Below are 224,235 nucleotides of genomic sequence, written 5' to 3' on the forward strand. Positions count from 1 at the left end.
GGTTCCATGGCGTCGTCCACCGTCCGGTGGACGAGGTCGGCATGAGCATCGGCATGCGCCGGGCGGGGCTGCATCTGGACCAGCGTCAAAAGGTGCCTCCTGCAGAGGTGGGTCAGTGTCCTGATCACGTGGTTCTCAGGCCGCCGCGTCAAAGGCGGTCTGTCGCAGGCTCGCGCGCCGGGCAGCCGACGTGGGCCCGCGTCGACCGCGGGAGGCCGTGCTGCGCTTGGGCCGCTCGGACATCGGTGCGGTGATGGTGACGGGGATGCCGGAGGGGGCCTGGGCACCGGTGATGCGGTTCAGGGCCTCGTCTCCCGAGCGGACCTGGGTGGTCAGCGGGGTGATGCCCGCGGCCGTCATCAAGCGGGCCATCTCGCGGCGCTGGTTGGGGGTGACGAGGGTGACGACGCTGCCGGACTCGCCGGCCCGGGCGGTGCGGCCGCCGCGATGGAGGTAGTCCTTGGGGTCGGTCGGCGGGTCCACGTTGACGACGAGGTCCAGATTGTCGACGTGGATGCCGCGCGCCGCCACGTTGGTGGCGACCAGCACGGTGACATGCCCGGTCTTGAACTGGGCCAAGGTCCGGGTCCGCTGCGGCTGGGACTTCCCGCCGTGCAGGGCCGCGGCGCGGACACCGCTGTCGAGGAGGTCCTGGGTGAGGCGGTCCACGGCGTGCTTGGTGTCCAGGAACATGATCACGCGGCCGTCGCGGGCCGCGATCTCCGTCGTCGTCCGCTGCTTGTCGGCGCCGTGGACGTGCAGGACGTGGTGCTCCATCGTGGTCACCGCGCCCTGCGAGGGGTCGACAGAGTGCACGACCGGGTCGGTCAGGTAGCGGCGGACCAGCAGGTCGACGTTGCGGTCGAGGGTGGCGGAGAACAGCATCCGCTGCCCCTCGGGACGTACCTGGTCGAGGAGAGCGGTGACCTGCGGCATGAAGCCCATGTCGGCCATCTGATCGGCCTCGTCGAGGACGGTGATGGCGACCTGGTTCAGGCGGCAGTCACCACGGTCGATGAGGTCCTTGAGGCGGCCGGGCGTGGCGACGACCACTTCGGCTCCGGCGCGCAGCGCACCGGCCTGGCGCTGGATCGGCATGCCGCCAACCACGGTGGCCAGGCGCAGCTTGACCGCCCGGGCGTAGGGGGTGAGCGCGGCGGTGACCTGCTGGGCGAGCTCTCGCGTCGGTACGAGGACCAGCGCGAGCGGCTGACCCGGCTCGGCGCTCTGGCCGGCCGTACGGGCCAGCAGCGCGAGGCCGAAGGCCAGGGTCTTGCCGGAGCCGGTACGGCCGCGGCCGAGGACGTCACGGCCCGCGAGGGTGTTGGGCAGCGTCGCGGCCTGGATCGGGAACGGCGTGGCCATGCCCTCACGGGTGAGCGTGGCCAGCAGCTGGGCCGGCATGTCGAGGTCGGCGAAGGCCTCGACGGCGTGCAGCGCGGGGGTGATCGTCTTCGGCGGTGCGAACTCGCCCTGGATCGCGGCGGGACGGCGGCCGTATCCGCCCGAGCGGCTCGGACCTCCGGAACGGCTCGGGGCTCCGGAGCGGCTCGGGGTCGACGCGCCGAAGCGGCTGCCCCGCCCCGAACCGGCGCCGGTGCCGAAAGCAGGGCCGCCGGTGCGGCCGCGGGTGCGAGAAGAGCGCTCGTTCGTACGTGTGGGGTTCATGCGGAACCTTCCTTGATACGGCACGTATCAAGGAATTCCCGCAGCGTAGGAGCGGCGCACGGAATTGCGAGAACGGGCCGAATGGAATGCGATAGCGGATCTGGCGGACAGGAATCTGTTCGGGCTCAGACGCTGAAATAAGGTGGCGTCATGTGGACGCGACATCCAAGAAACGAAATCGGGTGCAGCTCCGAGAGGGCCAGTCGAACGATCTCTCAGTTTTTAATACCGCGGGTGACCGCATGCGGGAAATGCATGCAGCTGGGGCCCGCACCCCGAGGGATGCGGGCCCCAGCTGCAGAATGCGTGTCAGCGTCAGGCGGGAACGATGTTCTCGGCCGTCGGGCCCTTCTGGCCCTGCGCGATGTCGAAGGTGACCTTCTGGCCCTCGTTCAGCTCGCGGAACCCCTGGGCGGCGATGTTCGAGTAGTGGGCGAACACGTCAGCGCCGCCACCGTCCTGCTCGATGAAGCCGAAACCCTTTTCCGCGTTGAACCACTTGACGGTACCAGCAGCCATGTCATATCTCCTTTGGGGCAATACATCAACGTCTGCACTGTGCGGACGCCGTGTCGCCGCGATGATGCCCCACCCGGAAATGACCGGGAAATACGAAGCGCTTCCTGCGGCCTGAAGCCCGACTGGATACGCTTGAAGTTCTTGGGTACCAAAACTGCAACCGAGATCGACAGTAGCACGCTGCAGCGGCTTGTGTGCGTTGAATATTTCCGGCTGCCGTGCGGCGGTAGAAACTCTCCCCGCAGGATCCGTTAAATTCTTAGGTCGCGGTGACAGATATTGATTCACCCCGAGCGCAGCGTTTTTAAGTGCTCGCCGTCGGCTGCAGGATGCGGCGGCGAGGTCGTCGCGAAGTTGGCCTGGGTGAGGCCGTATTGGGGCGAGTCTCTGTCCCCCGCGCTCGTCGAGCAGTGCTTCACAAACGGCACGGTGCTCCCCATGGCCCGGAACCCGCACATCCCCGCCTACGCCCTCGCCCGTCTCGCCCGCCACCCCGACGCGGAGGTACGCGCGTCGGTCGCCGCCCGGCCCGACGTAGGACCGGACCTGGTGGCGGAGTTGATGCAGGACCCGGACGAGGACGTGCGGATGTGCGCGCGCCTCCACCCCTTGCTCCACACCTGGGCGGAGTACTGGGCGATCGATCAGGTCCTCGGGCACGGTCCTGACTGCACCTGCCCGATCGGCGAGCCGTTCACCAGGTCGCATATAGAGCCGGACGTCGGGCCATCGCCCGACTGGTTCGCCGCCTGTGCGGTGTCCGAGGAGCCGGTGCTCCGTCAGGTTGCGGCAAGTTGGCCCGGGCTGTCGGCGGAACTCGCCGAGACGCTCGCGCAGGACGACGACGAGGAGGTAAGGATCCGGCTGGCCTGCCACCACCCGCTGGCTCCGCCGCACCTCCTCCTGGATGTCTTCGTCACCCGCCCTGCCCACCGTCCGCACCTGCTGGACCTGCTGGACCTGCTGGACCTGCTGGACCTGCCCACGTTCCCCCGTGCCGGCCGGGCTCACCTCATCGACCACCCGGATCCCGAGGTACGGGCCCTGGCCGCAGCCGGTCCCGCATTGCCCGACCCCCCCTGGTGGAGGACCCCGACGCGTCGGTGCGCCGGGCAGCGGCCACCAACCCGAGCCTGTCACCGGAAGCCCTGGAGATCCTGCTCGCCGACCCCTGCACCGCCGAGGGCGCCGCGGCCAATCGGGCCCTCCCCATTCTTCCAGGCCTGTGGTGCGAGACCGGCTACCAGCTCGTCGACGCGGCGTTCTCCCGCGCCTCGGGTGATGACGGTGTAGCTGGTCTTCACACACATCACATGGCTGATGGCCCGCTGTTCCATCCAGCACCTGAGGGATTTCGACTGCCCGTAGGCCTCGTCCGCGGTGACCCACGCGAACGCGACGCCGGCCTCCACCGCACGCTGGAGCATGGCCTTGAAGTGCTCGGTCTTCGTCGCGAACAACACCTCGTGCTAGTCCACGCGGTGGGACTTGTGCGAAGACGCCCGCAGGTAGGCACGGGCGGTGAGGTCGCGGCCCGTGGACTGGCGTGCACGTTCCAGTGGTCCGTCGTACAGCTCCTGCAGAACGGGGCCGGGATCGGTGCCGGGGGCGAGCGTGATGTCGAGATCGGCCTCGGGACGGCGGGACCGTCCGGTCATACGTGCACGGGCCTGACGGACTCCGCGCAGCCGGACGGCATCGGCGGCGAGGGCGTCGCCAAGCGCGCCCTCGGGCAGTTCCACCCCGTCCACGGCTGTCGTGTCTGCCACGGTCATGGGGCCGGGGTGCGGGCCGCGGCGTTGCGCGAGCAGCCACCACAGGGCGAGCAGGACGACGATGACCAGGGCTGCGATGACCGCGGGCCACCACCATCCTTCACCGCTCCAGCGGGTGCGGTCGGCGTCGCTGAGGAGGACGTCGGCAGGGGTGGTCAGGGGCCAGCCGTCGGGTGGAGTCATGCGCCAGCTCCGGTAGAGATCGAAGCCGCCCGCCAGGATCAGCAGGCCCATGCCGAGCAGGATGATGCCAGCCGTGGCCAGCAGGGTTCGGTTGACTGCGGACTGCCTCTTCATCGAAATCCCCTTTCCTGCCGCTTCGGGCGTCGCTCACCCGGGGGCTACTTGTCGCGGGGGCGTACCCGCACGTCCAGCCGCGGAGGGCGGGCGAGGGAGAGCCGGTCGAGTTGCTCCAACAGAGCGGCCCGCAGATCCGTCTTGACGTCGTCGGGGGCGCGGAAGCGGACATCCGCGCGTGCCTTGACGCGATGTTGGAAGAACTTGACCTTGGCAGCGCTGACGCCGGGGACGCGCATCGCGGCATCCCGCAGCTGGAGTTCCGCGGCTGAGCGGTCCAGCACGGCGTGCATCAGCGGACCGGGAGTCCGCAGGGGCAGCTGGCGGCGCAGGCCGGGGCTCAGCGCCAGGATGATCAGCCAGAGACCGAGGGCGGCGATGACTCCGGCGCCGATTTGAACGAGGGTGTCGTCCAGCGGGCGTGTGGCCAGTTCGTCTGCCAGGTGCCTGCGCCACGCTGCGGCTGAGCTGCCCGCACGAACCCTGACGACGTCGAACAGGAGGATGCCGGCCGCAGCCCCGACGATCAGCGCCGTGAGCGCCGCGGGTATCCGGCGCGCGGACCACGGGCGCCGCGCCGGACGCGGCCCGGGTGGGGGCTTCTGGGCCGGCAGCGCCGCGGTGCGGGAGGTGACCTCGTCGGTCGCCGTGGGTCGCTCTGTCGGCGCCGGTGCGCCTCGGTTGCGTTCCATGCCGCCTCTCCTTCCCGGTCGCAATTCGCTCCGGTTCACTGCACGCGCCGGTGTTCCAGACCGTCGGCGGGAACGAGGCGCTCGATGGCGAGGGTGACCTCGGTGACGCGTATTCCGGTCAGGTGCGCTACTCGCTCGCTGACGTAGTGCTGCACCTGGCGGGAGGCGCGGGCGAGGTCTGTCGGGTAGGGCAGATCCACGCTGAGCCGCAGCCGTGCGGAGCCGCTGCCTACGGTCGCCGAGGCGCGGGGCGCGGTCAGTTCCGTGTGTGCGGTGGAGGCGTCGGTGCGCTCGGCCAGCGCCTCCTTTGCCGCACGGGCCGCGATGCGGGCCACCACCTTTTCCGGGATCACGGTGGCGCCGCGTTCAGCGGGTGGTAGGGCCACCGCCCCGGTGGGGGCGGCTGCCCCGGGCCCTGCAGCGGCGCGCTGCGCTGTCACTGCCGGTCCCGGGAGGAGCGCGTGAAGTCGGAAAGCTCGAGGTCACCCTGCACCATACGGCCGATGATCAGGCCCACCAGGCCCAGGAATGCCACCAGCAGGAACGCCCAGAAGCCGCCGAAAAAGGCGGCGAAGCCCAGGGCCATGCCGGTAAGCAGACCCACCGTTGCTGCGTTCATATCACTCACCTGATTTCGGGTTGCTCTTCTTCTCGGACCGGTCGCCGGCAGAATCCGAGGAGTCACTGCACGCGGCCGCCATCCTCCTCGTCGTCCTCCTCGTCGGGCAGGTGAACGTCATCGACAGTGATGTTCACTTCGACGACCTCCAGACCGGTCATGCGCTCCACAGCAGTGATGACGCTGGTGCGGACCTCGGCGGCGACCTCCACGATCGCGAAGCCGTACTCCACGACCACGTCGAGATCGACGGCAGCCTGCCGCTCGCCCACCTCGACCTTCACACCACGGGAAACGCTGGGCCGGCCGCCGGACACCTTGTCCGTCACCGCCCCCAGAGTGCGGGACATGCCGGAGCCGAGGCTGTGGATGCCTGCCACCTCGCGGGTGGCCATTCCAGCGATCTTCTCGACCACGCTGTCGGCGATCGTCGTGCGACCCCGTGTCTCGGGCGCCGTCCCGGCGCCGGTCTCACCCGAAAGCGCCTTGCCAGCGGGGCGCGACCCGCTCCCGCCCGCGGCGGGGTTGATGGTGTCCGACATAAGGACCTCCCCAGCAAGTCCGTCGGGACGCCGGAGCGGCGCCCTCATCCTGTTAGACACACCGCCCTGACATTCCTCACTCTGCTTTGCCACGCGTCCCAGCCGTACCATCGAGGAGTGCGTACGCAGGCCGCGAGGAGAATCTCCGGCAGAAAGCGAGCGGCGGATGCGCAACCGGACCACTGCCCCTCCCCCACCCAGCCAGGACCTCCTGGTACGGCCGGCGCCGCAGTCGATCGCCCTCGCCGCAGCCGATCTGGATGCTGCCGACGAATTGGACGACGACCTGCTCGCGGTACGGGCGTCCGAAGGCGATGAGGAGGCGTTCGCGGTCCTGGTCCGCAGACACAGCGCGCGCCTGCTCGCTCTGGCACGGCACCTGCTCGGTAACCGGGCGGACGCCGAGGACGCCGTGCAGGATGCGTTCATCAGCGCCTGGCGGCAGCTGCCCGAATTCCGTCGCGGTGCTGCCTTCAGCACATGGATGTACCGCATCGTGACCAACCGCTGCCTCAACGTCCTGCGCCGCCGGCCTCGCCCGGTACCGCTGGACGCCATTGCAGAACCGCCTGCCACAGACACCGGCAGCTCACCGCCACGAACCGCCGAAACGGACGCGGCGACCGCCGCCCTCATACGAGCACTCATGGACCTGCGCCCGGACCTTCGCGCGTGCTGGGTCCTGCGGGAACTTCACGGCCTGCACTACGCCGAGATCGCCCACGTCCTGGGATCCAGCGAACAAACAGTGCGCGGCAGACTGGCCCGCGCACGACGCACTCTGATGGAGGCGATGCGCCCATGGCGCTGAACGGCCCGCACCGCACCTCGGGCGACGAGCCCGCCATCGTGCACGGCACAAGCGGCGGGGTGCCTCACGACGCTGAGTTGCTCGCCGCCGCGGAGCTGCTGCCCTGTGGACGATCCCTGGGCTATGTGTGGGAACAGGCACGGGACCGGGCCGGGGCGGCAGATCCCCACTACAGCCGGTGTCCCCAATGTCGCGAAGCCATCGAGGGCCTCACGGCCCTGGACCGTGCCGCTCGCGCGTTGCGAGCCGAGGAGCAACCCGACAGTCGCAGTCTCGCCAACCGGGTGATCAATGCGGTCAGAGCTGAAGTACGGCTGGGCACGATGCTGCTGCTGGACGACCCCCAAGGTGACCTGCGCATCGCGGAAAGCGCCGCGGCCAAAGTGCTGCGCCGGGCCGCCGACACAGTGGCGGGCGCCCGCGCTGCCAGCTGCCGTCTGATCCCAACCCCCGCCGGTCCTGCAGTCCACGCCGTCACCATCACGGTTTCGGCCACGCTCGACCAGCCGCTGCGAGAGGTGGCCGCAGCAGTGCGCCGGGCCGTCCTGTTCGCAGCCGAGCAGGCCCTCGGTCTCGCCGTCGCCACAGTCGACGTGGAAGTCAACGCGGTGCTGGAGCTCCACCGGGTGCAGGACGCCGCCGAGCGGGTCGGGTGGAGGGAACGATGAGTACCTCTCACCGCGAAGCCATCCAGCGGACCGCAGCCACAGCAGCCCTCGCCGTTCCCGGCGTCATAGCCCTCCAGCCCACGCTCGCCGACCGGCTGGCCCACGCAGCATCACTCACGCATCACAGCGTGACGGCAGGGAGCGACGTGCACCGCGAGGCAGGCCGCATCCGCTGCGAGCACATGCCGAGAGGAGGATGGCAGGTGGAAGTGCGCTGCATCCTGCAAGCCGACAACCGTATCGTCGACATCGCGCGCCAAGCCCGTGAAGAGGTGCGCGCCGCAGTCACCGCATCCCTGTCGCAGCACGGCGCGGTTGGGCCCATCACCGTACTGGTCACCGTGACCCGCACCATCAGGGGAACGACGTAGATGTCAATCCCCTCGGGCTGTGGAGATCTTTCAAGCGGCCAGCTCCACGGTGGGGTCGGCCTGGTGGTCTCGTTCGTAGTCGATCGGGCTGTGGTACCTGCATACGCTGTGTAGCCGTCGGGTGTTGTAGAAGCCGGTGATCCAGGTCGCGATCCTCAGCCGGGCCTCGGTGCGGGTGGTGAAGGTGTGCCGGTGGACGTACTCGACCTTGAGGACGCTGTTGAACGCCTCGCTGACGGCGTTGTCGAAACACGACCCGACGCGGCCCATGGGCTGGGTTACGCCCAGGTGGCGGCAGGTCCTGCAAAAGCGCCGGGAGACGTATCCGCGGTCGCTGTGAAAGATCACGCCCCTGACGTCACCGCCGCGGGTGGCCGTGGCCATGTTCAGGGAGGCGACGACGAGATCGGCGTCGTGACGGGCGCCCATCGCATAGCCGAGCGATCGACGCGAGAACAGGTCGATGACGGTGGCCAGGTAGAGCTTGCCCTCACCGGTGGTGATCTCGGTCATGTCGCCGCACCACAGCTGGTCCGGAGCGTCCGCGGTGAAGTCACGGCGCACGAAGTCCGGGGCCGCCGGCCGTTTGCCGGGCCGGGTCAGCCCCCGCCGGTGGCGAACCTTCCGTCCGGCCAGGCCGAGTTCGACCATGAGGCGGGCCACGGTGTTCACCGAGACCCGCCAGCCCGCGCGGACCAGAAGGACCCAGACCTTCGGGGAGCCATAGGTGCCGCCGGAGCCCCCGAAGATCCCCGTGATCGCGTCGGCCAGCTGTCCCCGCCGGACTTCACGCGCAGTGGTGGACTTGTCGCGCCACTTGTAGAACCAGAACTCCGACACCTCCAGGATCTGGCAGGCCAGACGGTGCGGGACTCGGTGCTCGGTCCTCTGGTTACCGATGAACGCGGCCAGGGCGGCCGGGTCCGTCCCGGTCACTTCACCCAGAGGACCATGCATCGCTTGAGGACATCACGCTCCATCTCCAGCTCGCGTATCCGCTTGTTCTTCTCCGACATCTCCCGCCGTAGCCGCTCCAGCTCGGCGCGCTCGGCTTCGCGCATCCGGCCGCCCGGCGCGGGCTCGGCCGGCCGGTCGGACGACGCCGACCCGTTGCGCCGCCATCGCGACACCCAGCTGTGCAGCGTGCCGGAGTGGACGCCGAGATCCTCGGCGACCTCCGGGATCGGCCTGCCCGTCTCGATCACGATGCGTACAGCACCCTCACGAAACTCAGGCGTGTACATCCGTTGCTTGGAACCCATAAACCCCAACTTCCCCTGCAATCACGGACTCCACGCTACGAGGGGAGGGGCACGGGCAAGACCTCTCACCTCTTACCCACCGACGCTCCCAGCAGTCACAGACACGCGGAGAGAAACCGTGGAAAACCAGCCCAGCAACAGCAGACCCCTGCCTGCGCGTACTGAGCCTCGACCCCGGCCATGCACCCCGTTGAGCCTTGATCGCACGGTCGATATCGTCGTGTGCCTCGGCTTCCTTGCGGCAGCCGTCCTCGAGCGCGGGAAAACATGTCGACCAGGCAGTCGCGAGGCCACGGCGGCCTCGGGGATCTTCCTTCTTGAGGAGGCTCCATCAGGCATGGCCGGGGGTCGGCGGCAGGCCCTGCCCAGCGACCGGCCCAGTGGCAACCGGTCGCAGCAGAAGCGTGCATTCCGCGGAGGGCGGGCGTTGCCGGTCCGCAGAAAGCCCCGTTGACATGGTGTGAACGAATCCGACGACCTCGACGACCAGGAATGGGCTACGATCCGCGCGCTGCTGCCCCGCTGCGGGCCCGGCGGGCCGGACTACCGGGCCATCGTCAACGGCATCCTGTGGCAGCAACGAGGCGGACGGCGCTGGCACGACCTGCCCACCCGCTACGGACCCTGGCACCGCTGCGCCGAACGCCTGCGCCTATGGAACACCGACGGCACCTGGCACAGCATCCTCACCTACCTCACCGCCATCCGCCCGCTCCCCCGCCACACAGACCAGACCCGCGACACCCCGGACCCCTCGCCCACGCCGCAGGCGACCGACGACTGGAACACCCCCTGGCTTCCGTAGATCGCCTCCGCTGCCAAGCCGTCGGTGGCTCTTCTCGCAAGGGTCCTCGGGGTCAGCGGCACCACGGCCCCGGACGGTTGAGGCGAGTCGGTTCCTTCAGCCCGCAGGGGATTGGTGGCGCGAAGCGCTTTCCCTCTGTCAGCGCCCCGGACGCAGAGCGCCTCATCAGGAGAGCCCGCGCGCGCACCGCCTGACCTGAGAAGCCGTTGCCACACCGATCACGGTGGGCGTGAGTTCGAGTGTGACTGTCCGGCCGGGTGATCTTTCGGCGGTCTGGGTATCAAGCCAAGGGTGATCGGCGAGCGAGGGGGCGGACTTCGAATGGGGGCAGCGGACGAGCAGGACCATCAGGACGGGGAAGGCTGGCTGACGAAGGCCGAAGTCCGGGAGATCTGGCCGCAGATCAGGCCGATGAGCATCACGGCCGTGGCGCGGGCCAACAGCGTACGTACCTCGGCTGCGCCCTCCCTGGACCTGACCCGTGAGCCGACCTACCACGCGGCCGACGTACGCCACGTGGCCGCGCGGATCGCCCGGGGTGAGGCCGATGTCGCACCCTGGCAGCGCGCCGACTCCGACGCTGCACGCGACGACGCCACACCCAGCCCACCGGTTCGGCAGCCCGTCGGTTGGGGGCCCGAGAACGTGCCGGGGCTGATCCTGCTGGCAATCATCGTGGGACTGATCCTCTGGGGCCTGGCCTCTCCCGACAACCACGGCACAGTAACGGACTTCGTGCGCTGAGTGCGCTAACTAGCGGTTGCTCTATCGACCTTGGTGATCATGAGTTCGAGTCTGCCGACTTGGTCGGGCGATTTCCTGGTCGGCAGGGCATGAAAGTGGGGCCTCCCGTACAGCTCGCGGGTGTCGAATCCAGTCGAGCAACAGGAGGCCCCTGGTACCGCAGTCTTCCGTCTCCGTGACATTGCCATCCAACTCCGCGCCCCTGCCGTGTGATTGCCTCGCTCACCGGTTCGGGAACGCCGGGGACCGGCCGCACAGGCGTCCGAGGTACCCCTCGGACATGACCGACGCGGAGTGGGCAGTCGTACGCGACGCGATGCCCGTGCCCGCCTGGCTTGAGGGAAGGGGCGGGCAGCCGGAGAGCTACTGCCACCGGCAGCTGGTCGACGCGGTGCGCTACCTGATCGCGGGCGGCATTGCCGGGAGAGCGGTGCCTGCGGACTTCCCCGCATGGAACCGCTTCGCCGGTTCCTCAACCGCCCACGCCCACGGATCTCCGTACACCAGCCGCCCCGCCCTTCCAGCCCAAGGACAGACCAGTTCTCATTTAGAGCAACGAGGGCAGACCGCAGAAACCCCCGTACGTCAAGGCGTACGGGGGTTTCCGTGTACCAGTCAGGCAGCCTTATGGCCGACGGCTCGTGGGCGCGAACCGGAATTCACCGCAGCGCCTGCCTTATGTCTGCACGGCATACAGCGTGTTGGACGCATCGGAGAGGTGCACGACTCCATCGGCGACCACCGGCGACGACGCCGCGCTGTTGCCCAAAGGGTGGACCCAGTGCTGTAGCCCGGTATCCGCCGGCAACGCACAGAGCTGAAGGCGACGTAGACGATGCCGTTGGCCACCACAGGCGAGAGGACCTCATTCGAACCGATTTCGGAGGACCAGCGTTCGCGTCCCGTGGCCGCATCAACCGCATACGGCTTGGGCATCACATCCCTATCGGTGATTTTCGCGACCCTTGCGCTTGCGATGTAGACGATGCCGTTGGCCATCGCTGGCGACGAGCGCAGGCGGGCCTTGGTGTGGAAGGACCAGCGCTCCCGCCCGGTATCCGCGTCCACCGCGTGGAGCTTGCCGTTGTCGCTGCCGACGTAGACGACGCCGTCGACCACCGCCGGCGACGAGCGCACCTTCCTGCCCGTGGTGAAGGACCAGCGCTTCTCTCCGCTCCTCGCGTCCACCGCGTACAGCCCACCGTCGTCACTGCCGAAGTACACGATCCCGTCAACCACCGTCGGCGACGAGCGCACCATTCCACTGGTGGTGAAGGCCCAGTGAGTGGTGTGCATCGTGAAGTGGCAGGTCACGGGCCTGGTGTGATTCTGTGCGCGGGTGCTCGTGCTGGTCGCGCGGGGCAGTCTGCCGTGTAGATCGTCGGGCAGGGAGGTCTTCGCGGGTTCTGGTCCGTTCCAGCCCAGGGACTCTTACGCTCCCGGGCATGGTGGACCCCGAGGTGCTGGAACGGATCGCCGTGCGCTGCGCGGAACTGGACAGTCTGGAAGAACAGCTGGTCAAGCAGCTGGACCAGGTGCGGGCCGACCGGGACGAACTCGCGGTCGCCGAGCGGGTTCTGGCGAGGATGAGCGAGCAGATCGCCGGGGAACGGGCTGCCGTCGCACCGGCGTCGGCGCAGGTCGGCGGGCGGGCGGTGCCGCTGGTCCCGCACCGCGGCGACAGCCCGGACGAGACCGCGCTGCCCGGCGACTACCGCCGGATCCTGGAGATCGTGCGGGCCGTCGGCGGTCCGGTGCAGGTGCGGACGGTGGGCGAGGAGTTGGGCCTTCAAGTGGAGGTGCGAGGGAAGTTGGAGCCGCTGCGGGCGAAGTTGGTCAAGCTCGCGGACCGCGGCTGGCTGCGCAAACTGGGCGACGCGAAGTTCACCGCTCGCCTGTAACCGTCCCGGCCCTGCATGCCAAAGTGGCGTAACTGGAGGGCGCCCGGCGGCAGTTGAGTTTGGTGTGAAGAAAAACAACGGTCTCGCCGAGGGTCCCGACGGTCTTGTCTACACCGCCCGCCTGCCGCTGTCGAGCGCCACCTTGAACTGGCTCGCCGACCTGATCCGCGGCCACCTGAAGAAGGTCGCATCCAGGTGGCGGGCTCTGCCCGCAGGGAAGATCGCCGCCATCGCGCTGGCGGTGCTGCGCTGCGACCAGCGTCCCGGCGACCTGGCCGGCGGGAACGGGGTGCATCGCACCACCGTGACCCGGTGGGTGCGGGAAGTCGTCGGCCTGCTGGCCGCCCGCGCCCCGCGCCTGGACCGCGCCCTGAAGAAGATCGCCCGATCGGGTGGTGGAGTCGTACTGCTGGACGGCTCCCTGATCCGAACCCGCCGCCGCACCGGGACCGAGAACCGGAAGAACTACTCCGGCAAGCACAAGTGCCACGGCCTGCTCGTGATCACGCTCACCGACGACAAGGGCCGCCTGGTCAGGGTGAGCGCGGTGAGGCCCGGACGCAACTCGGAGATCACCGCCTGCCGCCACGACGGACTGACCGCCCACCTGCGCGCGGCTGGCCTCGGCGCGATCGCCGACCTGGGCTTCGTCGGCCTCGACGACAGCGGCCCGGACTCCAATCCGGCGGTGATCACCGGCTACAAGGCCGCCCGCAACAAGCCCCTGACCAGGGGCCAGAAGCTGTCGAATAGGGCGCTGGCCGCGGTCCGGGCCCCGGTCGAGCACGGCTTCGCGCACCTGAAGAACTGGCGCGTCCTCGGCAAGGTCCGCACCGACCCGAAGTGGGCGACCGCGCTGGTGCGGGCCCTGCTGGTCCTCACGAACCGCGAAGTCGCCCGCTGACCGACGATCTCCACCGAAGTCGCCCGCCCGTCACCAGCATGAGTACCCCGGAGCCGACGCACACCAGCCCCGCGACCTGCTACTTCACGATGCACACCACTCATTGCGGGTACGGGTAATGGCCTACCACCACCCGCGCCAGCGAACCTCAACCCCGGGCACCCAAGAGCAGCGGGCCGCCCCGGTTGGTGGCGACCCGTGCTGAGGACCTCTCAGCGCTCGTACATCTCGGCGTCGCGGGCCGCCTCCTCAGAGACGAGGAAGCCTGCTCGTCAGGGCGCGTTGATCCCGAGCTTCTGGTTGGTGGCGTTCGTAGCCCCGGGGCTGAGGAGGTTGTTGTTCGTGCTGATGTTGTTGAACAGCGGGACGATCCCGCTGAGGTTGACGGGGAGGATCGAGCTGCTGCCTCCATCAACGCTGTTGCAGTCGCCGCCGGTGATGGTCGTGGGGTCGCTCGCCGAGTCCAGGAGCGCGGCGTCGACGCTGCTGACGGTTGCGGTGTTGGTGACGGTACAGGGAGCGTCGGTCGCGATATTGACGGTCAGATCGACCGTATAGCTGTCGCCGGCCAACAGCGGTGAGTGGCTCTCGCACGTGAATCCGGTGCCCCCGTTAAGGGAGCTGCAGGCAAGCAAGAGACCCACGGGCTTGGTTACGCTGAGCGTTTCGATGGTGAGGCCCGACGGAAGAGTGTCCGTCAGAAGCGTGAAGTCGGCGATCAGCTCGTCGCCGGAGTTGGCGACCTTGATGTGGTAGATCCCCTGCCCCCCGCGGGCGAAATTCCCCTCGTGGGTCTTCGTGACGCTCAGGCTGGCTGCGGCGTACGCCGGGGTGGTCCCGGTGATGAGCAGCAGGGCGCTGCTTAGCCCGAGGACGCCCCCGCGGACGGACATCCATCGCCTCAGCGTGTACATAGACATGATGCGCTTCTCCTGTCGGGTGGTTCGCGCGAGACTCCTGGCAGTACGGCAACGCACTGACGGCGGCATGATCACGGGGTGAGGTTGCCGCTTCACCTATTCGCCCCAACATCAAGGGGAGCAGTCACCCCGTTGCTCGGCCTCGGCCGTTGGCCATGAGGTGGGGCCCTCCTCCCAAGGGGAGAGGCCCTCACCCGCGGATGTGGTCCTCCGCCGCGCACCCAGGCTTCCTCATGATCGACAGCCCACAGAAGAACCTCGGCCTCGGCGGCACCCTGGACTCCGAGAGCGGGCAGCCGGTGATCGTCTTACGGCCTGGCCAACGACTCAACCGAACCGCCCTCCATTCGAGGCAGGGCATCAAGCGTGGCGCCCGCCGTCAGCCTCGTCCCCCATGGTCGAACAGCGCTGGCCGCCCTCTTCGCGTGTCCCCTCCTGGACCGCATGGCCGACCACTGAGGTTCCACGACCCACCCAACCGGACAAAAGCAAACCTGGTGCATCAGCTTCAACACTCTGATGCACCAGGAAACGCCGAAGTGAGCGGGACCACTGTGACGCCGGATGCGGTTCCCCACGCCGGTGGCCGCGTTCGTCGCCCGGCAGTTACGCGTGGACTGGGTGCCGGCCCGACCACCGGCGCCCGTCACCCCCGCAGCAAGCTCACACCGCACAGCCGCTCACGCAGCCGTATCAGGTGGGAAAGGCCCGCCACTTCCTTGAACCGGTCGAGAAGAAGACCGATACGGCGGTGGTCTCCCGCCCGCACGGCGACAGCAATGGCGTCGACAAGCTCTTCGGGGTCCTCAGGCATGCGGAGCGGACGGGTAAACAAATACTGTCGGCCAGCTGCGTGACGGCGACGTGTGACGGCTGCCGATGCCCGGCCGACAGCACCTCCAGGAGAAGAGGCCACCGACGCGGCAGGTGGCTCCTCGCCATGCCCCATCCCACCCAATCCGCCCGCGGCGCACACCTTCGACCCGCCGCACAACTCCCGGAACCACCCGCACAGACCCATATACCGCGCGCTGCGGGCCGGCGCGGTGAGTGCGGGACCGCAGGCCTGCCGTTACGGGGGCACCGAGCGCCCGTCCGGCAGTGCATCAACGCGGGCGCGCCCCCGGCTCGGCAGAGCCGGGTGGCCCACACCAGAGGAGACGCCCCGTACGCCGGACCTCGGCCCGTTGGATGGTGGGGCGGCCCGGTGTTACTGCCGCCAGAGCGCTCTGGTCACCGGGCCTCGCCCGCGCACGCCCTGTCGACGCGGACTGAGCCGACCCTAGCCACGGCCAGCCACCACCCGGCACCACAAGCACAGCGTTCGACACCCCGTGTGACAGGCAGCGGCGAGGGTTGACGCCCGACACTGACACCGCCCACTCCCCCGCCGCGCCCCTCCCCCCTTCTCGCATCCCCATCCGTCCGCGCGCAAGCAGCCCGCATGCCGCCGCGGCCGATCCCACCGTCAGCCGGTGAAAAAGCACGCCGAACCATGACTCGCCGGCGCAAGAACCAGCCGGGCCGACATGCCTCCGCAGCCCACCTGCGCGAGGGGCGCCCGCCGCCTGCAGCCACGCCGGGGTCCGCTGCATCACGCCCCTGAACACGCCCTCCCCTCCAACCGAGAGCAGGCGGACAGTATCTGCTTCCGGATCCGGCCAATGAGGAGGCAGAGCATGTCACCCTGCGGAATCGTGAAGTGGTTCGACCCTGACCGGGGTACCGGCCTCATCAGCCCGGACGGGCCCGGAGCGGACACCCGGGCCGAGTCCCGGGCCATTCGCGAAAACGGACGCTGTCTGCGTCCCGGCAACAGAGTCCTCTTCGACCTCACCCATGACAGCGCCGGGCTGCGTGCCGACAACATCCACCGTCCGGAAAATGCTCGCAGCCACGACGGACCAGGGCAACACAGCGACAGACAGACGCTGCAGTAGCCAGCTCCCGCCCCGGCCGCTGCGGACTCCATGAGGCGTGCGGGAATTGTGTCGGCCGGCCGTCGAGCCGATCAATGCCCGAACCTCGCTGCTGTGCCGGGGGCAGGTCAGTAGCGCTTGACCAGAACCGAGTTGGAGACCTTGCGTGCGCCGTTCGGCAGTTTGAGGAGCGATCCGTCCGGGTTCAGGTTCTCGCTCAGCTGACGGTAGGAGAAGTCGTCCGTGAGAACGACGTACATCGTGCGGGCAGAACCGGGCTCGGCCTGCGACAGGTGGACATCGAAGGTGTACGGGCCGGGGCGCCCCAGATCATCCTTGGGGTAGTAGTTCGTATGCGGCGCGGGCTTGCAGACGGCGTCGATCTGCACCATCCAGGTCAGGTGCCATCCGGCCGCGAGGGTGCAGTTGTACCTCGGCGGTGAGGGCCCCGTCCGATGCGACCGTCAGCTGCTCATCCTCAACCGGCAGCCGCTTCGGTCGGCCCCGCCCCGAACCGCGGAACGTCGTCCACGGTCACGTCCAGGCGCAGCCGTCGGAAGCGCAGCGGGTGGCGGAAGACGCCGCCGTGGTCGATCGCTCGGTCGGCGCTGATCTCCGCCACCAGCTCGGGGCGGACAAGGACTACGTCCAGCGCCTCTCTCGAACCCCTGGGATGCCACGAACCATACGCCGGTCCACGGATGTCCGGGGCCGGCGGTGATCGGCTGCGGCATCGTCGTGGTGACCGGTGTCATCGCCATCGGCCTGTACATCGCCCTGGCCCGCGCACCCCTGGGGCGCGTCTACGCGCGCCGCCTGGGCAGCCCGCTGCTGGCGCTCGGCGCCCCGGTCCTCGGAGTCGGTGTGATCTGGCTGATGACGGCAGCCCTGAGCGGTGACATCATTTCGACCTCGGACGTGGGCCCGCACGACATCACCTTCGGGCTCTTCGGCAGCGTCCTGGGCACGATGTTCACCGGCCTCCTGATCATCCTGCTGTTCGTCGCGGCCGCGCTCGTCTGCGCCGCCGTCCTCGTCGCGGCCGTGCTCTTCACCCTGGCCGCCCTGGTCGTCGGGCTGAACTCCACTTTCCGCACGGGCGACGTGCACGAGCTGCTGCCGGCCCTGTTGTCACCGCTGCTGGTCTGGTCCCTCTTCGGCTTCCAGCTCTTCGACGGCCCGGACGTGGCCGCGCCGCCCGAGGTGCTCTACACGTTCATGCTCGGCGGCCCCCTGTCGATCACCGTGCTCTCCTTGTGGGAGCTAAGGCAACTGCGCACCCGGTACAGCATCACACTGGGCTCGCTCCTCGGCCGCTAGGGGTACGTCCCGCACGAGGTGCTGGCACGGTGCCGGCGGGCCGGGACCGTGCGCCCGCGACGGGACTGTCGGCGCCCACCGTTACAGTTCCGTCCGACTGTTGGTGCAGTGCCGGGGGCGGGGAGACATGAGCGCAGGACTGAGGGAGACCGCGGCTGAACTGGCCGTCCTGTTGTGGCGGGAGCACACCGTCTACCGGGAGAGGTCGGGCGGGGTGGTCATCCGCGGGGACCACGTAGGGCGATGGATCAGCCTGGCCCCGACGGGCGTCAACGGCGAACTGCTCGTCCGGGCCGGCCGTATCCTGCCCGGCGGTACCACCGCACCGGCCCGCTGCGAGGCCGTGGCGGACCCTGCCGCCGGTACGCCCGGCCTCGCGGCCCTGTGCCGCCGCCTCCTCGCCGAGACCGCGGCCCCGAGCCTCCCCCGGCCGCGCGGCGGACACCCCGCCGGGGCCCGCCGCCGACGCATACGCGGCCGGCGTGAGGCCCGCCGGACCGGGCGTCACACGGGCGCCGCCTCCTGGGCGGTCCTCCTGTGCATCACGGGTGTGTTCGCCGTGTACGCGTACCTCGCCACCCGCAGCGGGTAGGTCCACGGCAGGGTGGCTCTCCCCCGGCCCGGGCCGTCCTGCCCGGGCCGGCCTGCCCGGCCCGTTGCGGACGGGTGCCGGACGCTCGGAATCACCTGTCCACGGCCTGCTGCGCCACGGCGGCCGCGCGAGCCGGGCGGATGCCCCGGCGCCGGGTCGCGGAGAACGCAGCGCCCGGGCAGTCCCCTTTCGCCGCCCGCGCTGAACACCCATACCCACCAAGCCTGTTGTGGCCGCCCAGCACATGGCGGGCGGTCACGCGCGGTCCTAGCCTCCCGGGAAACCCCCACCCCACCGAGGAGGCCCCCTTGAAGCTGAAGCCCCGCTTCCGGTGGTTGCGCCGGACGGCCGTGATGCTGCTGCTCGCCACGGCGGCGGCCCAGGTCCCGACCGCAGCCGCAGCCCGCACCGCGGCGCCGGCACCCACCCCCGGCGAGCTGAAACCGCACTCCATCAGTGCCGCCTACACCGCCGGGGTCTCCTCCGGCGGCTACATGGCGACGCAGCTCCACGTGGCATACTCCGGCACGTTCGCCGGATCCGCCGTCTTCGCGGCCGGACCGTACGGCTGCGCGCAGGGCGACCTCTACCGGGCCCAGTACGCGTGCATGAAGACGTACCAGGACCTCCGGCTCGACACCCTCGAACGCACCACCCGCGACTGGTCCGCCCAAGGGCTGGTCGACCCCGTCGCCAACCTCTCCGGCGACCCCGTCTACCTCTTCAGCGGGTCGGGGGACGCGACCGTCGAGCGACCCGTGGCCGACGCCCTGGCCTCGTACTACGGCCGCTTCGGCGCGCGCGTGCGCTACGACGACACGACCGACGCCGGACACGCGTGGATCAGCCCCCTCGGGCCGAACCCGTGCACCGTCACCCGGAGCCCGTACGTCAACGCCTGCGGCATCGACGCCGAACGCGACCTGCTCGGCCACCTCACCGGGCCGGTGAACGACCCCGCCCCGGCCCCCACCGGCACGCTCGTGCGCTTCGACCAGAACGGCTACGTCCCCGGCGGCTCCGCGTCCGCCGTCTCCATGGACGGCAGCGGCTTCCTCTACGAACCCGCCGCCTGCGCCGGCACCACCACCCCCTGCCGCCTGCTCGTCGCCCTGCATGGCTGCAAGCAGGGGTACTCGTACCAGGGCTTCGGCACGAGGTTCATGGACACCGCCTACCTCGACGAGTACGCGGACACCAACCACCTCCTCGTCCTCTACCCGCAGGCCGCGCCGACCACCACCGTCGACAATCCCAACGGGTGCTGGAACTGGTGGGGCTACCTCGGCGACTCCGCGTACGCCCGGCACGGCGGCAAGCAGATCGAAGCCATCATGAACATGGTCCGCGCCCTCGGCGGCGCGGGTGGCGGCGGTACGGAGCCACCGGCCCCGACGACCACCCTCACCCTCCCCTCCCTCGACGCCCAGGACGGCTACGTGAAGGCCGCCCCCGACGGCTCCGGTGCGGCGGTCGGCACCCTGGAGACCGTTTCCGGCCTGGCCCTCGGCCGCGGCAGCGACGGCAAGGACAACCGCACGCTGCTCTCCTTCGACACCTCCCGCATCCCCGCCGGGAAGGAGGTGGTCCGGGCGTACCTGACGGTCGCCCGCGCCGGCGGCTCCGGCGACCCGTGGGCCTCCCCGGCCGGCAACCGCCTCCTGCTGGACCTCCGTACCGGCTGCTTCGGCACCTCCTGCACCACCGAAGCGGCCGACTGGTCCGCCCCCGCGTCCGTCCCCGCCGCCGCCGAGGTGCCCGCCTTCTCCTCCGGCACACGGGCGTCCACGGACCTGTCCCGCGCCGCCCTGGCCGCCCTCGACCGCACCGGCACCACCCAGCTCCGCCTCCGCTTCGCCTCCCCGCAACCGTCGACCGCGTACGTCTTCCTCGCCACCTCACCCCGCCCCGCCCTCACGGTCGAGTACCGCTAGCGGACACCCCCTGGCGCCGGTCCACCGGATCGGACCCGACCGGACCCGACCGGGCTACCGCGGCCCCTGTCAGCGGCGGCCGGTACGGTCGGCATACCTGATCAGCAGAGGAGAACGACCCGTGCGAATGCCGGCCGAGCTGGACCGCGTCCCGTGGCACACCCTGACCCACGCGTACGGCTCCGCCGAGGACGTACCCGAGCTGATCGCGGCGCTCTACGAGGACGACGAGGAGACGGCCGGCGAGGCCCTCTACGAGCTGTACGGCAACATCCACCACCAGGGCACGGTCTATGCCGCGTCGGCGCCCGCCGTGCCCTTCCTCGCCCACGCCGCGTTGCACGCAGCGGCCAAGCGCGACGAGGTCCTGATGCTGCTCGCCGTGCTCGCCGACCACGACCCGGCGGACGTCAAACTGCCCCACTGGGCGGACACCCCGGTCGCCGCGATCTGCGCCGAACTGTGCCGGGTGCTCCCGGAGCTGCTTCCGTGCCTCGGGGACCCCGACCGAGCCGTGCGGCGGGCGGCGCTGCGGGTGGTCGCGGCGCCGGCCGGGCTACTGACGGCAGAGCAGCGGGCCAGTGCCGTGGCGCGGGTCGAGGAGGTGTACGCCGGTGATCCCGTCCCGGCGGTGCGGGCGGACGCGCTGGTCGCCCTGTCCCGGTACGGGCGGGAGGAGACGGGGGCACTCTGCAGCCCGCTGCCCGAGGTCAGGCTGGCGGCCGCCGCTCTCGCCCTCGCCCGGTCCGGGCCGCCCTGCCCGGCCGACCTGGTGGACGTGATCGCCGAGGACGGCGCCGACCCCGACCCGGGGGACGACGCGTTCCCCTGGCCGGGCACGGACACCACCGGCCCGGACGATCACCTGCGGCACCTGCTCACCGAGGACCCGGATGCCGCGCTCGCCGTGACCGCCCGCTGGATAGCGGCCGGAGACCTCGGCGCACGGGGATCCTGGCTGGCCGAGAGGGTCGCCGAAACCTGGCGGGACCGGGAACCCGCGGTCGTGGCCCTCATTGCGGCGGCCCTGCCCCACCAGCGGACCGCCATGGAACTCAACGCCCGCCTGCGCACCATCGGCCACTGGATCGACCACCTCCCCGAGCCGGACGCCGGACTGCGCGACACCCTCTTCCGGTACGCGGACACCGACGGCGAGACCGCCGTGCCCGCCCTCCTGGCGCTCGTGCGCTCCCGCGACCCCCGCGCACTGGAACTCGTCCTGCGCCGCACCACCGCCGGACCCGACGCCGGACCCGTCACCGGACCCGGCGTCGGCGTGGCGGGGCGGCTGCTCGCGGCGGCGGCGCGGGCCTTCCCCGAGGCCGCGGACCGGCTGGTGCCCGAGATCCGCCGTCTGCTGGCGGCCGGCGCCACCGGCAACGAGGCCATCGCCCTGGTCGGCGCCCTCGCGGAGTTCGGCACCACCGCCCGCCAGGCCCGGCCGGAGCTGGTCGACTGCCTGCGCACCCGCCGCGCGGCCATCGTCGCCGCCCGCCGGCTGGGGGCGGACGGCGTCGCGACGCGCGAAGTCACCGACGCACTGCACGAAGCCACCGGCTCCTCCGACCCCTCGCTGCGCGGCGCCGCGGCGGCGGCCCACTGCCGGCTGACCGGGGACCCCGGGACCGCTCTGCGCACCTTCGAGGAACTGCTCACCGGTAGGGGCCAGACCTCCTGGTACCTGGGCTCTCTGGAGGCGATGGGCGAAGCCGCCGCTCCCCTGCTGCCGCTCGTCGAGCGGCACCTGGGGGCCGGGGACGCGTGGACCCGGCTGGCGGCGGCCGAAGCCCTGCACCGGATCACCGGCTCCGCGGACCGCAGCGTCCCCGTCCTCTCCGAACTGGTCGGCCCCACGCCAGTGGGCCTGCGCGCCCTCGAGGCGCTCGCCGCCGCCGGCCGCGCCCCGGAGGAGGTCCGCCCCACCCTCCACACCCTCGCTTTCTCACCGCGCCGCCTGCTCAGCGACGCACCGCATTCCGGCAACGGCCACCCGGACACCGAACTGCGCGCGTGGGCGCGGCGGTTGCTCGAAGCCGGCCGGTCTCAGGACGAGGATCAGTGACCTACAACCTTCTTGCTGTAGCCGCCGTCAGCCCCGAGACCATGGCCGTGGCACTTGCCGGATGTTTCGGGATTGCGGCCGGTGACGTGGAAGTGGCCGATCTCGACGGTGACCCCGACCTCCGCAACTGGGATGCACCGGCCTCGTGCGACTACCGGGCGGTCCACGGTGATGTCGCACGGTCGCTGGACATCTACCTGCAGGGCGAGATGGCTGATCAGCCACTGGAGTCCGAGCTCGCCGCAGGGTTCACTAAGGGCGCCGGAACGGCTGTCCTCTTCCCTGCCGCTTCCCTGCCGCGGAAGCAGTCCCGAGTGCCTACTGGGTCGTGACGCCGGAAGGTCTCCTCACCCGTGCCCGGCTCGAACCCTCCGACGACGAGCCGCCGCTCTACTCGGTCACCGCCGTCGAGGCGCCGGTGCCTCAGCTCCCCAGGGCGGCTGTCACGAGATTCGCCGAGATCGTACGGGAATAGAGGCCTGACACGTGGCCGATGCTTTCGCGGCATCGGTGGAGAAGTGGAGGCAGGCCGCCTCGGCTCGTGCGAGGCCTTCCCCCGACGATGACGTCAGCAGCCCCATCCGGTCCGCGAAGGGCAACCTTGCCATTTGGGAGCGGGTCATCCGGCAGATGGAGTCAGGGTGGGCTCCAACAGGCTGGTATCCAGCGGCCTCTACCGAGAGAGGCTGGAAGCCCGTGACGAACTCGCCGGCATCGGTGGGCGCCTCCCGCGGGAGGTCACCGAGCTGCTCGGCGAGGCGCTGGAGGAATTGGACCGCCGCTTTGCCGCGGCGACGGGGGAAGACCCGTCCGGAAGCCTGCGCAGGGAACTTACGGGCGCGTCCGCAGCACGGACCCCGGTCGGCTGGTGGTGGCAGCGCCGCCCGGATCCCACGCCGTGGGAACAGGACTGACGTCGCGCGCAGTGCGCGACCAGGGGCATCGGTGACGACGCGACACCCCGGGCTCATGGGCGGACGAGATCCGACGGCGGGCCCCGCTCGAGACGGCTCGGGCGGTGATCAGCATCATGGTCGTCATGGCGCTGATATCGACACCGATCACGAACATAGACCTCACCGGCTTCACCGAGCGCGAGCAGGGGGTCTGGACCGACGAGCAGGGCCTCATCCTGTCCGTCCACTTCTTTCCCCTGGTCCCGGACCTGCCGGCACCGCTGCACGAGACCGACCGGCTGCAGCACGGCCTCGCCCGGTCCGTCGCCCGGGCGGGCGGGGGTCTGATCGAGGCCGTGCCGGGCGAGGTGGACTCCGTCCCGGCCGTCCGTCAACTGGTCAAGGTCCGGCGGCCGAACACCGAACACGGGCTGGCCTTCCTCGCCTCCTGGACCGTGCCGAGGGCGAGCTGCAGCACCGTGATCAAGGTGCAGGCCGGCGAGCGCGGCGCGACCGGGATGCGCGAGGCCTTCATCGGCGCCCGTGTGGGCCACGAGAACTACTTCCGCCCGCACCCATACGGGCCGGACGTCCAGGGCGGGCTGCCGTACCACGTCGCCGACTTCGAGGAGTGGGACGCGGAGTTCCCCGACCACCCGCTGACGCTCGTCCGCGGGGCGCTGCGGCGGATCGTGCCGACGGTGGTACTGGAGGAGGGTTTCAAGGCACTCCCGCCCTTCGGCCCGCCGGCCACCCCGCGCCGCCGCTGGTTCCGTCGCCCCTGACCCGAAGCAGCCGGCGCACCGGGTACACGCGCGAGTGCCGAGCATCGTCGGATGGTGCGCACCACAGTGGACTCCACTCGATGGGATCCACTGAGTGGACTGGCGCCCACTGACTGGAGCCCACTCGATGGGCTCCACCCGGTGTCGGCATCGGGTGGTCCACTCGGTGGACGGTGCCCGGGATCGTCACCACAGCCAGGCGTTCGAGTGGCGCATCCGGGACAGGGCGCGCGCGTCGCGGCGGGCCGCGGGCTGCCGATGCGGTTCTGCCGGGGCCGGGGCCGGCGCGCCTGGGCGCCGTAGAACCGGCGTATCCCGGCAGCCTTGAGCCGCTTGCGCTGCTTGGTCAGCTCCGCCCCTTCTCCTTGATGGACTTCGGCTTCCGGGGCCGCTTCCAGATCGGCTGCCAGACCGGCGGCGGGCCGAGCGTCTCGGCGCGCTCCTGGGCGGCCTCCTTCAGCCGGGCGGCGACGGCTTCGATCCTCCGGTCCGCGGGTGGCATGGTGGTCATGCGATTCCTCCGGTGGGTGTGGTCCGGCCCGGCACGGGCTGGACAGGCTGCTGGGCGTGCGGCGGTGGGGACGTCGCCGGGGCGGGCTGGGGGGAGGGGCGGCGGGCGGCGGCTCGTTCCCGGATGCCGGCCTGGAGCCTGGCGGCCATCTCGGCGGCTGCGGCCTCCAGCGTCCGGCGGGTCTGCTCCACCACGGCGACCTCCGTCGCCGGCTCAAGGTCCCGGCTGGCCCTCCGCCCCGCCCCGCCCCGGGCGCAGGTTAGGGCTCGGGGCGGTCGGCACGGCGACGGTGTGCGGCCGGGTCCGGGAGTTCAGGCGGTCTGCGCGGCGTACGGCGTGGACCCGGTCGGTGAGGGCGCCGGCGGCAAGGCGGGCCCGCGGGTACGGGGTGGCGGACCGGTTGCGGGCCAGGGAGCGCAGCACGGCCTGGTCCTCGGTGTCGTGCGGGTACAGGGCGCGCAGGTCGGCGGGCTTCGGCGAGGAGGTGGTGGTACTTGAGCGGCCCCCGCATCACGTACACCACAGCGATCATCTGGGCGGCGGCCAGGGCGATGTCGATGGCCGGCCGCACCCGCGCCCACACGGCCGCGGCCGCCGCCACCGCTCGCTCGGCGAGCCGGTACACGGTGCGGGCGCCGAACGCGGCGACGGCTGAGGCCCGCCACCGCTCGCGCAGCTCGGTCAGCGACAGCGGCACCGTGCGCTTCGGCGGGCAGGTCTGGTCGGCGGCTTGGCAGGCCAGCGCGTATGCGGCCCGCTCCCCCCGGCGGGTGCCCCTGCCACTCCTCGTACTTGGCGGTGAGGACGGGGAACGCGTCCTCGATCTGCTGGCGGCGGGTGGACTGCCAGCCGATGAGCCGCTGGTCGATCCCGGCGATCTCCATGACCGGGCGGCGGCCGGGCGTCACCTCCCGCGGTTCCCACGCCCACCCGAGCCGGGCTGAGACCTCCTCCATGACAGGAGGGTGTAGAGGGAGTCGGCCGCAACGATGTGCGTCAGAAGGGATCCCGCCGACAGGTTGCCCCACGTGCCGTCCGGGCGCCGGGCACGGATGGACACGACCGCGTGTCGTGGTCTTCGTGGTTTGCATGTCTCACGAGACATGGGCTCCTGGCTGTGAGTCGGTGGGGTGGTTAATTGGGTTCGTGGCTCCCCCCAATCGGCCATGGGCCGGAGATCGGTGCCGACCGTAGAGTCCGTGTGCGAGGACACCCGTACGAGTAGGGGGCCGACATGGGCAGGAGTGCGGTCGTGGTCGGGGCCACTGGGCAGATCGGGACGGCGGTGGTGGAGCGGCTCGTCGGTGCCGGCTGGCAGGTGCGGGCTGTCAGCCGCGGCGGCGCACGCGAGGTGGGACGTGCCGGGTGGCCGCCGGAATGGGGCGTACGCACGCTGTGCCTGGACCGCGATGAGGAGGGCGCGCTCGGACGTGTGGTGGGCGGAGGCTGCGATCTGTTGGTGGATTGCGTGGCCTACACCTCCCGGCATGCCGACCAGCTGGTCGCGCTGGGAGGCCTGGTGGGCTCGGCCGTGGTGATCTCGACCTGCATGGTCTACCGGCAGGACGCTGCCGCAGGAATCGGCTCTCCCCGGTGGCCGTTGCCCGTGACCGAGGCACAGCCCGTCATAGCAGCGGATGACAGTACGTACGCGGGCGGCAAGGCCGCGGTGGAGCTGGTTCTGTGGGAGCGCGCGCCGTATCCGGTGACGGTTCTGCGGGCGGGAATGGTCCACGGCCCGTACTCCTCGACACCCCGCGAGTGGTACTTCGTGAAGCGGGCGCTGGACCGACGGCCGGTACGGCTACTGGCTCATGATGGTGCGGGCATCTGCCACCCGACGGGCACCCGCAATCTGGCCGCGCTGGTCCTCGCGGCGGCGGCGCGGCCGGGACGGCGGGTGTTGAACGCCGGGGATCCTCGGCCTCCGAGCGTACGGGAGATGGCCGGGGCATTCGACGCGCTGCTCGGGCACCGGCCCGTGGAGTATCTGTTGGAGGGGCCCGGCGAGCCCGGTCTGGGCAGGACGCCGTGGTCGCTCGCCCACCCGCTGGTGCTCGATACGGCCAGGGCGGAGCGGGAGCTCGGCCATCGGCCCGTGCACGACTATGCCGGATCGCTGCCTGAGACCGTGGCGTGGCTGATGGAGGCGACCGGGGGCCGGGACTGGCGGGAGGTCTTTCCTCGTCTCGCGGCACGCTGGGGGCAGTCGGCCTTCGACTACGCGGCCGAGGACCGGGCGGTGGCGGCCGGGCATGTGAGCGGCGTGCCGCTCATAGCAGTCGACCGGGACCGGCGGAACTGAGAGGTCATTCGGTTTCCGGACAACCTGGTGGGGGTGTCGAGGAATGACCGGGCTGAATGGGCGTTGTTGCCATGAGCCGTGCGGTAGTGGCCGGGTTGAGGCTCACCGTTCCCATCTGTGCCGATGGCCCGGTTTATCGACAAGGACCTTGCCTCGGAGTCGACGCAAGTCGGTATCAGGACCTGCCCGACCTGGGCCGGTATCCACGTCCGGGCACGGGCCGTCATTGGCAGTGACCATTCTCTCGCCAACGATGGGGCTGCCGGTGGATGCCTGCCGAGAAGCGGTGGGGTCGGTGAAAGAAAGGGATTCCGTCATGAACGAGGAGATCCAGCACATCGAAGAGGTCGAGGCAGAGGAGCTTCCCGAGCTCGCCCTGATGATCGACCTTCCGGAGTAGCAGTCGGCGCGCGATCCCGTTCAGGTGCGGCGGGCCGGTTGGCCCGCCGCACCTGAACGTCCCAACCTCCCTGTACAGGAAGGAGCACGGCATGCAGGTGGAGCCGGACGCCCGGCAGGCCGCCGCTGACCGGGGTGCACTGACCCGGTGCATGGGCCTGGTGCTCGAACGGGCCGCGCTGCCGCTGCCCCCGGCGCAGGCGCTGCACCGGCCCGCCGTCGTCGAAGTGGTCCATACGGTGCAGCGGGAACTGCGTTCGGGCCCTCTCGGCGCGGACCGGCATCGGGAACTGGAGACGCGCCTGGTCCTGGGCCCCGCGCCGATGTGCGCGCCCGTGGACCCGCAGGACCACCTCAGCCGCAGCCTGGCTCGTGCCCTTCGCTCCGTGCCGGTACGTGCCGACGTCCGAGGGCGGCCCGCCGTGTCGGAGGTCGCCGGCTGGCAGGCCGGCGAGCGACGGGTGCTGGAGGAGGCGCTGGCCCTGCTGGAGGAGGTCTGGCCGCAGGGCGCCGCGGAGACGCGGGAGACGGTTGCCGAGGTCGCCCTGCTCGACGGCCACGCCATCGAGGGATTCACCGACTTCACCGTCCACGGAGCCGTCCTCGTCAACCGCACCCGGCTGAGGGAGGGAGCGAACGGACTGCCGGGGCCGGTGCGTTGCGCCGAGGCCCTGGTCCACGAGGGCGCGCACACTCGGTGCAACGCAGCCGCCTCGCTGGAGCCGTTCCTGCTGCCCGACCCGGGAGCCGCCGGCGGCGGGGAGCGCCCGGGCGGATCGGGCGGACTGCTGGTGGCCACACCGCTGCGGGCCGATCCTCGCCCGTTGAGCGGGCTCTTCCAGCAGGCCGTCGTGCTGGCCCGCAGCGTGCTGTTCTACCGGCGGCTTACCGTGGCGGGTGCGGCGGCGTCAGAGCGGCACGCGAAGCTGGCGGAGGGCGGTGCGATGGCCGTCCGCACCCTGGACGCGCATGCGGACAGCCTCACCCCGCGCGGTCGGCGGGTACTGGAGGAGTGTGCGAGCGTGCTGGGAGGGCGCGGGTGAACGCCTGGACGCCGCAGGTCTTCGCTCCGTATCCCGGCCACCCGGACGTCCTGCTGGCGCGCGTCGCCGCCCGCTCGGCCGCCTTCGAGGGGACCAGTGCGGCCGACGGGGACCGTGTGATCGTCGGCAGCGCCGCCGGGCACGACCGGGACCAGGTCCTACGTGGTGCGCGCGGGGAACTCCTGGAGCGGATCGGGAACGTGATGGCCGGTCGGGCGGCCGAGGCGGGCGGCGGGGTCGTGGCGACACCCGCCGAGCTGCGGGGCACGGCACAGGCCGTCATAGTGCCATCGGTCAGGCCCGACAGCCGGCGCTTGTGGGTGCGCGGACGTACGGTTGCGGGCAGGCCGGTGTATGTCGCGGCGGGCACCGTCTTCCTTCAGCACCGTCCACCACCCGGCTGCGAGGCACTGCCTCCGGCCGGCTCCACCGGACTCGCCTCGCACACCGACCGGCGGTCCGCTGCCCGCCATGCCGCCTGGGAGGTCCTGGAGCGGGATCTGATCCGGCGCAGCTGGTACGGACTCGCCAGCCGGCCTCCCCGGGCACTGGCCGCGGCCTTTGGCGGGCCGCTCGGCGATCTCTTCAAGGCCCAGGATCTGGTGGCCACCGCGTTCGCTCTGCCCGCACCGCCCGGCGCCGAGTGCGTGGTCGTGTGCCTGCACCGGCCGGATGGCACGGGCCAGACGTTCGGGGCGCGCTGCGGGCCGCCGGACCCAGTCGAGTCGCTCGTCGGGAGGGCAGCGTACGAAGCCCTCATGGTGCGGTGGAGCATGAGCAGCGTCGTGGCCCGCGCCACCTGGGAGCGGTGGCGAGGCGATGGCCCTCCGCGAACCGCTGTGCAGCACGCTCTGTGGGCGTACCACCGGCAGGACAGTCTGAGCCTGTGGAAGGTGGCCGGAGCCACCAGTGTCGCCACGGCCCCCGTCCACAAGGCCGCCTCGCCGGTCGACCCCTTCGACGTCCTGGCCAGGCACACAGGCCGCGATGTGGTCCTCGTGGAGACGGACGGAACCCCGGCCCGCGACGCCGGAGTGAGCGTGGTCCGCGTCCTGGCACCTGGAGCACTGCCGCTGCCCTCCGGCCCTCCGGCTGCGGGTTTCGAATCCGCCTCCGGCCACGCCCACCCCCACCCCTTCGGATAGGAGCCCCATGACGCCCCAGCCCTCCCGGCCCGGCTACGCCACCGAGTTCGCGGACGACTACGACCGTTTCTTCGGCAAGCCCGGGATCAGCGGCACCACGGTGGACGCCCTCGCCGCGCTCGCCGGGACCGGACCCGTACTGGAACTGGGCATCGGCACCGGAAGGATCGCCCTGCCGCTGCGCGCCCGCGGTATCGACGTGCATGGCATCGACGGTTCCGAAGCCATGCTCGGCCGACTCCGTGCCAAACCCGCGGGGGCCGAGGTCCCCGTCACCCTCGGGGACTTCTCCCAGGTCCCGGTCACCGGGAGCTTCAGCCTCGTGTACCTGGCGGCGGGGACCTTCTTCGAACTGCGGGACCAGGAGAGCCAGGCCCGGTGTTTCGTGAACGTGGCCCGCCGGCTCACCCCGGGTGGCCTCTTCGTCTTCGACTCCCACGTCCCGGAGGCGCTCGCCCGGGCCGCCGGCGGATCGGAAGTCGTCGCCGAGGACGAGGACCATCTCGTCCTGTGCCACCGGCGCGTCGACCCCTCCGTCCAGCGCTACCGCTCCCACTACGTCATCCACGAGGACGGCCGCACCCGCCACCTGCGGGTCGAGTTCCGCTATGCGGGCCACGGCGAACTGGACCTGATGGCAGGACGGGCCGGTCTCCGTCTGCGCGAGCGCTGGGGCAGCTGGGCGGGCGGGCCCTTCACCAAGGACAGCGCCTACCACGTCTCCCTCTACGAACGACCCTGACCGCCCCGCTTCACTGCACGGATGGAGCATCACATGAGCCGCCCTGACGGCCTGCTGCCGTTCCCCTTCCCGCACACCGACGGCCTCGCCCCACTCCCCGAGCTGGCCGAACTGCGGCGCGACAGGCCCGTTGTCAAGGTCCGTCTGCCCAGTGGCACTACGGCCTGGCTGGTCACACGGAACGCCGACGTGCGCAAGGTACTGGCCGATCCGCGGTTCAGCCGCACCCGTGCCCCCCGGGAACAGAAGGCCCAAAGCGGTCCTGCCACCGGGCCGCGGACCGCGGGGCGCCGCGCCACGGTCCTGCCCGACTCGATCCTCGCCAGCGATCCGCCCGACCACTCTCGCCTGCGCAGGCTGATCTTTCCGGCCCTGACAGTCCGCCGAACCGAAGCCATGCGCCAGGACATCGCCGCTCTCACCCACGACCTACTCGCCGCCATGGAACCGGCCGAGCGTCCCGCGGACCTCGTCACCCACTTCACCCGCCCACTGCCCCTGACCGTCATCTGCGACCTGCTCGGCACGCCGCGAGTGGATGCCGACCGGCTCGATGCCTGGGACGAAGTGATGCGCAGCGTCACGGTCGCGAACGCGGAAGTGAGCGGGGCCGTCGAGGAGATGACCGGCTATCTCGCCAGCCTGGTTGCCGCCAAACGATCCCACCCTGGCAACGACATGCTCAGCGTGCTCATCGCGGCCCGGGACGAGGGCGACCGGCTCAGCGAGGGCGAACTCATCTCCTTCTGCGTGGTCCTCCTCGCGGGTGGCTACGGCACAACCGCAGACCGCCTCGCCGGTCTGGTCCACCTCCTACTCGAACAACCCGACCGGTACACGCTCCTGCGCGATGAACCCGCTCGGATCCCGAACGCGGTCGAAGAGCTCCTTCGCTATGCGCAGGCCAGCATGGGAGCGAACATCCGAGTGGCAACCGAGGACGTCGCCCTGGGCGGGATCACGGTCGCCCAGGGCGACGCCGTCCTCGCACTCACCTCCTCCGCCAACCACGACGAGAGCGTGTACCGCGCGCCCGACCTCCTCGACCTCACCCGCGCCGCCCCCTTGCACCTCGCCTTCGGCCACGGCGCCCACTTCTGCGTCGGCGCGCAGCTCGCCCGCGTCCAGCTCCAGGAAGCCCTCAGGGCCCTCACCCGCCTACGGCCGGGCCTGCGCGCCGCCGGACCCGCGCAGTGGAAGACCGGGCGGACCTCACGTGCCCCCCGCACACTGCCCGTCACCTGGTGACACTCACTGCCGGGCTGCGACGGCGTCGAGTCTCGTGACCCACGAGGACGTCCTTCCTTCACCCGATCCCCGGCCGTCGCGTGTCGGAGCCCTCGCCCGCCTTTCCTGGACGCGGTTCGCACCCCGCTTCGCGAAGCGGGGTTCGATCCGGGGAACGGGGGCGGGGAGGGGGTGCACCTGGTCCGCCACGCCCGCGACGTGATGGTGGGCTGGCTGCCCGAAGAAATCGACGAGCTGCAAGCCCGCACCAGCGGCCCGCACACGCCGGGCGAGGCGGGTACGGAGCTGGCCGGGCTGTACCACGCCACCGGTCTCGCCCTGGGCGCGGCGCTCCGTGGCGCGGGGTTCACCACCGAAACCCAGGACGACCACATCCTCGTACTGCCCCCACCACCAGCGTGAAAGCACCGCCGCAGCCCCGGTAAGTTGAGAACCTGGCAGAGGCTCTTGCGTTCGGTAAAGTTCCGCGTGCGCCGGGCGGGTGCCGCGGCGCGGCCGAAAACGACTGTAGGGGAATCGAGTTGGACACCGTCTTTCATCCGCTGGAGGGCGACGACCCGCGGTCCGTGGCCGGATACCGCATCGCGGCCAGGCTCGGCGCCGGCGGCATGGGCAAGGTGTACCTCTCGTACACGCCGGGCGGACGGCCCGTCGCGATCAAGGTGATCCGGCCGGAGTTCGGCGAAGACGCCGAGTTCCGCCGCCGCTTCCAGCAGGAGGTGCGGGCCGCCGAACGGGTGCAGGGGCTCTACACCGCCCCGGTGATCGACTCCGACACCGAGGGCCGCCACCCCTGGCTCGCCACGGCCTACGTCCCCGGGCCCTCCCTGGCCGACGCCGTGCAGCGGCATGGCGGGCTGCCCGTGCCCACCGTGCTGCTCCTGGTCGCGGGCGTCGCCGAGGCCCTGCAGGTCATCCACGGGGCCGGCATCGTCCACCGCGACCTCAAGCCGTCCAACGTCCTGCTCGCGGGCGACGGGCCCCGCGTCATCGACTTCGGAATCGCGCGGGCCGCCGACGCGACCGCCCTCACCGGCAGCGGCGTCACCGTCGGCACCCCGACCTTCATGGCGCCCGAACAGGCCGCGGGCGGTGCGGTCACCCCGGCCACCGACATCTTCGCGCTCGGCCAGGTCGCAGCGTACGCGGCGACCGGCCTGCCCGCGTTCGGCGAGGGCACCTCGCACGGGGTGCTCTACCGCATCGTCCACGAGCAGCCCGACCTCACCCGACTCCCGCCCAAGCTTCAGGAGTTGGTGGCCCGCTGCCTCGCCAAGGACCCGGCGGCCAGGCCCTCGGTCGACGAGGTCCTCGCGCTGTGCCGGGCCGCCAACGGCGACGCGCCGCTGCGCCGCCCCGAGGCCTGGCTGCCCGGCGCGGTCGCCGCCGACATCACGCTGCGCGCGGCGGCGCCCGCACCGCCCGAGGTGACCCGGGTTCCGGCGGCCCCGGCACCGGCGCCGCCCGGCCACGCGCCGACGGTGACCGCCGCGGCCGCCGCGCCGCCCGCCTTCCAGGGCGCGTTCGGCCCGCCGACGCCGCCCCCGCCGGGCCCCTACGCCCAGCCGTCGATGCCACCGGGCTACCCGCCCCGGCCGTCCGCGCCGGGCCGACCGAACCGGCGGCCGGGCGTCGCCGTGGCGGTCGGGCTCGCCCTGGCGCTGCTCGCCGGCGGCCTGTACCTCGTGAGCCGCAACTCCGGCACGGAAGAACAGGCCGCCGGGAAGGGGAAGAGGGCCTCGTCCACCCCGAAGGCCTCGCAGCCGCCGGCCGGCGTGGCCAAGGCGCCGGAGCCGGTCACCCGCACGGGCATCAACCTGCCGGAAAACTACACCCTGAGGTTCGGCGACGGTGAGCTGCAGCCGCAGGAGTCGGGCGGCTCCGCCGGCGACCTGGAGTTCGCCGGGCACTCGCTCCCGTACCGTGTGCGCACCCAGGCGGGCAACCACCTCGTACTGCTCGACCCGGGGCAGGCCGGATCCCTGGAGACCTGCCGCGACGAGACGCGCTTCGCCAACTACATCCCCCTGGACAAACTATCCCCGGGCGCCCAGTTCTGCGTCCTCACCAAGGCCGGTCACATCGGCCTGATCACCTTCCGGGGACAGACGGCCAACACCGACCCCGCCTTCCACGTCACCCTCGACGCCACCGTCTGGCGCCGGGCGGTCGCGCCCTCGTCAGCCGACTGACCCGCCCGCCGCAGCCCAGTCAGATCCCCATCGAGGGTACGGATTTCCTCCGCGACCGGCGACTCCACCACCGCGCTCAGGGCCAGGGTCAGCCTGTGCGGGAGCGGTAGACGCGCACCGTGCGCTGCGCGACAGCCAGGCGCCCGCCCGCTTGGATCATGGTGCGGGTGCCTCCGTGGCGGTAGCGGAGATCGGTGAAGGCGACCAGGCGGCCGCCGGTAAGGACCCGGTCCCCGACGCGCAGTTCGGTGGGCGGCACGTCCACTGGCATCCGCCCCACCGGGCTCCGCACCCCGTCCCCCACCCCGTCCCGAGCCTCGTCGGCGGCGGGTACGGCCGGTGGCGGTGCGGCCCCGTGAGCAGTTCAGAGCCATGGAATTTCCCCCTACCACCCATGGCGACAGCGTCGCGCTGCCGAAGAGGCTGATAACCCACCACTCGTGCCCTGTCTCATCGAAGTTAGTCGTCTGCACCCGTGCTGACCTGCGTGGACTGGATTGGGTGAGACGCAGGGACTCGGTTCGTTGAGACAGACCCCGGCGGGACCGGAACGGGCTGAGTGCTGTCCCGTCTCAAGTCGGGCTGCCGCTGTACTGGGTCTGGCCTTCACGCTCTGGCGCTGGGGACTCCCAGGCCGTCCATGTAGTCGCGGACTCGCGTGATCAGTCCGTTGCGGACGTGGAGTATCAGGAGACCGGGGACGGTGAACGTGGTGGCCTTGGTCGTCAGGGTTCCCACCACGACATGCTCGGCGATGATCACTTCCGGATCGGCGGTCTCGTAGGCCGCGATCCTCCTGACTTCCTGCACCTGGGCGGGGCTGGCACCCCAGGCCGCCCGGTATCCGGCGCGCACGGCCTCACGCCCCTTGTAGCGCGGGGGGAAACCGGGAGAGGTGAACGGGAATTCGTGCACCGCGTCCATGGTGTAGAGATCAGCGAGATCATCTGGGGATTTGTCGAGCATGGCCTGGTAGTAGCAAGTCAGCACCTCGTGAGGGGTGCGAACAGCAGGTGTATCCAGATGTGACACAGGGGTTGTTCCATTCGCTCAACACTTGTTGACCCACTCACCGTAGGGTCGGCCGGAAGTTCGGTCAACGGCTGTAGAGTGAATTGGTGTCCACTCCACGCCAGTCCCGCGCCGACCGCCGCCGAGCGACCGAGGCGCGCATCCTCGACAGCGCCCGGGAGTTGTTCGCCGAGAAGGGATTCGAGCGCACCACCATTCGCGCCGTGGCGGCCGCGGCGAGCGTCGACCCGGCTCTGGTCATGCAGTACTTCGGCTCGAAGCGGGAGCTGTTCAACCAAGCCATGCAGGCCTTCCCCGCCCCGCTGACGGCCACTCATACCGACGCGCTCGTCGATCAGTTGCTGGCCTCGCTTGGCCTCAAGCTCGGCGGTCTCCCCGAAGGCACGCTGGCGATGATGCGGTCCATGCTCACCGATCAGGCGGCAGCCGATCACGTCCGTGTCGCCCTCGGCCGGCAGATCGATAGCGTCGGTGCCGCCCTGCCCGCAGCCGAGGATCCCGAACTGCGCGCCGCACTGGTTGTCACCACGTTGCTGGGCGTCACCATCGGCTACCAGTTGCTCGGCCTGGCCTCGCTTCGTGAGGCCTCTGCCGATCGCATCGCCGCATTGCTCCGCCCGGCCATCAAAGCCTTGGCAGGACCGCCGGAGTGAACGCGAAGCCGACGTGCCACCCGGTCGTCGCCGCCCAGTACCAGCCCGGGAAGTGACGCTCACCCCGCGACCAGCGACACGCGGGCACTGGAGCGACATCCTCGAACCGGCCCGTCACCCAGTCTCGCAGCGGACACCGACGGTGGACGTGTACCGCGTCCACGTACGACAACTCGACGCAGGGCCCCGCCCGATCCACCCCAGCCGGTACAGCCATCCAGCGCCCCCAACGCACTCAGCCGCGTAGGATGGGTGAGCCGGAAGGTGTCACCGGGCAGCCAGTCACCAGCCGGCCCTCCCCGAGACAAACGGAACATCCGGAGAACCGGTGCCCGCTCCGTCTAGCCGGTAGGGATGGGACCAGTCAGCGCGCTGGGCACTGGGTGTCGAAGAGTGCATGTCGACAGGTTGATGTAATACCAAGGGGCATGACAACCATTACAGGGCTGGTCACCTACCTGCGCGGCGGGCTCGGCCGCGCCGAGCGGGCGCTGAGCGCCGCCGAGGAGGCCGAGGCCCTCGCCCCGCGCCGGCAACCGCGCCCCGACCCGCCCGCGTGGCTCATCGAGCGGAGCATCGGGGCTGGCTGAATGCCGGTCCCCGTCCACGCCGGGGACTGCTGGGACGCCCAGAAGCGCTGCACCGTCATGAGTGTGAAGGAGGCGCGGCGGGCGCTGGCCGAGGGGGTGGCCGCCTGCCCGCACTGCCGGCCCGACACCGCCCTCGGGATGCCGGAGTGAACGGCGGGCGGCACGGTGGAGGCATGTCCCCTGACCTGCGCATCGTCGTCTATCCCCCGGATGCCGAGGGCGGGCGCCGCGTCCGTGTCGACGGGGAGATCCTCGGCCGTGCCCTCGGCCCCGGCGACCTCCTCGAATTCCTGCGCCGCGCCGGCCTGGACCCCGACGATGTCCGCCTGGACGACGAGCTGCTGATCGAGTGGCGCGGCGGCGGCCATCGGTGTGGAGCCCGGAGCCCGGCGAGGAGTGACCACGGCAGGCGGTCGCCCGCCGAAGTTCGACAAGACCGACTACCGCGAGCGCCACGCGGTCGAGTGCGGGATCAACCGCCTCAAGCGCCACCGAGCCGTGGCCACGAGATACGACAAGCTGGCGGTCCGCTACGAGGCAACGGTCACTGTCGCCGTCATCAACGAGTGGCTCTGATCGTTACAGCGATCCGCGAATCTCTGGGCCAGCGTGTGACCCTCCAATCCAGAAGGCCAGCGCCTTCCGTCTACCTCCCAGCGACCGCCGCATCGCGTTGACCAGGCATATCTGCGCCTGAGCCACCTCCGCGCTGGCCTCCCGGAACTCCTCTTCGCCGAGCGGCGTACGGACCGGATCGACGTCTCGCGCGACGCGATCCAAGAAGCGGTCGACCGACTGACCAAAGCTGTCGACCTCTCCCGCAACCTCTGCGGGAGCGATCAGGCTGACCCGCGTCAGAACGGCGCTCCACTCGGCCCAGTCGTAGTCCCAGCCGCGACGGTCGGCGTGTGCGCGCTTGATCACCATCGTGAACTTGGCGTAGTGGCTCAGGAGTTCCTGGTAAGCAACCAGCTGCTGATCCCGCGACCACTGATGGTCCTGGCCTCGTCTGGTGACGATCCCGCCTACGAGCACTCCCACGGTCGCCGAGGCCGCTCCCGTAGCGGTCGTGATCAGCGCTTCCAGCAAAGCCACCCCAGCCCCCGTGCCCAGCAACTGCCGTTCGATCCCGCGATGGGAACATAGCACTGGTGCATATTGGCGCGTCAGAGCATGCGATGGCCTCGTAGCGGACGATGACGTCCGTGGCTGGCCGACGCTTTTGAAACACGCCCTACTGATCTTTTCGTAAGTTCGGTGGGTGTAGTGGGTGGATGGTGAGGCCGGTGTGGGCGAGGAAGGACCAGGGCAGTTGTGGGTTGTGGTTGATGCGGTGGATGCCTTGCTCGGTGGCGTCCGCGACATCGGCGAGGTGGTCGCCGGCGAGGTTGGCGAGTTCACGTTTTTTGAGTGAGGACCACAGCAGCTCCACCGGGTTCAGCTCGGGTGCGTAGGCGGGTAATCGCTCCAGGGTGAGCCAGTCCTGGCCGGCGACCCACGCCCGCATCACCCGGCTCCAATGGGCGGACAGGCCGTCCCAGACCAGGACCACCCGCTCCCCGCGGTAGAACACCTTCATCTGCTCCAGGACCTCGATGAGGGCGGCGGTGTCGTAGCTGCCGAGCTTGAGATGGAAGCACAGGCGGGCCCCTCGATCGGGGTCGGTGGAGTGGTATCCCAGGGCCCCGGCCATCGATGCCCGCTTCCAGTTCAGCCGGTGCCGCAGCAGAGGGGTCCGACCTCGGGGTGCGTAGGTGCGGCGGATCTGAGGCAGCAGGGAGACGCCCGATTCGTCGAGGAACACGATCCAGGCACGTGTGTTCACGGCCCCTTTTTGATCCGCGGCCACTCGTGCGCGATCCAGCGGGCGATCTCCGATTCGTCCCTCTCGACCGCCCACCGCTCGGGCCGCTGCAGACTCCATCCGAGCCGGCCGGTCAGCAACCGCCACACCGACGCCCTCGACAGCATCACTCCCGTCACCCGCTCAACGACGGCGCCAACTCGCTCCAGGGTCCACAGGTCGGCCTCGAAGCCATGAGCCTGGGCTCCCCGCTCCAACGCGGCCCGGACCGTCTCGACCTGGGCGTCGTCCAGCTTGGGCGGGCGACCGGTAGCCGCACGCCGCCGCAAGGCCGAAGCGCCACCTTCCTCCCACGCCCGCCGCCATCGCCGCACGCTCTCCGCACACACCCCCACCGCCCGCGCGATCTCCGCGTTCGAGACACCGTCCTCGAACAACTCGACCGCCCGAACACGACGCGCCTCCGCCAACTGAGGCCGCGGCAACGGAGGAAGGGAGACGCCAGCCGCAGAGGGCGAAGGTCGATAAGCCACCCCGACAGCCTCCCACCCACACCGCCACTACACCCACCGAACTTACGAAAAGATCAGTAGTCCCGGGTAACGCCATCGACATCGCTGTCAGCATCAACAGCTACTCCATGTAACCCCACCCACCAGCAACCCCGAGGCGGCGAACGACCAACCGCCACCCCGGCAAGGCACCACGCACCGCCTCTCAACCATCCACAACGATGCAAGAAATCCCCGGCAGGGCCGCTCACACCACTGTGAGCGGTCCTGATCCGCTCGGCCCGACCCCCGCCGAGCCCGCCCCCGCACGACCACCCAGAAGATGCCGGGCGAGTTCGCCCAGAAGCCCGCGACGAACAGGCCGCCGCGACGACGATCACCGCCCTCCGGCGTCAGCCGGACATCGCCTTCAGGGCGATGAACGACGCCTATCCGGACTACGATTTCTGCTTGGCCGGGCCCAGCGTGTAGTGAGCGATTCGGGTAACGCCCAGGCCGAAGATCTCCTCGCGCGCGGGTTCGCCACCCGGCTTACCGGCGGGCCATCAGCCGAGGCGTGGCCAAGCTGACCGCATACGGGACGGACTACACGTCCACGGGGAGCGACCGACATCCAACGCCGCGTCGCCGGGGAACTCGTCGTCATCCAGCAGCAACTCGGCCAGCCGTGCCTGTGGTCGGCGGCCACCCGGCTGATGACGCTAGACGCCAAGACGTTCCCCGGCTGCGACGGCGCGGCCACCGTGTGCTGGTACCGGATGTCCGCGACCGCCACCGACGAATCCGGAGATCCGGGCGCACGGGTGTGGGTGCGGGGGCTCGTAGCGATCGCCCTCGGGTCGAGAGAGCCTCACCCGGCGTCGCAGACGCCCTCGCGGACCAAGCTGGTACAGGAGGCGTCTCTGGGGACCGGCCGGCTCGTGGCCGCGGGCCCGCCGGCCCAGAGCACCGACCTGGTCGCCTACCTGCACCGCGCCTCCCGCAACCGGGCCAAGTCCGAGATCCGGCGCCAGGCCAGAGCCGAACGGCGCCTGTCGGTCAAGGGAAGCGACGCCCCCGGCGTCACAGCCGCAGCCGATTTCCTCCTCACCGGGCAGAACCCGCTCGAAGACCTCGTGATCCCCGCGATCCGGGCCATGAAGGAGAGCGGCTCCGCAAGGTGGTGGAGCTGGTGAGCCGGAACCGGACGACGGGAACAGAAGCAGAGCTGAACGGCCTCCTCACTCACCACGGTTCATGGTGAAGACGAAGCTCTCGGAGTTGTAATAGTTGGGCAGGTGCCCGAGGTAGGAGCCCTCGCGGGGTGGATTCTCGTTCCACCAGTCCTCTGGACCGAACAGGTGTGAGGAGTAGTCGCTGGATGCGACGCGTGGCACGAACTGCAAGCGGAACGCGTCTGTTCCCTTCTCCGGGCTGATCCTCCATAGCTGTACGGCGTGGCGGCTTGAGGAGCGGTCACTACAGTCGTTCAGGACGACCCGGACGATGTTTCCGCCGCCTTCCGTACCGTCGAGGCACTTGCCACTGCCCGTGTTGCGGAACTCGTACGCGCCGAATACATCAGTGAACGTCTCCCACCGCTGCAAGGCCACCCCCTGGCACTCCTCAAGGCGCAGTGCGGCCCCTGCGGCACGGCTCTGCGCGCCCACGCACAGCCCTGTCGCTCTGTTGACGAGCAGGAAGCCGATGGGAGCGCTGCTCTGTGTGGGGGTGGGGGTGGGGGTGGGGGTGGCGTTGTCTTCCGGCACCGGGTCTTCCAGCGTGCTCGACGGAGTGGGGGAAGCAAGAGCGGGGGTCATGGTGGATGGGGCAGGGGACGCCGTGGTGGCAGCGGCGGCCGCGGGTATGGGGGGCACGATGCTGGCGTGAGTCGGGTGCGTAGGGGGGGTGTCGGAGGGGCTGGTCGTCTCGATGGCGGTGACGATGCCCGTGGCCGCTACGGTGACGGAGAGGGCTGCCACGAGGAGCGCGGCACGGGACCGCGTGACGGACCGGCTGCGGGGACGTGGCACCAGGGGTGGGGAGCCTGGGCCGGCCCTCGTGCTCATGTCGAACGCAGCGGGCGCCGGTGCTTGCGAGCTGGCGTCCGGGGTGTCGGCTCGGCGTATGGCTGCATTCTGTGCCGCGTCCAGGAGAAGGCCGGTGAGGGCGGCCTGGCTGCCGTTGCGAAGGATGGCAAGGTTGGTCCGGGCCTCCGAGCAGCTACGGCAGGCTGTGGTGTGCTGGGCGAGAACGTTCGATGATTCGGAGAAGCCGCCTTGGAGCGTGTCATCCATCGCGGCGGTCAGATGCCGGCAGGTCCGGCTTGGGGCCTGTACGGCGTAGGTCCGCAGGTATGCCTCGCACAGCTGGCCCCGGGCCGAGGGGGTGAAGGATGTGTCGCGTTCAGGGCACTCCGCCTGACGGAGCCTGGTGTGTCCGGGGACTTCGGCTATTTCGGGGCACAGAGACTGCTGCGATGCGGGGGACAGTGTACGGAAGGCCCGCAGGACCAGGGGGTCCTCGCCGGCGGCCGTCTGGGTCACGGTGCTCCTTGTTGCAAGTACGCAAGATGCCGCGATGTGCGGAGAGGGGAGGCATGAGCCGGCCTGTCGGGGCGGGTATCGGATGGAGCCGCCCGATGAGGAGAACCGCAACGACCTGTGCCTGTGGTTCGACACAGGGACGGTGCACTCTCCTTGGCCTCTTGGGGAGATGAAGAGTGCAGGCGAAAGGCGAAGCGAGTCAAGTGGCGAAATCCTGAGCGAAGTTGAGCATCGAACTGACCTATTTTCAATAGGTCACGAACGGGTATCAGCTGCCCAACCGGTATGCCCCACCTCAGGATTCCGCCGCATCCTTGGACCTGACTCGCATTTGGCGTTAGGCAGTGTCTTCAAAGGGTTCTGATGGGGAATCATGTGTTGCATGGTGCGTCGTCATGAGCTGTCGGATCTGGAGTGGGAAGCGTTGTCCGCGTTGTTGCCGCGGTCGCCGTCGGGGCGGCCGCGGCTGGACGACCGGCGGGTGCTGAACGGGATCGTGTGGAAGCTGCGGACGGGGTCGGCGTGGCGTGATGTGCCGGAGCGGTACGGATCCTGGCGGACTCTGTACACGCGTTTTCGCAGGTGGGCGCTGGATGGGACGTTCACGCGGATGCTGGCCGCGGTCCAGGCGGAGAAGGATGTGACTGGTGACATCGACTGGCTGGTGTCGGTCGACTCTACGGTTGCGCGGGCCCATCAGCATGCTGCGGGCGCCCGAAAAAAGGGGCGGAGCAGGGGGACGAAGTATGTGATCACGCCCTCGGACGATCCTGAGGCGGACTGACCACGAAAATCCACCTGGCCTGCGACGGTCGCGGCCGGCCGCTCGGCTTCGTCCTCACCGGCGGCAATGCAGCCGACTGCACCCACTTCGAGGAGGTCATGGACACCATCAAGGTCCGCAGGGCCGGGCCCGGACGGCCCCGAACCCGCCCGAACCACGTCTTGGGAGACAAGGGCTACAGCTCCCGCAAGATACGCGCTTACCTGCGCAAACGCGGGATCGGCCACACCATTCCCGAACGCCGCGACCAGCGGGCCAACCGATCCCGCAGAGGCCGCGACGGAGGCAGACCGTGCGCCTTCTACAAGGAGCTCTACAAGAAACACAACGTCGTCGAACGCTGCTTCAACCGCCTCAAGCAGTACCGCGCGATCGCCACTCGCTACGACAAAACCCGCGAGTCCTACCAGGCAGCCGTCACCATCGCGTCCCTGATTCTCTGGCTCAAGCCCCTTTGAAGACACTGCCTAGCGGAGGGTGGCCCTATCCGAGGAGGATCGGTGGCGGAGGAGGCGAAGCGCCCTCCGGCCGTTTGGGACGCTGGCAGAGCACCGCATCCGGGAAGCGTCCCCCTTCTAGGCCGCGCCGGACAGGCCGAAGGCGCATGCGAAGTCGCCGCCCTGCGCTACCTCCTGGCCGGCGCCGCCCGATTGCCGGCCCTCGTCCGCGACCGTGTCAAGGCGGCAGTGAACGCCAGGACTTGACCCACGCAAACGGGCGTCTGATCGCGGCAGCTCGTTGCTGGCGAGGCCGGGTGCACGGTCATTCATGCGGACTCCTTGCAGGGAGAACGGTGGCTTCGCCCCGACGTGGCCGCGCCACGCCGCGAGCACCCCGTCGGCGACCGCCCACAGCCACACACGAGCAGCTCGCGGGACTTCAACATCCCCCACGCCTGGACTGAAAGCCCAGGCTGGACAGAAAGGCCACAGACGGATCCCTCCCAGTGGCCACGAGGTCGACGTCGCGTTCCGCATTCGCCACAGATCTCCGTGACGAGTCCGTCCGGGACGCGGGCTGCCGGTCCGGGTGGACGCGGCGGCAGGGGCGACGCGATCGACTCCGGTCAGAACAGGGTGGACCAGGGCGGCGACGGCGGGAACGGCGGCGAGGGCAGTGCGGCCGGCAACGGCAGTGTCACCGCCGCCGAAGGGGCCCAGGCCCGTGCCGTCGGGGGCCGAGGGTGACGCGGCGGGATCCGCGGACGGCAGCCCCTCCAACGGCGGGCAGGACGGCGCCGACGGTGCCGTCAGCATCAGGACCGCCTGACGCCCGGCCGAACACCAGACAGGCCACCGAGCAGGACACGGGTGCCGACAGCTCTGACGGACAGTCGGCACCACGCCGTTGCACTGCCAGCCATCGCAAGAGGACGAGGCAGGAGTCCTTCCCCCCTATGGCGACCCGCGCAGGCGTTCGAGGGCCTTGTTCCCGGGACGAGTGTGTCCTGACCGGTTCACCCCAGCCGACTCGTTCTGTCGGGACAGACTCCGATCCGACGCACCGGTCACGCGCGGAGCCGCACTCGGCGAGTGCGGCTCCGCGCACTGCCGTCTCAGCTGATCGCGATGTAGCCGCGGTAGCTGCCGGAACCCGGGTTCTTCTGGTCGTAGCCGACCAAGATCCGGCTGATCTGCTTGCCCGCGTTCTCATCGAGGCTGACCGTGACGTGGTTCCAGGTATCGAGGGTAAGTGCAGTGACCCCTCAGGTCCCGACACTTCTGCTTTATTCCGCGAGGTCCAGTCGTTGATGCCGGCGGAGCCTCTCCTGGTACGGCGTGATGTAGCCGATCGTTGAGTGGATCCGCCCCGGTTGTAATGTTCCGCGATCCAGCGGAAAACGTCCTGCCAAGCCTGCGCCCGGGTTTCCCAGACGGTCGTTTCGATCTCTGCTTTCAGGACGGCGAAGAGGCTCTCCGCGGCGGCATTGTCGCAGCACGAGCCGGCCCGGCCGGTGCTCTGCCGGATGTCCAACTCGCCGAGCAGAGCGCGGAATTGACTTTGAGGTGTACTGCGTCCCGCGATCCGAGTGAAAGATCGCGTTGCCCGCCGTATGCCCGCCCGCATGAGCCATCCAGATGGCGTCCGCGACCAGCTCGGTGCGCATGTGGTCGGCCATCGACCAGCCCACGATCTCCCGCGTGCACAGATCGATCACCGTCGCCAGGTACAGCCATCCCTCTGCCGTCGGCAGGCAGGTGATGTCCCCGACGAATGAAGTCCCGCAGAATCAGATCCGGTGCCGGCGGCGCCGTACTGTCCTGTCTCGTCAGCGACCGCGACTTCCGTCGCGTTATCCCGACGATCTCACGGTCCCGCATGATCCGGGCGACACGTTTGCGGTTCACCACGTGCCCCTGGTCCCGGAGTTTCCGGGTGATCCGCAGGGCCCCGTAGGATCCCCGGGAATCGGTGTGGATCTCCCGGATGCGGCGGGCCAGGCCCTCTTCCTCATCGGCCTACTCCTGCCGTGCCTCCTTGTTCTGGTGCCAGATGTAGTAGCCGGAGCGGTCCCATCCGAGAACGTCGCACATCCGCTTCACCCTGTGGGTGTTCCGGCGCTCGTCGACGAAACGGAAGCGGATCACCGTGTCGTCTCCCGCGCGAAATAGCCGGCGGCCTTCCGGAGGATCTCGTTGTCCTTCTTCAGCCGGGCATTCTCCCGCCGCAGGCGCTTGAGATCTTCGCCAGGAGTCATGCCGATGTCACCCCCGCGGTCCGCTGCCTGGACGCGGGGCCGGTTCTCGCGGACCCATTTTCGCAGGGTCTCCAGATGGATACCCAGGCCGTGGGCGATGTCGGTGAGGGAACGGTCCGGCGAAGACCGCACCAGGTCCACCGCGTCCCGCTTGAACTCTTCAGGGTAGTTCTTCCGCTGTGCCACCTTGGATCACTTCCCCTGGATGACGAAGCATCCAGCGTCCAGGTGTCGGAATTTCGGGGGTCACTCCAGGACACTCCAAATCCGAAACAGCCGCCCGCATGTGCATCTCGCGCCGCACCGTCAGCACCCACGTCTCCAACATCCTGCGCAAGCTCGGACTGACGCGGAGCCCGGCGGGCAGGACTGTTGCGGTCACAAGCCGTTGACGCGGGCGCTTCTTTCTGCGGCCAAGGGGGTGAAGTTCGCTGTGATGACGCGGCCCGTTCTACGGCCCTGCCGCGCGTGCGGAGTCCGAGCCTGCGCCATCAGCCGGCGGCTTCGCAAGGTCATCTCCAGTTCAAACCGGGTACGGGGGTCACGTAGCTGCGGGCCGAAGAGTTTCTCCAGTCGCCGCATCCGGTACCGGACGGTCTGCGGATGCACGTTCAGGGCCTTCGCGGCCTCCGGGGCGCCACCGCGTTCGAGCCAGGCGAGAAGGGTCTCCTCCAGCCGCTCGCTCTGGCGTGGGGTCAGGCCTGCCAAGGGCCGCAGCCATTGGGCGGCCAGCGCCTGGGCCAGCGGTTCGTCCTGGAGGAGGATCAGAGTGGAGAGGTGGTCGTCGACGAAGACGGGCCGGGTCTCCGGCCCGTGGCGGGCCGGGGTGAGGGCGAGCAGGCGCAGGGCGCAGCGCAGGGAGGACGCGGTGTCTTTCAGGGCGACCTGATGGCCCACGGCTGCGAGGCGTCCGCGCAGCGGGAGTTCCAGCCGCGCCCGGGCGTCCGGACCCGGGCCGGGGCTCGGCACGAGCAGGCAGGGCCGGCCAGCGAACATGCCGACGAGGGAGTCGCCCAGCACGGCCGCGAGCCGTTGTGTCTCGCCCGGGGTGGCCAGTACGACGCCCCGTACGGCGGGCGCAAGAGGCCAGCCGGCCGCCTCGGCCAGGTCGGGGAGGGACCGCTGCGGGGCGGCTCTGGCGTCGGTGAGCGCCGTGAACAGTTCCTGGCGTGGCCGGTCGGGCGGTGCGGCGGGTTGCTGCCGGTCGCCGGCGCTGGTCTGGTCTGCGGCCTCGTGTCCCATGTGATCTGCGGGTGCGGTGACGGTGGGGCGAGCGGGCACGGGGCTCCTATGGCGTGCAGGTTGCCGGGTGTCCGGGCGGCGTTCCTCGCACCTTCCGCCAAGTGGGGCTTCGCTCTCGTGGTCGGGACCGTGCTCCCCGCCGCTGGGGTCCTGCTCTTCCGGACGCTGGTGGCCGAGGGCGGCGATCAGGGCTTTTTCCACTGACTGTCTGAGCGATTCGTCGTCGATGGTCTCGCTGTCGTTGACGAGTGCGGAGAATCCCGGGATTCCTCGCAGGAGCTCTTCCGCTATCTCGTCGGCCAGCACAGGAAGTTGCGTGCACAGGAGGCGGATCCACTCGCCCGGGGGGCGGGACCAGTTGCGGTTCAGGTTTTCGCACATCGTTTCCTCGTCGGTTCGGGGCGGGGCCCCTTGGGTGGGAAGGTGATGTGCCCACCGATTTCTTGAGGGGCCCGGTTCTTGGGCCCGCGGGCCTCGATGCCTTGGGGGAAGGTGCGCGGCGCCGGCCTGGGCCGGTTCGGGTACATCTGCCTCCGGTCCGTACCGAGCCGCGCAGGGCCACGTCCTCGGCCGGGGAGAGCGGGAAGGGGACCATGCCCGTTCTCGCTTCCCCGGTTCGTCTGCGCTGTCCGGCGCGGCGTGAGGAAGTCGAGCGTCACGACGCGGTCGCTGCAGTGCGTGCGCGGGCACGCCCGGCCGTACCGCAGGCTTGGTCCGGGCTCAGTCGCGCGTGAGGATCCGGCGGCGCGGGCGGGTCAGGGCGCCGGGGCACGTGATGCGGGGCGGTGGCTGCCTGGTCTATTCGGCGGGAGGCCGGTGGGCGATGACGATGCTGATGCTGATGAGCTCTGCGGGCCGGAGGGCAGCGAAGCCGACGTGGATGGAGAGGCTGCCTTGTGCCGTCTCTGGCGGGTTGTTGCTGTCGTCGCAGATCACGTGGAAGGAGTCCTCCGGGGTCTTTCCGAGAAGTGCGCCGGTGCGCCACTTGCTCGTGAGGAAGGACGTGACAGTCGCGCGGACGGTGGCTCGCAGCCTCTCGTCGTTCCGCTCGAAGGCGGCCCAGCGGGTCTCGCTGCTGATCGATTCCGTGAGGTGGTTGGCGAGGCGCCGGACGTGCAGATAGCGCCAGTCACTGTCCTGGGAGAGGGTGCGGGCGCCCCAGATCAGCGTTCCCTGGCCCGGGAAGGCCCGCAGGCAGTTCACGCCCATGTGGTTCAGTGCGCCCTGCTCGGCAGCGGTGAGTCTGCGCTGCAGCCGCGTACGCCCGCGGAGTGCCACGCGGGTCGGCGCCTGGTGAACGCCGTGCTCGGCGTCGGTCCGTGCCCAGGTACCCGCGACGTGCCCAGTCGGCGGTATCAGCCGGGTCTCCCCCCGGCTGGTGCCGCTCACCGACAGCCAGGGGTGGTAGACCGTGGTGTACTGGGCCTCCTCTTCGTTCAGACCGAGCCGCTTCGGCAGCGCGGCGGCATCCGCGTCCTTGGCGGTGTGCAGGAGAGCCATCCGGTTGGGAGCCGCCGCGCAGTGCCGGGCGATGACCCTCGCGATCATCGCACCGTCATCTCCGCCCTCCCACAGGTCCGGGGTGATGACGATGTTCACTTCAGGGTCCAGGGATGCCAGGGCCGCCTCGTATCCCGCGATTGAGCCGTCTTGTCCTGCGCCCACGATCCAGCAGGTGCCGCCTCCGTTGGCGAACCAGCCGGACACGGCGTCGGCCAGGTACGGGGATCGCGCCCCACCCGATTCGGCAGCCCGCTTCTCCTCATCTGCCATCGGGGCGTCCTTGTCGAACTCCTTCCACGTCGTGATCCTGCGGGGCTCGCCCGCTTGCAGGTGGCCGACAAGCGCAGCGATCGACGTCGAGGAACCGGACGGCGGCCGAACTCCGGACGAAGACAGGTCGTTGCTGGAGACGCCGGGTGCACGGTCGTTCATGCGGGCTCCTTGTAGGGAGAGCAGTGGCTTCGGCCGGGCTTGGCCGTGCCACGCCGCGATCACCGCTTCGGCGGCCACGCTCGGGCGTAGGCCGCCAGGTTCGGGCGTAGGCCGCCGGCCTGGAGGGGACCGATGCGTGTTCAGGCGGCGGCCGGGAGGACTGCCCAGTAGGTGACGGTGTGGGCCAGGATGCGGGTGCCGTGGGCGCTTGCCAGCAGGGCGATGATGCTCACGCCGCGACCGTGCTCTTCCGGCGCGCAGCTGGTTGTCCAGGTGCCCTCGTCGTCGGCGGGGCCGCCGTCGCCGACCTCGATGCGTAGGGCGCCGTCGTTTCCGGGTCGCTGAAGGTGGAGGGCGACGGGGGGCAGGGCGTGTTCGACGGCGTTGGTGACGAGTTCGGAGACGACGAGCAGTGCTTGGTCGATGGTCTCCTCAGCTACGTCCCATCCATCGAGAACGGCGGTGGTGATGCGGCGCGCGGTGCCGGCGGACGCGGGATGGTGCGGGAGTTTCCAGACGCAGGGGCGCGAGTCGGTCCGTGCGTGGGTGGCGGGCTGCGGTGGGACGGGCGTCGCGGCGGCTGGGGAGGGGGCCGTTTCGATGTCGGTGCTGGCGTCCATGGCAGGGTCCTGGCGGTGGGGGTGTGAGCGGGTGTCGGCGATGCTTCGCCTGTCCGGCTGTGGTGGTTACCGTAGGAGCTGGTGGAGGACGGCTGAGGCGAGTGCCGCGTCGAGGGCGCCTACACCGGTGAGGTCGGCGACCGTGATCGCCGTTTCGCTGCGGTTGGGGGGCGTTTTGAGCAGGTGGCCGGCAGCGGTGTCGCTGTCGGGGGCGGCGGCTCCGGCGCGGACGGCGTGGCCGAAGTCTCCGTGGTCGAGGCACTGGGCGTGGTCGTCGGTGGCGATGAGCTGTGCGCGGCGGAAGAGCGCTGGTGGGAGTTCGTTCTTGTGTGGCATGTCTGTGCCGATGCCTGTCACGTGTGCGCCTTCGCGCACGTGGGTGGCGTCCAGGACGGGGGCTGTGGCCGGGGTCGTAGTGATGATCATGTCTGCGGCGGCTGCCTCTTGGGCCGTTGCGGGCCGGGCTTGCAGCCCGGCTGTGTGGAGCTGCTCGCACAGGGCGTTGGCTTTGTGCACGGTACGGCCGTGAACGAGCACGGTGGCGATGGGGCGGAGTTTGGCCAGCCAGGTCGCCTGTAGGCGGGCTTGTTCGCCGGTGCCGAAGACGGCCAGTGTCGCGGCATCCGGTCGAACCATGGCGTGGGTGATCAGCGCGCCTGCTGCTGCGGTGCGCCAGGCGGTGAGCATGCCGCGGTCGTCGAAGATGGCGCGTATCTGTCCGGTGCGGGCGCTGATGACGCAGACCAGACCGTGGTTGGAGGGAAGGCCGAGGCCGTGGTTGCCGTAGAAGCCGGTTGCGATCTTGACGGTGAAGTCGGTGGCGCCGGTGATCCATCCGGCTTTGACGTGGCAGTCGCCGTCGGCTTCGGGGAATGCCATGTGAAGAGGCGGCGGCACCAGGGTGCGGCCTTCGGCGTGGGCAATCAGCGCGTCTCGGACGGCGTCGAACACCAGTTGCGAGGTGGCGGCCTTCTCGATGTCGGCCGGGTCGAAGACGGGCAGTGCCGTCGTCATCGGCTCATCCGCATCCACGTGGCGAAGGCGGACAGGCCCTCTTCCGGGTCGCGGCGGCCGATGCCGATGCGGAACCGATCGGCGGGGGTGGCGGTGAGTTCGGAGTGGTAGATGCTCGCGGGCAGCAGCAGTACGCCGGCTTCTTCCACCAGGCGGGTGCAGAATGTCTCCACCCCGTCGGGGCCGAGATAGCGCGGGTAGGCCACGCATCCGCCGTCCGGGGCCTGCCATTCGAAGTCGTCTGCGAACTCGGAGAAGAACGACTCGAACGCCGGCAGGTTGCCCGCGATGAGGGCGCGGTTGCGGCGGAGGATCGGCTCGCGGGCTTTCAGCGCGATGCGGGCCAGGATCTCGCTGGGCGCGGAGTTGCAGATGGTGGTGTAGTGCTTGGCCCGCTCCAGGCGCGAGAGCAGCTCGCGGTCGCGGCAGGTGATCCAGCCGATGCGGAGCCCGGGCAGCCCCAGGGACTTCGACGTCACGTTCAAGGACAGGGCGCGTTCGGACAGGTCTGCGGCTTGCGGCAGGATGCGGGCCGGGTCGCGCTCCAGGCCGCGGTAGACCTCGTCGCTGAACAGGTGGATGCCGCGCTCGTCGCACAGGCGGGCCAGCGCGGTGAAGTCGGCCGCGTCGATGACCTTGCCGGTGGGGTTGTTGGGGAAGTTCACCGACACGACCCGGGTATTGGGCCGTATGGCCGCCGCCACCTCGTCGAGGTCCAGGGCCCAGTCCCGCTCGGGGTCGAGAGCCACGCCGGTGACCTCGCACAGCGCCATCGGCACGGTCTCGGCGGCCTGGTAGTTCGGCGTCACCACCACGGCGTGGTCCCCGGCGTCGAGCAGGACGTTCATCGCCAGGTAGAGGGCCTCCTCGGCCCCTGCGAAGCAGATCACGTCGTCCGCGCCGACGTTCTCGTAGGTCTGTGCGATCACTTCGCGCAGGGCCGGGTCGCCGAAGGTCTCGGTGTATCCCAGGGGCAGGTTCTCGAAGGCGTCGCGGTCCTTGTCGTCGGCCAGTGAGAGGAGCTCGCCCAGCGTCATGGTCTGGACATCGGAGGCGGTCAGGTGGTGGCGGGCGGTGAACTCCCACCGCGAGAAGTACGTCTCCAGGCGGAAATCGGGCAGCCGGGTCATGATGCATCAGTCCTTTTCGCTTGGTGCTCTGAGTTCGGCCAGCAGGCCGTAGACGGTGGACCGCGACACCCGCAGTGCCCCGGCGACGACGGGAGCGGCGCGGCGCACCGCGAACACCCGGGCCTCGTCGAGGCGGCCGAGGACGGCCAGGCGGTCCTGGCGGGTCAGGCGTTCGACGGGCCGCCCCGTCTCGCGGACGTAGCCGCCGATGATGTGCTGGATGCGCTCGGACCAGTCCTGCTCGAACAACGGCTCGGGGCGCTGCACGGTAGGGGCGCCGAAGGCGGACAGGACCGCCGCTGCCTGTTCCAGCGGCGTGCGGTCGAGATTGATGCACAGCACCGCCGACGGCCGGCCCTCGGGATCGCGCAGGACCGCGCTGACCGACGACAGGCGCCGGCCGTCCACCAGCAGTTTCTCGTACGGCCCGTATACGTCCCGCGCCGATGGGTCGAGCTCGTCGAGTTCGCCCAGCAGCGAAGGATCCCCCGGGCCACGGGAGGTCATCGGGTTCCAGATCTCCAGAACCTGATCGGTGTCCGGGTCATGCAGGACGACCTCGGCGTACGGACCGAGCAACAGCGCCACCGCGTGGCACACCGGCCCCCACGTCCGAATTCGAGGGTCCCGACCCTCTTCCATTTCACCCATGCCTGGACTGTACGTCCAGACTGGACAGAAAGTCCAGCACCTCTGTAGGCGGCAGTCCGCACAACCGATCCCACGTCCCAGCCGGGCTGCTGCCGGCACTGGCAAACGCCTCGCGCCCGGCACCTGGCGGGCGAGTCCCAAGGTTCGGCGGCGGCAGGCCCTTCCTCGGTCCACACCGACGTACCGCCCGCGAAGACCGCTCCCTCCCGTTCCCGCACGGGCGCAGGGGTACGATGCGGCCGATGACGCTGAGGCGGCCGTGGTGGTCGTGGCGACAAGGCGGCGAGGCGGGCGGTGCGGGCGTCGGCGGCGAGATGGTCGGGCTGGAGGGATGGGGCCCAGGAGAACGACCACGAGAAGGACGGCTTCGCGCTGCTTGTGGGCGACGCGGTCGCGGACGACGTCGGCGTACGACTGGGAGCTGAAGCCGCGGACCACGAGGACGGGGATGCCCGCGAACTCAAGCCAGCCGGTCAGCTGCTGTCGCGACGGCGAAGACAACCGCAGGGCCCCCACGGAGGGTGTCGGCGCAGTCTGCGATGAGGTCCGGGCGCAGCTTGCGCTGCGGGTGCCGCGGCTGCTCGGCGTATGCGTCGGCCGGATGGCATCCGGGCCGGCCGGCGCCGGTGGCCGGATCGGCGGCCTTTCGTCGCTGGCGCGTGGCCGGATACGACTGGGTACCCGTACCCCGCCCCACTCCCGCCGATCGCCATGGAGGCGCACCCCGATGACCCCAGTCGGCATGACCAGCTTCGACGACGTCTACGCTCTCCCCGACCCCCGCGGGTACTTCACCGCCCTGGGGCCGTACGAGTACCAGACCCCAGGCCACGCCCAGCCGGTCTTTCGCGCGCTTGCCGCCGAACTCGGGCCGGGGCGGCGTACGGTCCTCGACGTGTGCTGCTCCTACGGGATCAACGCTGCCCTCCTCAACCACGACGTCACCCTCGACGAACTCTTCGCGCACTACACTTCGGCCCGGGCGGCCGAACTCACCACCGCCGAACTCGCCGTCCGCGACCGTGACTTCTATGCGGTCCGCCGCCGCCCCGACGCCGTGCGGGCCATCGGCATCGACGTCTCGCGCCCCGCCCTGGACTACGCGGTGGCCGTCGGGCTGCTCGACGAGGGGCACTGCGTGGACCTGGAGCGCGCCGAGCCAGGCGAGCGGCTGCGCGGCTCGCTCGCCGGGACGGGCCTGATCACCGTCACCGGCGGCACCAGTTTCCTCACCGAGCGCACCTTCGCCCGGCTGTTCACCGCTATCGGCCACCCCGTGCCGGTAGCTGCCTTCGTCCTGCGCACCCACGACTACGGGGCGATCTCCGGCTGCCTGGAGTCGTACGGCCTCACCGTCGAGCGGGCCGCCACCACCCAGCCGCAGCGGCGCTTCACCGACCCCCGGGAGCAGGAGCGCGCGGTCGCCACCGTCACCGCGTTCGAAGAAGACCCGGCAGGGAAGGAGTCTGCGGGGTACTTCCATACCCGGCTGCACCTGGCCCGCTGAACGCGTCTTCCCGGCGAGGGTGGGATCTTCGGGTTTCGCGGGACGACGGTCTCTGGTGGTGTCGCCATCGGCACAGTAGGGTGTGGCTTCATTATGAAGCACGTACATAATTCTGGTCTGGCCCGTGACCCTGACGGCTCCCTCTACGACCCTGGTGTCCGGGACTCCATGCAGGCGTTCTCGGCAGGCGGCGACACCCGCGCGCTGGAGACGGCCGCAGCCATCCGGTCGGCCTCGCAGGCGGTCGACCGGCTGAGGTCGCACGGTGCGGGGGGACGTGGGCTCAGCGCGGGGGCGCTCGACGTCCTCGCACGGCTGAGCACAGCCGTGGGCGAAGGCCTGAGCATCGGCGAACTGGCCCGTGCGGCGGGGGTGAGTTCCCGCAACGTCACGGGCCTGGTCGACACGCTCGAACGTGACGGCCTGGCGCAGCGGGTCCAAGACCCGCACGACCGCCGGTCGGTACGAGCCACGATCACACCGGCCGGCCGCGACTGGCTGGACGCCTTCCGGCAGCCGACGCAACGCGCCATGTCCGCCGTCTTTCATGGCTTCACCGAAGACGAACTCACCCGGTTCCGCGACCTGTGCTTGCGCGTGGTCGAGAACCAGCAGCGCATCGAGCAGTACCTGAACGCGAGCCGGCACGACCAGCCGCCGGCTTCCTGAACCGACGACGACGGAGCACCCCATGCCCACCGACACAGCGTCCATAGCCACCCAACACATAGTCCGGGCCTACCACGAGGCCCGTTTCCGGGGAGACGTCAGCGCGGCCGCCGCCCAGATCGGCGAAGGCTTCCGCTTCCGCAGCCCGTTCATCACCTCCGACAGCCCTACCGGCCACCTCGACGGCCTGGACGGTCTCCTCGGCATCGTCACCGAAGTGGAGTTGATCAGCGAGCTGTACGGCGAGACCGAGGCCACCCTGGTCTACGACGTCCACACCACCCCTGCCGTCGGCATCACCCAGCACACGGCCGAGCACTTCCGCCTGCGCGACGGCCGGATCACCTCGATCAAGCTCATCTTCGACTCCGCCCCCTGGCAGGCCATCATGTCCGCGGCTGGCCCGACCCACGACGAGGCCGCCCCCACGCCGTGACCGGCCACGCGCCAGCACGACGCAAAGCATCGGCACGCCGCCGAGACAAGTACCCAAGTGCTCTCGAAACTGGGTTCTGGCGCAGATCTTGGGGAGCGGTCGCGGAGAGTCATCGCGGTGTTCGAGGACGGGGGTGTCCTATCTCGTTCAATCGAGGCGTCTACTCAGCGAATCCAGTTGCTCGGCTGGCGCGGCCCGTCATTCAGCCGTTCGAATGTTCGCGGCGCAGGTGCTCAGAGCGGGACTGGAGGATGTCCAGGGCCTCGTGGATCGAGCAGCCGAGGTGGTCTCGGAACATCTTGATGGCCTTGATGGTCATGCCGCTGAGGATCTCCTGGTCCGCGAAAGAGAGCGGGCCGGCCGTCCATGGGGCGGAGGCGGGATCTCCGCCTGGCCAGTTGACGTCGGTCAGGGTGGCGAGCAGGCGGCCGTCCGCGAGCGCCACCGCCACGTCCATGCCGCGGGCCGCCTTCTCCGTGAAGGCAACGGGTGCAGTGTGGTCCAGGAGGAAGACGAAGTGCTGGGCTATACGTTGCCGCCATTCATCGAGTTCGCCGTCGGCGTCCAGGCGGAGGTTGGAGTTCCAGGCTGCCTGGGCGAGAACCGATACGAACAGTCCGAGGAAGTCCGACTTCAGCAGGTCGTCCGCGTGCTCGATCAGAATCGCGAGGTCCTGGTTCCCGTGGCCGGGGCCGTGCCAGTCGTGAAGGCAGTCGACGAGAGCGTCCCAGTTGTGGCCGAAGTAGCCGAGGAACGACAGCTCCCGGGCGAAGGTGCGAAAAACGGACCCCGGATCACGCAATTCCCGGCCGTCCAGCCGCAGGACGAGACCGTTTCGCTGCACGAGCGCGGCCGTTTCCGACGCCAGCCACGGGTCGGCCGGTGAGGTGAACACGACCCATGGAGAGCGGTGTTCCGTCAGAGTGGGCTTGGTCAGCATGGGTGAGATCCTTGCACGGCGTTTGCTCGGAGCCCTAGCGATTAAAGGAGGACAGATCCCCGGCAAGCATTCCCCAGAAGGCCACGTTCGCGAGGCTCTTCGTCTCGGCGCCGCCGTAGTAGCCGGCCGCCACGAAATACCCGCAGACAGCGATCGCGGCGCCCAGGAGAAGGAGCAACCACCAGCCTCGGCGGCCCCGCTGCCCTCGCTGCTTGCCTACCACCCCCGTCAGCCCTCCCCCATTCGACCATCCAGCCCATGAGCCTACGCAGCCAACCGTTCGGGCCGTCCTCCGGCCAAGGTTCGGACACCCATGACGCGTTGCCCCATCCGACCTGCGGCCGCGGAAACGGCCAACTTGCATCTGCGTGGAGTGCGGAGAACCCAGCGAGACGCCCAGCTACAACAACGTCGTGTGCCTGGGACAAGGGCCAGGCAGGCTGTGCGGCACTCGCCGCAACGCGGAGCGCCTCCGACACCCTCAGGCATGCGTCGTCATCGTCTTCAAGGCCCTCGGCTCGCAGATCATCGGCACGTACGAAAACAATCGCACCCCGATCGACTGCATCTGCCTCACGTGCAACAGCAAGATCAGACCGACGTACTCCAACTCGATGCGGCCGGGAATCGGTCCGTGCAACAAGGACTGCAAGCGCCTCAAGATCGGTAACAGCCGCCGCGGCGGGGCCGGGCGCATCATGCGGGCTCGGCGAGCAGTGACCGCACACGTTCGTTGCCCGTGGTGGAAAGGTGTTCCGCCAGTCTCCGTCCCGCCGGGCCTTTCGCCCGGTGAACCGCCGTGACGGCATGGACCATGGCCCGGTCGCCCGGTGCGGCATGGAGGATGCGTGTGATCAGATCTACGGCGAGTTCCTCGTCGACGGTGACGACCGAGTTCGCAAGATCGACGAGTTGGGTCGCCAGGTCGAATCGGTAACGCGTGCCGGCTTCGATGGATTGCATGGCGCGTGCGATGACTGCTCGAATTTCTGGAAGGCAGGCCCGCACCACCGATTCCTCCAGGTAGTCCCCCAGCCTCTCTTCAAAGTATTCGCGGTCCGCGATCCGGATGAGCGACCTGAAGGTTTCCAAGCGGAAAGCGGATGAATTCTTTTCCTCCGCAAGCTCCCTGCTGTCCGCTGCGGCCTCGGAGAACTTGCCGTAGCTGCTGTCCACCGAGAACTTGCGGTCCATGACGAGGTCGTACCAAGGAGTAGCCTGCGGATCGAGGGTAGCCTCCTGGACGGTTCGATACCCCACGGGTTCGCCCCAGGCCACAAGAGCCAAACACGCGAGATACCTTTCACGGTCCGGCGCCGCGGTGTCACCGAGCAGCGCAATAAGCCCGGGGACACGTTCCCGGTGCTCGAAGTGATCGTAAGCCCCATAGATGACATCATCGACATCGTCGGTACGATTTCCATCGAAGTCAGTTCCGAGGAGAGATTCGAACTGGGTCATGCCACTACCTTGCCTCATTCCGGTCCAGTGATGTAGCCACGCGGCACGATGCCCTTGATGAGCCATTCCTGATCCCGTTGTGTGTTCATCATGTCCACCATGCGTTGCTCAATGCGCTTCGTCTTGGTCTTGCCGAGTCCCAGCTCAGCAGCTGCTGCCTCGATCTCAGGCCGTGAGCTTCCCGGTGGAACCGAGAGATCGACGGGCCGTCCCGCGATTCCGTCAGCGCTGGACTGAATCGCCTGCTGGACCTGATCCGGTGAATGCACCTCGACACCTTGCGCACGCCCGGAGGCGATGTCCTGTTCCAGGCGAGGCAGGTCAATGCGGATCTTACCTGCGCCAAATGCCTTGGCGTCGGCTCCGTCGCTGCTCAGCGACGTGTACGGGCTGTCCGACTTTGCCGGATCCCCACCGACGACGTGGTCGACGATGCTGGCCTGACCGTCAGGGTTGGCCGGCACCAGGTCGCCATCGGCATTGAGGTGGGCCTTGCGCTGTCCGCGGCTGTTGTGCTCGGCGCTGAAGTCATCGTCCTGACGCATCAGATGCGGGCGGTCCCCATGAGAACGAACAGGCTCCGAGTCTCCCTGCGGAGGGTCGCCCTCGCGCTTCGGTCCACTCCCGCTGTCGGTTGCCGCCTCTCCCTCGGCCTTCGCGGCCGCCGACGCTTCCCTGCGTCCGGCGCTCTCCGCAGCCTCCTCGCCGATACGCACGCCCGCGCGGGCTCCGCCCAGCATCCCCTTGGTACCAAGGAATTCCGGAAAGAGGCGGGCCGACGCCTTCGCTGAAATCGCCCTTGAAGCTTTCGACGACGCCTGCGGGGATACGTTCGGGACGGGCGGCGGTGGATACGAGGCCCGCGAGAGTCATGCTGAGGTGCTGCTGGTAGTCGGCGGGGTGGGTCAGGTTCTAGGGGTCGGCAGGGTTCCGACCGCGGCCGAAGTTGAAGATGCCAGCGGTGCTCTTGGCCGCTCCGCCCAGGACGTGGGTGAGCTCGACGAGTGCCTGAGAACCCTCGTAGTCCAGGAACTCGGCCTTGATCTGGCGTGCCGTCGACGGCTTGGCCGGGGCGTGGTGGGTGGCGGTGGCGATCGCCCGCTCGACGGCGCGGGCCGCGTCGTCGCGCTGGCGGCGCGCCTCGTCGAGGATCTCCCGGGCCCGCGTGGAGGCTGCCTCGCCCGGGTCGGCACCCGGCGCCGGACAAGAGCCCGGGTTCTGACCGGCCTTGACGGCCGCCTCGTACGCTTCGGCCTTGGTCTTGTATGCCTCGGCGGCGTCCTTCGACGCTTTCATGCCCTGTCGGTAGAGGTCGATGGCCGCTTGCGCTTGGTTCTGCGCCCACAGCAATGTCTCGGCGTAGCCGTTGAGCGCGTTGCCTGAACTCTCGCATGCGTCGGCGGCGTGGAACCAGTCATTGGGGTGCATCTCGAACTTCGCCCGGAACGCGTCGGCCGCGGCTCCCTTCCAGTGGCCGGAGTCGAGGTCCTTATCCCCTGTCCGACCCGGTTGAAGGCAATCTGGAAGTCCTGCAGATGGGCGACCGACTCCCAGATTGCGGCAGGCTTGACGTGGCAGCAGCTCGGCGGCCTGCTGGGTCTGGCCGAGCTGCTTCTCAGGCATGGCTCCCAGGCCATGGGCGACGTCGTCGCCGAAATCCTCGACCTTGTCCGCCCAGTCGTGTGCACCCACGTAGTCCAGGCCGGCACCGATTCCGTCGGTTGCCACATCGACGCCGTGGCCGATGGCCTTCTTGGCTGCGTCCACGCCATGGCCGAGCTTGTCCATGCCCTGCTCAAGCAGCCCGCCGAAGCCGGTCATCAGCGCTCATCACCGGTGGGGGCTTCGGCGCCGGCCCGGCGATGCCCTCGATGGTCCGATCCATCTCCTCGCGCAGGCCGAGGGCGTCGATGATCTGGTTCGAGGGGAGGATTCCAGAGCCGTTCACATCGTGGATGGCCTTCTTCCAGGCATCCCCGCTTGGGAAAGCTGCTCGAACGACTTCTTGCTGTAGTCCGCGTCCCGGATCTGGGTGTACGGGTTGTCGGCCAGGACCTCGCCCCAGCCCTCTCCCGTGATCTCGCCCTCGGACGCGTACGGGTTGCCCCAGGCCGAGTTGGTCACTACCTTGAAAGCGCCCTGGAGATACTGGTCCTGCTCGTGCAGAACACCGGCCGACAGACCGACGTCGTCGGCGAAGTCGTTGCCCTGCTGAACGAGAGAGCGCACACCCCACTCCCACCGTTCACAGAACCTGCTGAAGGCGGTCGACAGACCGTCGTGCCCCGTGTCCATCCCTGACAGTGCGAGCTTGGCGAAGCCCCGGCCCATGCCGGCCGTGCCCACCATCCCGATCTCCTTCAGCTCAGCCAGGGTCTCCGTGATGCCCTGCGCGATCTGTGTGAGCGCTGCGTTCGAGACGTCGAGATCCGGCTGTTCCCCGCTCACGCCGCCACCTCCCCGTCCAGTGCAACCGCGTCCGCCACAATGCCCCGCACCGGCGGGAACACCACACCGTCAGGGCCAGCCAAGTTCAACGCGACACCGCAGGGAAAGTCCAGCGCCGGTACCACCCCGTCCAGCAACCGCGCCCCGGCCACGTAACGGTAGGTCCACTCCTGGCTCGTTTCGCCGCGCGCCGTGGCGAAACGGGCCAGCGCGTCCTCGCCGGAGAACACGCAGATCCAGTCCAGACCGCCGAGTTCGGCCGTCCACAATCCGCCCGCTTCATCCAGCGGGACGAGTGCAGTCCGGCCGCGGAAGTCCGCCAGCCGCTCCAGTACCGCCTCCCGGGCTTCCTCAAGCGGATCAGCTTCGGCCGATGGGGAAACCACAACCACGGCCGACGGCATCGCCGTGCCTGAAGCAACGCGTTCGGCTGCCTCGGCCCGCAGCCGGCCCCACTCCTCAGGGATCCGATGGCACGCACAACTCCCCTGCCCCACACTCCAGGTGTCCCGTCGGCCGGCGCGACCGCCTGACCGATCGGCACCCGGCTCCGTCACTTCTGGCCAAGCCGCTCGGCTACGACACCGTCGTCGCCCGCGACACCTCCGAACCGGTCCGCAACGCGCAAGGGAAGCCGCGGATCTACCTCCGGCCGGAGAACGCCGACGGCACCAGGAAGAGCTTCACCATCAGCACGTGGGCCGAGGCGGGCGCACAGGGGAAGGTCGTCGCCAGCCAGGACGGCAATCGGACCAGCTCCTTCATCCTGTACGCCGACGACTCCTCGAACTGGCGCTTCGCCCTGGCCCATGCCGACGCCGACGGATGGCCCTTCGACTACACCTACATCGCCAATGACGCGGCCCGGTTCATCCCGGGTACGTGGACCCGTCTGACGGCCGTCTATAACGCGGACACCGGCCTCATGAGCCTCTACGTCAACGGCGTACTCGCCGGCACTGGAACGCACCGGGCCTCTACGAGCCCTGCCCCCAGCGGACCCCTCGTCCTTGGCCGGTTCAAGGCCGACGGAACCATTCGGGACCACCTCGACGGCGGTATCAGCGACTTCGCCGTCCACCCCTATGCCGTCGCCCCCACCGCCCCTGGCGCAGCCGGCCCCATCGCGCTGTCCGCTTCGACCACCAACTGCGTCGACAACGACTTCAACCGCCCCAACCCCGGCAACAAGATCCAGATCGCCGCCTGCAACGGCAGCGACGCACAGAAGTTCCAGATCCTGGGCGACGGAACCATACGAACCAACGGCATGTGCCTCGGCGCGGTGAACGCAGGCACCGCGAAAACGACGCTCATCGAACTCCAGGTCTGCGACAACAGCGGCCCGAGCCAGCGGTTCCTCCCCCGAGCCGACAACAGCATCTACAACCCGGTCTCCGGCCGCTGCCTCGACCTCGGCAACCTCGACACCCGTCCCGGAACCCCGCTCTGCTGCCGTGCTCCCGAAGCCGGGATGGCGGCCGCTGCCGCCATTACGCGCGGGAGAGCCGTGTTCTGCCCGTCAGGTGGTCATCGAGTGCAGCTGGGCGAACTCGTCGGCCAGCAGGCCCATCATCACGACATCGTGGTGCCGGCCGGAGAGGTACACGAGCTCACGCAGTCGGCCCTCCTCCACGAAGCCGAGCCGACGATGGAGAGCCAGGGACGCTTCGTTGTGCGCGAAGATCCGCACCTGGCACTTGTGGAACCGGTGCTCGGCGAACATGAAACGAAGCAGCAGCACCGCGGCTTCTGCCGCGTAGCCCTTGCGGCGGTGCTCAGCGCCGATCGTGATCCCGTACTCGAACCAGCCCGAACGCGCGTCAGCCTGATGCGAGCCGACGGCACCGACTATCTCCCCTGTACCGACGGCTTCGACCGCGAGCTGGAAGCAGTCGCTGTCCCGCTTGCCGGTCGCCTGTTCATTGGCCCAGGCGCGGTATCCCTCGGCGGACCGAGGCGGGCTGACCAGGTCCCCCAGGCCCTCCTCGTCCTCCGCGAAACGCATGAACGCAGCCGCGTCATCGGGCTCGATACCGCGCAGACGTACGCGCTTGCCCATCCAAAACGATGTCATCCCCTATTGGATCACTCCCGGCTCCCCGAGTCCACACCTCCAAGAGGCTGGACTGGCCCATGACCTGCGCTTTCAGGTTGCCGAACACCCACTTGCGAACGGGCACCGGGGCCCATCACGGCGACGGACTCCCCCGCTGGCAGCCGGAGGTCGAGGCACTCGAACGGCGTGCGGCCGCCGATGGCGTACTGCAGCGACCTCCACTCCGGCGCCGCGGATCCTCGCGCCGTCTCCGACCCGGCGTGCTTTCCCATGTGTCCCTGGCCTACTGAGAAAGCCTTGGGGTATTCAAGGCAGCCGCTCGGGCCTCCGACGCGCGGGGTCGGCGCCGCAGTCCCTGCGCCGGTCAGGCGGCCGGGGCGAAGCCTGTCACCGTGGGGCGTGCCCGTCCCCGGGAAGACGGCGAATTCGCCGGGGCGTCGGCGGTCCACAGGTCGGGCAGGCCGTCACCGGTGAGGTCGCCGTCCGAGCCGATCCGCGTGTGTGCGGCAGCATGGCCGGCCGGGCAGCTGGAGGCGGGATCAGAAGGCTTCAGATCGGGTTGCAGCTCAAATAGGTGATTTCAAGCGTCTCGTCCGCCTCGCTGGAGTCACCAGCGGACAGATCCGGGCTGGTCCAGCTCGAAGCACGGGCGCCCTCAAACTGAATCCGCTTTACCGCGTTGTTCTGCACGTCCACGTATGCCAGAACGATTGCCTGGGTGTCTGTGGCCCTGGACGGATCCCGGGAGTCCGAGATCCACTGAGTGAACTTTTCACTCCTATCCAAGCCGCGCGTGAGAGTCATTGTCCCGGAGAGCTCCGGCGCACCCATGACCAGATCCGGGACCGGCTTCCCATCCGGGGAGTTCTGCACCAACTGGATGAACTCCTGGCTGAACGACACCCCACTGACGCTCTTCAGCGTCTCTACTCGGCGGTCACCCAGCTCAACTTGCCACTGGTACTTGACGGCACTGTCTTCCACAAGTACTCCATTTCGGTGCGCCCGCACGGGGCAGTTCAACAGCCTCGTGATCATGCCCGGCATCCTCGGTCGACACCAGCAACACCCTCCAGAGCTCACCCGAACCGGTGATAGCACCACACCTGTTGCGGCGGATACGCTCGGCTTTAGCGCTGCTGATCTGCACTAACGCGAGACATAGCCACCGCGGCACTTCGAACCCCCAGAGAAGCGGCGTCCTCCTTGTCGGCCTGAACCATGGGGTACTGGCCGCCCGGGGTGGGCTGCACCGGGAGCCGGCCCAGCAGGCTCGCGTTGGAGAGGATCACCCCGCACGGATGCATCGTGATCCCGCGCGGCAGCGCGTCGAGGCCGCGCCGCCCTGATGACCCACATCGGCCGCTGGAACCTCGTCGAACGCACCCCCGCCGACATCGAGGCCGACGTCCGTGCCGCCGCGCCGCCGCGCCGCCGGGAACCGTCGCCGGACTGGACATCACCGCCGATGCCACTGGCCTGACGCTGTTCGCGACGGTGCGGCGCGCTGACGAGCCGGGGTGATCCCCGCAGTCGGCTTCGTGTTCGTCGCCGACGCAGCCTCGATCGTCAGTCGAGGCCTTCGATGATGCGGAAGTCGCGCTCGACGCCGTCAGCAAGTGCGGCCAGCGCCTCCTGGTAGGCCGCACTCGCATGTGCGGCGACCGCCTGTTCGAAGCTGTCGAACTCGATCAGGACGGTGCGCTCGGCGATTCCGGCGTCGTGTGCGACGACCCGGCTGCCGCGGGCGAGCAGCCGCCCGCCCGCGGCCTCGACGACTGGACCAGCCAGCTTGTTGTAGGCAGCCAGCTCCTCGGGGTCCGCAATGGTGCGGTAGGCGCTGACCCAATAGCCCTTGACCACGGATACCTACTGTGTTTGGAATTGATGCTCAGAAAGCATGCTCAGATCCATGGCCGGCGCGCTGTGGGTCAGCGAGCCGACGGAGACGGCGTCGAAGTCGGACGGCTTCGATCCTCAGCTTCCGGTTCGACTCGACCGGCCCAGGCCCGGCACACCGACTGGGGCCGTGATCGGATTGGTCTCGGGTGAGCGTCGGCGGGCGAGGGCGAGGCTGGCCATCGTCGTGATCGCCATCGCGGCGACGCCGACCAGCGCCGCGGTCGTGTAGGCGTCGTCGTTCGGGAAGAGGCGGCCCGTGGCGGTGCCGGCGGCCAGGACCAGACCGCCGATGGCGCTGCCCAGGGAGTACCCGACGCTGCGGACGACGTAGTTGAAGCTCATGGCGCTCGACGTCTCGCTCTTGGGGGTGACGGCCAGGATGACGCCGGGCATGGCGGCCGAGAAGCTGCCGACGCCGAAGCCCAGCACGCCCATGGCCGCGAGCAGCTCGGCCAGGTTGGACCGGGCGGTGGCGAACAGGACGAACCCGCTGCCGACGATGGCGGCGCTGCCGGCCAGGAGCAGGGGGCCGTCGATCCGTTCGCGGACCCGCGGCGTGAGCTTGCCGGCGACGAACCCCAGCACGGAGAACGGGATGAGGACCAGCCCCGCCACGAAGGTGGTCAGTCCGAAGCCGTAGCCGGCGCTGTGCGGCGTCTGCGCGTAGCGGGTTATGAGCGTGAGCAGGAGGTACATGCCGCTCCCGCCGACGAACATGGCGATGTTCGCCCCGGCGACCGCCGGGTGCCGTACCGCCCGGACGTCGACCAGGGGCGTCTTGGTTCGCAGTTCGGAAACGGTCCAGACGCAGAGCAGGAGTACGGCGGCGACGGCAAGGGTCACCGCCACGGCGAGGTGTCGGCTCCACAGGCTCCTCTCGCCGGCCAGGAACAGGACGAGGAGCAGTCCACCCGCCAGGACGAGCGCACCGGCCACGTTCACGTGAGCGGAGCGACCTTCGGGAGCTGCGGGCATGGAGTGCCACGCGGTCACGAAGGCGATGGCGGTGACGAGCAGGCCGAGGCCGTAGGCGGCCCGCAGTCCGCCGAACTCGGCGAGCAGCGCGGCCAGCGGGTAGCCGACGCCGGCTCCGATGATGGAGACCACTGAGATCAGGGCGATCGTGGCCGCGCTGCGCTCCTCGGGAAGATGGTCGCGGGCCACGCCCATCATCAGCGCCGTGAGACCGAGTCCGACGCCTTGGGCCGCTCTGCCCACGAGCAGCCAGGCGAACGGCAGCGGCAGCACGGTGAGCGCGCTGCCGACGACGACGATCGCCAGCGTGGCGAGAATCGTGGCCCGCCGGTGCGGACCGGCTCCGAGCCGGCCGAGTACGGGTGTGGCGACGGCGCCGCTGAGCAAGGCGATGGTCAGCGTCCACTGCGCGCTGTCGAGGGAGACGTGGAACGTGGTCGCCACGCTGGTGATGAGCGGCGTCCCGAGGCTGGCGACCGCCGCCACGACCAGGGCGATGAACATCAGGGCGGGGACCAGCAGACGTGCCTCGGAACGTATCAGAGCAGTGCTCATGGGCTGGTCATGAGCCTGGGCCGCGGTCACCGGTCCGACTCCTCTCGGGCGTGGCTTTCGAGCTCCGCCAGATGCAGCAGCGCCGGAAGGGCTGCTGCCAAGGCCTCGACCTCGTCACCGGTGAGTTCGTCGATCAACCGCGCGTACGCGTCGACGCCCGCCTGGCGTCGCGTCCGGACGTACGACGCGCCGGCCTCAGTCAGGCACACCAGCGTGACCCGCTTGTCGGACGGATCGCCCTTCCGCTCGACCAGCCCGGATTCCTCCATCACCCGGACCAGGACGGTCATCGCGGGCTGGGTGACGCCCTCGGCCACCGCCAGATCGGTGATCCGTCGCGGGCCGGTCTTGTCCAGGGTGGCCAAGGTGGCGGCGGACGTCAGGCTCATGTCGCGGGGAAGGCGTCTCACGGCCCTGGTGGCCAGACCGTAGAGGGCTGACCCGATGGCATCGGAAGCGGCGTGCGCGGCGTCTCGGCGACTCATGCCTGAAGCATAGCGGATTTATATGAATCCTTTATGCATCTCCCGATCAGGGTTCGGCGATACTTGACTTGGAAGCCATCTCATTTGGATGGTTGGGTAGGTTGTCGGTCGTGGCGGGGATTGTTGAGCGGCTGGTGCCGGATGAGTTGTGGGCGCCGTTCCAGCGGGTGGTGCCGGAGGCGCCATTGCGGCCTCAGGGCGGTGGCCGACGTCGGCATGGTGACCGTGAAGTACTGGCCGCGATCGTCTTCGTTGCCACCTCGGGTTGTGCCTGGCAGCAGCTGCCCGCGGCATCGTTCGGGCCATCGGGGGCGACAGCCCACCGACGCTTCTCCGAGTGGACGAAGGCCAGGGTGTGGGCCAAGCTCCACCGCCTGATCCTTGACGAGATCGGCGCCCGCGGCGACCTGGACTGGTCCCGCTGCGCGATCGACGCCGTGAACATGCGGGCCCTGAAAAGGGGACCTGACAGGTCCGAATCCTGTCGACAGGGGCAAGTTCGCATCGAAGATCCACTTGATCACAGAGCGAACGGGTCTGCCCCTGTCCGTCGGAATCTCGGAGGCGAATCTGCACGACAGTCAGGCACTCGAACCCCTCGTACGCGGCATCCCGCCCATCCGTTCACGCCGCGGACGCCGTCGGCGCAAGCCCGCCAAGCTCCATGCAGACAAGGGTTACGACTACGCTCACCTGCGGAATTGGTGACGTCAGCGCGGCATCAAGCACCACATCGCCCGCAGAGGAATCGAGTCCTCACAGCGGCTGGGCCGCCACCGCTGGACCATAGAACGGACCATGGCCTGACTCGCCGGCTGCCGCCGACTCCACCGCCGCTACGAACGCAAGGCCGAGCATTTCCCCGCCTTCACCAGCATCGCCTGCACCCTCATCTGCTACCGCAGACTCACCAAATGAGATGACGTCTGAGCGGGGTCCCAGGCGGAGTGCTCGCCTGCGGAGTCTGTCGTACCCGTACCGCCTTGGACGAAGCTTCCCAGCGGCAACGCGATGCCGCTCCCGATGACTGCGGCAGGCGCCCTGGCGGGTGCCGGGCCGGACGAGGCCGCCGGACCGGCTGGTCAGGGTTGGGCCACAGCCGGTCCGGCAGGCGCCGATCCGCCGGTACGCGAGACGGTCGAGCAGATCGTGCAGGCGGTCCGCCGACAGCGACGACGTGGCCATCCGTGCCCTGCTGGCTGATCTGGCCGCCGTCGCGGACACCGCCGCCCTGCTGTACTTGCGCGAATGGTTGCACGCGCCGCAGTGACCTGCGGCTGGTTCGGCGCTCACTGTCGGCCGGGCCGCGATGCGGTGGCCAGGAGCTCCTCGGCGGCACGGCTGATGAACCGGCGGGTGCCGTCCGGGTTCAGAGCCTGGGCCTGAAGGCGGTCGTACATGACGCTGTAGTGCCGCACGTCGGATCGTTTCTCCAAGTACTGGTCGCTGGTGAACCGTTCCAGATACACCGTCCCCGCCCCGGGAGCGTCCGCGAAGTGAAGGATGGAGAACTGCCCCGAGATGCCCGGGTGGGCCCCCACGTCGTGCGGGAGGATCTGCACGGTGATGTGCGGCTGGGTACTGAGACGGTTCAGGTACTCCAGCTGTTCGCGCATGATCTCCGGGCCGCCGACCACGCGGCGCAGTACCGATTCATCCAGTACGGCCCATAGGCGGAAAGGCCGAGCCGGGTGGTGAGCCCGATGCTGTCGACGCAGCCGGACCTCCAGGCGCGCCGCAATCTGTCCGCCCGTGGCCAGAGGGATCGTTTCCTCGATGACGGACCGGGCGTAAGCGGGCGTTTGCAGCAGGCCGGGGATCACCAGAGGCTCGTAGGAGCGGATCGAGGCGGCTTCCGTCTCCAGGCCGATGTAGACGGCGTACGGGACCTCTCCGCAGGCCACCCACCAGCCCTGTCGGTCCGATTCCGTGGCCATCCGCATCAACGAGTCGACGACGTGCGGGTCGGTGACTTGGTAAACGGCGCACAGGTCCCGCACATCACAGGACTTGATGGCGCGGCGGCCGTTCTCCAACTGGCTGATCTTGGGCTGGGAGATCAACAGGCGCTCGGCCACCTGCGTACTCGTCAGGCCGCGGGCCAGGCGGAGCCGGCGCAGCTCCGCACCCAGCCGACGGCGCCTGACAGTGGGGTTTCCGTTCGCCGCCACGGGCGGTCCACCTCCGGCTCGGGACTGTCTACCAGCCGCGGGAATGCCGCGGCCGGGCCCGGGCGAACGCATTCGCCGTGCAGTGGTGATCCACGAGCCCTGCAGGCGAGTGTCACGTTGCGCAAACGGGCCTGCGTGCACAGCTCGGGCAGGGTTCACCCAGACGCCACGCCCTTCCACCCATTTGCCAGAAAAGCCTGTCCGGGGCGCTGCCGTCCCGGGCGTACAGCGCGGCTCCCCGGTTGATCGCCCTCGGGGGCCCAGCCTGACTCCAGGGGCGGGTCGCAGGAGATGCGGACGTTACGGGCGACGGTCGGGCCGGTGTTCTCGACGACCAGCAGGAGCGCCCCGCCGTCGGGGGTCAGGTTGGATGTCGACGATGACGTACGGCTCGTTCTGCTCACGGTGGATGCGTTCTGCAAGGGCCAGTTGACGACCGGCCGAAGGACGGGCAATGGCTGACTGCCAGACGGCGACGACGGCCGCGATGATGGCGACCATGACCGTCCAGTCGTCTGCCGTCAGGGCCTTGAGGCGTTCGTGGCCTGACGCTGCCGACAGCACGGCACAGGGGGTACTCCCTGGCGCCGGAACGTCAGCCCGGCAGGTTGGTGCTGGGGCGTCAGCGAGCCCCACACCCGCCCGGGGGAACGTCGCGCCAGGATGAGGAGCCCCGAGGGCTCCGCGCCCCTGGGCAGAAGGAGGGCGCATTGACCACCACGAACGTCCGGCGCTACGGCACGGTCTCGGTCAGCGTCAACGGGACACTTGACGAGGACGCGGGCCCGGCGCTCCAGCGGGCGCTGGACAACGTCACCGCTGATGAGCGGGACCTCATGGTCGACCTGCACGGCGCGATGTCCATGGACTCTGCCGGCCTGCTCCACCTCCTGGCCCTGCACCGGCGGGCGGAGAACCTGGGCCTGCGCGTCCTGGTCGTCGGCTGGCAGCCCCAGCCCCAGCAGCTCATGGCCGACGTCGCCGGCATCCGCGGCTCGGCTACCGGAGAGCGCTACGCCGTGTCGGGCTTTCGCCGGCTGATCGAGGAACGGGCGCAGCGCGCACGGGACCTGTCGAATTTCGGTGCTGGATGGCTGTCCGGCTTCTCGTGTGATGCGCCATAAATTTCAGGGTTAAGTCTGCGGTTGGTTACCGGTGGCTGAGGGGGTGATTTTGGTGAGGTAGTCGGCGAGGGACTTGAGGATCTCGTCGGCGGTCTTGGTCCAGGTGAAGGGTTTCGGGTCCTCGTTCCAGGTTTCGATCCAGGCTCGGATGTCGTCTTCCAGTGCTTTCACCGAGGTGTGGACGCCGCGGCGGATGAGCTTGTCGGTCAGCAGACCGAACCACCGCTCGACCTGGTTGATCCAGGACGAGTCTGTGGGGGTGAAGTGGACGTGGAAGCGTGGGTGTCTGGCCAGCCACGTCCTGACCTCAGGGGTGTTGTGGGTGGCGTAGTTGTCGCAGACCAGGTGCACATCGAGCTCGCAGGGCACGGCCTTGTCTATCGTGACCAGAAGCTGCTTGAACTCCTTCGCGCGGTGACGGCGGTGGAGTTCGCCGATGACAGTGCCGTCGGCGATGTTGAAGGCTGTGAAAAGGCTTGTGATGCCGTGCCGCAGGTAGTCGTGGGTGCGGCGCTCGGGCATGCCCGGCATCATCGCCAGCACCGGCTGCGAGCGGTCCAGCGCCTGGATCTGGGACTTCTCGTCCACGCATAACACCACTGCCCGTTCCGGCGGATTGTGGTAGAGCCCGACGACGTCGACGACCTTGTCGACGAACTGCGGATCGGTGGACAGCTTGAAGGAATCCTGCAGGTGCGGCTTGAGATCGAACCGCTTCCAGATCCGGCCGACCGTCGATTTCGACAGCCCCGTGCGAGCGGCCATCGAGGCCCGTGACCAGTGGGTGTCCCGGCCCGGAGTGGACTCCAGCGTCGCCACGATCACGTCCTCGACCTGGTCGAAGAAAATCGAGGACGGCCGACCCGGCCGGGGCTCGTCGGCCAGGCCGTCCAGACCGTGCGCGTGTGCGAGGCCGCCTACCTCCACGCCAGCGACCACCAAGGACTCGACCCAAAAGGTGGCACCCTCACGATCCCCGACGGGATGATCACCTACCAGGTCGTCGTCCGCCGCGAGCGCGTGTACATCGTGCAGATCACAGCCCCGGAGCGGTGAGCACTCCACCCCACTAACCATCAGCGACAGGGCGGGAATTTACGAATGCGGCCCGCTCCCTGGCCGTCAGCCTCCTCGGCTCGTCCCCGGTCTTGACATAGATGAGGGCCGCTCAGCAGCAGCTACGCGGCCCTCATCGTGTGCGCCTCAGATCCTGTCGATGTCGGCGGACAAGTGCGGCGACCCGCTGTTCGGGCCGGGCTGCACGAGGCAGCCCGCACGCGCCGAGCACCGCGCCAAGGTCCGCAGGTGGGCGGGAAAGGTCAGGCCGGGGTGATGTTCTCGGCCTGCGGGCCCTTCTGGCCCTGGGTGACGTCGAACGTCACGATCTGGCCTTCCTGGAGCTCACGGAAGCCCGAGGAGTTGATCGCCGAGTAGTGGGCGAAGACGTCCGGGCCGCCGCCGTCCTGGGCGATGAAGCCGAAGCCCTTCTCCGCGTTGAACCACTTCACAGTTCCCGTAGCCATATCCATGCCTTCCAGTCGATGGACGCCTCCCGCGATGTGCGGTAGGCGGAGGTGATCGCCCTGGTTCCTGCGGCACAGCACAGCAAAACGCCCACGCCTTTGGCGTGGACAAAGGGAACTTCCGAACCACGACAGCTGACCCAGACGGTACACGCCCGCACACCCCGTCACCATGGACAACGACCACGCGTCAGGCCCTGACCGTGCAGATGGGGCCTGCCCACGCGGACGCACCCGCCTCAGGCTTCGGTGGACGGTTCGCTGATTCGGCGGCGCGGCGGTACTCGGAGTTGACGCGCCGGGCTTCCTCTAGCTGGTCTTCGAGGATGACGATGCGGCAGGCGGCCTCGATGGGGGTGCCCTGGTCGGCGAGCTCCCGGGGCGGGCAGCGTGGCGCAGCTGGTAGCGGGAGTAGCGGCGGTGGCTGTCCTCGGAGCGCAGCGGGGTGATGAGGTGAGCTGCCGAGGGCGCGGAGGAAGCCCTGGGTGGTGCCGGGCATCTCGGCGGCGTGGCCCATGGTGTAGGCGGGGTGGTCGTCGTCATCGAGACGGCCAAACGAGTCGTCTGCTGTCGTTTGATTGCCGTGCGTCCCCCGCCTGGCTGCGCTGCCGCAGCTCGCAGTCGAGACGGGGCCGGGGGCTCGACCCGGGCCGCCCGGTATGCGTTCGGTCATCGCTATACGTGAGGGGAGGCAGCTCGCTGCCGTGAGCCGGGCAGGTCGGCCCTGCCCTGCTGCGGTACCGATCCGGATCCTGGCCGCCCGGGCGCCGGCTGCGACGCGCCGGTTCGCCGTGTCGCGCGGCGGCACAGATGAGCCAGGGAGGTGTAGAAGCGGTCAGGGAGGAACACGGCGTCCGCCACGATCATCGCTCCGGAGAAGAGGGGCAGCCCCATGACCACCGCGATGCCGACGTGCATCCCCAGCAACATGGTCAGAACCGGATACTTGAGCCTGCCGAAGAGCACGAACGGGAAGGCGACTTGCAGGAGCACCGTCGCGTAGCTGGCGATCGCGATCAGGACCGCGTAGTCGTCCGCAAAGTGGGAGAGCGCGGGCCAGGGCTGGAAGAGTTCGAGGTTGAGGACGTAGTGGAGGGCGGTCCCGCCGCCCCAGGAAGCGCCCTGGACCTTGTACAGGCCGGCTGACCCATAGAGGAAGCAGACCTCTGCTGCCATGACGAAGATGCCGCAGTTGTGCACGACCGTCGTCAAGGTGCTGCGCGCTTGACGGAGTCGGGGCAACGAGAGTCTTCCCTCCGGTTCGGGACCGCTGCCCGTACGAGCCGCCTTGAGACGGTTCCTGCGTGCGTCCAGGGACCAGCGGCGACCGCACGCGGTGAAGACGAGATAGACGGCCATCAGCAGGATCAGATTGTCCCCGCCGTCCGTCATGAAGATCGCTCTTGCATGGAACGAGGTCACCACGACGGCGAACAGGACGGAGATGGCGCGGGTCCGCCACCCCAGCATGAACAGCGCGGACGTGAAGAGGGCCGTCACGTAGCAGAGTTCGAAGTAGGTCGGGTTGTCGGAGAGGGTCAGGATGCTGTTCCAGCCCGTCTGTGCGAAGAGCTGCTCCGCAAGCGCGGGCGTCCACGGGGAGCCGGGACCCCAGATCTCGTGACGGTGCGGGAACTCGCGCAGAAGGAAGGCCAGGTAGAGCATTCCGTAGCCGGCGCGCATGACCGATACGGCGTACAGGGACACCGGCCGGCCGGTCAGGAGCGCGACGAACCGCTGGGCTGCGCCCGCGGTCCTCTGGTAGGCGGTGCCCCCCGGTCCAGCTGCCGTGAACGGGGGCTGGGTGATGTGCTCAATTCCCACGGGGGGTCACCTTCCACCAGGGCAGAAGCCGCTCTTCGGCGGGCGACGGCGGGCGGTTGCCGGACGCTGCGCCCTGCGCGGCGACGGGCAACGTGAGGACACGAAGCTGGATGAAGCCGAAGGTGGCGCCGTGGTCGTGGGCGGCGACCCGGTCCGCGGCGATGTTGCGCAGGTACTCCTGCATCATCACGGCGCGATCCGAGTCCGCCCTGTCGTCTGCGCCGTGCGTGTCGACGTAGGAGGTCCAGGCGCGACGCAAGAGATTCTGTGTCGTATGGCTCGGGAACACGTTGTGTTTGACTGCGGAATTGTCTACGACTGTCAGATCGGCCCAGCTGCTCACCTGAGTCGAACCGTCCGGGGCAGTGCGTGCGGTTCTCGCGAGAATGCGCCGGTTGACGGAGTCTGGATCCGGGGCGAAAAGCCGCCAATTCTGCTCGAAGAGGGGATACACCCATGCGTTGATCTGAGGGCCGTACCGATTCGAGACGGCATTGGGGGGAGCCACGTGGAGGAACACCAGAACCACATGGGTCAAAGTCGTCGCCAGGCACAGGGCCACGACGGTCCGCAGTGCCGCTGCCAGTAGACGGGAACGACGGGGCTGCCGGCACGGCGTGGCTGCTTCATCGTGACGCGCCCGGAGGTCCGGTTCGGAACCGGACACCCGGAGTTCCTTCACGGCCGCTGATTCAATTCCGCTCAACACCGGCCCACCCTGCCTTCCTCATATCAACTGCTCGCGTCTGGATTTCCTGCTGAATCCGGCGGCGGCGCACGACGGAGTCGAAGGGGCTCCGCCGCGCGCCGCTGTCCGACGAGCGGACCTCGTGCAGTCCGCTGCCTAACCCTCGGTGCTCATGGGCTTGCTGCCGTATCCGTAGTCGTGGTCATGGCCGTGGCCGTGGCCGTGGTACTCGCCGTAGCCCGGCTTGCCGGGCTTCTCGCCGTGCTCATAGTCGGGCTTGCCCGGCTTCTCGCCCTGCTCGTGGCCGGGCTTGCCGCCGTGCTCATAGTCGGGCTTGCCGGGTCCCTCGCCCTGCTCGTGGCCGGGCTTGCCGCCGTTCTCGTGGCCGGGCTTGCCGCCGTTCTCGTGGCCGGGCTTGCCGCCGTTCTCGTGGCCGGGCTTGCCGGGTCCCTCACCCTGCTCGTGGCCGGGCTTGCCGCCGTGCTCGTGGCCGGGCTTGCCGCCGTTCCCGCCCGTAACGTTCCCGCCGGTGATGTTCCCACCGGTGATGCTTCCACCGGTGGTGTGACCGCCCGTGGTGTTCCCCGAGGTGCTCGCTCCCGTCGTGTTGCCCGCGACGTTCCCCGAGGTGTTGCCGGAGATGTTGCCCGAGGTGCCGCCTGTCACGAGGTTGGCGATCGGGCCGCCCAGGAGGCCACCTCCCGTCGTCACGCCGCCGAGCACGCCACCAAGGACGCCCGAGGTCGCACCCAAAGTGGTCGTGCCGGTCGTGGTGCCGGTGGTCGTGCCGGTCGTGGTGCCAGTGGTCGTGCCGGTGGTCGTTCCCGTCGTCGTTCCGGTCGTCGTTCCACCCGTGCCGCCGGTCGCGCACGTCCCGAGGAAGATCCGGTTGTTGTCGAGCGTCACCTCGCCGTTACGGGCCAGCGCCCGGCCCTCGATGTTCGCCCTCGTGGTCACGAAGATCGAGGTCAGAGCCATGATGGTGCCCACGAAGGTCGAGTCGGTGCCGAGGGTCGCCGAACTCCCGATCTGCCAGAACACGTTGCACGGCGAAGCGCCGTTCGTGAGCAGGACCCGGCTGGAGGATGCCGTCGTCAGGGCTTCCGGAATCTGGAACACCCACACCGCGTTGGGGTCTCCCCCGGCGTTCAGGATCAGGTCGCCGGTGAGGCCGACACCGGACGTAGCCTTGTAGACGCCCGGCAGCAGCGTTTGGCCCGCGCCGATCCCCGCCGCAAGCGCGAAGTCCTGGGCCTGGCCCGCCGCATTGTTGTACGCCACGGTCAGATCGCTCTTGGCTTGGAGGGCCGCAGCGTCCGCAGCGTGCACGGCACCGAGCACCAGGCCGGGCGGGAATCCGGTGATGGCCGGGTTCGGGTGCGTCCCGAGGTCGTGGCTGATCACCGAGGGGCCGGTATTGGTGACTCCCTGACCTGCCAGAACGGAGTAGCTGGCGGTCGTGCCCAGAGGTACGGGTGTTGCGATGGCCGACGCCTGCGTCGACGTCGTGGCGACCATCGCAGCGGCAACCGTTGCGGCAAGGGCCGAGGTCAGCCAGCCGGACAGAGGACGGAGTCGAGGCGCTTGAGGAAATCTCAGCTTCATCGAGAGGCCATTTTCTGTGGGGGCCGTGGCGTGCCGGGCCCTAACCGATTGCCCGGGAAGCCGTACTAGTGAGATGGCATATTACGCAGGGAGTTGAGCACGGAAATTTCAAGCTGTAGGGCGAGGCCTGCGGTTGACGGCGGAGCGACGTAATATGCGCCCTTAATATCTGAGTTTATATGGATGGCCATCCGATGCAATGCCCGGGCGTAGGGGCGTTCATTACCCCTATGTGGGCCATCGACTTCAGGCCAGTCCGACAATCCCACCCCCGGCATACATGCGGAAGTGCCGCCATTCCAGTGATTCGACGAAATCCGAAGTGAGCGGGCGTGGCGACAACAAGAAAACCCTCACCGCATCGTCATATGGGTGGGAGTATTCGCCCACCTGTATGGCACTTCCCTGCCTGGACGATGTTCGCGTACCAAAGTGACCTCTTCGACCTGCTGATGCTGGATGGCACGGGCTTCGCCCACTGCCATCGGTGCATCGAGAAGGTTCTGCACCTGCTCCGACCGAAAGGGCCGGGCTTTACCGGCAACACCCAGCCTCGTCCATACAGCCGGGCGTTCTCCCCGAACTTGCGGTGCGGAGCGGTCACCGCACGGCCGCCGGTCTGCGGGCCCGGCCCCTGGTAGCTGACATCGGCGAAGATCTCCACAGCGGGCCCACGCCCGTAACTTGAAGACCCCATGGTCAGGCGGGGCTCAACGCCGCATGCTGGGTGGGCGCAAACCGGCCAGGTCGGAGGAGGTGTTGGAGGCCGCGGATCCGGTTCGCCTACGCGGCCCCCTCGCCGGTGACTTCGCTCGCCGCGCCATGAGCACCCGGGGCGCAGTCGCTGCGACGACATCTCAGTGGTCGGCAGGGTCCTGGAATCGCATAGCGCCGATGTGCCCGTAGCAGAGGGCGGCCACGATCACAGTGTGTCCTGCCCTCGCTCTAATGCTGTGACTGTCGCCCATGCCCGCGCCGGTGCTCGGGGGCGAGCGCCAGGTCCCCCAGGGGTACGGACCCCGGGCCATCGGTGCATAGGAGCGCGTCTCACAGCTCAAACAGCGCGTCGTTCCGGAAGAGTCCACGCTCCTAGGCAGTGTCTTCAAAGGGGCTTGAGCCAGAGAATCAGGGACGCGATGGTGACGGCTGCCTGGTAGGACTCGCGGGTTTTGTCGTAGCGAGTGGCGATCGCGCGGTACTGCTTGAGGCGGTTGAAGCAGCGTTCGACGACGTTGTGTTTCTTGTAGAGCTCCTTGTAGAAGGCGCACGGTCTGCCTCCGTCGCGGCCTCTGCGGGATCGGTTGGCCCGCTGGTCGCGGCGTTCGGGAATGGTGTGGCCGATCCCGCGTTTGCGCAGGTAAGCGCGTATCTTGCGGGAGCTGTAGCCCTTGTCTCCCAAGACGTGGTTCGGGCGGGTTCGGGGCCGTCCGGGCCCGGCCCTGCGGACCTTGATGGTGTCCATGACCTCCTCGAAGTGGGTGCAGTCGGCTGCATTGCCGCCGGTGAGGACGAAGCCGAGCGGCCGGCCGCGACCGTCGCAGGCCAGGTGGATTTTCGTGGTCAGTCCGCCTCAGGATCGTCCGAGGGCGTGATCACATACTTCGTCCCCCTGCTCCGCCCCTTTTTTCGGGCGCCCGCAGCATGCTGATGGGCCCGCGCAACCGTAGAGTCGACCGACACCAGCCAGTCGATGTCACCAGTCACATCCTTCTCCGCCTGGACCGCGGCCAGCATCCGCGTGAACGTCCCATCCAGCGCCCACCTGCGAAAACGCGTGTACAGAGTCCGCCAGGATCCGTACCGCTCCGGCACATCACGCCACGCCGACCCCGTCCGCAGCTTCCACACGATCCCGTTCAGCACCCGCCGGTCGTCCAGCCGCGGCCGCCCCGACGGCGACCGCGGCAACAACGCGGACAACGCTTCCCACTCCAGATCCGACAGCTCATGACGACGCACCATGCAACACATGATTCCCCATCAGAACCCTTTGAAGACACTGCCTAGTGCTGCCCCGCGGAAGCTCGTGGAGGGGTGTTGATCAGGGCGTGGGGTCACCGAGGTGGAAGCCACAGTCACAGTCCAGGGTTTCTTCTACGCGGACGCTCCAGCCATGTACCGATGAACCTGACGGACGCTCCGATCCGGGCCTTCGGGGACCCGTTCCGCGTCATCCCCGCCACTCTGCCGGTCACCCGGATCGGGGTCCTGGCGACGGGGTACGGCACGCACGTGACGGGGTTCGGCAGCTTCCTCACCTGAGCGGAGCAGGAAAAGAGCTGGCCCACTACCAAGCGGGCCAGGTAGGTTCGCGCGGTGAACCACGCTGACACCGTAGAGCTACGAGTCGCGACCCCGGCCGACGCCGCCGCCATAGCCCACATCCACATGAGTTCGCGAGCCGCGACCATGCCGTACCTGCCCCCGCAGAAGCGCAACCACGAGCAGGTGACCCGTTGGGCAGCGGAGGTCCTCCTCGTGGAGTGCCAGACCTGGGTCGCGGTGCGCGGCACGGAGGTCCTCGGCTACGCGGGCCTTGAGAGTGACGTACTCGAACACCTCTATCTGCTCCCGGACGTCCGCCGCCAGGGCGTCGGCACGCTGCTGCTCGACGAGGTCAAGCGCAACAGCCCCGGCGGCCTGCGCCTGCAGGTGTTCGAGCAGAACATCGAGGCCCGCACGTTCTACCAGCGCCACGGCTTCACCGTCCTCGCCACCGACGACGGCAGCGGCAACATGGAGAACCTGCCCGACCTGACGCTGGGATGGGCCCCAGGTGTCTAGTGCCATTCCGCGGCCGGGGTGTCGAGGTAGAGGCCTCCGGCGCAGGTGAGGCAGTCCTCGGGGCTGCTGGCGGGCAGGCCCGAGGGGAGGTAGTTGTCCTCGTACTTGCCGTTGCTGGCGAGGTATAGGGCGAAGTCCCAGGTGTGGAGCGTGCCGGTGAAGCGCAGGTGGCACAGGGGGACGGGTTCGCCCTCGTCCTTCAACTGGGCTGCCACATAGGCGAATCCGGCGCGGAAGCGGACCTCGACGGGCCCGGCCTGGGACCAGCGGGTCCTGGAATGGGCGTTCAACCGAGTGCGCAGGTGGCGCTGCATGGACTCGGGCGGCTTCTTGGGCACGCCCCCAGCGTGCCGTCTCGGCCGGCGATCCGTCATGATCTTCGGCCGTGGGCGCGAACGAGCAGGCCAACGGTGCAGTGGTGGCGGTGGCGGTGGAACTGACAGCGGAGGTGCGAACGCTGCTGGAGCGGACGGCCGCCGCCGCGAAGGCGGCCGTCCGTGACACGATTCGGGCAAGGATCGTGCTGGCCTCCGCGGAGGGCTTGTCCAACGCGGAGATCACCCGCCGGCTGCTCGTCGCGGTCAACACCGTCCGCAAGTGGCGGGGCCGCTTCGCCGCGCTGGGACCAGCGGGGTTGGCCGACGCCGACCGCGTCGGGCGTCCGCACCAGTACGGCGACCTCGTCCGGGTCGCGGTCGTGGCGGCGGTCACCAGCTGTGTCCCCGACGGTGCGGCGGCCTGGGCGCACGTCGCGATCGCCGAGCGGGTCGCGGCCGCCGTCTTCGCCCCGGTCTCACGGGCCTGGGCCGGACGCGTCCTTGCCGACCTGGACCTCAAGCCGCACAAGGTCACCAGCTGGCTCACCCGCCGCGACACCCCCGAATTCTGGGAACGCGCCCGCGACATCTGCGAGTTATCCCGCAACCCGCCCACGGGCGCGGTAGTGCTGTCCATCGACGAGAAGACCGCCATCGCCGCCCGCTCCCGCAAGCACCCCACCCGCCCCGCCGCCCCCGGATGCCCGGCACGCCGGGAGTTCGAATACGTCCGCCACGGCACCGCCTCACTGGTAGCCGCCCTGGACGTGACCAGCGGCGAAGTCCTCACCGAGGTCATCGCCCGCAACAACGCCGCCACTTTCACCACCTTCCTCGACCAACTCGACGCCGCGATCGACCGGGCAAGGACATCCACGTCGTCCTGGACAACGGCTCCGCGCACACCGCCCGATACACCAAGACGTGGCTGGCCGACCACTCGCGCTGGCACGTGCACTGGACCCCGCCGCACGCCTCGTGGCTCAACCAGATCGAACTCGTCTTCTCCGCCCTGACCCGCCGCGTCCTACGCCACGGCGACTTCTCCAGCCGCGACGACCTCATCGACACGATGGACACTTACATGATCAAGCGCAACGAGACCGCCCGGCCCTTCAAGTGGACCTACGCCGCCAGCCCGCTCCAAGCAGGCCGAACACCCCTCCACGAATATTCGAGGAGCAGTACTAGTGTGATGCGCCGGAAATCTCAGGGTTAAGTCTGTAGCCTGTTGGCATGTCGCCGGGTCCTCGTGCCGTTAAAGTCCGCCTGTCCGATGAGGAACGCGCGGAGTTGTCTCGTTGGGCGAGTGGGGCGGTGGCGCCGCGGTTCGCGGAGCGGGCGCGCATCGTGCTGGCGTGTACGGGCGGGGCGCCGAACGCGCGGGTGGCGGTGGAGGTCGGCGTGACCGCCGCGACGGTGAGGAAATGGCGTGGGAAATTCGCTGCTGAGGGGATGGTGGGGCTTGAGGATGCCGCTCGCATCGGCCGGCCGAAGGCCGAGCTGGTTCTGAGCGAGGCCGAACGGGACCAGCTGATCCGGTGGGCCAGGCGCGCGAAGACCGCCCAGTACCTGGCACTGCGTGCGAGGATCGTGCTGCGTTGTGCGGAAGGCGGGACGAACAAGCAGGCCGCGGCCGAGCTTGGCATCGACACCTCGACCGTGGACCGCTGGCGCAGTCGTTTCATCGCTGACCGTTTGGACGGTCTGGCCGATGGGCCCAGGCCGGGCCGGCCGTCCTCGATCCTCCTCGACCAGGTCGAGGACGTGATCGTGGCGACGCTGGAGTCCACTCCGGGCCGGGACACCCACTGGTCACGGGCCTCGATGGCCGCTCGCACGGGGCTGTCGAAATCGACGGTCGGCCGGATCTGGAAACGGTTCGACCTCAAGCCGCACCTGCAGGATTCCTTCAAACTGTCCACCGATCCGCAGTTCGTCGACAAGGTCGTCGACGTCGTCGGGCTCTACCACAATCCGCCCGAACGGGCAGTGGTGTTATGCGTGGACGAGAAGAGCCAGATCCAGGCGCTGGACCGCTCGCAGCCGGTGCTGGCGATGATGCCGGGCATGCCCGAGCGTCGCACCCACGACTACCTGCGACATGGCATCACAAGCCTCTTCGCCGCCTTCAACATCGCCGACGGCACCGTCATCAGCGAACACCACCGCCGTCACCGCGCGAAGGAGTTCAAGAAGTTCCTGGTCACGATAGACAAGGCCGTGCCCCACGAGCTCGACGTGCACCTGGTCTGCGACAACTACGCCACCCACAACACCCCCGAGATCAAGACGTGGCTGGCCAAACACCCCCGCTTCCACATCCACTTCACCCCCACAGGCTCCTCCTGGATCAACCAGGTCGAACGGTGGTTCGGTCTCCTCACCGACAAGCTCATCCGCCGCGGCGTCCACACCTCGGTGAAAGCACTGGAAGACGACATCCGGGCCTGGATCGAGACCTGGAACCAGAACCCGAAACCCTTCACCTGGACGAAGAGCGCCGACGAGATCCTCAAGTCCCTCGCCGACTACCTCACCAAAATCACCCCATCAGCCACCAACAACCAGCCGCAGACTTAACCCTGAGATTTCCGGCGCATCACACTAGGAGGAGCCGGTCGAGCGTTTCCGCTTCGCGGTCCGTGGGAATCACATCGTGAGATACCGTGCGGGACATGGGTGAGTTGATCTTGATCAGGCATGGCCAGACCGAATGGAGCATGTCGGGCCAGCACGCCGGCCGCACCGACATTCCGCTGACTGACGCGGGCGAGGCTGCAGCCAAGGCACTCGCGCCGAGGCTGGCCCAACGCCATCTGGTCGCTGTTTTCAGCAGTCCACTGAGTCGCGCCATGCGCACGGCCGAGCTGGCGGGCCTGACCGGTGTCAAGGCCGAACCCGACCTGCTGGAGTGGGACTACGGCGGCTACGAGGGCATGACTGCAGAGCAGATCCAGGAGATGAGGCCGGGCTGGGACCTGTGGCGGGACGGCGTCATTCCCGGCGACGGCGCCCATCCTGGCGAGCAGCTCCATCAGGTGGCCGCGCGGACCGACGCGGTGCTCGACCGGATCCAGCCGCTGCTGAACGACGGTGACGTCGCCGTTGTTGCTCACGGTCATCTAGCGCGCGTGCTCACCGCGCGCTGGCTCGGCCTCGACGCGTCAGCCAGCCGACTGCTCGGCCACCCGCACCCAGGCACTCTCAGCTTCCTGGCCACCGAGCGCGGGCAGCCGTTCATCTCGGCCTGGAACGTCCCGTAGAGGCGGCCCGGCAAGCAGGCCGGGGGTTCCAAGTCCCTGCGTCGAAGCAACCGAGTCAGGGGCGGAAGGTGGCTTTGTTCACGAGAGACGGTTCTGGCTCACTTTCCGTGAAGCGGTCACACGCTGTTCAGCGACGTCGGCCGGTGAGATGATCACTACTCACCCATAGTTGAGGAGCCCGGCCCAGAATGAGTAGCTGGTCGCCAGAGACAGATGAGGTGTTGGAGGCGGCCGGATGGACGCCAGGACGGCAGGTAGACACGGCCGGGTGGCGATCCATGTTCGAAGCGGTAGGCCTAGCCATGCACGACGCTGCGGAAGCCTTCCTGCAAGAGTTCGGCGGCCTGACGGTGAACGTCAACGGACCAGGGATCAGCTGTGCCCGCACGCCATTCGAGCTGGACCCTGAGCTGGCCTGGGGCGAAGAGGACCGATTCGCGGAGTGGGGCGATTTGATCGGGCACCATCTCTTTCCGCTCGGCGAGCTAGATCACGGCCGGTTCTTCCTGGGCATCGATGAGACGGGTGTGATCTATCTCGTTGAGACGTGGGTTGCCAGCTTTGGCCCCACGCCTCAGGCCATGGAGAACTTGATTCTCGGCGTAGCTCCTCGCCGCATTGACGAGAGCATGCACGCTGAGTGACGGGCCTCGGGCCAATGGGCCCTGGGGAACTTGCCCGGAACTGACCCATACCGGGTGCGGTGTGGCTGACAGTTCGGGTCCGTGGAAGAGACGGTGCTCCAGCTGGAGGAGCTGCTGTTCCCGTCGATCGCGGATATCGCGGTGCTGTCGATCGACGTGAACGACGAGGCGGTATTGATAGAGGCCCGGTGCACGCTGGTCGGGGCCGACTGCGTTGGGTGCATGAGCTGGTCGGAGCGGGTTCACAGCTCCTATATGCGGTATCCCGCTGACGTGCCCAGTGCGGGGAAGCGGGTTCGGCTGTGCCTGTGGGTCCGCCGGTTCATCTGCGGGAACGCGTTATGCGAACGGCAGACTTTCGTCGAACAGATAGCCGGGCTGACCCGGCGGTACGGCCGGTGGACCGAGCGCCTGCGGGCGACGCTGGCTGCGGTCGGTCTCGCGCTGGCCGGCCGGGCAGGCGCCCGCATGGCTGGTGTCTTCGGGGTGGCTGTCAGCCGCAGCACCGTTCTGCGACTGGTCAAGGCCCTGCCCGATCCAGATGTAGCAGCGCCGCGGGTAGTCGGGGTCGACGAGTACGCGACGCGCAAAGGGCGCTTCTACGGGACCGTGCTGGTCGACGTCGAGACCCGGCGGCCCGTGGACATGCTGCCCGACCGGGAAGCATCCAGCCTGGCCGCGTGGCTGGCTGAACGCCCGGGCATTGAGGTCATCTGCCGCGACCGCGCTCCGTTCTTTGCGGAAGGAGCCACCATCGGGGCGCCCCAGGCGATCCAAGTCGCAGACAGGTGGCACTTGTGGCACAACCTGAGCGAGGCCGCCGAGCGATGCGTCGCCCAGCACCGCGGCTGCCTTGGGGTCCTGGCTCGTGAGCCAGCCAAGTCCGCGGTCGCGGCTCCGCCGCCCGCACAGATGACCGGATCGCCATGGCCAACAGGGCACCGGTTCGCCGACCGCATTCGGGACAGGCACGCCATCGTCCACACGCTGCTGGCGGCCGGCCACAGCCGACGCTCGATCGGCCGCCAGCTCCACATGACCCACCGCACCGTCAAACGCTTGGCCGACGCCGTCGCTCCCGAAGACCTCTTCCAGGGGCAGTGGCAGAACCGCCCCACCGTCCTCGACGAGTACAAGCCCTACCTGGACGACCGCTGGAACCAGGGCTGCAGCAACGCCTGGGCATTGTGGGAGGAGATCGTGCCGTTCGGCTACAAGGGCAGCTACCAGCGAGTTCGCGCCTACCTCCGGGAAAAACGCCTCTCGCCCGGACCGGTCTCCGCCCGGCCGCCCACCCCGCGGACGGTCTCCGGGTGGATTCTCCGGCACCCCGACACCCTCACAGAGAGCGAACAACTCCGGCTCAAGGCGGTCCTGGTCCACTGCCCGGAACTGGACGCCCTCACCGGGCACGTCCGGTCCTTCGCACGGATGCTCACCGAGCGCGAGGGCGAACGTCTACAGCAATGGCTCGACGCCGTCCGGCAGGACGATCTGCCACCCATCCATACCCTGGCCGCCGGCATCGACCGCGATCGTGATGCCGTCACGGCCGGCCTCACCCTGTCCTGGAACTCCGGCGTCGTCGAAGGACACGTCAACCGGATCAAGATGCTCAAACGCCAGATGTTCGGCCGAGCCGGCTTTGATCTCCTCCGCAAGCGTGTCCTGCTCTACTCGTAAAGCACAGGTCAGACCCCATCCTCAAGGAGCCCGAAGCCTTCCGGGAAGCCTTCTAGGAACTCGCGCCGTGCTGGGTCGGACTCGGCGTCGGCCATCGTCCCAAGCAGTTCGATCAACTCGTTCCGCTGTTCGCTCGACAGCTTGCTGACCAAGTGGGCGACGCCCTCCATGACCTTGACGGCGTCGTCCGGATCCATCTGCTCGTCTTCACTGCCCTCGACGAACCACAGGACATCGACCAAAGCCTCGGCCAGGGCGTGGGTCAGAGACGAGTACACGGGCATCAAGGCGGACTCCCAGCAGGTCACGGCAGCAGAGCCCGGCTATCCCACCACACACCACTGACATCACACTCAGTCAGCCCTCCACGGAAAGTGAGCCAGAACCATTTCTCGTGAACAACCATGAGCCTCAAGATCACCAGTTGCTGCCCGAACGGACGAACAAACGCTGCCATTTGAAGTGAACGAGGCCAGGATGCGGTCGTCAACGGGCTCAGCCTGCCCTGGAGCTCCGGCGCCGTCGAAGGCCAGGTCACACGGATCAAGCTGATCAAACGCCGGTCATACGGGCGAGCGTCCTTCGCTCTCCTACGGACGCTGGTCCTTGCTCAGCACCCACCGTGATCGTCAGAACGGCAGAACCCACTCGTGATCGTCGACCGCCTCGGTTACCGCTCGCACGGCGGGCGGCCAGGCGCCGGGAATGGCGTCCACTGCACGCTCGACATCAGCTGTCGTCCTGCCGGTCACGACCAGATCCATCCCCTCCAAGCCGGGCTCCAGGCAGAGCAGCAGGCCAGAGGCAGAGAACCAACGAACGGGCTGCCCCATTGGCTCGAACCACGCCGGATAGGGCGGCAAGGCAACCGGAGCGAACTTCTTTTCCAGACAGGCAACCACCTCGGGCGTTGCCTGACAGATGCGCCCCTCGGTCCACTTGGCCATGGCGGATTCGCTCAGGACGGTCTCCACACAGGCAAGCGATAGACGGTCGAGGAAGTGGAGTCGTCCGGAATCCGGCAGGCGATCAGCGAACAGAGCGACCGGCGGGTCCTCGGAGGAAAGGTCGGCCAAAGCCACACCCCACCCAGCGCAGCCCTGGTTCTCGCTGCGGAACACCAGTAGTTCGCCGGAAGGGTCGAACAGCAACTCGTCCGGTTCCAACAGCGGATTCTGCTGGGCAACCAGGTCACGCCGTCGACCGAACAACGCGTACGCCTCCCTGAGAGCCACTGGGAGGCGGATGCCGAGACGGTCCTCAGCTCGCTGCACATCAGCCGATATGAACCCATCAGTCGGCGACAACGGGGTGGACCAAGCAGCAGCAAAGCCTTGGACGAATGCCCATGCATCTGCCCGCACGGGGCATCCACCAGCCAGAGCCTCAGCCACGTCGAACCTGTCAGCCATGCCGTTGACCCTATGTGGCAGCCACGCTTGTGTCGGACGGCACGGTGACCATCACGAAATGTGGGCCACAGCCAGATTCGTCGAGCCTCATCAGCAGCCAGTCACCGGCCACGCAGCGGTGTTAGGGGGCTGGTGACTTCGGGAGATCGGTCATGACCGATGACCGATCGAGGGCGAATCGGTCACCGGTCACCCTGGCCATCGGTCATCGGTCATCGGTCAAACCACAGGTCAACGGGGTGCGGCTGCCCGACCGCTCACGGCGGAAGCGGCCGCGCACGACGGTGTGCCGGGCGTCGCCCACGCTGGCCGCTCTCGTCGGATGGGACTCCAGAATCGGCGTGCTGGTGGCTCACACTCGTGAGGTGATAGTCGGTCACTCACCGATTGAGTCACCGGATTGGTCACCGAATCACTCACCAACGCCAATCCCTGCGCGTGACACTAGCGACAGCGCTCCCCACCATCAGCCGAACGCCGCTGACCCGCCAACTCGAATGCACAGCACGACAAGTCCAGTGCTCATTGGACAGGTGTAGCGCTCAGTCACACCTGTGACTGAGCGCTTTACTTGGCCCGTCTGGCCAAGTAAAACGCTCATCCCCGGTACAAAGTGCTCCAGTCGCGAGTCCCTGAAGACCGTCTTACGGTCGAAGTAGCCGATGTGCCGTGGCCCTGCAGCGGGACACCCCTCCAAGTCTTCTCGTGGGAGGCGCGAGTGCGTGTGCTGGTGGACGTGCATGCCATGGGCAAGCTGCGCCATTGGCTGTGGCGCGCGAAGTGGGTCTCCTGGGCAGCATGGTCCTCTTCGTGATCTCGTGTTTGCGCATGGGGTGGTCGGACACCTGGGAGACCGTGGTTGGCCGGCGGAGCCCCAAGAACGCCTCCTACCCCTACATGTCGTGGCCGCTTTCCGTCACCGGGTGGCTGGTGTTGCCTGCGTTGGTCGCGGGAGTCTTCGCATACCTGATCACTTCCCAAGCTGACCGTCGCCGCACCCGGACCGTCTCGGAAGTCGCGGCGCGGGTTCCGTTCAGGTCGCGGAGGAAGCTCGCCCGTGGAGGCGTTCCTCATTGGTTCGAGCGAACACTGGATGTAGTTGCTAAAGGCCCCTCAAGCACTCATTCGTGATTCCCTTTGTGGCTCTGCACGGGAACAATTTTGACAGGGCCGACCGATGCTGGCGCGCGCTGGTGAACGCCCTGCTTGATGAGGCGGTGCAGGCAGAGTCCATAGAACCGCCGTTCAGGAGGACCTGGGCAGAGGAAGAAGCCGTGCAACTTTTGTTGAGCGCCGCGAATCGGAACCCTCCCTACTGCACATCGTGCGGCCCGAAGCAGCAGTGACTGGTCCTGCCGCCCAGGTTGGAGTCCCTGCCCCAGAGCCTTCGAAATGGCCACGCGACTCCGTGAACCTGGTCGCCCAGGACGACGGGCCACCTCCGGCGCTCGGCGCGGGCCAACCGGAGCGCTAAAGGGCCAGTTGAAGCGCTCGGCCCGTACGACTTCGGTTACGCGTGTCTCAGGCCGCGAAGGCCGGTGCTGCAGGCGCTGACCAGTACTCGCCCACCCACGTTTCCAGGGACGTCAGCCCGGGGTGCTGTGCACGCAGCGTCGCCAGGTCGGCCTTGAAGCCGACCGTGTTGAACCAGTCGAACATGGCGGCCAGCTCTTCGCTGCGGGTGCGTACCTGCTCGATCGGCTGGGAGACGAAGCGCACCGGACGGGCGGCGGCGCGAGCGAAGGCTTCGGCCAACTGTGGGCCGGTCAACTCGTCTGCGGCGACCTCGGCGGTGTGCCCCAAGTAGTCGGCCGGGTTGTTGAAGGCGTCGGCGGCGATGCTTCCGATGTCGCCCGGGGTGATCATCTGCAGCTTTGTGTCCGGGGCCAGCGCCATCGTCAGCGTGAGCTCGCCGTCCACCCACTGGGGGCCCAGGTGCTCGAAGTTGGTGATGAAGAAGGTTGGCCGCAGGATCGTCGCGGGCAGACCGAGCGCCGTGATGTGCCGCTCGACTTCGCCCTTGCTGGCGAAGTGCTGCACCTGGCCTGGGCGATCGGCGCCGTCGACGGAGCTGTATACGAAGTGCGCGACGCCCGCGCGGGCTGCCACCTCCGCGACTGCCTTGCCCTGGCGGATCTCGCCGACGAAGCCGTCCGGTCCGGCAAAGGTCTGCACGCTGAACACGCCGTACGCGCCGCGCAGGGCCGCATCCAGCGATGCCACATCGTCCAGGTCACCGCGGACCAGGACGGCGCCGGCCTCCTTCAGCACCAACGCCTCGGGCTTGTTCGGGTCACGGACCAGTGCGTGCACGGTCCAGCCACGAGACAGCAGTGCGCGCGCGGTGGCGCCACCCTGCCGTCCGGTCGCACCAGTCACCACAATGACGCGGCTGTCAGACATCTAAGGCTCCTCGATAGCGCAGGTCCTGGGTGCCTTGAGTGGCGCCCCTGTGTGCTCAGAACCCTGCTTCCTCAACCAAAGTTGAGGTCAAGCTCCTGTGTTCTACATCTCGGCCGCCAGGCTGCTCGTCGCCCCGCTCCACGGGTCAACCATCACGCTCAGCGGGCCAACTCGGGCGCTCAAGGGCCAACTGAAGGGTTCTGACCGCTCTTCCGTGATGGCTACGCCAGACAGGCGGCCCCGTCCAGGCTGGCTCTCTTGCTACCCCTCGTCTTCGTCCGTGGCCGTGTCCCAGGCCGGGAGCGATGTTCCGGACGCAGTCGTGATCCGAAGAACCTCGCACCCCATTCGGTGGACAGCGGCGAAGAGGCGCTGCTGGACCTGTCCGCTGTCTTCGGGTGGGAAGTCGATCCGGATTTGGTGGGGGCGGGAGGCGTCATAGGTGAGCAACCAGTCGGCATCGACGGTCGCGAAGTGATCCTGTCCCATTTCGTCGTCTGTGGAGCGCCACGAGCCCCGGTCGGTGGTGGGAGCCAGTGCCTCGCGCAGGAGCTCCAGGCGCTCGGGGTGGGAGAAGGGGCCTTCGGACAGGCGCAGGCAGCGGTGGGTGCGGGGGCGGAAGGCGTTGAACCATGGTGCCAGGTCCGGCTCCATGTCTGAGAGCAGTCCAGAGCCGGCGCGTCCGCAGGCCCAGCTCTCGATGAACTCGGCCGCGCCCACGGCGTGCGTCTCGTACCAGCCCTCACTGCTCCACACCACGACGGGCCATGTCTCGGGAGCCCCGTCGGTGAGCCAGCACAGGCGGTCAGCATCCATCGTGGTGCCCCAGATCAGCATCGCGCCTGGAGCCGGGTGCAGCGGATACGGATAGCGCCCGCGGTCCTGTTCGGGAGACTCCGTCGGGTGGGCGCTCTGCCACTCGATGCCGTTGTGCTTGCTCGTACCGAACGGCGTCCGAAGGTAGAGGAAGTCGCAGAACTCTCCCCAGCCGTAGGTTTCGACGAGTCGCTTGTAGTCGTCGGGCAGCCGGGTACCGATTGCGGTCTCCACGAGGGCCCAATCCCCGTGGGCGTCCACAGGGGCGGCCGGCGGCGCCACCAGCTGAACCAGCCTGTCGCAGATCGCGCTGGTCTTCGAATTTGCCATGCAGGCAGCGTAGGCATCACCCCGTTATGAGATCGACGAGATTTCAGGCTGGAGGGAAGCACTCCAGGTGAGCGGATGTGGCCAAGCGTTGTACACAGCTGACCAGGCGAAGGGTTCTGGCCGCTTCCACGACGGCTATGCCTGGAGATGAGGATGACTCTGAGGTTGGATGATCGGATGGAACGTATAGAGGCTGAGCTGTTCACGGACGCGAGTAACGATGCGGTAGTTCGTCTACCCCCGCGTAGATTTCCGGGCGTGCTAATCCAGGGCGATTCCCTTTCGGTCATCCGTGACGACGTCGCCCGGATCGTAAGGGCCTGCGACCAGGGTGACGTCGCTGAGGCCCGGGAAGAGGCGGCCTACCTCCTCTCGGGCATCGAGGGGCTGCTGGCTCGCTACACGGCGGCTCTGAAGGCACACGACATTCCCATCCCCTTCTACCAGGCCCCCTGATAGCCCAGTTGCAATACCTCGCACCTGGCGGGATGCGCTGGAAGGTGGAGAGATTGCAGGATCGTTCCGCCAGGGGATCACGCCGTCATGAAGCTTGAGGCATTTGAGGGAGCCCTCTTCCCTGGCCTGGACCTCGTCGTGCGGCAGGCCGTGGTCGCGGATGACCGCTTGATGATCGACGCGGCTGGCTGCGGGCCGCCAGGAGTGTGTCCCGCGTGTCAGCATCCCGTCGCACGCGTCCACAGCCGGTACTCGCGTCACATAGCCGGGCTGCCGGTCAGCGGCCGTCGGTTGATCGTCCGTCTCCGCGTCCGCCGCTTCTTCTGCGATCAGCCTCGATGCCCGCGTCGGACTTTCGTGGAACAGGTGGCCGGCCTGACCGAGCCGCGACGCCATTCTTCGACGGCGGCGCGGTCGGCGATGCGGTCGGTCGCGGTGGAGCTCGGCGGCCGCCCGGGCGCACGCCTCTGCGCAAAGTTGCGGCTCTACGGCCAGCGGACATCCATCTTGGGAGAGTTGACGGCTCCGCCTGTGCCAGCGCGGGCTCCACGGATCCTAGGCATCGATGAGTTCGCCTTCCGCAAGGGGCGGACCTATGGCACCGTCCTCGTCGATGTCGAGTCCTCCCGGCCGGTGGATGTGTTGCCGGATCGAGAGACCAGCACGGTCGCCGCATGGCTCCGGGAGCACCCCGGCGCCGAGATCATCTGCCGAGACCGTCTGATGGCATTCACCAAGGCCATCAGACAGGCCGCCCCGGAGGCGCTGGAGGTGGCAGATCGCTGGCACCTCCTCCAGAACCTCTCGACGGCGGTGGAGAAGACCTGCCGCCGGCACCGTGACTGCCTCCGACGGCCAGCCGGAACAGAGGCGAGCCCACCGTTGGCCGTACCGGAGACCCCGCTCCTGGATCGGATCCGACAGCGCCACGCAGAGGTCAACGAGCTCGCTGCCACCGGCCTGTCACTGAACGCCATCGGTCGTCGTCTGCGGTTGGACCGCAAGACGGTCCGGCGCTACCGGAACAAGGATCTGGCAGGGCTTCTCGCCTCGGCGCAGGACCGAGGGCACGGTGTCCTGGATCCGTTCATGGAGCACGTGCAGCACCGGTTCCAGGCGGGCTGCACCAGCTCGATGCAGCTCTATCGCGAGGTGCTCGCCCTCGGCTACACCGGCGGATATCACGTTGTTCACCGCTACGTGGTGACCATCCGGAAGGGCATCGCGGTCCCTGCCCGGTCGGCGACTCCCCGCCCTCGGGACATCACCTCATGGATCATCCGCCCCCAGGAGTCACTCAACACCTCCGATGTGGCCCAGCTCGACGCTGTGCGGAGTGCCTGCCCGGAGATCGCCCTGGCTTGTGACCTCGCGCGGGAGTTCACCGAAATGCTTCGCCATCGTCGCGGGCACCTGCTGCGGGACTGGATTCAGAAGGCCGAGCTGGGCGGTCCGGACGCTATCGGTATCTTCGCCGACTCCATCCGCCAAGACCTCCAGGCCGTTACCGCCGGCCTCACCCTGCCCTACAGCTCCGGGATCGTCGAAGGCCACGTCAACAGGATCAAAACGATCAAGCGGCAGATGTACGGCAGAGCCTCATTCGCCCTACTCAGAGCCCGCGCAGTCGTAGGCATCACGGAACAGCGGTCAGAACCAACTGAAGCGCTCAGTCACAACACCTACGCCCGATGACCGGGGTGTGGCGTCGCCAAGAAAATCAAACAGGTGTTTGACCGAGGGTGTGAGCCCACCGTTCCGTTTCCCCGAGGACCTGATCACGCTCAAAGGGCGTGGCAGCAGACCTACGCCGACCTCGCGCAGGCCCCCGCCGGGGCAGGTACGACCACGCTGCGGCGCCGGCTGATCACCCTCTCCGGGACCCTGTGCACCCACCCCTACTGGGCAGCGTCCGCCGCCTGGCGGGCCGGCGGCGTCGAGCTGCGGCGCGCCCGCCCGCACCCACACCTCCGCACCGGCAGACAGGGAGGCAGGGAGGCAGGGAGGCAGGGAGGCAGGGAGGCAGGGAGGCAGGGAGGCAGGGAGGCAGGGAGGCAGCAGCATGAAGAGCAGACCACCGCCAAGCCCCGCCCGCAGGTCGTCACCTGGGCACCCAGCCAGACCGGCCCCTGTGCCCGGTGCGGATCTCCCTGCGCACGGTACGGCGCTCCGGCGTCACCCCTCTGTTTGCCCTGTAAGCAGCCCGGCAAGAGCTGCTGGCCCGCTCCGACCGTGTCCGATGCTTCTCCGTCGGCCTCGATCACTTTGGTCCTCCCCGACGGGCAGGCCATCGAGCGGGTACGGCTCTACGAGCGCCAGCAGCTCGACACCGGCCTGTGGATGTACCGCATGTGCGTCCCCCTCTGGCAGACAGCTGCCGGGGGCGGCGTCGAGCCGGCGGAGTACGGCACGTGGGTCACCGCCGAGCAGCTGCGCCCGCTGCCCGGTGTCGACCTCGGTCGCATCCCCGCCCACCCCCGTACCCGTGTCTCGGCGCCGGCCCGGTGGGCGTGGCTGCTCGACGGCCGCGCCCACGGACGCCCGGCCACCGTCCACGCCGAGGGCTGCTCGAGCGCCACCGACCGCGCGCACCCGCTGGGCACGATGCAGGCGCTCGACGTGCTCGCACGCCCCGGCACGACGGCGTGCACCGCGTGCGATGCCGCCGAGGCGCTCCTGCCGATCCTCGCCCACGGCCAGGACGACGTGCCCACCCCCGACGACTGATCACAGGTCAGACGGTCGGGGACGCGGTGTAGTCGTGGCGTTGGTAGCCGCGTGCGTCGCCGTGGCAGTCCAGGAACAGCACCGAATCGCCGAGCGCGGCCGCTCCGGCCCGGTGGCTCAAAGGGCACTCAAGCCGCCTCAGTGAAGCGGTCACGAAATCAGTGGGCGGTCAACGCGTTGACGAGCTGGGCGAACTCGGTACGTTGCCGATCGGTCAGTGTGGCGTAGAGCGGCGCCTGCATCTCGTCGGTGAGTTGCTCGGCACGTTGCCGTCGGGGGACCTGTGTTGCGGCTACGGGGTGTGGCTCTTGCCAGCCGTAGTGGGTTGCCTGTTCGACGCCGAGATTGATGACCATGGCTTCTTGGGCGCTCAGCCCGCACAGGCGCACTGCCGCAAGATGGCAGGCGCCACGGTGTTCCCGGAGTACGTGTATGCGCTGCATGGCCGCGCCCACCGGGTCGTTGCCGGGGCAGGCTTGCGCGCGCCAGCCGGCGAACAGGGGAAGGGCGTCGGCGTCGGCGCCGTCGATCAGCTGCTGTGCCAGGTGATTGAAGTGCTCCACGTCGACGTCGCCGGGGATGTGGGCGCGGCCCCACGTCCGGACGGCCTGCGCATAGCAGGCGGCGGCCTCCTCCGCCGGCATCACGGGCCGTCCCGCCAGCCAGCCCGCGGCAGCGAGGTGGGGGCCGAGGAAGCCCTGTACCGCTTGGACCACCGAGGCCGGTGCCTCGCCGAGCACCCCGAACCGTCCGCGGCAGTAGAAGCCGCGCCCCGGGGCGAACCCGGCACCGAGACCGATGGCGGCGGTCGCCTCGTCGGACATGAACTCGTCACCGAAATCGTGCATGGGACGGGCAACCACGGAGATGCAGTCGAGGATTTCCATGCGCTGAAGGTCACCCACACCGACCCGGCAGGTCAAGGGGATGATTTCTGATGGAACCCTTTAGCTAATCTATCGAGTCATGCTGGATATCCGCCGTCTGTACATGCTCAAGACCGTTGCCGCCCGCGGCTCGATTGCCGCGGCCGCCCAGTCACTGGCGCTGTCCGCCGGTGCCGTGTCCCAGCAGCTGTCCGCGCTGCGGCACGACGTGGGGGTCGACCTGCTGCGCCCCGACGGACGAACCGTGGCACTGACGGAGGCGGGCCACGTGCTCCTCGAACACGCCGACCGGATCCTCGCCGCCGTAGAGGAAGCCGAGTCCGCCATCGCAGCGGTCAAGGGCACGGTCGGCGCCACCGCCACGCTCGCCGCATTGCCCTCCACCGTCGCCAGGATCGTGGCCCCCGCGCTCACCGCACTGGGCTCACAACAGCCGCAGCTCACCGTGACCTGCCTCGTCACCGACCAGGCGCAACTGCGGGAACTCACGCTCGGCACCGTCGACGTCGTGCTGGGACAGCGCTATCACCACCTACCCGACGCGACACCCGGCATCGAGGTCTCACCGCTGCTCGACGATCCGCTGCTCGTCGTCACCGCGGCCGACCAAGCCGAAGAGCGGCCCGTCGGCCTGCGGGAACTGGCCACGCACACTCTCGCCGTGCCGCCGCCGACCACGGACTGCGGACAGGCCATCCTGCATGCCTGCCACCAAGCCGGCTTCACCCCCACAACGCGCTACATCACCGCTGACATCGCCGCCCAGCTCACCCTCGCACGGGCCGGCCTCGCCACCGCACTCATCCCCCGAACGGCCATCGACCCGACCACACCAGGAATCCGCACAACACCCATCGAGGACCACCCGATCATGCGCCTCCTGTTCGCCGCGACCCGTCACACCCAGACCGCGAACCCGACGACCACGGCCGTCATCGCAGCGCTGCGCACAGCGGCGCGGCAGGGTCGCACCACTCCCCTCCCCCTGGCCTAGTAGGGCAGGTTCCCAGCCGGGTCCGCCCCCCCCCGTACGGGGAGAACAAGATCAGCAGGTAGGCCGCTCCGCGCGCCCACACGGGACTTCGTGCCGGGTCCACCCGGTCGAGCGAGCAGCCAAGCCCCCAGCACATACACCTGCCGATGTCCTGGCCACCCGTCCGCTGGGGCTGCCGACCGGGACGGTGACCGGCGACGTGTGGCGGCTGCCGGACCTGCCCGCGGTCGGCAGCGCCATGGGGGCCGGGAGCAGCCCTTCAGTTACGGCCGGCTCCCAGGAGCCCTATTCCACCCCGTTTCCGGGCGGGTCTCAGTTGACGAGGGTGCCCAGGTACGGGCGCCGCGGTTTCCTACGCAGGGGCGTATCGGCTGGCCCGCTCGAAAGCGAGGTTCGTGTTCGGGCAGCCGGCCGCGTACCCCAGCAGCGTCTCCCGCTCGGCCCGGTCCACCGCCGGACCCCACCGGTGCTTCGTCGCCGCCCACTCACCGATGTATCGGCAGTGCACCGCCGACGCCGGCCCCCGGACCCTAAGCAAACCTCTCCCCTCGGCTGTCGCATGGAAAGACACCTCATGCAGTTAAGCCGTCAAGTCGGCCGGTCCGGAGGCGGTGTGAGGAGTCGAAGGTCACCCGGTTCTTGAGGGAGTGGCGGAGCTGGACGAGCATGCGGCTGAACAAGTGCCGCAGGGGCCGCGAATGGGCCTCGGGAGGCAGGAGCGAAGCCTGCGTGACGGTGTGGTGATGAACGGCTTATTACGCCTGATATCGGTGGTTTTCCGGCATGAAAGTGAGCGAACGTGCGTCGTGCAGCTCCTGCGCACCCCCTGCGATCAGAATCTCCCGAATCGAGAACATCTTCGCCGAAGGGTTTGGTAGCGATGAAGCGGATCGGGCGACGTGCTGCGGCTGGACTGGCAGCGCTTGTACTCCTGGGTGTCGGCTCCGCCAGCGCAGTGGCAGCAGACGACCCGGGCCCCAACGGTTCCGTCCTGATCGTGAACAAGGGCGACAACAACAACATCGCCGGCCGGGACCTCCTCGTCGGGAACAACAACACCGTCGGCACCGGCCACACCATCACGCAGGGCAGCCTGCCGCTGACCCCGGCCCCGTCGGCAACCCGCCACGTGGTCGCGTTCTACCAGACCGGCACCACGACGGGCGACCCCGGCCAGGCCTACGTCTCCCCCGCCCCTCTCGCAGGGCAGGCCGACGTGGTCGAGGTCGCCGCGTTCCACCTCAACGATCCCGCGCAGTACCCCATCCTCACCCTCAACAGCGACGCCCCCTCCGCCGCCAAGTACGCCCCCATGTGGCGCGACGTCGCCGCGCTCCAGGCCAAGGGCCTCAAGGCCACCGCACTCCTCGGAGGCGCCGCGCCCGGCACCTACACCCGACTCGACCAGAACTTCGGCATGTACTACCCGCCCATCCGCGACGCGCTGAGGAACTACAAGCTGGACGGCATCGACCTCGACGTCGAAGAACCCTTCACCGAGGCCACCGCAGAACGGCTGATCAACCAGCTGCGCACCGACTTCGGACCGAGCTTCCTCATCACCCTCGCCCCCTCCCCCCACAGCCTGGCGGACGACAACGGCGGCAATCTGCCGCAGCTCGACTACCGCACCCTCGAAAACACCGTCGGCACCAAAATCAACTGGTACAACGCCCAGTTCTACTGCGACAACGGCAGCCTCACCGACACCAGCGACTACGACGCGATCATCCAGAACAACTTCCCCGCATCCAAGGTCGTCGCCGCCGCCATCACCAACTCCGACCTCAACTGCGCAGGCTACGTCCCCATGCCCACCCTCCAGACCACCCTGCGCACCCTCGCCACCAAGTACCCCGCGTTCGCCGGCGCAGCCGGCTGGGAATACGCGCTCTCCGCCGACGTCAACGAACCCGGATGCCCCACCGGCCCCGCCAACTGGTACTGCGCGGTACGCCACTCCTTCACCGCCAACACCCCCTGAACCTGCGGCCGCGGTCCGAGCCCTCTCCGCCAGCCGGTCGATGACGTCGGCGCCGTAGGCCCCGACCCCGACTTCCGCCAGCCGTCGCACAGCTCGGGCAGGGATCGCGGGTCCTTGCGCTTCGGCGGGCGGGTCCGGTCGGCGGCGCCTCCTACCGACTCACCGTCCGACAGCCCGTCCCCGGCCGTAGGGCCGGCCATCGACGTCGAAGGGCTGTGCTCGCGAGTTCCTCGAACTCTGCGAGGCGCTCCCGCCCGACAGCATCCGCGAGCGGCCGTACCGCGCTGACGACGGCCGCACGTACGGAAACCTGGGCATCAGTCGCCATGGTCACCCTCACCTCCGCCGTGCTGCAATCCCTCACCGCGTGGCTCCAGGCGCGCCAGACACGGCAGCGCCCCGAGCAGCGGACGGTCCCACCGGGCCGGTACGCACTCGAACGCCGTCCCGATGGCACGATCGAGCTCAGCCTGCCCCGGCCCGACGGCACAGGCGGACCGCTTTCGAGCGTTGCCGTGTGGACGGCCTGTCGCAGCGCCCGTCCGGTGCGGGCCGGGACCGGTTTGCCGCGGGAGGCGTCGAGTGCTGCGGCGGCGAGGACGGTTTCGGGCAGGCCGGCTCCTGCGGCCGCGGCGGACAGGATGTGCCAGCCTCGCGGGCCGTGGCCGGGTCGTCGCCATCAGTGTGCCCACCACCCACCGGACTGCCCGATCCGACAGCACAGGTGTGGCGGCGGGCTCGGGGAGGCCGTGGTGGACTTCGCGACCCAGTGTGAGGGGACGGGCGCAGCCATGGGGATCACCTGCTTTCGAGCGCAGGTGTTCAGGTGTTCAGGTGAAGAGGGCGCGGGTGTCGGTGAGGTTCAGGAGCCGCTCGACCCGGCGGCCGGCGGCTGTGATGTGCAGGCTGCGTCCGGCCTGCAGGGCCGCGTGGCGGGCGGTCAAGAGGGTGTTGAGGCCAGCACAGTCACAGAAGGTCACCCGCTCCAGGTCCACGAGGAGGGTGGCCCGGTGGGAGAAGAGGGCGGCCAGCAGGGCCTCGCGGAGGAACATGGCATTGTCGAAGTCGATCTCGCCGCTCACCACTACCTGGACCGTCCCCGGCCGCGGGCCCGGGGCCACCCCCACCTCCAGGCCGGCGACTTCCGGAATGTCGACGCGCTCGTCCTGCACGATCGCGGTCATCGCTGCCTCCCCACACGTTCGGGAGCCGTTTCTGCTTCCACCAGCATCGTCAACACTCATCCGACATACGTCAAGAAATACGCGAAAAACAGGACGTATATACAAAACGGGCGCATCCTGAAGACATGAGTGCCGAAGGACTTCCCGGCGGGTCGTGGACGTTCCTGACCAGCCACGCCCGTGTCCTGCTCGCCCTCGCACGCGACCCCGAAATACGCCTGCGGGAGGTCGCCGAGACCTGCGTGCTCACCGAACGGACCGTCCAAGCGATCGTCGCGGACCTGGAGCAGGAGGGATACCTCACCCGGGTACGCCACGGGCGCCGCAACCACTACCGCATCAGCCCCGGGGCCCAGTTCCGCCACCCCGCCGAAGCGGGCCGCGACATCGCGGGTCTCCTCTCCCTCTTCGCCGACGACCCGCCAACGCCCCGGACACCACAGCAGGGCTGACCGGCATCACGGCAGCCCCGGGTCCGAACGGCGCCGGCCACAGGTACGGCGGGAGCGTGCGACGGACCCCCGACCGGCCTACGCCTCCGCCTCACAGCGGGCGGTGCGGACTCGCGCGTGGCACGGTGGCAGAGCGACGAGAGGTCCACGCACGCGGGGCTCGGCCGGCCGATGAAGCCACCCCCGCCGGGCCCCGCCACGGATGCCGGGTCCCTTCTCAACCCCCGTGCGCCTGCAGCCCGCACCGCCTTCAGGAACAGCCTCCCGCCCATGTTCACGCTGCCGGTCGGGGGACTGCCCGCGGCACGCGGCCCGTCCCACTGCTGCCGGCTCGGGCGCGGGCGAGGATGCACCGGCCCGCTTCCCACTCTTCACAGCTGGAGATCAACGTGCTCGAACGCAAGCGGCTCAAGGGCCGCACGAAGGTCACTTCCATCCTGCCCGAGGACACTCCGGACGGCCCTGTCAGCGTCGTCGGAGACTTCAACCACTGGAACCCCGCCGCCCACCCCCTGGAGCCCTGCGGGGACGGCACCCGCGCCGCAACCGTCGCGCTCCCCGCCCACAGTGCGACGCACTCTTCAGCGTGTACGTGATCAGGCGGACGCCCGTTCCGTGCCCCTCCGTGTGCGCCCCAACGGTGGTCACGCGCAGGCCCTTCCCCCGAACCGAAAGGCCCACCCGTCCGTCACTGCACCCCGACGGTCAGTCGAATTCCGGATTCCCTGTCACATCCCCGCGGGTACGAATGAGGTAGCGGACCTCGACACCTTCGGGTCCCTGAGCTCGGATCGCTCCCCACGGGAGAGTCTGGGCGGTCTTGAGTGTGGTGAAGTGCGGATACCCGGGCCGCCGAGGGCGCGGACGGTCGCGGACTGGGCGACCAGGAATTCAGGCAGGGCTGTCAATAGGCTCCGACCTTCCCGACCGACGCACTCTGACCGGCACGATCGCCGCCTCTCCCGCAGTAGAGACGACAGGGGACCGCGACCGACGAGGCAGGGACGCCGTCGTCGGTCACCCCGCGCCTGCGGCCGGCCCCTCGCCGAACCGGGGCACGTCATCGACGGACGCGTCCAGGAGCAGGCCCACGTACCGAATCGGATGCCGGTAAACGCCGCCCCAATCGACGGAGGTGTCGGCGCTGATCTCCGCGACGAGACCAGGCTGGACGAAGGTGGTGTCCAGGACGTCGCGGGTGCCCCATGCCGAGGAGAACCTCGCGCCGGTCCAGGGGTGGCCGGAGCCGGCGGGGGTCAGGTACTCGGCGAGCTGGCGGGCGGCGTCGGGGCGCAGCGGCACCGTGCGGCCGATGGGACGGAGGCGGCCGGTCAGGTCGTGGCGGCCGAGGATAAGGAGTTGCGGCGGGTGAGGGTGCCGGTGATGGCGCCGATGATCGCTTCGGTGGTGTCGCACGGTGACCGTCGAACTTCTGCTCCGCCGCGAAGCCGCTCGCCAGGGCGCCGGAGCCGGGAACGTACTCGGCGGCCTGGGCGAGCATCGGCTCGAACGGCGGGGTGAGAACCACTCGGGGACGGCCTCCTTGACCGCCGCTCCGCGCCTGGCACCCGACAGCCTCCCCCGGCCAAGCATGCATGGCGCGTGAATACGGCCAGAGGGCCCTGCCGAGTCAGGCTCCGGGGTGGGCCGGCTTCTCCTGCGACTCCACAAGCCGGGCCCCCGGCGCTCCTGGCAGAGCGGATTCCCACCGACCCCATATCGGCGGCATGTTCGATGACCTTTATGCACCACCGTGGAACCTCTGGTTCACAAGCGATGGCGCCTTGGCCAGTGCGGTACCGGCATCGGAGGGATCGTCCCCGCCAGCCTCATCGGCAGCGGCTGTGATGTCTGGTCTGCTGCTGCGGTCGGCAGTTCATCTCCCTTTGGTGGGTGATATGGCGGATTTTCCTGGTGTTTCGGCCTCGTCCATCACAACGGATTCCTGGGAGCCGTTCGTCGAGGAGGGCCGGGAGATGGGTCAGGTCCATTTCCTGGTGCAGAAGGAAGGCGGGCTGATGGCGGGGCTGTGGAGGACCGACCCCGAGATCGGCGCGGAGATCCCCTACAACGTCACGGGTTCCGACACCTTCCACGTCCCGCAGGGTGAAGCGGAGCTGGAGACGCCCGACGGCAAGAAGATCAACCTCATCGCCGGGGGCATCTACTCCTTCCCGGACGGGTTCAGCGCGACATGGCGCACCCGGTCGCCGTTCGTGAAGTTCTTCGTCATCGCCTGACCACATCCGCGGCAATGGCCGGCGCTGTTGGCGCCGACCGAACCGCCACGGCAACCAGACGGCCCGGACACCCAGGCCGACAGCACCAATCCGGAAAAGGGGCGCGCAGCAGCCGTCACCGACCAACGACGGACGACCGCCTGCGCCTCGCACCGGAAGACCGAAGGGATCCAGTAGTGAGCAAGGCAGAATCTCGTCCGGACGCTGTGATCATCGGTGGGGGGTTCGCCGGTGTCACGGCCGCGCGCGAGCTGACGATGCGCGGACGCCGCGCGGTGCTGGTCGAGGCGCGTGACCGGCTGGGTGGCCGGACCTACACCGTGGACCATGACGGGCACGCGATGGAGTTCGGTGGCACCTGGGTGCATCCGCTGCAGCCGAACGTGTGGGCGGAGATCCAGCGCTACGGCATCGAAACCGAGCCGCTGCCGGTCATGGAAGGGCTGCGGCAGGCCGTCGTCTCCGGCGGACGTGTCGTGGACCTCTCCGACGACGACGTCGCACGCGCCATGGAGCTGCTCGACCAGTTCTGCTCGCCGGGCAAAACCCTGTTCCCGGAACCGTACACGGAGGCGTGGGGCCCGGACCCGGAAGGTATCGGCGACCGGTCGTTCCGCGAGCAGCTGGAGACGGTGAAGGCCGACCCGGTGCTGTACGACTGGCTGGAATCGATGTGCTGCGCGGTCGCGCTGGGCCCCCTCGACAAGTCCGCCGTCACCGAATACGTCCGCACCTACGCCCTGTCGAGCTGGAGCGCCGAGCAGGCATCGGCCGCCCTGACGGCGACGAAGCTCGTGAAGGGCACACGCGAGCTGATCGACGGCATCGCCGGGCACGCCACGCTCACCGACATCCGCCTCAACTCACACGTCACGCGAGTCGTCCAGAGCGACGGCGAAGTACGCGTCGAACTCGCAGACGGCGACACCATCACCGCACCCACAGCAGTGATCGCACTGCCCATGAACGTCCTCAACAACGTGGAGTTCGAGCCCCGCCTGTCCGACACCAAGCGCAGGGCCGCTGACGAGCGGCACGCCGGCGCCGGCCGCAAGACCTTCGTCAAGGTCAAGGGCGACATCGGCAACGTGAGCGTGCTCGCCTCCGAGGCCTACGCCGTCAACTGGGCGGTCACCTACGCCCAGGGCTCGGAAAGCACCTGGGTGATCGCGTTCTCCAGCAACCCCGACCGCCTGCCCATGACCGCCTTCGACGACACCGCCGGCATGCAGGAAGCCCTGCAACCCCTGCTGCCCGGCGTCGAGGTCGAATCCATCGTCGGATGGGACTGGTCCAACGACCCGCTCTCCCTGGGCACCTGGTGCATCTACCGGCCCGGACAGCTCGCCAGCATCCTGCCCGACCTGCGCACCACCGAAGGGCGGCTGTTCTTCGCCGGCGCCGACTCGGCCATCGGATGGCGCTCCTTCATCGACGGGGCGATCCAGAGCGGCTACCACACCGCCCGCCACATCGACGAGTACCTGAACAACGGCAGCCGGTAGGCCAGACCGCCGCTGGACCCTGACCCTCGGACCTGGGCCGCGCCTCCCCGGCCCGAGAGGGAGTCACGGTCCGGGCGGCGTGCTGCCGCGCCCGCCGGGACCGGCGGGCTGGTCACGGCGCTGGCGGCCTCGCTGGACCGCGTTGGCCAGGAGCCGGGCCGCGACACCGAGCAGGAGTAGGTTCAGTGTGATCTGCCCCGTGGTCAGCAGCCGGGCGCTCTCACTGCGCGCGGTGATGTCGCCGAACCCGACCGTGCTGAACACGGTCATCGCGAAGTACAGCCCGTCGGTGCGCGAGAGGGGTTCGCTGAAGCTGCCCGGCGCGCTGTGTTCCAGCAGGAAGCAGGCTGCGGCGTAGAGCAGGATGAACAGCGGCACGGTGATCGCCATGGCCTCCATGGCCCTCAGCCCGGGCCGCGGAGCGAGTGTGATCTGGTAGATCTGCCAGGCCAGGAGCCCTGCCACAGCCGCGATGCCACCGAGGAGCGCGAGGACGGTGGTGGCCGTGAACGCCGAATCCATGGGCAGCAGGTAGTAGGCGGCCACCAGGAGCGTTGCCGTCACCAGCGAACGCACCGAGGCGAACAGTACCTGCCGACTGTGACGACCCGAGTTACCGTTCACGACTCCATCCCCACCGCGGCGCATGCCCTGGACCCAACCTCCCCGGAGAGACGGGCAATGCGCGGCAGACACACCAAGAGGTCACCGACTTGGCCGCTCGCGCGTCCGCGATGTCATTGCCGCAACAAGTTGGAGGGACCACAAGGGTGGTCGGGAGCTGAATCTGCAAGGGGCGCACGGCGCCGCAAACCAGGTCCGGGGCGGCGCGCGTACGATCACCACAACGGCACGCGCAGTCGCATACCCCCGCGAGGAGTGGTGATGACCGCTTCCGGCTCCGGCCACGAACCCGCCTTGAGCAGCGGGTGGGACGCCCGCCTGTACCGGCGGTGGATCGCCTACAACACGCTCGCGTTCATCACCGTTCTGGCCGTCGGGTTCCTGCTGATCCTGCTGGGCAACGACGTCCTCCACATGAATCTGGCCAGCCACAACGTGATCCTCGCGCTCCTGATCGCGACCCTGGGGGCCGCACTGTTCGGCGGAGTCCTGGGAGCACTGCAATGGCTGGTCGTCAAGGAACGGGTCCCCATCCCCCGCAAGGTATGGATCACCTCCAACGTCGGTCCGGCACTGCTCGCATGGCTGCTGGTGATCATGCCCGCCGTGATCAGCGCGCAGGACTCCCACCAAACGGTCTCCACGGCCTACCTGCTGGCCGCCAGCCAGAGCCTGGCCCTGGGACCCCTGCTCGGCCTCTCGCAGTCACTGGTCCTCCGCAAAGTGACCACCCGCTGGAAATGGTGGATCGGAGCCAACCTCGCCTCTTGGCTCATCGTCGACGCCGTCATCTACCTCCTCTCCCGATGGACCGACGACCTCAACGTCCTCACCGGCGACGGCTCCCTCATCGAGGTCTACTTGACCCTCATCGCCACCACACCCCTCACCGGCAGGGCACTGCTGTGGGTACTGGCCCCCACAGCCCTGACCACCGCGCGTTGATGCCGGATCACGCACAAGGGGGCTGCCACCCCTTTACGGTCGGCGGCCCCTCCTCCTGCTGTGCCGGAGCTGAAAAGCGCGCGGGCCGCCGCGCGGAAGGCACAGGACATCGAGCAGCGGCGTGCCACAGGGCTGCCGGTGGAATCGTCCGCCGGGGCGATGACGCGGGCGCGACGTGAGCCGCTGGAGGAGATCGACCCGTCCTGGTGCCTGGTGTGGCCGGTGACGTGGCAGCCCTGCTTCCACCTTGTGCGCCAGCACCTGGACACCGGCCAGGCACCGCCCACCACAGTCACCAGCCAGGTGTCGTGCCTCCCTGATCCCTGCGGCGAGTCGCACCAGCCCGGGCAGGGTTGCGATGCTGGCGGGCGACAAGAGGTCACGCTCAGGGATCAGCCGGTACCCCAGCTCCGTCCACGCTTCGGCGTCGTCCTCACGCTCCACCAAAGCCAGAAGCTCGGGTACATGGTCCACATCCAAGCTGCAGTCGTACATCTGCGCCCAGTTCACCACCCACGCATTGAACCGTCCCACGAGCTGCGAGTCGACCCCGGCCCCAACGCCACCGCCGAGGTTGTCAACTTGCCGCCTGGCTTCGTGAGGTGTCTGCGGTGAAACGGACCACCCGCACGGGTGAGTTGGCAGCTGCCGGCCTGTCCGGGATACATCCCGGACTACTACACCGGTCTATGTGATCAAGAATCTGATGCTGCGCGGCCTGCCCGCGCTCACCCTCTGCACCCTGTCCCTCTTCACCGCGGCCCCGGCCGCGCACTCCGCCCCCACCGACACGATGACCCGCACCGGCACAAGGGCAACCGGGCCGGCCGGAGCGCCTGCTCCCCTTCCGCTGTTCGAGGCGATCGACCGCCTGCCGGGCGGCAGAGCACCGTGAGGGCTACAAGCGAGACCTGTACAAGCACTGGAACAAGGGTCGCAACGCCGGGGACGGCTGCGATACCCGCAAGGAGGTCATCCTCTCCGAAGCCGTCGTGGCGCCGCAGGTCGCGGCCGGCTGCAAGCTGACGGGCGGCTCCTGGCGCAGCGCCTACGACGACGTGGTGGTGACGGACGCGGGCCGCCTCGATGTGGACCACTTCGTGCCGCTGGCGGAGGTATGCGACTCGGAGCAGGTGCCGTGGTCAGCGGCGCGGCGGGAGGCGTATGCGAACGACCAGGCGTCGCCGGTCACGCTGATCGCGGTGTCCGCCGCATCGAACAGGAGCAAAGCCGACAAGGACCCGGCGCAGTGGCTGCCCTCGGACGGCTCCTACCACTGCACCTACGCCGCGACCTGGGTCGGAACCAAGCTGCGGTGGGACCTGGCCGCCGATGAGAACGAGCGTCAGGCCCTCCTCGGCCTAGTTCTGCAACGGTTCTTGGGTGGCTATTGGGCAGTTATGACGTTGTGGTGGACATGGGGTGGGAGTGGGTTCGGGCGGATGCCCGGGTGTGGTCGGCGGGGCTGTCGGAGTTGCGTGACTGGAGAAGCTGTTCACCGATCACGCCCTGACCGCTCTGTGGACGCTTTTCCCCATGACCACCGACCTGGCGGAGGCGAGGGAGTGGCCGGAGTCCTGGCCCGACGTGTCCAGCGTGGAGGGCATCTTGTGGACAGGGTTCGCGGCTGACCGCTTGACCGGGTTCAGCCGATTGCAGCGGGGCCGGGCGGCCGGGCCCTGCCGTCAGCGGGCTCCGGCACCCTCCGGATCCGGGGTGGGCGGCGGGTTGTGGCAGGTCACGTCCTTCGCGGGCAGCCGTCCCGTCGACAGGTACGCGTTGACGGGTATGTTGGCGCAGGCCGTGGGGTTGGAGAGATACACACCATGCCCCTGCCCCCCCAGCGCCAGCACCATCCGCGACCCCTTGAGCGCCTGGTGCAGCCCCTGGCCGGTGCCGAGCGGGGTCATCGGATCCCACTCGTTCTGCACGGTCAGGACATCGGCCCGGGTCTTCATGGGCGTGGCGGGCTCCAGCGGCCGCTGCCAGAAGGCGCACGGTTTGATGTTCGACGCGAAGTCCCCGTACAGCGGGTGCTTCACCTTGTCCCGCGCCGCGTCCCGCGCGTACTGCTCCGGATCGCGGGGCCAGCTGTCCGTGTCTCCGCACACCACGGCCCAGTACACGGCGGTGGCGTTGCTGGCGGGAATGGCGTCCGGACCTTCCGACGCCCCTCCCGCGTCGACGCCCGGGCCGGCGGCCCGGACGCCGCCGAGCGGTGACTGCGCGCCGGGCCCCTTCCTGTCGGCGCCCTTCCCGCTCGCGCCCGGAGCGGTGCCACCCGGCGGCTGGGGCGCCTTGTCAGCCGATGCCTTGATGGACTTGACGACGACCGAGGCACTGTGGGGATCGAAGAAGAGCGACGGGTCGGCCCTGATGTCGTCACCCGTCATCTTCTCCCCGTAGTGGATGATCGGGTCCCGGTCGGCCCGCGCCACCAGCGCCCAGAAGGTGGCCGAGACCGCCTCGGGCGTGGCGCCGAGCCCATAAGTGTCCGAGCGCTCCGCCGCCCACCGCGTCCACCGCTCGAAGGCGGGCTCGGCTTCGGTCCCCCACGCCTGGATCATGCCGCGCCAGACGCGCCCCGGGTCCACGCCGCTGTCCAGGACGAACCGGTCGGTGCGCTCCGGGAACATCTGGGAATACACCGCGCCGAGGTACGTCCCGTACGAGTAGCCCAGGTACGAGACCGTCCGCTCCCCTAGTGCGGCGCGGATGACGTCCATGTCGCGCGCCGTGTTGCGGGTGGTGATGTACGGAATCACATCGCCCGACTTCTCACGGCACTTGTCGGCGATTCCGCGCGCCCAGGACACGTCCGAGGCGAAGGTCTCGGGCCGGTACGCCCCGCCGACGCCCACCTCCGCTTCGCTCAGATCACCACAGCCGATCGGGCTGCTCTCGCCGACGCCGCGCGGGTCGAAGCCGACGAGGTCGTAGAGGTCGCGGACGTCCTTGGGCATCTCGGCATTCGTCCGCATCGGCCGGTAGAGACCCGAGGTCCCGGGGCCGCCGGGGTTGAGGAGGAGGACGCCACGCCGCTTGGCGGGGTTCTCGCTCTTCATCCGGGATATGGCGAGGTTCAGGGTGCGCCCTTCGGGACGCTGGTAGTCGAGCGGCACCTTGAGGGTGGCGCACTCGTACGCCGCCGGCCGATCAGGGCTGCAGCGGTGCCAGGCCGGCGTCTGTCGCAGGTACGCGGGGGTCGGGGCGGCGGAGGCCGATGGCGTCGCCAGCACGGGAAGGGCGGCGGCGAGGAGTCCGGAGGTGGCGAGCAGCCGTGCGAGACGTTTCATGCGCGTGGTTTCGTTCCTTCGTCGGGTGAAATCGCTTGTGCCTCGACTGTGTTGGAGGAGCGGGTCAGACCGGAACCCTCCCAAGAACGATCTTCCGTCCCCCGCACGTACCACCTGAAATCCGGACACGTGGCCGAGACTCATCCCCAAGATCCACGTATCCGCCGGGGCTTCCGGGACGGACCCGCCCGTCCACTCGTAGTCCCCTCCCCCTTAGGGAGGACAACCGACGACAACTAGCGACAAGGGATCTTGTGGACAGGGTTCGCGGCTGACCGCTTGACCGGGTTCAGCCGATTGCGGGGGCGCAAGTCGTGTATTCGCAGGAGCCGTCGGCCGATCGTCACCCTGTGTCGATGCCCCTGCGGCATGATGATCGGCGTGAGCACCGAGAGACTGGCTGTGCCAGGTCGGGCACTTTCCCGCTGACACCCCTGCGACGCTGCGGCGGGCCATGACCGGGACCCGGCGCGACATCGTCTCCTTGGTCCGCAGCTACGGCCTGGCGAACCTCTTCGGCGGCGACCAGGTTCACCGGCCGGCCGCCGACGGCGCTCACCCGTACCGTGGACACGCCCATCTAGAGCATGTTGTCGTCATAGCGGGTCCACACCCGTGTGTAGAGGGTGCCGTCGTGCTCGAAGGTCTCGCCGCGCCCGGCTGCCGCGGCGGCGGCCAGCAGCTGCCCTGCCCTGGCCAGCTCGGCGTCAACGTGCTCGACCAGCACCCCAAGCAGGGGCTGGAGCTCTCGGACCCGGTCGTGCATCAGCTCCGGCGCCGGCGGGCCCGTTTCCCGTAGCCGCGCAGGTCCGACCGGGGCACCGGACACGGCGCCGCCCATGGGGCCCACCGCTCCGGCTCGGCGGCCGCCCAGGCGGTCAGGTCGAGGTAGAACGCCTTGACGGGCAGCAGCAGATTGTCGAAGTCGAACCGGGGGCTGCCGTCCTCCTTCACCCGCATCCGCTGCTTCCACGCTTCATACGTCCCATGGCTGAGTCGCAGGTCGGCCTGGCCCGGGTTGACCGTCTCCAGTTCTTCCAGACGAGGCTGGCCGGCCTACGGGCCGGGCTGCTGGTGGAAGAGAAGTCCAGGCCCTCGGCCACCCGCACGTGCAGATGGTCGATCAGCACCGCCTCGACGCTCTTGAGGCGTTCTGGACGTGGGCGGTGGCGCACACCCTGCGGCTGTCCGGCGTGCGGATCGAGGAACTGCTGGAGCTGACCCACCTGAGCATCTGCCAGCGGATCGGGTCGATCGATCCCACCCAATCGCATCGGCAGCCAGACAGGACACCCGTGAACCGGTGAACCTTCCGGGTCGCAGCATAATCGTGTTGACCGCCCCCGGCAGGCAGTGCTTGAGTCGGCGCGTGGACAGCATTTCTGCCAACCGGCGGTTCTGGAACCAGATCAGCAGCGCCTACCAGCACGAGCACGACCCGCAGATCGGCGCAACGCCCCGGCTGTGGGGCACGTACGCCATCCCCGACGCGCACCTGCACGCCCTGGGCGACGTCACCGGCAAGCGCGTCCTCGAACTCGGCTGCGGCGCCGGCCAGTGGTCCAGGGCGCTCGCCGCTGAGGGCGCCACCGTGGTCGGGCTCGACCTGTCCGAAGCCCAGCTCGCCGCGGCAGCTCGTGCGATGGGAGCGGCCCGCTACCCGCTGGTGCAAGGCGCCGCCGAACAACTCCCCTTCGCCGCCGACAGCTTCGACCTGGTGTTCTGTGACTACGGCGGGCTTAGCTGGGCACCCCCGCACCTGGCCGTCCCGCAAGCCGCACGCGTCCTGCGCCGCGGTGGGCGCCTGGTGTTCAACGTCGCCAGCCCATGGTTCGAAGCCTGCTACGACGAAGCCGCCAGCCGCGTAACCACGACGCTGCAGCAGGACTACTTCGGGCTGAACACCATCGCCGAAGACGACGGCGCGACCAGCTATCAGCTCACCTACGGCGACTGGGTCAAGGTCCTGCGCGGCGCGGGTCTCATCATCGACGACCTCATCGAGCCGCGGCCCGAACTCGGAACACCCAACGGCTACAACGAAACCGACCCACCCGACTGGGCACACCGCTGGCCGGCGGAACTGCTCTGGGTAACCCACAAACCGTAAGTTCCGCCGCGCCGAGTCGTGAAGGCATCCAGGCTTGCCCAGGCCTCCGGCTAGGGCCTGTGTGATGTCGTGATCAGCTTCTGAGTTCTCCGCTCTTCGTGGGGTGGAATCCGGTAGGACTTGTATGACTTGGTCGTGACGCGTAGGCAACTCACCCATACTCAGTGGAAGTTCATCGAGCCGTATCTGCCGATCGGTAGGTACGGCCCGTACCCGGAGCGGTTGCGGGAGCAGTTCGGGGGGGATCTGGCGGCTCCGGTCCAGTAGTCAGTGGCGGGAGATGCCTGCCGAGTTCGGCCCCTGGGCCACCGTCCATGGACGTTCCCGCGTCTGGCGGGACGCCGGTGTCTTCGCCGCGCCCTTCCCGTGCCCTACCGGCCGCGGCTCGTGGCCGACGCCGTGGACAAGGTAGGACGACCGGGCACCCGGCCCGGCGAAACCGGCTTGGCCACCACCCCCTCGACCTGATGGATCCAGGCCGTCGGGATTACGGCACGAGGAGGATCTTGCCTTGGACCCGGCCGGTTTCGCTGAGCTCGTGGGCCTACGCGGCCTCGGTGAGCGGGAGGGTCTCGGCGAGCGTGGGGTGTAGGCCGTGGGTGTCGACGAGTTCGGCGAAGGCGGTCGGCATGGCGGGGGGCCAGGAAGAACTCCACGAATCGGATGCCGAGTTCGTCGGCGCGGGCTGTCACCTCGGTGCGGTCCACGCCGACGCCGACCACGTCGACCAGGATGCCGCCGGGCTTGAGGGTGGGCGGGGAACGCGGGCCGTAATGTTGCTGTTGCTGATGATATCCAGCACCGCGTCGATGCCGCGCAGGGCCGAGAAGTCCTCCGCCGTGCAGTCGATCAGCTCGTCGGCGCCGAGTCCGCGCAGGTAGTCGTGCTTGGCGGCGCGGGCCGTGCCGATGGCGTACGCGCCCCGGGCCTTGGCGATCTGCACGGCGCGGCCGACGCCGCCGGCTGCGCCGTGGATCAGTACCCGCTGGCCGGGCTGTACATCGGAGAGATCAGGGCCTGGCAGGCGGTGAAACCGGAGATCGGCAGCGTCGCAGAGCCGACGTGGTCCAGGGTGCGCGGCTTGGGCGCGATCGTCACCACCACGTGGTCGGCGTCGCTGCCCTGCGGCGGGACGGTCCAGCCGTAGACGTCCTCGCCCACCGCGAAGCGGGTCACGCCCTCGCCGGTGCCCTCCACCGCGCCGCTGAACTCATGGTCGAGCACGAACGGCGGCGGGCCGAAGAAGTCCACCTTGCCGATGCGGACCTTCCAGTCCGCAGGGTTCATGCCGGTGGCCCGCATGCGCACCAGGACCTCGCCAGGGCCCGGTGAGGGAATGGGCGTCTCGGCGAGTTCCAGCACGTCGGAGCCGCCGATGGTCTGCTGTGTGACCGCTCCTGTCGTCATGCAGAACGTTCCGCGCTTGATGATCATGAGAGAAAAGCGGTTTCACCCCAGGCCTGACCCGAAAGACACCACCTACAGCAATACTCCAGTGCGACTTCGTAATTCCACGTCACGCTGGGCCTGCGTGATGGCTCTCAGGCGGATTCCTGCCCGATCGCGCGGTGGACATCGGCGAGCCAGATCAGGCGGTGGGCCACCTGCCGCGGTCGCCGCGGGAGCCTGAAGATCTTCTCCGGGTGGGCGGTGACGACGTAGTGCGTGACGGCCTTCCCCTTGATCCCGAAGAACCTCGTCACTCTGAGGGGGCCGGCCGTTTCGGCTGCCGTTGAGTACGGGGTCGTGGCGCAGGCCGGCCAAAGTCAGCCTTTGGGCAGGAACTGCGGCCTCAATGGCCCGCCCCTAACATGATCGGCCCCGCACACCACCGGCCCGCCTCTCCCCCGGTGACCGTGACAGCCCCCCCTCCCTCCTTCACCCGTTCAGCACATAAATCTCGTCATTTATATCTATTACCGAAATGATCGTTGTGTTCGTCCGGGCTCAGGACGCCGGACCTGACGGAAAGTGGTGAGAGACATGTGGCGGGTCCCCTATCGCAAGTGCCTGACGGCACTCGCCGGCTGCCTGATTGCCGGCAGCGTTCTTCTACCGTCATCGGCTGAAGCTGCCGCACTGGTGACCACGAGGTGGTCCTGCAATGGAGGACCGGTCTTCACTGTCACCACCACCCCGCAAGCCACCTCCCTACTCCAGCAGATCTACCCGCAGTACGGCTGTCGGCAGGTCGGGTAACCCGGACCATCCGGGGGTGCGCGCCACGACCGGCCGCAGCCGGGGGCAGACAGCCCGTGACGGTGGCTGGGATACACCGGTCATTGAACTCCTCACCCGATCCCAGCCACACCATGCCCCTGAGTAGTCGCCTAACCAAACACCATCTGGGATATCGCTCGGTCAGGGCAGGATCTCGACGTACCCGTCGCTTCCGTGCACGCGGATCCGCTGGCCGTCCCCGATCAACCGGGTGGCCTGTTCCACGCCGACGACGGCGGGCAGGCGTGCTCCCGGGCGATCACCGCGCCATGGGTCATCAAGCCGCCCACCTCGGTCACCAGGCCCGCGATTGCGACGAACAGTGGCGACCAGGTGGGGTCCGTAAAGGCCGTGACCAGGATGTCGCCCGCTTCGAGATCGGCCTCCGCCATGTCGAGGACGACGCGGGCCCGTCCTTCGACGGTCCCGGCCGAGACCGGTACGCCGACCAGGGCCCCGGTCGGCGCGTCGTTCCGGCGGTACGCCCCGAGGCGTGAGAGCGTGGTACGCCCGGAACGCCTCCTTGCGCTGCTGGATGAGCTGCTGGTCGACCACCCGGTTCGCGCGCACTACCTCGTGGAGTTCCTGGAAGGTGAGGTAGAAGGCGTCCTCCCGCTCGGAGATCAGGCCCGCCTGCAGGAGGCGCTCGGCGTCCTCCAACAGGGCCTGCTTGTAGACGAAGTAGCGGCTGATGATGCCGTACTTGCCGTACTCCGGGTGCTCCCGGTACCCGATGAAGGTGCGGACCCGGTCGATCATCCGCTTGGCCTCGTCGGCCTTCCGGTCCCCGTCCGGCAGGGCGCGCAAGCGTGACAGCACGTCCTCTTCCTTCTGCTGCGCCATCTGCCGCCCCTGCTCGAAGCGCTGCTCGGCGGCGCCGGGCTCGAAGTTCCGCACGTTGTCGAGGATCACGGGCACCAGGGTGCTGGGGCGCTCGCGCCAACGCGGCCTGGTGATGTCGATCTCGCCGACGCAGCGCATGCCGTACCGGTCGAGGTAGGCCTCGATGGCGTCGCGCGTGGCGGTCCCGCCCGCGAGCTTTGCCAGCCCGTCCAGGAAGTCCTCGTTTGGGACGCCCTGCAGGAAAGCCACCACCTCCGGCAGCAGGGGACGGATCACGTCCGCGACGTCGAGCAGTGCCAGTCCCATCTCAGGCGTGACGTTGTCAGGGGCGGACAGGGTCAGCGCGTCAGCCGCGTTCCTCTCGCCCAGCCACTCCTGCAGCTTGTCGCCCAGCCACCGCGTGGCCTCCATGCCCGCCATGATCGCCTGCATGCTAAGCGGATCGCTGAGCACCCTCTTGTGCTCCTCGAAGGCCTCCAGCAGGAAGTCGAACAGCGCCGGTCCCCCCTTTGTCCGGATGTCGCGCTCCAGGGCGGCGATGGACACCCGGCTGCGCTCGATCAGCTCGGTGACGACGGCCGGATCGGTCTCGATCGAGGCGGGAGCACCGCCGGCCGGCGGCCCGCCGGGACCCGCGTCCGGGAGCGACGGGACGAAGTCCCCGCGGTCGAGAACGGTCTCCAGCGCGTCCCTGATCAGCGGATCGCCCTTCCCGATCGCGTCCAGGAGGCCGGCGCGGCTGGTGCGGCTGGCGGGAGAGGCCAGGCGCCGGGTGACGTCCACGAACAGCCTCCCGCCGGCCTGGTGCATCGGCACCATGGCCGTCAGCTGCCACATGGAGAACCCCAGCGGCCTCATGGGGTCGGTCATCATCTGCCCGTGACCGACGGAGACGTAGACGTGGTTCTCCTGATCGCCGCTCTCGGGAACGGGGAACCCCGTCGTGATCGGCCGGCTCTGCACGATCCGGAAGCCGTCGTCGACGAGGCACCATTCGGTGTCCTCGGGCAGCCGAAGTCCGCTTCGATGCGCCGCCCGAGCTGTACCAGCCGCACGACCTGCGCATCCGTCAGCGCCGGCTGCTCCTGCCGCTGCGCGTCGATCCCCACTTCCCGCGTACCGCCGGCCGGCAGGGCGGTGATGGCACGCTGTTTGGCGGCGATAGCCTTGGCGACGACCTCGGCGTCCCGCACCGTGAAGACGTCCGGGTTCACCAGGCCGGAGACCAGGACCTCGCCGAGGTCGCCGGGCGCCGCCCATTTCCCGATGGCCCGCACCAGCGCCCACAGTGCCTCCCTGGCTAGGTGGTTGGCGGCCTTACGGAACCGTTTGGCGCGCAAAAGGTCGTAGAAGGCGTCGGCCGAAGCCCGTAGCTCCGCTCGTGTCAGTCCGACGGTGACGATTTCCGGCTTTTCCGCCTCGGGAACGATCCCGAAGACGCGTATGGCGTCCCTGCGACGTGCCGCCGCCGACCGGCTGCGATATGCACGCTGGGGATTCCGCCGTGCACTTCTGGGCCTCCTGGCCGAGCCCATCCAGAGGCTTCATCGACCGGTGACCACGATCTCGCGCTTGAGGATTTTGCCCGTGGGGCCCTTGGCGAGCTCGGCCGTGAAGGTGACGATCCGGGGGTACTTGTACGCCGCCACCCGGTCCTTGACGAAGTTTCGGATCTCCGTGGCCGTGGCATGGGCACCGGGCCGGAGCACGATCACCGCTGCGATCTCCTCGCCGTGGAACGAGTGCGGCACGCCGACGACGGCGGCTTCGGCGACGGCCGGGTGCTCGTACAGCACCTCCTCGACTTCACGCGGGTACACGTTGTAACCACTGCGGATGATCAGGTCCTTCTTGCGGTCGACGATGAAGTAGAAGCCGTCCTCGTCGACACGCGCCAGATCACCGCTGTGGAACCATCCGTCGCGGACCGCCTCCGCCGTGGCCTCGGGGCGGTTCCAGTAGCCCGTCATGAGGTTCTCGCCGCGGATCGCGATCTCGCCGACCTCCCCCGAGGGCACCGCGCCGCCGCCCTCGGCGACGAGCTTCATCTCGACTCCGCGGACGGGCTGTCCGATCGAGCCCGCCTTGCGCGGGCGGTCCGGGTGGTTGAAGGCGGCGACCGGTGAGGTCTCGGAGAGTCCGTATCCCTCCAGGACGGTGACGCCGAAGCGCCGCTCGAAGCCGTGCAGCACCTCGACCGGAAGCGAGGCGCCGCCCGAGACGGCCAGGCGGAGCCCGGGGGCGCCGAAGCCTTCGGGGAGCTCGGCATGGAGCAGCGCCGCGTACATCGTCGGCACGCCGAGGAACACGGTGACCCCGTCGCGGGCCATGATCTCCAGGGCGCGCCGCGGCTCGAACCGCGGCAGCAGCGTCAGTGTGGCGCCGGCGGCGACGGCCGTGTTGAGCGCGCAGGTCTGGCCGAAGGCGTGGAAGAGGGGCAGGCCGCCGAAGAGCACATCGCCGGGTCCGACCTGAAGCAGCGTCTCGGCTGCGGTGGCGGTGTTGGTGGCCAGGTTCCTGTGGGACAGTTCGGCCCCCTTCGGGGTCCCGGTCGTTCCCGAGGTGTAGAGGATGAGGGCCGGGTCGTCATCGGTGCGGTCGACGATGCCGGGCATCGGTTCGTAGGCCCACAGCATGTCGTCGAAAGCCAAGGGCTCGGTCACCAGGCATTCGGTTCCGGTGTCGGCGGCGGCCTTCGCGACCTCGTCCGCGAACAGAGGGAACACCAGCGCGATCCGCGCCCCGCAGTCACGCAGGGTGAAGGCCACCTCACGCGCCTTGAGGAGCGGGTTCGTCGGCACGACCACGCCGCCGGCCCGCAGGATGCCGTAGTAGACGACCGGGAACAGCGGCACGTTGGGCATGGTCATCGCGATGCGGTCGCCGGGCTGGACGCCGCGGTCGCGCAGGAGGGCGGCGACCCTGGCGCTCGCGTCATCCAACTGGGCGTAGGTGAGCGTGCTGTCGTCGTGGCGGACGGCGATGCGATCGCCCTGGGCCGCGGCGGAGTCCACGAGGCACGTGGCAAGGTTGGTCATGTCGGCAATCTCCTTGGGTTCGTCCCGGCCTGCGACGAGGCGGCCGAGGGCGGATCACGTCGCGAGGGGGACCCCAGCGCTTGAGCTCGGGCTGGTCGTGGTCCTCGAAGTCGGCTCGCGCGTGCGTGATCGTGTGGGTGTTCCGCCCCGCCGCAGCGTCGGGCCCGAGCAGGGCGCGTACAGCGGCTCGCCTGCGCACGTCACACCGTCCATGTCCGCCTCCGTGCCAGCGTGCGTTCACCGTCCCAGGGCGGTCGGCACGAGCGGACCGGGGCGGTGAACGGCGCCATGCTAGGTTGCCCACTCATCGCCGTGCTTGTCCTGGCGTGACATGAGACTTTTCTTTTCGGGACAGTCTTGGAGCGTGCACATGAGGCCCCTGGTCCGCACCGCAGCCCTCAGCGGCTACGTCGAGCTGTGTCGATCGCTCGGTATCGACCCTCAGCCGCTGATGAAGCGCGTGGGCCTGGACACCGCCGCCCTCGCGGTCCAGGACCGGTGGATCTCCGGCTCTGCCGCGGTCCAGGTGCTGGAACTGTCGGCAGCCGCCGCGGGTCACGAGGACTTCGGATTGCTCATGGCGGAGTTCCGGCGCTTCTCCAACCTCGGCCCCATCAGTCTGGTCGTCCGTGAGGAACCCGACGTGCGGAGCGCACTGGGGCTGTTGATCCGCCACCAGCACATGTACAACGAGGCCCTGGACACCCGGCTGTCCGAGGGGGACGGGCTGGCCACGTTGAAGGTCGACCTGCGTCTCGGCGAAGCGATGGACACCCGGCAGGCCACGGAGCTGGCCATCGCCGCCTACCACCGCATCTTGCGCGAGTTCCTGCACACCCGGTGGCAGCCGCTCTCCGTATGGTTCAGGCACCCCGCACCGGCGGACGTGTCGACGCACCGGCGTGCGTTCGGCCCCATCGTGGAGTTCGACCGCGAGTTCGACGGCATCGTCTTCTACACGGGCGATCTCGACGCGCCCAACGCGATGGCGGATCCGCTGCTGCGCGAGTACGCCCACCAGTACTTCGAGGCGATCACCGTGCCCCGGGACACCACCGCCGCGGACCGGGTGCGCGAGCTGATCGAGGTCCTGCTGCCGACGGGGCGCTGCTCGATCGAGCAGGTCGCCCGCAGCCTGGGCGTGGACCGGCGGACGGTCCACCGGCACCTGGCCTCCTCGGGCGAGACGTTCTCGTCGCTCCTGGGCGCCACCCGTCGGCACCTCGCGGAGCAGTTCGTCGCGAACCCACGGCGCTCACTCACGGAGATCTCCGACCTGCTGGGCTTCTCGTCGCTGAGCGGCTTCTCGCGATGGTTCCACGAGCAGTTCGGGTGCAGCCCCAGGGCATGGCGCAGCGCCAGGAGCCGACACCGACTCCCCGGCCAGGACTGACACCGCAGGCGGGAGGGCTCGGCCGAGCCGCGCCTGCCCACTCGGCACGGCTCACACGATGTCCCCAAATGACAAATTATCTGTCCCCGAGGGTCAAGCAATCACCGTTGCCCGCCCCTACCTTGGCACCACCGCAGAGACGCGGTCGGCCGCCGGACGGGAGCGGGTTCCCCTGTTCACGCTTCCTCCGGACCGGTCGAGCGTACGAGGGCCACCACGCGCCCTCTGTCCCCGGTGACCCGCATCCGTGGTGACCCGCATCCATCCTCGCCGGACATCTCAGCCCCTCCCATCGCACGAGGCGATGCTTCCGGCGAGTGATCACCGATCGCACGAAGGAGACGGACCGTGCATTTCCACGACGACTCACTTTTCCCGGAGAACCAGGAGAAGCTGGTGATCCAGGCCGCTCCCTACGGGCCGGAGTGGCTGCCCGGGGACGCCGACGACCTCCCCCTGACGATGGACGAGCACGTACAGGCGGCCGTCGACTGCTACAACGCCGGGGCCACCGTGCTCCACATCCACGTACGAGAACTCGACGGCAAGGGCTCCAAGCGGATGTCCATGTTCAACGAGCTGCTGGGCCGGTTGCGCCAGGCCGTGCCGGACATGGTCCTGCAGATCGGCGGATCGATATCGTTCGCTCCGGAGGACGAGGGCAGCGAGGCCAAGTGGCTGAGCTACGACACCCGCCACCTGCTGGCCGACCTCGACCCCGCGCCGGACCAGGTGACGATCGCGATCAACACCAGCCAGATGAACATCGTCGAGATCATGAGCGCCGACGACCTGGCAGGCACCTCGATCGCGAAGCCCGAGTACTACAAGGCCTACCGCGACATGGTCGTCGAGGCGGGCCCCGATTTCTACCTGGAGCACCTGGAGCGCCTGCGCGAGAACGGCATCCAGCCGCACTTCCAGCTCGCCACGCTGGCTCAGCTCGAAACCGTGGAGCGGCTCATCCGGGCCGGCGTCCACACCGGCCCGCTGATCCTCAACTACGTGGCCATCGGCGGCGGTTTCGCGGGCCGGCACCCGGCAGACCTGATCGAGTTCGTCCGCCGCACCCCGGACGGCGCCGTCCTCACCATCGAGAGTTCCATGCGCGCGGTGGCTCCGATGAACGCGATCGGCATCGCGCTCGGTGTGCACGTGCGCGTGGGCAACGAGGACAACCTGTGGCGGCGCAAGGGCGAGCGCATGACCACCGTCGAGCAGATCGAGCAGATGGTGCAGATCTCCGAGGCGCTCGGCCGCGACATCGCGACGGGCGCCGAGGCCAAAAGGATCTACAAGCTCGGCGAGCACTATTGCGGGGCCGACGAAACGCTGGCCCGTCTCGGCATGGTGCCGAACCGCCGTCCCGGTCAGCGCGGCCCCATGCTGCGCGTCGTCTGATCGCGGCACGGGACCACCGTGCAGCCGCGCGAATCCACGGGGCCGCCGGGGCCACACCCCCGGGGCCCCGGCGGCCCCTTCCTCTCTTCCCCACCTCCCACGAACAACGGAGCACGCCCATGGCTCACGCCATTCGCTTCAAGGAGACCGGCGGTCCCGACGTCCTGCGCCGGGAAGAGGTCGTCGTCGGCGATCCCGGCCCGGGCGAGGTACGGATCCGGCACGAAGCCGTCGGACTCAACTTCGCCGACACCTACTTCCGCAGCGGCCTGTATCCCGCACCGCTGCCCGCCGGGCTGGGTGTCGAGGCCGCGGGGGTGGTCCAGGCGGTGGGCGAAGGCGTCACCCATGTCGCCGAGGGCGACCGGGTCACGTACACCGGAAGCCCGCTCGGTGCCTACAGCACGGAACGGGTCATGCCCGCCGGCTCGCTGATCCGGCTGCCGGCCGGCATCCCCTTCGAGACCGCCGCCGCGATGACCATGCGCGGGCTCACCTCCGCCTACCTGTTGCGCAGGATCCACCCGCTGAAGGCCGGGGACACGATCCTGCTGACCGCGGCGGCGGGTGGGGTCGGCCTGATCGTCTGCCAGTGGGCCAAGCTGCTCGGGCTGACCGTCATCGGCACCGTCTCCACCGAGGAGAAGGCCGAGCTCGCCCGCGCCCACGGCTGCGACCACGTCATCCGCTACCAGCACGAGAACGTGGCCGAGCGGGTGCGCGAACTGACGGACGGCGCCGGCGTCCCTGTCGCCTTCGACAGCATCGGCCGGGCCACCTACGCCGCCTCGCTGGCCTCGCTCCGGCGCCGCGGTCTGCTGGTCTGTTTCGGTACGGCGTCCGGGCCGGTCCCGCCCATCGACGCCATGCAACTGGCGGTCAGCGGGTCCCTGTTCGTCACTCGGCCGGCTCTCGCCGACTACATCGCCGACCCGGCAGAGCGGGCAGTACTGGCGGGCGAGCTCTTCGACCACGTCGCCTCCGGACGCATCGCCATCGAGATCAACCAGCGCTACGCGCTCGACGAAGCCGTACGGGCGCACCGCGAGCTGGAATCGGGACGGACCACGGGATCGTCCGTCTTCGTCCTCTGAGCCCTTGCCGGATCACGCGCATCTCCACCCTCTCCAGGAGGAAGCACCATGGAAAACACTGTCGCTCCGCTGGAAGGCGCACCCGCGTCGGTGCGCGCCCACTCGCGCGGCTCGATCAAGGTCGAGCCGCTGACCTGCACCATCGGCGCCGAGCTCGCCGGAGTGAACCTCGGCGACGCCGTGCGCGACGACGAGCTGTTCTCCGAGATCAAGGCCCTGCTCCTGCAGTACAAGGTGCTGTTCCTGCGGGAGCAGGACATCACGCGAGCCGAACACGTCGCCTTCGCCGAGCGCTTCGGCCCGCTGGAGGACCACCCGGTGGCCGGCAGCGACCCCGACCACCCCGGCCTGGTACGGATCTACAAGGACCTGGCCAGCGCGCCGGAGCACTACGAGAACGCGCTGCACACCGACGGCACCTGGCGTGAAAACCCGTCCATGGGTGCCGTGCTGCGCTGCATCGAGTCACCCCCGGTGGGCGGCGACACGATCTGGGTCAACATGGCCGAGGCCCACCGCCGGCTGCCGGAGCACATCAGGACACAGATCCAGGGACTGCGGGCCCGGCACAGCATCGAAGCCACCTTCGGCGCCGCCATGCCGCAGGACAAACGTCGGGCGCTGGGGGCGCAGTTCCCCGACGCGGAGCACCCGGTGGTGCGCACCCACCCCGAGACGGGCGAGCAGATCCTCTTCGTCAACGCCTTCACCACGCACTTCGTCAACTACCACACCCCCGAGAACGTGCGTTTCGGGCTGGACTACGCCCCGGGTGCGGGCCTCTTGCTGAACTACCTGATCAGCCAGGCCGCCGTCCCCGAGTACCAGGTGCGCTGGCGCTGGACGCCGAACAGCGTCGCCATCTGGGACAACCGCTCCACCCAGCACTACGCCGTCCAGGACTACTGGCCCGCCGTCCGCAAGATGGAGCGCGCCGGGATCGTCGGCGACAGACCCTTCTGACCCTTTCCCTTTCCGCCAAGAGCAGTTGAGGTGATGACAATGGGGTTTCTCACCACTGTGGAACCCGCCCCGGGCAGAACCGGTTCCGGTTCCTCGGAGTGGCCCGTGTCCCGGCGCTACGCCTGGGTGGTCTTTGCACTGAGTTTCGGACTCCTGCTCTCGGACTACATGTCCCGGCAGGTCCTCAACGCCGTCTTCCCGATGCTGAAGGCCGACTGGCTGCTATCGGACGCCCAACTGGGGTCCCTCAGCGGCATCGTGGCGCTGGCGGTCGGTCTGCTCACCCTCCCGCTCTCGCTGCTGGCCGACCGATGGGGCAGGGTGAGGTCCCTGGTCATCGCGGCCACGATGTGGAGCCTGGCAACCCTGGGCTGCGCCGTGGCGGCGAGCTACGACCAGATGCTCGCCAGCCGGCTCTTCGTCGGCATCGGCGAGGCCGCGTACGGCAGTGTCGGCATCGCCGTGGTCCTCAGCGTCTTCCCGCGCGCCCTGCGGGCGACGCTCTCGGGGGCCTTCATCGCCGGCGGGGCCTTCGGCTCGGTCCTGGGCATATCCATCGGCGGCGCCGTGGCCCAGGCGTACGGCTGGCGCTGGGCGTTCGGCGTGATGGGCGTCTTCGGCCTGGTGCTCGCGGGCATCTACGCCGTGGTGGTCACGGAGAAGCGGCTGGCCCCACGGCAGGATCCGGCGGGGGGCGGGGCCGGCACGGATGAACGCGACCGTCTCCGCGTGCTCCTCCCGCGGCTGTTCTCCTCCGTCTCGGTGGTCAGCGCCTACATCGGCAGCGGTCTGCAACTGTTCATCGCGGGCGCCCTGATCGCCTGGCTGCCCAGCTACTTCAACCGCTACTACGCCATGCCGACCGCGAAGGCCGGTGCGACGGCAGGGCTCTTCGCCCTGATGATCGCAATCGGCATGATCGCCGGCGGCATCGCCTCGGACCGGATCAGCCGGCGCGCCCCGATCCGCAAGTGGGCCGTCGCCATCAGCTGCAGCGTGGGCTCCCTCGTTCTGCTGATGACCGCGTTCCGCCTGCCGACCGGCCCCGTACAGCTGCTGGTGCTGGGCCTGGGAACCCTGATGTGCGCCGGAACGGCCGGGCCGGGGGCCGCCATGGTGGCGAACTTGACCCCCGCGACCATCGCCGCGACGGCGTTCGCCACGCTCACGCTGGCCCAGAGCATGCTCGGACTCGCCCCCGGCCCCGCGGTCACGGGGATGCTCGCGGACCGGCTCGGTCTGCTGGGCGCGTTCCGGCTCGTCCCGCTCGTGGCGATCGGGGCCACCGCGGCGTTCCTGATCGGCCGCCACTCCTACGACCGTGACGTGCGCCGTCTGACCGGGCTCGCCCCGGTGGCGGAGCCGCAGAAGACGGAGGTGCCCTCATGAGCCGTACCGCCCGGCCGGTGGTCGTGATCGTCCCCGGCTTGCGCGACCACGTCGAGGAGCACTGGCAGACCTTGTTGGCCGACCGGCTCACCGAGGCCGGGCGCAGCGTCCGCACCATTCCCCCGCTGACGCGGGACCGGCTGAGCTGCGAGGCAGGCGTCGCCGCACTGGACAAGGTGATGGTGCAGATCGCGGGGCCCGTCGTGCTGGTTGCCCACAGCGCCGGTGTGATCACCACCGTCCACTGGCTCAGGCGGCACCCGGCGCAGGTGCAGGGGGCACTGCTGGTGACGCCGCCGGACTTGGAGCAGCCGCTGCCGGAGGGCTACCCCACCACCGACGTGCTCGACGAGAACGGCTGGATCCCGGTGCCCCGCTCGCCGCTGCCCTTCCCCAGCATCGTCGCGGCCAGCTCGAACGACCCGCTGGGCACCGTCGAGCGAGTAGCCGAGCTGGCCCGGAACTGGGGCGGCCGCCTCGTGGAACTCGGCGATGTCGGCCACCTCAACCCCGCCTCCGGCCATGGCCCGTGGCCGAGGGCGGAGGAACTCCTCCGCGAGCTCGAACACGGCTGATCCCGGATGCGGCCCCCGCGAAAGACGACGCCGGTGCGGATGCCCTCGCGCAGCGGCGTCTCGTCGGTGCAGAACACGTCGTCGCCAGTGGGACGAGATCGCCCGCCTCGCCGAGACCATGAACGCCATGCTGGAACGGCTGGAGGCCGCGGGGATCAGGCATCGCCGGTTCATCGCCGATGCCACTCACGAACTGCGCAGCCCTCTCGCGGTACTCCGGACCCAGCTGGAGGTCGCGCACACCCACCCCGACCCGAAGGTGCGCGACACCCTGATGGAAGGCGCTCTCCAGGACACCGAACGCCTCCAGGCGCTCTCCGCCGACCTGCTCCTCCTCGCCCGCCTCGACGACGCCCGAGGCTGCGACGACGGCGGCACCGGTCTCGGCCTGTCCATCGCCCTGGACATCGCGGCTCTACACGGCGGCACGATCACCGTCCAGGACACATCGGACGGCATCGCCTTCCGCACCCGCCTCATCTCCGACCAACTGGGGTAGAACGGGGCGGGGGCGCCGCCGGCCGAACGACGCCGTCCTCCCGACGCCGGTCGGCCCGACATCCGTTGCCCCCCACACGGTCAGATGACGGCCGCTGCCGGAGCGGGCGCGATCCGGTTCAGGGACCGGCCGGGTGATGCGGAAAGCCGCTCTTGGTGTCGTCCAGGCCGGGCAGGAGACCGACGTCGATGTTCTGGGCGCAGTCGAAGAGTTGCAGGACCGCGACGATCACGCCGCCAAGCGCCGGCCTTGACCTCGACCTGCGTCCCGGCACCCTCACCGCGATCGTCGGTCCCTCCGGCTGCGGCACGACCACCTTGGTGCGCGCCCTCGCCGACCACCATCGGGCCGGCTCCCCGGAGGAAGAGGGCGACCTGCACAGCCAGCGGCGCGGTCAGCTGTTGGGAGCGCACGCCGTCCAGCCATCAGGGAGCCGGACAACAGGGTGGCGGGGGGCGAGCGGGAGTCCCGGTGAAGCCGGTGACCTCCGCGTCGACGGTCTCGGAGTGCCTCACCTTTTCCCACAGCCGCTGGCCGCCGCGGTAAAGGGAGACTGCCGTTTGGGCGACCAGGCCCGCCACTCCCGACACGTCCGTCCAGGACTTCAGCCATTGCCTCGCCTTGGCCAGGTCCGTCGTCATCGGGCACAACGCCGGCGGGGTCGTCAGTGCGTACTCGGAGCACAGGCCTTCCAGCAGAGTGCGCCGATCGGTGTACGAGTGCGTCAACAGCCCCTGGCCGTCCTGCTGCAAGACGTCGAAGGCGAAAGCGAACGGGTTCCTGGATTGTTGACGTCGCACATTCAGGAACCCGCCTCGCCTACAGCTCTCGGAGCGCCGAGAGCGACTGGTTCCCTTGCTGCTGATCAGCAGACCGGCCACCTGGTCGCCCTGGTCGTCTCGCTGAACGAAGACTGGACGCCGTGCCGCGGCCGGGACGGGAGCCGTGGCGTCAGCCTGTGGGTGTGCCGATCTGCTTTTCCTGGAGTGTGGAGCGCAGCTTCGCGAGGGTGCGCGCGGCGGCGGGTGCGGAGGCACTGTCGAGCGCGCCTCCCGTGAACTCGGTCAGGGCGTCGGTGAAGGTCTTCTCCGCGGCGTCGACGAGTCGTGTGCCGTCCTGGGTCAGAGCCAGCAGCGAGGAACGGCGGTCAGACGGGTTCGGCTGCCGCAGGACCCAACCCTTCTGCTCCAGGCGGTCGATGCCTTTGCTGGTCGCGCCGATGCCGATCGCGAACTCGGCGGCAAGGTCCGCGACCCGGGCGCCGGGGTGGTCGCGCAGGTGGCGCAGGAACTCGAACTGCGAGGTGACGATCCCGTGCCGTTCGCGCAGGCGGTCGTTGAGCGCGTTGTACAGGCGTGTTTCGCATCGGACCAGGTCGGAGAAGAAGCTCGGGAGGTCGATCGCACCATCCGTCGATTTATATGCCATGGCATATAGTGTAATGGGAAAGCATCCACGTCAGGAGTCCAGGCATGAGCAAGGAACAGCGGGCCAAGGTCGACGCGATGCTGCGCCGGCCCCCGGCCGAGAAGCCGCTGCCCGTCGAGGCGCTGAGGGCCGGGTTCAAGGCGCTGATGGACACGATGATCGTGCCCGACGCCGTCCGCACCACGCCGACGACGCTCGGCGACCTGCCCGCCCTCCACGTCGAGCCGGGCAGCGGGGCACGGCCCGCGACGATCCTCTACTTCCACGGCGGCGGCTGGGTGTTCGGCTCACCGGAAACCGCCCTGTGCCTGACGGCGCAGCTCGTGGACCGCACGGGCTTCCAGGCGTACTCGGTGGACTACCGGCTCGCACCCGAGCACCCGTTCCCGGCCGCGATCGACGACACGCTCAGCGCCTACCGCGCCCTCCTGGACAGCGGCCTGGACCCCTCGACGATCGCCTTCGCGGGGGACTCGGCCGGCGGCGGCCTCACCGTCACCACTGCCTTGGCCGCCCGCGACGCGGGCCTGCCCCTGCCTGGCGCGATCGTGGCGTTCTCCCCGGGCCTCGACGCGACCCGGACCGGCGAGAGCATGAAGGCCAAGGACGGCATCGACCCGATCTTCACCCGCGAGGCCGTGAAGCGCACCGGGACCTGGTACCTCGACGGAGCGGACCCCAACCAGCCCCTCCTCAGCCCGGCGATCTACGCCGACCTCACCGGCTTCCCCCCGATGCTGATCCAGGTCGGCACCAACGAGATCCTGCTCGACGACTCCACCCGCCTGGCCGCCCGCGCCAAGGACGCCGACGTCAACGTCATCCTCGACGTCACCGCCGACGTCCCCCACGTCTTCCAGTCCTTCGCCGGCGGCACCCTCGACGAAGCGGACCAAGCCCTCGACCGCGCAGCCCTCTTCCTCAACCAACACCTCAACACCGGGAACACGGTGCGGACCCCGGCGCCAGAGGACTGACACCAGAGCGGGCATCCCTCCAGGCACGCGCCGCACCGCGCCGGACCCCCGCATCCCCGAGATCGCCGCCGCCGACCAGGGGGGCCAGGCGTCACCGCCGAGGCGCTCGCCGCCCGGTACAACATCAGCGCCCGCACCGCCGAACGCCTCATCAACAAAGCTCGCACGCACACCGGCTCATCCTGAAAAGCCGTACGCACGTCAGCTGGTACGGGGGGCGGTAGACACGCATGCTGCGCTCCGCGACGGCGAGGCGGCCGTTGCCCAGGATCATCGTACGGGTGCCCCATGCCGGTAGCGCAGATCGGCGATGGCAACCAGACGGCCGCCTGCAAGGACCTGGTCCCCGACACGCAGTTCGGTGGGCGACACGTCCACCGCGACCTGCCCCGCGGGGACCTGCACCCCATCCCCGTCCCTGACTGCCGGGCGGGCGGCTGGCTGTGCGCCGGCTCTCTCGCATGCGACGGTGCGGGCGATCCGCTGGAACCCGGCCGAATCCGCGAGGCGCACCACCAGCGCGAGGGGTAGAGGCCGACCATTGGCCGCGCACCTGGCCGTCGCGGTCGAACGCCGCCCGCCCGACCGCGTACCGACGAACCGTCACAGGTGGCCCGCCCGCGCGCAGCGCTTCATCAGCACCTGCATGTCCGTGACGACCGTCCCCCGCAGCGGGCCCGTGGCGGTATCGCGGCGGTGCGCACCGGCCCGGCCTGCGGGTGCAGGTCGACGGGGAGCGTCAGGAGGGCCGGGGGGGAACAGCTTGAGGTCCCCTCTGCGGGCGCGGCTGTAGTCGGTGATCTCTGCCATGGGCGCCCCTTCGCGTGCTGGCCGTTCCAAGCTGGCCGCGTACGGCACGGACCACATGTCCATGGGCGCCGCCGACATCCCACGCCGCGCCGCCGGGGGAGCTCATCGTCATCCAGCAGCAGCTGGACCAGCCGCGGCTGTGGTCGGCAGCCGCGCGGCTCATGACGCTGTGTGCCAAGACGTTCCCCGGCTCCGAGGGCGCCGCCGCCGTGCGCTGGTACCGCATGGCCGCCACCGCCACCGCCGCATCCCAAGACCCAGCTGCGCAGGTACGGGTGCTGGGGCGGGCGGCGATCGCCGTGGGGTACGAGGGTGCATCGCTTGGTGTCTCGAACGTCCTCGCGGACCAGGCCCCCGCCCTGACCGACCGACCCTCGCTCGGCCTGCTGCACGCGATCTACGGCAAAGCCCACGCCGCCGCTCTCCGCAGCGACCGCACCACCGCCCTGACACAGAGCGGGCGGCATCGCGCACGCCACCGCCGCGATGGACGCACTGCCACCCGAAAAGCACAGCCCGACCCTGCCCATGCTCCTCAGCGAGATCAAAGCCTGACCGACCCGGGGCTGGTGAGAGGTACCCGGGGCTGCGCGTCCCCGTCACTCGGCCGCCTACGATCGCCAACCGGAGGCGGGGCGCTGGCCGGTCGAAATAATGCAAGTGCGGACTGGTCGCCCCGCGTGATACTCCTCCCGACTATGGACGATCTTGTGACAGCGCGGCTCGTGCTTCATCCGATGACCGTCAACGAGGCTGAGCAAGTGGTGGCGGGCGAGTCGGACAGCGGTGCCCGGTGGGCGCCCGGATATCCCACCGATGGGGACGCGTCCGCCGCCAGGCGCTTCCTCGGCGCCTGCGCGAACACCGGTGATCCCCAGCCGTTCGGCAACTATCAGATCCGTTGCCGCGAGGACGGTCAGGTGATCGGCGGCGTGGACTTCCACGGTCCTGCGGACGAGAACGGCAGCGTCACGATCGGCTACGGCCTCATCCCGTCGGCGAGAGGCAAGGGATACGCCTCCGAAGCCGTCCGCGGACTGCTGCTGTTCGCACGGGCACGCGGCGTCACCTGCGTGAAAGGCGACGCCGACCACGACAACATCGCGTCCCAGCACGTCATGATGGCAGCCGGCATGCGGCCGGCCGGAGAAGATGAACGCGTCAGGTACTTCGAGATCGCCTGGCCCGACACGACGGCGATTACCGACCCACACTCCTAGCCGCGCGGATGTCCACCCCGGCCCCGGCGGAGCCGCACGGCGGCTCGTACGGCGTCGACCAGGAAGTGTGCCGTGTCCGACCGGTCCGGCGCCCACGCGGACACCACGGCCTGGGCCGCCGCGACGGCGAGTCCTCGATCGCTCGGGGTCCGCCCTTTCGAACGCGAAGGGGCTAGCCACGCAAGTCCGATAAAGCTGCAGGTCAGAGAGGGGACGGGGGAGTCCCGCACACCTGCTACACCATCAACCCCCAAGCCCCGCAGGCCCCTTCAGCAAGATCTCGGTCACACACCCGACCGACAGTTCCCGGGCTCCGCCGAGGGTCAGGACCGGCCTTCACCCAAACGCGAAGGGCCCCGCCCCGGCGACCAGGTGAGAGCCCTTCAGGGCGTACGGCTACGGGCCCGGGGTGGCGCCGGCCGCAGCCGCTCGAAGGGGTCCTGGTCCGCCTTACTCCTGTTCGAGCACGCCGTCACCACAACCAGCGACGACAGCCGGCCGAGATCGTCGCTATTCGCTGCAGGCCGGGCACTCCGCCGGTGGTCCGGCAGGCGCGTGCGCTACCCATCGGGAATTGCCGGGTGATGTCCGGTGACCAGTGGGCGGTGGAGGCGTTGGCCTGGTGTGCCCCTGCCTGCCGATGCTGGGCGGCGTGGGTGTCCTGACCTATGGGCGGGCTGATCGTGGCCCTGCACCAGTGGTCGGAGGCCTGTACCTTCCCGTGTGCAGGCGCTTCCTTCGTGCATTCAGTCTGGAGACGTGTGTACCCACCCTCTGACAGCCGCCTGCCTTCGCCCGGTCCGGGCCGGCGTTGGCATCCCGCGTTGGCCGTTCCTGCCGTGGTCGTCGCGACGCTGATCATTCCCCCGCTTGGTGTCGCGCTGGCATTCATGGCTCGTTGGGATAAGGCCGGCAGGGCGGTGACCGTCGTATTGGCGTCGGTCTGGTTCGGAGTCCTGCTGGTGGCCGGTGCCGAGCCGAAGCCCGCTCACGTTGACGCCAAGCCGCAACCCCAGTCTCAGCCAGTGGTCGTGGTCACGGTCACAGCGCCCGCTCCGGCGGCCCCCGCACCGGTGTCCGCCTCGGCCTCTGCGACGGCACCCTCGCCGGCCAGGGCGCAGGAGTCGCCGGCTCCTGCCGCACCTGAGGGGGCGGCGCCCGGTGCTGTCCGGCAGCCGCAGGGAGAGCCCACGGCGGAGCGAGGGCGTCAACCGGTGGCCGTCGACGGCAAGGCCAGGACCTCCGACAGTGCTCCGGCCGCCGGTGCGTCCTCATCCGGCACCAGCGCGGGCGGAAGCAGGAGCTCGGGCTCCGGGGGCGGGAGCTCGGTGTCCTACCGGAACTGCACCGCGGTCAGGCAGGCAGGGGCGGCTCCGATCCGGCGCGGCGATCCTGGCTTCGGGCCGCATCTCGACCGTGATGGGGACGGTATCGCCTGCGAGTGACCCGGCCGACCAGCGGACTGCAGGCCGTGGTGTTGGTGGCGTCGTGGCCCACGCCTACCTCCTTCGGATGTCCCACGCACGCGTCGCGCGGGCTCTCGTACGACTCCCCGGGCAGCGCGGTGGCGAGGTCGGTGCCACAAGCACTCAGCCGGCCCGTCCCGCACCGGTTCCGCGATGGGCGCCATCTCGGCGGGTCAGTCGCCGTTTCGGAAAGGGAACGGCTCACCGGGAGGGCTCGTTCCGGGGGCCCGCCCACCGCGGGTGAACCGGTTGAGGTAGATCAGCTGAAGCATGAGGATGACGGAGACGGCCACGCCGGACACGGTCACTCCCAGGTCGGGGACGGCCTCCGACTCGATTTGCGCAACAGGGAAAAGGCGTACGCGAACGTTCCGGTGAATGTGGCCAGCACGGCCTTCTGCAGCCGGTCGCGGTACCACAGGCGCATGTAGCGCGGGGACAGCGTTCCCGTGGCCTGCTGGACGACGAGTACGCCGATGGTGACGACGAACCCCAGGAGCGCGGCCATGGACCCGACGACAGAACTGAGCACACTGCTCGCCGTCGTCGCGGAGTACTGCCAGGTGTCCGGCAGCCAGCCGGCTCCCTCCACGCCGGCGGCCCATTCGGCGAACACCGCTCCCAGCAGGAGTCCGATCAGACGGATGATCCAAGGGCTTCCCTTGGCGTACTGCCGCAACCGGAAGCTACCAGGATCCGCCCGGCGCGCATGGGCGACGGCGCGGCGGCCCAGTCGCAGCCGGACATCTACGGCCGAGGCACTCGACAGCGTCTCCTTCGCCCACCAGCACGGCATCCACCTGGACATCCGGGGCTGGACATCGCTGCGCACTCTGCTGGACTGGCTCGTGGACCACCGGGACCAGGCCCGGCGAGGGCTGTGGGAGACGTGCGGCGGGCGCCGGCGCTTCACGTACGGGCGGGTCATGTCCTGGGTCGCTCCGACCGCGCGCTGCGGCTGGCGGTCACCCACGGCCGGCCGGCCGAGAGTGGCCGCCGGGGCGCCGAGCGCGACAACATCTACGACCAGACCTGGCGAAGGGCTCGGCCCCGACCGCGGGGCCTTCGTCCAGCACTACGGCAGCGATGTGCTCGACTCGTCGCTGCTGCGGATGCCGACCGAGGGGTTCATCACTCCCGACGACCCGATGACGTATGCCAACCACCTGAGCCTGTAGAAGAGGAGATCGCCCTGACGGGCCGGCAGCTCGGCAACTTCCCGCAGGCGTTCACCCACCTGCCGCTCATCGACGCGGCCATCACGCTGGATGAGCCCTTGAACCCCATGCGGCAGGGCGGCAGGGCGGCAGCTGAGGGCTGTCCCGCAATCTGCGGTCGATCGGCGCGCCGCATCGGATGCGGTGCATCGCACGGCGGAAGGTCGCACTCGTGCCGGGCGTATTCGGACGACCGACAGCGCAGCGGGGTGCCGTAACCGGAGCCGTGCGCCCGCCGGGGATCACGGGCCGGCCCTCAGGCGGGAGGAGACTGGGCGGGGCCGAGCAGAACAACGAAGTCGCCCGCTTGCGCGGTGACCGCCTGTGTCTCGTCCAGCGGCTCCAGCCGCCCGTCGTCGCGGACCACGAACAGCGTTTCGTGTCCCGGCGGAAGCGGATCGGACGCGGGCTGCACCAGGAAGCGGGCGCCGTGCTCGTACCGTGCCGCCAGGACGTGCCTGACGAGCGAACCGCCGAAGAGGACTGCGCCGCCCGTGTAGGGCGCGACGACACCGTGGCTCTCGTGCGGCGGTCCCACCCGGTAGACGGGGCCCTCGACGTTGTCCTCGACCAGCACCGAGGCGAGCGCGTTGAAGTCGTCGTCATCAGTGAGCAGGAAGACGGCGTTGACTCCCTCCAGCCGCACCCTGGGGTTGGTGGCCGTCGCCAGCAGGTCCCCTCTGGCCAGTTCGATTCCGGCGTCTTTGATACGTTCACGCTCTTCGTCCAGTCCCGCCCACATCTGCACCTCAAGCCCTGCAGACCGCAGGGCTCTTCCGAGTGCGATCACCCACGGAGCACCGCCCACCAGGAGAGGTCGTGTGCGGTTCGGCGTGGCGACGCCGAACCGCCGGGCCACGGGTCCGGCGGTCAGGGCGTACAGCACGACCGTCGAGACGATCACCAGGAAGGTGATGGGAAGGATCTTGGAAGCGCCGCGCATCCCCAATTCGACGAGGCCCGCCGCGAAGGCCGCCGCCGTGGAGGCCGCGACGATACCGCGCGGGGCCATCCATCCAGCGAACGCTCGTTCCCCCAGGGTCATGTCCTTGCCCATGGTGGCGGTGAAGGCCACGAGCGGCCGCACCACGAGGACGAGGAACGCGACGAGGACGAGCGTGGGAAGGAGCACGGGCGTCAGCGAGGCGGGGGTGACGCTCGCCGCGATGGAAATGAACAGCAGCCCGATGATCAGCTGGACCAGCGTCTCGAAGAAGGGACGCCGAGCGGGCATGTCGAAGCCCCGGATGTTGGCGGCGGCCATGCCGGTGACGATCGCGGCGATCAGCCCGGTGTCGTCGCGGAAGATGTCGCAGCCCGCCGACACGGTGATCACCGTGGCCAGTTGCGCCAGTGTTCCCAGCGCTTCGCCAAGCCGGAGCACGCGCAGGGTCAGCCACAGCAGTGCCACCCCGACGGTTCCGCCGATGAGGCCGACCGTCATGCTGATGAGGAACTGTCCGATCTGGTAGCCGCGACCGATGTCGATCCGGTGCGTCGTGGCGACGGCGTGGAAGACGATGGCCCCGAGGATGGCGCCGATCGGGTCGGTCAGCGTTCCTTCCCAGATCAGCAGGCGCCGCACCTTGTCCGTCGGCCGCACGTACTGGAGCAGGGGCCCCACGACCGTGGGCCCCGACACGACGAGGATCATGCCCACCATCGCGGCTACCCGCAGCGACATGCTGAACAGGGCCGGCCCGACGGCACAGACGGCGAGGAAGGTGAAGGCCACTCCGAAGAGCAGCAGCCTGCCCACGACCGCTCGGGTGTGGCCCGTGAGGTTACGCAGGTCGAGGCCCAGCCCGGCGTCGTAGAGGATCACTGCCACGGACAGGGACACCAGGGCGGAGAAGTCCTCCCCGATCAGCTGGTCCGGATGGATCACATCGGTCATGGCGCCCGCGGCGAAGCCGACCGGCAGCAGCAGGATCAGCGCGGGGATGCGCAGTTTGCCGGCAAGGATCTGGCAAGCGGTGGCCAGGGCCACGACCAGGGCGATGCCGAGGAGGACGTCTTCCTCGCTCACAGCGGTTTCCTTCCTCGTCTCACGGGCGTGAGGGGGACTCGACGAGGTTCCGGAGGCCGGCAGCCCCGTGCGGCCGCCGGGGCCCGCGGCCACCGGGTCGGTGTGGCGCCGCGAGGTGGGTCGCCGTCGGCCGCCTCACCTCGCGCGGGGCGGGGCCGCCGCGACTCGCCGCGACCGACGCGCAGGACCAGGCCCTGACCGAGCTCCCCGCCAGCTGCCGCGCTTCGCGACACACCTGGAACTCCACCGCGGACTCATGCTCGCCCGCTGCGGCGACAAGGCCGGCGGTATCGCCCACGCCACCGCAGCGATGGAAGCCCTCCTGCCCGAGAAACACAGCCTGACCCTGCGCATGCTCGTCAACGAAATCCGGGCCTGCCCAGCAGCCCACCCGGGAGCCGTGGCCAACCCCACCCCCAACCGAAGGGCCCCCACCCCGCTGCGGGGTGGGGGCCCTTCGAGCCGTCCGGCTCGACTACGGGGCCGGGGGTGAACTCCACGACGGTGCCGCCGCAGCCGGCCGCGAGGTCCAGCAGCCGGTCACGCTCCGCCGCCCCGACCGCCCGACCCCACCGGAGCTTCGTCCTCAGGGTCCAGGAATCCGGCCTGCTGGGGTGTCCGCTCCTATTGCATTAACTCCCCGGGTTGATGCTAAGCGTGTTGGGGATGGAGATCGTGCCGTACGTGCTGGGGCAGCTGATGCCCGGCTGGGGGAAGTTATTTTCAACGCAAGCCGCGCTGTTGTTGTTTCCGAAGTTCACTGTTACTTCGAAGGTGGGGTCGTCAGTCTGTCGGTACACGGCAACACCGGTGGTTCCGGGGATGAGCGTGAATGCGCCGCTGATACCTCCTCCTGCGGGGATCACCGAATTGACGGCAGGGGAGCCGGCGACACCGGATACCGACGTCAGAGTCAGAGACACAGTGAGGTTGTTCCGCACGACCCAGTTGTTGCTCACGGCGGTCAGGCCCACCAGGTGCCCCACACCCGCCACATGTCCGCTTCCGACCAGGTTGTCCCGGCCCGCCGCGCTGTTCCCGTTACCGATGTTCGTGACGTTCCCGGAACCGTTGTTGAACACCACCACGCCAGGCTGATCCACCGGAACCACCATGTCCGCCACCGCAGGTGACGACAACACCACAGCCGAAGCAAAAGCAGCGGCAGCCGAAATGACACCAAGGCGTCGCATCCACAACTCCGTGACTCGATGAACGAACCCCTCAAAACTGAGAGCGCGGCAAGACAAACACGCACCACCACGCCCGGCCCAGCACCAACACGACATAACAGCTAGACCGCACAAAAGACCAGAAAGCATATTTTCACCTCCTCTGCTCTCGCATGCTGTCGATGGCCTCAACACCGACCACACCGCGAGGCCCGTCCGGTGCCCACCAGACCCCGGGCAAGCCTGCTGACAGTCGCGCAGGGCCGGTCAGCGCTGCGGACGTGGGTGTACCTGGTCCATCGCGGGGCGCTCACTCAAGGACCGCGAGGTGGTCGGCGACTCCCCCGCGCCACTCGATCATGAACAGGGTGGCGTCATCACTGGTATGCCCGCCCCGCTCGCGCTTCAGCATGTGGGAGATCCTGCGCAGGTCCGCCCGCAGTCCTTGTGAGGGTCCCTCCCCCAGGCGGTTGACGCAGCGGATGAGGCGTTCTTCGCCGAACAACTCCCCGCCGGCGACGTGCTCCTCGATGATGCCGTCCGTGTAGCACAGCACCCGGTCGCCTTGCTGGAGCGTGTGCTCCCTGATCCGGGGCTCCTCACCGCCGAAACCGACGGGCAACGTCGTCGCGCTCTCCAGCTGCCGCAGGACCTTCCCGTCGCGGATCAGCAGCGGCGCGGGATGGCCCGCGTTGACCAGCTCCATCTCACCGGTAGCGACGTTGATGTGCATCAACTGCGCCGTGACGAAGCGATCGGGGCCGAACTGCCGGGAGATGGCATCGTCCATGAAGGCGTACTTCTCGGCCAGGCTGATGAACACGCGCCGGGCGTGCCGGTAGGCGCCGATGGCCACGGTCGCCATGGTGGCGGCTTCCACGCCGTGGCCCATCGCGTCGATCACGGCGGCGTGCAGGATGTTGTCGTTGAGGGCGTAGTCGAAGCTGTCGCCGGCGACACGGTAGGCGGGCTCCAGGATGCCGGCCACCTCGACCTGCGGCACGACCATCGACAGCGGCGGCAGCAGAGTCCACTGGATCTCCGCGGACACGCTCATCGGCTCCCGGCGCCGGGCCTGGAAGAACTGGTCGGTGTAGGCGTTCTTGGTGACCAGCAGGTCGGCCACCAGGCATGAGAGCCGGCTCAGCAGCCGCCGGTCGTCGCCGCTGACGGCGTCCAGGGTGAGGGCCATCACGCCCACCGTGTCGCCGCCGTCCAGCAGCGGCAGATACATCCGCACGCCACCACGGGCCTGCGGCACCTCGACGACCTGCCCGCGCAGAAAGGCCCGGCCGGCGTGGGAGTCGATCACCGAGTGGGGCTGGCTGACGTGCAGATTCCTGCCCGGGAGCGGCACCAGGAGCTCCTGCGCGTAGTCCTGGAGCAGGATGGAGACATCACGGCCTCCGACCCTGCCCACCTCCTCCGCGATCAGCGGGGCGATCAGCTGCGGTGGCAGCAGCCGCGCCCGATCCAGCAGCAGGCCAAGCAGCCTCTCACCGAATCCCTCAGACCGGTCCTCCGCGATCTCCTCGCCCATAGGCCGCTTCGCCAACCCTTCCTGCCACCATCCCGGTCACGCCCTTGCACAACGTGGCCTTGAAAGCCCGCTTGAGTAGCTCATTACGCCAAGCGCGGCATGTCGGCCCACGGCGTCCCGCACTTCGAACTGCGTGTCCGGGATCGTTCCGCCCTGCCGAGCCGGATGCCCCCTGCCGAGCCGCGCAGTCGGGCCGGCCACGTCAGCGTCACCCGGAGCCCGCCCGCCCCCGACCGGAACCGGTCCAGCACCCGCGCATCCCCCGGCACGGCCGGCGGCGCCGCCGTGCCGGGTGCGGTCAGCCGATTCACGGTCGTCCCGGACCCTCCCGACGTGACCTCGGCGAGCGCGTCGGCGTCCTCCTCGGTGAACCTGCCGGACAGCCGGTCCTCGCCCTCCGCGTCGTCCGCCAGCTCCACCACCGGGCCATCGAGGCCGAGCCGGTGCGCGCGGCCACCGGCGCCGGACACGACCAGCGAGGCCGCCGACACCGTGGTGGAGACGGCGATCCTGCCGGGGGCCAGGAGGCAGGCGACGACCTCGTTCCGGTCGAACTCCGGGCCGCCTGCGTGCCGCCGACCAAGGCCAGAAATCCGCGTGCCTGCGGCGCCGCTCCACCACCGCAGCCCGGCCCCCCGCCGCGATATCGTCCACCGCCGCCAACAACACCGTGTCCGCGTCCGGGACGACGTGGTCCAGAGCGGCGAGCGGGGACGTTGGCCCGGCCGGGCCTGGCCGATCGCCTGCCAGTCCACCCGGGGCCGGAGGACAGAGGGTAGGGCGCGGATGCCCCCACCGGCCCTGCCAACTGGTGCAGAAGTTCTGCCAGCCGTACGGTCTGCGGACTCTGCCCGCCCACCGACTTCGATGAGCCCATGCCGTGTGTCCTTCCCCCAAAGAAACAGCCGTTGCGCAATACCAGGTGGCGCGCCGGGCCTTGGAGGGTCAAGCACGACCGCGGCCCCGCCACCCCGGGCGGTGCGCGGGGCGGGCTCCAACGCGTGCGGGCTCCAACGCGTGCGGGCTCCAACGCGTGCGGGCTCCAACGCGTGCGGACGCCTGCCGACCGGCCCGCTCCCTGCCCGGCCAGGGAGCGGGCGCCCGGTGCGCGGCCGCCTTGCCCGAGGGTCTCCGCCGCCTGGAGGTGTACCCGTTCCCGGGGGTCCAGGTCGGTCTTGCGTGTGCGGGAGAAGACTTCCCGGGGTCCGGATACTGCACTGCCTGGCAAACACCGCCCGACATCGACGGTGAGCTGTCAGAACTCCTGGGGACCCCTGACAGCCGGGACCGTCGATGTAGTCGGCTTGCGAGATCCGGGCGGGAAAGCCGTTGACGCGGTGAGGGTCAGGCTGCGGCGAGGCTGATCTGGTCCTTGAAGATCACCCAGTGCTGACCCTGGTCCTTCGGGTCGCACGGCTTGGTCGAGACGTTCGGGGTGTTCCAGGCGTTGGCGTAGCAATAGGCCGGAGCGTAGGTGAGGGCGATCTGCTGGCCGGAGACGTTCCAGTACTGCCCCTGGTCCTTCGAGTCGCACGGCTTCACCGAGACGTCCGAGGCGTTCCACGTGTTGGCGAGACAGTAGGCCGGAGCGTTGCTCAGCGAGATCTGGTGGCCCGAGACCGTCCAGTGCTGGCCCTGGTCCTTCGGGTCGCACGGCTTCGTGGAGACGTTCGGGGTGTTCCAGGCATTCGCGAGGCAGTAGAGACCGGGAGCGCGCAGAGCCGGGGTGGCCGTTGCCGCGGCATGCACCCCGGCGGCCGGCAGGAGGGAAGCGGTCAGCGCCAGCGTCGTGAGAGCGAGCGTCTTGCGGAGGGCGATGGTCATGGGGGCGAAATCCGTTCCTGCCGGAGAAGTGGGATTCGCGCCCGAACGCGAGATGGATTCTCAACTCGGTTGCGAACGCAAGGTAATTGGTAGCATCACCCAAGAGTTGACCAACGGTTTCTGCGCAGCATGTTCATCCCAAAGAGCCGGTACATGTGATGACCCGACAGACACCCGAAAACAGTCAGGGAGTCTGAGCCTTTCGGCCGGCAGGTCCCAGTCTTCCGCGTCCGTGCACCCGGACCGCAGGACCCACCCGGCGCAGCCCTGTAGGAACACCCCGGGCGAGCGTCCCGGATCCGACACGGCACCGCCTGCCCGAGATCACCACCCCGCGCCCCTCCCACCAGCGCGATTTCCCTATACGGGAACGATGGATCACCCCGGACGGCACCGTTCCCGGGAACGGGAACGGGAACGGGAACGGGAACGGGAACGGGCTACCTGCCGCGGCCCGGCCGCCGTGTCGACGCAGCGTGCCGACGGCGCGCGGGCACGGCCGGCTCGGCCGGGGTGGGACCGCTCAGATGCCCTGCCGGGATGCCCTTCACAGGGCCTCCCCCGTGCGAGTCCCGGCGTTTCCGGTGCCTCCTTCGGCGCCCAGGCCTCCGGTCACATCGACGGTGGTCGGGCCTTCGATCGTTGCGCCCAAACGCGTTTCCGGCGCGGTCGTCGTGCCCCGGCCGGTTCGTTCTGGTCCGGACGGACTCCGATCCGACGCACAGGTCGTGCACGGAGCCGCACTCGGCGGGTGCGGCTCCGTGTACTGCCGTCTCAGCTGATCGCGATGTCGTCGATGTAGCCGCGGTAGCTGCCGGAGCCCGGGTTCTTCTGGTCGTAGCCGACCAAGATCCGGCTGATCTGCTTGCCCGCGTTCTGGTCGAGGTTGACCGTGACGTAGTTCCAGGCGTCGAGGGTGAGTGCCGTGCACTGTTCGGCGGGGCTGATCCGGTGGCCCCTTTGGTCCCAGGACCAGCTGTCACGCAGGGTGCTGCCGTCGGTGAACACCAGGTCCACGGCGGCACATGCACTGTTGCTCGACCCGTCGGCGACCGTCGCGGCGGTGGCGTGGCTCTGCGGGTAGATCCAGTAGCTGAGGGCCTTTCTGTCAGGCATCGCGGTGCCGATGGCCAGCGGGCTGCCGCTGAGGTCGTAGACCTTCATGTAGGCGTCGGCGTGGTCCGTGCCGGCCTGCGTGGATCCGGAGTACACCAGTGCGCCGGTGCCGGTGTGGGCGGTTCCATCACTGCCGATGCCTGCCTGAGGGCCGTCGACGTTGTGGAGGCCTCCCCCGGCCGAGTCGACTGCGTGGCTCCAGGCCGGTACCGGGTCGCTCGACTCGAAGCCAGAGCGGAAGCTGCTGGCCGTGGCCGGCTTTTGCGGCTGGGCGGGAGCCGGTGCGGGCTGCTCCGGTGCGGGCTGCTCCGGTGTGGTCATGCTCTGGGTCGGTCCGTCACTGATGCAGGCGGGCTGCCGTACCCATTGGCCGTTCTCGTTGAGCTTGTCCGCAGCGACACCGGAGTCGTACATCATGGTGGCCCCCGACCCGGCGGGGTAGGTGACGGTGATCTTGGCGTCGGTGGAGTAGGTCCACTCGTCCCAACTGCCCTTGGCGAAGACGAACCGGCCGGTGTACGTCTTGCTGACCGGGAAAGCCTTCACCCAGGTCGTGGAGTGGGCAGGCGCTGCGGGGACCACGGCGTGGTAGGTCTTCTCCTCCGTGTTGGTCGTACCGGTCTGTACCGAATGGGTGATCAGCTGGGATGCCTCGACCGCGAAGTCGGCGTGCCAGAAATCACTGGAGGAACCCAGCTTGACGGTGATGGTTTCCTTCGTGCCGTTGGCGATGGAATCCGTCGTGATGGTGGAGGTGCTGTTGGTCACCTTGTAGTCGACGGTGGTCGACGGGATCGCTGCGTCGGTGTGCTGCGCCTGCAGGCACAGGGCCACCCCAGCGTCGTTGCCGGTCACCGCCGCCTGCGTCTGGCTGTAACTGCAGTAGGGGTAGGCCGAATGTGCAAGGACGGCGGCATCACATTTGGTCAGCGCGTACTTGGCGGCCCAGTCAGTGGCGAAGTCCTTCCCGCCGCCGAAGCGGGAGCCCCACAACTGGTTCTCCTTGCCGTGACACGGCCACATGTTCAGGTAGTCGGAGTGGCCGGCGAGCCAGCTGCTCGCCACGTCCACGCATTGGTCGTCGACCACGTTGCGGATCATGAACGTCGTTCCCGAGCCTTTGACCTGACCCGGCTCGAAATACCAGTACTGATACTTCTGGGAGCCGTCGCACCGCTGCTGCTCCACGGGCCGGATCCGCCAGGTGGAGTCCCACCATCCCGGCATCAGACACAACCCGGAATTCGTCTTGATCTGGAAACTTCCGTCACCCTGCGGATACAACGAGAACACCTGGTTGGAGCCGTCATTGCGGTCATAGGCCTGCAGCCACGCCCCGGAATCGGACGAACTCCGGGGCACGTCCATCGCCCGCTGGTCCTTGGCGAGCATGAAGACACAGTCCTCGGCGCTCTTGCCTTCACCGGCGTAGTGGCACTCATGGGACGTCTCGCCGGCCGCCTGTGCCTGCTGGGCCCCCGCCCCCAGTAGGGCGGCGACCAAAGCGAAAAGCGTCGACACCAGGACCCCGATGGGTACCGGGGGTCTGGGTCGCCGTCTTCTGGGCACGTGAGCCCGAACGGCATTGCTGCTGTGCATCTGCCACTTCCTCCTTCATCGTCCCGACGGTCCTGCGAGGCGGGGCCGTCGTAGCACCGCCAAAGTAGGAACGCGCAGCTGCCGATACATCCGTCACCTGACGTAGGAATGCTTGGGGTCGGTGGGTGTCCGGGCCGGGGCGGGACGAGGCCGGTCCTGCGGCTGCGTGCCGGTGCGTCGCAAGAGGGAGCGGCGAGAGTGGGGCACCGTGCGGTGGCCGGGTTGCCGTGGGCGGGGCGACGGGTTTGCGGCATGGAGAGGGCCGGCGTCCTGGGACTCCCGGTGCACGTGTACGGAATGGCATTTCAGCCGTACGCCAGGCCGATCGGGTGTGGCGGGCCGACGCCGGAGCAGGGCCCCGGATTTGACTGTCCGACCTCCGAATCCTCTTATGAAGCTCAAATGTGCGCCACCCGGTACGTATCGGAACGGGATTACGTCTATTGTCTGCTGTCGTGGAGCCAGCTCGACGAGTCGCAGCCCGGCTCATGTGACGTGCAGAGGTGAGGCCTTGGCCCAATTGTGGGAATGCGACCATCACCACCTGCTGTCGGGGAAGGGCAGCCAGTCGGAGGCCGTTACCTCTCGTCGGGCAGCTGACTCTTGCGGACCCGGCACCGCGGCGCCGTCGGCCGGGTTCGGTACACGGCTGCCTGGTTCAGCAGGCAGATGGCATCACTACGGGAGAGACGGCCGTGCAATTCTTGGGGCCTCGCCTCGTCGGACGCGATGCCGAAACGGCGATGCTCACCACTCTGGCGCTACGTGCCGCGCGGGGCTCGGGGCAGGCCGCGTTCATCGCCGGCGAGGCCGGAGCGGGCAAGACCGCGCTGCTTCGGCGCGCGGCGGCAGACGCCGAAGGCGCCGGCCTCCAGTCGTTGTGGGGCTCGGCCCGGGAGCTGGAGGCGCATCGCCCGTTCGCAGTGGTATCGGCCTGCCTGGGGATCGATGACCGCCCAGTGGACCCGCTGCGCGCCCGGGCAGCCGAAGTCCTCTTGGGACAGGCTCGGTACGGGCTGCCGGGCACGCTGGGAGGCGCGGATTTCCCCACGGTGGAGGCCATGTGCGTTCTGGTGGAGGAGATCTGTGCGCAGGGGCCAGTGGCGCTCTTCCTCGATGATCTCCAGTGGGCCGATCGGGCCAGTGCGCTGGTATTGCAGCGGCTCGTGCAATCGGTGGCTCAGTTGCCGCTGCTGATCGTCGGGGCACTTCGCCCGGTTCCCCGCGTGGTCGAGGTCGACGTACTCACCCGCGGGCTGCGAGGCGGCAATCGCACGGTGCTCCAGCTCGGTCCGCTGGCCTCCTCGACCGTGCCCTTGTTGGTGGCCGACACGATCGGGCATGAACCCGGCCCTCGGTTGCTTCGTCTGTGCGAGGGGGCGGCAGGCAACCCGTTGTACCTGGAGGAGCTGATCGCCGCCCTTCAACGGGAAGAGGCGATCACACTGCACGGGGCCGTCGCAGAGGTCACGGCCGATTACCCCGTTCCGGCGATCGACACGCTGATCACTCACCGGCTGGCGTACCTGCGTGACGAGGTCTTGCAGGTGTTGCGCGCGGCGTCGGTGCTGGGAGCCGGCTGCACGCTCCACGATCTGGGAGCAGTACTGGAGGTGCCGGCCCACGTCCTGCTCACAAGCATCGCCGATGCCGAAGCGGCCGGAATCCTGACTCCCGATGGCCCACGTGTCGTCTTCCGTCATGACCTGGTGCGCCAAGCTCTGCTCGACGACGTGCCGAGTTCCGTGCGCTCGCTGCTGCACATCCGGGCGGCGCAGGCTCTGACCCGGGCCGGGGCAGCGCCCGAGCGCGTTGCCGGACATCTGCTGGAAGCCGCCCCTCCGGACGGGGAGTTCCTGGTTCCCTGGATAACCGATTCCGCAGCGCGGCTCACCACGCGTGCGCCCGGTCTTGCCCTGCGGCTGCTGGGCACGGCGCTGGAGATCGCCGATCCCGCTGACCCGCGCTACGAGCAGTTACGTCTACACCATGTCGTCGCGCAACTGTCATCAGGTCTGCTGGCCGAGGCCGAGGAGAGCGCCCGCATCGCTCTGGCCAGGCCTGCCGATTCCGGTCTGGAAGATCTGTTTCGCTGGATCATCGTGCAGGCCGCGTTCGCGCGCGGCCGCCCCGACATCGCTCTGGCAGAAACCCGTCTCACGCGCGGAACAGCGGGCGCGCCGACACTCGAAGCAGTCCGGTTCCAAGCATTTGCATCGGTATGCCTCTTCGCCCTGGGGCGGCTGCCGGAAGCGGGAGCCGTCGCTGCCGCTGCGCGGCGAGCGGCTGCCGAGCTGGGCGACTCAATGGCCTTGGCCCATGCCCTGCAAGTGCTGGCCGCCAAGCATTTCCTGGAGGCTCCTGGCCTTGAAGCACTGGAGCTCGCCCGTCAGGCGTCGCGTCTGACACCCGAGACGATCCACCCGGCGCAGTGGCTCGGGCTGCAGCTCGCGCTGGCCAACTGCTACATGGAACTGGATCTGACCCCGGACGCGGAGCGCGCCTTGGCGAGCGTCCGCCCGAGCGCCGAGCACCTCGGGGGTGTTTTCCTGCCGTGGTACCACCTGTCCTGTGCGCTGCTGGCGTTCCATGCCGGCCGGTGGGAGGACGCGATCGCAGAGGTGGACGCCGGCCTCGACCCCGGCGTCCACTTTGCAATGAGCCGGGCGTTGAGAGCGCTGGCGGGGGCAATAGCCGTCCATCAAGGCCGGCGGGACGACGCCGAGACCCACATGAGCCAGGCTGCAGCGGCACAAGACAGCGGAACGGTCTCCTGGTTCTACGAGTACGTCCTCTTGTGCACCCAGGCCCTGCTGGACGAGGCACAGGGGCGTCCCGAGCGTGCCTTCCGCCGTCTGGCGCACAGCTTCGATGTCGGAATCGGGCATCTGCCCGGCCAGCTGATCCTCAGCTTCCTGACACCCGATCTGGTCCGACTCGCGCTTGACCAGGGCGACTCGCCGGCAGCCCGGCGTTACGCGCAGGCGGCGCGCTCGCGTGCCGCGCACAGCAGCGCTCCCTACCATCTGGGGGACGCCTGCCGGTGCGAGGGGCTCCTCGCACAGGATCCGGAGCTTCTGTTGGAAGCAGCCCGTCACTACCGTGAAGCCACACGGCCGCTGAACCAGGCGCACGCCCTCACCGACGCCGCCGAGCTGCACGCGATGCGCGGCCGGCCCTCCGACGGCCGCGCCCACCTCGAACGGGCCCTGGCGATCTACGCCGACCTGGGCGCGGTCTGGGACGCGGCACGTGCCACCGCCCGCCTTCGCGCGGTCTCCGTGAGCCGCGGCAACCGCGGCCCCCGCAACACCGCCCGGCTGGGATGGGAAGCGCTCACCTCCACCGAGCGCATCATCGCCGGTCATGTCGCTGCCGGACACTCCAACCCCGAAACAGCCGCCCGCATGTGCATCTCGCGCCGCACCGTCAGCACCCACGTCTCCAACATCCTGCGCAAGCTCGGACTGACCTCGCGAGTGGAGCTGGCCACCGAAGTGATCCGCCGCAACAGCCCACCCGAACAGCAGCAGCCGTCAACTTGACCGGCCCTGAAGGGCCGGGCTTGGAGGTAGCGCCCAGCGGGCTGCTGGGTGGGCTGCTCAGGACTCGCCCTTGCGGTGCTCGCGGAGCATCTTCAGCGCGTCCGGGGAGCAGGCGAAGCGGACGTCCTTCAGCCGGCCCGCCACCGTCCAGATGGGGACGGTCTGCTGACCGTACTGCCACGACAGGCACCGGTCGTCGAACGGCTGCGCCGCCTCGGGCCGGAACGTGACCGGCTTCGACTCCACCTTGACCCGACGCATCGACCCGGGCTCGCCGTAGTTCCCGGCCTTGATGCTGACCTTGAGCGTGGTGTAGGCATCGCGCGTCTTCTTGATCACGTGCTGGGCAGCCTGCGCCCCCAGCCCCCGAGCCTTCAGCTCGGCTGGCCCATGTCAACTCGCTGGGAGCCAAACCCCAACATCCGCACGGGTGGAACCGTTGTCTACACCCTTCACGCTCACTTGGTCTTCACGCCCAGGTACCGGCGTGGCCCGTTCACGGACGAGATCCTGACGCGCTGCGAAGAAGTCATGCTCGCGGTGTGCGCTGACTTCGCGACAGAGCTGGTCGAGTTCAACGGCGAACGCGACCACGTGCACCTGCTCGTGCATTACCCGCCGAAGGTCGCCCTGTCCCTGCTGGTCGGCTCCCTCAAGGGCGTCTCTGCCCGGGGTTCCTCGCCAGATCATGCTGAACCGTCACCTGTATTCGACACCGCGTCAGCGACCGAGGAGGCCTCACATGGTCCCAGGAACGAGCATCCCACCGGGGCATGATGCCGGGTCCCGGTCGCACCGCACGGCGGAAGGGGGATCGCCCACCCGGTCAACCTGCCGCGACGGCGACACCCTAGCCGTGTTTCACTCCGCCGCTGCCCGACGAGAGTGAATCGCCGCGCCCGTCGCACCCCGGCAAATGCCCCGGATATAAGGCGTCAGCTGGGGTGTCGCGCCCCCAACGGGCGTGCACGCTGCGCAATCGAGTGGCTACGCTGTGATCATGGACGATGGCCGCACGCAGGTCAGCGGGTCCGTCGGGCTGCCCTGGCACTGGTTCACGGTCGTCGTCCCACACTTCCGACGAGCATGGGGATGCAAGTGATCAGGAAGACAAAGTGGTTGGGGGCGCTCGCTCTGGCCGGCGCGCTCACCCTGACGGGGGCTCCGGGCTCCGCCGGTGCCGCGCCGGGCGAGGGCAAGCTGACCGTCAACCTCCTACGGGACTTCGCCGCCAAGGGCGACCGGAACCCGAATATCCAGGTACCGCACGGCCCGGGGACGGTCAGGCTCTGCGAGCGGCTCACCCGCCCTGCGCCGTGCCGGACCTACCAGATCGGCGCCGACGGCACCGTTGAGATCGACACCACCACGTGGACCGGTTCCCCCGGGCGGTACAGCGTCGAACTGCTGAACTGGGCTGACAAGTACGATCCCGCCACCGGGCAGGGTTTCCTCCAGCCTGCGTTCGCCGGACCCGGGCTCTCGTCGCACCTCGCCTTCGTCGACCTGAGGGCTGGCCAGGACGCCACCCTCGACTTCGGGGTGTGGAACCCGGACGACTACTGCCAGGACAATCCCGACCTGGCCACGCCCTGCCAGCAGGCCGCCACCAAGCCCGGCGGCAAGACCCTGGTGACGTTCCCGTACACCTCCCGCGGCGACACCCAGGGCAACCCCAACAACCCCACGGAGCTCGCCAACGGCACGCAGACCGGTACCGCCTACGGGCTGGCGTACGACAAGAAGAAGCGGCGCATCTTCACCGGCGCGTACGCCAAGCGGCACGGCGACTACGGCCCCGGCGGCCCGGGCGCCATCTACGTCACGGACCGGGGCACCGGCGCGACCACCCAGTTCGCCGTCGTTCCGAACGCCGGTACCACCGTCCACAACCAAACAGACCGCGTCGACGCGGACTTCGCAGCCGTGGTGGGCCAGGAGTCGCTCGGTGACATCGAGATCTCGGCCGACGGCTCCCGGCTCTACGTCGTCAACATGAAGGACCGCAACCTCTACACCTACGACACCACCACGGCGGCGCCCGTCGGCGCACCGCTGCCCATCCCGGACACGGCCTGTACCCCGGCGGCCGACTGGCGGCCAATGGGCCTCGGCATGCGCGACGGGGTCCTGTACGTGGGCGGCGTCTGCTCCGCACAGAGCACCCAGGACGTCACCCGACTGCGGGCCGTGGTCTGGACGTTCAACCCGGCCACCGGCACGTTCGGTGCCGCGCCGGTCGTCAACGAGCCGTTGGACTTCCCCCGCGATCCCGCCGTCGCCCCGACCCCGGGCAACTGGAAGCCCTGGACCAAGGACGACCTGACGCAGTTCCCCGACGGCGGCAACTCCCAGTGGGCCTACCCGCAACCGATGCTCAGCGACATCGAGATCGAACGCGACGGGTCACTGGTCCTTGGCTTCCGCGACCGCATGGGCGACCAGTCCGGACTGGTCATCCCCAATGCCAACCCGGCCAAGGCCAACGTCATCGAGAGCATCGCGACCGGCGGCGACCTCTACAGGGTCTGCCGCACGACCACCGGCACCTTCGAGTGGGAAGGCGGCGCGGCCTGCCCACGCACCGGCAGCGAGTTCTACAAGGGTGACGAGTGGTACTCGGGCGGCGGACACCTGGAGACCGTGCAGGGCGCCCTGGCGCTGCCGCTCGGCGGTGACCGCCTCGCCGCCACCGCGATGGACCCGGTCCGGTCGGTCAACTCCACAGGGGTCGCCTTCTTCGACCGCTGGCAGGGCGACCGCGGCGCCGACCCGTCACAGCAGGGGCTCGGCCTCGCCTACGCCAACGACGGCGGCTTCGGCAAGGCCAACGGTCTCGGCGACCTGGAGCTGCTCTGCGACGAGCCTCCGGTCCAGATCGGCAACCGGGTCTGGCGCGACAAGGCAGACGGCACCCAGAGCTACGACGAGACGGCGGGCATCCCCGGTGTGACGGTGATCCTGCGCGACGCGACGGGTCAGGAGATCGCGCGCAAGAAGACCGACGCCAAGGGCGAGTACTACTTCGACCACCGCGACGGACTGCGCCCCAACACCGCGTACACGCTGGAGTTCGACAAGTCCACGGCCGACCCGACCAACGACTACGGTCCGGCCGATCTGCAGTGGACCCCGCACGGCCGCCCCAACCAGGCCACCAACTCCGACGCGGAACCGGCCGGCGGCGACCCTGAGGCGGACACCGCGACGGCAGCCGTCACCACCGGCCCGCCCGGAACCATCAACCACGACATCGACGCGGGTCTGTGGGTCGCCAGCTGACCCCATGACCCGGTGACCCGGTGACCCGGTGAGCGCACACCGCACACCGCACACCGCACACCGGCAGACCGGGAGGGGCCCGACGACGGGTCCCTCCCGGCTGTTTTCCCGAGCGCGGCCGTCAGGCGAACACCGAAGAGCCCAGCGGGCGCCCCGCCGAGAACCCGGGCAGCACCAGAAAGGTGCCGGAGGCCGTGGCCGTGGCGAAGGCGGACAACTCGTCGCCGTCGTCAAGCCGCCGCTGGGTCTCCACGTACGTCCGCAGATCCCGCTGGAAGGCGATGAACAGCAAGCCTTGGTCCCCGGTTCCGTTGGAGAAGCTGTAGCCGCGGCGCAGCATCAGCCCGCTCCCGGTCGCGGCCGGATGGGCCCGCCGGACATGCGACATCAGCGGAACGAGGTATCTGCCGTCCGCCGTTTTGGCTCCCAGGTCGACGGCCGCTGCCGGCCCGCCGCCGCTCAACGGCGCCGCGTCGGACCTCTGTCGGCCGATGACCCGTTCCTGCCCGGTGACGTCCTGGGCGAGGAAGCCTGCCACGTCCAGCCGCAGCCTTCGGACCACGGCGATGGTGGCCCCGCGGACCCGCTCCGGCCCTGCCAGCCAGACTTCCCGGGCCAGCTCCCGCTCCGTCCGCGGGACGGACACACCGTCCAGGAAGCCCAGCAGGTTGCGCACGGGGCCGGGTTCGCGGGCGGGCGGACGGAAGCCGCCCTGGGACCAGCGCGCTCGCGCCGACCGCTCCCCGAGCCAGCCGGTCAGCACCCGCTCGGCGTGCGCCACCACCTGCGGATCCGCGGCGCAGAGCTGCACCATCAGGTCCCCCTGACGTGCGTGGTCCGGCACGGCCCTCTCCAGATCCTCCGGGAGCCCCGCCGCCCCGGGCAGCCGGCCGTCCACCGACGCGACCAGGCGTGGGCCGACTCCGACGGTGACGCTCAGGTCCCCCGATGCGAGCCCGCCCAGTTCCGGGCCCGTGTCGGAGCAGAGCGCGGTGATCCGGCGGCCGAGATCGGACAGCAACCGTGCGAGGAAGGGCCGTTCGCCGGAGTTCCGGGCTGCCGCACCGTCCGGCGGCGGAAGGTCGAAGACCGCCAGGGTCGCGTTCTGCTGGGGTTGCGCCGGGCGGTCGACTCCCGCCTGCCGCGGGCCCTCGGGCGGTACGGCCGCAGCTGCCGCCGCCCAGGTTGTGCCCGCGACCGTCTCCGGAGCACGGGCGGCCGGGCGCCGGTCCCGGCCCGCGACCGCCCACCCCGCCGCCACGGCCGGTACCGCGACCGCAAGGCTCCCCAGGAGCCGGCGTCGGACCAACGGCGGCGGTTCCGAATCCATCACATCGTTACGATCAGTGTCCACACGGGCACTCTAGGGTGATCATCGACTCCGCAAACAACCGGAAGAGACCCTCGTGATGCCACGCTTTTGCCGCCGCTCCGCCGGCCGTTGCCGCCTCGCCCCGGCCACCGCCGTGCTGGCCACCGCGCTGCTGTGCGCGGGCTGCCAGGCTCTGCCGACGGACCCGACATCGGCCAAGAACGCCGCTCCCGCGACCATCCGGGTGCCGGCCCAGGCAGCCACCATCAACGCCGCGCTCGACCGGTCCCGGCCGGGTGACCTCGTCCTGGTCTCGCCCGGCGTCTACCACGAGAGCGTCCGGATCCGCACCGAACGAGTGATCCTGCGCGGCACCGACCGGGGCGCAGTGGTGATCGACGGTCAGGGCCGGCGCGCCAACGGCGTGACGGTCACCGCTCCCGGCGTTTCGGTCGAGAACCTGACCGTCCGCAACCACCTGCTCAACGGCGTGCTCGTCACCGGTATGAGCGACGGCAGCGGCGGCCTCGCCCGGGGCAGCGACGGATATCGGCACCTCGATCCGGCCGAGTTCCCTCCGCTGAAGGGCTTTCGGGTGCGCTACGTCACCGCTCACGCGAACGGCCTCTACGGCATCTACGCGTTCAACGCCCAGCACGGCGTCCTGGAGCACAACCACGCCTCGGGCAGTGCCGACTCCGGGCTCTACGTCGGCCAGTGCAAGCCGTGCCACATCCTCGTCCGCGACAACGTCTCCGAGCACAACGCCATCGGCTACGAGGGGACCAATGCCAGCGGGCCGATCTGGGTGTTGCGCAACCGCTTCTCCGGGAACCGGGTGGGGCTGACGGTGAACTCCGACTACCTGGAGGCGTACGTCCCCCAGCAGGGCGGCACCATCGCCGGAAACCTGATCGCCGACAACGCGGACCCGGCCACCCCCGAGCAGGCCGACGGCGCCTTCGGCATCGGCATCGGCATCGCCGGCGGACAGCGCAACCAACTCCTCCGCAACCGGATCACCGGCAACCCCCGGGCAGGCATCGAACTCGCCTCCAACGAGGACCTCGCCCCGCGGGAGAACCGCCTCCGCGAGAACACGCTCACAGACAACGGCGTGGACGTCGCCTACCGCGCCTCCGTCCGAGCGCCCGGGCGCGGGAACTGCCTGGACGGCAACACCTTGAGCAGTACCCTTCCCGCCGACCTGGAAGCGGTCGCCGCCTGCCCGGACGGCCAGCCCGAAGCGGCCGGCCCGTCCCCGCGCACCGATCCGGCACCTCCCGGCATCCCCTTCCTGGACGTTGCCCCGCCGCCGGACCAGCCCCAGCTCCCGGACGCCGCGACCGCGCCCGCCTCCCCCGCCGACGGACTGCCGGGGCCCGTCGATCCCGACCGGGTACCGTTGCCCGGCACAGACCTGTTCGCCGACCGCAGCCGGCCGACGACGGTTGCCCGATGACGCCGCGCGCCCCCCGCAGGCCCGTCCGGGCCGCCCTCCTGCTGGCCGTGCTGCTCGCCTCGGCGGGCTGCACCGGGCCCGCCGCCGACCAGCCTGCCGAGGAACGGGCGTTGCTGACGGAACAGCAGGCCGAGCTCCTCGCGCTGGCCCGGTTCACCAACTACCGCAGCGCCGCCGGAACCGTGAGTGCCACCATCCCGGTGCCGGGCCGGACCGTCCGGCTCGACGGGCGACTCGACTGGCGCGCGCACACCGGCTACGCGGAGCTGCGCGACGAGACCCCTGGAGCCGCCACGCACTGGCGCCACCTGCTCCGCTGGAACCGCACCACGGTCTCGGCCCGGTTCAACTGGACCGGCCCGCGCCCCGACGAGCCGCCTGCCGACGGCTGGAGCGAGCGCCTCCTGCAACCCCGCTCGGCCACCGTGGACAGCACCCTGATCCTGCTGCTCTCGCTCGGGTCCGACCGGCCCGAGAACGCCCAGCTGCTCGTCCGCAGCAGCGCACGCGTGGTCGGCCACGAGAAGATCTCCGGGGCGCCGGTCACGGTCTTCTCCGGCCCCGGCACTGACACCGATGCCGGCACCGGCACCGGCACGCGCGATGCGCCCGCCACCTCAGCACCGTCCGCACCCGGGACTCCGGGGCGCACCCGCTACTGGATCGACGCCGACGGCGGTCTACGCCGCTTCGCCGCACGCCTGGGAGGCTCGGGCGCCTGGATGACCGCTGACATCTCCCGACAGCCCACACCACCCACCGCCCCCGCGGTCCCTGCAGCTCCGTGACACCCCTGGAGAAGTTTGGGCACGGCCTGATCGCACGTCGACCTCGCCCGAGCACGTACCGGCCGCAGAGGTGGCACTCAGTCCGAGGGCTTCGACCAGCACGGTGCGCAGGCGCCGTGTGGCCTCGCTCGGCGGAGCGGGCTACGACGCGTTCCGCTCCAGCGACTCCATGGTGGGACCAGCGCCAGAGGGGGGTCGCACGACGGAAGGGCGGGAGAGCGGGAGAGCGGGAGAGCGGCGGGTGTCGCCGTGCGCAGATCGTGAAGTACGGGTCTGACAGGGGCCCGTGCGGGCTTTGCCGACCGGCTCGGGGAAGGCTGATCCGTCCCGCGGTCGCCACTCCTGCGCTAGCCTCGTAGCAGACCTAGTTCCGGGAGGGCCCGATGCGGATCGTATTCGATGAGGCGGAGCAGGAAGCGCTGCGCGCTGACGCGCGGGACCTGGCTGGCGATGATCCGCAGGTCGCGTACGTACTCGAACGTCTGGCCGGCGAGGGCATCGATCTGGACCGGATCATGCCGTGGGAGGACCTGCGGGAGAACCTCGGGCAGCCTCCGCTGGACGACACCGCTTCTTCTGCGAACGTCGCCTGATGGGAAAGCACGGCCCACGGCGTGCCCGCGTCGTCTTCTACGACGTGGCGCAGGAGCAGATCGAGCGGATGTCCGAGGTGGAGCGGGCACGTCTTGATCCGGTGCTCGTCTCCGTCTCTCGGAACCCGGAGATCGGGATGCTGTCGAAGCACGGGTCCGTCCGCGAGCACCGGGAGGACGGGGTCCGCATTTTGTACGTGCCGACCGCTCTGGGCACGCTGATCCTCGTCGCATACGTCGAGGCCTGACCCTTCACGGTCCCGTCGGCCGGGTCACCTGCGGGCTCGGCGGGGTCCTTCAGCCCGCCGGCTCGCCGGCACCCTCATTCGACTCGACAAGTGATCGCCGAGACGCGGCCTGGCGGCAGCCCTCGCCGGTCGGATCATCCTCGCGGACAAGGTCGCCGTTGCCCTCGCCCCCGGCGGCCGCCGCCGTGTTCCCGCTGACACGATTGCCTCCCCCAAGGGTTGCGGAGGAATGTCGGCCAGCGCGCGGCGCTGCTGTTCCCCGCGGCCGATCTGCTGCGGGCCGTCGGTGCGGGGGGCGGCGGAGGCGAGGGCCACGGTGTGTCTGATGGGTCGGTGACGCCCTGTGCAGGGGTACTAGCGGGACCCAGTAGACGCGTTGTCATCGGTGGCCGCCGCGTCCGCCGACTTTGGGTTCCGCCAGCCGCCACTCCCGTTCGCGGCCCGGCCCGGTTGCTTCGCTGCGGTGCCGTCACCCGAGTAGGGCATGGCGTTCGGCGTCGTCGGCAGCCGCCGCGCAAGGTCCTCGTCCGTCTCGGACCGGCTGGACTTCGCGGTGACCTCGATCAACGCCAACGGGTCACCTGGTCGTTCGGGTACGCCTCACGACGCGCCGCGTCCCAGGCGAAGCCACCCGCTTGCCTGAGCCTCATTCCAAACGCGCGGTATTCAGCTGCGGCTGACACCCCGTGGAATGCCGACCGTACCGGGTTCGCACCTCACGGGAGGGACACCACCACGCCATATCGCCTGTCACCTGCACCGTGTCCGGACACGGACGAGCCCAGCGCCTCCACGACCGACGCACAGAAAGGGAATAACGTTCATGTATGGGTGCAATGTGTAGTTTCTTGGCTGTGATCGGGGGCCCGGTCCGAGCAGCGGCAGCTGATGAGGGCGGCCCGGGCGAGGCGTATGGCAGGCGGGGCAGCGCGGGCCGGCAGGTGAGCGCATGCCGAGGAAGGCCCTGGTCGCGCTGGGGATCGTTCTCGTCTTGTAGAGCTTTTTCGCGCTCTGCCTGGTCAGTGCGCTTCAGCTGCTCGTGCTGCGCAACACGCCGTTCGGGGTGACCGGAGCGTCCCCGGTCGTGAACGCCGTGGCCTCGAAGGTGTCGCTGGATACCCGCAGCTACGCGGATGAGTCCGCGGCGGTGGAGGCGATCGGGCAGAGCAAGCTCTACGGCGCCTACCTGCCCGGTCAGGCCAGCGACATGCTGATCGTCGTCCCCGCGAAGAGCTTCTTCGGGCGTGTGGAGCTGGAAGCCGCGTTCGAGGACGCGGCCAAGAAGCTCGACAGGCCCCTGACGGTGAAGACCGTCAAGCCGTTGCCGAAGAACGACCGCCTCGGCGGCGTCTCCGGGCTGCTGCTCATCGGCGGCTACCTGGCGGCCGTCCTGCTGCTCAAGACGACCAGGACGGCAGCGGCGCCCTGGCACGTGGCGATGCTGGTCGGCTACTCGGCGGTGGGCGCCCTGCTGACGGACCTGATCGCCGGGCCGGGCATCGGCGCCTACTCCAACAGCCACTTCTGGCCGCTCCTGCCCTGCTTCATCCTGATCGCCGCCTCGGTCAGCCTCGCGGGCCGCCGCCTTCCAGCGCCTCCTGGGACCCGTGGGCACCCTCGCGGTCGCGACCCTGTTCATCATCGTCGGCGGCTCCGCGGCCGGCGGGGTCGGCATCACCCTCCTGCCCGACTACTGGCAGCACCTCGGCGCCGTCTTCCCACCCCAGCACGCCATCACCCTGGTGCGCAACGTCATCTACTTCAACGGCAACAACATCGCCACACCGCTGATCGTCCTCGGCCTGTACGCCCTGGCCGGCGGCATCGTCATCGGCTACCTGGGACGCTGGCAGCCCGTCAAAAGGGTCGGTGCAACCGCCCCCTCGGACACGCCCGACGCGGCCGACGTCCCGGCCGCGCCCACCGCGGGCCCGAAGACGGCCGTCCGGGTACTCGTCGCGCTGGCCATCGCCGGGGTCATGCAGTGCCTGTTCACCGTCAACTACATGAGCTCGGCACACGAACCCGTCGCGACCGACATGCCCTTCGGTACCGTCAGCCCTTCCCCGCTCCTGGCCGCGACCCGGAGCAACCTCTCCCTCAAGGTCACCCAGTACGCGAATGAACAGGCGGCGAAGGAGGCGATCGACCGGGCCGAGATCTACGGAGCACTCATCCCCGGACAGGCATCGAACACCCTGCTCGTCGTCCCCACCCTCAGCGACGTCGCCCCCCTCGACCTGGCGGTGAACTTCGAGATCGCCGCGAAGAAGCTCGGGCACCCGCTCAGTGTCAAGCAGTACGCGCCCCACCCACTGGCCAAGAAGGACCCCTTCGGCCTCGTCGTGTCCCTCATGCTCATCCCGCTCCTGGTCGGCGGCTACATGGCCTCGACCATGCTGAGAACCGTCACCGGCAGTGCCACCGGACGCCGGCGCCTGACCGCGCTCCTCGGCTTCTCCGTCCTGGCCGGCCTGCTGGTCAACCTCGTCGTCGGCCCCTGGCTCCAGGGCTACCCCCTGGAGAAGTGCTGGATCGTCTGGCCGATCCTCTCGCTGGTCATCGCCGGCGTCGCCACGGTCGCCGCCGTCCTGCAAAAGCTCCTCGGCGCCGCCGGCACGCTCGTGACCGTCATCGTCGTCATGCTCTTCGGCAACCCCTCCTCCGGAGGCGCCAACGGCGTCCCCTACCTTCCGGCGTTCTGGCGGGACATCGGCCCGTTCCTGCCTCCCCGCAACGCATACCTCCTGCTCCGCAACACGATCTACTTCGACGGCCACGGAACGACCCAGGCACTGGTCGTCCTACTCCTCTACTTGGCCGTCCCGGCGATCGCCCTCGCCCTCCTCGACCGGTTCCGCACCCCCGAGATCCCCGTGACCCGCGAAACCGAGGCAGAGGCGACGGCGCTGACCGTCCCCGTCGGAGGCCTGCCCTAAGACCGGCTACCGCCGGCTCAACCACCGCTACGAACGCCATCCTGCACGGGCGGCCTGTACGGGGAGCACTACCACCTGCGCGGCACGGACAACTACTCCTCCGGAGCGGTCTCGAACTGACCTCCGGCGCCCGCCGGCCCCGGGCCGGCGGGCGTGGTCGAGGACCCGGCTGCGGGCCACTCCCGTTCGTGACCAACTCCGACTCTCGCAAGACTCGTCGAGAGGGCCAAGGCGAGTGGTGCGACATGGGGGGGGTGGGCTGTGGCGGCCGGCAAGGCGGTGCCGATCCGCTCTCGCCGGGCGCCGACGACGAAAGCCCGGCAAGCTCCGGATGTTCGGCCGTGCCGGCTTCGGGCTCCTCGGCAAGGCACGTCCTGCTCCACTCCTGCAAGGGCAAGGGCTCCACCGGATGCACCCTCATGAGCGGCTGAGCCTTCCGGGATTCCTTCCATGAACTTGGGGCGAACTGGATCGGTTCGGCGGCAGCGTGACTCCGCGCCGACCGGCGATTCACATGGCGCGGCCCGGGCCGCGCCATGCTTCGGGGCGCTCGCCGGCAGTCATCGGGAGTCGTTGCAGTTCTACGAGCCCCGTTCCTCGGTTCGCTGTGAACTCACCCGGATGAGAGCCTCAGCCGGTGACCGACCGTAACGGACCACAAAACCTGAGCCAGAAAGGAAACTGCTTCCGGGGCAGCTCCTGCGCCGAGAACCGAAGCGGAACTTCCACCGCCCTCTCGTGATGCGCGACTGCCGGGGTGCCGGCGTTGGGCGCGACGGCCCGTCGGGGGTGAGCTCGGGGCCGGGGGCCCATTCAGGCAGAGCGGCGAGTGAGGGCCCGTCTGGGAACAAGCCTGCATCGTCTGCTCCCGCGCAGGCGACGGGCCGACAAGCCCCCGCAGCCGACCGTGCGAGGGGCGCCCGCCGGCTGCAGCCACGCCGGAGTCCACTGCATCACGCCCCTGATCACGCCTCCCCTCCGTCCGAGAGCAGGCGGACAGTGTCGGGTTCCAGATCAGGCCAATGAGGAGGGAAAGCATGTCACCCTGCGGATTCGTGAAGTGGTTCGACCCTGACCGGGGTACCGGTCTCATCAGCCAGGACGGGACCGGCCCGGACATCCAAGCCGAGGTCCGGGCGATTCATGACAAGGGACCCCATATGCGTCCCGGCGACAGAGTCCTCTTCGACATCACCCACGACAGCGCGGGGCTACGTGCCGACAACATCCGCCGTCCGGAGGGTTCCCGCAGCCACCACGGACCAGGGCAGGACAGCGACGGGCAGGCGCCTTGATAGCCGGCTCCCGCCCTGGCCGCTTCGGACTCCACAGGGAGTATGCTCTCGTCCTTGAACCAGTAGTCGCCCGCCGCAGGTAGCGGGAGGGCCGGGCCGTGCGACCGTGACCGCGCGCCTTCCGTCCTTGCACGGGTGGAGGGTGCGGACGCCGGGCTTGCCAGTCGTTGAAATCCTCCATCACGCTCACGGGCCCCGGCGGAATCTCGCGCGGGAGAACGAACGTGACATCGGGACCGCTCTTGCGCGGCCTACGCTCCAGCATGAATCGCTCCAGTCCAGTAGGGGACAACGGAAACCCGCATCCTCAACCACCCTGATACCGGCCGCGCGCCGGTGCAGCCGTAGGCGTGAGCGCGTCACCCGCCCGGCATTCCCCGGCCCGCAGTCGGGGCTCGTGCATGTCACGTTGGCAGGGCGACGAGAGGGCAGGTCCATACGTGCGGGGCCCGGCCGGTTGAAGCCATCCCGGTCGGGTCCCACCACAGAGCGCGCACCCGCCATGCTCGGCCCTCTACAGTGCGACCTGTGGATGATCACGAGACGGACCTCCTGGGCGCGGTGCGCACCGCTCTTCGCGAAGCGGGGTTCGATCCGGGGAGCGGGGGTGGGCAGGGCGTGCATCTGGTCCGCCACGCCCGCGGCGTGATGGTGGGCTGGCTGCCCGAAGAGATCGACGAACTGCACGCCCGCACCAGCGGCCCGCACCCGGCGGGCGAGGCCGATACAGGGCTGGCCGGGCTGCACCACGCCACCGGTCTCGCTCTGGACGCCGCGCTCCGTGCAGCGGGGTTCACCACCGAAACCCAAGACGACCACATTCTCGTTCTGCCCCCGCCCCCGGCGTGAGAGCGCAGCAGCCCCGGTCGCTGTGTGCTCCGCCCGGTGCCGTCACAGCCCTCGAACAAGTCCACCGCACCGGTCAATGCCGGCGAACCCGGCGGCTCCCGGCCGGCACCGCGAGCAGATCGAGCGCCTGACCCAGGACATCGCGGACGCGTGTAGCACCTTGGACCGCAAGGGTCCGACCCACGAGGTAGAGCGGACACAGGTCCACCGCGGCACCGGCGACTGACGCCCGCAACCGCCCGCCCCAAGGTGGCGGGCGACGAAGCCGCTCCCTGCCCGCGGGGAGTGGCGTCGCCGGCCTCCGTCAGTTTCAGTGCCGCGCGCAGCAGCGCCCCTCCCCCACTGTTCAGCACGTTCATGGGCAGGGCCATCAGCGCAGTCAGTGCCTCGACGGTGTCGCCGCCTTCGACTTCGACGCGTACTCCGCCGTCGTTCTGGACGAGGCGCCGGACGGCGGAGTCCAGGCGGATGTCGGCGAAGTGGACCTGGCCTGCGATGGATTCGACGAGTTCGCGGGTGCCCTTCACCAGCTTGATGGCCGACAGGGCGGCCAGGGTGTGGGGCACGCTACAGCCCAAGAGGGCGCAGGTGCGGAAGAACGTGGGAGGTACCTCGAAGGAGTACGCCCCCGGCGACCACGGGCGTTGAAGCGGTCATCTCTACGCGTCGGGCGAACGGCTCCTCCTCCAAGGAGACCTCGTCCCACAGTGGTGACCATGCTGAACCGAGTAGCCGTCCTGTCCGATATTCACGGCGTCCTGCCCGCCCTGGACGCCGTGCTCGCCGAACCGGAAGTGAGCGCCGCCGATCGCATCGTGCTCACCGGCGACATCACAGCCGGCCCGCAGCCGACCCTGGTTCTTGACCGGCTGACCTCTCTCGGCGACCGCGTCGTGTGGATCAGCGGCAATGCCGACCGTGAACTCGTCGAATACCGCCGCGGCCGGCGCGACTCGATTCCCGATCCCATCGCTCCCTGGGCCGCCGAACAACTGCGGAGAGACCACATCGACCTTCTTGACCGACTGCCGCAATCGATCTCCCTGCCCGTACGCGGCCTGGGGAAGGTGCTGTTCTGCCACGCCACCCCCCGGAACGATGAAGAGGTCGTCCTGGTCGACTCACGCCTCGACCGCTGGCGAGAGGTCCTCAGCGGGGTCGACACCGATATCCGCGCGGTGGTCTGCGGGCATACACACATGCCGTTCGTCCGCCTCGTCGACGGCCTGCTCGTGATCAACCCCGGCAGCATCGGCATGCCCTACGGACGGGCCGGGGCGCACTGGGCGCTCCTGGCCCCGGCATCGAACTACGCTCCACAACCTTCGACATCGAGGCAGCCGTCCTCCAGGTCACCCAGGACTCCTCCTACCCCGAAATCGCCGAGTGGGCCCACTACTTCCTCCACGCGCGAGCGTCAGACGCAGATGCTCTCGAAGGCTTCGCCCCTCGGGACGGACGCAGCCACGCACCGTGACTTCGTGCACCCGGCGAAGGCCGCACACCCCGGAATTCGGATGACGACAAGCGCTTCGTCATCGAATGGGTGAGGTATCGGCGGATCAGGTTCCGTCCAGCGGCGGGCTGCGATGAGTCCCCGATCCGCTGTCAGCCGGGGCGCCTGGCCGCACGTCGGAGCTTCAGGGGGGCGGCGGTCGTGTGCAGCCGCACCCGCTCTCACCGGCTGTCTCAGGTGCGCAGGCGCAGCGGAAGCGGCGCCGGCCGGGCGAGCAGGCGCCGACGGCTGGCACGGCCAGGGCGGCCAGGGCGATGCGGATCGTGGTGAGGTCGGCGATCTCTACGTCGACCTCGGCGAGCTTGGCCACAGCGCGGCCTTGGAGCCCTGTCCCGGAGCGGCCGGGCCGGCGGCGGCCGGCCTCCGGCAGCTCGGCAACCTCCTGAAGCGTGAACCCCAGCCGCCGGGCGGCCTTGATCACCCGCAAAGCGGTGACGGCCTCCTCGGCGTATGGACGGTGACCGCCGGGGCTGCGGCCGGGCGCCGCGAGAAGGCCGCGCCACTCGGCGTAGCGCAGCGTCCGGATGTTCACCCCGTCGCCTCCGCGATCTGCCCGCTGCGCAGGCCCCGCAACCACCGTCACCCCGCGGCCGCGACACTCCGCGCGGCCAGGGGCGCCCAGGGCTCCCGGCACCGCCTCGTACGCCGGGCCGGCCGAGACGTCCAGACGCACCGACTCCGGTTCGGTGTCGATGCCGAAGGTGAAGAACGAGCAGCGGCCGCCTTCGCGCTCCACCAGTTCACGCACGCGCTCTTCGACACCCGGCCCGCCCTTGGGGTCCAGGCGCAGACGGAGCGGCCGGGGCCAGGACGCAGCCACGAGCCGCTCGGTGAAGCGCGTCCCACTCCGCGTCCCACTCCGCGGCCCTCAAGGGCCGCCCTCGATGGGCAGGGTGCAGGACTGCGGCGCCGGGGCGAGATCACTCGTCGCTCACTCCGTCCGTCGGACCCCTCAGTCGCTGTCCGCCGTGGGGTCCGATGCCAGGGCCTGCAGGACCGTGAGGGTCTCGGCGCTCGGGGAGACGGCGAAGAAGGCCGCGTCAACCGCTTCCACCGCCGCGATGGCGCGAGGGGCGAGGTCGGCGCCCTCGGGGGTTGCCCGGAGCCGCTTGGCTCGGGTGTCCGCGGGGTCGATCTCGCGCTCGATGAGGCCCTTGGTCTCCAGGGTGCGCAGCACCTGCGAGGTCATCTTGACGTCCGTGCCGGCCTGCCGGGCCACGGCCTGCTGGTTGGGGTGGCCGCCCTCGCGGTTGAGCCACCAGATGCAGGCCAGCAGGACGAACTGCACGTGCGTGAGCCCGAGGGGCGCCAGTGCCGCCGCAACCTCACGCTGCCAGCGCAGCGTCGCGTGCCAGAGCAGGAAGCCGGGGCTTGCGCCCGGAGTCAGCATCAGGCCTCCGCCCGTCGTGCCAGCGCGGCCATCGTCTGCGGCCAATCCGCCGTGATGCCGGGGCCCACCTGCGGGCCGATTTCGTCGGCTTCGGCGCCGGTGATCTCCATACGGTAGGTGATGCGCGCCCCGCCCGGCTCGGCGGTCACGCGGTGCGTGGTGCGGAACAGCAGCCCCGCGAAGCGTGCTTCGTCGACGAACACCTCGGGAGCGCTGACCTGGGCCAGGGTGAGCTCCACCGGATCCTGGCCGGCCGGGTGCATGGTGATGCGGGTACCGGCGACGAGCGGGCCGGTGGCCTCGATCTTCTCGATGTCCGCGTTCCAAACACCCCAGTTCGCCACGTCCGCCCACTGCTGCCAGACCGCCTCGGGCGCGCCGGCGGTATCGACGCTGTGCTCGTACGTCCACATGACGCTTCCCCATTTCCTCGATTAATCTGCACACAGATTATCTTCACGCAGACTAAATGTCCAGCGTGGCCGCGTGGAGCGTAGGCCCGCCCGACGAGCGCGCAGGGCCGAAGCACTGCGTCGTTTCCCCGCCTGAATAGAGTGACCGCCATGATGAAGATCAAATCGGTAATGGCCCTCACCGTCGGGGCGGCGGCGTTGCTCGCCGGCATCCCCACGGCCGCTGTCGCCGATGCCGCGCCGCTCGTGACCACGGGTGCCACCTTCAACGACCCGACCGATCCGGCGCGGCAGGATGCGGTTTTCGCGCACATATCGCGCCTCATCGACGGCGCCGTACCGGGGTCGAGCATCAAGGTCTCGATGTACGTCCTCGGGTCGGACTGGCTCGCGGGGCGGCTGAGTGCGGCGCACCTGCGCGGGGTGAACGTCGAGGTGCTCCTGGACAGCGAGAGCCTCAAGCACTACGCGGGCTCCGGGACGTACGGGAAGCTCGCCGACGGGCTGGCTCAGAAGACCGGCACGTCAGGGGCCTCGTGGGTGCGGGTCTGCGCCGAGCACCAGGCGTGTCTGGCGAAGGACCCGAACCCGGCGGACGGCTACTACGGCGTCAACCACAACAAGTTCCTGCTCTTCTCCAGCACCACCGGCAGCGCGACGGGCACCGTTCCCGTCCACGACGTCGTCGTGCAGACCTCGGCCAATCAGACGGCGTGGGACCGCCAGAAGGCGTGGAACGACGCCCTGACGGTGGTCGAGAACCCCGAGCTCTACTCCGCATACGCCGGGTACTTCGGCGCCCTGACGGCGGCCCAGGCGGACCCCTCGAAGCAGACCTCCGACTACCCGACGGAGTATCAGGCGGGCAAGGCGAAGGCGTACTTCTTCCCCCGGTCCGACTCGGACGTCATCCTCAACATCCTCAATACGGTGGACGATCCCGTCAGTGGCCGGCCGGCCTGCCACGGCAACTCTGCGGGCTACGGCACGACTGACGGCCGCACGGTGATCCGGATCGCGATGCATCAGATCACCCGTGCCGAGGTGGCCAAGAAGCTGTGGGAGCTCGACGACGCGGGCTGCTACGTCGACATCGTCTACCGCAAGCTCGACAACAGCGGGACCGCGATCGCCGACCAGCTCGCCAAGCCGACCAGGTTCGGCGGGATCACGCTGCACAAGCTGGACGACGACGCGGAGGGCCGTACGGCGACGCACTCCAAGTACCTGTTGATCGAGGGAACCTACCAGGGGCTCCCCGACCAGAAGATCGTCTTCACCGGCAGCCACCCGTACACGGTGAGCGGGCTCGTCAGCAACGACGAGGCGCTGCTCAAGTACCAGGACGCGGCGGTGCACGACGCCTATCGGGAGAACTTCCGTGCTCAGCGCACCGCCGCTGACCGGCAGAACCCCTAGACAGGATCTGACGGGTCTTCGAACGGGACCGCGAACCCAGATCGCGATGGCCTCGGTGGACGCAGTGCCGTCCAGGATCTGGTCGCGCGTGCGCATCGGTTCGCGACGGTCCGGTGATGCTTCAGGTTTTGGCTCCGCCGAGGTCGGCGGCCGTGCGGTCAGAGGCGGAGGATGACAAGGGCGGTGTCGTCGGTCATGCCGGCGGGCGGGATCAGGTCGGTCAGGAGGGCGTCGGCGAGCTCGTCGGGGTCGGCGCTGCGGTGGCGCGTGAGGGAGTCGGCGAGCCGGCGCAGGCCGGTGTCGATGTCCTCGTGGCGGCGCTCGACGAGTCCGTCGGTGTAAAGGACGAGAGTGGAGCCCTCGGTGAAGGCGATCCGGCTCTGAGGGCGGGATACGTGTTCGGGGCGGGCTCCGAGCGGGGGGTCGGTCGCCTGGTCGAGGAACGTCACGGTGCCGTCCGGGTGGCAGAGCAAGGGCGGCGGGTGGCCTGCGCTGCTGTAGGTGAGGCTGTGGCCGGCCCAGTCGACGAAGACCGAGACGGCGGTGGCGGACTCCGCGCCGTCGACATGGCGGGCGTACAGGCCGAGCACTTCGAGGGCCTGGGCGGGCCCGACTGCCACCCGGGAGACGGCTGACAGGGCGCTGCGGAGCTGGCCCATGACGCCGGCGGCCTGCAGTCCGTGGCCGACGACGTCACCGACGGCGACGGCGGTGTGGTCGCGGTGGGGCAGATCGATCACGTCGATCAGGTCGTACCAGTCGCCGCACACGTTGAGGGATCCGGTGGCGGGCCGGTAGCGCACTGCTGCGCGGTGGCCGAGCGGGCCGGGCGCGGGCAGCATCGCTTGCTGGAGGTGGAGTGCGACTTCGCGTTCGCGTGCGTGGGCGTCGCGCAGGCGCTGGTTGAGCTCCTGGAGTTCCCGGGCGCGGCTGTAGAGCTCTGCCTCCAGGACCCGGTCACCCTGACCTCCTCTGCGGGGACCGCGGGCACGCATGAGCTCGGTGACCTCCTCCACCCGGTGCAGCACCAGCGCCACGGCGCCGTCCGGAGCGAGCACGGGGACGTTGACCGGGCTCCAGTACCGCTCCTCCCACATCCCTGGCCGGTCGGGGTCTTCCACGTCGTAGCGTTGCAGTGCCATGCTGTCGCTCTCCCCGGTGGAAGCGACCCTGCGCAGGGACGCGGACAGGTTGCGCATGCCGCTCGCGGCCGGGTCGCGGGGATTGTCGGGGAAGACGTCGAATAGGTAGCGGCCCATCACCTCGTCACGAGTACGGCCCGACAGCGACAGGTAGGCCTCGTTGGCCTCGGCGAACCTCAGGTCCGGGGTCAGCAGGGCGACCGCGCCCGGCAAGGCGTGAAAAACCGCAGCGAAGTCGATGTCGATGTCGAAAGTGCTCACGCTCCACCTCTCCGGCGTGGGACGTCGTGGTCCGCGAGTGCGTTCTCGCGCAGGTTCGGTTCCACCCGGAGCGTCCTGGTGAACCACGTGCCGTAGCGGTCGCCCAGGACGGGCGCGGATGCTCCGTGGAGCATGATGCTCAGGCCCACGGTCACGGCGACGACCTCGCTGAGCAACTTCTCCCCGGGTAGGTGCGCTTCGAGGGCGAGCAGGCCGAACACCAGGGAGGCGAGCCCGCGCGGACCGAACCAGCCGATGTAGGCCACGGAGGCGGGACGCAGGCCGGTGCCGGCGAGGGCGAGTGCGACGGGCAGCATCCGGATGATCGTCAGGCTGAGCAGCGCGTACACGACCGTGCGCCAGGTCAGGTACTGGAGTGCCGGTCCCAGGATGACGGCGCCGAACACGAGGAAGCTCAGCGAGGCGAGGAGGAGGCCGAGGCGTTCGGTGAACCTGGTGCTCTGCGCGGGATCCGGGTCCTGGCCACGGACACCCGGGCCGGCGGGGGTGCGGCGCAGGTGAATGGCGAAGGCCAGGCCGGCGGCCCAGGCACCGATGAAGCCGCTGCCCCCGCCCACGGCGCACAGGACATAGGCGATGACCGGTAGGGCGAGCACCAGGAACTGCCGCCAGTCGGAGCTGCTCCACCCCCGGGCGAGCGACCAGCGCAACAGGCTCGCCCCGGTCCAGCCGGCCGCCCATCCGATCGCGCCGCTCAGCAGCAGCGCCCGCAGGAAGGTCTCGGCCACGCCCGGATGGCCGTGTCCCTCGTCCGCCGCCGCGAGCGCCAGGACGAAGAACGGCAGGGCCAGACCGTCGTTCAGACCGGATTCGACGGTCAGGCCGCCGCGGATCAGCGATGGTACCCGCCGGTTGGCGAAGGCCTGCTGCCCGAGCGCGGCGTCCGTCGGCGCGAGGATGACGGCGGCCAGGGCCAGCTCCCACACGCCCAGGCCGGGCAGCAGGGGCCATGCCGCCAACCACCCCAGAGCCATCGTGACCGGCAGGCCCACCGCGAGCAGCCGCAGCGGCAAGAACTCCTCCCGGCGCAGGTCCCCGGCCTTGATCCCCGCCGCGTCCGCGAACAAGAGGAGCACCAGCGCGCTTTCCAACAGCACCCGCGTGACCTCGGGATCCTGCTCGGCGTCCAGCAGGTCCAGGCCCAGTGGGCCGATCGCCAGCCCGACGATCATGAACACCATCGGTCCCGAGAGCACCGTCGTCGACAAGCGCCGTGAGAGCGCCCCGTAGCCGACGACCGCGGCCCCGGGGATCACGACGGCCCAGCCGTTCATCCGCACTCCTCACACCGGGCATCCGTCGTCTCCGGGTCACGCGCCACGGGCGGCGTCCCCGGGCGCCCGGGGACGCCCGTCCCGCCTCACAGGGCGACGCGAAGTCCGACCCTACGGGGCTGCCGGCCAGGCCAGGGGAAACCTGTTCCGAACGCGCCCAACTGGGCCCGGTCGGCCCAACCAGCGGCGGCCGCCCGAGCCGGGCGGCCGCTGCGGCGCTGTGCACGGCCGGCGCAGCCGGTCGGACCACCCGGCGGCGCACCCTCCGTGAAGCCTTCCTGCTCCACCACGACCAGGTGATCGCCGACGGTTCGTCCTGTCGAGCACCTGCAGGTCAGCCGTTCCATCAACTCCGGGTCCGTGCCGCTGACCGGCCTGGTGGTTCGCGTGGGCGCGGGCCGATGGGGCGGACTTTCGCCCCCTGGCCGGACGGCCGGGGCGCGTTCGACGGCGCCTTGGCCCGGGCCCCCGCCGACATGCCCCCGTTCGCCGTGCGGGGCCCGGTCTCAGTCGGCGGCGGAGCCTGGGTCGTCGAGTTCGTGCAGCCCCGCCGGGTCCTCGTCGGTCAGCAGCTCCCCGGTCTCGGTGACGAAGCGCTGGGCGTGGCCGCGGTGGACGCAGAGGAGTTGGTCGCGGGTGCCGGTCCGGTCCCGGTGCACGGCCAGCGCCGGACCGTACTTGCTGCTGTGACCCGGCATCGCGGTGTCCGTACTCCACCCTGCGCCGTCGAAGGCGGACCACCACAGCTGCTGGCGGGCTGGGTCCCGGTGGACGCACATCAGCTTGCCGTCGAAGACGGCGAGGCCGATGTTGCTCCGGGTACGGTGGCCGGGCAGCGCGCCCTCGGAGGTCCAGGTGGTGCCGCGCAGCCTGGACCAGTGGATCGCCCCGTCCTTGGCGATCTCCAGGCGGATTCGGCTGCCCTTGGGGAAGAGGTAGGAGGTCGGCCAGACCTCGATCTCGTAGCGGCCGACGGTTCCCGGCTCGATCGGCTGGGGCGGCTGGGTGCGGTGGGAGGCCTTCAGCCAGCCGCGGGTGACCATGGCGGAGGGCGGCGGTACGTTCTTCGCGATCCTGCGCATGAGGATCTCCTTGAGCTTGGGCACGGCCTGCTGCTCGGAGATCTTGACGTGGAAGTCGGTGTCGTGTTCCAGGGGCGGGGTGGTGAAGGTGAGGATGCCCCGGGTGGGCTGTGGGATGCCGTCGGTGATGACGGTGGTGCCGACCGTCCACTCGGGGTTGGGGTAGTCGTAGACGGTCGCCGTTGCGGCCGGCCCGGTGGGTGGGGTGGTGGCGAGGCTGCCGTCGTTGAGTGAGATGACGGCGTGTGCGGGTTCGGGGTCCAGGTAGAGCGTGATCGGCACGGCGCGCCGAGGTGGCCATTCGGCTTCTTCCCGCGGCTGGCGTCCGGAGTTGGCGACCTGGATACGGACCGCAGGGCCGTCCATGACGCCGTTGTCGACGCCTTTGAGCCAGTGGTCGTACCAGGGGCGGATGTAGGTGTCGAGGAAATCGGGCTGGTAGTAGCGCTCGTGGCTGTCGGTGCCGGCGAGTACGACGAGGCGCTTGTCGGTGCCCGTGAGCCGTTCGTAGCCGTCGAGCTGACCGCGCAGGTGCAGGCCGACGCTGTACCACCAGGCGATGTTGAGCACAGGGACGTCGATGTCCTCCACCTTCACCGCTCGCTGCTCCCACCAGTCGTCGAACATGGGCCGGTCCAGGGTCATGCCGATGAGGTCGGCGGTGATGCCGCCGGGCCGGGGCGGAGTGCCGCCGCCGATCGTGGCGCCGGCGCGGAGGTTGTCGGTCGACCAGAAGTTGAGGAACCCCATGGAGTAGACCCCGCCGTGGTAGACGGCGTCGTGGTAGGCGTCCGTGAACCCGCTGTAGATCAGCGTGCAGGTCAGGTGCGGCGGGCGCTGCGCGGCGGCCAGCCACTGGTTCACGCTGTAGGAGCTCTCCCCGATCATCGACACTTTGCCGGTCGACCAGAAGCGGGAGGCGATCCACTCGATGGTGTCGTAGAAGTCGCGCTGCTCGGCGGGGCCGAACAGCTCGAACTGCCCCTCGGACCTGCCGGTGCCGCGCTGGTCACCGACCACGACGGCATAGCCGTGGCCGGTCCAGTAGTCGAGGGGGCCGGTCTCGATGAACCGGAACATCGGCACGGCCGGCAGGTACAGCAGGTCCTTCTGGTACGGCGCCACCGCGTACAGCGCCGGGAACGGCCCGTCCCCTTCCGGCAGATACACATCGGCGCAGATCCGGGCGCCGTCAGACGCAGTGATCCACTCGTTCTTCATCGTACGCATGGCCAGCTCCTAATTTCCTCATGCGTGGAAATTAATTTCAACGTATGCTGAAACTCTCGCTGAGGGAAAGCCCCCTCTTCGAACCGTTACGGAAGGTGATGCGGTGTGACTGGCCGAGGCCCTCGGGGTGAACGCGGAGAGCAGGCGGACAAGATCGTCGCCGCCGCCCGCAGATCCTTCGCCACACGCGGCTACGCCGCGACCTCACTCCGATCGGTCGCCCAGGAGGCCGGCGTCGACCCCGGCCTGGTGAACTACTACTTCCGCACCAAGACCGGGCTGCTGGAAGAGGTGATGCAACCCCCCGAGGCGTTCGGCGCAGCCGTGGCCGCCGCCGCCGGCCAACCCATGGAGCGGCGCGGACACGCCTTCTTGCAGGCCAGCCTGGACCTGTGGGAGGACCCCGTCTCCGCCGAGATCCTGCGCTCCATCATCCTCACCGCCGCCCAGGAACCCGCCGCCCTGCAACGCCTGCGGCAGCTGTTCTCCGAACTCGTGCTGGCCGTCGTCTCCCACAGCCTGCCCGACATCGAACGCAACCTGAGGGCCAGCCTCATCGCGACCCAGATCGTCGGCATGGTCATGAACCGCTACATCTGGCAGATCGGCACCATCGCCACCCTCCCCGCCGACTCCGTCACCGACCTCCTCGCCCCCACCATCCAGCACTACCTCACCGGCCCCCTGCCCTTGAGCCCCGGCGACGACGGCCCGAGCCCGGGCTGACCCGACCGGTCCAGCGAATCCCGCCAATGGTTCTCCGGCGCTCCGACAAGCCCGCCGGCGCGCGGCGCCGTTCCGCTCTCGGGCGCGGGAAGCCTGTACGCGCACACCTGGGACCTCCGAATTCGCGGAGCTCCTGCATAGAGGCTGCGTGCCCGTATCCAGGCCTCGGTGGAAGTGCTTGCGGTCGCGGGGCATCATTGCCCCGGCCCGCCGACAGCGGGTTCGGCCAGGAATGCGCCGACGGCTGCGACGTCGTCGACGGGCCTTGACCCCGAATCTTGGACACCCGAGAGACTTGGATCTTGATGGTCCAGAAGAACGGATGTCCCGTGGTCATGAAGCACTATCCGCCGGAGTTCAAGGCGGACGCGGTCTCGGTCGCGTTGTACGAGTCGCGCCGATGATCGCTTCGGTGGTCGGGGGCGAGCCGGTCGGGGTTCGCGCTGTTGCTGAAGTTCTGCGAGGCGGAAGCGTGGCTCCTGAGGACGTCGGGGAGGTCCCGGCGCCGACGAGCCCGGGCATCGGGATCCGGGCGGAGCTGCTCCGGCAGCACCGTGAAGCCTTGCCGCGCGTACCGGTCCACCGGGTTGTTCCCGGTCGCATGGACCCTCACCAGCATCTCGCCCGGTCCTGCCGCCGGCCGGGGCACCTCCTCGTACACCAGCTGCTCCAGGGCGCCCAGGACGCCGGTCGGATCCACCCCGACGCGGACGGCACCGACCTGTTCACCCTGGTCAACGCCCTCAGCTGGATCACCGGCCAGGCCCCCACTCTCGCGACCCGCCGCGAACACCCGCTCGCCCTGGCCCTCGACGGCCTCGCCCACCGTGGGACTCAGCCGGACGGGTGAACCGTCGAAGGACTCGATCCGGCGCGCCCGATGCGCTTGCGGGAGGAACGGTGATTTTGCAGGCTGTCGGCTGCTGATCTTCAGCGATGGAAAGCCCGTCCGTCCGAAGACAGCCGCAAGCCGAGGAAAGGAACCCGCCCCGTGTCCGCTGCACTCTCCGACGACCTGCAGAAGCTCATCGACGACACCCCTGTCTTCGCGACCATCGCCACCATCCAGCCGGACGGCAGTCCGCAGCTGTCCGTCACCTGGCTCGCCCGGGACGGCGACGACCTGCTGTTCTCCACGACCGTCGGCCGCCGCAAGGAGACCAACCTGCGCAGGGACCCCCGGGTCACCGTCATGATCAACCCTGCGAACGCGCCCTACACCTACGCCGAGATCCGCGGCGAGGCCATCCTGACCACGGAAGGCGGACAGGAACTGATCGACGAGCTGTCGCGCAAGTACACCGGCAAGGGCTACGCGGACTTCAACCCGGCGTCGGCCGAGGACGCCGAACGGGTCGTGGTCCGCATCACCCCCAGAAAGGTCGTCGGCTCACTCTGAGCTTGCCGTTTATCCACCGGCGTCGCACTGGGCTCGAACTGGTTCGGGGTTTTCCCAGTTCACCGGACCGGACTGCGTCAGGACCGGCACTGTCTCGCCCAGCAGGTAGTACGTCGTGTTCCCCGCGTTCGCGTACTGGGCCACCAGTGTCAGGGCCTCGATCACCGGCCGGTGGGCATGGCTGGAGGAGCGGAACTCCAGCACGTCCAGCAGCTTGATCAGCCCGCGCCGCTAGTGGTTGGTGTACGACGCCTTCAGCGTCGTCTGCACCGTGCGCCGGTAGACCGGACCACGGGTCTTGAACCCGTGTACCAGCTCCCGCAGCGTCGCCTCACCCCCCGGAGGGGTCCAGCCAAGGTGAGCCCAAAAGGGCAGTGGGATGTTCTTGAAAGCGTGAGTCCGCGTTTCGGGCCCACCACCGAGGGCTTGGCCCTGACCCGGGTTCCGCTGTTCCGACTCTCCCCCGGCGCTGACGCCCCGATGATCCCGCGCGGGTGCGTACAGCGCACCCGGCGGGGACTGGGTGTCGGGCGGGGTGGGGATGACTTCGATCGAGCGGACCGCGTATCAGTCGTAGTGTGAAGATGTAGCTGTAGCCCAGGCGGGACCGCTTCTTGCGGCCGCCCGGCCTGCCGACCGAGGGTCCTGTGTCCGCCGCCGGCGGGGATGTTGCCGAGTTTCTTGATGTCCACGTGGACGAGCTCGCCGGGGCGTTCACGCTCGTAGCGGCGCATGACACGGCCGGTGGCCCGGTCCAGATGGTTCAGGCGGGCCAGCCCGAAGCGAGTCAGGACGCGGTGGACGGTGGAGGGCACCAGGTCCAGGAGGTGGGCGATGCGGGCCGGTCCCCACCGGCGGGCGAGGCGGACCTTGATGATCCGGCGTTCGGTGCGGGTCGGGGTCCGGCGTGTGCTGTGGTGCGGGCGCGCGGACCTGTCACGCATGCCCGCCTCACCTTGATCGCGGTAGCGGTCGGCCCACCGCTGGGCCGTGGTCGGCGAGACCCGGAAACGCTCGGCGGCCCGCCGCAGAGGCCAGCCGTCCTCGACAACGCAGCGGGCCATCCGCAGGCGTCCGCACTCGGTCAGGGGTGCAATTACGGTGGGGCACGAGGGCCTTTCGGTCGATGTAGACGTCGCAATCCACACCGAACCCGGAAGGCCCTCACCCGTTCAAGACACCTCCGCCGAGATCTGGATCACTGTCCACAACCTCCCGGGGCAATACACCTAGCCAGGGCGCGGGTGAGGAGCTGGCGAAGTTCGCTGTCAGCCGGCAGGGCGCCGATACGGGACGCGAGTTCGTCCCGCACAGCCGCGCATGCTTGATCAGAAACATCTGTACTCGCCGGTACGCTCCCACCAACTGTGCGGTGACACCCACAATCGCGAGCGAGCGCTTCCCACGCCCTGGGCCCAGCACGCCCAAGCCCAAGCCCGGCAAGAGCAGAGCGGCGAATACCTGAAAGCGTGCACCGCCTCGAAACGCGCAGCGCTCAACGAGACCCCCGTCACCCCAGAGGAACCCGTCGGCTGGCACCCTGCAGGAAAGGTGGTCGAACAGCACCCCGGCAGTGCCGTAGGGTGGGGCTCACCGACGCGGGGTGGAGCAGCTCGGTAGCTCGCTGGGCTCATAACCCAGAGGTCGCAGGTTCAAATCCTGTCCCCGCTACTACACCGGAAGGGCCCGGATCCTGAAATGGATCCGGGCCCTTCCGCCGTGCCGGGACGCTTCCGGGGTTGGCGGCCCGTTCGGCATCCGGTCCGCCACCGGCAGACATTACGGACGGCTACCACCGGGCCTGTTCCCCCGCCGCTCCCGCGCCACCCTCGGCAGCTCGGAGAACGACCCATCGACAGACCCGTGAGCCTCTCCACCCGCACCGGCCCAGTCCGCAACACCCCACCCGTACAGGCGAATGCCCCGAACCGGGCCTTCTGCAACGCCGTTCAGCCGAGCAGGGCGGCCGCGGACTCCTCGGCGAGGTCCTCGGCGTGCGGGGGCAGCGGGTGGCCCGCCCTCAGGGGGCGGCGGATCACCCCGAGCGGCAGGTCGATCAGGGCCAGGGCGATCCGGTCGCGGCCCTCGGGCCCGGTCAGGCCGAAGGCCGCGCCGAGCCTGCCGAGTCGGGCGAACACCCGCTCGTTGCCTCTATCCGCACGCTCCCGGTGTTCCTCGGACCAGCCAGCCCGGCCGAACTCTTCGGCGCCGTACAGGAGCAGCGCCGCCTCCCGCGGGTGGGCCCGGCTCCAGGCCACGACGTGTCGGGCCCCGGCGCGGGCCGCCCTGCGGGGGTCGGGGTCGCCGTCGAGAGCGGCAAGGTACCCCTCTTGGAAGTCCTCGACGGTACGCAGCCACACCTCGGCGAGGAGCGCAGGGCGCCCCGGGAATCGGTGATAGACGGATCCGCTGGGCGCTCCGACGGTCTGGGCGACCGCGGACATGGTGACTGCGGCCGGGCCGCCGGCGGCCGCGAGGAGGACGGCGGCGTCGAGGAGCTCGTCGGCGTCGAAGCGGGGTGGTCTCGGCATGAATCAGAGAGTAACCTCTAATTCAATTAGAGGTTACTCTCCAATTCAAGGAGCTCCATGCCCGTCCACAACGTCCACGAACGTCTGCTGCCGATGAACGCGGCCGAGGCCGGCGCCCTCCTCGACTCCCTCTCCGACGGCCCGGCCGACCGGCTCTGGCCCCACCGGACCTGGTCTCCCATGGAGTTCGATCGCCCGTTGTCCGCAGGCGCGAACGGCGGACACGGCCCGGTCCGCTACACGGTCGCCGCGTACGTCCCGGGAACCTGGGTCCGGTTCACCTTCAGCGGCCCTCGCGGCTTCCACGGCTTCCACGAGTACGCCGTGCTGCCGGTCGACGACGATCGCACGGTGCTGCGGCACACTCTGTCCATGCGAGTCACCGGAATCGCCCGGCTGAGCTGGCCGCTGGCCTACCGCTGGCTGCACGACGCGCTGCTGGAGGACAGCCTCGACCGAGCCGAACACCCGGCCCGGCGCGCCCGCTGGTCCCCGTATGTCCGGCTGCTCATGGCCATCGCCCCCAAAGAACACTGACCGGCCCGGACCCGCGCTCCCGGCAAGGCCCAATAGACGCCGCCCGGATTGTCACCACCGCCAGCCGCCGGCACCTTCGATTCAGCCGTCGCTGGCCCTGGAACGACGTGATGACCAACGCGGTCCAGCGACTCGCGGCTCTCCCGAGCCCTGGCTGACCAGCAGCATCACCCGCCCCAACGATCCTGATCACCGCCGGAAACCGTATTGAGGTCGGGCGCGTAGGGCGGCAGGTGATAGGCCGTGAGCCAGTCCTGCGTGTCGACGAGCTGCTGGTGGGCGGCGATGAGGAGGTCGCGGTACTCGGTCCGGGCGAAGCTCTTGCGGCCTCTGGCCTTGTGATCGGTGTCGTTTGGGTCGGTAGATCAGGCGGGAGCGTTCCCCGGGTTTGTAACAGCACAGGGCGGCGATGGAGAAGCGTCCCTGGGAGCGTCCACGGACCCGGATGACCCGGGGTGGGTCCGCGCCGGCTCCAGGTGCGGGAGGTCGGCGGCGTCATCGAGGATCCGGATCGCGGTCACGCCACCCTGCCGTTTGTCGTCAACCTCCACCGACCCCACCAGAACCACGAACCCGGTCTTCACCAGGACATCGAACTCCAGCCGGCGGACCCCGAGCCGCACCGCAGCCTGCTCCGGGTCCAGCGGCACGTGCCGGTCGAGCAGGGCAGGCAGGCAGGTCCCGGCGGCGGCCGAGCGCGGCCACCTGGTCCGGATCGACGTCGGGGAACTGCGTGTCCCCGCCGAGGTAGACCAGGAGACCGGCCTTCACCAGGTGTCCGACCGCCGCCGCGGTCACCCTCGGCCGGAGAATCGGCAGCGGCACCCCGAGGGCCTCCGTCAGCCGGTCCGCCGCCACCCCGGCACCGATCGGGCCCCGCAGCGCCGCACGCACCTGCTCCGGGTCGACGCCCTCCACTACCCCCCGCGGCCACGGGTGTGAGTGGTTGCGGTACAGGATGTAGCGCGGAGAATGATCATGGCCGCTGGACCGTGGCTCGGCCCCACCGAGTACTCAGCGCTGGGCAGCATCCGGGGCGAGACCTCCCACGCACTCGCCCGGGGGGCTCCGTGCTGTGGTCCGGGTCAAGCCTCAGTGGTGGCAATGGCCTTGCGGGCTGCCTTCTTGGCGGCGTCCACGCGCCGCTGAACCTTGATGACCGCCTCGATGGCTGGTGGCTGACGATCCGTCCGGGCCCTGCGCTCACCCCATCGGGTAGTAGGCGTACGCCTGGTCGCCCGTCTCGCGCAGGATGCGGGCATAGCACCTCCCATCGCCCACGAGCATGGGAATCATAGAGGTCGCGAGCAGGAAGGGGCCGCTGTCGTGAACCACCATCCAGCGGTCGTCAGGTTTAGGTTTAGGTTTAGGTTTAGGTCCGGCCCGTGGATGTGGTGGGACAGCCCGGTGACGATCAGCACGAGACTGACCACGATGATGCAGTTGCCGCCTCGGCAACAGACGACTGGCCTGTGGCGGAAGACTCCGCACTCCCACCGGACAAGGTTCGGTTCGACACACGCTCATTGATGGAGGGTCGGGCGGAGTGGCCGCGCGAGGTCGGGCTGGAAGTTGGGACGCCGTAGCGGGCGGACGATGCGCGGCGGACGCCCGCCAGGGATGGCGCGGAGCAGTGGTAGCACAGGGGCCTGGGTCGAAGCCATCTGCCGTGGCTTCGACCCAGACCCACTGGTCATGGCCGGGCGGTGAAAGGGCGGGCAGCCTCCGCCATGACCATGTTCTCGGCGGGATCCGTGGCTTACTACCTGTCGACGGCGTCGGTCACACGCTGCCAACTGTCCAGGTCTGCGATCCGTGCCTCCAAAGCGGGGCGCATGCCCGTCGCGCTGGAGGCGCCAAGGGCCAGGCGCAGCGGAGGGTTGGGGCTGTCGACCGCGGTCCGGATGCCTGCGGCGATCCGCGCCGCGGCGGAGAACGCGGACGCCGGCAGCTCTCCGATGCCCTTCTGAACCTCGCGGACGGTCTGGTCGTAGTCGCCCAGGCCGGCTGCGACATCGAGGTTGGCAAGGAAGGGGGTCGCGGTCATCCCGGGCTGGATGATCGTGACCTTGATGCCGAGCGGTGCGACCTCGGCCGCGAGCGCGTCCGACAGCCCCTCGACCGCGTACTTGGTGGCGGCCAGCAGACCCACGCCGGGATGGGCGGACTGCCCGTAGACCGACGAGCCCTGGAGGATGTGCCCGGACCGCTGGGCGCGGAGCACCGGCAGCGTTGCGCGGAGCACGTTGAGCACTCCGAAGACATTGGTGTCGAACACGGCACGGACCTGCGTGTCGGAGGCCTCCTCAACAGCTCCGAACAGTCCGTATCCCGCGTTGTTGGCCACGACGTCGATACGGCCGAACCGAGCGAGCGTGCCGTCCACTGCGTCCCGGACGGCTCGCTCGTCACGTACGTCCGCCTGGACGAGGAGCAGGCGCTCACCGTGCGCTTGCGCCAGTTCGTCCAGGGAGGAGGTGTCGCGGGCGAGGGCCGAGACGGTGTCGCCGTTCTCCAGTGCCTGGAGCGTCAGTTCGCGGCCGATGCCGGACGTCGCGCCGGTGATCAGCCACGTACGGAGGGGGGTCTGGTGGTTGGATGTCCCATTCATGTTGCGACCGTAAGTCGTTAGCTCGCAACGAGTCAAGCTAGATCGACTGGGGGGTTGCCTACTAGCTTGATTAGCCCGGCTCAGGCTGATGTACTGTGGGGGGATGATCAATGCGACATCCGGATCCCCCAAGCCCAGCCCGCGCACCGTCGCGCCAACGGTGGAGACCGTTCTCGCGTTCGTGAACACGCGCGCGGACGGATCGGGTCGCCGAGAGTCGTTCGGGGACGGCGACTCGTTCGCGGCGTGGCTGGCGGAGCGCGACGAGTTCGGTGGCGAAACCGTGGTGACCGACGCTGACGCCGCGGTCGCGCGCGAGTTGCGTGATGCCCTGGTGACCGTGCTGCTCGCGCACTCGGGCGATGAGGAAAGTCTGGGTGAGCCGCTGCTGCATGCCGAGCAGCACCTGCGACGTGTGGGTTCGCACTACCCGCTGGCGACGGTGGTCACGGCCGGCGGTGTAGAGCTGGCCTCGCCGCAGGTGGGGGTGCCGCGCGTGTTCGGAACCGTACTGGCTGCGGTGACGACGTTCGCCCAGAGCGGCGACTGGGGGCGCATCAAGGCATGCCGGAACCCCCCGTGCCATTTCGGTTTCTTCGACCGCACCCGCAATGGGGGAGGGCTGTACTGCAGTACTGGCTGCGGCTCTCAGGTGTCCATGCGCAAACACCGCCAGCGGCAGCGCCATGGCAGTGGTGCGCCATCCGAGGCGTGAGACCGCCCTTCCAGCGAAGAAGGGTGATCATCCCCACCGACAAGCGTAAAGGCCAGAACCCCGGCCTGGCCGGCATCTACCGGGCACTCGCCAAGCACGAGAAGCGCCAGACGCACCCCGAAGCCGCCGAAGCGGCCCACGCCGACTCTGCCACTCTCGCGGCTCCGGGGATCAGCGGAACCGTGATTGGCGCTGAGATTGATCATGGGCTCTACCTTGGCCCGGAAAGGCTGATCGACTCCTTCGCGGATGCCTGCCCCGGAAGGCCCCCGGAAGCCTGGAGGGCGGCGAAGTCGGTATGCGCCGCGGTGACGGCTTCGAGGTACGCCGCCCGCTTCTCTTGTTCGACGAGCGCCCGGTAGACGCTCGACAGGCTCGGATTCTGCCCCTTGCACTTGCCGTGGGGATGATCAGGTCGGGCTGGATCTGCTCGACCGTCTCGCCGTCCGCCGGCGCCGGCGGACGGTGTGCAGCACGTCATCGGTGATGACCGGTGGCCGGCCGCCGTGCTTCGCCTTGCGGGCGGCAGTGTCGAGCCCTTCGAGCGTCGACTCGCGGATGTTCTCGCGCTCGGTCTCCGCCGTGGCCGCGAAGAGGGCGAAGAGCAGGCGGCCGTGTCCGGTGGGGTCGTAGATCCCGGCGAGTGGCCCGGCGAGCATCTCCAGGACCAGGCCGTGGGCTGCGAGGTGGTCGGCGAGCGCGGCCAGCTCGGCGGCGTCGCGGCCGAGCCGCTTCATCTGGTACACGGTGCAGATGACCCGGCAGTGCGGAGCGTGGGCCTTGATCTCGCGGGCGGCGGCGAGCGCGGCCTCGAACGTGGGGCGGACCCGGACGCGGGTGCTGATCTTCTCGGCGAAGGTCTTGTCCCTGGGCATGTTGTTGGCGGCGAGCGCGTCGAGCTGGGTCTGAAGTTCCTGGGTGAGGGTCGAGCAGCGGGCGTAGCCGATACGGATGTCGGCGCTCGGGGTGTCTGGGTCTACGGGGCCGGCTCGGAGGTGCCGGGTCGCCACGGCTGGCCGGGGCCGCGGTCGGCGGGGGTGGGTACGCGCAGGAGCCCGAAGGCAGCGACCGCCTGAACCTCAGCGGGTGACGGAACACCCCACCTCCACCACCCCGTCACGACCCGGGCCCCGGCCCGGCAGCGCAAAGCCACGACGCCAAGGCCCGCCGAACGCCCCGCCGCCAAGCCCAAGCGCAAGGCAAAGGCCCAGCCGAGCACCCGCACACCCCCACCGCACCGCTCATCGCGACCCGCACACAAGCCCGGGACCGGGGTCGCGGACATGGCCGAGCTGCGCCGCGCTGCCCACGGCGTAACCGGCCCCACCGTCACCTCACTCGCCACCAGGCCTACCGCCACCGACCCCCGCGGCCGAACCGCGCCCCGCTGCCAGCCCGGGCCAGCCCCGCTCGCTGTTGCGACGTTGCGCTCAGGCCGCCGGGCTGCCGGACGGGATGGAGGTCGGCAGGAAGTAGCGACGCAGCAGGCGGACCCGGATGGACCAGCGGGCGGGCCGGACGAGGCGGCCTGTCGCCTCCCGCTCGATGTTGTCGAACAAGTCGGCGAGGAGCGCTTCGTGAAGCCAGCGGATCGCGAGCGGCCAAAGCAGGCGCATTGCCCCGGCCAGACGCCCGGATGCAGTGTGGATGACCCGACAGCGTGCCGGCCCATCTGGGACGATGACGAATTCGTGGTGACCCTCCAGGCCAATGCCGGGCGTGAAGGTGAAGCGGACCCGGCTGCCGGGCTCGTACGCGCTCACCTCGTAGCGGATCCTGCCGTGCCCCCCGGACGAGCCGATGGCCAGGCCGGCGTCGAGTCGCAGTGGTGACCAGGCCGGCATCGGCCACAAGCGGTCCTGCGGAGTGCTCAAGAGATCGAGTAGTGATCCGACCTCGGACGCCGGTGCCTCGATGGTGGACGTTGAGCATGCTGTGCCTCCTCCGGACGCACTCCATACGGGTGCGTATGGAAATGACCGTACGCTACCGTATGGAGATGGGACAAGAACGTCGTCGGTTGTCGGTGAACGACTGGGCGGAAGCCGCGCTGAGCGCCCTCGGTGAAGGCGGAGTGGACGCCGTCGCGGTGGAGCCGCTCGCGAAGACACTCGGCACCACCAAGGGCAGCTTCTACTGGCACTTCGCGAATCGAGAGGCGCTCATCGAGGCAGCACTCTCACTCTGGGAACAGCGCTACACCGAGGCGACCATCTCAGCCGTGGCCACCGAACCCGAACCTGCAGCCCAACTGCGGATGCTCTTCACGCGGGTGAGCAGGGACGCGGAACACAACCCCGTGTCCGTCAGCGTACTCGCCTCGGCAGGCCATGAACTCGTCGCACCCGTCGTGCGGCGCGTGATGGAACGGCGCATGGCCTACGTCGTGAGCCTCTTCGAGGAACTCGGATTCTCGCCTGAGGTGGCGGTACAGCGGGCCGTTCTGGGACTCACGGCCTACATCGGGCACAACCAACTGGCCGTGCGGCTGCCGGGTCTGCTCCCACTCGGCGCGCAGGACCGGCTGGACGACTACGTCGACGCGGCGGTCGCATTGCTGCTGCACGACGCGCCCGGCCCGAGCACGACCGCGACACCATAAACGGGGTCGCCCGGACTCCTCGTCCGCCTCGACGGCACCCACATGTCGCACGTCGCATCGATCACCGCGCCGTCGTCGAGGAAGCCATGGCCGCCGATGCGGTCTGCACCCTGACCAAGGCCGTGCTGGCACTCGACGAGCAGATCACGAACATCGACCTGAAGATCGCAGCCCGCTTCCGCACACCGCCATACAGAAGTGATCGTCAGCATGCACGGAAGGAGCCCGTTGCTGGAGCGGAGTTCATCATTTGCACCGGCGGGGACACGGACGCCTTCGGCAGCGCAGGCCCGCCGGAGCACACCGGGCACGTGTGCTCCGGCGCCGCGGGCTTGAAACAGCGCCGCGACCGACTCCACCCCGACCAACTCGACACCCTCGCCGAACACGGCATCGATTGGGCGTAGTAGGGCGGGGACAGCGCCGTAGGAGAAACGGAACCAGGCCCCCACCAGCCGCTCACCCCAGTGACACCTACCCGCACCCACCAGCGACACCACCGCCGCACGTCACATGTCCGGCCCTTCCCGACCCGGGCCGGGACGGGTCGTGGCGTCGGACAGCCAGTCCCGGATCTGCGTGCGGGACGGTGCTGTCCGGGTCGCTGGCGCCGATGTGGTGGAGCCCCGGCAGGACGGCCGGAGGCGGCAGATCAATCCAATACGTGCCGGCCCGCAGGGTGCCTCGCCCCGCCGAGACCGGTGGGGAACAAGCCGTGCCGGCCACCACGTCCCGCTTGGTCCGAGGCCAGCCGCCGAAACGCCACGTGGACTCGGCGGTCAGGCCGTCCTTGGACCGTCAGCCGACCTTCCAGACGACCTCGGGCGCCGTGCCGGTCTCAAGGCTCGGGTTGCGGTAGTCGCGGTCGCCCTGGAAGCCGACGAACACGGGCTGCACATTCTCCGGAACCAGGTAGATCTCGCAGGTGGTGACGGACTTGCCCTCGGTCAGGCGCAGGTCGGAGCCGGAAGCCTCCTGGCAGGGCTCGAACTTGGCCCCCCAGGAGGCGGCGGAGTAGTACGCACGCTGCTGGTCAGTGCCGTGCAGCAGCAGCTTGAAGTTGAACGTGCCGACGTCCTCCGCACCGCCCTTGTGAGCGTAGGTGGTGGTGACGTAGTAGGGCGTCTTGCCCTCCAGCAGCCCGACGCCGAGCTTTTCCACCGCGGCCTTGTCCCCCTTCACGACCGAGACCGGGGTGACGCTCAGCTGGGTCTTCTCGTTGTTCGGGAAATGCGTGTCGGACACGTCCGCCGGTGTCTTCAACGCGAGCGGCTCGGCGAACGTCCCCTTCTTCGTGGCGGCCGGGCCGTTGTCCTCCGGTCCGCAGGCAGTGAGCGCCAGGGCCGCCAGCGCGATCGGCGCGGCAGCGCGGAGCAGACGGTTGGTCAGCACGATGTGGATCCCCCGAGGTTCTTGATGTCCGGCAACCGGCCGCGCCCCTGCGTCAACCGGCACGGTGACCCTATCCCGCCGGATGATCACGGTTCGCCACACCTGTGTCACCGTCTCGTCCCAGCGGCGGACACGTCCGGAACAGGAACGTCGCAGGTACGGCGTGGGTGCGGCGTGGGTGCGGCGCGAGGTGGCCGGCAGCCGGTCCGGCCGGCCCTGCCTTGCTCCTTCCAGCAGGATCTGGCGGTCGGACGGATGCCGAGGGGGCCGAACTCGTCGAAAGCGCGGAATCGTCAGGACCCGCGCCGATCCAGGTGCCGGCGGCGGAAGCGCCCGTCGCCGTGCATCACGAACACGACCGCGGTGACGTCGACGGCCGCCAGGGTCACGTCAACCACGGCGACGACTCGGGCCCGAATCGCGGCGGCGGGCGCGCGGGCGCGCTCAAGGAGCGACCCGCGATCAATCCGCTGTGACCAAGCTGCGCCACGGGCGTGGGTGTGCCCCGGTGAGGAAGACCAGGAGAAGAAGCGTCACGTCGCTGTTCGCGCTGTAGCAGGTGGCCTACCCGCTCCAGCGTAGAAAGGTTGAGGGGATCCCGTCCGCCGCCCACCACGCCGCCTATGCCGACCTCGCCCCCAGCGAGCCGCAGTTCAGGGTCGTCGATCCGCGGCGAACAACCGTCCCGGAGGGGCAAGCAAGTAGCCTTCCACGAACCCCGAGCCGCCCCTTCAGCTTGACCAAACCCATAGGGGCCCCGCAGCCTTGCTGGCAATGTGCGACCCGGCGGAGCGGATCCCGGGCGCACCCCGCCCGTGCGAGTGGTTCGTTCCGCGGCCGTCGGCCTCCAAGGCCGCAGCCGCGGCCGCGTTCAGGATTCCGTCTGGGGCCCTTCGTCGTCGACCGCACCGCGCCGGGCTCGTTCCAGTAGGAGGAGGGCCTCGGTGCGGCAGTGCCGGTGGGCGGGTTCGGTTAGGAGGGCGGCCGCCTGCTCGGCCCGCCGCGCGGCGGCCTCGAACTCGCTTTCCTCCAGCGAGACTTCGGCCAGCAAGAGCAGCGCCCTGGCTTCGAAGATCCCGTACCCTCTGCGACTGGCCGACTCCCGGGCCGCCTCTGCGAAGCGTGCCGTATCCGCCAGCCGCCCCAGTCGCAGACTGGTGTCGGCCAGGCCCAACAAGGCCCGGAGTTCGGGTGTGCGGGCATTGCAGCGTCGGGCCAGGCCGCGTGCCGTCTCGAAGTGGTTCAGGGCGACGCCTTGGTTCCCGACGCTTTGCGAGAGTAGGGCCCGCCCGACGTAAAGATAGGACTCGGCGCGGGCTTCACCGGTCGCGATCTCGAAGCCTTGGTCGATGTGGTCGAGGGCGCCCGCCCGGTCGCCCGACCGGATCATGGTCATCGCGAGCCAGAAGAAGGTGTAGGCGATGTCGACCTGGTTGCCGAGACGCCGTTGGATCTCGGCCGCCCGGTCCAGGGCCGCTCGGGCACGCTCCGGGTGGCCGCTCTCGTGGAGCACCGCCCCGAGATTGCGCTCGGCGAGCGCCGCCGCCGTCGGGAAGCCGAGCTCGTCGTAGAGGACAAGCGCCCGGGTGAGCTGCTCCTCGGCCTCGGCCAGCCGGCCCATCTCGTGGAGGATCGCCCCCACGTTGCCCGTGGCGATGGCCTCGCCGGTGCGAAAGCCCGTACTGCGGCCGAGCTCCATGCATCGCTCGCCGTGGCGCAAGGCCTCCTTCAGATCGCCCACGTACCACATGGCGAGGCACAGGCTGTTGTGCGCGGCGCCTTCGCCATGCGTCGATCCGATGGTTCGGTACAGCTCCAGGGCCCGAAGGTCGTGGAGCATGGACATGTCATAGTCACTCTGGTTCAGGTATGCGCTCGACAGGCTGCGGTGCGCCGCGGCCTGTCCATTCAGGCTTCCGTCGGCCTCCGCCGCGGCGAGGCCCGCCGAGCCCACGGCGAGCCAGTCGACCGCGTAGGACCGCCTCATCATGTACGGACGCAGGGCGTCGGCGAGCGTCCACGCGAGCTTGCGCGGTCCATGTTCCGCGGCGTGCTGCACCAGGGCCACGGCGTTCGGGCGTTCCGCGTCCATCCAGTCCAGGGCCTCGGCGGCGTCGGCGAAGCCGAGGCCCTGGCCGGCGCTCTCCACGGGGAGGCGCAGGGCTTCGGGCTGCAGCAGCCGCACGGCGTTGTCGGTGCTTCCGAGATACCAGGCGTGCAGCCGCTTCAGGGCGGCCGACTCCTCCTCCTCTTCCCGCACCCGCTCGGCGGCGTAGGCGCGCAGCAGGTCGTGGAAGGAGAACCGGCCGGGCGCGTGCTCTTCCAGCAGATGGCTTCGGACCAGCTCGTCCAGCAGGGTCTTGGCGGCCTGGAGGTCCAGGCCCGCCAGGACCGCAGCGGCCTTGAGCGGGAGGTCCCCGCCGGGGACGACCCCGAAGAGGCGGAACATCCGGGCGGCGGTCGGCGAGAGCGTGGCGAAGGACATGTCGAGCACAGAGCGGATGGCCGTCCCCTCGTCCCCCGGCACCTGGAGCGCCCCCAGCCGGTCCCCGGTCAGCCGGGCGGCCTGCTCGGCGAGGGAGCGGCCGGGGTGGACGGCCAGGTCGGCCGCGGTGATCGCCACGGCGAGGGGCAGGTAGGCGCAGGCGGCGGTGAGGGCGTCGGCGACCTCGGGCTCCGCGTCGACGCGGTGCGCGCCGATGATGTTGAGGAGCACCTCCTTGGCTTCGCCGGGTTCCAGCATGCGCAACGGCAGCGGCGTCGCGCCCTCCCGTGCGACGAGCCCCGCGAGCGAGTCGCGGCTGGTCACCAGGACCAGGCACTCCGAGCTGCCCGGGAAGAGCGGGCGCACCTGGTCGGCGCAGTGCGCGTTGTCCAGGACGACGAGCATCCGCCTGCCCGCGCACAGGGAGCGATAGAGGGCCGCGGCCCGGTCCGCCTCCACCGGGATGTGCTGCGCGTCCACGCCGAAGGCCTGGAGGAATCCAGCGAGCACGTCGATGGGCCGCAGCGGCCGGCCCACGTCGTGGCCGCGCAGGTTCACGTACAGCTGTCCGTCGGGAAAGGACTCGCGCCGGCGGTGTCCCCAGTGGACCGCGAGGGCCGTTTTTCCCGCGCCGCCCTGCCCGGTGATCAGCGCGGTCCGCACCACCCCGGTGGGCACGGTGCCGATGGTGGGCAGCATCGCATCGAGCCGCCGCAGCGCATCGATCCGCCCGGCGAACGCCTGGATGGATCCTGGCAGTTGGGCGGGCGGCGGCTGGCCCGCGGCCGTCTCCGTGCGGCGGTTCGCACCCCGGGGTGCCGCCTCGGTCCGCGGTGCGCGGGCGTCCATGAGGGCGGGGTCGCCGGCCAGGACGCGCCGGTGCAGCGCGGTCAGGTCGGGGCCGGGCTCCAGCCCCAGCTCGTGCACCAGTTGGGCGCGGGCCTGCTGGTAGGCGGTGAGGGCTTCGCCCCGGCGTCCCGAGCGGTACAGGGCGAGCATCAGCTGACCGTGGAGCCGCTCGCGCAGCGGGTGGTTCCCGATCGCGGACCGGATCTCGCCGATGACGTCCGCGTGCCGGCCCAGCCGGAGGTCCGCTTGGACCCGGTTCTCGAAGGCGACCATCCGCGATTCGTTCAGCCGGGGTGCCTCCACCTGCGTCAGCCGGTCCGCGCGGCTGCCCGCCAGCGCCTCCCCCTGCCACAGCGCCAGCGCCGCGCGCAGCCGGGCCGACACGGCGGCGTCGTCCCCGCGCTCCGACGCCTCGGCCGCGCCGCGGGTCAGCCCTTCGAACTCCCGCAGGTCCAGCACGCCGTGGTCGAGCCGCAGCACGTACCCACCGGGCTCGGTGGCCAGGACGTCCCGGCCGGTACCGCAGTCATCCAGGGCGTGCCGCAGCCTCTTCACGTAGTTCTGCAGAGTGGTGCGCGCCGTCAAGGGCGGAGCCCCGCCCCAGATCCCGTCGATCAGCTTTTCGGCCGGCACCGGGCGGTCGGCGTTCAACAGGAGCAGGGAGAGTAAATCCCGCTCCTTCGGCGCCGTGATCGCCACGGGCTCCCCCGCACGCTGAACGTCCAGCGGTCCCAGGATCCGATAGTGGAACACCCGCACCCCTCCCCCTGCACCCGTTCGGGTGTACGGGGAGCTTACGGGAACCCGTCCGTCGAGCCTCGCTAGCAATCCGCTAGCGGCGCCTTCGCATGCTGGCGTCACCTCACCCGCGCTACAACGGAGTTGCCTTCATGACCACGTCAGCGTCCGATCAGAACAGGCTTCGCGTCGCCCTGGTGGAGGGCCGTCCGCTGCTGCGTGCCGGTATCAGGTCTGCACTCGAAGGCGCAGGGGGCATCGACGTCGTCGCGGAGGCCGGGGAGGCCGGCCATGTGGTGCCGATGGTCCTGGCCGCCGCTCCCGAAGTCGTCCTGATGGACCTGGACCTGCCCGGGTCCGCCTCGGTTGAGCTGTGCAGGACGCTGGTCCGCGATGCCGGAGTGCGGGGGATCCTGGGCATGACGGGCCGCGGCGACGACGCGGGGCTGCTGCGGTCCGCCCTGCTAGCCGGAGTGCGCGGGTACGTGTCCAAATCGGCTGGGGCGCACGAGATGGTCGGGGCGGTGCACATGGTGGGGAACGGGTTCATGGTCGCCGGTGATATCGCGGCCCGGCTGGTGACCAGCCTGCTGCGGGTGCCCGGCCGGCCGGTGGAACAGAACCCGGTGCCCATGCTGACCCGGCGGGAGCGGGAGATCCTGGACCTGGTGGCCCGTGGCTACGACAACCGCCGGATCGCCCGCGCCCTGACGCTGGCCGATAAGACCGTACGCAACCACGTGTCGGCCGTCTTCGCGAAGATCGGCGTCAACTGCCGTGCGCAGGCGGTGGTTTACGGGCGGGAGGCCGGCATGGGGCTGGCGGGCTGACAGGCGCGCCCGGGCGGGCAGGGTCAGTGGTAGCCGGCCGCCTGGAGGTCGAACAGGGAGGCGTACAGGCCGGCGGCGGCCATGAGTTCCTCGTGCGCGCCCTGTTCGAGGACGCGCCCGCCGTCGAGCACCACGATGTGGTCGGCGGTGCGGACGGCGGAGAAGCGGTGCGCGACCAGCAGCGAGGTGGCCCGGGTGTGGACCCTGCGCAGGACGTCGAACACCTCCGCCTCGGCGGCGCCGTCGATGGCGGCCGTCGGCTCGTCGAGGATCACGACCGGTGCCCGGCGGACCACCGCCGGTGTCGAGCGACGGACGGGCGTCCGGACCCGAGCCCCCTTCGCCCTTCAGGAGCCACGCTTCGAGGAAGTCGTCCGTGATCTCCACCTCGGATTTCCCCTGGCGGAGCGCCGCCACGGCGAGCGCGGCCAGGGCGGCCTCCTGCTCGCGCGGGTCGTTGCGCGGGGCGGGGGTCAGGGCAGGGCCCGGGGGTGGGAACCTGTACGTCTCGGGCGCGTCCAGGCCGGTCTCGGCACTCAGCGGGTCCAGGACGATCACCTCGGCTCCCAGGCCGCACCGCTCCAGGAACTCCCGGTGGTACGTGGCGAGGTGGTGGCGCCGGGGGGCCTACCGCCCCAGCCGCAGCAGGACTTCGGCGGCGTCTGCGGCCTCGGCGGCCACCTGCGAGTGGAGGGTGGTGCCCCGCAGGTCGAGCCGGGCGTCCGCGTGGAACGGGCTCTGTGTGTGCCCGGGCGCCACCGTCTTCTGGTGCTCGGCCAGCCTCGATGGCCGGAATGCCGGAGCTCGCAGTGAGCGTTTTCAGCGTTGTCTCTCCAGGGTGAGGACGGCTTTGGTGATGACGGTCATGCGGTTGGGGCTGATGCGGGATCTGCGGAAGATCTGCCATGACTTCAGCCGTGCCATGCGGCGTTCGACCGGTGCCCTCGCCGCGGCCAGGGACCAGTTGACGGTGCGCTGGGTGAGGGTGAGTTCACCGCCCGGTGGCCGTTTGTGTCCGGTGGTGACCCAGGGGCCGGCGCCCTGGTAGGCGCGGTCGGCGAGGATCGGGACGCCGTGGCCCGTTGAAAACGCTCACTGACGACACCACGGCTACAAGGTCAGTAGTGGAGCGCTTGCAGATCGTTAGCAGGATTGGTGATCATGGTTCCGCTGCGATCGTCGGCCCACTTCGATGGCCATCGCGGTGGTGTAGTCGCGAGGACCGTCGTGCGGCATATCCCCTGCGACTCCCCCGAACCCGCGCCACAGAATGCGACATGAGAGAGATTTGATGCGAGCAAGAATCGCCAAGACCGCGGTGGCCGCGCTGCTGGCCACCGGTCCTGCTGCCGTGATCACCGCCGCCACCGCCTCTGCCTCGGAGGACACCGGAACCACCATCTCGGCGGCGAGCGCTTCAGAACAGCAGGGAGAGCCTGCCTCCACCGAGACCGAGCTATCTCTTTCCGTTCGCGCTCCGGAACCGGGCAGGACGACGGCACCGCCCCCGGAACCGGGCAAGACGACGGCAGCGCCCCCGGAACCGGGCAAGACCACAGCAGCGCCCCCAAAGCCGAAGCCGGGCAAGACCACGGCAGCGCCCCCGAAGCCGGGCAAGACGACCCCAGCACCCCCGAAGCCGAAGCCGGGCAAGAGCTACGAGGGAACAGCGGACTTCTTCTCCAGCAATGGTGTGGCCGGGGCGTGTGGCCGGGCCATCAAAGACAGCGATTTCGTTGCCGCGCTCGACCCGACCATGTTCGGAACCGGAAACCCGGCCCCTCACTGCGGCAAGAAGGTCATAGTCACGTACAAGGGAAAGTCGATCGTCGCGACGGTCCTTGACGCCAGCCCGACCGCGCAAAAGCACGGCCTGGACCTGACGCCCGCCGCATTCAAGGCACTCGCCCCCCTCGACCAGGGGACGATCAACATCACCTGGCGTTTCGCGGAGTAGCCGGCTCGCCCGCCACCGGGGCGTCGCAGCCGCCTGAGAATGCAGGGCCAGTGAGCGTTTTCAACGAGGCCACTGATCGGGTGAGGCTGGCGGGATCGAGGTGAGGACCGCAACGCACAAGGCTCCCGTGCCGTTGGGGGAGGTGTTCGACGTCTCAACCCATCGGCACAGGAGTCCTGTTGGTTCCCCATCCTGCCGCACTCGACCTCCCTCACACCCTGGTCGAGTGGGTCACCATGCTCATCGTCACCCGTGAGGGTGGCCGGCGGTGCAAGCTCCCGCCGCTCGAATTGATCGATCCGGTTACCTCCCGGAATTCATCCCGCATTCTGGGCCGCGATTTTCCGCCCAATTACCCGCTTTTCTCATTCCAGCAGACCGGCCGCGGTCAATTCTGAAATGCAGGCGGCGACGTGATCGTGCGCCGCTTCGCCACCTGAACCCGAGCGGCGCCCGTACTCCACCGCAACGGCTGCCGCGTCGCGCCCGTCGCACAGCGAATAGATCAGCCACGACCGCGCATTGAGCCAGTGCATCGCGGCGGTGTCCGTGTTCACCACGAGCAGTTCCCCCCGCTCGGGCAGCGGTCGGGCCATCGCACGGGCGGTACGACGTACCACCGCCTTCCCGGTCACCGCGGGAGGTCGTACAGGGACCACGCCGGCCACCCCCGCGGGCGGCGTGATCCCTGAGTCCTCGTGGACCAGGTGCAGGGCGTCGAGCAGCCAGTGCAGGAACCGCCTGCCGTCGGCCGTGAGGCGGTCCTCCGGCAGGGCCAACACATATCCGGACAAGTAGCGGGCACGTTCCCAGCTCGTCCCGTAGGTGCCGTTGCGGGCCGCCTCCGTGCCCGGACTCACCTCGTCGACGACCTCGCCGGCCGGCGGGTCGCCGAACTCGGCCCGCAGCGTGTCGTCCGCGTGCCGGGCGGCCTCCTGAAACACCAGCATGTGGACGTAGAAGTGGAGTGCCACGAGCACCCGCACGAGGCGCCACGGCGTCTGCCGCCACGGGATCGGCACGGACAGGTCCGCGACGTGCGGATCCGCGTTGCGTAGGAGCGCGCCCGAGCGCAGTGCGTCGAAGAGCTTGAGGTGGACGCCCTCGTGCAGGAGGGTCTCCGCGGCCGTCCAGGGGTTCGTCAGCCGCTCCGGGGCCATCAGAATGGCAGACGGGAGGGGGTCGCCGCCCGAAAGGGACTGGAGTGGGCCGTCGACCGATTCCCCCCGGGTGAAGCCCACGACGGAGACGTGCCGCAGCACGCTCGGTCCGACCTGCGGGAGCAACCGTGTGAGCAGGTCAGCCCCGCGCGACAGCCGCCGGCACATGTCGGGCGTCGGGATGACCGGGTCCGCCGCCGGCCCGCCCTCGATGCTGCCGTCGTAGAGCCGGCGCAGCCGGGCCGACAGCTCGCCCGACACCCCGTCGGCCGGGCTCATTTCGGTCCACAGCCAGGCCGGCCCGTGCTCCGGCCACGGCCTCACGTGCGGGGTGGCCATCCGCTCGCACGGTCCCAGGCCGTCCTGGTCGAGGGGCAAGCGGGCGGCCAGGTCGGCCAGCCCCAGAGCGTCGGAACGGCCGTTCTCCAGCTTGACCATGTCGTCCTCGAACGCGTTGCGCAAGACCGGGTCGCCGAGGAGGGGAAGCAGCTCTTCGGGGCTCAGCAGGGAAAGCCGGCGCAACACCTCCTGATGGCGGGTCTCCATTTGCGCCATCAGCCGGAGGCCGAGGACGAAGCGGGCCACGTTGCGTTCCCCGATGGCACCGGAATCACCGAACCGGCCGTCGGCGACCAGCAAGGCGTCCACCTGGTCGACTCTTGTTCGGGAGGAATGACGTGAGGCTGCAAGCGACATCGAAGCACCGTCCAGGGAATCCGGAAAAAGGGATGGGGAGAGGAGCAAGACGGGAGGCGGACAGACAAGACGGACCGGGGGGCGCCCGGAACTGGCACCCCCCGTCCGGCTTCAAGCTCAGGCAGCGGCGGGGGTCGCCCAGTACGCGGGAACCCAGGCACGCTCCTCCGCCGCGTCCCGGCCCATCTGCGGGACGTTCTCGACCGCCAGCCACTTCTGCGCAATGGCCGGGAATTCGATTTCCAACTGCGGCATCAGACTCTCCTCTCGTCGGCTCCCCCTGGAGCCGCACCGCCAGGATCTCCGAAGGCGGTCCCGACCTTCCTGGGGCGGCTGTCCCGTAGTTGTCCCGTATCGGTCCCGGGCAGCTGGGTCCGCGTCGGAGGGCGACGCGAAAGAGCCGGCACTTGCACGGATGTGGTGCCTCGGTCGGGATCGCCGCGCGGTGCACGGTGTACTGCGCTCCGGCTCCTCCCTCCAGCTCCTCCCTCCGGCTTTCAGCCGGGGAAAACAGACGCCGGGCTTCCCGGTTCCCGGGGCGGGTGGAAGCGCGAAAGCCTGCTTGAGGGCTGTCCCGTAGTTGCTCTCCGGCAAGGGTTGAGCAGCCGCCCGAGTAGCCGAGTCCCCCACTTCGTCGAAGAGCGTCGAGGCCGACAAATGGGGCTCATCGCCCAGCCGTTGGCGGGAGCACTCCAAGAAGGGCATGAACGCGTCCAGCGACCGACGTCGATAGCCGGAGACTCGCTCTTGGCTCGGATCGTCTTGCGGTGTGCCCCGGGTGCCGGGCGATCCCCGGGATCGACCAGCCCCGGCGACGGAGTGCGTGAGCATCCACGTCTTTCTCCCAGATGAGCTCCAGGGCCCTTCAAACAGGCCGAACTCCGTGCGCACGCAGGCTCTACACGCCACGCCGACAAGGATCACGCAAAGGGTGGGGGTGGCCCGCGTTTGGGGTCGACCCGGGAGTAGTGCGCCCACTCGGTGAGAGGTGGAGGGCAGATCAATGTCCTGAGCGGCGGCGGGGTCCTCGACGTAGTCGAACTGGGGGTGGGCCTTGGGGTCGGTGACGGTGACGGTAGCGCCGAGGCCGTGGAGGGCCTGGGCGACGGCGAGGGCCGGGGAGTCGCGGATCTCGTCGGTCTCGGGCTTGAAGGGTGTGCCCCAGACGGTGATGCGCTTGCCTCGTAGGTCAACCGAGCCTCACCCGCCTCCAGTGAGGACATCCGACCCCCAAGGCCCCAGCTGCAGTTCGTGATGATCGTGTAGCAGAGTGGGGGCATGACTACGTACGAGACGATGCCGTACCACCTGGAGACCGAGCGGCTGATACTGCGGCCGTGGGCCGAGTCGGACGCCGCTGACTTCTGCGCCCTCCTGGCCGAACGCGGCAAGGGAACCCCCACCGTCGAGCGCATCCGCGCCGCCATCGCCGAGCTGCTCACCGCAACGGCATCTACGCGGATCGCCCTGTTGCCCATCCAACGCCGCAACGAAGGCGACTTCATCGGCTACTGCGGACTGATCATCGGCCGCTCCACCCTAGAAGAGCCTGAAATCGCGTATGAGCTCTTCCAACGCGTGCATGGACGTGGTTATGCCACCGAGGCAGCCAGCGCGGTGCTCGACGCCGCTGCTGCGACCGGACGGAAACGGCTCTGGTCGACCGTGGGCACGTGGAACACCGCCTCGCTCCGTGTTCTTGAAAAGCTTGGGTTCGAGCGGGATCACCTGTCTACGGAAGACAACGGTGAGGTGGTCTGGCTCACGCGTTCGTTGCTGTGACACGGGAGCGCACTTCCGGGCATTTCAAGTTCCCGTGATCGAGGGCACCCTCGCCGGGGGCCGAGCATGCTGGGATCTGCCGGCCCCCCAGATACGGCCACACCCGTATCCGCACCGGCCCCCAACGACGAGGAGGTGGTGCTGCCCTCGTGGCGGCCAAGCACGAGGAGGCGCGCTGGCCGCTTCGTCCCCGCAAGAATCTCGCCCGTGGAGCTGTTCCACGGCGAAGGGCTGTCACGGCGGACCTCGGTGAGGCCGTCCAGTTGGCGGGCCACGGCCTGGCCGTCGGCATCGATCGGCCAGGCCTTCCATCCCGCGACCGCGTCCATGACGGCGTGGGACTCGATCAGGTGCGTCGTTGAGGCGGCGCCCTCCCGGAAGATTCCGCCTTGGGAAACCACTTCGTCGGCCCCACGTTAGCGACCGCACCGACGCAGCCGCTGCCCCGAGGCGCCGCAGCAGTGTGCCGCGGCCCGCACCGCCCCCGACCACGTGCAGCAGCCCCCGGTGTTGACCGTGTCAGCGGTGAAAGCGTCGGACCGCCCGGGTTCCCGCGCATCAGCCCGACTGCAGCAAGGTCAGCGGCCTCCTGCGCATGTACAAGATCGAGCCGGACGAGATCGACAGGACGTTGCCGGCCGTCTGCATGCTCGTAGCGAGTCGGACCGCTGCGCCGGCCCGCCGACCCTTCCGGGTGAACAGCAGCGCCCGGTGCCCGTCGAGCTTCTGCTCGTACGCCGGGTCCCGCAGCACCCCAGGCGGCGGGATGCTCTCGGCAGCCTGCGCCGCATCGGCTCTACCGGGGGACGCAACGACACTCCAGGGCCTCCCTCCGCGCCTGCACCCGCACGCCCAGCCAGCCCCATCATGGGCCCCATGGCAGATCAAGAAGACCGCGACCCCGGCGTGTGGCTGGACAGCGGGGAACATCAGGTCGTGGTGCACGTCGGCGGTGAGATGGACATCGACCGGGCCCCGATGCTCTACGCCGCCCTGCACGCCGCGATCACCCAGACGGGCGGCCCGAACGAAGTCATCATCGACCTCTCAGAGCTCTCGTTCTGCGACTCCTCCGGCCTCAACGCCCTCATCCAAGCCCGGCACACCGCCGACGAACAGGGCCGACACATCAGCCTGCGCGACCCCCAGCCCCAGTTCCGGCGCCTGCTGGAAGTGACCGGCGCCGAAAACCTCTTCCCGATCACGGACACCTGACCCCGCCACCGTCGGACGGTGAGCAGCGCGAATCCCCCGACCGGCTTACACGGCGGGCAGCCCAGCCACGCCCGTGTCACGGTGGCAGGGCGACAAGAGGTCCACGCACGGCGGGGCCCGGCCGGTCGAAAGCCACCCCGGCCGGGCCTCGCTACGGACGCCGTGGCTCCGGCTCGGCGCCGCGAAGGATCCGGCCCGGCGACCGGCCCACGGGCCCGCGGCCGTGCCCCACAGCGGCCGGACACCGCACAGGCGAGGACGGCCGGCCCCGACTACTTCCACAAATGGAGATCCCCGTGCTCGAACGCAAGCGGCTCGACGGCCGGACCCAGGTCACCTTCGTCCTACCCGAGGACACCCCCGAGGGGCCGGTCAGCGTCGTCGGGGACTTCAACCACTGGAACCCCACCGCCCACCCCCTCAACCCCCAAAGCGACGGAACCCGAACCGCCACCGTCGCCCTCCCCGCCCACACCAGCCACGCCTTCCGCTACCTCGCCGCCGGCGACTACTGGTTCGACGACCCGACCGCCGACCACCACGACGGCACCAACAGCCACCTCAACACCTGACACGCAAGGATCGTCGCCGGCATCGAGAAGAAGCGAATTTCCTCGCGCTGTGCTGCCACTGCGCACTCAGCATCTCGACCAGCTACTCGTCGGCCGGGTTGCCGGCCGGACAGGGCATGGCGGCACGACTGAGGCAGCCGACGAGCAGAGATCTCTACTTGACCTCCGTACGGCAGCGGAACTCGTATCGGTCAGCAGGAAAGACGACATCGGCCGTGCACCGGTCCGTACCGCCAGTCAGAGCCAACGGCTCCCAGGACACGCCGCAGCTGAAATCTGACGCCATGGTCCGGCCGTCGTGGGGTTCGCCGAGCCATGGTCCAGGACGGACGGACTGCAGCAGAGCCAGGTCGATGCCGAGACCGCGGCCGGTGTTCTGGAAGCCCTGGCAAGCCTGGCTTCGCGTGCTGAGGCGAGCCGCATGGGTCTGTATTGCTGGTGGTCACTGTGACTCAGCGGGGTCAGTCTTCAAGCGTCGATAAGAGATGATCTCTGGCTACGAAGATCCTGCCAGAGCCATGAGGGCCCGGACGGGCTTGAGGCCGAGCCCTTCATGCGGCCGCAGCCGGTCGGGACGCGTCATGACCCACCGAAGTGGCCGCCGCGGTGGTGAAGTGCCGGGTCTGCGAGATACACCGGGCGCACACGTCGTGGGGTGCCCGACGGATCGCCCACGAACTGGCCCGTGAAGGGACCGCGGTCGTACCGCGGGCCCCGGTCCACCGAGTGCTGACCCGGCACGGCCTGATCCGTTCGCAGGATGTCCCGCCAACTCCTGTGAACACCTGGGAAGTTGACCCACCCGCCAGTAACATCCGACCGGCCAGTAGCACACCGCCCGAGCAGCCACCCCCGAAAGGGTCTCCTGCATGCGCTTGAGCTCCCGCGTCACCCCTGCCGCCCTCGCCGTGGCAGCACTCCTGCTCGGCGTCTTCCCCGCGCAGGCCCAGGCCCACCCCGACCGCGCCCGCGACCGGGTCACGGTCGGTGACCGTACCTTCATCGCCGACGGCCAAGGCCGCGCACTCCAGTGGCGCGGCTTCAACCTCGCCGACAAGAGCAGCCGAGGCACTAACGCGTTCGCCGACATCCACGAGAGCGACCTGAAAGACATGGCCGCCCGGGGCTTCAACCTTGCGCGCCTCGCGTTCTTCTGGGACGACCTCGAACCCAGCCCCGGGCACTACGACCGCGGCTACCTCGCCAAGATGCGCCGCATCCTCGACTGGGCCGACCGCTACCACATCAAGGTCATGCTCGACGCCCACCAGGACGTGTACGGCCCCCACTTCGGCTCCCGCGGCATCCCCGACTGGGCCACCCGCGACGAGGGGTTGCCGTTCTCGCCGATACCCGACGACTGGTTCTCCGAGTACTTCGAGCCCTCCGTGCAGACCGCCTTTGACCACCTGTACAAGGACACCGACCTCCGTGCCGCGCACGCTCGCATGTGGATGACGGTCGCCTCCGCCCTGGGCGGTCACCCGGCGCTGCTCGGCTACGACCTGATGAACGAGCCGTTCGCGAAGTTCCTCGAAGGCGAGGACCTCCCCGCCGCCGCGGCCCGCTTCGAGGCCACCGAGCTCACCGAACTGTGGAACCGCCTTGCCCGGGCGATCCGCCTGGTCGACCACAAGTCGTGGGTATTCGTTGAACCCACCGTCATCGTTGGTCTCGGGGTCCCAACCCGGATGGGACACATCGACGACCCGCACGCCGGCTACGCGCCGCACTTCTACGAGACCGCGATGGAAACCGGCGCCGACTACGACCCCAACGGCACCTTCATCACCGCATACGAGGCCGCGATCAGCGACTACCCGACCCGTAACCGCATGCCGGTGATCGTCGGGGAGTGGGGTGGCAACCCCTACGTTCCGCACGCGAGCCAGTTCGTCACCGACATGACGGCCTCCTTGGACCGCTTCTCCAGTGGCTGGACGTGGTGGCAGTGGTGCCGGGGCGGCGGCTACTGCTTCCTCGACCAGACCGGCGCCGCGAAGCCCAACGCCCAGCTACTCGTCCAGCCGTACGCGCAGGCCGTCGCGGGCGACCCGCTGGGGTTCGCGTACGACCCGGCTACACGCACCTACGCGCTTACCTTCCGCACCCGCGACAATGCCGAGGGGCCCACCCAGATCACCGTGCCCAGGGACACGTACCCAGGTGGCTACCGTGTAGACGTCCAAGGCAGCAAGGCCAGTTGGGACGACCACAGCCAGACCGTCACCGTACGTACCCACGGCAGGGCCGGAGCCACCTACAAGGTCACGATCAGCCCGAGGTAGCCCACGCGATGCGCTCGCGGGCTACGATCCGCGGCTCCGCAACAACGGAAGAAGCGCCTTCTACGCGGACGCGGCATCACGCACCGCATCGCCCGCAAAGGCATCGAGTACCATCGGCTCGACCGCCGCTGGTACACCATAGAACGGACCATGGCCTGGCTCTCGTTTCCTCGGTTTTGTGGCGAAGCTGGCCACAACGAGCAACTGAGTCCAGGCCCGCGCTCCCGCCGCATGCGGGAAGGGCATGCCGCAAGGTGACTCATTTACGCCGTACGCCTCATACCGGCCCGGAGAATCTCAGAAGCAACAAGCGGTGAAGGAACGTTCGGACTGCGGTGGTTGGATTCGCCGCTTCCGTACGGCGGTTCACCGACCCCCCAGTACGGCGAGAGGCTCCACGATGACAACGAACCGCGTCAGGCGCTACGCAGCCCGCGCGCTGACCATGACGATCGCGACCTGCGCAGTCGCGGCGGCGGCCACCCTTCCGGCGTCCGCCGCCGACCAGCCCACACGGCAGCAGCTCATGGCGGACTGCGCCTCGGGCGAAGGCAAGTGCTCCTTCAACTCGCCCCAGCTCGAAGAGGCGTACCTGGGCGAGTTCCGGCAGGTGTCGAACTCCCTCTTCAACTGCAGCACGTCTGACGCCACTCAGGCGATGACGTGGGACGACACGGTGGGATCCGCCGACTCCTTGGGCGTCTCCGTCACCGCAGGCGGCAAGATCGCGGGCATCGTGGACCTGAGCATAACCGCCAGTTACAGCCACAGTTGGTCGAGCTCTCACTCGGAGAGCAGCTCGCTCAACATGACGGTGAAGCCCGGCGAGGTGGGCTGGATCTCGCGCGCCCAGGTGATGCAGAAGGTCTCCGGCACCTGGCAGACCCACTACGACAGCCCCAAGTGGGGTCACTACTACTGGTACTTCCAGGACACCATCACCGGTCCGGTCCAGAACGGCACCGACGGCAAGAGCAATGCGGTCGTGGTGAAGAGCCGGAAGATGACCGCCTCGGAGAAGCGTTCTTGCTCCGAGGGATCCAGCAAGGGCGGCACGTTCGTTCAGGAACGCTGAGCGACCGCCCGCGTATGACCCCGGCCCCCCGTCCCGCCCGGGACGGGGGGCCGCTCCGAAGTCCCCGCCTCAGGCCCGGAGGATCGTGTTGACCGCGGCGGCCGTGGTGGGCCCGAAAGCATCGGGGCAGGCCACGCCCAGGCGCTCGGCCACGTCCCGCACGTGCAGGTCCACGGCGCTCTCGGCCAGCGTGGCCAGCGCGTCGACAGCCTCACGACCCCGTCGCCCGGCCACCGGGAGCAGTACCGCGGCCAGCAGCGCCGCGGGCCACCAGCCGGTGCCGATCGCGATCGCCGCGTACCCCCAGGCCCAGGCGGTCAGCCGGGCGGACGCCGCGAAACCGTCCCGAACCGTCTGGATGTCGCCGCGCAGCTCGCCGCCCGCCAGCGACCACGCGTACGGCCAGACTTCGGCAAGGTCCACGCCGTAGCGGCGGCGCACGCGATCCGCGGCGCCCGTCATCCGCTGGGCCGGCCAGGTGGGCTTCACCGGCCGTGTCCCGGAGATCCGGTCCCGCCGGGCCCGTCGCCGCTCGACGGCGGGGAAGCGCCGTACCGTGGTCACGCCCAGCAGCCGGTCCCGCGCCAGCGCCTGTCCGGCCTTGGTCACGGCACGCGCGAGGGCTGCGTCGGCACGGTCCCACCGCCAGGCCCGCCACCTGCTCAGGGCGGCGAGGTACCGCCAGGGGCGCTCCGGAAGCCGGCACCGTTCGACGAACCGGCCCGCCGAGGCCGCCAGCAGTCCGGCGACCGCAGCACCGAGCAGGGCCAGGGCCGCCATCACGAACAGACCGGCGGGCTCCTGGTTCGCCTCGTCCGTGGCGAGGGCCCGTACGTACGCCCGCAGGTACGCGAGGTCGAGGGCATGGCCGAACCGCTGGTGGTGCGCAAGGAGCAGACAGGCGACGAAGAGCAGTCCCGGCCCCAGCAGGATCGCCGCCCAGCGTTCGGCCGCCTTCTTCGACAACTCCTGCAGCAGCGTGGTCACGGCCGCCCGCGCCCCGACCCGTCGAGCGGTATCGCCTCCAACGGCCGGTCCGCCAGCGCGCACCGGCCCTGCTCGGCCTCGCCGCGCGTGCACCGCGACAGCGGGCAGACATGCGCCGATGTCGTCCCACCGGTACCGCTCTGTACACCGGGCAGTGCGCTGAACGCACGGTCCGGGCGGGTCAGTCCATGCACGCCCTGTGCCGCGAGCGCCCGCTCGATCGCGTCGAGAACCTGCCGCATCCGCGTGGGTGCGTAGTCGGCGGACGTGGCCAGGGCGACGGCCTCGTCGAGCAGGTCCTCGACGCCGGCCTCTTCCAGCAGGGCCACCAGCTGTCCGCCGCGGCCGTGTTCACGGCACAGGCGCTCCACTCGCTCGGCGAGCTCGACCAGGGCTTCTTGAGTGAGTGCGGGACTCGCGCGATACGCCACATCTCCACTCTAACGGCGGTAATTTGAGATGTCAGTCGCTCCGTGGATCGGTGGGTGGGACGTGCGCGCGCAGTTGCTGGAGAGCGTCCGGGCGAGGATCAGGGCCGCGGAGCGCAGCGAAGGCGGCGGGGACGTACTGTCCCGGGAGGCGCTGAGCGAGGCGGTCGGTCTGCTGTCCCATCGCCGCGCTCAGGACCTCGACCTGGAGGCCCTCGTCACGGCCGGGCTGCTGTTCTTCCACCGTGCGATGCGGCAGCGGCCCGAACGGCGACTGGTGGAGATGGTGGCCGCCGCGCAGTTGCTCGGCCCGGTCTACGCCAGTGCACCCCACCTGGTCCCCGGTCGCATCCGGGCGTTCTACGCCGGCGGCCAAGATCCGTGGGAGCACTTCTCGGCGGACACCGGCTTCACCACCGACCCCCACGTGTGGTGGGAGCTGCACAAGGATCCGACGCAGCGGTACCTCGCCTCGGACGACGACCGGGCCGGACGGGCCTACCTCTCGCTCGCGCTGGCACTGCTGCGGCTTGCCCGCCTGTCCGCCGGGCCGTCCCATCCGCTCCTGCCGCAGCTGCTGACCAGTACGGCGACCCTGCTCAGCCTGTACCGGGCGGCCACCGGCGACCTCGCCGTGTGCCGCGAGGCCGTCGAAGTGGGCCGGGCGGCCCTGCGCGAGCTGCCGCCCGGCGACCCGGCGCGCGGGCTCACCCTCGCCAACACCGGCCTGGCCGCCCTGGAACTGGCCCGGCGGCTGGAGGACCGGCCGGCCGCCGAGCTGGCGGTCCGCTGCTTCCGCGCGGCGCTCGCCCTGGGCGAGGACGAGGACGGCGGCCACGGCGTCAACCTCGGGGGCGCCCTGGCGGTCCTCGCCGGACTGGTGGACGACGAGGAGCCCCTGTTCGAGGCGGTGGCACTGTTCCACGCGGCGGCCGAGCGCGCCGGGGAGATCGCGGTGAACAACCTCGACGCGGCCTTGGGGATGCTCCTGCGCCGGCCCGAGCCGCTGCCGTACGAGCGGCTGGCCGCATTCTGTGCGACGACGCTGGACCACCCCGGCCCCGACCGGCCCGCCGACGTACCGCTGCTGCGCGTGCTGAGCGTCATCCGGCAGCAGCAGGCCGAGGAGCAGTCCGACCTGGCCGGGCTGCGCGAGTCCGTCGCCCTGTGCCGCCGGGTGCTGACCGTCTCCGACGACCCGGAGGCCCGCGGGGAGGCCGCCAACAACGCCTCCAGCGCCCTGCGTCTGCTCGCCCAGCGCACCCAGGACGTGCCCGCCGCCCGCGAGGCCATCGCGCTGGCCCGCACGGCACTCGACCACGCGGCGGTCGCCGAGCGGTTGGACGAACCCGTCGCCCGCGCCAACCTGGCCACGGCCTACAACGTGCTCTTCGAACTCACCGGGGACCTGGAAGCCCAGCGGGAGGCGGTGTACGCGAGCAGGAGCGCGGTCGAGGCCCTCGCCCCGGAGGAGCACGCCGAGCACGCCGGACTCGTCACCGCCCAGGCGATGATCCTGCACCGCTACGCCAGCCGGACGCACGATCCCGGGCTCCTGCGCGAGGCGCTGAACGCCCAGCGCCGCGTCGCCGCACTGCCGGACGTCCGGCGCCGTGTTGCCGCGCCGGCGGGCGTCCCGGCTCGCCGGGTCACCGTGCTCTGCGGTCTGATGTCCATGCTCACCGATGCGTGGGTGCTGGTCCCCGGAGAGCCCCTGAGCTCTCTGGAGGAGGCCGTGAGCGTGGGGGAGAGCACCCTGGCCCTGATGGCGCCGGGCGACCACGTGGAGTCCTTCGTCCTCAACGAGTTCGCCCGCGCCCAGCGGCTGCTGGGCCGTGCCGAGGCCGACCCCGGCCGGCTGCGCACGGCCGTCGCCTTAGCGGACCGGGCGCTGGCCCTCGGCGATCACGCCGTCCGGGCCGCCCTCGTCGCGGCAGAGATCGAACGCGCCCACGCGCTCGACCACCTGGCCGCCCTCGAAACCGACCCGGCGGCCGCCGGGGAGATGAGGGCGGCGGCCGCCGCCGGATTCGCCCGTGCCCGGGACAGCGAGGGCGGCCGGACCGACGTGCGCATGCTCGCGGCCCTGCGCCAACTGGATGCCACCGACATCACTGCGCCGGACGCCCTTGAGCACCTGGCGAAGACCGTCGACCTGCTGCGCCGGACCGTCACCTCGGGGCCGCTGTGGAACGACCGCGAACACGCCCTGCGCAGCTTCTCCCGGCTCACCGAACGCATCATCACCACCGGGCTGGCCGCCGACGACCCGGAGCGCCTGGTCACCCTGCTCGAACGCAGCCGGGGACTGCTGTCCGAGGACGCCATGGACATCCGGCGAGACCTGCACGACCTCGATCCCGAGCGCGCGAAGGAACTCCGCCTGATCGACGCACGGTTACGGGCCCTTGACGCACAGGACCGGGCCGCGGCCGCCGAGGACTTCGCACAGCGCCGCGCACTCGACCGCGAACTGGCCGCCGAACGCGCCCGCCTGACCGAACACTGGTCGCGGCTGCGCGGTGAGGAACCGGCGGACGACGCCCCCGACCTCACGGCACTCGCCGCCGACGGCCCGCTGGTCCTCGTCGCCTCCGTCCGCTCCGGCGGCTACGCCTTCCTCCTCACCGGCAACCCCACCCGGCCCGTGGAAGTCCTCGAACTCCCCGGCCTGGACCGCCGGTCGGCCGACGAGAGGGTCCTCACCTTCCTCACCGCCCGCCACTTCGCCACCTCGGACACCTATCCCCTGCGCGTGCGCCAGAGCGCGCAGGCCGAGGTGCGCGACACCCTCGCCTGGCTCTGGACGGCCGCCGCCGGGCCCGTCCTCGAAGCCCTCGGTCTCACCGGGACCCCGCAGAGCGGCCCCTGGCCCCGCCTGTGGTGGTGCCCGGTTGGGTTCCTCAGCTACCTGCCCTGGCACGCCGCAGGACCCCCGACCGGCGAGGGGGTGCTGGACCGGGCGGTCTCGTCGTACACCGCGAGCCTGCGCGCTCTGGCCTACATACGCCGCATGCCCGGCGCCCCCGCGCACCCCCGCACCCTGATCGTGGCCCAGCCGGAGGCGCCCGGTGCCTCCCCGCTGCGCGGTGTCACGGAGGAAGTGGCCGCCCTGCGGAACCTGTTGCCCGGTGCCACGCTCATCGCCGGGGCCGAGGCCACCAAGGAGGCCGTCCTCGCCGCGCTCGCCGACCACGACGCCGTGCACCTGGCCTGCCATGCCATGACCGACGTCCACTCCCCCGGCACCAGCCGCCTCCTGCTCGCCGACCACGAGAGCGCACCCCTGACCGTCGCCGAACTCGCCGCCCTGTACCTGCCCGGACGCCAGCTCGCCATGCTGTCCGCCTGCAGCACCTCCGAGATCAGCCCCGATCTGACCAACGAGGCCCTGCACCTGACCGGCGCCTTCCAGCTCGCCGGCTTCCGCCATGTCACCGGCGCGCTCTGGCCCGTCAGCGACGCCACCGCGGGCGAGGTCTCCCGCGCCTTCTACGCCCACCTCACAGCCTCCGGGGCCCGTCCGCCGCGCACCGACGAGGCCGCGTTCGCCCTCCATGCGGCGGTACGGGAACTGCGTGCCGCCTACCCCGCCACACCCACCATCTGGGCGTCGTACATCCACACGGGGGCCTGACCCATGACCGAACCGAACCCGACAGCCGGCCGCCCGCCCGGGGAACCGCCGCCGGGCCGCCCGCCCGGAGAGCTGCCCCTGCGACTGGCCGCGCTCAGCGTCGGAGCCCGCGGCCTGCTGGCCGTGGCGTCCTGGCTCGAAGGCGACCCGATCCCCCTCGACCTGCTCTCCGGCCCCGCCGGCCCACCGGACCCTGCCGAGCTGTCCTCCCTCGCCGCGGCCGGGCTGCTCGAATCCCGGCCGGACGGCCGCCTCACGCTTCCTGAGGCCACCCGACGGGAGATCCACGACGCTCTCGGCGGCGAGGGCCGCGACCTGGCCCTCGGCATCCTCCGGAGCCACCTGGGCGCACCCGGCTCCCCCGGGGAAACCGCACGCTGCCTGCACCTGCTGCCCCACCTCACCCGGTGGACCGCCTTGACCCGCCCCGAGGACGACACTCCGGACGGAGCCACCTTCCTCGGCCGGGCCGTCGTACTGCTGCTCAACAACCAAATGGGATCGGCCGCCCTCCCTCTGGCCGAGCGGGTCGCCCGAACCGCCGAGATGCACATGGGACCGGATTCGCCCAAAACCCTGTCGGTACGGGCCAACCTGGCCTCCGTGTACGACCAGGCCGGCGAACACCGCAGAGGCGCAAGACTGTTGGAGAAGGTCATCGCGGCCCGCACCGCGCAGCTCGGCCCGGACCACCCCGACGTGTGGGCGGCCTGGAACAACCTCGGCGGCATCCGCCTGACCCTCGGCGAGTACGAGAAGGCCACGCGGATCGTGGAGGGTGTCGTCGCCCACCGCACCAAGGTGCTCGGGCCCGCCCACCGGCTCACTCTGATGGCCCGCAACAACCTCGCCGTCATCGCCCGGCGAGCAGGGCGCCGCGACGAGGCCGTCGCCCTGTGGGAGGCGGTGCTTCCCGAGTTCGAGGCCGCCCTCGGTCAGGACGACACGGACACCATCGTGGTGCGCGCCACCCTCTTCCGGGCCCGCAGGGACCGCGACGACACGGACCGGACCGCCGACCTCGCGGAGGTCGAGGAGCGGATCGCCCGGTTCGCCGTCTCGTCCCACGAGCCCACCCAGGAAGCCGTCGCCGCGCTCGTCGAACGCGCCACGGCCCTGCGCGACCAGGGCCGCCACGACGAGGCCGTCACCGCCTTCCGGGAGGCCGTCGAACGGGGCCGGGCCGCCCTGGGCCCCGGACATCCGCTCATGGTCTCCGCCGGCTACCGGATGGCGTACGCGCTGGAGGCGGGAGGAGATGCCGACGCGGCCCTGGCGGCGGCCGAGGAAGCCCTGGCGGAGGCGGACCGCAGCCTCGGGCGCACCCACTACGAAACCCTGATGGCCGCCGTGAGCGTACTCTCGCTGCTCCTGCGGCAGGAGCGCCTGAGTGATCACCAGGAGCTGCTGGAGACGCGCCTGTCGGACATCATCGAAGGTCTGGGCTTCGGACATCCGCTGGTCCGGGCACTGGCCGCGCACCGTGCGTCACTGGCACTCAACCGTCCCGACTGGTCGTGACCGCGACCGCACCCACGGGGCTGGGCACGGGGCTTCGGGGGCTCGCCGCGGACCACCGGGGACCACCGGGCAGCGGCTCAGTCGGCTTTCGCGCGGATCCGGCACAGTTCGGCGAGCTGTTCCCAAGCCGGTACGGGCTTGCCGGTCCGGGCCGCCATGAGGGTGACGGCGACGAGGGCGACGAGCGCGAGGACCGGCTCGGCGCCGTCCGAGCCCGGTGACTTGAGCCCGCCGAAGGCATTGACCTCGTCCGCGAGCGCCTCCGGTCGCGGATCGTGCAGGTGACGACCACGGGGCGGTCAGGGCGTGGTCGGTGAACAACTGCCCCAGGAGGGGGCGCGCCGCTCCGCGTGGGGGCGTTGCAACAGCTCCTGGCCGTCGATCTGCAAGACGCCGAACGCGACGGAGTAGGCCGGCCACCGGGCGGCCAGGCCGGCGGCGGCCCGGCGCTGCAACGCCTCGAACGAGAGCCGGCCCGCATTCGCGTCCCAGACGAGCAGTTCGCCATCGAGGACCAGGCCGTGCGGCAACTGTTGCTCGGCGGCCGCCACCAGGTCCTGCCACCGGTCCTGGACCAACGCCCCGCGCCGGGTCTGCACCAGCACCCGCCCGCCAGCGCCGGTCGAGGTGAACAGCAGCGCCCGGTGGCCGTCCAGCTTTTGCTCGTAGGCCACCCCGGCGCGCAGCGCGGCCGGGCCCGGCACGGATTCCGCGGCCTGCGCCAGCATCGGCTCAACCGGTGGTCTGAGCACCATCTGCGGAGCCCTCCTTCACGGCTTGTCCCTCGTCCAGGGGCGGCTGGGCCAGCTCCACACAGCTCGGCGAGGCGGCCGTGGATCATCCGTCCGAGGGGCCTGGCGGGATCGTCAGGACCGGTGCCGGGTCCGGATGCGACACGGTGGCGGCAAGCGCCGCTGCTCCCTGCCTCTGCTCCTCGCCGCCCTGCTCGCAGCGCCCGGATGCGTCACCGTCCACCCCGCGCCTACCCAGCTCGCCGCTGCCTCCCCCGCCGCGGTCCCGGCCGACCGTTGAGCCGTAGTTCTGTGGCGAACGTGTGGAAGGCTTCGACGCCTGCACCAGAGAGGGCGGCACCATGTGCGAAGGCTACGGTGCGCACCTCTGCCGGGAGTTTGCCGAGGCTGCCGGACCGCAGGGACGGGTCGGCGGCCAGGGCCGGGGGGCCGAGGGCGAGGCGGCCGCGGTGGAAGACCGCGTCGCCCATGAGGGCGGTGCGGGTGGGCTCGTGCCACAGTGCGACGTGGCCCGGCGAGTGACCGGGGGTGTGCAGAACGCGCAGGCCGTCCGAGCCCTCCACCACGTCGCCGTCGCCGAGCGTTCCGTCGGCCGTGACGGGCGTCCAGTGCAGCTTGGGTAGCTGGTCGAGAAGGCGCCCGGCGATACCTGAACGGCCCTCGGCCGGGACGCGGCCGGCTTCCAGCCAGGGTCGGTCGGCGGCGTGGACGAGGACCTGCGCACCGGTGCGGCGGCGGAGTTCGGACAGGCCTTGGACGTGGTCGGGGTGGGCATGGGTGAGCACGACGCGGCGAATGTCCGTGGGCTTCCGGCCCATTTCCGCCACCGCGTTCAAGATGGCCGCCGGGGCCTTGGCCCAGCCGACGTCGACGAGGGTGAATCCGTCGTCCCCGTCGATGAGGAAGGCGTTATCGCGTGCGCTCGTGGCGACCTCGGTGACGCCGGGGGCGATGTGTTGGTACATGGATGCCGTCCTGGGGTGTGGTGAGTGGTCTGCGGGCGGCGCGATGTGCGTCGCCGGCAGATGGGGAGGGCGTTGGCGTGGGCGGCAGGCGGTGATGTCGTCCGGGGTGACTATGGGCATCGCGCGGGGAGCGACCACGTGGGTGCTGCGAACATGCCGACGTCGCTGACAGCGGTGGGCTCGACCAGGCGGCCGCCGATGCCGGTGCCGTGGAGGTTCACGGCCAGGGGACCGATCCTTTTGGAGGTGTGGGCCAGCGGTTCCCCGAACGCAGACAGGCTGGCGTGGGGGACGTTGGTGGCGGAGGGCGCCGCCGCCTCGGCCAGGTGTGCGATCCGGTGCGGGTGAGCGGGGTCGCCAGTGTACGCGTCCGCCCCGTACCGGACGGCGCGTTCCCCGAGATCGGGGGGTCGGGCCCGGTGAGCAAAGAGGTGGGCTCGTGCTCGGGCGAGGCGTCCGCCAGGGTGCGGCCGATCCCGCCCGTGGTGCCGTTCGGTAGAACGGTTGATCCGGGCGATGGGCACGGGCATCAGCCTCCGGAAGGGAGGGGTACGTAGCCCTCCCGCGCGAGCTTGGGCAGGATGCCGCCGGCGGACAGGATGTCCAGGACCAGGGGTGGCAGCGCGCCGCCGTGCAGGCGCAGGCCGGACCCGGCGTGCTCGGTCCAGCCCTCGGCGAAGTCCAGACGCATGGTGTCGCCGTCGGTGAAGACGGCCGTCGCACCGGGGACCGTCAGGGCGGGCAGGCCGTGGTTGATGCAGTTGCGCAGGAACAGCGAGTTGAACTCCTCGGCCACCAGCGCGGCCACACCCAGTTCGCGAAAGAGCGCGGCGACGGGACGGGAGGACCCGAGGCCGAAGTTGCGTCCGGCGACCACGATGTCGCCCGGGACCACTTGGTTGGTCCAGCCGGGACGCAGCTCGTAGAAAACGTGCCGCGCGGCTTCGGGTAGGGGAAGTTTCATGGCGAAGGCCGGGTACATGGCGTCGGTGGTGACGGAGTCGCCGACCACCCACACCCTGCCCGTGATGAGCGTGTCCATCAGCGCTGTTCCCCTCGCGGGTCGGTGACGTGGCCAGTCAGTGCGGAGGCGGCGACCGTGGCCGGTGAAGCCATGTAGATCTCCGCCTCGGGGCTGCCCATGCGGCCGGTGAAGTTGCGGGTGGAGGACGTCAGGCAGACCTCGCCGGGGGCGAGCAGGCCCATGTGGTAGCCGAAGCAGGCCCCGCAGGTGGAGTTGGTGACCACTGCGCCGGCATCAGCGAGGTCCTGGAGGTATCCGGCGCGCATCGCGTCGCGGTAGACCTGCTGAGAGGCGGGGGTGATCAGGAGGCGGACGCCGGGGGCGACCTTGCGGCCTCGTACGGTTTCGGCGGCGATCCGAAGGTCTTCCAGCTGGCCGTTGGCGCAGGAGCCGATGAAGCACTGGTTGACCGGCCGTTTTTCTATTGCCGAGATCGGCAGCGCGTTGTGGCTGACGGTGCCGGGGCGGGCGACGTGGGGTTCGAGTGCGGAGAGGTCGATGGTGCGCACGGCGGCGTAGGCGGCGTCGGGGTCCGGATCGGCGGCCGTGCAAGTGTCCGGGGCGGCGCCGTGGTCGGCGAGGAAGGCGCGGGCCAGGTCGTCGATGGGGAAGGTGGAGAAGTCGGCGGAGATCTCGGCGCCCTGGGTGGCGATCGTGCGCCGGTCGTTCATCGGGATCGAGGCGAGGCCGGGACCGCCGTACTCCAGGTTGTGGTTGGTCGCGTCGCCGTAGGTGCCGGCGATGTAGAGGAAGATGTCCTTGCCGGAGACGGCTGTGGGCTTGGTGCCGGTGAACTCGTAGCGGATGGTGGGTGCGGCATGGAACCAGGTCCTGCCGGTGCACAGGATCGAGTAGACCTCCGCCGGACCCAGTCCCCTGGCGGCTGTGTTGTAGGCGCCGGCCGCGCAGGTGTGGGAGTCGGTGCAGGCGAGGATCTCGCCGGGGCGGGCCAGCCCGTTCTCGGCTATGACCTGGTGGCAGATTCCGTGGCGGCCCACGTCGTAGAACTTCTCTATGCGGAAGTCCCGGGCGAAGGAGCGGGCGCGGGTGCCGCCGATGGCGTCGTGGACGTTGGGGGCGGGGACGGCGTGGTCCATGACGACGGCGACCCGGTCCGGGTCGTTGATCTTCAGGGGCTGGACCCAGCCGGTGGCGAACTGGAGGTCGATCACGACGGTCATGTCGACCTCGCACACGACGGTGTCGCCGGGGCTCACGTGCTCCGCGCCGGCTTTGCGGGCGAGGATCTTCTCGATCATGGTCATACCCATCAGGCATCGTCCTTCGTGTCGCGGTAGCGCTCGCCGATCGCGGACCAGTCACGCAGACCGACGAGTTCGAACAGGCCCTGCGGGCCGGGCGCGGCCTCGGCGGCGGTGCCGCCGAGCCGCTCCAGGGCGTCGAGTCCGTGCAGGACATAGGGGGCGAGCAGGGCGCCGGGATGGATGGCGATCCGGAATCCGAGGGCCGCGAGCTCGTCCGGCGCGGTGTCGGGAGTGAGGCCGCCCTGCACCATGTTGATCAGGAGCGGGGCATCGACGGATGCGGCGATCTTCTCGATCTCCGCCACGGTCTGCGGGGCCTCCACGAAGACGAGGTCGGCGCCCGCGGCGGCGTAGCGGCCCGCGCGGTCGATGGCCTCGTCGATGCCCAGCGGTCCGCGGGCATCGGTGCGGGCGATGACCACCAGGTCCTCGTCGGTGCGGGCCTGGAGCGCGGCGTCGAGCTTCTCGGTGAACTCGCGGGCGCTGACGAGTTCCTTGTCCGGCAGGTGGCCGCACTTCTTGGGGAACGCCTGGTCCTCCAGATGGAGGGCAGCGACCCCGGCTCTCTCGTACTCGCGTACGGTGCGGGCCACGTTCATCGGGGCGCCGTAGCCCGTGTCCGCGTCCGCGATCAGCGGGATGCCGTCGAGGGCGGTGGCCACGGTCCGGGCGCGGTCGGCCATCTCGGTCTGGGTGAGCAGGCCGATGTCGGGCAGGCCGAAACCGGCGACCGCCACGCCCGCGCCGCTGAGGTAGGCGGCGCTGAATCCGGTGCGGGCGACCAACTGGGCGGAGAGTCCGTCGAACACGCCCGGGGCGACGATCAGGCTCCGCCGGGCGAGCAGCGAGCGCAGCCGGGCGCCCGGTGTGGTGGGACTCGGACTGTGCTGCCGGGATGGGGGCATGGGGATTCCTCCTGGTCGGGGCCTTCATGCAGGGTGTTCGGGCAGACGTGCTCGGGCAGAGGCGTTCGAGGGGATTCAGTCGAGGGCGCCGCGCACCGGGGCCGCGAGCAGGTCCAGCAGGCGGCCCAGATCCGGCAGGTTCTCCAGGTCGAGAACCTCGCGCTCGATCTGTTCGGCCCGGTCCGCGTCCATGACCCGGCCCGTCAGGACCCGGTACTTCTCACGGATCTCGGCATTGGTGAGCGGGTCGTCGGGCCCGCCGTGAGGTTGGTTCAGGGCCCGGGTGAAGATCTCGCCGCCGCGCAGGGCAACGGTGATGCGGGTGTTGTAGCCGGGCCGGTCCCAGCCCGGCTCCTGCTGCTCGTCGACCTGTAGCACTTCGGTGCGGCCGATCAGCTGCCAGACGTCGTCCCCGTCGATTCGGGCAGGCGTGAACTGTTCCGGCCGCACCTGGCCGTCCAAAAGGGCGACCGCGGTCGCGTAGGCGATGTTCATCTGAGCACCGACGGTGCTCAGCGGCCGCTCGGGGGTCCACCAGCCATGGTGGAAGATCGCCCTCGGGACTTCGATGCGAACGGCCTCGACCTCGTCGGGAGTCAGCCCGCCCCGCCGCGCGGCCAGCTCCGAGGCCGCGTCGATGGCGGGGTGCAGGCCGCCCATCGCCGCATGGAGCTTCACGGTGATCCGCTCGGTGTTCCACGTCTCCCCCAGCCCCTCGGTGATCTGGGTCGCATCGGGTTCGTGCCCCTCGCCGAACGTGGACAAGAACCCGCCGTAGGGCCGCTCGAAGACCCGTTTGATACCCGTGTATCCGGCCTGGGCGAGCCCTGCGGCGTAGAAGCCGTTGCGAGCGGCCAGCCCGTGGTGCATCCGCTTGGACATGGCCTCGTACTGTGCGGCCATCAGGCCCGCCGACTGGGTGGCGGCCAGGCCGAGTGCGTCCTCGAAGGCGGCGGCGTCCAGGCCGCGCAGGGCGCCCGCGGCGGCCGCTGCCGCGTGTGTGCCGAAGACCGGTCCGGAGTGCCAGCCGCGGGTCAGCATCTCGGGGCCGTGGAGCGCCGTGCCGACCCGGGTGCCGGTCTCGAAGCCGAGGATCACCGCCCGCAGGAACTGTGCACCGGTGACCGGCGGCAGCTGCGAGGCGGTGGAGAGCAGCGCGGGCAACACCAGCGAGGTGCTGTGCAACGGGGCGGGCGCGTAGTAGTCGTCGAGCTCGAAGCCCTGGATGAACGTGCCGTTCAGCACGGCGGCCGCCGGGCCACTCGTGACACGTCCCCATCCGATCACCGGGACTTCTCCGGTGCCTTCGAGGTCCAAGACCGCGTGGACGGCAGTACGCGACCAGGGAAGCTGTGCGCCGATCAGCGCACAGGCCAGGCCGTCGAGGACCAGGTGCGCCGCCCGTTGCCTGACCGGAGAGGGGATCTGAGCGAGCGTGGTGCCGGCAAGCCAGGTGGCCAGCTGTCCGGTGGGCCCCTCGGGGTCGGTGGGTTGGCAGGGGGTCGTCGGCAACGGTGCGGGCACCGCGCTCACCTCCTATTTCGTGGGCGCATGGCCCGAAGCGGCGGATGAGACAGCGGTCCGGTCTGTCTGCGACCGGACCGCTCGATATTAGAATTTATAACATCTAGTTTCGTCGGATGCACGGGTATGATGCCGGGATGGCACTGAAGCGAACCTCTCTCCCGCGAACCGCCGAGGCCGTGGCCCTGGCGGAACTCCGGGACGCGATCGTCCGCGGCGACCTGGCCCCCGGCGCCCCCATCCGCCAGAGCACGGCCGCCGAGGAACTGGGGCTGAGCGTCATCCCCGTACGCGAAGCCCTGAAGACCCTCGCGGGAGAGGGGATCGTCACGTACGTCCCGCAGCGCGGCTACACCGTCACCCAGCTCACCCCCCAGAGCGTGGACGACATCTTCCGGATGAGAGAGCTCTTGGAGACCGAGGCCGAGGCGAACGCGGCCTCCCGGATCCGACCCGAGGACATCGCCGCCATGCACGCGGCCGTGGAGGCACAGCGCGCGGCCGCCGCCGTGACGGACGTACCGGGCGTGATCGCCGCCAACCGCAGCTTCCACTTCGTCCTGTTCGACCGGTGCGACAACGAGTGGCTACTGCGCTGCATCACACAGCTGTGGGAGGCCCTGGAACCGCACCGCGCCCTGTCCTACCGCCGCGCCGCGGCCGCCGGCGACCTGGCACGGTCCGGCGCGATCCTCGCCGAGCACGACGCCGTGGTCACCGCCCTGGAGCAGGGCAAGACCCCTCACGCGCTGCAGCTGCTGGCCGCACACCGCGCAGGCGGGCACTCCGACTACCACCGGCTGCTGCGCACCGCCGAACAGCCCGGATAGCGAAGGCCGTTCCCGAACCGCCGCCGAACACCCCCGCCAAGCCTCCCAGCCGTTCTCGTGAACATCACCTATTCACGCGAGGGCGCGACTCCCGATACACCAGGGCGTGGACCAGCTCCGTGACCGGTACCTGGGGGTGGGGGCCGGTGACCGCCTTGACCTGGGTGTCTTCCGGCACCCGCTCACGTTTCAGCCGGACGCCCCGAGACCATCATCGAACGCGACCGGGCCAGACCCTGACGAGTGTCGTGGGAGATCCCAATTTCGACTCCCCGGGTCAGGTCGCGGTGGGGATGTAGCGGGCTGCTACGAGCTTGGCCATTGTCCGAAGTCTCGCAAAGTAGGAGGCGCAGTACTGTGAGTTGATCAGAGTCACGACCTTGTCGAGGTCGGCGATGCAAGCCCAGAGGATGGCTATGCCGCTGTCGTCGAGCCCACCGTTCAGCTCTCTCTGGACGAGACCTGCGACGTCGGCGTCCAAGAGGATCAGCTCCACCCCCTCAACGTCAATGCCGCGGAAGCTGTCCGGGTACAGGGCGCGCCGGTGTTCCTCCCACAGCCGGGCGAGTCGGTCTTCAGGCTGCGCTCCACTCATGTCGACAGCTGCCACGTCTGCCTCAGATGGTGGGCGAAGGAGCAGGGAATGCGTGACGGCAACGGTGGCGAACTCGTACCGGTAGTAGGAGTGCCGGATGAGCTCGCGGGACGTTTCCATCGTGCTCATGACGTACATCGACGCATAGCCGGGCAGAACCAGGTCGGCCACCAAGGCGTCCATGCCCGCACAGTCGAGAACGACGTCGCGGGCACGCGGGTCCGGTACTGGCAGAGGGAGCGGGCCGGGCAACGGCGGCAGGGTGTTCACCAGCGCGGTCTCGTCGTCTGAAGGCTCTCGGTGCCAACGGATTTGCTCGGAGCGGTTGGCGACCCGGTGCCGCACGCCACTGGCCCGGTCCGACCTTAAAGCACGAGTTCAACCTCGTCGCGTACCTGCGTTTCGCGTCAGTCTACAAAGCGTTCGACGCCCTTGAAGACTTCGAGACGCACTGGAGACGGGGCTTGCGGGGCTAACTCGCGCGCGGCGCGTAGTCGTTCGTCTGGTCGTAGGGCAGGACGTACGTGTCCTCCGGGGCGACGCGATCACCTTTCGCCTCACGCACGCCCCATGAAACTGGTGCAGTGGGGTTTTTGAGCATGGGGAGTATTCCTTCGGCCAGGTTCTGTCCGGGCGGACCACGTGACGCATCACGTTGAGCCGTTGTTCGGGTCGTGGGGCGGGCGGTCTGACCGGCATCAGGCAGATAAAGCGGTGGTCGCCTGCCCGGCCTCCCTGCCACCATCTGGGTGTGACCACGTTGTTCCTGATGGTCGGCCTGCCAGGGGCCGGAAAGACCACGAGGGCTCGGCAGCTCGCCGATGAGCACGGCGCGCTGCGCCTGACACCCGACGACTGGATGATTCCCCTGTTCCGTGAGGCGGAGGCGGACGGGAAGCGCGACGTGTTGGAGGGGCGCATGCTCTGGCTCGCCTTGGAGGCAGTCAAGCTGGGCACCAACGTTGTGGTGGACTACGGCTGTTGGTCCCGTGACGAACGGTCCGCGATCCGGTGGCTGGCGCAGGCCGAGGGCGCGTCCTTCCGCATGCTCTACCTGCCGGTGGACGATCGGACCCAACGCGCCCGGATCGCCCATCGCTGGGCAACCACCCCCGAGGAGACCTTCCCGATGACCGAGGCCGACATCCTGAACGGGCGGGCGCACTTCGAGGAGCCCGACGCGGCGGAGTTGGGAGGCAGCGAGGTCGCCGGCCCGCCCTCCGGCTGGGCGGGCTGGCGAGAGTGGGCCGCCTACCGCTGGCCGTCGTTCGCGTGACTGTTCGGCCCGACATGGTATGGGACGGGCCCTTTGTTCATGTCCCGTGACGCTCCAAACCCCATGTGGTTCAGGGGATGATGCGACCGATGTCGTTGTCTCGCTGATGGATCTCCTCAAGCTCACCCCAGGGTGGCGGACCACCCAAACGCCAGGGGACTTGCTTCGTGTCTGACGCGTGGATCGATCGCCTGGCGGCGTTGACGAACTCCCGTTGTGCAGCGTCGAGTTTCGTATGAATCTGACGAAGTATCGTCATGTCCTTTGACTCTCCGAACGGGAAGGCACTGAACTCTCCTACAACTCCCGCGAGTTGCTCCGCAGCAATCCCCACATCGGTGTCGGCTACCAGGCTGACCGACACCAAGGCGGCGTTCCACTCCTCCCAGTCGATCCCCACGGGCTCGCGCTGCTCCCAGTACGCGTGGCGCAGGCCGATCTCGACCGCGCCGAAGCTCTGGAGAAGGCGCTCGTACGCCGCGATCTTCCGATCGCGTATCCACTGCCCGGATTCATTGCGGCGCCCGGCCCTGGTGCCTACGAGGATGCCCAGGATTGTCGCGGCCGCTCCGCTGGCGGTGGATATGAGGGTTCCCCAAGGGAGATTCATGATATTCCTGCCCTTCAGTCGGACGTCCAGCCAAGGCTCAGTCGAGGCTTCTGTCAGGTCGGGTGTAGAAGGACTCGACGCCCCGCCAGGGCGAGGGGCCGCCCAGTGATCGGTCCAGGCGCCGTTGGGACGGGGCGAGGGAACAGCGGGCCGCATTGACGAAGCTCAGGTGGGCCTCGCCCAGCGCGGTATGAATCGGCCGCAGTTCTTCGAGGTCGGTCGGCTGACGACCATGGAAGAGGATGGTGAAGTCCTCCAGGATCTCGCAGACCCGCTCGGCTGCTGCGCTGGTCGCCGGATCGGCAACGAGGCTGACCGAGTGCTGGGCGGCCACGAACGGCACCCAGTCGACGGCGGGCCTGCGCTCGTCGAGGAACGCCTCGCGCAGCTCCGCCTCCACGGCCCCGAACGCCTGCAGGAACTTCTCGTAGGCGGTGGTCTGCGTCCCCTGCAGCCATTGCTGGTTCTGGCCGCGGCGCCCGACGACACCGCCGGCGATGACGCCGACGACCGTTGCGGTGACACCACCTGCGGTGGATATCAGCAGATCCCATGAGACAGTCAAGCCAGGTCTCCTCACGATGGATGAGCAGGGCGCCCCGGGCAGCCCCGCGCTGAACGAAGCCAACGGAATGAACGTCAATTCTTGCCCAGTGTCGATGAGATGGACGCTCGTAGTCTTCTATTTGGCCCTCCAGAGACGCCGCCGGGTTGTGGTGCAGGGCGTTCATGGCTGAGCTGGTTGCGTGGCAGCGGTCAGGTCGGTGGCCCTCGCGGTGAGGTAGGTGCTCCAGTCGCGTTGCGCGTGGCGGGCCCACTTCAGTGCAGTGTGGATGTGAATGTCGAGGAGGTCGGCCAGTACCGGTGCGGGTAGCTCGGTGGCGAGGGCGATGAGGGCTGCGGTGCGGGCGGGTCTGGTGTGGATGCCCTGGCGCGCGAGCCGGTCGTTGAACGCTTTGCGGCTGAGTGGACGGCCGGGAACGACGCCGGGGAACAGCCACGGCAGCTGACCGGTGAGGTTTCGCAGCCAGGTGTCCAGCCGGTTTTGGTCGAGGCCGGCCAGGTCGAGGTGGTGGGCGTCGAGCCAGTCCAGGAACTCCAGGATCAGCCGAACGCGGCGGCGGATCCGTTGGGCCGTGGAGGTGGCGTGCAGGCGGTCGCCGGCTTGGCGGCGGGCTCGGCGGAGAAGTACCCAGGTGATGAACGGGCGGAGGAGGTGGCCGTGGTGCGGGGGCTGTTCGGCGAGCCGGGTGTCGAGCCAGGCGGGGATACGTTCGAGGTCGTCGTTGCGGGGCGGTAGGACGCCGGTGGCGATCAGTGTGCGGCGAAGGTAGCGCTCGGCGTGTCCGGGAGGAAGTTCGTCCAGCAGGTCGTGGCTGATCGGCTGATCGGCAGAGGCGAGGCCGACCCGGAGCGGCTCTCGGAGAGCCAGCGCAAGGCGTTGGCCCCCTCGGTCGTATCTGTCAAGGCGTTGTTCAGAGGCGCGAGTTGTGGGTTCTGGGATCCGTCCGGCCGAGCAAGGCGGTCGCGCAGACGGTGGTCAAGAACGCAACGCAGGCACTGGCCACCGGCGTAGGCACCTTCTTCGCTGCCGCAGTTGGTGCAGCGGTAGCTGGTGTAGGCTCCGGCGCACGGTCCGCAGATCGCCGTCTCCCCGGTGCCCGGGAGGTGGGCAGCACCGACGAGAGGGCGGCGGATTCCGCACTGCGGGCAGGGCTCCGGTCTGGTGCGGATGCGCTGGTAGCAGGGGGTACAGACCAGCCCCATGGGCCAGTTGGCTGCTACCGGCCGTGCTCGGCGGCAGCGGGTGCAGGTCCGCTCGGGAAGGGGCCGGCAGGCCCAGCACGTCATGGAGCCGCCTCGCTCCCGGTAGCACGGGCGTTGTCGGCCGCAGACCGCGCAGGGCGCCTCGACGGTGGGGCGCCGGTAGCAGCGGTAGCAGATTCCTCCTTCTCCTTCGGCGGAGCGATCGGCGCGGCGGCTGATCCTGGCAAGGTCACCGCAGCTGGTGCAGAGGTGGCGGGGCTGGCGTGTGCGCTGGTAGCAGGGCTGGCACAGTGGTCCGTCCGGACCGTTCGTCTTGGTCGGGGCCAAAGTGCCGCACGCAGAGCAGGTACGCACAGGCTGTCCCCAGCACCGTTGGCAGACCGGGCGGCTCTGCGCGTCGCGGCCCGCGGGCGGGCGCGGCCGACTGCAGCGTGCACAAGGAACCTGTACCTCTGGATCGTTGAGGTAGCACCGGTTGCAGATCCCTCCTTCGGCCCGGCGAGCCATGATCAGTGCGGTCCGACCGCATCGCGCACAGAGTTTCGGCTCGCGCTTGGGAGCGCACCGCGAGCAGACCCGGCCCTTCGGGCTGGGCAGCAGCGCGGCCACCGTCGCACCGCAGCCTGCGCAGGTCGGCAGGACGACTCGATAGCCGGCCGCGTGCAGACGATGCGCGAGACGGACCCAAGACAGAGGAAAGTCCCCGACCGGCCTGGTGGTCGCGTCCGGGCAGTGGTGCAGGAAGGCCTCAAGCTCCCCTGACCGGCCGGACTTCCAGCGCCTTCGCCTCGGCCAGCAGCCGGACTGCGTCCTCTGCTTCCAGTCCCGGTACCGTCTCGACCAGGTCGAGTACGACCCGGGCTCGCATCTGCTCCAGTGGGCGGCCAGCCATCGGTCACAGCCCGTCCGGACGGCGAATGGTCGTGCGGCGGAACGGCGGTGGCGGGGCAACCGCGCTGGCCCCGGCGCTCTTGCGCACCTCCGTTGCCGCCGCTGTGATCTCGATCAGGTCGTTCGGCGTGCAGCCGAGGACGTCGCACAGCGCGGCCAGGGTGTCCATGGACAGCCGCTGCGGAGGCTGGGTGACCAGTCGGTAGACCTGCTCGCGGGAGAGATGGACGCCCCGCTCCGCCAGCAGCGGCCCGAGCTCGGAGGTCTGGAGCATTCCCGAGTCCGCCATCAACTTCCGCAGGTGCCACTGGTATCCCATCTTCTTGATCACGCTGCTGCCATCCCCAATTCGTCGCTGTGTGCTTCCAAGGCCCGCGCCAGCAGGCGGGTCCGGAACTCGTCCGAGACCCCCGTATACAGTGCCGTCGTTGACGCCTGAGCGTGCCCGACCTGGTCCTGCACGAACCGCTCGGGATAGCCGAACTCCACCAGGTGCGTGATGTAGGAGTGACGCAGGCAGTGCAGATCGAGTTCGGCCGGCAGCCCGGCCGCCGCGCGGGCGTGCGCGAACGCCTCGTTTGCGCAGTGCCGCGAAAGGCGGCCCCGTCTCTCAGTCATCCACAGCGCCGGATGCTGGCCCGGGACGAACAACGGGCGGACCTCGTCCACCCACTGCTCCAGGACCGGCACGATCCAGTCCATCTCCGGCACGGTCAGCACAGTCCGCCGCTTCGGAGCCCCACCTCGCGACGCCTTGCCGTATCGCACGAAGACCGCGCCGAATCGACCGAAGAGCGCCGCCTTCGGGTTGTGCCGCAGGTCGGCCAGATCCAGACGGCAAGCCTCCTGACGCCGCAGGCCGTAGGCGTAGACCGCCTTCAGCAGCGCGGCATCACGCATCGCCGCCAGCGCCCCCTTGCGCCGCTTGGCCCGGATCCCCTCGACCCGGCCGTCCGCCGCGTCAAACAGCAACTGCACCTCGTCGTAGGTCAGCGGTCTCCTACGCGGGTCGCCCTCGTACTCGCTGACGTGGGCGATGCTGTTCCACTCGTGGAAGATCTGTTGGGGTGCCTGGCCGAACCGGCGCAGGCACTCGGCCGCCCAGCCATACCGGGTATCGGTGACGAACGCGCAGAACAGCCGCAGCACCACCTCGTACCCGCGGGCGGTCGACACCGCGATCGGCCGACCGGCCTCAGAGCGCAAGTAGAGGCTGACCACGCTGGTGCCCGCGATCGCCACCCGCACCAGCCTGTCGGAGCCGGTTGCCGCGAGCTCCGCGGGCATCTGGGGACCGGCCGCGGCGGAAGGGCGGGAGCTTCGGGAAGCCCTCGATGATTCGGCGGGCGCCGTGGGCACGAGCGAGGAGAAAGCCTTCTCCACATGCTCGTACGCGCGCTCGAAGGCGATGAATTCGCCGAGGGTGGGGTCCAGGACGGTGAGCAGGGCGTCGAGACGTTCCCAGGCCGTGGGCATGCCTCTGCCCATGCGCAGGACCTGTACTGCGCAGTGCTGGGCGGCGTCCGGGGTGTCGCCGAAGGCTCTGGCAGCCACGCTCCTCCCCAGCCAGCCGGGGCAAAGTGCCCTCGCATTCTTCCAGGTGCTTGAACCCATGCGCGATGTCCGTGGAGGTCCGCGCGGACTCCAGCAGGTACGGGAGTCGGAAACGCCCACCCGCACCACTACGGCCGGGTAGCAAGCGCCGGTTGCTCATCGGCCGGACCGGTCTCGGTGGCGCCGAAGGCATGGAAGAGAGCGGGAAGGTCGCGAGCGGCGGCCTTGTCGACAGCCTTGGCGTGGAGCCGGTAGCGCAGCACCGCGCGCAGTGCGGGGACCGTGAGGGTGGCCAACCCGAGGAGCAGCGCCGGGCCCTGTATCGCCGGGTAGAGGGTGGCGATCAGGCCGGCTGCCGCTGACAGGGCTCCGGTTACCAGGTTGTGGAGGATGTTCACCGTTGTACCTCGCTTTTCGCTTGTCCCAGTGGCGTCGTCTGTGGCCACGGATCGAGCGTCGGGCGGGGCGGATCGGTGCGGCAGGGGGAACGGGGGTTCCCGCGCAACCGGTAACGGCCGGGCGGAGGATGGGGGTTCGGGGTCTTTCACAGTGATGTGCACGTACGTGACAATCGTGGATCCGCCCCGCTGTCGACCGCAGTAGTGGGGCGGTCGAACAGGGGGCGCGGGGATGGATGAGCAGAGGGCGGTCGGGCCGGCGGCCGCCGCCTATGCGGCCGCGCTGCGCGCCGCGGTGAGCGGCTTCACGGCGCAAGGCGGTACGCAGAGGGAGATCGCGGTCGCCGCGCATGTCGCGCCGGCCACGCTCTCGCGCTACCTCAGCGGGGAGAGGATCGCTCCGCACGGCTTCGTCGCGAGCCTGGACGCGTTCCTGACGGAGCGCGAGCGGCCGCTGGGCGATGGTGTGCGGGAGAGGCTGGAGGGGTTGTGCGGGCGGGCCCATGAGGCCAGCCGGTCCCCGGCCGTCCAGCTGGAGCACCTCAAGCAGGAACTCGCCCGGGTCCGGGGAGAGAAACGAGCCGGTGGAGGAGAGCTGGCCGCGCTCAAGACCCACGCGGACCAGCTGGCCGGCGAACTGGAGCGGGCGCTGGAGCGGGCTCGTCGCGCCGAGACGGAACGCGGTCTCCTCGTGCGGCGCGTGGACGAGCAGGAGCAGAAGCTCCAGAGCGCCCAGAGCTACACCCGGCAGTTGCAGGCTGAGCTCACGGCACAGCACGACCAGGTCGTTCTCGTGCAGCGGGAGGTCGAAGTCCTGCGCCGCCAGAACAAGACCCTCCTCGACGAAAACACCGCCACCACGTCCAGCGAAAGGCTTGAGGGGGCCGTTCCCGCCGTGTCAACGCAGGCCGGCGAGGGGGAAGCCGAACAAAATGCCCGCCCGTCCCTGCCACCCCGGGATGTTCCCACCAGCACCTTCAAGCCCCTGAGAAGCCGTATCTCAACCGAACATGATCGTTGAGTCTTCGCTGGTCAGGAATGGTTTCGGTGGGGATGAGGGAGAGATCCCGCGTCCTGTTTCCGTCTAATCGTCGAGGTGCGCGCGGTGGCGTCGATTCTGGGTTTGCTGGAGGAGCGCGAGGCGGCTGCTCGTGTGCGGGCCGAAGAGCTTCGGGAGGCCGCGGCGTTGGCGGCTGCGGCGCTGGAGGCCGCCGAGGTCGAGCTGGAGCGGCGGGTGATCGCGCGTGAGGAACTCGTTGATGCCCTGGCCGTGTCCGCGGCCGAGACCGCCGTCATCACGGAGGACGGAGAGGAGAAGGTCGCGCCGCACGAGCCCGGCCCTGAGCCCGTGGCCGCGTCGGTGCCGGGAGCCGTGGTGCCTGCGTGGCGGGAGGGGCTGTCGGTGTCGGTCCTCTCGCCGGACAATCAGCGGATCTTGAATGTGCTCCAGGACCGGCCGGGCCCGGAGCCGGTGCGGGCCAAGGACATCGCGGAGGCGCTGGGGATCGATACGACGATGCCGGCGAAGGTCGAAGGAGTGCGCTCGAAGGCGAAACGCCTGGGCGAGCGTGGCTGGCTGCTCCTGGAGGCATCGGGGATGTTCAGTGCCGGACGGCGGCTCGTGGCCGGGCCAGCCGGCGCCCCATCCGCGTGATCATCGAGAACAGGATCATCGCCTCGCTGGTCGCGGGCAGGGTCTCGTAGTCCCTGGCCAGGCGCCTCGAATGCATCAACCAGCTCAGCGTCCTCTCTACCACCCAGCGTCGCGGTAGCACCACGAACCCCTCCATGTCGTCGGCACGTTTGACGATCTCGAGGGTGAGCGCGAGCTTCTCGCGGCACCAGTCGATCAGGCCGCCGGTGTAGCCGCTGTCGGCCCAGACCAGGGTGATGTCCCGGTGCAGGTTCCGCAGCCGGGCCATCAAGGGGAGGGCTGCCTCGCGGTCGCCAATGTTCGCGGCGGTCACCGCGACGACCAGGATCAGACCGAGACAATCTGTGATCACGTGGCGCTTCCGCCCGTTGACCCGCTTGCCTCCGTCGTAGCCGCGTGAGGCGGCGGGCACCGAGGCGGCCGCCTTCACTGACTGCGCGTCGATGATCCCCGCGCTAGGTTCCGCCTCGCGACCTTCCCGCTTTCGAACGTTCTCCCGCAGCCGGTCGTGGAACTCGGCGATCAGCTCGTTCTCGCGCCAGCGGCGGAAGAAGGCATAGACCCGGGCCCAGGCGGGGAAGTCCACCGGCATCGACCGCCAGGAGATCCCGCCCGCGACGAGGTAGCGGATCGCGTCCAGCATCTGACGGTGGCAGTAGCCCTCGGGCTGCCCGCCCCGACCCTCCAGCCAGGCCGGGACCGGCAACAGCGGGCGCACGGCCGCCCACTCCGCGTCCGTCATATCCGAGGGATACCGCCGTACCCGCTCCGGATGCTCAGCCGCGTTCCCGTACACATGCGCGAGACAATCGCACGACACCGCTGACGAGTTGAACTGGGCAGGCGCGGGCGAGTACAACAACGACAACAGGGCCTCCCGGAAGTTCTCGGATCGGTTCACCCCAGAGCTACCAAGAGGCCCTGCCTTCACGCACCGGGCCCCCATAGATCACCCGACCGGGAAGTCCGTTCGACCCCCTCGTTCCAAGATCGGTTGGGATACGACTTCGAACCAGCGGACATCTGGTCCGGGTTCCTGGCTGGAGTCTTCAGCCGGATCCCTTCACGAAACGCCCGGCGCTCAGCAGTCACGCCCCCCGTCCTCCAGATCCCGCATGCCGCTGGCATTCAGCGATCACAATCCGTCATGCCAGGTCCGAAAATCGCGGCAGCGGATTCGGGCCGTCACCGCGCCGACTACATCCCGCACACCGCCCGGTACCGCCGGTCCGCCGACACGCCAGGCGTCGTCCCATTACTCACTGTGCGCGACCCATAACATCTGGTGCGGAAATGATCCGCGCCCTCGGGCTGCAGAAGGCGAGAGAAATGATCGCGCGAAGAGACGTGCTCGTAGCCGGAGCCGCTGGCGGGGCGTCACTGGTTCTTCCAGGACCCGGTGGAGCCGTGGCACTCCCGAAGGGGACCGGGGCAGCCCCAGGGGCCGGGGCTGTCGGCACGTTCCCGGTCCCCACCCTGGACCCCACGACCATTCCGAAGTACGTCACCAACCTGGTGATCCCGCCGGTGATGCCGAAGGCCCGCCACTCGGAGCGGCACGGCATCGACACGTACGTCATCGGCGTCCGGCAGTTCAGCCAGCAGGTACTGCCTCCCACCCTGCCGTCCACCACCCTGTGGGGATACGGCTCGCTCGGGGACAACAGCACGTTCAACTACCCATCGTTCACCATCGAGGCCAAGACCGACCGGCCTGTCCGGGTCACCTGGGTGAACGATCTCGTCGACAGCCAAGGCGGTTTCCTCCCGCACTTGCTGGCGGTCGATCCCACCCTGCACTGGGCGAATCCTCCGGGTGGCAAGTCCGGGCGCGATTCCCGGCCGACGTTCACGTCGACGCCGGGTCCGTATACCGGACCCGTGCCGCTCGTCACTCACCTGCACGGTGGGCATTCCACCGAGGAGAGCGACGGCTACACCGAGGCGTGGTACTTGCCGCGCGCGAACAACATTCCCGCTGGATTCGCCACCGTGGGCTCGTTCTACGACGAGTTCCGGGAGAAGTTCGCCGATGCGCACGGCCTGAAGTGGGAGCCGGGTACGGCGACCTTCCAGTACGCCAACGACCAGCGGGCATCGACCCTCTGGTTCCACGACCACACCCTGGGGATGACCCGGCTCAACGTCTACGCCGGACCCGCCGGGTTCTACCTGCTGCGCGGCGGCGAGTGCGACCTGCCCAAGGGGGCCCTGCCCGGACCGGCGCCCGCCTTCGGCGATGCGCCGGGCACGCGGTACCACGAGATTCCCCTGGCCGTCCAGGACCGCTCGTTCAACTCGGACGGCTCGCTGTTCTACCCCACGACCCGGGAATTCTTCGACGGGTTCGCGGGTCCGTACATTCCCACCACCGATGTGTCCCCCATCTGGAACCCCGAATTCTTCGCTAACACGATGGTGGTCAACGGCCGGACATGGCCCAAGCTCGAAGTCGAACCGCGCCGCTACAGGCTGCGCTTCCTCAACGGATGCAATGCCCGGTTCCTGATTCTGAAGATCGCGGACAGTCCGACCGTCCGGCCGGCTCAGTCGGCCGTACCGTTCTGGCAGATCGGCAACGAAGGCGGGTTCCTGCCCGCACCGGTGCGGCTGGAGCGGCTGCTGTTGGCCAACGCGGAGCGGGCCGACGTCATCGTCGACTTCACCGGGATCCCGGAAGGCACCGAGCTGTACCTCATCAACGAGGGCGCGGACGAACCCTTCGGCCGGGGCGAACCAGGCGTGGCCTTCCCCGTGGCAGATCCGGCCACCACCGGGCAGGTGATGAAATTCGTGGTCGGCCCGCTGGCGAGCAAGGACAACAGCGTCCCGCCGGACCGGCTCAGGCTGCCCAGGATCAGGCCGCTCGGCTCGTCGAGCGTGACCCGTCGGCTTTCTCTCACCGAGGCGAATTCCAGCAGCCCCCTGGTGCTACCGGGAACACCCGTCCAGAACTTGCTCGGGACGCTCGACGCGGCCGGCAATCCGGTGGCACTCGCCTGGGCCGACCCGGTCACGGAGAACCCAAGGCTGAACGCGACCGAAACATGGGAGCTGCACAACTTCACTGTGGACGCCCACCCGATCCACATCCACGAGGTGGCGTTCGAGGTGGTTGACCGGCAACCGTTCAACGGGTCACCCGTTCCGCCGGAGAGCTGGGAACGCGGCTTCAAAGACACCGTGATCGCCTATCCGGGAGAAATCACCCGGGTGAAGGCCCGGTTCGACCACCCTGGCCGCTTCGTCTGGCACTGCCACATCGTCGAGCACGAGGACAACGAGATGATGCGGCCGTACCAAATCGGAGGCAGGCGTAAGCAGGACCACTGACGGGTCAGCGTTCGTGGTCTCCCACAGCAGTCAGGCCACCACGGACGGCCCTCGGCTTACCGCCCTTGCCCTCCAGCAGGCTGGCACCGGCAGCTGCGACCGCACCGCCGCCCATTCCGCGTCCGTCATGTCGGACCGGTACACCCGCTGCCAGTCGGCTGGTCCGCCGCTTTCCCGTACACATGGGCGAGGCAATCGCACGACACGGCTAGCAGGTTGAACGACACAGCCAGGAGCGCGTGCAACTGTGACAACAGGGTCTCCTGGGCACTCGGTTGGACTTAACACCTCCGAGCTACCAAGAGGCCCTGCTCTCATGCGCCGACCATCCCGAGATCACCCGATCAGGAAACCCGTTCGATCACCACACTCGATGATCGGTATGAATACGGCTTCTGATACCCACGCCGCCACCGGCCGACGAGCCCAAACGCGTGCGGTTGCTGGGGCGCGCGGACACCAGCGAAGAGTTCACCGCGCAGTTGCAGGCGCTGCACGCCCGGGCCGGCGGAACCGAGGTGTGGCCGGTGGACCGCCTGGTCGGCCTGAGTCCGAGCAGGCCGTACGGCGGGCCGACGCGGGAAGACCGGCTCCTGATGAGCCGCTGGTTCACCATGGGCGAGTACCCGCAGGACTGGCGCCGGCTGGAGCCGGTCCTCCGCGGCCTGGGCGCCAGTTCTTTGGAGGTCAAGACCTTCTCCGCGTCCTACGCCAGGATCCGGGAAACGCGCCCGACCAGAGCGTCACACGTGATCGCGGCGGTGCTCACCCTGGCCGCGGTGGCCGTGATCTGGCTCGGCGCCACCGCCGTCCTCCAAAGCGACACCGAGTCATGGATCGCCAAGACACTCACCGTCCTCGGAGCGCTCGCGACCTCAGCAATCGTTTGGGGGACGGGGGTGTCCTCGACCCTCCCGAAGCCCGACGAGCCCTCTCTCCACAAAGAGTGGCCCGCAGACCTGGTGATCTTCTTCGCCCCGGCCACCCTGCTGGTCGCTATCATCGTGCCGTTCGCCACCGGCACCAACGCCTGGGGCCACTGGATCGCAGACCTGACCGGACTCCTCTGACACACCACCACAGCCGAAGAGACCGCGGGCCGCGACTCCACAGCGTGGACCCTCTTCGGTGCGGGGACACCCCCGATGCCAACGTCCTGGCAGCCGCAGGCCTCGGGCACCCTGCTGTCACCACGTCCCGCCGCCGTCCGGCATGGGTACGTTCAACTCTTCGCTCACTGAGCGTCGTCGGCTTGGACCAGGCCGCGTGATGCCGGGTGCGGCCACGAGCGGTGAGGCGGCGAGCAGCCCCGTGCGCGCGGGCCGGTGTCTATACCGCGCTGGGTGCGCCCGCGGCGACGACGCGGGCGCCGAGCCGTCAGGCGGGCTGGACAGTGATGGTGCAGAGGCGTTTGGTGGCCCGGGTCAGGGCTACGTACAAATCCCTTTCCCCACCGGGGCGGGTCGTGATGATTTCCTCGGGGTTCATGACGACGACCCCGTCGAATTCTAGGCCGCGTGCTTCGGACGCCGGCACGATGCGTGCGTGATGAGCAATGGCCTGGGCCGTCAGCTCGCTCACCCTGGTGTCCGCGCAGATCACTCCTAGAAGCTCGCCCGGGTGCGCTGTGCTCTGGGCGCGGAGTTCCTGAACGACGGCGGTGACCAACCCGTCCGGAGGTGTGGTCACGGTGCGAGGGCTCTCACCGCTTCGCAGTGACCGTGTGGGCTTCTGGTCCGGAGCGATCCGCGTGAGCAGGTCCCGGACGCTCTCCAGAATCTCCTGCGTGGTGCGGTAGCTGACGGTCAGGTTGTGCAGTTTGAACCGCAGTCCGACGTGGGGGCTCAGTGCTTCCTTCCAGTCGCGTGCTGTCGCCACCGGGCCTGCCTGGGCGAAGTCACCCACCAGCGTCATCGCCCTTGACGGGCAGCGGCGAACGATCATCCGCCACTGCATGGCGGTCAGTTCCTGCGCCTCGTCGACGACGACGTGCCCGTACGTCCGCTCGGGAGGGCCGTCGACCAGGCTCGCCGCCTCGTCCAGCAACGGCACATCGGCATCGGTCCACGGGGCGTCCGGACCGCGCAGCAGAAGGGACCGCTCCTGCGCGTTCAGGCGGGGCAGGCGCTCGGCGAGAGAGTCGGCGTTCGTCAGGAGCGCCTTCACGAGGTCACCGGGTTCCAGCCGCGGCCACAACACCTCGACCGCTCGGTCGACGCCGGCGTCGTCGAGGAGATCGGCCCGGATGGCGTCCAGGTCCAGCTCGTGGACCGGACCTGAGTCAGCCGCACCTTCGGCACGGCGCTGGGCGGCTCCCGTGAACCGGTCGAGGTTGATGCCCGTCATCATTTCGGCATCGGCGTCGATCTGCTCCAGGAGGTCGCCCATGTCTCGTTGCATCGCGTCGGTGACGGCGTCGACCAAGAGCTCCCTGAACACCTGGCGCGCGGGGTTGTGCCCCGGTGCGGCTGCCACGGCGGCCTCGCGTGCCGTGGCGACTTCCTCGCCGGACAGGTGAACCAGTTCCTGTCCGACCCGTACGGTGAAGTCACCGGCGGGGGCTTGGTGGACGCGCAGCAGGCCGGCCAAGGCGTCGGCGAGGTCGGAGCTGCCCTTGAGACGCGCCGTATCGAACGGATCCACCGTGTCCGTGGACACTCCGGCCAGTTCCCGGCAGGTCGCCAGAGCGACGTCGTTCTCTCCGAGCGAGGGAAGGACCTGGGAGATGTAGTCGAGGAACCGGGCGTTCGGGCCCACCACCAGGACGCCCTCCTCCGCGGCGCGCGGGAACGCGTACAGGACATAGGCCGCACGGTGCAGGGCGACCACCGTCTTGCCGGTGCCGGGCCCGCCCTGCACCACGGTCACCCCGCGATGGGCGGAGCGGACGATCTCGTCCTGCTCGGCCTGCAGCGTCGCGACGGCCGCGTGCATCTTGCCTGTACGTCGTGCCGACAGAGCCTCGGTCAACGGGCCGTCCCCCACGACGTCCTCGTCGGTCGGGGCGGTCCCGTCCAGCAGTTCGTCGCTCACCGAGATGACCGTGCGCTCCGCGAGGCGCAGGTGCCGGCGCCGCCGCAGGTCCATTGGGTGGACCGGTGTCGCCTCGTAGAAGGGCCGCGCCGCGTTCGCGCGCCAGTCCACGAGCAGAGGCAGGTCATCCTCCTCCGTATGCAGTCCGATCCGCCCGATGCGCAGGGCCGTGCCATCCGTCCAGTCGATGCGCCCGAAGACCAGCCCCTTTTCGGCGCCCTCCAGCCGGCCGATTTCCTTGGTCAGACGCTCGGCGGCGATTTTTCTCTCGTATGCCTCACCGACGGATTCCGCCGGGGCCTTCAGCACACTCGCTCGGTGCACTCGCGCCTCGGAAAGCCGCTCGGTGAGCAACTCATATAAGGAGGACACATAATCCCGCTCCGATTCAACCGCACGCACAGCAGGATCATTTACTTTCGACAACAGGGGGCTCCTTCGATTCGAGCCACACCATACGGTCAAAGTTCCCCAAAGATAAGTCTTGACTTACTTGGTAAGACATGGCCCTACGGCTGAATCCATGACGGCTGACCGTATGGCGCATCACGCATTCCGCCGTTCCGTATATCGCCAATTGCTCCCGATGCCCGCCTGCCTTATGACGAGCCCGCCCTTGGATGCTGGCGGTGTTTTGCCGCGCCCGGGAAAAGGGGGAAGATCCGGCGAGGCGACCGGCGCCATCGAGCTCACTGCCGGGGCAGTACGGCCGCCTCCACATTGACGATGCGTGGCGCCGGTGATCGCCGCAACAGCGGCAGCATGGCGTTGGTCACCACGATCACACCGAAGACGTTGGTATCGAACACCGCCCGGACCGTGTCCAGGTCGACGGAGCTGGGGACTTGATCGCGGGCGTTTCGGGCGACACGTGTCCGGAGCCGGTGATGCCGGCGTGACGTCCAAGGTGACCGCGTGTGCGTCGCCGCCGGCCTCGCGTAGCGCCGCAGCGGCCGCCTCACCGCGCAGTGGGTCTCTGGCCCCGATCACGACCGTCATGCCCAGCGCGGAGAGTTGCTCGGCAACGCCACGACCGATCCCCTTGTTTGCCCCTGTGACCAACGAGACGTTCCGGTGCGTGCTTTCCTCGTTCATGACCTGCTCCTTGTTGTCGAGGTGGGTTCTTCTCGAAACCTGTTCACAGCTTGAGACGAGACAGCCCGGCCATCTCTGACATGCAGACAGAAGGAGTTCTCCACCGAGGAGGTGGCCCGGCCGACGTCAGCCTGGGTTCACGAAGCGGTAGCCGGTGCTGATCGTGCGAGCCCGCCCGGTCGAAGATGCGCGGCCCTCGGCGAGCAGTGTGCGTGCGGTGGTGCGGTCGCCGCGGAGGGCAGCGGCGTGAGCCTTGCCAGGTCGGTGCAACGGATCCCGCCGTCGGGGTGCCGCCCGACTCCGGCCCACGCGTCGCCGTGCTCACGTGCCAGAGACGGGAAGGCTGCCGCAAGTCGTGGCCGGCGCGGCCGTCTTACGCCTCGCCGATGATTTGGGGATCGACGACGAGAAGTCCCTCGTCGTTGCGCGCCTCGATGGCACCGACAGCACCCGCAGACGCCGACGGGGCGTGACGTGACGTGACGTGAGGCTGTCATACATCCCGGTAGTGGACGAAACAGGCCCGATCCCCCGCCGCGACGAAGGCCTCAGCCTCCCAAGCTCATTCCGGGCTCAGGGCCTTCACGCGTCCCGGGCCGCGTAGGCATCGGTGAGGACCTCGCAGGTGCAGTAGTCGTTGCCGGTGCACGGAGTACCGTGCTCGGCACCGTAGGGGCCGAGGCCGGCCATGAGCTGGAGGACCTCCGCGCGTGCGGCCGCACCGAGAACGGGGGCCGTCGCCTCGGGCGCCTCCACACGCCGCCAGTCGGCCGGATCGTCGTTTACGTCGGCGACGCACCGCGAGTCGACGAACAAGGTGTACAGGGGATGCTCGGGGAAGTCGTTGAGCCGAAGTATCCACCAGCGCCCTTCGACCCGGGCCGCGTAGGGGAAGACGCTTGTGCCTGTGCGGTGCCAGGAGGCCTCCGGGGGCAAGGCGGGGAAGGGAGCGCCCGTCCCGCCGGGGCCGGGCACGGCGGGGGCGCTCAGACGCCGGCGCAGGCGCTGCCAGCGGGACTCGGTCGAATTGATCGTCACGCGGTCATCCTGCTGCCTTCCGAGCCGGTGCGCCATGGCCGACGGACACCCCTATGTCGTGTACGGGATCGAGCACCGGGCGTCGAGGGCCTACCGACGCCGACGAAACTCGTGAACAACCCGACCCCGCATGGTCGTTCAATGCGTCCCGAACTGCTGTCGAAGTGCTGCCCGAACTCGGGCTCTGGCACAACTTCTGGTGCTGTTGGTGATCTTCAGGTACATAGCCTGTAGCAGAGGCCGAGGAGGCTCGCCGAGTCTTGTTGTCTACCTCGACTGAGCAGCGCGTTCAAGGCTGTGCGAGAGTCGGCGCTCGGCGCACGGGTGGGGAGCCCACGCCGAAGGGGAGGGAACCAACTCATGTCGGAGCCATCGGACTTTGTCGCCCGGTTGCGTGTGGAGCAGCAGGCCCCGGGCCGCGATGAGGCTCTGCGCCTGGACCGCCGTGCCCGGCGCCGTCGGGGCATGTTGGCGGCCGGCGCCGCCGTGCTCGGGCTGGCTGCGGTCGGGGGCTGGATCGCGAGTTCGACCGGCGAACGGCCCACCGAAGAGCCTTACGCCCCGCAGGCGCTGGATGAAGCGCTGTGGCCGCCGCAATGGCCTGCCACAGTAAGGATGCCGTTTCGCGGCTCACCGTCGGCAGCATGGGCGGATGGCGCTGCCGGTATCGACCTCCCGGCGTCGGAGGCCGTCGGCGCGTTCACTTCCCAGCAGGTGGGTGACGTACTGCGCAAGACCCGCGAGGTTCTGGTCGAGTCGAACCTCACCCCGCGCGTAGTGCTCGGTGCGCAGCCCGATGCGGAAGTGGAGAAGGTGCTCGGGCAGCCGGGGGAAGGGCGCGGTCCGCTGTGGTACTTCACGCGCTTCGACCCGGACGAGGTCAGACTGCAGGGCACCGCGATCAAGACACGCGGGACGATGACCTACGAGGCCTCGCCGGCGGGTGAGCTGGTGGTGCACAGCGACTACACCTTCGTCTATCCGCTGGTGAAGGTCTCGGGCGGTACGGAGGTGGTTCCGGGAGCGGAGGAGGTCACCCGGGTGGTCGTCCGGCGGCGTCTGGACCTGGTGGCCGGTGGCGACGGACGCCTGAGCGTACGCGATGCACAATGGCGGGCAGCCAACGACGACTGCCGCGCGCCGGAAGACGGCTACCTGCACCCGCTTTTCTCGAAGGAACGTGCCAAGGCGCCGAAGTGGCCCACACTCGATCCTTACGACACCGGGGGGCAACTCGCAGGCAGTGGCGGTTCCGGCCGAGAGTGTGCGACCCCGAAACAGACGTAACAGGCACGCGAGTCCCTATAGCGCAACCTCAGCGGGTCCGACGAGATCACCAACGGCATCACTTCTGTGAAGTCGAGCCGATCCTCGGTGTCCGAGGTCGGCGATTGTGATGAAACGGCAGGGGCACCGGTACCTGTCGGACCTGGGCTAGGTCGCCAAGAGCCTGCTGAACGCTGAGCCCGCCCCTCACCGTGCGTCCGACGCCAGCCACAGCGGATCGGCCGACTCCGCCTCCGCCGAGCCACCCAATCACCGCAGCCTGTCGGTCAGCCGTGCGCAGCCGCCGCCCTGCTCGGGGCGAGGGCGGCAGCGCAGTCCGCCACCGACTCCCCTTTCCAGCACCGAACGGACCGCGCCCCCGTGCTCGGCGTACCAGGAGACGTGGACCAGGCCGCTGCAGGCTTGCGGGCGGCACACGCACTCCCAGCCCGACGTCGCGGACGGGACCCCTGTGACGAACCGCCCCGCCCGCCAACCGGTCTACAGCTGCACCCCGAAGGCGGTCGGCCACTCCAGCGTGAGCCACTGGCCACGGGTTGACAGAGGGGAAGCCCCCGCATGGGCCATGCGTTCGGGAGGAGGATTCGCGCTGGCCAGCAAACGCCACCAGCCCCCACGGTTCCGTCAGGGAGGTCGACCTGGCTATGCCCGGCCCAAGGGGGCCTGCCCCACCCCGTTCCGGGGGCTTGCCGGAGTGCCTCAGCCGAGCGCCGCGTGGTCGGCTGTCCGCACGGGATGTATGGGATGAAGGGCAGACAGTTGAAAGTCCGGATCGGGTACGCGGCATGGATTGTGGGCGTGGTCCAGTTCTTCGTGGTCCACGGGATCGCCGAGTCGGCCTGGGCGAGACCCTATAGCTGGGCGCGGAACAACATCAGCGATTTGGGTAGCGCTCACTGTGCACTGCAGCCAGAGCCTGAACCGCGGTACATCTGCTCCCCTGAGCACGGCCTGATGAACACTTCGTTCATCGCCCTGGGAATACTGCTCGCGCTCGGTGCCGCTCTGACGGGTGGTGTCATGTGGCGCAAGAACCCGACCGCTGCAGTGGCCCGGCTCCTGCTGGCCGGTGCCGGCATGGGATTCGTGCTGGCCGGGCTGGCTCCTGCGGACGTCAACGAGAACCAACACGCCCTGGGCGCCCTGCTCATCATGGCAGCGGGCAACATCGGTCTCGTGCTCGCGGGGATGGGCCTGGCAGATCCGGTCCCGGCCTCACTACGGTGGGGCACCAGCCTGCTGGGGATCACAGCAATCACGGCTTTCGGGCTGTTCCTCTCGCGCCACTACCTGGGGCTCGGCATGGGAGGCATGGAACGCGTCGCCGCACTCCCCCTCCTGCTCTGGGCCCTGGTGATCGGCGTCCACGGTTTCGGCCGCCATGCCCGTCGTATGAACGGGTCGACACCCACACAAGCTCCGATCCGCGCCAGTTGAGACCTCTGGTCAGATCATCTCCACTGACCAACAATCGCTGCTGGACGCTCATCACAAAGCCACCCGCACCGTCGCGCACTCCGAGGGCCAGATCCACGCCGCCAACTCAGGGTTCAGGACACCGCGGCATAGACCGCCAAACCCAGAACGAGGAGGACCAGTGCCAAGACGACCGCGCAG

220 protein-coding genes, 1 tRNA gene and 31 pseudogenes (1 of these 252 only partly in view) are annotated in these 224,235 nt (G+C 69.4%); 117 read left to right on the forward strand and 135 right to left on the reverse strand.

Annotation, left to right across the window (positions count from 1 at the left end; all coding sequences use genetic code 11):
• Positions 1-135: 135 nt before the first annotated feature.
• Positions 136-1,668, reverse strand: a complete 1,533-nt coding sequence (locus OHA65_RS00005; protein ID WP_327280984.1) for a DEAD/DEAH box helicase — start codon at positions 1,666-1,668, stop codon at positions 136-138.
• Positions 1,669-1,983: 315 nt separating this feature from the next.
• A complete protein-coding gene (locus OHA65_RS00010) occupies positions 1,984-2,187 on the reverse strand; it encodes a cold-shock protein (RefSeq protein WP_008734853.1) in 204 nt (67 codons plus the stop codon).
• A gap of 438 nt (positions 2,188-2,625) precedes the next feature.
• Between OHA65_RS00010 and OHA65_RS00015 the strand changes: the two are divergent.
• Positions 2,626-2,727, forward strand: a pseudogene (locus tag OHA65_RS00015) (hypothetical protein); the annotation flags it as partial.
• Positions 2,728-3,323: 596 nt separating this feature from the next.
• Here the strand turns inward: OHA65_RS00015 and OHA65_RS00020 are convergent.
• The 6 genes from OHA65_RS00020 to OHA65_RS00045 all read right to left on the reverse strand — a co-directional run bounded on the left by OHA65_RS00020 (position 3,324) and on the right by OHA65_RS00045 (position 6,112).
• On the reverse strand, positions 3,324-3,650 hold the full coding sequence (locus tag OHA65_RS00020; protein WP_405760564.1) for a transposase: 327 nt from the start codon (positions 3,648-3,650) through the stop codon (positions 3,324-3,326).
• 6 nt (positions 3,651-3,656) lie between these two features.
• Entirely contained in the window at positions 3,657-4,259 is a 603-nt protein-coding gene (locus tag OHA65_RS00025) for an alkaline shock response membrane anchor protein AmaP (RefSeq protein ID WP_327280985.1), read from the reverse strand.
• Positions 4,260-4,303: 44 nt separating this feature from the next.
• Positions 4,304-4,951, reverse strand: a complete 648-nt coding sequence (locus OHA65_RS00030) for a DUF6286 domain-containing protein (RefSeq protein WP_327280986.1) — start codon at positions 4,949-4,951, stop codon at positions 4,304-4,306.
• Positions 4,952-4,986: 35 nt separating this feature from the next.
• The gene (locus OHA65_RS00035) at positions 4,987-5,304 is read right to left on the reverse strand and encodes a hypothetical protein (RefSeq protein WP_327280987.1); all 318 of its coding nucleotides are present in this window, start codon (positions 5,302-5,304) and stop codon (positions 4,987-4,989) included.
• An 83-nt stretch (positions 5,305-5,387) separates the two neighbouring features.
• Positions 5,388-5,570, reverse strand: coding sequence for a hypothetical protein (locus tag OHA65_RS00040; protein WP_327280988.1), 183 nt, complete (start codon positions 5,568-5,570; stop codon positions 5,388-5,390).
• 62 nt (positions 5,571-5,632) lie between these two features.
• Entirely contained in the window at positions 5,633-6,112 is a 480-nt protein-coding gene (locus OHA65_RS00045; RefSeq protein ID WP_327280989.1) for an Asp23/Gls24 family envelope stress response protein, read from the reverse strand.
• Positions 6,113-6,278: 166 nt separating this feature from the next.
• Between OHA65_RS00045 and OHA65_RS00050 the strand changes: the two genes are divergently transcribed.
• Genes OHA65_RS00050 through OHA65_RS00060 form a run of 3 tightly spaced genes read left to right on the forward strand, consistent with a single transcriptional unit; the run spans position 6,279 to position 7,962 of the window.
• Positions 6,279-6,923, forward strand: coding sequence for a sigma-70 family RNA polymerase sigma factor (locus tag OHA65_RS00050; RefSeq protein WP_327280990.1), 645 nt, complete (start codon positions 6,279-6,281; stop codon positions 6,921-6,923).
• Positions 6,914-7,591 (forward strand): hypothetical protein, encoded by a 678-nt coding sequence (locus OHA65_RS00055; RefSeq protein ID WP_405760569.1) that lies wholly within the window; start codon positions 6,914-6,916, stop codon positions 7,589-7,591. The genes OHA65_RS00050 and OHA65_RS00055 overlap by 10 nt, the downstream gene beginning before the upstream one ends.
• Positions 7,588-7,962: a hypothetical protein gene (locus OHA65_RS00060; protein ID WP_327280992.1), complete on the forward strand. Its 375-nt coding sequence runs from the start codon at positions 7,588-7,590 to the stop codon at positions 7,960-7,962. The genes OHA65_RS00055 and OHA65_RS00060 overlap by 4 nt, the downstream gene beginning before the upstream one ends.
• Positions 7,963-7,992: 30 nt before the next feature.
• On the opposite strand, the gene OHA65_RS00065 is transcribed toward OHA65_RS00060, so the two are convergent.
• A complete protein-coding gene (locus OHA65_RS00065) occupies positions 7,993-8,898 on the reverse strand; it encodes an IS3 family transposase (RefSeq protein ID WP_405760573.1) in 906 nt (301 codons plus the stop codon).
• On the reverse strand, positions 8,895-9,224 hold the full coding sequence (locus OHA65_RS00070; RefSeq protein WP_328760989.1) for a transposase: 330 nt from the start codon (positions 9,222-9,224) through the stop codon (positions 8,895-8,897). The genes OHA65_RS00065 and OHA65_RS00070 overlap by 4 nt, the downstream gene beginning before the upstream one ends.
• Before the next feature lie 460 nt (positions 9,225-9,684).
• Between OHA65_RS00070 and OHA65_RS00075 the strand changes: the two genes are divergently transcribed.
• The 3 genes and pseudogenes from OHA65_RS00075 to OHA65_RS00085 all read left to right on the forward strand — a co-directional run.
• Positions 9,685-10,029, forward strand: coding sequence for a transposase (locus tag OHA65_RS00075; RefSeq protein WP_327280995.1), 345 nt, complete (start codon positions 9,685-9,687; stop codon positions 10,027-10,029).
• Positions 10,030-10,350: 321 nt separating this feature from the next.
• Positions 10,351-10,773 carry a hypothetical protein gene (locus OHA65_RS00080; RefSeq protein ID WP_405760578.1) on the forward strand — a complete coding sequence of 141 codons (423 nt, stop codon included), beginning with the start codon at positions 10,351-10,353 and terminating at the stop codon, positions 10,771-10,773.
• Between the two features lie 280 nt (positions 10,774-11,053).
• Positions 11,054-11,221, forward strand: a pseudogene (locus OHA65_RS00085) (transposase); the annotation flags it as partial.
• A 228-nt stretch (positions 11,222-11,449) separates the two neighbouring features.
• Here the strand turns inward: OHA65_RS00085 and OHA65_RS00090 are convergent.
• Complete coding sequence (locus tag OHA65_RS00090) at positions 11,450-11,515, reverse strand: hypothetical protein (protein ID WP_405763343.1); 66 nt, start codon at positions 11,513-11,515, stop codon at positions 11,450-11,452.
• Between the two features lie 14 nt (positions 11,516-11,529).
• Positions 11,530-12,069: pseudogene (locus tag OHA65_RS00095) on the reverse strand (PQQ-binding-like beta-propeller repeat protein); the annotation flags it as partial.
• A 149-nt stretch (positions 12,070-12,218) separates the two neighbouring features.
• Between OHA65_RS00095 and OHA65_RS00100 the strand changes: the two are divergent.
• Entirely contained in the window at positions 12,219-12,674 is a 456-nt protein-coding gene (locus tag OHA65_RS00100) for a hypothetical protein (RefSeq protein WP_405760581.1), read from the forward strand.
• A gap of 64 nt (positions 12,675-12,738) precedes the next feature.
• Complete coding sequence (locus tag OHA65_RS00105; protein ID WP_405760584.1) at positions 12,739-13,578, forward strand: transposase family protein; 840 nt, start codon at positions 12,739-12,741, stop codon at positions 13,576-13,578.
• A gap of 272 nt (positions 13,579-13,850) precedes the next feature.
• On the opposite strand, the gene OHA65_RS00110 is transcribed toward OHA65_RS00105, so the two are convergent.
• Positions 13,851-14,498 (reverse strand): hypothetical protein, encoded by a 648-nt coding sequence (locus OHA65_RS00110; protein ID WP_327281000.1) that lies wholly within the window; start codon positions 14,496-14,498, stop codon positions 13,851-13,853.
• 646 nt (positions 14,499-15,144) lie between these two features.
• Complete coding sequence (locus OHA65_RS00115) at positions 15,145-15,312, reverse strand: hypothetical protein (RefSeq protein ID WP_327281001.1); 168 nt, start codon at positions 15,310-15,312, stop codon at positions 15,145-15,147.
• 865 nt (positions 15,313-16,177) lie between these two features.
• Between OHA65_RS00115 and OHA65_RS00120 the strand changes: the two genes are divergently transcribed.
• Positions 16,178-16,438 (forward strand): cold-shock protein, encoded by a 261-nt coding sequence (locus OHA65_RS00120; protein WP_405760588.1) that lies wholly within the window; start codon positions 16,178-16,180, stop codon positions 16,436-16,438.
• A gap of 107 nt (positions 16,439-16,545) precedes the next feature.
• Here the strand turns inward: OHA65_RS00120 and OHA65_RS00125 are convergent, their stop codons facing one another.
• Entirely contained in the window at positions 16,546-16,809 is a 264-nt protein-coding gene (locus OHA65_RS00125) for a hypothetical protein (RefSeq protein ID WP_327281002.1), read from the reverse strand.
• Positions 16,810-16,895: 86 nt separating this feature from the next.
• Positions 16,896-17,039, reverse strand: a complete 144-nt coding sequence (locus OHA65_RS00130; protein WP_327281003.1) for a hypothetical protein — start codon at positions 17,037-17,039, stop codon at positions 16,896-16,898.
• A gap of 95 nt (positions 17,040-17,134) precedes the next feature.
• Here OHA65_RS00130 and OHA65_RS00135 point away from each other — a divergent pair, with 95 nt between their 5' ends.
• From OHA65_RS00135 to OHA65_RS00165, 7 genes are all read left to right on the forward strand, one after another.
• Entirely contained in the window at positions 17,135-17,737 is a 603-nt protein-coding gene (locus OHA65_RS00135) for a hypothetical protein (protein WP_405760591.1), read from the forward strand.
• A 127-nt stretch (positions 17,738-17,864) separates the two neighbouring features.
• On the forward strand, positions 17,865-18,329 hold the full coding sequence (locus OHA65_RS00140; protein ID WP_329312181.1) for a hypothetical protein: 465 nt from the start codon (positions 17,865-17,867) through the stop codon (positions 18,327-18,329).
• 308 nt (positions 18,330-18,637) lie between these two features.
• On the forward strand, positions 18,638-20,263 hold the full coding sequence (locus OHA65_RS00145) for a PHB depolymerase family esterase (protein ID WP_327281006.1): 1,626 nt from the start codon (positions 18,638-18,640) through the stop codon (positions 20,261-20,263).
• 121 nt (positions 20,264-20,384) lie between these two features.
• A complete protein-coding gene (locus tag OHA65_RS00150; protein ID WP_405760595.1) occupies positions 20,385-22,328 on the forward strand; it encodes a hypothetical protein in 1,944 nt (647 codons plus the stop codon).
• Entirely contained in the window at positions 22,325-22,660 is a 336-nt protein-coding gene (locus OHA65_RS00155; protein WP_405760598.1) for a hypothetical protein, read from the forward strand. Before OHA65_RS00150 ends, OHA65_RS00155 begins: the two co-directional genes overlap by 4 nt.
• A 309-nt stretch (positions 22,661-22,969) precedes the next feature.
• On the forward strand, positions 22,970-23,242 hold the full coding sequence (locus tag OHA65_RS00160) for a hypothetical protein (protein ID WP_327281009.1): 273 nt from the start codon (positions 22,970-22,972) through the stop codon (positions 23,240-23,242).
• A gap of 104 nt (positions 23,243-23,346) precedes the next feature.
• Positions 23,347-24,009, forward strand: a complete 663-nt coding sequence (locus tag OHA65_RS00165; RefSeq protein ID WP_405760602.1) for a hypothetical protein — start codon at positions 23,347-23,349, stop codon at positions 24,007-24,009.
• Positions 24,010-24,355: 346 nt separating this feature from the next.
• Here the strand turns inward: OHA65_RS00165 and OHA65_RS00170 are convergent, their stop codons facing one another.
• From OHA65_RS00170 to OHA65_RS00180, 3 genes are read right to left on the reverse strand one after another with little or no spacing between them, the layout of a single operon-like run.
• Positions 24,356-24,520 carry a hypothetical protein gene (locus tag OHA65_RS00170; RefSeq protein WP_405760605.1) on the reverse strand — a complete coding sequence of 55 codons (165 nt, stop codon included), beginning with the start codon at positions 24,518-24,520 and terminating at the stop codon, positions 24,356-24,358.
• The gene (locus OHA65_RS00175) at positions 24,517-24,714 is read right to left on the reverse strand and encodes a hypothetical protein (RefSeq protein WP_327281011.1); all 198 of its coding nucleotides are present in this window, start codon (positions 24,712-24,714) and stop codon (positions 24,517-24,519) included. The genes OHA65_RS00170 and OHA65_RS00175 overlap by 4 nt, the downstream gene beginning before the upstream one ends.
• Positions 24,715-24,733: 19 nt before the next feature.
• On the reverse strand, positions 24,734-24,943 hold the full coding sequence (locus tag OHA65_RS00180) for a hypothetical protein (protein ID WP_327286044.1): 210 nt from the start codon (positions 24,941-24,943) through the stop codon (positions 24,734-24,736).
• 71 nt (positions 24,944-25,014) lie between these two features.
• On the opposite strand from OHA65_RS00180, the gene OHA65_RS00185 reads away from it, so the two are divergent.
• Positions 25,015-25,464 carry a hypothetical protein gene (locus tag OHA65_RS00185; RefSeq protein ID WP_405763488.1) on the forward strand — a complete coding sequence of 150 codons (450 nt, stop codon included), beginning with the start codon at positions 25,015-25,017 and terminating at the stop codon, positions 25,462-25,464.
• Here the strand turns inward: OHA65_RS00185 and OHA65_RS00190 are convergent.
• Positions 25,366-25,611: pseudogene (locus OHA65_RS00190) on the reverse strand (hypothetical protein); the annotation flags it as partial. The gene OHA65_RS00185 and the pseudogene OHA65_RS00190 sit on opposite strands and share 99 nt — an antisense overlap.
• Before the next feature lie 143 nt (positions 25,612-25,754).
• Here OHA65_RS00190 and OHA65_RS00195 point away from each other — a divergent pair.
• The 7 genes from OHA65_RS00195 to OHA65_RS00225 all read left to right on the forward strand — a co-directional run bounded on the left by OHA65_RS00195 (position 25,755) and on the right by OHA65_RS00225 (position 33,594).
• Complete coding sequence (locus tag OHA65_RS00195; protein ID WP_327281012.1) at positions 25,755-26,825, forward strand: NAD-dependent epimerase/dehydratase family protein; 1,071 nt, start codon at positions 25,755-25,757, stop codon at positions 26,823-26,825.
• Positions 26,826-27,316: 491 nt separating this feature from the next.
• Positions 27,317-28,267, forward strand: coding sequence for an aKG-HExxH-type peptide beta-hydroxylase (locus OHA65_RS00200; RefSeq protein ID WP_327281013.1), 951 nt, complete (start codon positions 27,317-27,319; stop codon positions 28,265-28,267).
• Positions 28,264-29,412 carry a YcaO-like family protein gene (locus OHA65_RS00205; RefSeq protein ID WP_327281014.1) on the forward strand — a complete coding sequence of 383 codons (1,149 nt, stop codon included), beginning with the start codon at positions 28,264-28,266 and terminating at the stop codon, positions 29,410-29,412. Before OHA65_RS00200 ends, OHA65_RS00205 begins: the two co-directional genes overlap by 4 nt.
• Positions 29,413-29,419: 7 nt before the next feature.
• Positions 29,420-30,154 carry a class I SAM-dependent methyltransferase gene (locus tag OHA65_RS00210; protein WP_327281015.1) on the forward strand — a complete coding sequence of 245 codons (735 nt, stop codon included), beginning with the start codon at positions 29,420-29,422 and terminating at the stop codon, positions 30,152-30,154.
• Between the two features lie 33 nt (positions 30,155-30,187).
• Positions 30,188-31,402 (forward strand): cytochrome P450, encoded by a 1,215-nt coding sequence (locus tag OHA65_RS00215; protein WP_329312189.1) that lies wholly within the window; start codon positions 30,188-30,190, stop codon positions 31,400-31,402.
• Between the two features lie 171 nt (positions 31,403-31,573).
• Positions 31,574-31,804, forward strand: coding sequence for a hypothetical protein (locus OHA65_RS00220; protein ID WP_328761005.1), 231 nt, complete (start codon positions 31,574-31,576; stop codon positions 31,802-31,804).
• Positions 31,805-31,923: 119 nt separating this feature from the next.
• Positions 31,924-33,594 carry a serine/threonine-protein kinase gene (locus OHA65_RS00225; protein ID WP_328761006.1) on the forward strand — a complete coding sequence of 557 codons (1,671 nt, stop codon included), beginning with the start codon at positions 31,924-31,926 and terminating at the stop codon, positions 33,592-33,594.
• 88 nt (positions 33,595-33,682) lie between these two features.
• Here the strand turns inward: OHA65_RS00225 and OHA65_RS00230 are convergent, their stop codons facing one another.
• Together OHA65_RS00230 and OHA65_RS00235 are read right to left on the reverse strand one after the other, a co-directional pair.
• Entirely contained in the window at positions 33,683-33,865 is a 183-nt protein-coding gene (locus OHA65_RS00230) for a hypothetical protein (RefSeq protein ID WP_405760612.1), read from the reverse strand.
• A 335-nt stretch (positions 33,866-34,200) separates the two neighbouring features.
• Positions 34,201-34,560 (reverse strand): nuclear transport factor 2 family protein, encoded by a 360-nt coding sequence (locus OHA65_RS00235; protein ID WP_329312191.1) that lies wholly within the window; start codon positions 34,558-34,560, stop codon positions 34,201-34,203.
• A 152-nt stretch (positions 34,561-34,712) separates the two neighbouring features.
• Between OHA65_RS00235 and OHA65_RS00240 the strand changes: the two genes are divergently transcribed.
• The 4 genes from OHA65_RS00240 to OHA65_RS00255 all read left to right on the forward strand — a co-directional run bounded on the left by OHA65_RS00240 (position 34,713) and on the right by OHA65_RS00255 (position 36,445).
• The gene (locus OHA65_RS00240; RefSeq protein ID WP_327281021.1) at positions 34,713-35,279 is read left to right on the forward strand and encodes a TetR family transcriptional regulator; all 567 of its coding nucleotides are present in this window, start codon (positions 34,713-34,715) and stop codon (positions 35,277-35,279) included.
• A 428-nt stretch (positions 35,280-35,707) separates the two neighbouring features.
• Positions 35,708-35,869 (forward strand): hypothetical protein, encoded by a 162-nt coding sequence (locus OHA65_RS00245; RefSeq protein ID WP_327281022.1) that lies wholly within the window; start codon positions 35,708-35,710, stop codon positions 35,867-35,869.
• A complete protein-coding gene (locus OHA65_RS00250; RefSeq protein WP_405760616.1) occupies positions 35,870-36,019 on the forward strand; it encodes a DUF6233 domain-containing protein in 150 nt (49 codons plus the stop codon). It begins immediately after the preceding gene.
• A 246-nt stretch (positions 36,020-36,265) separates the two neighbouring features.
• Positions 36,266-36,445: a hypothetical protein gene (locus OHA65_RS00255; protein ID WP_405760619.1), complete on the forward strand. Its 180-nt coding sequence runs from the start codon at positions 36,266-36,268 to the stop codon at positions 36,443-36,445.
• A 3-nt stretch (positions 36,446-36,448) separates the two neighbouring features.
• Here OHA65_RS00255 and OHA65_RS00260 read toward each other — a convergent pair whose 3' ends face one another.
• The 3 genes from OHA65_RS00260 to OHA65_RS00270 form a co-directional block, all read right to left on the reverse strand.
• Positions 36,449-36,964, reverse strand: coding sequence for a hypothetical protein (locus tag OHA65_RS00260; RefSeq protein WP_327281025.1), 516 nt, complete (start codon positions 36,962-36,964; stop codon positions 36,449-36,451).
• A gap of 139 nt (positions 36,965-37,103) precedes the next feature.
• Complete coding sequence (locus OHA65_RS00265; RefSeq protein WP_327281026.1) at positions 37,104-37,694, reverse strand: transposase; 591 nt, start codon at positions 37,692-37,694, stop codon at positions 37,104-37,106.
• Entirely contained in the window at positions 37,691-38,206 is a 516-nt protein-coding gene (locus tag OHA65_RS00270; RefSeq protein ID WP_405760622.1) for a winged helix-turn-helix domain-containing protein, read from the reverse strand. Before OHA65_RS00270 ends, OHA65_RS00265 begins: the two co-directional genes overlap by 4 nt.
• 674 nt (positions 38,207-38,880) lie before the next feature.
• Between OHA65_RS00270 and OHA65_RS00275 the strand changes: the two genes are divergently transcribed.
• Positions 38,881-39,360 carry a hypothetical protein gene (locus OHA65_RS00275; protein ID WP_327281028.1) on the forward strand — a complete coding sequence of 160 codons (480 nt, stop codon included), beginning with the start codon at positions 38,881-38,883 and terminating at the stop codon, positions 39,358-39,360.
• Positions 39,361-39,405: 45 nt separating this feature from the next.
• Here OHA65_RS00275 and OHA65_RS00280 read toward each other — a convergent pair whose 3' ends face one another.
• Positions 39,406-39,984 (reverse strand): RICIN domain-containing protein, encoded by a 579-nt coding sequence (locus tag OHA65_RS00280; RefSeq protein ID WP_328761015.1) that lies wholly within the window; start codon positions 39,982-39,984, stop codon positions 39,406-39,408.
• Between the two features lie 1,108 nt (positions 39,985-41,092).
• On the opposite strand from OHA65_RS00280, the pseudogene OHA65_RS00285 reads away from it, so the two are divergent.
• Positions 41,093-41,952 (forward strand): annotated as a pseudogene (locus OHA65_RS00285) (IS5 family transposase).
• Between the two features lie 1,268 nt (positions 41,953-43,220).
• On the opposite strand, the gene OHA65_RS00290 reads toward OHA65_RS00285, so the two are convergent.
• From OHA65_RS00290 to OHA65_RS00305, 4 genes and pseudogenes are all read right to left on the reverse strand, one after another.
• Positions 43,221-43,697 (reverse strand): DDE-type integrase/transposase/recombinase, encoded by a 477-nt coding sequence (locus tag OHA65_RS00290; RefSeq protein ID WP_405763345.1) that lies wholly within the window; start codon positions 43,695-43,697, stop codon positions 43,221-43,223.
• 91 nt (positions 43,698-43,788) lie between these two features.
• A pseudogene (locus OHA65_RS00295) lies at positions 43,789-43,935 on the reverse strand (IS3 family transposase); the annotation flags it as partial.
• A gap of 18 nt (positions 43,936-43,953) precedes the next feature.
• A complete protein-coding gene (locus OHA65_RS00300) occupies positions 43,954-44,082 on the reverse strand; it encodes a hypothetical protein (protein ID WP_327281030.1) in 129 nt (42 codons plus the stop codon).
• Positions 44,079-44,378 carry a transposase gene (locus tag OHA65_RS00305; RefSeq protein WP_327281031.1) on the reverse strand — a complete coding sequence of 100 codons (300 nt, stop codon included), beginning with the start codon at positions 44,376-44,378 and terminating at the stop codon, positions 44,079-44,081. The genes OHA65_RS00300 and OHA65_RS00305 overlap by 4 nt, the downstream gene beginning before the upstream one ends.
• A gap of 50 nt (positions 44,379-44,428) precedes the next feature.
• Between OHA65_RS00305 and OHA65_RS00310 the strand changes: the two genes are divergently transcribed.
• A complete protein-coding gene (locus OHA65_RS00310) occupies positions 44,429-44,584 on the forward strand; it encodes a LuxR C-terminal-related transcriptional regulator (RefSeq protein ID WP_405763347.1) in 156 nt (51 codons plus the stop codon).
• On the opposite strand, the gene OHA65_RS00315 is transcribed toward OHA65_RS00310, so the two are convergent.
• From OHA65_RS00315 to OHA65_RS00340, 6 genes are all read right to left on the reverse strand, one after another.
• The gene (locus OHA65_RS00315; protein ID WP_405760625.1) at positions 44,571-45,473 is read right to left on the reverse strand and encodes a PucR family transcriptional regulator; all 903 of its coding nucleotides are present in this window, start codon (positions 45,471-45,473) and stop codon (positions 44,571-44,573) included. The genes OHA65_RS00310 and OHA65_RS00315 overlap by 14 nt on opposite strands.
• 759 nt (positions 45,474-46,232) lie before the next feature.
• Positions 46,233-47,369 (reverse strand): phage tail sheath subtilisin-like domain-containing protein, encoded by a 1,137-nt coding sequence (locus tag OHA65_RS00320; protein WP_327281033.1) that lies wholly within the window; start codon positions 47,367-47,369, stop codon positions 46,233-46,235.
• Positions 47,370-47,509: 140 nt separating this feature from the next.
• On the reverse strand, positions 47,510-47,989 hold the full coding sequence (locus tag OHA65_RS00325) for an ATP-binding protein (RefSeq protein ID WP_327281034.1): 480 nt from the start codon (positions 47,987-47,989) through the stop codon (positions 47,510-47,512).
• A gap of 66 nt (positions 47,990-48,055) precedes the next feature.
• Positions 48,056-49,003 (reverse strand): ornithine cyclodeaminase family protein, encoded by a 948-nt coding sequence (locus OHA65_RS00330; protein ID WP_327281035.1) that lies wholly within the window; start codon positions 49,001-49,003, stop codon positions 48,056-48,058.
• The gene (locus tag OHA65_RS00335; protein ID WP_327281036.1) at positions 49,000-50,133 is read right to left on the reverse strand and encodes a pyridoxal phosphate-dependent aminotransferase; all 1,134 of its coding nucleotides are present in this window, start codon (positions 50,131-50,133) and stop codon (positions 49,000-49,002) included. The genes OHA65_RS00330 and OHA65_RS00335 overlap by 4 nt, the downstream gene beginning before the upstream one ends.
• A 6-nt stretch (positions 50,134-50,139) precedes the next feature.
• On the reverse strand, positions 50,140-50,784 hold the full coding sequence (locus OHA65_RS00340) for a PAS domain-containing protein (protein ID WP_328761025.1): 645 nt from the start codon (positions 50,782-50,784) through the stop codon (positions 50,140-50,142).
• A 727-nt stretch (positions 50,785-51,511) separates the two neighbouring features.
• On the opposite strand from OHA65_RS00340, the gene OHA65_RS00345 reads away from it, so the two are divergent.
• From OHA65_RS00345 to OHA65_RS00355, 3 genes are all read left to right on the forward strand, one after another.
• The gene (locus OHA65_RS00345) at positions 51,512-52,291 is read left to right on the forward strand and encodes a hypothetical protein (RefSeq protein WP_327281038.1); all 780 of its coding nucleotides are present in this window, start codon (positions 51,512-51,514) and stop codon (positions 52,289-52,291) included.
• Positions 52,292-52,384: 93 nt separating this feature from the next.
• Positions 52,385-52,960, forward strand: a complete 576-nt coding sequence (locus tag OHA65_RS00350) for a MarR family transcriptional regulator (protein WP_328761027.1) — start codon at positions 52,385-52,387, stop codon at positions 52,958-52,960.
• A 22-nt stretch (positions 52,961-52,982) separates the two neighbouring features.
• Entirely contained in the window at positions 52,983-53,396 is a 414-nt protein-coding gene (locus OHA65_RS00355; protein WP_327281040.1) for a nuclear transport factor 2 family protein, read from the forward strand.
• 202 nt (positions 53,397-53,598) lie between these two features.
• Here the strand turns inward: OHA65_RS00355 and OHA65_RS00360 are convergent, their stop codons facing one another.
• The 7 genes from OHA65_RS00360 to OHA65_RS00390 all read right to left on the reverse strand — a co-directional run bounded on the left by OHA65_RS00360 (position 53,599) and on the right by OHA65_RS00390 (position 58,649).
• Entirely contained in the window at positions 53,599-54,336 is a 738-nt protein-coding gene (locus tag OHA65_RS00360) for a barstar family protein (protein WP_327281041.1), read from the reverse strand.
• Between the two features lie 696 nt (positions 54,337-55,032).
• Positions 55,033-55,797 carry a hypothetical protein gene (locus tag OHA65_RS00365; protein ID WP_328761029.1) on the reverse strand — a complete coding sequence of 255 codons (765 nt, stop codon included), beginning with the start codon at positions 55,795-55,797 and terminating at the stop codon, positions 55,033-55,035.
• 14 nt (positions 55,798-55,811) lie between these two features.
• Complete coding sequence (locus OHA65_RS00370; protein ID WP_328761031.1) at positions 55,812-56,513, reverse strand: hypothetical protein; 702 nt, start codon at positions 56,511-56,513, stop codon at positions 55,812-55,814.
• A gap of 196 nt (positions 56,514-56,709) precedes the next feature.
• Entirely contained in the window at positions 56,710-57,618 is a 909-nt protein-coding gene (locus OHA65_RS00375) for a putative T7SS-secreted protein (protein WP_405760634.1), read from the reverse strand.
• A complete protein-coding gene (locus OHA65_RS00380; protein WP_328761033.1) occupies positions 57,593-57,745 on the reverse strand; it encodes a hypothetical protein in 153 nt (50 codons plus the stop codon). Before OHA65_RS00380 ends, OHA65_RS00375 begins: the two co-directional genes overlap by 26 nt.
• Positions 57,742-58,245 carry a hypothetical protein gene (locus tag OHA65_RS00385; RefSeq protein WP_328761034.1) on the reverse strand — a complete coding sequence of 168 codons (504 nt, stop codon included), beginning with the start codon at positions 58,243-58,245 and terminating at the stop codon, positions 57,742-57,744. The genes OHA65_RS00380 and OHA65_RS00385 overlap by 4 nt, the downstream gene beginning before the upstream one ends.
• Entirely contained in the window at positions 58,242-58,649 is a 408-nt protein-coding gene (locus OHA65_RS00390; RefSeq protein WP_328761036.1) for an SseB family protein, read from the reverse strand. Before OHA65_RS00390 ends, OHA65_RS00385 begins: the two co-directional genes overlap by 4 nt.
• On the opposite strand from OHA65_RS00390, the pseudogene OHA65_RS00395 reads away from it, so the two are divergent.
• Positions 58,619-59,674 (forward strand): annotated as a pseudogene (locus OHA65_RS00395) (LamG-like jellyroll fold domain-containing protein); the annotation flags it as partial. The gene OHA65_RS00390 and the pseudogene OHA65_RS00395 sit on opposite strands and share 31 nt — an antisense overlap.
• A 93-nt stretch (positions 59,675-59,767) precedes the next feature.
• On the opposite strand, the gene OHA65_RS00400 reads toward OHA65_RS00395, so the two are convergent.
• Positions 59,768-60,322, reverse strand: a complete 555-nt coding sequence (locus OHA65_RS00400) for a GNAT family protein (RefSeq protein ID WP_329312208.1) — start codon at positions 60,320-60,322, stop codon at positions 59,768-59,770.
• Positions 60,323-60,853: 531 nt separating this feature from the next.
• A complete protein-coding gene (locus OHA65_RS00405) occupies positions 60,854-61,342 on the reverse strand; it encodes a phage tail protein (protein ID WP_329312210.1) in 489 nt (162 codons plus the stop codon).
• A 310-nt stretch (positions 61,343-61,652) separates the two neighbouring features.
• On the opposite strand from OHA65_RS00405, the gene OHA65_RS00410 reads away from it, so the two are divergent.
• A complete protein-coding gene (locus OHA65_RS00410; RefSeq protein ID WP_327286045.1) occupies positions 61,653-61,787 on the forward strand; it encodes a hypothetical protein in 135 nt (44 codons plus the stop codon).
• 86 nt (positions 61,788-61,873) lie between these two features.
• Here OHA65_RS00410 and OHA65_RS00415 read toward each other — a convergent pair whose 3' ends face one another.
• From OHA65_RS00415 to OHA65_RS00425, 3 genes are all read right to left on the reverse strand, one after another.
• Positions 61,874-62,167: a DUF1330 domain-containing protein gene (locus tag OHA65_RS00415; RefSeq protein ID WP_405760639.1), complete on the reverse strand. Its 294-nt coding sequence runs from the start codon at positions 62,165-62,167 to the stop codon at positions 61,874-61,876.
• 114 nt (positions 62,168-62,281) lie between these two features.
• Positions 62,282-63,736 (reverse strand): MFS transporter, encoded by a 1,455-nt coding sequence (locus OHA65_RS00420; protein WP_405760642.1) that lies wholly within the window; start codon positions 63,734-63,736, stop codon positions 62,282-62,284.
• 26 nt (positions 63,737-63,762) lie between these two features.
• Positions 63,763-64,221, reverse strand: a complete 459-nt coding sequence (locus OHA65_RS00425) for a MarR family transcriptional regulator (RefSeq protein WP_327281047.1) — start codon at positions 64,219-64,221, stop codon at positions 63,763-63,765.
• Positions 64,222-64,340: 119 nt separating this feature from the next.
• On the opposite strand from OHA65_RS00425, the pseudogene OHA65_RS00430 reads away from it, so the two are divergent.
• Positions 64,341-65,139, forward strand: a pseudogene (locus OHA65_RS00430) (IS5 family transposase).
• Positions 65,140-65,510: 371 nt separating this feature from the next.
• On the opposite strand, the gene OHA65_RS00435 reads toward OHA65_RS00430, so the two are convergent.
• Together OHA65_RS00435 and OHA65_RS00440 are read right to left on the reverse strand one after the other, a co-directional pair.
• Positions 65,511-66,392: a helix-turn-helix domain-containing protein gene (locus OHA65_RS00435; protein ID WP_405760645.1), complete on the reverse strand. Its 882-nt coding sequence runs from the start codon at positions 66,390-66,392 to the stop codon at positions 65,511-65,513.
• Between the two features lie 300 nt (positions 66,393-66,692).
• Positions 66,693-66,956, reverse strand: a complete 264-nt coding sequence (locus OHA65_RS00440; RefSeq protein WP_405760648.1) for a hypothetical protein — start codon at positions 66,954-66,956, stop codon at positions 66,693-66,695.
• Positions 66,957-67,102: 146 nt separating this feature from the next.
• Here OHA65_RS00440 and OHA65_RS00445 point away from each other — a divergent pair, with 146 nt between their 5' ends.
• Positions 67,103-67,516: an STAS domain-containing protein gene (locus tag OHA65_RS00445; RefSeq protein ID WP_405760651.1), complete on the forward strand. Its 414-nt coding sequence runs from the start codon at positions 67,103-67,105 to the stop codon at positions 67,514-67,516.
• 9 nt (positions 67,517-67,525) lie between these two features.
• Here OHA65_RS00445 and OHA65_RS00450 read toward each other — a convergent pair.
• Positions 67,526-68,410: pseudogene (locus OHA65_RS00450) on the reverse strand (IS630 family transposase); the annotation flags it as partial.
• 9 nt (positions 68,411-68,419) lie between these two features.
• Between OHA65_RS00450 and OHA65_RS00455 the strand changes: the two are divergent.
• Positions 68,420-68,572 carry a hypothetical protein gene (locus OHA65_RS00455; RefSeq protein ID WP_327286046.1) on the forward strand — a complete coding sequence of 51 codons (153 nt, stop codon included), beginning with the start codon at positions 68,420-68,422 and terminating at the stop codon, positions 68,570-68,572.
• 263 nt (positions 68,573-68,835) lie between these two features.
• Here the strand turns inward: OHA65_RS00455 and OHA65_RS00460 are convergent, their stop codons facing one another.
• The 6 genes and pseudogenes from OHA65_RS00460 to OHA65_RS00485 form a co-directional block, all read right to left on the reverse strand.
• Positions 68,836-69,039 (reverse strand): cold-shock protein, encoded by a 204-nt coding sequence (locus OHA65_RS00460; protein WP_053751759.1) that lies wholly within the window; start codon positions 69,037-69,039, stop codon positions 68,836-68,838.
• A gap of 190 nt (positions 69,040-69,229) precedes the next feature.
• A pseudogene (locus tag OHA65_RS00465) lies at positions 69,230-69,556 on the reverse strand (MerR family transcriptional regulator).
• Between the two features lie 158 nt (positions 69,557-69,714).
• Positions 69,715-70,863: an HTTM domain-containing protein gene (locus OHA65_RS00470; protein ID WP_405760655.1), complete on the reverse strand. Its 1,149-nt coding sequence runs from the start codon at positions 70,861-70,863 to the stop codon at positions 69,715-69,717.
• Positions 70,853-71,530 carry a DUF5819 family protein gene (locus OHA65_RS00475; protein WP_405760657.1) on the reverse strand — a complete coding sequence of 226 codons (678 nt, stop codon included), beginning with the start codon at positions 71,528-71,530 and terminating at the stop codon, positions 70,853-70,855. The genes OHA65_RS00470 and OHA65_RS00475 overlap by 11 nt, the downstream gene beginning before the upstream one ends.
• Before the next feature lie 177 nt (positions 71,531-71,707).
• Complete coding sequence (locus tag OHA65_RS00480; protein ID WP_328761048.1) at positions 71,708-73,156, reverse strand: ice-binding family protein; 1,449 nt, start codon at positions 73,154-73,156, stop codon at positions 71,708-71,710.
• A 1,102-nt stretch (positions 73,157-74,258) separates the two neighbouring features.
• A pseudogene (locus tag OHA65_RS00485) lies at positions 74,259-75,118 on the reverse strand (IS5 family transposase).
• Positions 75,119-75,277: 159 nt separating this feature from the next.
• On the opposite strand from OHA65_RS00485, the gene OHA65_RS00490 reads away from it, so the two are divergent.
• Entirely contained in the window at positions 75,278-75,418 is a 141-nt protein-coding gene (locus OHA65_RS00490; protein WP_327281053.1) for a hypothetical protein, read from the forward strand.
• Positions 75,419-75,472: 54 nt separating this feature from the next.
• The gene (locus OHA65_RS00495; RefSeq protein ID WP_327281054.1) at positions 75,473-75,940 is read left to right on the forward strand and encodes a GNAT family N-acetyltransferase; all 468 of its coding nucleotides are present in this window, start codon (positions 75,473-75,475) and stop codon (positions 75,938-75,940) included.
• Here the strand turns inward: OHA65_RS00495 and OHA65_RS00500 are convergent.
• A complete protein-coding gene (locus OHA65_RS00500; RefSeq protein WP_327281055.1) occupies positions 75,937-76,278 on the reverse strand; it encodes a hypothetical protein in 342 nt (113 codons plus the stop codon). The genes OHA65_RS00495 and OHA65_RS00500 overlap by 4 nt on opposite strands.
• A gap of 110 nt (positions 76,279-76,388) precedes the next feature.
• Between OHA65_RS00500 and OHA65_RS00505 the strand changes: the two are divergent.
• The 6 genes and pseudogenes from OHA65_RS00505 to OHA65_RS00530 form a co-directional block, all read left to right on the forward strand.
• Positions 76,389-77,102, forward strand: a pseudogene (locus OHA65_RS00505) (IS630 family transposase); the annotation flags it as partial.
• Between the two features lie 38 nt (positions 77,103-77,140).
• Positions 77,141-77,476 (forward strand): transposase, encoded by a 336-nt coding sequence (locus OHA65_RS00510; RefSeq protein ID WP_405763349.1) that lies wholly within the window; start codon positions 77,141-77,143, stop codon positions 77,474-77,476.
• Between the two features lie 17 nt (positions 77,477-77,493).
• Positions 77,494-78,840: an IS630 family transposase gene (locus tag OHA65_RS00515; RefSeq protein ID WP_405760662.1), complete on the forward strand. Its 1,347-nt coding sequence runs from the start codon at positions 77,494-77,496 to the stop codon at positions 78,838-78,840.
• 95 nt (positions 78,841-78,935) lie between these two features.
• Positions 78,936-79,523, forward strand: a complete 588-nt coding sequence (locus OHA65_RS00520) for a histidine phosphatase family protein (RefSeq protein ID WP_327281058.1) — start codon at positions 78,936-78,938, stop codon at positions 79,521-79,523.
• Positions 79,524-79,711: 188 nt separating this feature from the next.
• Positions 79,712-80,167 (forward strand): SUKH-3 domain-containing protein, encoded by a 456-nt coding sequence (locus OHA65_RS00525; RefSeq protein WP_331728935.1) that lies wholly within the window; start codon positions 79,712-79,714, stop codon positions 80,165-80,167.
• Between the two features lie 81 nt (positions 80,168-80,248).
• Positions 80,249-81,850, forward strand: a complete 1,602-nt coding sequence (locus tag OHA65_RS00530; RefSeq protein WP_405756348.1) for an ISL3 family transposase — start codon at positions 80,249-80,251, stop codon at positions 81,848-81,850.
• Positions 81,851-81,858: 8 nt separating this feature from the next.
• Here OHA65_RS00530 and OHA65_RS00535 read toward each other — a convergent pair whose 3' ends face one another.
• Positions 81,859-82,134 carry a hypothetical protein gene (locus OHA65_RS00535; RefSeq protein WP_331728930.1) on the reverse strand — a complete coding sequence of 92 codons (276 nt, stop codon included), beginning with the start codon at positions 82,132-82,134 and terminating at the stop codon, positions 81,859-81,861.
• Between the two features lie 201 nt (positions 82,135-82,335).
• On the opposite strand from OHA65_RS00535, the pseudogene OHA65_RS00540 reads away from it, so the two are divergent.
• Positions 82,336-82,476: pseudogene (locus OHA65_RS00540) on the forward strand (hypothetical protein); the annotation flags it as partial.
• Positions 82,477-82,479: 3 nt separating this feature from the next.
• On the opposite strand, the gene OHA65_RS00545 reads toward OHA65_RS00540, so the two are convergent.
• The 3 genes from OHA65_RS00545 to OHA65_RS00555 form a co-directional block, all read right to left on the reverse strand.
• A complete protein-coding gene (locus OHA65_RS00545) occupies positions 82,480-83,262 on the reverse strand; it encodes an SMI1/KNR4 family protein (protein WP_328761054.1) in 783 nt (260 codons plus the stop codon).
• A gap of 1,521 nt (positions 83,263-84,783) precedes the next feature.
• Entirely contained in the window at positions 84,784-85,665 is an 882-nt protein-coding gene (locus OHA65_RS00550; protein WP_328761059.1) for an NmrA/HSCARG family protein, read from the reverse strand.
• A gap of 261 nt (positions 85,666-85,926) precedes the next feature.
• On the reverse strand, positions 85,927-86,811 hold the full coding sequence (locus tag OHA65_RS00555; protein WP_327281062.1) for an SMI1/KNR4 family protein: 885 nt from the start codon (positions 86,809-86,811) through the stop codon (positions 85,927-85,929).
• A gap of 177 nt (positions 86,812-86,988) precedes the next feature.
• Here OHA65_RS00555 and OHA65_RS00560 point away from each other — a divergent pair, with 177 nt between their 5' ends.
• The 3 genes from OHA65_RS00560 to OHA65_RS00570 all read left to right on the forward strand — a co-directional run bounded on the left by OHA65_RS00560 (position 86,989) and on the right by OHA65_RS00570 (position 89,994).
• Positions 86,989-87,267, forward strand: a complete 279-nt coding sequence (locus OHA65_RS00560; protein WP_327281063.1) for a DUF6959 family protein — start codon at positions 86,989-86,991, stop codon at positions 87,265-87,267.
• Positions 87,268-87,354: 87 nt separating this feature from the next.
• Positions 87,355-88,962: an ISL3 family transposase gene (locus tag OHA65_RS00565; protein ID WP_327281064.1), complete on the forward strand. Its 1,608-nt coding sequence runs from the start codon at positions 87,355-87,357 to the stop codon at positions 88,960-88,962.
• A 537-nt stretch (positions 88,963-89,499) separates the two neighbouring features.
• Positions 89,500-89,994: a DUF6233 domain-containing protein gene (locus OHA65_RS00570; RefSeq protein ID WP_405760668.1), complete on the forward strand. Its 495-nt coding sequence runs from the start codon at positions 89,500-89,502 to the stop codon at positions 89,992-89,994.
• A gap of 7 nt (positions 89,995-90,001) precedes the next feature.
• Here the strand turns inward: OHA65_RS00570 and OHA65_RS00575 are convergent, their stop codons facing one another.
• Together OHA65_RS00575 and OHA65_RS00580 are read right to left on the reverse strand one after the other, a co-directional pair.
• The gene (locus OHA65_RS00575; protein ID WP_327281066.1) at positions 90,002-90,148 is read right to left on the reverse strand and encodes a hypothetical protein; all 147 of its coding nucleotides are present in this window, start codon (positions 90,146-90,148) and stop codon (positions 90,002-90,004) included.
• A 4-nt stretch (positions 90,149-90,152) separates the two neighbouring features.
• Positions 90,153-90,881 (reverse strand): SCO6745 family protein, encoded by a 729-nt coding sequence (locus tag OHA65_RS00580; protein WP_327281067.1) that lies wholly within the window; start codon positions 90,879-90,881, stop codon positions 90,153-90,155.
• A 79-nt stretch (positions 90,882-90,960) separates the two neighbouring features.
• Here OHA65_RS00580 and OHA65_RS00585 point away from each other — a divergent pair, with 79 nt between their 5' ends.
• The gene (locus OHA65_RS00585) at positions 90,961-91,875 is read left to right on the forward strand and encodes a LysR substrate-binding domain-containing protein (RefSeq protein ID WP_327281068.1); all 915 of its coding nucleotides are present in this window, start codon (positions 90,961-90,963) and stop codon (positions 91,873-91,875) included.
• Between the two features lie 955 nt (positions 91,876-92,830).
• Positions 92,831-93,859 carry a glycosyl hydrolase family 18 protein gene (locus tag OHA65_RS00590; protein WP_327281069.1) on the forward strand — a complete coding sequence of 343 codons (1,029 nt, stop codon included), beginning with the start codon at positions 92,831-92,833 and terminating at the stop codon, positions 93,857-93,859.
• Between the two features lie 830 nt (positions 93,860-94,689).
• Here the strand turns inward: OHA65_RS00590 and OHA65_RS00595 are convergent.
• Positions 94,690-95,043, reverse strand: coding sequence for an STAS domain-containing protein (locus tag OHA65_RS00595; protein WP_327281070.1), 354 nt, complete (start codon positions 95,041-95,043; stop codon positions 94,690-94,692).
• Between the two features lie 125 nt (positions 95,044-95,168).
• On the opposite strand from OHA65_RS00595, the gene OHA65_RS00600 reads away from it, so the two are divergent.
• Together OHA65_RS00600 and OHA65_RS00605 are read left to right on the forward strand one after the other, a co-directional pair.
• Entirely contained in the window at positions 95,169-95,495 is a 327-nt protein-coding gene (locus OHA65_RS00600; protein WP_327281071.1) for a helix-turn-helix domain-containing protein, read from the forward strand.
• 389 nt (positions 95,496-95,884) lie between these two features.
• On the forward strand, positions 95,885-96,091 hold the full coding sequence (locus OHA65_RS00605; RefSeq protein ID WP_327281072.1) for a hypothetical protein: 207 nt from the start codon (positions 95,885-95,887) through the stop codon (positions 96,089-96,091).
• A 421-nt stretch (positions 96,092-96,512) separates the two neighbouring features.
• Here the strand turns inward: OHA65_RS00605 and OHA65_RS00610 are convergent, their stop codons facing one another.
• Positions 96,513-96,797 (reverse strand): hypothetical protein, encoded by a 285-nt coding sequence (locus OHA65_RS00610; RefSeq protein WP_327281073.1) that lies wholly within the window; start codon positions 96,795-96,797, stop codon positions 96,513-96,515.
• Positions 96,798-97,471: 674 nt separating this feature from the next.
• On the opposite strand from OHA65_RS00610, the gene OHA65_RS00615 reads away from it, so the two are divergent.
• Both OHA65_RS00615 and OHA65_RS00620 read left to right on the forward strand, forming a co-directional pair.
• Positions 97,472-97,735, forward strand: a complete 264-nt coding sequence (locus OHA65_RS00615; protein WP_327281074.1) for a cupin domain-containing protein — start codon at positions 97,472-97,474, stop codon at positions 97,733-97,735.
• Between the two features lie 176 nt (positions 97,736-97,911).
• The gene (locus OHA65_RS00620) at positions 97,912-99,240 is read left to right on the forward strand and encodes a flavin monoamine oxidase family protein (protein WP_405760677.1); all 1,329 of its coding nucleotides are present in this window, start codon (positions 97,912-97,914) and stop codon (positions 99,238-99,240) included.
• 63 nt (positions 99,241-99,303) lie between these two features.
• On the opposite strand, the gene OHA65_RS00625 is transcribed toward OHA65_RS00620, so the two are convergent.
• The gene (locus OHA65_RS00625) at positions 99,304-99,816 is read right to left on the reverse strand and encodes a potassium channel family protein (protein WP_405760679.1); all 513 of its coding nucleotides are present in this window, start codon (positions 99,814-99,816) and stop codon (positions 99,304-99,306) included.
• Between the two features lie 309 nt (positions 99,817-100,125).
• On the opposite strand from OHA65_RS00625, the gene OHA65_RS00630 reads away from it, so the two are divergent.
• Entirely contained in the window at positions 100,126-100,809 is a 684-nt protein-coding gene (locus OHA65_RS00630) for a hypothetical protein (protein ID WP_405760682.1), read from the forward strand.
• A gap of 706 nt (positions 100,810-101,515) precedes the next feature.
• A pseudogene (locus tag OHA65_RS00635) lies at positions 101,516-102,164 on the forward strand (HNH endonuclease family protein); the annotation flags it as partial.
• A gap of 330 nt (positions 102,165-102,494) precedes the next feature.
• Here OHA65_RS00635 and OHA65_RS00640 read toward each other — a convergent pair.
• The 3 genes from OHA65_RS00640 to OHA65_RS00650 form a co-directional block, all read right to left on the reverse strand.
• On the reverse strand, positions 102,495-104,105 hold the full coding sequence (locus tag OHA65_RS00640; protein WP_327281080.1) for an alpha/beta hydrolase: 1,611 nt from the start codon (positions 104,103-104,105) through the stop codon (positions 102,495-102,497).
• 580 nt (positions 104,106-104,685) lie between these two features.
• Positions 104,686-104,871, reverse strand: a complete 186-nt coding sequence (locus OHA65_RS00645; protein WP_327281081.1) for a hypothetical protein — start codon at positions 104,869-104,871, stop codon at positions 104,686-104,688.
• Positions 104,871-105,065, reverse strand: coding sequence for a hypothetical protein (locus OHA65_RS00650; protein WP_327281082.1), 195 nt, complete (start codon positions 105,063-105,065; stop codon positions 104,871-104,873). The genes OHA65_RS00645 and OHA65_RS00650 overlap by 1 nt, the downstream gene beginning before the upstream one ends.
• A gap of 149 nt (positions 105,066-105,214) precedes the next feature.
• On the opposite strand from OHA65_RS00650, the gene OHA65_RS00655 reads away from it, so the two are divergent.
• The 3 genes and pseudogenes from OHA65_RS00655 to OHA65_RS00665 all read left to right on the forward strand — a co-directional run.
• Positions 105,215-105,412 carry a hypothetical protein gene (locus OHA65_RS00655; RefSeq protein ID WP_405760686.1) on the forward strand — a complete coding sequence of 66 codons (198 nt, stop codon included), beginning with the start codon at positions 105,215-105,217 and terminating at the stop codon, positions 105,410-105,412.
• Positions 105,413-105,474: 62 nt separating this feature from the next.
• The gene (locus OHA65_RS00660; protein WP_327281084.1) at positions 105,475-106,215 is read left to right on the forward strand and encodes a class I SAM-dependent methyltransferase; all 741 of its coding nucleotides are present in this window, start codon (positions 105,475-105,477) and stop codon (positions 106,213-106,215) included.
• A 135-nt stretch (positions 106,216-106,350) separates the two neighbouring features.
• Positions 106,351-106,573, forward strand: a pseudogene (locus tag OHA65_RS00665) (transposase); the annotation flags it as partial.
• Between the two features lie 330 nt (positions 106,574-106,903).
• Here OHA65_RS00665 and OHA65_RS00670 read toward each other — a convergent pair.
• The 5 genes and pseudogenes from OHA65_RS00670 to OHA65_RS00690 all read right to left on the reverse strand — a co-directional run bounded on the left by OHA65_RS00670 (position 106,904) and on the right by OHA65_RS00690 (position 112,316).
• Positions 106,904-107,158, reverse strand: a complete 255-nt coding sequence (locus OHA65_RS00670) for a hypothetical protein (RefSeq protein WP_327281085.1) — start codon at positions 107,156-107,158, stop codon at positions 106,904-106,906.
• A gap of 32 nt (positions 107,159-107,190) precedes the next feature.
• Complete coding sequence (locus OHA65_RS00675) at positions 107,191-107,622, reverse strand: alcohol dehydrogenase catalytic domain-containing protein (RefSeq protein ID WP_327281086.1); 432 nt, start codon at positions 107,620-107,622, stop codon at positions 107,191-107,193.
• A gap of 134 nt (positions 107,623-107,756) precedes the next feature.
• Positions 107,757-107,918 (reverse strand): hypothetical protein, encoded by a 162-nt coding sequence (locus tag OHA65_RS00680; RefSeq protein WP_327281087.1) that lies wholly within the window; start codon positions 107,916-107,918, stop codon positions 107,757-107,759.
• Between the two features lie 658 nt (positions 107,919-108,576).
• A pseudogene (gene rph, locus OHA65_RS00685) lies at positions 108,577-110,519 on the reverse strand (rifamycin-inactivating phosphotransferase); the annotation flags it as partial.
• A 303-nt stretch (positions 110,520-110,822) separates the two neighbouring features.
• The gene (locus OHA65_RS00690) at positions 110,823-112,316 is read right to left on the reverse strand and encodes a long-chain-fatty-acid--CoA ligase (protein ID WP_405760691.1); all 1,494 of its coding nucleotides are present in this window, start codon (positions 112,314-112,316) and stop codon (positions 110,823-110,825) included.
• 370 nt (positions 112,317-112,686) lie between these two features.
• Between OHA65_RS00690 and OHA65_RS00695 the strand changes: the two genes are divergently transcribed.
• The 8 genes and pseudogenes from OHA65_RS00695 to OHA65_RS00730 all read left to right on the forward strand — a co-directional run.
• Positions 112,687-113,709 (forward strand): AraC family transcriptional regulator, encoded by a 1,023-nt coding sequence (locus tag OHA65_RS00695; protein WP_329316285.1) that lies wholly within the window; start codon positions 112,687-112,689, stop codon positions 113,707-113,709.
• Between the two features lie 348 nt (positions 113,710-114,057).
• Positions 114,058-115,110: a 3-keto-5-aminohexanoate cleavage protein gene (locus tag OHA65_RS00700; RefSeq protein WP_327281089.1), complete on the forward strand. Its 1,053-nt coding sequence runs from the start codon at positions 114,058-114,060 to the stop codon at positions 115,108-115,110.
• A gap of 119 nt (positions 115,111-115,229) precedes the next feature.
• On the forward strand, positions 115,230-116,204 hold the full coding sequence (locus tag OHA65_RS00705; protein ID WP_327281090.1) for a quinone oxidoreductase: 975 nt from the start codon (positions 115,230-115,232) through the stop codon (positions 116,202-116,204).
• A gap of 48 nt (positions 116,205-116,252) precedes the next feature.
• Positions 116,253-117,167, forward strand: a complete 915-nt coding sequence (locus OHA65_RS00710; RefSeq protein WP_327281091.1) for a TauD/TfdA family dioxygenase — start codon at positions 116,253-116,255, stop codon at positions 117,165-117,167.
• A 105-nt stretch (positions 117,168-117,272) separates the two neighbouring features.
• Complete coding sequence (locus tag OHA65_RS00715) at positions 117,273-118,556, forward strand: MFS transporter (RefSeq protein WP_327281092.1); 1,284 nt, start codon at positions 117,273-117,275, stop codon at positions 118,554-118,556.
• Complete coding sequence (locus tag OHA65_RS00720; RefSeq protein ID WP_327281093.1) at positions 118,553-119,131, forward strand: alpha/beta hydrolase; 579 nt, start codon at positions 118,553-118,555, stop codon at positions 119,129-119,131. The genes OHA65_RS00715 and OHA65_RS00720 overlap by 4 nt, the downstream gene beginning before the upstream one ends.
• Before the next feature lie 127 nt (positions 119,132-119,258).
• Positions 119,259-119,630 (forward strand): histidine kinase dimerization/phospho-acceptor domain-containing protein, encoded by a 372-nt coding sequence (locus tag OHA65_RS00725; RefSeq protein WP_405760695.1) that lies wholly within the window; start codon positions 119,259-119,261, stop codon positions 119,628-119,630.
• 188 nt (positions 119,631-119,818) lie between these two features.
• Positions 119,819-119,986 (forward strand): annotated as a pseudogene (locus tag OHA65_RS00730) (ATP-binding cassette domain-containing protein); the annotation flags it as partial.
• Between the two features lie 69 nt (positions 119,987-120,055).
• On the opposite strand, the gene OHA65_RS00735 reads toward OHA65_RS00730, so the two are convergent.
• On the reverse strand, positions 120,056-120,430 hold the full coding sequence (locus tag OHA65_RS00735) for a hypothetical protein (RefSeq protein WP_327281094.1): 375 nt from the start codon (positions 120,428-120,430) through the stop codon (positions 120,056-120,058).
• 151 nt (positions 120,431-120,581) lie between these two features.
• Positions 120,582-121,058: a MarR family transcriptional regulator gene (locus OHA65_RS00740; RefSeq protein WP_327281095.1), complete on the reverse strand. Its 477-nt coding sequence runs from the start codon at positions 121,056-121,058 to the stop codon at positions 120,582-120,584.
• Between the two features lie 44 nt (positions 121,059-121,102).
• Here OHA65_RS00740 and OHA65_RS00745 point away from each other — a divergent pair, with 44 nt between their 5' ends.
• Positions 121,103-122,035: an alpha/beta hydrolase gene (locus OHA65_RS00745; RefSeq protein ID WP_327281096.1), complete on the forward strand. Its 933-nt coding sequence runs from the start codon at positions 121,103-121,105 to the stop codon at positions 122,033-122,035.
• Between the two features lie 288 nt (positions 122,036-122,323).
• Positions 122,324-122,566, forward strand: coding sequence for a hypothetical protein (locus OHA65_RS00750; RefSeq protein WP_327281097.1), 243 nt, complete (start codon positions 122,324-122,326; stop codon positions 122,564-122,566).
• Between the two features lie 72 nt (positions 122,567-122,638).
• Here OHA65_RS00750 and OHA65_RS00755 read toward each other — a convergent pair whose 3' ends face one another.
• The gene (locus OHA65_RS00755; protein WP_328761076.1) at positions 122,639-122,845 is read right to left on the reverse strand and encodes a hypothetical protein; all 207 of its coding nucleotides are present in this window, start codon (positions 122,843-122,845) and stop codon (positions 122,639-122,641) included.
• Between the two features lie 698 nt (positions 122,846-123,543).
• Here OHA65_RS00755 and OHA65_RS00760 point away from each other — a divergent pair.
• Together OHA65_RS00760 and OHA65_RS00765 are read left to right on the forward strand one after the other, a co-directional pair.
• Positions 123,544-124,065, forward strand: coding sequence for a GNAT family N-acetyltransferase (locus OHA65_RS00760; RefSeq protein WP_327281098.1), 522 nt, complete (start codon positions 123,544-123,546; stop codon positions 124,063-124,065).
• An 890-nt stretch (positions 124,066-124,955) separates the two neighbouring features.
• Entirely contained in the window at positions 124,956-125,510 is a 555-nt protein-coding gene (locus tag OHA65_RS00765; protein ID WP_405763351.1) for an excalibur calcium-binding domain-containing protein, read from the forward strand.
• 325 nt (positions 125,511-125,835) lie between these two features.
• On the opposite strand, the gene OHA65_RS00770 is transcribed toward OHA65_RS00765, so the two are convergent.
• Positions 125,836-126,147 (reverse strand): DUF2254 family protein, encoded by a 312-nt coding sequence (locus OHA65_RS00770; RefSeq protein ID WP_405760701.1) that lies wholly within the window; start codon positions 126,145-126,147, stop codon positions 125,836-125,838.
• 28 nt (positions 126,148-126,175) lie between these two features.
• On the opposite strand from OHA65_RS00770, the gene OHA65_RS00775 reads away from it, so the two are divergent.
• Positions 126,176-126,709 carry a glycoside hydrolase family 15 protein gene (locus OHA65_RS00775; protein WP_405760704.1) on the forward strand — a complete coding sequence of 178 codons (534 nt, stop codon included), beginning with the start codon at positions 126,176-126,178 and terminating at the stop codon, positions 126,707-126,709.
• 295 nt (positions 126,710-127,004) lie between these two features.
• Here OHA65_RS00775 and OHA65_RS00780 read toward each other — a convergent pair whose 3' ends face one another.
• From OHA65_RS00780 to OHA65_RS00805, 6 genes are all read right to left on the reverse strand, one after another.
• Positions 127,005-128,777 (reverse strand): cation:proton antiporter, encoded by a 1,773-nt coding sequence (locus OHA65_RS00780; protein ID WP_327281101.1) that lies wholly within the window; start codon positions 128,775-128,777, stop codon positions 127,005-127,007.
• A gap of 632 nt (positions 128,778-129,409) precedes the next feature.
• The gene (locus tag OHA65_RS00785) at positions 129,410-129,970 is read right to left on the reverse strand and encodes a hypothetical protein (RefSeq protein ID WP_327281102.1); all 561 of its coding nucleotides are present in this window, start codon (positions 129,968-129,970) and stop codon (positions 129,410-129,412) included.
• Between the two features lie 289 nt (positions 129,971-130,259).
• Positions 130,260-131,489: a PP2C family protein-serine/threonine phosphatase gene (locus tag OHA65_RS00790; protein ID WP_405763353.1), complete on the reverse strand. Its 1,230-nt coding sequence runs from the start codon at positions 131,487-131,489 to the stop codon at positions 130,260-130,262.
• Between the two features lie 83 nt (positions 131,490-131,572).
• Positions 131,573-131,980, reverse strand: coding sequence for a hypothetical protein (locus OHA65_RS00795; protein WP_405760709.1), 408 nt, complete (start codon positions 131,978-131,980; stop codon positions 131,573-131,575).
• An 853-nt stretch (positions 131,981-132,833) separates the two neighbouring features.
• Positions 132,834-133,313: a ricin-type beta-trefoil lectin domain protein gene (locus tag OHA65_RS00800; protein ID WP_405760712.1), complete on the reverse strand. Its 480-nt coding sequence runs from the start codon at positions 133,311-133,313 to the stop codon at positions 132,834-132,836.
• Between the two features lie 774 nt (positions 133,314-134,087).
• On the reverse strand, positions 134,088-135,950 hold the full coding sequence (locus tag OHA65_RS00805; protein ID WP_328761086.1) for a ricin-type beta-trefoil lectin domain protein: 1,863 nt from the start codon (positions 135,948-135,950) through the stop codon (positions 134,088-134,090).
• A 773-nt stretch (positions 135,951-136,723) separates the two neighbouring features.
• On the opposite strand from OHA65_RS00805, the gene OHA65_RS00810 reads away from it, so the two are divergent.
• The gene (locus OHA65_RS00810; RefSeq protein ID WP_405760715.1) at positions 136,724-139,573 is read left to right on the forward strand and encodes an ATP-binding protein; all 2,850 of its coding nucleotides are present in this window, start codon (positions 136,724-136,726) and stop codon (positions 139,571-139,573) included.
• A 60-nt stretch (positions 139,574-139,633) separates the two neighbouring features.
• On the opposite strand, the pseudogene OHA65_RS00815 reads toward OHA65_RS00810, so the two are convergent.
• Positions 139,634-139,957 (reverse strand): annotated as a pseudogene (locus OHA65_RS00815) (RNA-guided endonuclease TnpB family protein); the annotation flags it as partial.
• A gap of 6 nt (positions 139,958-139,963) precedes the next feature.
• Between OHA65_RS00815 and tnpA the strand changes: the two are divergent.
• Together tnpA and OHA65_RS00825 are read left to right on the forward strand one after the other, a co-directional pair.
• Positions 139,964-140,269, forward strand: a pseudogene (gene tnpA, locus OHA65_RS00820) (IS200/IS605 family transposase); the annotation flags it as partial.
• A gap of 402 nt (positions 140,270-140,671) precedes the next feature.
• Positions 140,672-142,855, forward strand: coding sequence for an SdrD B-like domain-containing protein (locus tag OHA65_RS00825; RefSeq protein WP_405760718.1), 2,184 nt, complete (start codon positions 140,672-140,674; stop codon positions 142,853-142,855).
• Positions 142,856-142,976: 121 nt separating this feature from the next.
• On the opposite strand, the gene OHA65_RS00830 is transcribed toward OHA65_RS00825, so the two are convergent.
• The gene (locus tag OHA65_RS00830; protein ID WP_405760720.1) at positions 142,977-144,209 is read right to left on the reverse strand and encodes a Dyp-type peroxidase; all 1,233 of its coding nucleotides are present in this window, start codon (positions 144,207-144,209) and stop codon (positions 142,977-142,979) included.
• A gap of 55 nt (positions 144,210-144,264) precedes the next feature.
• Here OHA65_RS00830 and OHA65_RS00835 point away from each other — a divergent pair, with 55 nt between their 5' ends.
• The 4 genes from OHA65_RS00835 to OHA65_RS00850 all read left to right on the forward strand — a co-directional run bounded on the left by OHA65_RS00835 (position 144,265) and on the right by OHA65_RS00850 (position 147,258).
• On the forward strand, positions 144,265-145,629 hold the full coding sequence (locus tag OHA65_RS00835; RefSeq protein ID WP_327281109.1) for a right-handed parallel beta-helix repeat-containing protein: 1,365 nt from the start codon (positions 144,265-144,267) through the stop codon (positions 145,627-145,629).
• Positions 145,626-146,417, forward strand: a complete 792-nt coding sequence (locus OHA65_RS00840) for a hypothetical protein (RefSeq protein ID WP_405760722.1) — start codon at positions 145,626-145,628, stop codon at positions 146,415-146,417. The genes OHA65_RS00835 and OHA65_RS00840 overlap by 4 nt, the downstream gene beginning before the upstream one ends.
• Before the next feature lie 383 nt (positions 146,418-146,800).
• Positions 146,801-147,010: a hypothetical protein gene (locus tag OHA65_RS00845; protein WP_327281112.1), complete on the forward strand. Its 210-nt coding sequence runs from the start codon at positions 146,801-146,803 to the stop codon at positions 147,008-147,010.
• Entirely contained in the window at positions 147,010-147,258 is a 249-nt protein-coding gene (locus OHA65_RS00850) for a hypothetical protein (protein WP_327281113.1), read from the forward strand. The genes OHA65_RS00845 and OHA65_RS00850 overlap by 1 nt, the downstream gene beginning before the upstream one ends.
• A gap of 1,194 nt (positions 147,259-148,452) precedes the next feature.
• On the opposite strand, the gene OHA65_RS00855 is transcribed toward OHA65_RS00850, so the two are convergent.
• Positions 148,453-148,626 (reverse strand): hypothetical protein, encoded by a 174-nt coding sequence (locus OHA65_RS00855; RefSeq protein WP_405760726.1) that lies wholly within the window; start codon positions 148,624-148,626, stop codon positions 148,453-148,455.
• A 239-nt stretch (positions 148,627-148,865) separates the two neighbouring features.
• Between OHA65_RS00855 and OHA65_RS00860 the strand changes: the two genes are divergently transcribed.
• The 4 genes from OHA65_RS00860 to OHA65_RS00875 all read left to right on the forward strand — a co-directional run bounded on the left by OHA65_RS00860 (position 148,866) and on the right by OHA65_RS00875 (position 152,567).
• A complete protein-coding gene (locus OHA65_RS00860) occupies positions 148,866-150,197 on the forward strand; it encodes a hypothetical protein (RefSeq protein WP_405760728.1) in 1,332 nt (443 codons plus the stop codon).
• Between the two features lie 1,037 nt (positions 150,198-151,234).
• Complete coding sequence (locus OHA65_RS00865; protein ID WP_405760730.1) at positions 151,235-151,492, forward strand: cold-shock protein; 258 nt, start codon at positions 151,235-151,237, stop codon at positions 151,490-151,492.
• A gap of 528 nt (positions 151,493-152,020) precedes the next feature.
• The gene (locus OHA65_RS00870; protein WP_327281115.1) at positions 152,021-152,341 is read left to right on the forward strand and encodes a hypothetical protein; all 321 of its coding nucleotides are present in this window, start codon (positions 152,021-152,023) and stop codon (positions 152,339-152,341) included.
• A 76-nt stretch (positions 152,342-152,417) separates the two neighbouring features.
• Positions 152,418-152,567, forward strand: coding sequence for a hypothetical protein (locus OHA65_RS00875; protein ID WP_327281116.1), 150 nt, complete (start codon positions 152,418-152,420; stop codon positions 152,565-152,567).
• 130 nt (positions 152,568-152,697) lie between these two features.
• Here OHA65_RS00875 and OHA65_RS00880 read toward each other — a convergent pair.
• Positions 152,698-152,907 (reverse strand): annotated as a pseudogene (locus OHA65_RS00880) (FAD-dependent oxidoreductase); the annotation flags it as partial.
• Positions 152,908-153,057: 150 nt separating this feature from the next.
• Here OHA65_RS00880 and OHA65_RS00885 point away from each other — a divergent pair.
• Positions 153,058-153,818 (forward strand): annotated as a pseudogene (locus tag OHA65_RS00885) (metallophosphoesterase family protein).
• A 163-nt stretch (positions 153,819-153,981) separates the two neighbouring features.
• Here OHA65_RS00885 and OHA65_RS00890 read toward each other — a convergent pair.
• The 3 genes from OHA65_RS00890 to OHA65_RS00900 form a co-directional block, all read right to left on the reverse strand.
• Positions 153,982-154,677 carry a MerR family DNA-binding protein gene (locus OHA65_RS00890; RefSeq protein ID WP_328761102.1) on the reverse strand — a complete coding sequence of 232 codons (696 nt, stop codon included), beginning with the start codon at positions 154,675-154,677 and terminating at the stop codon, positions 153,982-153,984.
• Positions 154,678-154,809: 132 nt separating this feature from the next.
• Positions 154,810-155,247, reverse strand: a complete 438-nt coding sequence (locus OHA65_RS00895; RefSeq protein ID WP_327281118.1) for a MarR family transcriptional regulator — start codon at positions 155,245-155,247, stop codon at positions 154,810-154,812.
• Complete coding sequence (locus OHA65_RS00900) at positions 155,247-155,660, reverse strand: SRPBCC family protein (protein WP_328761104.1); 414 nt, start codon at positions 155,658-155,660, stop codon at positions 155,247-155,249. Before OHA65_RS00900 ends, OHA65_RS00895 begins: the two co-directional genes overlap by 1 nt.
• A 150-nt stretch (positions 155,661-155,810) precedes the next feature.
• Here OHA65_RS00900 and OHA65_RS00905 point away from each other — a divergent pair, with 150 nt between their 5' ends.
• Entirely contained in the window at positions 155,811-157,079 is a 1,269-nt protein-coding gene (locus OHA65_RS00905; RefSeq protein ID WP_327281120.1) for a phospholipase D-like domain-containing protein, read from the forward strand.
• Between the two features lie 158 nt (positions 157,080-157,237).
• On the opposite strand, the gene OHA65_RS00910 is transcribed toward OHA65_RS00905, so the two are convergent.
• The 3 genes from OHA65_RS00910 to OHA65_RS00920 all read right to left on the reverse strand — a co-directional run bounded on the left by OHA65_RS00910 (position 157,238) and on the right by OHA65_RS00920 (position 162,089).
• Positions 157,238-158,482, reverse strand: coding sequence for a SpoIIE family protein phosphatase (locus tag OHA65_RS00910; protein ID WP_327281121.1), 1,245 nt, complete (start codon positions 158,480-158,482; stop codon positions 157,238-157,240).
• Positions 158,479-159,777, reverse strand: coding sequence for a cation:proton antiporter (locus OHA65_RS00915; protein WP_327281122.1), 1,299 nt, complete (start codon positions 159,775-159,777; stop codon positions 158,479-158,481). Before OHA65_RS00915 ends, OHA65_RS00910 begins: the two co-directional genes overlap by 4 nt.
• A 506-nt stretch (positions 159,778-160,283) precedes the next feature.
• Complete coding sequence (locus OHA65_RS00920) at positions 160,284-162,089, reverse strand: CocE/NonD family hydrolase (protein WP_327281123.1); 1,806 nt, start codon at positions 162,087-162,089, stop codon at positions 160,284-160,286.
• A gap of 105 nt (positions 162,090-162,194) precedes the next feature.
• Here OHA65_RS00920 and OHA65_RS00925 point away from each other — a divergent pair, with 105 nt between their 5' ends.
• The gene (locus OHA65_RS00925) at positions 162,195-162,815 is read left to right on the forward strand and encodes a TetR family transcriptional regulator (protein ID WP_327281124.1); all 621 of its coding nucleotides are present in this window, start codon (positions 162,195-162,197) and stop codon (positions 162,813-162,815) included.
• 343 nt (positions 162,816-163,158) lie between these two features.
• Here OHA65_RS00925 and OHA65_RS00930 read toward each other — a convergent pair whose 3' ends face one another.
• Positions 163,159-163,434: a hypothetical protein gene (locus OHA65_RS00930; protein WP_327281125.1), complete on the reverse strand. Its 276-nt coding sequence runs from the start codon at positions 163,432-163,434 to the stop codon at positions 163,159-163,161.
• On the opposite strand from OHA65_RS00930, the gene OHA65_RS00935 reads away from it, so the two are divergent.
• Both OHA65_RS00935 and OHA65_RS00940 read left to right on the forward strand, forming a co-directional pair.
• Positions 163,417-163,665: a hypothetical protein gene (locus OHA65_RS00935; RefSeq protein ID WP_327281126.1), complete on the forward strand. Its 249-nt coding sequence runs from the start codon at positions 163,417-163,419 to the stop codon at positions 163,663-163,665. The genes OHA65_RS00930 and OHA65_RS00935 overlap by 18 nt on opposite strands.
• Positions 163,666-163,806: 141 nt before the next feature.
• Entirely contained in the window at positions 163,807-164,214 is a 408-nt protein-coding gene (locus OHA65_RS00940; RefSeq protein ID WP_327281127.1) for a PPOX class F420-dependent oxidoreductase, read from the forward strand.
• Between the two features lie 9 nt (positions 164,215-164,223).
• Here OHA65_RS00940 and OHA65_RS00945 read toward each other — a convergent pair whose 3' ends face one another.
• Both OHA65_RS00945 and OHA65_RS00950 read right to left on the reverse strand, forming a co-directional pair.
• A complete protein-coding gene (locus OHA65_RS00945) occupies positions 164,224-164,418 on the reverse strand; it encodes a hypothetical protein (RefSeq protein ID WP_327281128.1) in 195 nt (64 codons plus the stop codon).
• A gap of 419 nt (positions 164,419-164,837) precedes the next feature.
• Positions 164,838-165,324: pseudogene (locus OHA65_RS00950) on the reverse strand (helix-turn-helix domain-containing protein); the annotation flags it as partial.
• 487 nt (positions 165,325-165,811) lie between these two features.
• Here OHA65_RS00950 and OHA65_RS00955 point away from each other — a divergent pair.
• Positions 165,812-165,885 (forward strand) — tRNA-Met (locus OHA65_RS00955).
• A gap of 278 nt (positions 165,886-166,163) precedes the next feature.
• Here OHA65_RS00955 and OHA65_RS00960 read toward each other — a convergent pair.
• Complete coding sequence (locus OHA65_RS00960) at positions 166,164-166,745, reverse strand: TetR/AcrR family transcriptional regulator (protein ID WP_327281129.1); 582 nt, start codon at positions 166,743-166,745, stop codon at positions 166,164-166,166.
• A gap of 57 nt (positions 166,746-166,802) precedes the next feature.
• Here OHA65_RS00960 and OHA65_RS00965 point away from each other — a divergent pair, with 57 nt between their 5' ends.
• Positions 166,803-167,282, forward strand: coding sequence for an SRPBCC family protein (locus OHA65_RS00965; protein WP_327281130.1), 480 nt, complete (start codon positions 166,803-166,805; stop codon positions 167,280-167,282).
• Between the two features lie 269 nt (positions 167,283-167,551).
• On the opposite strand, the pseudogene OHA65_RS00970 reads toward OHA65_RS00965, so the two are convergent.
• A pseudogene (locus tag OHA65_RS00970) lies at positions 167,552-167,781 on the reverse strand (IS630 family transposase); the annotation flags it as partial.
• 1,263 nt (positions 167,782-169,044) lie between these two features.
• Positions 169,045-169,893, reverse strand: a complete 849-nt coding sequence (locus OHA65_RS00975; protein WP_327281131.1) for an SDR family NAD(P)-dependent oxidoreductase — start codon at positions 169,891-169,893, stop codon at positions 169,045-169,047.
• A gap of 103 nt (positions 169,894-169,996) precedes the next feature.
• Here OHA65_RS00975 and OHA65_RS00980 point away from each other — a divergent pair, with 103 nt between their 5' ends.
• The gene (locus OHA65_RS00980) at positions 169,997-170,608 is read left to right on the forward strand and encodes a CGNR zinc finger domain-containing protein (RefSeq protein ID WP_328761109.1); all 612 of its coding nucleotides are present in this window, start codon (positions 169,997-169,999) and stop codon (positions 170,606-170,608) included.
• 23 nt (positions 170,609-170,631) lie between these two features.
• Positions 170,632-170,970, forward strand: a complete 339-nt coding sequence (locus OHA65_RS00985) for a hypothetical protein (protein WP_327281133.1) — start codon at positions 170,632-170,634, stop codon at positions 170,968-170,970.
• A 48-nt stretch (positions 170,971-171,018) separates the two neighbouring features.
• Here the strand turns inward: OHA65_RS00985 and OHA65_RS00990 are convergent, their stop codons facing one another.
• On the reverse strand, positions 171,019-171,618 hold the full coding sequence (locus OHA65_RS00990) for a recombinase family protein (protein ID WP_327281134.1): 600 nt from the start codon (positions 171,616-171,618) through the stop codon (positions 171,019-171,021).
• 420 nt (positions 171,619-172,038) lie between these two features.
• Positions 172,039-172,482 carry an SRPBCC family protein gene (locus OHA65_RS00995; RefSeq protein ID WP_405760742.1) on the reverse strand — a complete coding sequence of 148 codons (444 nt, stop codon included), beginning with the start codon at positions 172,480-172,482 and terminating at the stop codon, positions 172,039-172,041.
• Between the two features lie 125 nt (positions 172,483-172,607).
• Between OHA65_RS00995 and OHA65_RS01000 the strand changes: the two genes are divergently transcribed.
• On the forward strand, positions 172,608-173,210 hold the full coding sequence (locus OHA65_RS01000; RefSeq protein ID WP_328761114.1) for a TetR/AcrR family transcriptional regulator: 603 nt from the start codon (positions 172,608-172,610) through the stop codon (positions 173,208-173,210).
• Between the two features lie 86 nt (positions 173,211-173,296).
• Positions 173,297-173,617 carry a hypothetical protein gene (locus OHA65_RS01005; RefSeq protein ID WP_405760745.1) on the forward strand — a complete coding sequence of 107 codons (321 nt, stop codon included), beginning with the start codon at positions 173,297-173,299 and terminating at the stop codon, positions 173,615-173,617.
• A 391-nt stretch (positions 173,618-174,008) separates the two neighbouring features.
• Here the strand turns inward: OHA65_RS01005 and OHA65_RS01010 are convergent, their stop codons facing one another.
• From OHA65_RS01010 to OHA65_RS01020, 3 genes and pseudogenes are all read right to left on the reverse strand, one after another.
• The gene (locus tag OHA65_RS01010; RefSeq protein WP_405760748.1) at positions 174,009-174,602 is read right to left on the reverse strand and encodes a hypothetical protein; all 594 of its coding nucleotides are present in this window, start codon (positions 174,600-174,602) and stop codon (positions 174,009-174,011) included.
• Positions 174,603-174,776: 174 nt separating this feature from the next.
• Positions 174,777-174,886, reverse strand: a pseudogene (locus OHA65_RS01015) (IS630 family transposase); the annotation flags it as partial.
• Positions 174,887-175,473: 587 nt separating this feature from the next.
• Positions 175,474-178,689, reverse strand: coding sequence for an AfsR/SARP family transcriptional regulator (locus OHA65_RS01020; RefSeq protein ID WP_405760751.1), 3,216 nt, complete (start codon positions 178,687-178,689; stop codon positions 175,474-175,476).
• 137 nt (positions 178,690-178,826) lie between these two features.
• Between OHA65_RS01020 and OHA65_RS01025 the strand changes: the two genes are divergently transcribed.
• The gene (locus OHA65_RS01025; RefSeq protein ID WP_327281140.1) at positions 178,827-179,504 is read left to right on the forward strand and encodes a response regulator transcription factor; all 678 of its coding nucleotides are present in this window, start codon (positions 178,827-178,829) and stop codon (positions 179,502-179,504) included.
• Between the two features lie 23 nt (positions 179,505-179,527).
• Here OHA65_RS01025 and OHA65_RS01030 read toward each other — a convergent pair whose 3' ends face one another.
• The 4 genes and pseudogenes from OHA65_RS01030 to OHA65_RS01045 form a co-directional block, all read right to left on the reverse strand.
• A complete protein-coding gene (locus OHA65_RS01030) occupies positions 179,528-179,779 on the reverse strand; it encodes a hypothetical protein (protein WP_405760754.1) in 252 nt (83 codons plus the stop codon).
• Positions 179,780-179,870: 91 nt separating this feature from the next.
• A pseudogene (locus OHA65_RS01035) lies at positions 179,871-180,107 on the reverse strand (lantibiotic dehydratase); the annotation flags it as partial.
• Positions 180,108-180,131: 24 nt separating this feature from the next.
• Positions 180,132-180,263 carry a hypothetical protein gene (locus OHA65_RS01040; RefSeq protein ID WP_327281142.1) on the reverse strand — a complete coding sequence of 44 codons (132 nt, stop codon included), beginning with the start codon at positions 180,261-180,263 and terminating at the stop codon, positions 180,132-180,134.
• Between the two features lie 60 nt (positions 180,264-180,323).
• Positions 180,324-180,578, reverse strand: a pseudogene (locus OHA65_RS01045) (transposase family protein); the annotation flags it as partial.
• Positions 180,579-180,822: 244 nt separating this feature from the next.
• Between OHA65_RS01045 and OHA65_RS01050 the strand changes: the two are divergent.
• On the forward strand, positions 180,823-181,461 hold the full coding sequence (locus OHA65_RS01050; RefSeq protein ID WP_405760757.1) for an RlpA-like double-psi beta-barrel domain-containing protein: 639 nt from the start codon (positions 180,823-180,825) through the stop codon (positions 181,459-181,461).
• Positions 181,462-181,640: 179 nt separating this feature from the next.
• Positions 181,641-181,745: pseudogene (locus tag OHA65_RS01055) on the forward strand (IS5/IS1182 family transposase); the annotation flags it as partial.
• Between the two features lie 81 nt (positions 181,746-181,826).
• On the opposite strand, the gene OHA65_RS01060 reads toward OHA65_RS01055, so the two are convergent.
• The 3 genes and pseudogenes from OHA65_RS01060 to OHA65_RS01070 all read right to left on the reverse strand — a co-directional run.
• Positions 181,827-183,269, reverse strand: coding sequence for an aKG-HExxH-type peptide beta-hydroxylase (locus tag OHA65_RS01060; RefSeq protein ID WP_327281144.1), 1,443 nt, complete (start codon positions 183,267-183,269; stop codon positions 181,827-181,829).
• Positions 183,270-183,434: 165 nt separating this feature from the next.
• Entirely contained in the window at positions 183,435-183,572 is a 138-nt protein-coding gene (locus OHA65_RS01065) for a hypothetical protein (RefSeq protein ID WP_327281145.1), read from the reverse strand.
• An 837-nt stretch (positions 183,573-184,409) separates the two neighbouring features.
• A pseudogene (locus OHA65_RS01070) lies at positions 184,410-184,490 on the reverse strand (hypothetical protein); the annotation flags it as partial.
• A gap of 105 nt (positions 184,491-184,595) precedes the next feature.
• On the opposite strand from OHA65_RS01070, the gene OHA65_RS01075 reads away from it, so the two are divergent.
• Positions 184,596-185,099: a GNAT family N-acetyltransferase gene (locus OHA65_RS01075; protein ID WP_327281146.1), complete on the forward strand. Its 504-nt coding sequence runs from the start codon at positions 184,596-184,598 to the stop codon at positions 185,097-185,099.
• 558 nt (positions 185,100-185,657) lie between these two features.
• Here OHA65_RS01075 and OHA65_RS01080 read toward each other — a convergent pair.
• Positions 185,658-185,852, reverse strand: coding sequence for a hypothetical protein (locus OHA65_RS01080; protein ID WP_328761127.1), 195 nt, complete (start codon positions 185,850-185,852; stop codon positions 185,658-185,660).
• A 123-nt stretch (positions 185,853-185,975) separates the two neighbouring features.
• Between OHA65_RS01080 and OHA65_RS01085 the strand changes: the two genes are divergently transcribed.
• The 4 genes from OHA65_RS01085 to OHA65_RS01100 all read left to right on the forward strand — a co-directional run bounded on the left by OHA65_RS01085 (position 185,976) and on the right by OHA65_RS01100 (position 190,249).
• Complete coding sequence (locus tag OHA65_RS01085; protein ID WP_327281148.1) at positions 185,976-186,314, forward strand: STAS domain-containing protein; 339 nt, start codon at positions 185,976-185,978, stop codon at positions 186,312-186,314.
• 296 nt (positions 186,315-186,610) lie between these two features.
• Positions 186,611-186,886 carry an isoamylase early set domain-containing protein gene (locus tag OHA65_RS01090; protein WP_328761129.1) on the forward strand — a complete coding sequence of 92 codons (276 nt, stop codon included), beginning with the start codon at positions 186,611-186,613 and terminating at the stop codon, positions 186,884-186,886.
• Positions 186,887-187,755: 869 nt separating this feature from the next.
• Positions 187,756-189,174 carry a cellulase family glycosylhydrolase gene (locus OHA65_RS01095; protein ID WP_327281150.1) on the forward strand — a complete coding sequence of 473 codons (1,419 nt, stop codon included), beginning with the start codon at positions 187,756-187,758 and terminating at the stop codon, positions 189,172-189,174.
• Between the two features lie 400 nt (positions 189,175-189,574).
• Entirely contained in the window at positions 189,575-190,249 is a 675-nt protein-coding gene (locus OHA65_RS01100) for a hypothetical protein (protein WP_405760764.1), read from the forward strand.
• A gap of 69 nt (positions 190,250-190,318) precedes the next feature.
• Here OHA65_RS01100 and OHA65_RS01105 read toward each other — a convergent pair whose 3' ends face one another.
• Positions 190,319-191,236 (reverse strand): hypothetical protein, encoded by a 918-nt coding sequence (locus OHA65_RS01105; RefSeq protein WP_405760767.1) that lies wholly within the window; start codon positions 191,234-191,236, stop codon positions 190,319-190,321.
• Positions 191,233-191,667, reverse strand: coding sequence for a hypothetical protein (locus tag OHA65_RS01110; RefSeq protein WP_327281154.1), 435 nt, complete (start codon positions 191,665-191,667; stop codon positions 191,233-191,235). Before OHA65_RS01110 ends, OHA65_RS01105 begins: the two co-directional genes overlap by 4 nt.
• Positions 191,668-191,695: 28 nt before the next feature.
• On the opposite strand from OHA65_RS01110, the gene OHA65_RS01115 reads away from it, so the two are divergent.
• Both OHA65_RS01115 and OHA65_RS01120 read left to right on the forward strand, forming a co-directional pair.
• On the forward strand, positions 191,696-195,301 hold the full coding sequence (locus tag OHA65_RS01115) for a CHAT domain-containing protein (protein WP_405760771.1): 3,606 nt from the start codon (positions 191,696-191,698) through the stop codon (positions 195,299-195,301).
• A 3-nt stretch (positions 195,302-195,304) separates the two neighbouring features.
• On the forward strand, positions 195,305-196,822 hold the full coding sequence (locus OHA65_RS01120; RefSeq protein ID WP_405760774.1) for a tetratricopeptide repeat protein: 1,518 nt from the start codon (positions 195,305-195,307) through the stop codon (positions 196,820-196,822).
• 299 nt (positions 196,823-197,121) lie between these two features.
• Here OHA65_RS01120 and OHA65_RS01125 read toward each other — a convergent pair whose 3' ends face one another.
• From OHA65_RS01125 to OHA65_RS01150, 6 genes are all read right to left on the reverse strand, one after another.
• The gene (locus OHA65_RS01125) at positions 197,122-197,577 is read right to left on the reverse strand and encodes a hypothetical protein (protein WP_327281157.1); all 456 of its coding nucleotides are present in this window, start codon (positions 197,575-197,577) and stop codon (positions 197,122-197,124) included.
• Positions 197,578-197,804: 227 nt separating this feature from the next.
• Positions 197,805-198,539, reverse strand: coding sequence for an MBL fold metallo-hydrolase (locus tag OHA65_RS01130; RefSeq protein ID WP_405760779.1), 735 nt, complete (start codon positions 198,537-198,539; stop codon positions 197,805-197,807).
• Positions 198,540-199,068: 529 nt separating this feature from the next.
• Positions 199,069-199,581, reverse strand: a complete 513-nt coding sequence (locus OHA65_RS01135; RefSeq protein ID WP_327281159.1) for a 3-isopropylmalate dehydratase — start codon at positions 199,579-199,581, stop codon at positions 199,069-199,071.
• Complete coding sequence (locus tag OHA65_RS01140) at positions 199,581-200,834, reverse strand: aconitase/3-isopropylmalate dehydratase large subunit family protein (protein WP_329312271.1); 1,254 nt, start codon at positions 200,832-200,834, stop codon at positions 199,581-199,583. Before OHA65_RS01140 ends, OHA65_RS01135 begins: the two co-directional genes overlap by 1 nt.
• Positions 200,834-201,733, reverse strand: coding sequence for an oxaloacetate decarboxylase (locus tag OHA65_RS01145; RefSeq protein WP_405760782.1), 900 nt, complete (start codon positions 201,731-201,733; stop codon positions 200,834-200,836). Before OHA65_RS01145 ends, OHA65_RS01140 begins: the two co-directional genes overlap by 1 nt.
• Positions 201,734-201,808: 75 nt before the next feature.
• Entirely contained in the window at positions 201,809-203,257 is a 1,449-nt protein-coding gene (locus tag OHA65_RS01150) for an MmgE/PrpD family protein (protein ID WP_327281162.1), read from the reverse strand.
• Between the two features lie 137 nt (positions 203,258-203,394).
• Between OHA65_RS01150 and OHA65_RS01155 the strand changes: the two genes are divergently transcribed.
• A complete protein-coding gene (locus tag OHA65_RS01155; RefSeq protein WP_327281163.1) occupies positions 203,395-204,087 on the forward strand; it encodes a GntR family transcriptional regulator in 693 nt (230 codons plus the stop codon).
• A 277-nt stretch (positions 204,088-204,364) separates the two neighbouring features.
• Here the strand turns inward: OHA65_RS01155 and OHA65_RS01160 are convergent, their stop codons facing one another.
• Entirely contained in the window at positions 204,365-204,865 is a 501-nt protein-coding gene (locus tag OHA65_RS01160; protein WP_329312273.1) for a hypothetical protein, read from the reverse strand.
• A 191-nt stretch (positions 204,866-205,056) separates the two neighbouring features.
• Here OHA65_RS01160 and OHA65_RS01165 point away from each other — a divergent pair.
• Positions 205,057-205,158: pseudogene (locus OHA65_RS01165) on the forward strand (transcriptional regulator NrdR); the annotation flags it as partial.
• A 275-nt stretch (positions 205,159-205,433) separates the two neighbouring features.
• Positions 205,434-205,958, forward strand: coding sequence for an ATP-binding protein (locus OHA65_RS01170; RefSeq protein WP_327281165.1), 525 nt, complete (start codon positions 205,434-205,436; stop codon positions 205,956-205,958).
• A 70-nt stretch (positions 205,959-206,028) separates the two neighbouring features.
• On the opposite strand, the gene OHA65_RS01175 is transcribed toward OHA65_RS01170, so the two are convergent.
• Together OHA65_RS01175 and OHA65_RS01180 are read right to left on the reverse strand one after the other, a co-directional pair.
• On the reverse strand, positions 206,029-206,568 hold the full coding sequence (locus tag OHA65_RS01175; RefSeq protein WP_327281166.1) for a hypothetical protein: 540 nt from the start codon (positions 206,566-206,568) through the stop codon (positions 206,029-206,031).
• Positions 206,569-206,605: 37 nt separating this feature from the next.
• Positions 206,606-207,133 (reverse strand): hypothetical protein, encoded by a 528-nt coding sequence (locus tag OHA65_RS01180; protein ID WP_327281167.1) that lies wholly within the window; start codon positions 207,131-207,133, stop codon positions 206,606-206,608.
• A 354-nt stretch (positions 207,134-207,487) separates the two neighbouring features.
• On the opposite strand from OHA65_RS01180, the gene OHA65_RS01185 reads away from it, so the two are divergent.
• Positions 207,488-207,868: a hypothetical protein gene (locus OHA65_RS01185; RefSeq protein ID WP_405760788.1), complete on the forward strand. Its 381-nt coding sequence runs from the start codon at positions 207,488-207,490 to the stop codon at positions 207,866-207,868.
• A gap of 1,215 nt (positions 207,869-209,083) precedes the next feature.
• On the opposite strand, the gene OHA65_RS01190 is transcribed toward OHA65_RS01185, so the two are convergent.
• The 4 genes from OHA65_RS01190 to OHA65_RS01205 form a co-directional block, all read right to left on the reverse strand.
• On the reverse strand, positions 209,084-209,227 hold the full coding sequence (locus tag OHA65_RS01190) for a hypothetical protein (RefSeq protein ID WP_405760791.1): 144 nt from the start codon (positions 209,225-209,227) through the stop codon (positions 209,084-209,086).
• A 3-nt stretch (positions 209,228-209,230) separates the two neighbouring features.
• Positions 209,231-209,557: a helix-turn-helix transcriptional regulator gene (locus OHA65_RS01195; protein WP_327281169.1), complete on the reverse strand. Its 327-nt coding sequence runs from the start codon at positions 209,555-209,557 to the stop codon at positions 209,231-209,233.
• Positions 209,554-210,780 carry a tyrosine-type recombinase/integrase gene (locus OHA65_RS01200; protein ID WP_405760794.1) on the reverse strand — a complete coding sequence of 409 codons (1,227 nt, stop codon included), beginning with the start codon at positions 210,778-210,780 and terminating at the stop codon, positions 209,554-209,556. Before OHA65_RS01200 ends, OHA65_RS01195 begins: the two co-directional genes overlap by 4 nt.
• Positions 210,781-210,908: 128 nt before the next feature.
• Positions 210,909-211,178 carry a hypothetical protein gene (locus OHA65_RS01205; protein WP_328761145.1) on the reverse strand — a complete coding sequence of 90 codons (270 nt, stop codon included), beginning with the start codon at positions 211,176-211,178 and terminating at the stop codon, positions 210,909-210,911.
• A 232-nt stretch (positions 211,179-211,410) separates the two neighbouring features.
• On the opposite strand from OHA65_RS01205, the gene OHA65_RS01210 reads away from it, so the two are divergent.
• The gene (locus tag OHA65_RS01210; RefSeq protein WP_405760797.1) at positions 211,411-212,199 is read left to right on the forward strand and encodes a hypothetical protein; all 789 of its coding nucleotides are present in this window, start codon (positions 211,411-211,413) and stop codon (positions 212,197-212,199) included.
• Positions 212,200-212,262: 63 nt separating this feature from the next.
• On the opposite strand, the gene OHA65_RS01215 is transcribed toward OHA65_RS01210, so the two are convergent.
• Both OHA65_RS01215 and OHA65_RS01220 read right to left on the reverse strand, forming a co-directional pair.
• The gene (locus OHA65_RS01215) at positions 212,263-212,508 is read right to left on the reverse strand and encodes a hypothetical protein (RefSeq protein WP_405760799.1); all 246 of its coding nucleotides are present in this window, start codon (positions 212,506-212,508) and stop codon (positions 212,263-212,265) included.
• A 163-nt stretch (positions 212,509-212,671) separates the two neighbouring features.
• Positions 212,672-213,574, reverse strand: a pseudogene (locus tag OHA65_RS01220) (IS5 family transposase); the annotation flags it as partial.
• 989 nt (positions 213,575-214,563) lie between these two features.
• Between OHA65_RS01220 and OHA65_RS01225 the strand changes: the two are divergent.
• Together OHA65_RS01225 and OHA65_RS01230 are read left to right on the forward strand one after the other, a co-directional pair.
• Positions 214,564-216,165, forward strand: coding sequence for a multicopper oxidase family protein (locus tag OHA65_RS01225; protein ID WP_405760802.1), 1,602 nt, complete (start codon positions 214,564-214,566; stop codon positions 216,163-216,165).
• 434 nt (positions 216,166-216,599) lie between these two features.
• On the forward strand, positions 216,600-217,235 hold the full coding sequence (locus tag OHA65_RS01230; protein ID WP_405760805.1) for a hypothetical protein: 636 nt from the start codon (positions 216,600-216,602) through the stop codon (positions 217,233-217,235).
• Positions 217,236-217,542: 307 nt separating this feature from the next.
• Here OHA65_RS01230 and OHA65_RS01235 read toward each other — a convergent pair whose 3' ends face one another.
• From OHA65_RS01235 to OHA65_RS01245, 3 genes and pseudogenes are all read right to left on the reverse strand, one after another.
• Complete coding sequence (locus OHA65_RS01235) at positions 217,543-219,570, reverse strand: ATP-dependent DNA helicase (RefSeq protein WP_327285960.1); 2,028 nt, start codon at positions 219,568-219,570, stop codon at positions 217,543-217,545.
• Positions 219,571-219,902: 332 nt separating this feature from the next.
• Positions 219,903-220,293: pseudogene (locus tag OHA65_RS01240) on the reverse strand (SDR family NAD(P)-dependent oxidoreductase); the annotation flags it as partial.
• A 582-nt stretch (positions 220,294-220,875) separates the two neighbouring features.
• Positions 220,876-221,331, reverse strand: a complete 456-nt coding sequence (locus OHA65_RS01245) for a hypothetical protein (protein ID WP_327281174.1) — start codon at positions 221,329-221,331, stop codon at positions 220,876-220,878.
• A 360-nt stretch (positions 221,332-221,691) separates the two neighbouring features.
• Between OHA65_RS01245 and OHA65_RS01250 the strand changes: the two genes are divergently transcribed.
• Together OHA65_RS01250 and OHA65_RS01255 are read left to right on the forward strand one after the other, a co-directional pair.
• Positions 221,692-222,618, forward strand: coding sequence for a hypothetical protein (locus OHA65_RS01250; RefSeq protein ID WP_327281175.1), 927 nt, complete (start codon positions 221,692-221,694; stop codon positions 222,616-222,618).
• A 744-nt stretch (positions 222,619-223,362) separates the two neighbouring features.
• Positions 223,363-224,055, forward strand: a complete 693-nt coding sequence (locus OHA65_RS01255; RefSeq protein WP_328761153.1) for a DUF998 domain-containing protein — start codon at positions 223,363-223,365, stop codon at positions 224,053-224,055.
• A gap of 113 nt (positions 224,056-224,168) precedes the next feature.
• Here the strand turns inward: OHA65_RS01255 and OHA65_RS01260 are convergent, their stop codons facing one another.
• Positions 224,169-224,235: the end of a hypothetical protein gene (locus tag OHA65_RS01260; protein WP_327281177.1), read on the reverse strand. 332 nt of this gene lie beyond the right edge of the window; 67 of the gene's 399 nt are visible here — the last part of the coding sequence; its start codon lies beyond the right edge, outside the window; it ends in the stop codon at positions 224,169-224,171.

The sequence above is a fragment of the Streptomyces sp. NBC_00045 genome, from assembly GCF_045041095.1.
In the GTDB taxonomy this organism is placed as follows: domain Bacteria; phylum Actinomycetota; class Actinomycetes; order Streptomycetales; family Streptomycetaceae; genus Streptomyces.

What these genes read in the sequence shown, in the direction of transcription:
- OHA65_RS00005 (WP_327280984.1), bottom strand. Translation starts at nt 1,668, where the DNA reads ATGAACCCCACACGTACGAACGAGCGCTCTTCTCGCACCCGCGGCCGC.
- OHA65_RS00010 (WP_008734853.1), bottom strand. Translation starts at nt 2,187, where the DNA reads ATGGCTGCTGGTACCGTCAAGTGGTTCAACGCGGAAAAGGGTTTCGGC.
- OHA65_RS00025 (WP_327280985.1), bottom strand. Translation starts at nt 4,259, where the DNA reads ATGAAGAGGCAGTCCGCAGTCAACCGAACCCTGCTGGCCACGGCTGGC.
- OHA65_RS00030 (WP_327280986.1), bottom strand. Translation starts at nt 4,951, where the DNA reads ATGGAACGCAACCGAGGCGCACCGGCGCCGACAGAGCGACCCACGGCG.
- OHA65_RS00040 (WP_327280988.1), bottom strand. Translation starts at nt 5,570, where the DNA reads ATGAACGCAGCAACGGTGGGTCTGCTTACCGGCATGGCCCTGGGCTTC.
- OHA65_RS00045 (WP_327280989.1), bottom strand. Translation starts at nt 6,112, where the DNA reads ATGTCGGACACCATCAACCCCGCCGCGGGCGGGAGCGGGTCGCGCCCC.
- OHA65_RS00050 (WP_327280990.1), top strand. Translation starts at nt 6,279, where the DNA reads ATGCGCAACCGGACCACTGCCCCTCCCCCACCCAGCCAGGACCTCCTG.
- OHA65_RS00055 (WP_405760569.1), top strand. Translation starts at nt 6,914, where the DNA reads ATGGCGCTGAACGGCCCGCACCGCACCTCGGGCGACGAGCCCGCCATC.
- OHA65_RS00060 (WP_327280992.1), top strand. Translation starts at nt 7,588, where the DNA reads ATGAGTACCTCTCACCGCGAAGCCATCCAGCGGACCGCAGCCACAGCA.
- OHA65_RS00070 (WP_328760989.1), bottom strand. Translation starts at nt 9,224, where the DNA reads ATGGGTTCCAAGCAACGGATGTACACGCCTGAGTTTCGTGAGGGTGCT.
- OHA65_RS00080 (WP_405760578.1), top strand. Translation starts at nt 10,351, where the DNA reads ATGGGGGCAGCGGACGAGCAGGACCATCAGGACGGGGAAGGCTGGCTG.
- OHA65_RS00100 (WP_405760581.1), top strand. Translation starts at nt 12,219, where the DNA reads ATGGTGGACCCCGAGGTGCTGGAACGGATCGCCGTGCGCTGCGCGGAA.
- OHA65_RS00110 (WP_327281000.1), bottom strand. Translation starts at nt 14,498, where the DNA reads ATGTCTATGTACACGCTGAGGCGATGGATGTCCGTCCGCGGGGGCGTC.
- OHA65_RS00115 (WP_327281001.1), bottom strand. Translation starts at nt 15,312, where the DNA reads ATGCCTGAGGACCCCGAAGAGCTTGTCGACGCCATTGCTGTCGCCGTG.
- OHA65_RS00120 (WP_405760588.1), top strand. Translation starts at nt 16,178, where the DNA reads ATGTCACCCTGCGGAATCGTGAAGTGGTTCGACCCTGACCGGGGTACC.
- OHA65_RS00125 (WP_327281002.1), bottom strand. Translation starts at nt 16,809, where the DNA reads ATGGTGCAGATCGACGCCGTCTGCAAGCCCGCGCCGCATACGAACTAC.
- OHA65_RS00140 (WP_329312181.1), top strand. Translation starts at nt 17,865, where the DNA reads ATGAGCGCAGGACTGAGGGAGACCGCGGCTGAACTGGCCGTCCTGTTG.
- OHA65_RS00170 (WP_405760605.1), bottom strand. Translation starts at nt 24,520, where the DNA reads ATGACCACCATGCCACCCGCGGACCGGAGGATCGAAGCCGTCGCCGCC.
- OHA65_RS00195 (WP_327281012.1), top strand. Translation starts at nt 25,755, where the DNA reads ATGGGCAGGAGTGCGGTCGTGGTCGGGGCCACTGGGCAGATCGGGACG.
- OHA65_RS00200 (WP_327281013.1), top strand. Translation starts at nt 27,317, where the DNA reads ATGCAGGTGGAGCCGGACGCCCGGCAGGCCGCCGCTGACCGGGGTGCA.
- OHA65_RS00210 (WP_327281015.1), top strand. Translation starts at nt 29,420, where the DNA reads ATGACGCCCCAGCCCTCCCGGCCCGGCTACGCCACCGAGTTCGCGGAC.
- OHA65_RS00215 (WP_329312189.1), top strand. Translation starts at nt 30,188, where the DNA reads ATGAGCCGCCCTGACGGCCTGCTGCCGTTCCCCTTCCCGCACACCGAC.
- OHA65_RS00230 (WP_405760612.1), bottom strand. Translation starts at nt 33,865, where the DNA reads ATGCCAGTGGACGTGCCGCCCACCGAACTGCGCGTCGGGGACCGGGTC.
- OHA65_RS00235 (WP_329312191.1), bottom strand. Translation starts at nt 34,560, where the DNA reads ATGCTCGACAAATCCCCAGATGATCTCGCTGATCTCTACACCATGGAC.
- OHA65_RS00245 (WP_327281022.1), top strand. Translation starts at nt 35,708, where the DNA reads ATGACAACCATTACAGGGCTGGTCACCTACCTGCGCGGCGGGCTCGGC.
- OHA65_RS00250 (WP_405760616.1), top strand. Translation starts at nt 35,870, where the DNA reads ATGCCGGTCCCCGTCCACGCCGGGGACTGCTGGGACGCCCAGAAGCGC.
- OHA65_RS00275 (WP_327281028.1), top strand. Translation starts at nt 38,881, where the DNA reads ATGACGCTAGACGCCAAGACGTTCCCCGGCTGCGACGGCGCGGCCACC.
- OHA65_RS00280 (WP_328761015.1), bottom strand. Translation starts at nt 39,984, where the DNA reads ATGACCCCCGCTCTTGCTTCCCCCACTCCGTCGAGCACGCTGGAAGAC.
- OHA65_RS00320 (WP_327281033.1), bottom strand. Translation starts at nt 47,369, where the DNA reads ATGAACGACCGTGCACCCGGCGTCTCCAGCAACGACCTGTCTTCGTCC.
- OHA65_RS00325 (WP_327281034.1), bottom strand. Translation starts at nt 47,989, where the DNA reads ATGGACGCCAGCACCGACATCGAAACGGCCCCCTCCCCAGCCGCCGCG.
- OHA65_RS00330 (WP_327281035.1), bottom strand. Translation starts at nt 49,003, where the DNA reads ATGACGACGGCACTGCCCGTCTTCGACCCGGCCGACATCGAGAAGGCC.
- OHA65_RS00335 (WP_327281036.1), bottom strand. Translation starts at nt 50,133, where the DNA reads ATGACCCGGCTGCCCGATTTCCGCCTGGAGACGTACTTCTCGCGGTGG.
- OHA65_RS00340 (WP_328761025.1), bottom strand. Translation starts at nt 50,784, where the DNA reads ATGGGTGAAATGGAAGAGGGTCGGGACCCTCGAATTCGGACGTGGGGG.
- OHA65_RS00345 (WP_327281038.1), top strand. Translation starts at nt 51,512, where the DNA reads ATGACCCCAGTCGGCATGACCAGCTTCGACGACGTCTACGCTCTCCCC.
- OHA65_RS00350 (WP_328761027.1), top strand. Translation starts at nt 52,385, where the DNA reads ATGAAGCACGTACATAATTCTGGTCTGGCCCGTGACCCTGACGGCTCC.
- OHA65_RS00355 (WP_327281040.1), top strand. Translation starts at nt 52,983, where the DNA reads ATGCCCACCGACACAGCGTCCATAGCCACCCAACACATAGTCCGGGCC.
- OHA65_RS00360 (WP_327281041.1), bottom strand. Translation starts at nt 54,336, where the DNA reads ATGCTGACCAAGCCCACTCTGACGGAACACCGCTCTCCATGGGTCGTG.
- OHA65_RS00365 (WP_328761029.1), bottom strand. Translation starts at nt 55,797, where the DNA reads ATGACCCAGTTCGAATCTCTCCTCGGAACTGACTTCGATGGAAATCGT.
- OHA65_RS00375 (WP_405760634.1), bottom strand. Translation starts at nt 57,618, where the DNA reads ATGACCGGCTTCGGCGGGCTGCTTGAGCAGGGCATGGACAAGCTCGGC.
- OHA65_RS00390 (WP_328761036.1), bottom strand. Translation starts at nt 58,649, where the DNA reads ATGCCGTCGGCCGTGGTTGTGGTTTCCCCATCGGCCGAAGCTGATCCG.
- OHA65_RS00400 (WP_329312208.1), bottom strand. Translation starts at nt 60,322, where the DNA reads ATGACATCGTTTTGGATGGGCAAGCGCGTACGTCTGCGCGGTATCGAG.
- OHA65_RS00405 (WP_329312210.1), bottom strand. Translation starts at nt 61,342, where the DNA reads ATGATCACGAGGCTGTTGAACTGCCCCGTGCGGGCGCACCGAAATGGA.
- OHA65_RS00410 (WP_327286045.1), top strand. Translation starts at nt 61,653, where the DNA reads ATGACCCACATCGGCCGCTGGAACCTCGTCGAACGCACCCCCGCCGAC.
- OHA65_RS00420 (WP_405760642.1), bottom strand. Translation starts at nt 63,736, where the DNA reads ATGAGCACTGCTCTGATACGTTCCGAGGCACGTCTGCTGGTCCCCGCC.
- OHA65_RS00425 (WP_327281047.1), bottom strand. Translation starts at nt 64,221, where the DNA reads ATGAGTCGCCGAGACGCCGCGCACGCCGCTTCCGATGCCATCGGGTCA.
- OHA65_RS00460 (WP_053751759.1), bottom strand. Translation starts at nt 69,039, where the DNA reads ATGGCTACGGGAACTGTGAAGTGGTTCAACGCGGAGAAGGGCTTCGGC.
- OHA65_RS00480 (WP_328761048.1), bottom strand. Translation starts at nt 73,156, where the DNA reads ATGAAGCTGAGATTTCCTCAAGCGCCTCGACTCCGTCCTCTGTCCGGC.
- OHA65_RS00490 (WP_327281053.1), top strand. Translation starts at nt 75,278, where the DNA reads ATGAACCTGACGGACGCTCCGATCCGGGCCTTCGGGGACCCGTTCCGC.
- OHA65_RS00515 (WP_405760662.1), top strand. Translation starts at nt 77,494, where the DNA reads ATGTCGCCGGGTCCTCGTGCCGTTAAAGTCCGCCTGTCCGATGAGGAA.
- OHA65_RS00520 (WP_327281058.1), top strand. Translation starts at nt 78,936, where the DNA reads ATGGGTGAGTTGATCTTGATCAGGCATGGCCAGACCGAATGGAGCATG.
- OHA65_RS00525 (WP_331728935.1), top strand. Translation starts at nt 79,712, where the DNA reads ATGAGTAGCTGGTCGCCAGAGACAGATGAGGTGTTGGAGGCGGCCGGA.
- OHA65_RS00535 (WP_331728930.1), bottom strand. Translation starts at nt 82,134, where the DNA reads ATGCCCGTGTACTCGTCTCTGACCCACGCCCTGGCCGAGGCTTTGGTC.
- OHA65_RS00545 (WP_328761054.1), bottom strand. Translation starts at nt 83,262, where the DNA reads ATGGCTGACAGGTTCGACGTGGCTGAGGCTCTGGCTGGTGGATGCCCC.
- OHA65_RS00550 (WP_328761059.1), bottom strand. Translation starts at nt 85,665, where the DNA reads ATGTCTGACAGCCGCGTCATTGTGGTGACTGGTGCGACCGGACGGCAG.
- OHA65_RS00555 (WP_327281062.1), bottom strand. Translation starts at nt 86,811, where the DNA reads ATGGCAAATTCGAAGACCAGCGCGATCTGCGACAGGCTGGTTCAGCTG.
- OHA65_RS00560 (WP_327281063.1), top strand. Translation starts at nt 86,989, where the DNA reads ATGGAACGTATAGAGGCTGAGCTGTTCACGGACGCGAGTAACGATGCG.
- OHA65_RS00565 (WP_327281064.1), top strand. Translation starts at nt 87,355, where the DNA reads ATGAAGCTTGAGGCATTTGAGGGAGCCCTCTTCCCTGGCCTGGACCTC.
- OHA65_RS00580 (WP_327281067.1), bottom strand. Translation starts at nt 90,881, where the DNA reads ATGGAAATCCTCGACTGCATCTCCGTGGTTGCCCGTCCCATGCACGAT.
- OHA65_RS00585 (WP_327281068.1), top strand. Translation starts at nt 90,961, where the DNA reads ATGCTGGATATCCGCCGTCTGTACATGCTCAAGACCGTTGCCGCCCGC.
- OHA65_RS00595 (WP_327281070.1), bottom strand. Translation starts at nt 95,043, where the DNA reads ATGACCGCGATCGTGCAGGACGAGCGCGTCGACATTCCGGAAGTCGCC.
- OHA65_RS00600 (WP_327281071.1), top strand. Translation starts at nt 95,169, where the DNA reads ATGAGTGCCGAAGGACTTCCCGGCGGGTCGTGGACGTTCCTGACCAGC.
- OHA65_RS00615 (WP_327281074.1), top strand. Translation starts at nt 97,472, where the DNA reads ATGGGTCAGGTCCATTTCCTGGTGCAGAAGGAAGGCGGGCTGATGGCG.
- OHA65_RS00630 (WP_405760682.1), top strand. Translation starts at nt 100,126, where the DNA reads ATGACCGCTTCCGGCTCCGGCCACGAACCCGCCTTGAGCAGCGGGTGG.
- OHA65_RS00640 (WP_327281080.1), bottom strand. Translation starts at nt 104,105, where the DNA reads ATGAAACGTCTCGCACGGCTGCTCGCCACCTCCGGACTCCTCGCCGCC.
- OHA65_RS00645 (WP_327281081.1), bottom strand. Translation starts at nt 104,871, where the DNA reads ATGCACGACCGGGTCCGAGAGCTCCAGCCCCTGCTTGGGGTGCTGGTC.
- OHA65_RS00650 (WP_327281082.1), bottom strand. Translation starts at nt 105,065, where the DNA reads ATGCGGGTGAAGGAGGACGGCAGCCCCCGGTTCGACTTCGACAATCTG.
- OHA65_RS00675 (WP_327281086.1), bottom strand. Translation starts at nt 107,622, where the DNA reads ATGACGACAGGAGCGGTCACACAGCAGACCATCGGCGGCTCCGACGTG.
- OHA65_RS00690 (WP_405760691.1), bottom strand. Translation starts at nt 112,316, where the DNA reads ATGACCAACCTTGCCACGTGCCTCGTGGACTCCGCCGCGGCCCAGGGC.
- OHA65_RS00695 (WP_329316285.1), top strand. Translation starts at nt 112,687, where the DNA reads ATGAGGCCCCTGGTCCGCACCGCAGCCCTCAGCGGCTACGTCGAGCTG.
- OHA65_RS00705 (WP_327281090.1), top strand. Translation starts at nt 115,230, where the DNA reads ATGGCTCACGCCATTCGCTTCAAGGAGACCGGCGGTCCCGACGTCCTG.
- OHA65_RS00710 (WP_327281091.1), top strand. Translation starts at nt 116,253, where the DNA reads ATGGAAAACACTGTCGCTCCGCTGGAAGGCGCACCCGCGTCGGTGCGC.
- OHA65_RS00720 (WP_327281093.1), top strand. Translation starts at nt 118,553, where the DNA reads ATGAGCCGTACCGCCCGGCCGGTGGTCGTGATCGTCCCCGGCTTGCGC.
- OHA65_RS00725 (WP_405760695.1), top strand. Translation starts at nt 119,259, where the DNA reads ATGCTGGAACGGCTGGAGGCCGCGGGGATCAGGCATCGCCGGTTCATC.
- OHA65_RS00740 (WP_327281095.1), bottom strand. Translation starts at nt 121,058, where the DNA reads ATGGCATATAAATCGACGGATGGTGCGATCGACCTCCCGAGCTTCTTC.
- OHA65_RS00745 (WP_327281096.1), top strand. Translation starts at nt 121,103, where the DNA reads ATGAGCAAGGAACAGCGGGCCAAGGTCGACGCGATGCTGCGCCGGCCC.
- OHA65_RS00750 (WP_327281097.1), top strand. Translation starts at nt 122,324, where the DNA reads ATGCCGGTAGCGCAGATCGGCGATGGCAACCAGACGGCCGCCTGCAAG.
- OHA65_RS00755 (WP_328761076.1), bottom strand. Translation starts at nt 122,845, where the DNA reads ATGGCAGAGATCACCGACTACAGCCGCGCCCGCAGAGGGGACCTCAAG.
- OHA65_RS00760 (WP_327281098.1), top strand. Translation starts at nt 123,544, where the DNA reads ATGGACGATCTTGTGACAGCGCGGCTCGTGCTTCATCCGATGACCGTC.
- OHA65_RS00765 (WP_405763351.1), top strand. Translation starts at nt 124,956, where the DNA reads ATGGCTCGTTGGGATAAGGCCGGCAGGGCGGTGACCGTCGTATTGGCG.
- OHA65_RS00775 (WP_405760704.1), top strand. Translation starts at nt 126,176, where the DNA reads ATGATCCAAGGGCTTCCCTTGGCGTACTGCCGCAACCGGAAGCTACCA.
- OHA65_RS00785 (WP_327281102.1), bottom strand. Translation starts at nt 129,970, where the DNA reads ATGCGACGCCTTGGTGTCATTTCGGCTGCCGCTGCTTTTGCTTCGGCT.
- OHA65_RS00790 (WP_405763353.1), bottom strand. Translation starts at nt 131,489, where the DNA reads ATGGGCGAGGAGATCGCGGAGGACCGGTCTGAGGGATTCGGTGAGAGG.
- OHA65_RS00800 (WP_405760712.1), bottom strand. Translation starts at nt 133,313, where the DNA reads ATGACCATCGCCCTCCGCAAGACGCTCGCTCTCACGACGCTGGCGCTG.
- OHA65_RS00835 (WP_327281109.1), top strand. Translation starts at nt 144,265, where the DNA reads ATGCCACGCTTTTGCCGCCGCTCCGCCGGCCGTTGCCGCCTCGCCCCG.
- OHA65_RS00840 (WP_405760722.1), top strand. Translation starts at nt 145,626, where the DNA reads ATGACGCCGCGCGCCCCCCGCAGGCCCGTCCGGGCCGCCCTCCTGCTG.
- OHA65_RS00845 (WP_327281112.1), top strand. Translation starts at nt 146,801, where the DNA reads ATGCGGATCGTATTCGATGAGGCGGAGCAGGAAGCGCTGCGCGCTGAC.
- OHA65_RS00850 (WP_327281113.1), top strand. Translation starts at nt 147,010, where the DNA reads ATGGGAAAGCACGGCCCACGGCGTGCCCGCGTCGTCTTCTACGACGTG.
- OHA65_RS00855 (WP_405760726.1), bottom strand. Translation starts at nt 148,626, where the DNA reads ATGAGCAGCAGCCCGGAGACGCCGCCGAGGCGGTCGTTCTTCGGCAAC.
- OHA65_RS00865 (WP_405760730.1), top strand. Translation starts at nt 151,235, where the DNA reads ATGTCACCCTGCGGATTCGTGAAGTGGTTCGACCCTGACCGGGGTACC.
- OHA65_RS00875 (WP_327281116.1), top strand. Translation starts at nt 152,418, where the DNA reads ATGCCGGCGAACCCGGCGGCTCCCGGCCGGCACCGCGAGCAGATCGAG.
- OHA65_RS00895 (WP_327281118.1), bottom strand. Translation starts at nt 155,247, where the DNA reads ATGCTGACTCCGGGCGCAAGCCCCGGCTTCCTGCTCTGGCACGCGACG.
- OHA65_RS00900 (WP_328761104.1), bottom strand. Translation starts at nt 155,660, where the DNA reads ATGTGGACGTACGAGCACAGCGTCGATACCGCCGGCGCGCCCGAGGCG.
- OHA65_RS00905 (WP_327281120.1), top strand. Translation starts at nt 155,811, where the DNA reads ATGATGAAGATCAAATCGGTAATGGCCCTCACCGTCGGGGCGGCGGCG.
- OHA65_RS00915 (WP_327281122.1), bottom strand. Translation starts at nt 159,777, where the DNA reads ATGAACGGCTGGGCCGTCGTGATCCCCGGGGCCGCGGTCGTCGGCTAC.
- OHA65_RS00920 (WP_327281123.1), bottom strand. Translation starts at nt 162,089, where the DNA reads ATGCGTACGATGAAGAACGAGTGGATCACTGCGTCTGACGGCGCCCGG.
- OHA65_RS00935 (WP_327281126.1), top strand. Translation starts at nt 163,417, where the DNA reads ATGGACCCTCACCAGCATCTCGCCCGGTCCTGCCGCCGGCCGGGGCAC.
- OHA65_RS00930 (WP_327281125.1), bottom strand. Translation starts at nt 163,434, where the DNA reads ATGCTGGTGAGGGTCCATGCGACCGGGAACAACCCGGTGGACCGGTAC.
- OHA65_RS00960 (WP_327281129.1), bottom strand. Translation starts at nt 166,745, where the DNA reads ATGCCGAGACCACCCCGCTTCGACGCCGACGAGCTCCTCGACGCCGCC.
- OHA65_RS00965 (WP_327281130.1), top strand. Translation starts at nt 166,803, where the DNA reads ATGCCCGTCCACAACGTCCACGAACGTCTGCTGCCGATGAACGCGGCC.
- OHA65_RS00975 (WP_327281131.1), bottom strand. Translation starts at nt 169,893, where the DNA reads ATGAATGGGACATCCAACCACCAGACCCCCCTCCGTACGTGGCTGATC.
- OHA65_RS00980 (WP_328761109.1), top strand. Translation starts at nt 169,997, where the DNA reads ATGATCAATGCGACATCCGGATCCCCCAAGCCCAGCCCGCGCACCGTC.
- OHA65_RS01000 (WP_328761114.1), top strand. Translation starts at nt 172,608, where the DNA reads ATGGGACAAGAACGTCGTCGGTTGTCGGTGAACGACTGGGCGGAAGCC.
- OHA65_RS01005 (WP_405760745.1), top strand. Translation starts at nt 173,297, where the DNA reads ATGGCCGCCGATGCGGTCTGCACCCTGACCAAGGCCGTGCTGGCACTC.
- OHA65_RS01025 (WP_327281140.1), top strand. Translation starts at nt 178,827, where the DNA reads ATGACCACGTCAGCGTCCGATCAGAACAGGCTTCGCGTCGCCCTGGTG.
- OHA65_RS01065 (WP_327281145.1), bottom strand. Translation starts at nt 183,572, where the DNA reads ATGCCGCAGTTGGAAATCGAATTCCCGGCCATTGCGCAGAAGTGGCTG.
- OHA65_RS01075 (WP_327281146.1), top strand. Translation starts at nt 184,596, where the DNA reads ATGACTACGTACGAGACGATGCCGTACCACCTGGAGACCGAGCGGCTG.
- OHA65_RS01085 (WP_327281148.1), top strand. Translation starts at nt 185,976, where the DNA reads ATGGCAGATCAAGAAGACCGCGACCCCGGCGTGTGGCTGGACAGCGGG.
- OHA65_RS01095 (WP_327281150.1), top strand. Translation starts at nt 187,756, where the DNA reads ATGCGCTTGAGCTCCCGCGTCACCCCTGCCGCCCTCGCCGTGGCAGCA.
- OHA65_RS01100 (WP_405760764.1), top strand. Translation starts at nt 189,575, where the DNA reads ATGACAACGAACCGCGTCAGGCGCTACGCAGCCCGCGCGCTGACCATG.
- OHA65_RS01115 (WP_405760771.1), top strand. Translation starts at nt 191,696, where the DNA reads ATGTCAGTCGCTCCGTGGATCGGTGGGTGGGACGTGCGCGCGCAGTTG.
- OHA65_RS01120 (WP_405760774.1), top strand. Translation starts at nt 195,305, where the DNA reads ATGACCGAACCGAACCCGACAGCCGGCCGCCCGCCCGGGGAACCGCCG.
- OHA65_RS01125 (WP_327281157.1), bottom strand. Translation starts at nt 197,577, where the DNA reads ATGGTGCTCAGACCACCGGTTGAGCCGATGCTGGCGCAGGCCGCGGAA.
- OHA65_RS01130 (WP_405760779.1), bottom strand. Translation starts at nt 198,539, where the DNA reads ATGTACCAACACATCGCCCCCGGCGTCACCGAGGTCGCCACGAGCGCA.
- OHA65_RS01135 (WP_327281159.1), bottom strand. Translation starts at nt 199,581, where the DNA reads ATGGACACGCTCATCACGGGCAGGGTGTGGGTGGTCGGCGACTCCGTC.
- OHA65_RS01140 (WP_329312271.1), bottom strand. Translation starts at nt 200,834, where the DNA reads ATGGGTATGACCATGATCGAGAAGATCCTCGCCCGCAAAGCCGGCGCG.
- OHA65_RS01145 (WP_405760782.1), bottom strand. Translation starts at nt 201,733, where the DNA reads ATGCCCCCATCCCGGCAGCACAGTCCGAGTCCCACCACACCGGGCGCC.
- OHA65_RS01155 (WP_327281163.1), top strand. Translation starts at nt 203,395, where the DNA reads ATGGCACTGAAGCGAACCTCTCTCCCGCGAACCGCCGAGGCCGTGGCC.
- OHA65_RS01160 (WP_329312273.1), bottom strand. Translation starts at nt 204,865, where the DNA reads ATGGACGCCTTGGTGGCCGACCTGGTTCTGCCCGGCTATGCGTCGATG.
- OHA65_RS01175 (WP_327281166.1), bottom strand. Translation starts at nt 206,568, where the DNA reads ATGAATCTCCCTTGGGGAACCCTCATATCCACCGCCAGCGGAGCGGCC.
- OHA65_RS01190 (WP_405760791.1), bottom strand. Translation starts at nt 209,227, where the DNA reads ATGGCTGGCCGCCCACTGGAGCAGATGCGAGCCCGGGTCGTACTCGAC.
- OHA65_RS01210 (WP_405760797.1), top strand. Translation starts at nt 211,411, where the DNA reads ATGGATGAGCAGAGGGCGGTCGGGCCGGCGGCCGCCGCCTATGCGGCC.
- OHA65_RS01250 (WP_327281175.1), top strand. Translation starts at nt 221,692, where the DNA reads ATGTCGGAGCCATCGGACTTTGTCGCCCGGTTGCGTGTGGAGCAGCAG.
- OHA65_RS01255 (WP_328761153.1), top strand. Translation starts at nt 223,363, where the DNA reads ATGAAGGGCAGACAGTTGAAAGTCCGGATCGGGTACGCGGCATGGATT.